Source organism: Demequina soli, assembly GCF_000971195.1.
In the GTDB taxonomy this organism is placed as follows: Bacteria; Actinomycetota; Actinomycetes; order Actinomycetales; family Demequinaceae; genus Demequina; species Demequina soli.
The window spans coordinates 167,557-395,543 of sequence record NZ_BBLZ01000002.1 but is presented as its reverse complement, the minus strand read 5'-3'; the positions used below and the strand labels follow the sequence as shown (position 1 = coordinate 395,543).

General features: G+C 71.8%; 209 protein-coding genes, 4 tRNA genes, 2 pseudogenes and 1 riboswitch (2 of these 216 only partly in view). Of the genes and pseudogenes, 58 read left to right on the top strand and 157 right to left on the bottom strand.

Going from position 1 to position 227,987, the window contains the following annotated elements; all coding sequences use genetic code 11:
• A protein-coding gene (nudC, locus tag AOM04_RS05260) for an NAD(+) diphosphatase (protein WP_062463373.1) crosses the window boundary here: on the bottom strand, positions 1-622 show its 5' portion. Its footprint begins 305 nt before the window's first position; the window shows 622 of its 927 coding nt (coding positions 1-622); the start codon lies at positions 620-622; its stop codon lies beyond the left edge, outside the window.
• A 120-nt stretch (positions 623-742) separates the two neighbouring features.
• On the opposite strand from nudC, the gene AOM04_RS05255 reads away from it, so the two are divergent.
• Complete coding sequence (locus AOM04_RS05255) at positions 743-1,663, top strand: phosphotransferase (protein ID WP_062463370.1); 921 nt, start codon at positions 743-745, stop codon at positions 1,661-1,663.
• 21 nt (positions 1,664-1,684) lie between these two features.
• On the opposite strand, the gene AOM04_RS05250 is transcribed toward AOM04_RS05255, so the two are convergent.
• From AOM04_RS05250 to AOM04_RS05240, 3 genes are read right to left on the bottom strand one after another with little or no spacing between them, the layout of a single operon-like run.
• Positions 1,685-4,933: an ATP-dependent helicase gene (locus AOM04_RS05250; protein WP_082104441.1), complete on the bottom strand. Its 3,249-nt coding sequence runs from the start codon at positions 4,931-4,933 to the stop codon at positions 1,685-1,687.
• Positions 4,930-8,106, bottom strand: a complete 3,177-nt coding sequence (locus AOM04_RS05245; RefSeq protein ID WP_062463364.1) for a UrvD/REP family ATP-dependent DNA helicase — start codon at positions 8,104-8,106, stop codon at positions 4,930-4,932. The genes AOM04_RS05250 and AOM04_RS05245 overlap by 4 nt, the downstream gene beginning before the upstream one ends.
• 52 nt (positions 8,107-8,158) lie before the next feature.
• Positions 8,159-9,055: a DUF3152 domain-containing protein gene (locus AOM04_RS05240; RefSeq protein WP_062463361.1), complete on the bottom strand. Its 897-nt coding sequence runs from the start codon at positions 9,053-9,055 to the stop codon at positions 8,159-8,161.
• Between the two features lie 50 nt (positions 9,056-9,105).
• On the opposite strand from AOM04_RS05240, the gene AOM04_RS05235 reads away from it, so the two are divergent.
• Both AOM04_RS05235 and AOM04_RS05230 read left to right on the top strand, forming a co-directional pair.
• The gene (locus tag AOM04_RS05235) at positions 9,106-9,324 is read left to right on the top strand and encodes a DUF3107 domain-containing protein (protein ID WP_062463979.1); all 219 of its coding nucleotides are present in this window, start codon (positions 9,106-9,108) and stop codon (positions 9,322-9,324) included.
• 286 nt (positions 9,325-9,610) lie between these two features.
• Positions 9,611-11,215 (top strand): glycoside hydrolase family 53 protein, encoded by a 1,605-nt coding sequence (locus tag AOM04_RS05230; RefSeq protein WP_228373617.1) that lies wholly within the window; start codon positions 9,611-9,613, stop codon positions 11,213-11,215.
• 420 nt (positions 11,216-11,635) lie between these two features.
• Here AOM04_RS05230 and AOM04_RS05225 read toward each other — a convergent pair whose 3' ends face one another.
• The 6 genes from AOM04_RS05225 to AOM04_RS15050 form a co-directional block, all read right to left on the bottom strand.
• Entirely contained in the window at positions 11,636-12,643 is a 1,008-nt protein-coding gene (locus tag AOM04_RS05225; protein WP_062463358.1) for an ABC transporter permease, read from the bottom strand.
• A gap of 1 nt (position 12,644) precedes the next feature.
• Positions 12,645-13,628 carry an ABC transporter permease gene (locus AOM04_RS05220; protein ID WP_062463355.1) on the bottom strand — a complete coding sequence of 328 codons (984 nt, stop codon included), beginning with the start codon at positions 13,626-13,628 and terminating at the stop codon, positions 12,645-12,647.
• A 1-nt stretch (position 13,629) separates the two neighbouring features.
• Complete coding sequence (locus AOM04_RS05215; RefSeq protein ID WP_062463352.1) at positions 13,630-14,436, bottom strand: ABC transporter ATP-binding protein; 807 nt, start codon at positions 14,434-14,436, stop codon at positions 13,630-13,632.
• Positions 14,433-15,284: an ABC transporter ATP-binding protein gene (locus AOM04_RS05210; protein ID WP_062463349.1), complete on the bottom strand. Its 852-nt coding sequence runs from the start codon at positions 15,282-15,284 to the stop codon at positions 14,433-14,435. The genes AOM04_RS05215 and AOM04_RS05210 overlap by 4 nt, the downstream gene beginning before the upstream one ends.
• A gap of 90 nt (positions 15,285-15,374) precedes the next feature.
• Positions 15,375-17,075, bottom strand: coding sequence for an ABC transporter substrate-binding protein (locus AOM04_RS05205; protein WP_062463346.1), 1,701 nt, complete (start codon positions 17,073-17,075; stop codon positions 15,375-15,377).
• Positions 17,076-17,170: 95 nt separating this feature from the next.
• The gene (locus tag AOM04_RS15050; protein ID WP_267127738.1) at positions 17,171-19,663 is read right to left on the bottom strand and encodes a beta-glucosidase family protein; all 2,493 of its coding nucleotides are present in this window, start codon (positions 19,661-19,663) and stop codon (positions 17,171-17,173) included.
• Positions 19,664-19,917: 254 nt separating this feature from the next.
• Here AOM04_RS15050 and AOM04_RS05195 point away from each other — a divergent pair, with 254 nt between their 5' ends.
• Both AOM04_RS05195 and AOM04_RS05190 read left to right on the top strand, forming a co-directional pair.
• Positions 19,918-20,562, top strand: coding sequence for a TetR/AcrR family transcriptional regulator (locus AOM04_RS05195; RefSeq protein WP_062463345.1), 645 nt, complete (start codon positions 19,918-19,920; stop codon positions 20,560-20,562).
• A gap of 218 nt (positions 20,563-20,780) precedes the next feature.
• Positions 20,781-22,433, top strand: coding sequence for a DEAD/DEAH box helicase (locus tag AOM04_RS05190; RefSeq protein WP_082104398.1), 1,653 nt, complete (start codon positions 20,781-20,783; stop codon positions 22,431-22,433).
• Positions 22,434-22,604: 171 nt separating this feature from the next.
• Here AOM04_RS05190 and AOM04_RS05185 read toward each other — a convergent pair whose 3' ends face one another.
• Positions 22,605-22,832, bottom strand: a complete 228-nt coding sequence (locus AOM04_RS05185) for an RNA-binding S4 domain-containing protein (RefSeq protein ID WP_062463341.1) — start codon at positions 22,830-22,832, stop codon at positions 22,605-22,607.
• A gap of 24 nt (positions 22,833-22,856) precedes the next feature.
• Positions 22,857-23,681 (bottom strand): PHP domain-containing protein, encoded by an 825-nt coding sequence (locus AOM04_RS05180; RefSeq protein ID WP_082104397.1) that lies wholly within the window; start codon positions 23,679-23,681, stop codon positions 22,857-22,859.
• Positions 23,682-23,724: 43 nt separating this feature from the next.
• Between AOM04_RS05180 and AOM04_RS05175 the strand changes: the two genes are divergently transcribed.
• Positions 23,725-25,131, top strand: a complete 1,407-nt coding sequence (locus AOM04_RS05175) for an aminopeptidase P family protein (RefSeq protein ID WP_062463336.1) — start codon at positions 23,725-23,727, stop codon at positions 25,129-25,131.
• A gap of 88 nt (positions 25,132-25,219) precedes the next feature.
• On the top strand, positions 25,220-25,411 hold the full coding sequence (locus AOM04_RS05170) for a hypothetical protein (protein WP_062463333.1): 192 nt from the start codon (positions 25,220-25,222) through the stop codon (positions 25,409-25,411).
• A 1-nt stretch (position 25,412) separates the two neighbouring features.
• Here AOM04_RS05170 and AOM04_RS05165 read toward each other — a convergent pair whose 3' ends face one another.
• Positions 25,413-25,991 (bottom strand): VanZ family protein, encoded by a 579-nt coding sequence (locus AOM04_RS05165; RefSeq protein WP_062463323.1) that lies wholly within the window; start codon positions 25,989-25,991, stop codon positions 25,413-25,415.
• 125 nt (positions 25,992-26,116) lie between these two features.
• Between AOM04_RS05165 and AOM04_RS05160 the strand changes: the two genes are divergently transcribed.
• Positions 26,117-27,100: an LLM class flavin-dependent oxidoreductase gene (locus AOM04_RS05160; protein ID WP_062463319.1), complete on the top strand. Its 984-nt coding sequence runs from the start codon at positions 26,117-26,119 to the stop codon at positions 27,098-27,100.
• A 67-nt stretch (positions 27,101-27,167) separates the two neighbouring features.
• Here AOM04_RS05160 and AOM04_RS05155 read toward each other — a convergent pair whose 3' ends face one another.
• Positions 27,168-28,568 carry an aminotransferase-like domain-containing protein gene (locus AOM04_RS05155; protein WP_062463316.1) on the bottom strand — a complete coding sequence of 467 codons (1,401 nt, stop codon included), beginning with the start codon at positions 28,566-28,568 and terminating at the stop codon, positions 27,168-27,170.
• Positions 28,569-28,665: 97 nt separating this feature from the next.
• Here AOM04_RS05155 and AOM04_RS05150 point away from each other — a divergent pair, with 97 nt between their 5' ends.
• From AOM04_RS05150 to AOM04_RS05135, 4 genes are all read left to right on the top strand, one after another.
• On the top strand, positions 28,666-30,084 hold the full coding sequence (locus AOM04_RS05150) for a pyridoxal phosphate-dependent decarboxylase family protein (RefSeq protein WP_082104393.1): 1,419 nt from the start codon (positions 28,666-28,668) through the stop codon (positions 30,082-30,084).
• A gap of 56 nt (positions 30,085-30,140) precedes the next feature.
• Positions 30,141-31,448 carry a magnesium transporter MgtE N-terminal domain-containing protein gene (locus AOM04_RS05145; protein ID WP_062463313.1) on the top strand — a complete coding sequence of 436 codons (1,308 nt, stop codon included), beginning with the start codon at positions 30,141-30,143 and terminating at the stop codon, positions 31,446-31,448.
• Entirely contained in the window at positions 31,441-31,977 is a 537-nt protein-coding gene (locus tag AOM04_RS05140) for a DUF1003 domain-containing protein (RefSeq protein WP_062463310.1), read from the top strand. Before AOM04_RS05145 ends, AOM04_RS05140 begins: the two co-directional genes overlap by 8 nt.
• A 61-nt stretch (positions 31,978-32,038) precedes the next feature.
• Entirely contained in the window at positions 32,039-33,163 is a 1,125-nt protein-coding gene (locus AOM04_RS05135) for an Mrp/NBP35 family ATP-binding protein (RefSeq protein WP_062463307.1), read from the top strand.
• A gap of 246 nt (positions 33,164-33,409) precedes the next feature.
• Here AOM04_RS05135 and AOM04_RS14790 read toward each other — a convergent pair whose 3' ends face one another.
• On the bottom strand, positions 33,410-33,952 hold the full coding sequence (locus tag AOM04_RS14790) for a hypothetical protein (protein ID WP_062463304.1): 543 nt from the start codon (positions 33,950-33,952) through the stop codon (positions 33,410-33,412).
• 73 nt (positions 33,953-34,025) lie between these two features.
• Here AOM04_RS14790 and AOM04_RS05125 point away from each other — a divergent pair, with 73 nt between their 5' ends.
• Positions 34,026-35,252 carry a galactokinase gene (locus tag AOM04_RS05125; protein WP_062463300.1) on the top strand — a complete coding sequence of 409 codons (1,227 nt, stop codon included), beginning with the start codon at positions 34,026-34,028 and terminating at the stop codon, positions 35,250-35,252.
• A gap of 37 nt (positions 35,253-35,289) precedes the next feature.
• Here the strand turns inward: AOM04_RS05125 and AOM04_RS05120 are convergent, their stop codons facing one another.
• The 5 genes from AOM04_RS05120 to AOM04_RS05100 form a co-directional block, all read right to left on the bottom strand.
• A complete protein-coding gene (locus AOM04_RS05120) occupies positions 35,290-36,090 on the bottom strand; it encodes an exodeoxyribonuclease III (RefSeq protein ID WP_062463297.1) in 801 nt (266 codons plus the stop codon).
• A gap of 129 nt (positions 36,091-36,219) precedes the next feature.
• Entirely contained in the window at positions 36,220-37,092 is an 873-nt protein-coding gene (locus tag AOM04_RS05115; protein WP_062463294.1) for a bifunctional methylenetetrahydrofolate dehydrogenase/methenyltetrahydrofolate cyclohydrolase, read from the bottom strand.
• Positions 37,092-38,384, bottom strand: coding sequence for a serine hydroxymethyltransferase (glyA, locus tag AOM04_RS05110; RefSeq protein ID WP_062463292.1), 1,293 nt, complete (start codon positions 38,382-38,384; stop codon positions 37,092-37,094). The genes AOM04_RS05115 and glyA overlap by 1 nt, the downstream gene beginning before the upstream one ends.
• Before the next feature lie 53 nt (positions 38,385-38,437).
• Positions 38,438-38,525: riboswitch (ZMP/ZTP riboswitch) on the bottom strand.
• An 83-nt stretch (positions 38,526-38,608) separates the two neighbouring features.
• The gene (locus tag AOM04_RS05105) at positions 38,609-39,145 is read right to left on the bottom strand and encodes a GNAT family N-acetyltransferase (protein WP_062463291.1); all 537 of its coding nucleotides are present in this window, start codon (positions 39,143-39,145) and stop codon (positions 38,609-38,611) included.
• A gap of 68 nt (positions 39,146-39,213) precedes the next feature.
• Complete coding sequence (locus AOM04_RS05100) at positions 39,214-40,551, bottom strand: SpoIID/LytB domain-containing protein (RefSeq protein ID WP_062463288.1); 1,338 nt, start codon at positions 40,549-40,551, stop codon at positions 39,214-39,216.
• A 156-nt stretch (positions 40,552-40,707) separates the two neighbouring features.
• Between AOM04_RS05100 and purU the strand changes: the two genes are divergently transcribed.
• A complete protein-coding gene (purU, locus tag AOM04_RS05095) occupies positions 40,708-41,559 on the top strand; it encodes a formyltetrahydrofolate deformylase (RefSeq protein WP_062463285.1) in 852 nt (283 codons plus the stop codon).
• A gap of 127 nt (positions 41,560-41,686) precedes the next feature.
• Here purU and AOM04_RS05090 read toward each other — a convergent pair whose 3' ends face one another.
• From AOM04_RS05090 to AOM04_RS05045, 10 genes are all read right to left on the bottom strand, one after another.
• Positions 41,687-42,565 carry an N-acetylglucosamine-6-phosphate deacetylase gene (locus AOM04_RS05090; protein ID WP_062463282.1) on the bottom strand — a complete coding sequence of 293 codons (879 nt, stop codon included), beginning with the start codon at positions 42,563-42,565 and terminating at the stop codon, positions 41,687-41,689.
• A 2-nt stretch (positions 42,566-42,567) separates the two neighbouring features.
• Complete coding sequence (locus tag AOM04_RS05085; RefSeq protein WP_062463975.1) at positions 42,568-43,350, bottom strand: glucosamine-6-phosphate deaminase; 783 nt, start codon at positions 43,348-43,350, stop codon at positions 42,568-42,570.
• A complete protein-coding gene (locus AOM04_RS05080; protein ID WP_062463279.1) occupies positions 43,343-44,239 on the bottom strand; it encodes an ROK family protein in 897 nt (298 codons plus the stop codon). Before AOM04_RS05080 ends, AOM04_RS05085 begins: the two co-directional genes overlap by 8 nt.
• A gap of 1 nt (position 44,240) precedes the next feature.
• Entirely contained in the window at positions 44,241-45,671 is a 1,431-nt protein-coding gene (gene nagZ / locus AOM04_RS05075; RefSeq protein ID WP_082104390.1) for a beta-N-acetylhexosaminidase, read from the bottom strand.
• Positions 45,668-46,510 (bottom strand): carbohydrate ABC transporter permease, encoded by an 843-nt coding sequence (locus AOM04_RS14475; protein ID WP_228373615.1) that lies wholly within the window; start codon positions 46,508-46,510, stop codon positions 45,668-45,670. Before AOM04_RS14475 ends, nagZ begins: the two co-directional genes overlap by 4 nt.
• On the bottom strand, positions 46,507-47,463 hold the full coding sequence (locus tag AOM04_RS14470; RefSeq protein WP_062463273.1) for a carbohydrate ABC transporter permease: 957 nt from the start codon (positions 47,461-47,463) through the stop codon (positions 46,507-46,509). The genes AOM04_RS14475 and AOM04_RS14470 overlap by 4 nt, the downstream gene beginning before the upstream one ends.
• A 125-nt stretch (positions 47,464-47,588) precedes the next feature.
• The gene (locus tag AOM04_RS05060; protein WP_062463270.1) at positions 47,589-48,911 is read right to left on the bottom strand and encodes an extracellular solute-binding protein; all 1,323 of its coding nucleotides are present in this window, start codon (positions 48,909-48,911) and stop codon (positions 47,589-47,591) included.
• Positions 48,912-48,972: 61 nt separating this feature from the next.
• Positions 48,973-50,163, bottom strand: a complete 1,191-nt coding sequence (locus AOM04_RS05055; protein WP_082104389.1) for an ROK family transcriptional regulator — start codon at positions 50,161-50,163, stop codon at positions 48,973-48,975.
• A 376-nt stretch (positions 50,164-50,539) separates the two neighbouring features.
• Positions 50,540-51,529, bottom strand: coding sequence for a malate dehydrogenase (locus tag AOM04_RS05050; protein ID WP_062463267.1), 990 nt, complete (start codon positions 51,527-51,529; stop codon positions 50,540-50,542).
• Between the two features lie 105 nt (positions 51,530-51,634).
• Complete coding sequence (locus AOM04_RS05045) at positions 51,635-52,852, bottom strand: NADP-dependent isocitrate dehydrogenase (protein ID WP_062463264.1); 1,218 nt, start codon at positions 52,850-52,852, stop codon at positions 51,635-51,637.
• Between the two features lie 178 nt (positions 52,853-53,030).
• On the opposite strand from AOM04_RS05045, the gene AOM04_RS05040 reads away from it, so the two are divergent.
• Complete coding sequence (locus AOM04_RS05040) at positions 53,031-53,864, top strand: aquaporin (RefSeq protein ID WP_062463262.1); 834 nt, start codon at positions 53,031-53,033, stop codon at positions 53,862-53,864.
• 64 nt (positions 53,865-53,928) lie between these two features.
• Here the strand turns inward: AOM04_RS05040 and AOM04_RS05035 are convergent, their stop codons facing one another.
• The 3 genes from AOM04_RS05035 to purN are packed head-to-tail and all read right to left on the bottom strand — an operon-like array spanning position 53,929 to position 56,401.
• Positions 53,929-54,192 carry a hypothetical protein gene (locus AOM04_RS05035; protein WP_062463258.1) on the bottom strand — a complete coding sequence of 88 codons (264 nt, stop codon included), beginning with the start codon at positions 54,190-54,192 and terminating at the stop codon, positions 53,929-53,931.
• An 8-nt stretch (positions 54,193-54,200) separates the two neighbouring features.
• Positions 54,201-55,754: a bifunctional phosphoribosylaminoimidazolecarboxamide formyltransferase/IMP cyclohydrolase gene (gene purH / locus AOM04_RS05030; RefSeq protein ID WP_062463254.1), complete on the bottom strand. Its 1,554-nt coding sequence runs from the start codon at positions 55,752-55,754 to the stop codon at positions 54,201-54,203.
• Positions 55,751-56,401 (bottom strand): phosphoribosylglycinamide formyltransferase, encoded by a 651-nt coding sequence (gene purN, locus AOM04_RS05025; RefSeq protein WP_062463251.1) that lies wholly within the window; start codon positions 56,399-56,401, stop codon positions 55,751-55,753. The genes purH and purN overlap by 4 nt, the downstream gene beginning before the upstream one ends.
• Before the next feature lie 50 nt (positions 56,402-56,451).
• Between purN and AOM04_RS05020 the strand changes: the two genes are divergently transcribed.
• Positions 56,452-56,877, top strand: coding sequence for a hypothetical protein (locus AOM04_RS05020; RefSeq protein ID WP_062463248.1), 426 nt, complete (start codon positions 56,452-56,454; stop codon positions 56,875-56,877).
• Here AOM04_RS05020 and AOM04_RS05015 read toward each other — a convergent pair.
• The 10 genes from AOM04_RS05015 to AOM04_RS04970 form a co-directional block, all read right to left on the bottom strand.
• Positions 56,849-58,081 carry a cell division protein PerM gene (locus AOM04_RS05015; protein WP_062463245.1) on the bottom strand — a complete coding sequence of 411 codons (1,233 nt, stop codon included), beginning with the start codon at positions 58,079-58,081 and terminating at the stop codon, positions 56,849-56,851. The two genes, AOM04_RS05020 and AOM04_RS05015, sit on opposite strands and share 29 nt — an antisense overlap.
• A 297-nt stretch (positions 58,082-58,378) precedes the next feature.
• On the bottom strand, positions 58,379-59,272 hold the full coding sequence (gene sucD, locus AOM04_RS05010) for a succinate--CoA ligase subunit alpha (RefSeq protein WP_062463242.1): 894 nt from the start codon (positions 59,270-59,272) through the stop codon (positions 58,379-58,381).
• Positions 59,273-59,283: 11 nt separating this feature from the next.
• Positions 59,284-60,453 carry an ADP-forming succinate--CoA ligase subunit beta gene (gene sucC, locus AOM04_RS05005; RefSeq protein WP_062463240.1) on the bottom strand — a complete coding sequence of 390 codons (1,170 nt, stop codon included), beginning with the start codon at positions 60,451-60,453 and terminating at the stop codon, positions 59,284-59,286.
• Between the two features lie 162 nt (positions 60,454-60,615).
• The gene (locus tag AOM04_RS05000; RefSeq protein WP_062463236.1) at positions 60,616-61,569 is read right to left on the bottom strand and encodes an L-lactate dehydrogenase; all 954 of its coding nucleotides are present in this window, start codon (positions 61,567-61,569) and stop codon (positions 60,616-60,618) included.
• Between the two features lie 82 nt (positions 61,570-61,651).
• Positions 61,652-62,263: a hypothetical protein gene (locus AOM04_RS04995; protein WP_062463233.1), complete on the bottom strand. Its 612-nt coding sequence runs from the start codon at positions 62,261-62,263 to the stop codon at positions 61,652-61,654.
• Positions 62,264-62,693: 430 nt separating this feature from the next.
• Entirely contained in the window at positions 62,694-63,221 is a 528-nt protein-coding gene (locus tag AOM04_RS04990) for a barstar family protein (protein ID WP_062463230.1), read from the bottom strand.
• Positions 63,218-69,862 (bottom strand): RHS repeat-associated core domain-containing protein, encoded by a 6,645-nt coding sequence (locus AOM04_RS04985; protein ID WP_156160617.1) that lies wholly within the window; start codon positions 69,860-69,862, stop codon positions 63,218-63,220. Before AOM04_RS04985 ends, AOM04_RS04990 begins: the two co-directional genes overlap by 4 nt.
• Positions 69,863-70,076: 214 nt before the next feature.
• Positions 70,077-72,707, bottom strand: coding sequence for a DNA helicase PcrA (gene pcrA / locus AOM04_RS04980; protein WP_082104388.1), 2,631 nt, complete (start codon positions 72,705-72,707; stop codon positions 70,077-70,079).
• 213 nt (positions 72,708-72,920) lie between these two features.
• Positions 72,921-73,643, bottom strand: a complete 723-nt coding sequence (locus AOM04_RS14465) for a hypothetical protein (RefSeq protein ID WP_156160616.1) — start codon at positions 73,641-73,643, stop codon at positions 72,921-72,923.
• Between the two features lie 69 nt (positions 73,644-73,712).
• Positions 73,713-75,215, bottom strand: coding sequence for a DEAD/DEAH box helicase (locus tag AOM04_RS04970; protein ID WP_062463221.1), 1,503 nt, complete (start codon positions 75,213-75,215; stop codon positions 73,713-73,715).
• 233 nt (positions 75,216-75,448) lie between these two features.
• Here AOM04_RS04970 and AOM04_RS04965 point away from each other — a divergent pair, with 233 nt between their 5' ends.
• On the top strand, positions 75,449-76,138 hold the full coding sequence (locus AOM04_RS04965) for a hypothetical protein (RefSeq protein WP_062463218.1): 690 nt from the start codon (positions 75,449-75,451) through the stop codon (positions 76,136-76,138).
• 101 nt (positions 76,139-76,239) lie between these two features.
• Here AOM04_RS04965 and AOM04_RS04960 read toward each other — a convergent pair whose 3' ends face one another.
• A complete protein-coding gene (locus AOM04_RS04960) occupies positions 76,240-76,890 on the bottom strand; it encodes a response regulator (protein WP_062463215.1) in 651 nt (216 codons plus the stop codon).
• Positions 76,887-77,906 carry a sensor histidine kinase gene (locus tag AOM04_RS04955; RefSeq protein ID WP_062463211.1) on the bottom strand — a complete coding sequence of 340 codons (1,020 nt, stop codon included), beginning with the start codon at positions 77,904-77,906 and terminating at the stop codon, positions 76,887-76,889. The genes AOM04_RS04960 and AOM04_RS04955 overlap by 4 nt, the downstream gene beginning before the upstream one ends.
• A 153-nt stretch (positions 77,907-78,059) precedes the next feature.
• On the opposite strand from AOM04_RS04955, the gene AOM04_RS04950 reads away from it, so the two are divergent.
• Positions 78,060-79,637 (top strand): PspC domain-containing protein, encoded by a 1,578-nt coding sequence (locus tag AOM04_RS04950; protein WP_062463208.1) that lies wholly within the window; start codon positions 78,060-78,062, stop codon positions 79,635-79,637.
• Positions 79,634-79,984: a hypothetical protein gene (locus AOM04_RS04945; RefSeq protein WP_062463205.1), complete on the top strand. Its 351-nt coding sequence runs from the start codon at positions 79,634-79,636 to the stop codon at positions 79,982-79,984. The genes AOM04_RS04950 and AOM04_RS04945 overlap by 4 nt, the downstream gene beginning before the upstream one ends.
• A gap of 66 nt (positions 79,985-80,050) precedes the next feature.
• On the opposite strand, the gene guaA is transcribed toward AOM04_RS04945, so the two are convergent.
• From guaA to AOM04_RS04925, 4 genes are read right to left on the bottom strand one after another with little or no spacing between them, the layout of a single operon-like run.
• Positions 80,051-81,622, bottom strand: a complete 1,572-nt coding sequence (gene guaA, locus AOM04_RS04940) for a glutamine-hydrolyzing GMP synthase (RefSeq protein WP_062463202.1) — start codon at positions 81,620-81,622, stop codon at positions 80,051-80,053.
• Complete coding sequence (locus AOM04_RS04935; protein ID WP_062463199.1) at positions 81,619-81,969, bottom strand: DUF3817 domain-containing protein; 351 nt, start codon at positions 81,967-81,969, stop codon at positions 81,619-81,621. The genes guaA and AOM04_RS04935 overlap by 4 nt, the downstream gene beginning before the upstream one ends.
• The gene (locus tag AOM04_RS04930) at positions 81,966-82,748 is read right to left on the bottom strand and encodes an SURF1 family cytochrome oxidase biogenesis protein (protein WP_062463196.1); all 783 of its coding nucleotides are present in this window, start codon (positions 82,746-82,748) and stop codon (positions 81,966-81,968) included. The genes AOM04_RS04935 and AOM04_RS04930 overlap by 4 nt, the downstream gene beginning before the upstream one ends.
• The gene (locus tag AOM04_RS04925; protein ID WP_062463193.1) at positions 82,745-83,914 is read right to left on the bottom strand and encodes a GGDEF domain-containing protein; all 1,170 of its coding nucleotides are present in this window, start codon (positions 83,912-83,914) and stop codon (positions 82,745-82,747) included. The genes AOM04_RS04930 and AOM04_RS04925 overlap by 4 nt, the downstream gene beginning before the upstream one ends.
• Positions 83,915-84,098: 184 nt before the next feature.
• Between AOM04_RS04925 and pta the strand changes: the two genes are divergently transcribed.
• From pta to AOM04_RS04900, 5 genes are all read left to right on the top strand, one after another.
• Positions 84,099-86,177: a phosphate acetyltransferase gene (gene pta, locus AOM04_RS04920; protein WP_062463190.1), complete on the top strand. Its 2,079-nt coding sequence runs from the start codon at positions 84,099-84,101 to the stop codon at positions 86,175-86,177.
• Positions 86,174-87,310: an acetate/propionate family kinase gene (locus AOM04_RS04915; RefSeq protein ID WP_062463187.1), complete on the top strand. Its 1,137-nt coding sequence runs from the start codon at positions 86,174-86,176 to the stop codon at positions 87,308-87,310. The genes pta and AOM04_RS04915 overlap by 4 nt, the downstream gene beginning before the upstream one ends.
• Positions 87,311-87,779: 469 nt before the next feature.
• Positions 87,780-90,227, top strand: a complete 2,448-nt coding sequence (locus tag AOM04_RS04910) for a phosphoketolase family protein (protein ID WP_228373614.1) — start codon at positions 87,780-87,782, stop codon at positions 90,225-90,227.
• Positions 90,228-90,493: 266 nt separating this feature from the next.
• The gene (locus AOM04_RS04905) at positions 90,494-92,314 is read left to right on the top strand and encodes a hypothetical protein (RefSeq protein ID WP_062463181.1); all 1,821 of its coding nucleotides are present in this window, start codon (positions 90,494-90,496) and stop codon (positions 92,312-92,314) included.
• Positions 92,315-92,451: 137 nt separating this feature from the next.
• Complete coding sequence (locus AOM04_RS04900) at positions 92,452-93,411, top strand: zinc-binding dehydrogenase (RefSeq protein WP_062463178.1); 960 nt, start codon at positions 92,452-92,454, stop codon at positions 93,409-93,411.
• Here the strand turns inward: AOM04_RS04900 and AOM04_RS04895 are convergent.
• On the bottom strand, positions 93,408-93,794 hold the full coding sequence (locus AOM04_RS04895) for a DUF3054 domain-containing protein (RefSeq protein ID WP_062463175.1): 387 nt from the start codon (positions 93,792-93,794) through the stop codon (positions 93,408-93,410). The genes AOM04_RS04900 and AOM04_RS04895 overlap by 4 nt on opposite strands.
• Positions 93,791-94,483, bottom strand: coding sequence for a glutamine amidotransferase-related protein (locus tag AOM04_RS04890; RefSeq protein WP_062463172.1), 693 nt, complete (start codon positions 94,481-94,483; stop codon positions 93,791-93,793). The genes AOM04_RS04895 and AOM04_RS04890 overlap by 4 nt, the downstream gene beginning before the upstream one ends.
• Positions 94,484-94,628: 145 nt before the next feature.
• Between AOM04_RS04890 and AOM04_RS04885 the strand changes: the two genes are divergently transcribed.
• The 4 genes from AOM04_RS04885 to AOM04_RS04870 all read left to right on the top strand — a co-directional run bounded on the left by AOM04_RS04885 (position 94,629) and on the right by AOM04_RS04870 (position 99,484).
• On the top strand, positions 94,629-96,479 hold the full coding sequence (locus tag AOM04_RS04885) for an ABC-F family ATP-binding cassette domain-containing protein (protein WP_062463169.1): 1,851 nt from the start codon (positions 94,629-94,631) through the stop codon (positions 96,477-96,479).
• Between the two features lie 87 nt (positions 96,480-96,566).
• Positions 96,567-97,925 carry an urease accessory protein UreH domain-containing protein gene (locus tag AOM04_RS04880; RefSeq protein WP_062463166.1) on the top strand — a complete coding sequence of 453 codons (1,359 nt, stop codon included), beginning with the start codon at positions 96,567-96,569 and terminating at the stop codon, positions 97,923-97,925.
• Positions 97,926-97,973: 48 nt separating this feature from the next.
• Positions 97,974-99,044 carry a malate dehydrogenase gene (locus AOM04_RS04875; RefSeq protein ID WP_062463163.1) on the top strand — a complete coding sequence of 357 codons (1,071 nt, stop codon included), beginning with the start codon at positions 97,974-97,976 and terminating at the stop codon, positions 99,042-99,044.
• A complete protein-coding gene (locus AOM04_RS04870) occupies positions 99,041-99,484 on the top strand; it encodes a hypothetical protein (RefSeq protein WP_062463160.1) in 444 nt (147 codons plus the stop codon). The genes AOM04_RS04875 and AOM04_RS04870 overlap by 4 nt, the downstream gene beginning before the upstream one ends.
• A gap of 16 nt (positions 99,485-99,500) precedes the next feature.
• Here AOM04_RS04870 and AOM04_RS04865 read toward each other — a convergent pair whose 3' ends face one another.
• The gene (locus tag AOM04_RS04865) at positions 99,501-100,595 is read right to left on the bottom strand and encodes an alcohol dehydrogenase catalytic domain-containing protein (protein ID WP_062463157.1); all 1,095 of its coding nucleotides are present in this window, start codon (positions 100,593-100,595) and stop codon (positions 99,501-99,503) included.
• A 455-nt stretch (positions 100,596-101,050) separates the two neighbouring features.
• Here AOM04_RS04865 and AOM04_RS04860 point away from each other — a divergent pair, with 455 nt between their 5' ends.
• Positions 101,051-101,434 carry a hypothetical protein gene (locus AOM04_RS04860; RefSeq protein ID WP_156160614.1) on the top strand — a complete coding sequence of 128 codons (384 nt, stop codon included), beginning with the start codon at positions 101,051-101,053 and terminating at the stop codon, positions 101,432-101,434.
• Between the two features lie 75 nt (positions 101,435-101,509).
• Here AOM04_RS04860 and AOM04_RS04855 read toward each other — a convergent pair whose 3' ends face one another.
• Positions 101,510-102,634, bottom strand: coding sequence for a GuaB3 family IMP dehydrogenase-related protein (locus AOM04_RS04855; RefSeq protein ID WP_062463152.1), 1,125 nt, complete (start codon positions 102,632-102,634; stop codon positions 101,510-101,512).
• A 109-nt stretch (positions 102,635-102,743) separates the two neighbouring features.
• Here AOM04_RS04855 and AOM04_RS04850 point away from each other — a divergent pair, with 109 nt between their 5' ends.
• Both AOM04_RS04850 and AOM04_RS04845 read left to right on the top strand, forming a co-directional pair.
• Positions 102,744-103,523 (top strand): exonuclease domain-containing protein, encoded by a 780-nt coding sequence (locus AOM04_RS04850; RefSeq protein WP_082104383.1) that lies wholly within the window; start codon positions 102,744-102,746, stop codon positions 103,521-103,523.
• Positions 103,524-103,672: 149 nt separating this feature from the next.
• Positions 103,673-104,950: a Glu/Leu/Phe/Val family dehydrogenase gene (locus tag AOM04_RS04845; protein ID WP_062463149.1), complete on the top strand. Its 1,278-nt coding sequence runs from the start codon at positions 103,673-103,675 to the stop codon at positions 104,948-104,950.
• A 57-nt stretch (positions 104,951-105,007) separates the two neighbouring features.
• Here AOM04_RS04845 and AOM04_RS04840 read toward each other — a convergent pair whose 3' ends face one another.
• Both AOM04_RS04840 and guaB read right to left on the bottom strand, forming a co-directional pair.
• The gene (locus tag AOM04_RS04840; RefSeq protein WP_062463146.1) at positions 105,008-105,763 is read right to left on the bottom strand and encodes a TSUP family transporter; all 756 of its coding nucleotides are present in this window, start codon (positions 105,761-105,763) and stop codon (positions 105,008-105,010) included.
• Positions 105,764-105,776: 13 nt separating this feature from the next.
• Entirely contained in the window at positions 105,777-107,288 is a 1,512-nt protein-coding gene (gene guaB / locus AOM04_RS04835; RefSeq protein WP_062463143.1) for an IMP dehydrogenase, read from the bottom strand.
• A 214-nt stretch (positions 107,289-107,502) separates the two neighbouring features.
• On the opposite strand from guaB, the gene AOM04_RS04830 reads away from it, so the two are divergent.
• Positions 107,503-107,793, top strand: a complete 291-nt coding sequence (locus AOM04_RS04830; RefSeq protein WP_062463140.1) for a WhiB family transcriptional regulator — start codon at positions 107,503-107,505, stop codon at positions 107,791-107,793.
• A gap of 126 nt (positions 107,794-107,919) precedes the next feature.
• Here the strand turns inward: AOM04_RS04830 and groES are convergent, their stop codons facing one another.
• A complete protein-coding gene (gene groES / locus AOM04_RS04825; RefSeq protein WP_062463137.1) occupies positions 107,920-108,213 on the bottom strand; it encodes a co-chaperone GroES in 294 nt (97 codons plus the stop codon).
• A 168-nt stretch (positions 108,214-108,381) separates the two neighbouring features.
• Here groES and AOM04_RS04820 point away from each other — a divergent pair, with 168 nt between their 5' ends.
• Positions 108,382-109,551 (top strand): class I SAM-dependent methyltransferase, encoded by a 1,170-nt coding sequence (locus AOM04_RS04820; RefSeq protein ID WP_062463134.1) that lies wholly within the window; start codon positions 108,382-108,384, stop codon positions 109,549-109,551.
• Here the strand turns inward: AOM04_RS04820 and AOM04_RS04815 are convergent.
• Genes AOM04_RS04815 through AOM04_RS04805 form a run of 3 tightly spaced genes read right to left on the bottom strand, consistent with a single transcriptional unit; the run spans position 109,548 to position 111,058 of the window.
• Positions 109,548-109,826, bottom strand: coding sequence for a helix-turn-helix domain-containing protein (locus tag AOM04_RS04815; protein WP_062463131.1), 279 nt, complete (start codon positions 109,824-109,826; stop codon positions 109,548-109,550). The genes AOM04_RS04820 and AOM04_RS04815 overlap by 4 nt on opposite strands.
• A gap of 9 nt (positions 109,827-109,835) precedes the next feature.
• The gene (locus AOM04_RS04810) at positions 109,836-110,384 is read right to left on the bottom strand and encodes a GNAT family N-acetyltransferase (RefSeq protein WP_062463128.1); all 549 of its coding nucleotides are present in this window, start codon (positions 110,382-110,384) and stop codon (positions 109,836-109,838) included.
• A 23-nt stretch (positions 110,385-110,407) separates the two neighbouring features.
• Positions 110,408-111,058, bottom strand: a complete 651-nt coding sequence (locus tag AOM04_RS04805; RefSeq protein WP_062463125.1) for a LysE/ArgO family amino acid transporter — start codon at positions 111,056-111,058, stop codon at positions 110,408-110,410.
• Between the two features lie 70 nt (positions 111,059-111,128).
• Between AOM04_RS04805 and AOM04_RS04800 the strand changes: the two genes are divergently transcribed.
• Entirely contained in the window at positions 111,129-112,001 is an 873-nt protein-coding gene (locus AOM04_RS04800) for an ArgP/LysG family DNA-binding transcriptional regulator (protein ID WP_062463122.1), read from the top strand.
• 12 nt (positions 112,002-112,013) lie between these two features.
• On the opposite strand, the gene AOM04_RS04795 is transcribed toward AOM04_RS04800, so the two are convergent.
• Together AOM04_RS04795 and tsaD are read right to left on the bottom strand one after the other, a co-directional pair.
• Positions 112,014-113,639, bottom strand: a complete 1,626-nt coding sequence (locus AOM04_RS04795) for a glycoside hydrolase family 3 N-terminal domain-containing protein (protein ID WP_062463119.1) — start codon at positions 113,637-113,639, stop codon at positions 112,014-112,016.
• On the bottom strand, positions 113,639-114,676 hold the full coding sequence (gene tsaD, locus AOM04_RS04790; RefSeq protein WP_062463116.1) for a tRNA (adenosine(37)-N6)-threonylcarbamoyltransferase complex transferase subunit TsaD: 1,038 nt from the start codon (positions 114,674-114,676) through the stop codon (positions 113,639-113,641). Before tsaD ends, AOM04_RS04795 begins: the two co-directional genes overlap by 1 nt.
• Positions 114,677-114,774: 98 nt before the next feature.
• Between tsaD and AOM04_RS04785 the strand changes: the two genes are divergently transcribed.
• Positions 114,775-115,398: a malonic semialdehyde reductase gene (locus AOM04_RS04785; RefSeq protein WP_062463113.1), complete on the top strand. Its 624-nt coding sequence runs from the start codon at positions 114,775-114,777 to the stop codon at positions 115,396-115,398.
• A 206-nt stretch (positions 115,399-115,604) separates the two neighbouring features.
• On the opposite strand, the gene rimI is transcribed toward AOM04_RS04785, so the two are convergent.
• The 6 genes from rimI to glmS are packed head-to-tail and all read right to left on the bottom strand — an operon-like array spanning position 115,605 to position 120,534.
• A complete protein-coding gene (gene rimI / locus AOM04_RS04780; protein WP_062463110.1) occupies positions 115,605-116,096 on the bottom strand; it encodes a ribosomal protein S18-alanine N-acetyltransferase in 492 nt (163 codons plus the stop codon).
• On the bottom strand, positions 116,093-116,701 hold the full coding sequence (tsaB, locus tag AOM04_RS04775) for a tRNA (adenosine(37)-N6)-threonylcarbamoyltransferase complex dimerization subunit type 1 TsaB (RefSeq protein WP_062463107.1): 609 nt from the start codon (positions 116,699-116,701) through the stop codon (positions 116,093-116,095). The genes rimI and tsaB overlap by 4 nt, the downstream gene beginning before the upstream one ends.
• Before the next feature lie 4 nt (positions 116,702-116,705).
• Positions 116,706-117,209 carry a tRNA (adenosine(37)-N6)-threonylcarbamoyltransferase complex ATPase subunit type 1 TsaE gene (gene tsaE, locus AOM04_RS04770; RefSeq protein ID WP_062463105.1) on the bottom strand — a complete coding sequence of 168 codons (504 nt, stop codon included), beginning with the start codon at positions 117,207-117,209 and terminating at the stop codon, positions 116,706-116,708.
• On the bottom strand, positions 117,206-118,312 hold the full coding sequence (gene alr / locus AOM04_RS04765) for an alanine racemase (protein WP_062463102.1): 1,107 nt from the start codon (positions 118,310-118,312) through the stop codon (positions 117,206-117,208). The genes tsaE and alr overlap by 4 nt, the downstream gene beginning before the upstream one ends.
• Positions 118,313-118,666 carry a holo-ACP synthase gene (locus AOM04_RS04760; RefSeq protein WP_062463099.1) on the bottom strand — a complete coding sequence of 118 codons (354 nt, stop codon included), beginning with the start codon at positions 118,664-118,666 and terminating at the stop codon, positions 118,313-118,315.
• Positions 118,667-118,668: 2 nt separating this feature from the next.
• On the bottom strand, positions 118,669-120,534 hold the full coding sequence (gene glmS / locus AOM04_RS04755; protein WP_062463096.1) for a glutamine--fructose-6-phosphate transaminase (isomerizing): 1,866 nt from the start codon (positions 120,532-120,534) through the stop codon (positions 118,669-118,671).
• 94 nt (positions 120,535-120,628) lie between these two features.
• On the opposite strand from glmS, the gene coaA reads away from it, so the two are divergent.
• Complete coding sequence (gene coaA, locus AOM04_RS04750; protein ID WP_062463093.1) at positions 120,629-121,603, top strand: type I pantothenate kinase; 975 nt, start codon at positions 120,629-120,631, stop codon at positions 121,601-121,603.
• 12 nt (positions 121,604-121,615) lie between these two features.
• Here the strand turns inward: coaA and AOM04_RS04745 are convergent, their stop codons facing one another.
• The 53 genes and pseudogenes from AOM04_RS04745 to AOM04_RS14460 form a co-directional block, all read right to left on the bottom strand.
• The gene (locus AOM04_RS04745; protein WP_062463090.1) at positions 121,616-122,356 is read right to left on the bottom strand and encodes a DedA family protein; all 741 of its coding nucleotides are present in this window, start codon (positions 122,354-122,356) and stop codon (positions 121,616-121,618) included.
• Positions 122,357-122,571: 215 nt separating this feature from the next.
• Complete coding sequence (gene glmM / locus AOM04_RS04740; RefSeq protein ID WP_062463087.1) at positions 122,572-123,933, bottom strand: phosphoglucosamine mutase; 1,362 nt, start codon at positions 123,931-123,933, stop codon at positions 122,572-122,574.
• A gap of 10 nt (positions 123,934-123,943) precedes the next feature.
• Complete coding sequence (gene rpsI, locus AOM04_RS04735) at positions 123,944-124,429, bottom strand: 30S ribosomal protein S9 (protein ID WP_062463084.1); 486 nt, start codon at positions 124,427-124,429, stop codon at positions 123,944-123,946.
• A gap of 22 nt (positions 124,430-124,451) precedes the next feature.
• Positions 124,452-124,895 carry a 50S ribosomal protein L13 gene (gene rplM, locus AOM04_RS04730; protein WP_042213112.1) on the bottom strand — a complete coding sequence of 148 codons (444 nt, stop codon included), beginning with the start codon at positions 124,893-124,895 and terminating at the stop codon, positions 124,452-124,454.
• Positions 124,896-125,077: 182 nt separating this feature from the next.
• Positions 125,078-125,935, bottom strand: coding sequence for a tRNA pseudouridine(38-40) synthase TruA (gene truA / locus AOM04_RS04725; RefSeq protein WP_062463081.1), 858 nt, complete (start codon positions 125,933-125,935; stop codon positions 125,078-125,080).
• 38 nt (positions 125,936-125,973) lie between these two features.
• Positions 125,974-126,525, bottom strand: a complete 552-nt coding sequence (gene rplQ, locus AOM04_RS04720) for a 50S ribosomal protein L17 (protein WP_062463078.1) — start codon at positions 126,523-126,525, stop codon at positions 125,974-125,976.
• Positions 126,526-126,543: 18 nt separating this feature from the next.
• Positions 126,544-127,530: a DNA-directed RNA polymerase subunit alpha gene (locus AOM04_RS04715; RefSeq protein ID WP_062463075.1), complete on the bottom strand. Its 987-nt coding sequence runs from the start codon at positions 127,528-127,530 to the stop codon at positions 126,544-126,546.
• 157 nt (positions 127,531-127,687) lie between these two features.
• Positions 127,688-128,077 carry a 30S ribosomal protein S11 gene (rpsK, locus tag AOM04_RS04710; RefSeq protein ID WP_062463072.1) on the bottom strand — a complete coding sequence of 130 codons (390 nt, stop codon included), beginning with the start codon at positions 128,075-128,077 and terminating at the stop codon, positions 127,688-127,690.
• 3 nt (positions 128,078-128,080) lie between these two features.
• Positions 128,081-128,449 carry a 30S ribosomal protein S13 gene (gene rpsM / locus AOM04_RS04705; protein WP_062463069.1) on the bottom strand — a complete coding sequence of 123 codons (369 nt, stop codon included), beginning with the start codon at positions 128,447-128,449 and terminating at the stop codon, positions 128,081-128,083.
• Between the two features lie 122 nt (positions 128,450-128,571).
• Entirely contained in the window at positions 128,572-128,685 is a 114-nt protein-coding gene (rpmJ, locus tag AOM04_RS14275) for a 50S ribosomal protein L36 (protein WP_062069916.1), read from the bottom strand.
• Positions 128,686-128,731: 46 nt separating this feature from the next.
• On the bottom strand, positions 128,732-128,953 hold the full coding sequence (gene infA, locus AOM04_RS04700) for a translation initiation factor IF-1 (RefSeq protein ID WP_042213122.1): 222 nt from the start codon (positions 128,951-128,953) through the stop codon (positions 128,732-128,734).
• Positions 128,954-129,200: 247 nt separating this feature from the next.
• Entirely contained in the window at positions 129,201-129,506 is a 306-nt protein-coding gene (locus AOM04_RS04695; protein ID WP_169816411.1) for a hypothetical protein, read from the bottom strand.
• A gap of 147 nt (positions 129,507-129,653) precedes the next feature.
• The gene (locus tag AOM04_RS04690) at positions 129,654-130,241 is read right to left on the bottom strand and encodes a hypothetical protein (protein ID WP_156160612.1); all 588 of its coding nucleotides are present in this window, start codon (positions 130,239-130,241) and stop codon (positions 129,654-129,656) included.
• A gap of 106 nt (positions 130,242-130,347) precedes the next feature.
• A complete protein-coding gene (locus AOM04_RS04685; protein ID WP_062463059.1) occupies positions 130,348-130,968 on the bottom strand; it encodes a hypothetical protein in 621 nt (206 codons plus the stop codon).
• A gap of 174 nt (positions 130,969-131,142) precedes the next feature.
• Positions 131,143-131,952 carry a type I methionyl aminopeptidase gene (map, locus tag AOM04_RS04680; RefSeq protein ID WP_062463056.1) on the bottom strand — a complete coding sequence of 270 codons (810 nt, stop codon included), beginning with the start codon at positions 131,950-131,952 and terminating at the stop codon, positions 131,143-131,145.
• A 2-nt stretch (positions 131,953-131,954) separates the two neighbouring features.
• On the bottom strand, positions 131,955-132,518 hold the full coding sequence (locus AOM04_RS04675; protein WP_062463053.1) for an adenylate kinase: 564 nt from the start codon (positions 132,516-132,518) through the stop codon (positions 131,955-131,957).
• The gene (gene secY, locus AOM04_RS04670) at positions 132,518-133,816 is read right to left on the bottom strand and encodes a preprotein translocase subunit SecY (RefSeq protein ID WP_062463050.1); all 1,299 of its coding nucleotides are present in this window, start codon (positions 133,814-133,816) and stop codon (positions 132,518-132,520) included. The genes AOM04_RS04675 and secY overlap by 1 nt, the downstream gene beginning before the upstream one ends.
• 79 nt (positions 133,817-133,895) lie before the next feature.
• Positions 133,896-134,582, bottom strand: coding sequence for a 50S ribosomal protein L15 (gene rplO / locus AOM04_RS14270; RefSeq protein WP_082104381.1), 687 nt, complete (start codon positions 134,580-134,582; stop codon positions 133,896-133,898).
• Entirely contained in the window at positions 134,582-134,764 is a 183-nt protein-coding gene (rpmD, locus tag AOM04_RS04660) for a 50S ribosomal protein L30 (RefSeq protein ID WP_062293932.1), read from the bottom strand. The genes rplO and rpmD overlap by 1 nt, the downstream gene beginning before the upstream one ends.
• 2 nt (positions 134,765-134,766) lie before the next feature.
• On the bottom strand, positions 134,767-135,336 hold the full coding sequence (rpsE, locus tag AOM04_RS04655) for a 30S ribosomal protein S5 (RefSeq protein WP_062463047.1): 570 nt from the start codon (positions 135,334-135,336) through the stop codon (positions 134,767-134,769).
• Between the two features lie 23 nt (positions 135,337-135,359).
• On the bottom strand, positions 135,360-135,731 hold the full coding sequence (gene rplR / locus AOM04_RS04650) for a 50S ribosomal protein L18 (RefSeq protein WP_062463044.1): 372 nt from the start codon (positions 135,729-135,731) through the stop codon (positions 135,360-135,362).
• Between the two features lie 3 nt (positions 135,732-135,734).
• Positions 135,735-136,271 (bottom strand): 50S ribosomal protein L6, encoded by a 537-nt coding sequence (gene rplF / locus AOM04_RS04645; protein WP_062463041.1) that lies wholly within the window; start codon positions 136,269-136,271, stop codon positions 135,735-135,737.
• A gap of 20 nt (positions 136,272-136,291) precedes the next feature.
• The gene (gene rpsH, locus AOM04_RS04640; protein ID WP_062463038.1) at positions 136,292-136,690 is read right to left on the bottom strand and encodes a 30S ribosomal protein S8; all 399 of its coding nucleotides are present in this window, start codon (positions 136,688-136,690) and stop codon (positions 136,292-136,294) included.
• 55 nt (positions 136,691-136,745) lie between these two features.
• Entirely contained in the window at positions 136,746-136,931 is a 186-nt protein-coding gene (locus AOM04_RS04635) for a type Z 30S ribosomal protein S14 (RefSeq protein WP_062463034.1), read from the bottom strand.
• 3 nt (positions 136,932-136,934) lie between these two features.
• On the bottom strand, positions 136,935-137,495 hold the full coding sequence (gene rplE / locus AOM04_RS04630) for a 50S ribosomal protein L5 (protein ID WP_062463030.1): 561 nt from the start codon (positions 137,493-137,495) through the stop codon (positions 136,935-136,937).
• Positions 137,495-137,833 (bottom strand): 50S ribosomal protein L24, encoded by a 339-nt coding sequence (rplX, locus tag AOM04_RS04625; protein WP_062463027.1) that lies wholly within the window; start codon positions 137,831-137,833, stop codon positions 137,495-137,497. Before rplX ends, rplE begins: the two co-directional genes overlap by 1 nt.
• Positions 137,833-138,204 carry a 50S ribosomal protein L14 gene (rplN, locus tag AOM04_RS04620; protein WP_062293953.1) on the bottom strand — a complete coding sequence of 124 codons (372 nt, stop codon included), beginning with the start codon at positions 138,202-138,204 and terminating at the stop codon, positions 137,833-137,835. Before rplN ends, rplX begins: the two co-directional genes overlap by 1 nt.
• A gap of 58 nt (positions 138,205-138,262) precedes the next feature.
• Entirely contained in the window at positions 138,263-138,550 is a 288-nt protein-coding gene (gene rpsQ / locus AOM04_RS04615; RefSeq protein WP_062463024.1) for a 30S ribosomal protein S17, read from the bottom strand.
• 21 nt (positions 138,551-138,571) lie between these two features.
• Positions 138,572-138,799 (bottom strand): annotated as a pseudogene (gene rpmC, locus AOM04_RS04610) (50S ribosomal protein L29); the annotation flags it as partial.
• The gene (rplP, locus tag AOM04_RS04605) at positions 138,799-139,218 is read right to left on the bottom strand and encodes a 50S ribosomal protein L16 (RefSeq protein WP_062463018.1); all 420 of its coding nucleotides are present in this window, start codon (positions 139,216-139,218) and stop codon (positions 138,799-138,801) included. The pseudogene rpmC and the gene rplP, both read right to left, overlap by 1 nt.
• Before the next feature lie 2 nt (positions 139,219-139,220).
• Positions 139,221-140,033: a 30S ribosomal protein S3 gene (rpsC, locus tag AOM04_RS04600; RefSeq protein WP_062463015.1), complete on the bottom strand. Its 813-nt coding sequence runs from the start codon at positions 140,031-140,033 to the stop codon at positions 139,221-139,223.
• Positions 140,034-140,044: 11 nt separating this feature from the next.
• Positions 140,045-140,404 (bottom strand): 50S ribosomal protein L22, encoded by a 360-nt coding sequence (gene rplV / locus AOM04_RS04595; protein ID WP_062463011.1) that lies wholly within the window; start codon positions 140,402-140,404, stop codon positions 140,045-140,047.
• A gap of 31 nt (positions 140,405-140,435) precedes the next feature.
• Positions 140,436-140,714, bottom strand: a complete 279-nt coding sequence (gene rpsS, locus AOM04_RS04590) for a 30S ribosomal protein S19 (RefSeq protein ID WP_062463008.1) — start codon at positions 140,712-140,714, stop codon at positions 140,436-140,438.
• A gap of 12 nt (positions 140,715-140,726) precedes the next feature.
• Positions 140,727-141,566: a 50S ribosomal protein L2 gene (gene rplB, locus AOM04_RS04585; protein ID WP_062463005.1), complete on the bottom strand. Its 840-nt coding sequence runs from the start codon at positions 141,564-141,566 to the stop codon at positions 140,727-140,729.
• 18 nt (positions 141,567-141,584) lie between these two features.
• The gene (rplW, locus tag AOM04_RS04580; protein ID WP_062463002.1) at positions 141,585-141,890 is read right to left on the bottom strand and encodes a 50S ribosomal protein L23; all 306 of its coding nucleotides are present in this window, start codon (positions 141,888-141,890) and stop codon (positions 141,585-141,587) included.
• Position 141,891: 1 nt separating this feature from the next.
• Entirely contained in the window at positions 141,892-142,539 is a 648-nt protein-coding gene (rplD, locus tag AOM04_RS04575) for a 50S ribosomal protein L4 (RefSeq protein ID WP_062463971.1), read from the bottom strand.
• 5 nt (positions 142,540-142,544) lie between these two features.
• Complete coding sequence (gene rplC / locus AOM04_RS04570) at positions 142,545-143,207, bottom strand: 50S ribosomal protein L3 (RefSeq protein WP_062462999.1); 663 nt, start codon at positions 143,205-143,207, stop codon at positions 142,545-142,547.
• Positions 143,208-143,235: 28 nt separating this feature from the next.
• Entirely contained in the window at positions 143,236-143,544 is a 309-nt protein-coding gene (gene rpsJ / locus AOM04_RS04565; RefSeq protein ID WP_042213186.1) for a 30S ribosomal protein S10, read from the bottom strand.
• A gap of 299 nt (positions 143,545-143,843) precedes the next feature.
• Complete coding sequence (tuf, locus tag AOM04_RS04560) at positions 143,844-145,034, bottom strand: elongation factor Tu (protein WP_062462996.1); 1,191 nt, start codon at positions 145,032-145,034, stop codon at positions 143,844-143,846.
• 120 nt (positions 145,035-145,154) lie between these two features.
• A complete protein-coding gene (fusA, locus tag AOM04_RS04555) occupies positions 145,155-147,269 on the bottom strand; it encodes an elongation factor G (protein ID WP_062462993.1) in 2,115 nt (704 codons plus the stop codon).
• A gap of 44 nt (positions 147,270-147,313) precedes the next feature.
• Entirely contained in the window at positions 147,314-147,784 is a 471-nt protein-coding gene (gene rpsG / locus AOM04_RS04550; RefSeq protein ID WP_042213191.1) for a 30S ribosomal protein S7, read from the bottom strand.
• The gene (gene rpsL / locus AOM04_RS04545) at positions 147,784-148,158 is read right to left on the bottom strand and encodes a 30S ribosomal protein S12 (RefSeq protein ID WP_042213193.1); all 375 of its coding nucleotides are present in this window, start codon (positions 148,156-148,158) and stop codon (positions 147,784-147,786) included. Before rpsL ends, rpsG begins: the two co-directional genes overlap by 1 nt.
• Positions 148,159-148,357: 199 nt before the next feature.
• Positions 148,358-152,227, bottom strand: a complete 3,870-nt coding sequence (locus AOM04_RS04540) for a DNA-directed RNA polymerase subunit beta' (RefSeq protein WP_062462990.1) — start codon at positions 152,225-152,227, stop codon at positions 148,358-148,360.
• 75 nt (positions 152,228-152,302) lie between these two features.
• Entirely contained in the window at positions 152,303-155,776 is a 3,474-nt protein-coding gene (gene rpoB, locus AOM04_RS04535; RefSeq protein ID WP_062462987.1) for a DNA-directed RNA polymerase subunit beta, read from the bottom strand.
• A 234-nt stretch (positions 155,777-156,010) separates the two neighbouring features.
• The gene (locus tag AOM04_RS04530; RefSeq protein WP_062462984.1) at positions 156,011-158,089 is read right to left on the bottom strand and encodes an acyltransferase family protein; all 2,079 of its coding nucleotides are present in this window, start codon (positions 158,087-158,089) and stop codon (positions 156,011-156,013) included.
• 148 nt (positions 158,090-158,237) lie between these two features.
• Positions 158,238-158,621: a 50S ribosomal protein L7/L12 gene (gene rplL / locus AOM04_RS04525; RefSeq protein WP_062462981.1), complete on the bottom strand. Its 384-nt coding sequence runs from the start codon at positions 158,619-158,621 to the stop codon at positions 158,238-158,240.
• Positions 158,622-158,681: 60 nt separating this feature from the next.
• Positions 158,682-159,203 carry a 50S ribosomal protein L10 gene (gene rplJ / locus AOM04_RS04520; RefSeq protein WP_062383828.1) on the bottom strand — a complete coding sequence of 174 codons (522 nt, stop codon included), beginning with the start codon at positions 159,201-159,203 and terminating at the stop codon, positions 158,682-158,684.
• A gap of 452 nt (positions 159,204-159,655) precedes the next feature.
• The gene (gene rplA, locus AOM04_RS04515; RefSeq protein ID WP_062462978.1) at positions 159,656-160,354 is read right to left on the bottom strand and encodes a 50S ribosomal protein L1; all 699 of its coding nucleotides are present in this window, start codon (positions 160,352-160,354) and stop codon (positions 159,656-159,658) included.
• 66 nt (positions 160,355-160,420) lie between these two features.
• A complete protein-coding gene (gene rplK / locus AOM04_RS04510) occupies positions 160,421-160,852 on the bottom strand; it encodes a 50S ribosomal protein L11 (protein WP_062462975.1) in 432 nt (143 codons plus the stop codon).
• Positions 160,853-160,911: 59 nt separating this feature from the next.
• Positions 160,912-161,625 carry a transcription termination/antitermination protein NusG gene (nusG, locus tag AOM04_RS04505; protein WP_062462972.1) on the bottom strand — a complete coding sequence of 238 codons (714 nt, stop codon included), beginning with the start codon at positions 161,623-161,625 and terminating at the stop codon, positions 160,912-160,914.
• Positions 161,626-161,645: 20 nt separating this feature from the next.
• Complete coding sequence (gene secE, locus AOM04_RS04500; RefSeq protein WP_062462969.1) at positions 161,646-161,903, bottom strand: preprotein translocase subunit SecE; 258 nt, start codon at positions 161,901-161,903, stop codon at positions 161,646-161,648.
• A gap of 50 nt (positions 161,904-161,953) precedes the next feature.
• Positions 161,954-162,026: transfer RNA gene (locus AOM04_RS04495), tRNA-Trp, on the bottom strand.
• A 238-nt stretch (positions 162,027-162,264) separates the two neighbouring features.
• Positions 162,265-163,122 carry a type IV toxin-antitoxin system AbiEi family antitoxin domain-containing protein gene (locus AOM04_RS14460; protein WP_062462966.1) on the bottom strand — a complete coding sequence of 286 codons (858 nt, stop codon included), beginning with the start codon at positions 163,120-163,122 and terminating at the stop codon, positions 162,265-162,267.
• A 196-nt stretch (positions 163,123-163,318) separates the two neighbouring features.
• Between AOM04_RS14460 and AOM04_RS04485 the strand changes: the two genes are divergently transcribed.
• From AOM04_RS04485 to AOM04_RS04455, 7 genes are all read left to right on the top strand, one after another.
• Positions 163,319-164,521: a pyridoxal phosphate-dependent aminotransferase gene (locus tag AOM04_RS04485; RefSeq protein ID WP_062462963.1), complete on the top strand. Its 1,203-nt coding sequence runs from the start codon at positions 163,319-163,321 to the stop codon at positions 164,519-164,521.
• Between the two features lie 104 nt (positions 164,522-164,625).
• A complete protein-coding gene (locus AOM04_RS04480) occupies positions 164,626-165,510 on the top strand; it encodes an ABC transporter ATP-binding protein (RefSeq protein ID WP_156160609.1) in 885 nt (294 codons plus the stop codon).
• Entirely contained in the window at positions 165,507-166,328 is an 822-nt protein-coding gene (locus tag AOM04_RS04475; protein ID WP_062462960.1) for an ABC transporter permease, read from the top strand. Before AOM04_RS04480 ends, AOM04_RS04475 begins: the two co-directional genes overlap by 4 nt.
• A 76-nt stretch (positions 166,329-166,404) precedes the next feature.
• Complete coding sequence (locus tag AOM04_RS04470) at positions 166,405-167,640, top strand: sensor histidine kinase (RefSeq protein ID WP_062462957.1); 1,236 nt, start codon at positions 166,405-166,407, stop codon at positions 167,638-167,640.
• Complete coding sequence (locus AOM04_RS04465; protein ID WP_062462954.1) at positions 167,637-168,302, top strand: response regulator; 666 nt, start codon at positions 167,637-167,639, stop codon at positions 168,300-168,302. Before AOM04_RS04470 ends, AOM04_RS04465 begins: the two co-directional genes overlap by 4 nt.
• 143 nt (positions 168,303-168,445) lie before the next feature.
• Positions 168,446-169,183, top strand: a complete 738-nt coding sequence (locus AOM04_RS04460) for an ABC transporter ATP-binding protein (RefSeq protein ID WP_062462951.1) — start codon at positions 168,446-168,448, stop codon at positions 169,181-169,183.
• On the top strand, positions 169,183-171,720 hold the full coding sequence (locus tag AOM04_RS04455; RefSeq protein WP_082104378.1) for an ABC transporter permease: 2,538 nt from the start codon (positions 169,183-169,185) through the stop codon (positions 171,718-171,720). The genes AOM04_RS04460 and AOM04_RS04455 overlap by 1 nt, the downstream gene beginning before the upstream one ends.
• 245 nt (positions 171,721-171,965) lie before the next feature.
• Here AOM04_RS04455 and AOM04_RS04450 read toward each other — a convergent pair whose 3' ends face one another.
• Together AOM04_RS04450 and AOM04_RS04445 are read right to left on the bottom strand one after the other, a co-directional pair.
• Positions 171,966-173,012: a UDP-N-acetylmuramate dehydrogenase gene (locus AOM04_RS04450; protein WP_062462945.1), complete on the bottom strand. Its 1,047-nt coding sequence runs from the start codon at positions 173,010-173,012 to the stop codon at positions 171,966-171,968.
• The gene (locus AOM04_RS04445; RefSeq protein ID WP_062462943.1) at positions 173,009-174,376 is read right to left on the bottom strand and encodes an MFS transporter; all 1,368 of its coding nucleotides are present in this window, start codon (positions 174,374-174,376) and stop codon (positions 173,009-173,011) included. Before AOM04_RS04445 ends, AOM04_RS04450 begins: the two co-directional genes overlap by 4 nt.
• Positions 174,377-174,475: 99 nt before the next feature.
• Here AOM04_RS04445 and AOM04_RS04440 point away from each other — a divergent pair, with 99 nt between their 5' ends.
• On the top strand, positions 174,476-175,549 hold the full coding sequence (locus tag AOM04_RS04440; protein WP_228373612.1) for a LacI family DNA-binding transcriptional regulator: 1,074 nt from the start codon (positions 174,476-174,478) through the stop codon (positions 175,547-175,549).
• Between the two features lie 71 nt (positions 175,550-175,620).
• Here AOM04_RS04440 and AOM04_RS04435 read toward each other — a convergent pair whose 3' ends face one another.
• From AOM04_RS04435 to AOM04_RS04400, 8 genes are all read right to left on the bottom strand, one after another.
• Positions 175,621-177,084 (bottom strand): NCS2 family permease, encoded by a 1,464-nt coding sequence (locus AOM04_RS04435; protein ID WP_062462937.1) that lies wholly within the window; start codon positions 177,082-177,084, stop codon positions 175,621-175,623.
• 221 nt (positions 177,085-177,305) lie between these two features.
• The gene (locus tag AOM04_RS04430; protein ID WP_062462934.1) at positions 177,306-177,737 is read right to left on the bottom strand and encodes a MaoC/PaaZ C-terminal domain-containing protein; all 432 of its coding nucleotides are present in this window, start codon (positions 177,735-177,737) and stop codon (positions 177,306-177,308) included.
• Complete coding sequence (locus AOM04_RS04425) at positions 177,737-178,183, bottom strand: FAS1-like dehydratase domain-containing protein (protein ID WP_062462931.1); 447 nt, start codon at positions 178,181-178,183, stop codon at positions 177,737-177,739. The genes AOM04_RS04430 and AOM04_RS04425 overlap by 1 nt, the downstream gene beginning before the upstream one ends.
• An 80-nt stretch (positions 178,184-178,263) precedes the next feature.
• Positions 178,264-179,289 (bottom strand): endonuclease/exonuclease/phosphatase family protein, encoded by a 1,026-nt coding sequence (locus AOM04_RS04420; protein ID WP_062462928.1) that lies wholly within the window; start codon positions 179,287-179,289, stop codon positions 178,264-178,266.
• Positions 179,290-179,339: 50 nt separating this feature from the next.
• Positions 179,340-180,314, bottom strand: coding sequence for an endonuclease/exonuclease/phosphatase family protein (locus AOM04_RS04415; protein ID WP_062462924.1), 975 nt, complete (start codon positions 180,312-180,314; stop codon positions 179,340-179,342).
• A gap of 84 nt (positions 180,315-180,398) precedes the next feature.
• Positions 180,399-180,563, bottom strand: a complete 165-nt coding sequence (gene rpmG, locus AOM04_RS04410) for a 50S ribosomal protein L33 (RefSeq protein ID WP_062462921.1) — start codon at positions 180,561-180,563, stop codon at positions 180,399-180,401.
• Positions 180,564-180,634: 71 nt separating this feature from the next.
• A tRNA-Met gene (locus AOM04_RS04405) sits at positions 180,635-180,708 on the bottom strand.
• Between the two features lie 45 nt (positions 180,709-180,753).
• Positions 180,754-180,829 (bottom strand) — tRNA-Thr (locus tag AOM04_RS04400).
• Between the two features lie 143 nt (positions 180,830-180,972).
• Between AOM04_RS04400 and AOM04_RS04395 the strand changes: the two genes are divergently transcribed.
• Entirely contained in the window at positions 180,973-182,244 is a 1,272-nt protein-coding gene (locus AOM04_RS04395) for a winged helix-turn-helix domain-containing protein (protein ID WP_062462918.1), read from the top strand.
• A 58-nt stretch (positions 182,245-182,302) separates the two neighbouring features.
• Complete coding sequence (locus AOM04_RS04390) at positions 182,303-183,685, top strand: aspartate aminotransferase family protein (RefSeq protein WP_062462915.1); 1,383 nt, start codon at positions 182,303-182,305, stop codon at positions 183,683-183,685.
• A 71-nt stretch (positions 183,686-183,756) separates the two neighbouring features.
• Here the strand turns inward: AOM04_RS04390 and AOM04_RS04385 are convergent, their stop codons facing one another.
• Genes AOM04_RS04385 through AOM04_RS04370 form a run of 4 tightly spaced genes read right to left on the bottom strand, consistent with a single transcriptional unit; the run spans position 183,757 to position 187,741 of the window.
• Positions 183,757-184,575 carry an ABC transporter permease gene (locus tag AOM04_RS04385; protein ID WP_062462912.1) on the bottom strand — a complete coding sequence of 273 codons (819 nt, stop codon included), beginning with the start codon at positions 184,573-184,575 and terminating at the stop codon, positions 183,757-183,759.
• Positions 184,575-185,429: an ABC transporter permease gene (locus AOM04_RS04380; protein WP_062462909.1), complete on the bottom strand. Its 855-nt coding sequence runs from the start codon at positions 185,427-185,429 to the stop codon at positions 184,575-184,577. Before AOM04_RS04380 ends, AOM04_RS04385 begins: the two co-directional genes overlap by 1 nt.
• A 1-nt stretch (position 185,430) precedes the next feature.
• On the bottom strand, positions 185,431-186,585 hold the full coding sequence (locus tag AOM04_RS04375; protein WP_062462906.1) for an ABC transporter ATP-binding protein: 1,155 nt from the start codon (positions 186,583-186,585) through the stop codon (positions 185,431-185,433).
• Positions 186,569-187,741, bottom strand: coding sequence for a polyamine ABC transporter substrate-binding protein (locus AOM04_RS04370; RefSeq protein WP_228373611.1), 1,173 nt, complete (start codon positions 187,739-187,741; stop codon positions 186,569-186,571). The genes AOM04_RS04375 and AOM04_RS04370 overlap by 17 nt, the downstream gene beginning before the upstream one ends.
• A 203-nt stretch (positions 187,742-187,944) precedes the next feature.
• On the opposite strand from AOM04_RS04370, the gene AOM04_RS04365 reads away from it, so the two are divergent.
• A complete protein-coding gene (locus tag AOM04_RS04365; RefSeq protein WP_082104377.1) occupies positions 187,945-189,372 on the top strand; it encodes an NAD(P)/FAD-dependent oxidoreductase in 1,428 nt (475 codons plus the stop codon).
• 174 nt (positions 189,373-189,546) lie between these two features.
• Positions 189,547-190,998 (top strand): sugar porter family MFS transporter, encoded by a 1,452-nt coding sequence (locus AOM04_RS04360; RefSeq protein ID WP_228373610.1) that lies wholly within the window; start codon positions 189,547-189,549, stop codon positions 190,996-190,998.
• A 167-nt stretch (positions 190,999-191,165) separates the two neighbouring features.
• Here the strand turns inward: AOM04_RS04360 and AOM04_RS04355 are convergent.
• Positions 191,166-191,247, bottom strand: a tRNA-Tyr gene (locus AOM04_RS04355).
• 124 nt (positions 191,248-191,371) lie between these two features.
• Here AOM04_RS04355 and AOM04_RS04350 point away from each other — a divergent pair.
• Entirely contained in the window at positions 191,372-191,863 is a 492-nt protein-coding gene (locus AOM04_RS04350) for a YajQ family cyclic di-GMP-binding protein (protein WP_062462897.1), read from the top strand.
• A 65-nt stretch (positions 191,864-191,928) separates the two neighbouring features.
• On the opposite strand, the gene AOM04_RS04345 is transcribed toward AOM04_RS04350, so the two are convergent.
• Positions 191,929-193,113: a type II toxin-antitoxin system HipA family toxin gene (locus tag AOM04_RS04345; RefSeq protein WP_062462895.1), complete on the bottom strand. Its 1,185-nt coding sequence runs from the start codon at positions 193,111-193,113 to the stop codon at positions 191,929-191,931.
• Complete coding sequence (locus AOM04_RS04340) at positions 193,106-193,411, bottom strand: helix-turn-helix domain-containing protein (protein WP_062462892.1); 306 nt, start codon at positions 193,409-193,411, stop codon at positions 193,106-193,108. The genes AOM04_RS04345 and AOM04_RS04340 overlap by 8 nt, the downstream gene beginning before the upstream one ends.
• 288 nt (positions 193,412-193,699) lie before the next feature.
• Between AOM04_RS04340 and AOM04_RS04335 the strand changes: the two genes are divergently transcribed.
• Positions 193,700-194,347, top strand: coding sequence for a dihydrofolate reductase family protein (locus AOM04_RS04335; protein WP_062462889.1), 648 nt, complete (start codon positions 193,700-193,702; stop codon positions 194,345-194,347).
• A gap of 39 nt (positions 194,348-194,386) precedes the next feature.
• Here the strand turns inward: AOM04_RS04335 and AOM04_RS04330 are convergent, their stop codons facing one another.
• From AOM04_RS04330 to AOM04_RS04320, 3 genes are all read right to left on the bottom strand, one after another.
• Positions 194,387-194,746, bottom strand: a complete 360-nt coding sequence (locus tag AOM04_RS04330) for a nuclear transport factor 2 family protein (protein WP_062462886.1) — start codon at positions 194,744-194,746, stop codon at positions 194,387-194,389.
• 112 nt (positions 194,747-194,858) lie between these two features.
• Positions 194,859-195,734, bottom strand: coding sequence for a zinc metalloprotease HtpX (gene htpX / locus AOM04_RS04325; protein WP_062462883.1), 876 nt, complete (start codon positions 195,732-195,734; stop codon positions 194,859-194,861).
• A 200-nt stretch (positions 195,735-195,934) separates the two neighbouring features.
• Positions 195,935-197,329 (bottom strand): FAD-dependent oxidoreductase, encoded by a 1,395-nt coding sequence (locus AOM04_RS04320; protein ID WP_062462880.1) that lies wholly within the window; start codon positions 197,327-197,329, stop codon positions 195,935-195,937.
• 402 nt (positions 197,330-197,731) lie between these two features.
• Between AOM04_RS04320 and AOM04_RS04315 the strand changes: the two genes are divergently transcribed.
• The 6 genes from AOM04_RS04315 to rarD all read left to right on the top strand — a co-directional run bounded on the left by AOM04_RS04315 (position 197,732) and on the right by rarD (position 206,052).
• Positions 197,732-199,519, top strand: coding sequence for a nitrite/sulfite reductase (locus AOM04_RS04315; protein WP_304512006.1), 1,788 nt, complete (start codon positions 197,732-197,734; stop codon positions 199,517-199,519).
• The gene (locus AOM04_RS04310) at positions 199,516-200,250 is read left to right on the top strand and encodes a phosphoadenylyl-sulfate reductase (RefSeq protein ID WP_082104375.1); all 735 of its coding nucleotides are present in this window, start codon (positions 199,516-199,518) and stop codon (positions 200,248-200,250) included. Before AOM04_RS04315 ends, AOM04_RS04310 begins: the two co-directional genes overlap by 4 nt.
• Positions 200,251-200,454: 204 nt before the next feature.
• Positions 200,455-202,329 (top strand): glycosyltransferase family 2 protein, encoded by a 1,875-nt coding sequence (locus AOM04_RS04305; RefSeq protein ID WP_082104374.1) that lies wholly within the window; start codon positions 200,455-200,457, stop codon positions 202,327-202,329.
• Positions 202,326-203,051 (top strand): efflux RND transporter periplasmic adaptor subunit, encoded by a 726-nt coding sequence (locus tag AOM04_RS04300; RefSeq protein WP_062462878.1) that lies wholly within the window; start codon positions 202,326-202,328, stop codon positions 203,049-203,051. The genes AOM04_RS04305 and AOM04_RS04300 overlap by 4 nt, the downstream gene beginning before the upstream one ends.
• The gene (locus AOM04_RS04295) at positions 203,048-205,015 is read left to right on the top strand and encodes a glycosyl hydrolase (protein ID WP_062462875.1); all 1,968 of its coding nucleotides are present in this window, start codon (positions 203,048-203,050) and stop codon (positions 205,013-205,015) included. The genes AOM04_RS04300 and AOM04_RS04295 overlap by 4 nt, the downstream gene beginning before the upstream one ends.
• 86 nt (positions 205,016-205,101) lie before the next feature.
• Positions 205,102-206,052: an EamA family transporter RarD gene (gene rarD / locus AOM04_RS04290; protein ID WP_062462872.1), complete on the top strand. Its 951-nt coding sequence runs from the start codon at positions 205,102-205,104 to the stop codon at positions 206,050-206,052.
• Positions 206,053-206,207: 155 nt separating this feature from the next.
• Here the strand turns inward: rarD and AOM04_RS04285 are convergent, their stop codons facing one another.
• The 16 genes and pseudogenes from AOM04_RS04285 to AOM04_RS04210 all read right to left on the bottom strand — a co-directional run bounded on the left by AOM04_RS04285 (position 206,208) and on the right by AOM04_RS04210 (position 224,036).
• Positions 206,208-207,191, bottom strand: a complete 984-nt coding sequence (locus AOM04_RS04285; protein ID WP_439645059.1) for a polyprenyl synthetase family protein — start codon at positions 207,189-207,191, stop codon at positions 206,208-206,210.
• A gap of 18 nt (positions 207,192-207,209) precedes the next feature.
• Positions 207,210-208,790: an NADH-quinone oxidoreductase subunit NuoN gene (gene nuoN / locus AOM04_RS04280; RefSeq protein WP_062462866.1), complete on the bottom strand. Its 1,581-nt coding sequence runs from the start codon at positions 208,788-208,790 to the stop codon at positions 207,210-207,212.
• Entirely contained in the window at positions 208,787-210,283 is a 1,497-nt protein-coding gene (locus AOM04_RS04275) for an NADH-quinone oxidoreductase subunit M (RefSeq protein ID WP_062462863.1), read from the bottom strand. The genes nuoN and AOM04_RS04275 overlap by 4 nt, the downstream gene beginning before the upstream one ends.
• Before the next feature lie 3 nt (positions 210,284-210,286).
• Positions 210,287-212,167 carry an NADH-quinone oxidoreductase subunit L gene (nuoL, locus tag AOM04_RS04270; RefSeq protein ID WP_062462860.1) on the bottom strand — a complete coding sequence of 627 codons (1,881 nt, stop codon included), beginning with the start codon at positions 212,165-212,167 and terminating at the stop codon, positions 210,287-210,289.
• A 2-nt stretch (positions 212,168-212,169) separates the two neighbouring features.
• A complete protein-coding gene (gene nuoK, locus AOM04_RS04265; RefSeq protein ID WP_062462857.1) occupies positions 212,170-212,469 on the bottom strand; it encodes an NADH-quinone oxidoreductase subunit NuoK in 300 nt (99 codons plus the stop codon).
• Positions 212,469-213,206, bottom strand: coding sequence for an NADH-quinone oxidoreductase subunit J (locus AOM04_RS04260; protein ID WP_062462854.1), 738 nt, complete (start codon positions 213,204-213,206; stop codon positions 212,469-212,471). Before AOM04_RS04260 ends, nuoK begins: the two co-directional genes overlap by 1 nt.
• On the bottom strand, positions 213,206-213,892 hold the full coding sequence (gene nuoI, locus AOM04_RS04255) for an NADH-quinone oxidoreductase subunit NuoI (RefSeq protein WP_082104435.1): 687 nt from the start codon (positions 213,890-213,892) through the stop codon (positions 213,206-213,208). The genes AOM04_RS04260 and nuoI overlap by 1 nt, the downstream gene beginning before the upstream one ends.
• A 68-nt stretch (positions 213,893-213,960) precedes the next feature.
• Positions 213,961-215,301: an NADH-quinone oxidoreductase subunit NuoH gene (gene nuoH, locus AOM04_RS04250; protein ID WP_439645053.1), complete on the bottom strand. Its 1,341-nt coding sequence runs from the start codon at positions 215,299-215,301 to the stop codon at positions 213,961-213,963.
• Positions 215,301-217,775: an NADH-quinone oxidoreductase subunit G gene (locus AOM04_RS04245; RefSeq protein ID WP_062462848.1), complete on the bottom strand. Its 2,475-nt coding sequence runs from the start codon at positions 217,773-217,775 to the stop codon at positions 215,301-215,303. The genes nuoH and AOM04_RS04245 overlap by 1 nt, the downstream gene beginning before the upstream one ends.
• Entirely contained in the window at positions 217,772-219,097 is a 1,326-nt protein-coding gene (gene nuoF, locus AOM04_RS04240; protein ID WP_062462845.1) for an NADH-quinone oxidoreductase subunit NuoF, read from the bottom strand. The genes AOM04_RS04245 and nuoF overlap by 4 nt, the downstream gene beginning before the upstream one ends.
• Positions 219,098-219,102: 5 nt before the next feature.
• A pseudogene (nuoE, locus tag AOM04_RS04235) lies at positions 219,103-219,747 on the bottom strand (NADH-quinone oxidoreductase subunit NuoE); the annotation flags it as partial.
• Complete coding sequence (locus AOM04_RS04230; protein WP_062462839.1) at positions 219,744-221,087, bottom strand: NADH-quinone oxidoreductase subunit D; 1,344 nt, start codon at positions 221,085-221,087, stop codon at positions 219,744-219,746. The pseudogene nuoE and the gene AOM04_RS04230, both read right to left, overlap by 4 nt.
• Positions 221,084-221,788, bottom strand: a complete 705-nt coding sequence (locus AOM04_RS04225; protein WP_082104373.1) for an NADH-quinone oxidoreductase subunit C — start codon at positions 221,786-221,788, stop codon at positions 221,084-221,086. Before AOM04_RS04225 ends, AOM04_RS04230 begins: the two co-directional genes overlap by 4 nt.
• Positions 221,785-222,336 (bottom strand): NADH-quinone oxidoreductase subunit B, encoded by a 552-nt coding sequence (locus AOM04_RS04220; RefSeq protein ID WP_062462836.1) that lies wholly within the window; start codon positions 222,334-222,336, stop codon positions 221,785-221,787. The genes AOM04_RS04225 and AOM04_RS04220 overlap by 4 nt, the downstream gene beginning before the upstream one ends.
• A 3-nt stretch (positions 222,337-222,339) precedes the next feature.
• Positions 222,340-222,699: an NADH-quinone oxidoreductase subunit A gene (locus AOM04_RS04215; protein ID WP_156160607.1), complete on the bottom strand. Its 360-nt coding sequence runs from the start codon at positions 222,697-222,699 to the stop codon at positions 222,340-222,342.
• A gap of 41 nt (positions 222,700-222,740) precedes the next feature.
• Complete coding sequence (locus AOM04_RS04210; protein ID WP_062462832.1) at positions 222,741-224,036, bottom strand: geranylgeranyl reductase family protein; 1,296 nt, start codon at positions 224,034-224,036, stop codon at positions 222,741-222,743.
• Between the two features lie 197 nt (positions 224,037-224,233).
• On the opposite strand from AOM04_RS04210, the gene AOM04_RS04205 reads away from it, so the two are divergent.
• Complete coding sequence (locus tag AOM04_RS04205; protein ID WP_062462829.1) at positions 224,234-225,508, top strand: D-arabinono-1,4-lactone oxidase; 1,275 nt, start codon at positions 224,234-224,236, stop codon at positions 225,506-225,508.
• A 61-nt stretch (positions 225,509-225,569) separates the two neighbouring features.
• A complete protein-coding gene (locus tag AOM04_RS15090) occupies positions 225,570-227,537 on the top strand; it encodes an isochorismate synthase (RefSeq protein ID WP_082104372.1) in 1,968 nt (655 codons plus the stop codon).
• A gap of 63 nt (positions 227,538-227,600) precedes the next feature.
• Here AOM04_RS15090 and menD read toward each other — a convergent pair whose 3' ends face one another.
• Positions 227,601-227,987, bottom strand: the final stretch of a protein-coding gene (menD, locus tag AOM04_RS04195; protein ID WP_062462826.1) for a 2-succinyl-5-enolpyruvyl-6-hydroxy-3-cyclohexene-1-carboxylic-acid synthase. Its footprint extends 1,266 nt past the window's final position; 387 of the gene's 1,653 nt are visible here — the last part of the coding sequence; its start codon lies off the right edge, out of view — the gene reads right to left on this strand; the stop codon is at positions 227,601-227,603.

Genomic DNA, 227,987 nt, shown 5'->3' with positions numbered 1-227,987 from the left:
GATGGACGGCCTGCTCGAACGTCTCCCCCGGCTCGACGTAGCCGGCCAGGTGGGAGTAGCGGCGCGGCGACCACTGCGCGGCGTGCGCGAGGAGCAGCCGGTCCTCGGGGTCGGTGATGGCGACGATGATCGCGGGGTCGGTGCGCGGGTAGTGCTCGCGCTCGTCCCGCGCGCAGTGGCGCACCCAGCCTCCCTGCCGCACCGCGGTCGGCTCGCCGCACAGTGCGCAGCGCGGGTGGGTCGCGTGCCAGTTCGCGAGGGCCACGGCGGTGGTGGCGAGCTCGTGATCGCGCTCGCCCTCGGCGCCGCGGTCCCACCAGCCGGCGAGCAGGTCGCGCAGGCCGCGCATGCGGTCGCCGCCGATGCCGTCGGGGTCCGCGCCGAACGACGGGTCCTCGGGCACGAGCGCGACCAGGTCGCGGTCGCCGTCGCGCCCCAGGTAGATGCGCAGCGACGCGGGCGGCTGGGCGCCGGGCGCGAGCTCGACGACGCGGCCGTCGGCCGTGAGCACCCGCCCATCGCGCACGACGATCGCGTCGCAGGTCTCGAGGTCGACGGTGGCGCGGCGCTCGGCCGCCCGGTCGATCCGGCTGGGAAGGTCGAGCGGCCACGGATTCCTCACGTGGTCACGGTACCCGGCCCGCCCGGGCGCCGCCCCGCCCCCGCGTTCCCGCGGGGCATCATGCCTGGCCCGGCGGCGTGGAGCGTGGCGCACGGGACCCGATGGCTCTACGGTGAGCCTGTGCCACGTTCACCGCTCGCGCTCGCCGCCCTGGCGTCCGTCGCCGTGCCCGGGCTGGACGTCTACGACGTGCTGCGCAGCCCCCACTCCGACGCCGACTTCGAGGTCGTGGTGGTCAAGGACGCGACGGGCCGGCGCTGGATCGTGCGGGCGCCCAAGCGGGCTGCCGCGGGCGCCGCGCTCGAGGCCGAGAAGGGCCTGCTGACCGCGATGGGCCGCGCCAAGGAGGCGGGGCTCGTCTCGTTCGAGGTGCCGCACCCGTCCGGCGCGGCCGAGCTGTCCGACGACACGGGCCGCGCGATCGTCTACACCGAGGTCCCCGGCGCCCCGCTCATGCTCGCCGCGCTGCAGCCCGGCCCCGGCCTCGCGGCCGCCGTCGGGCGCGCGCTCGCCGAGATCCACGAGCTGCCCATCACCGTGGTCGAGGACCAGGGCCTGCCCGCCTACTCCGCCGAGGAGTACCGCGAGCGCCGCCTCGCCGAGCTCGACGCCGGCATCCAGACCGGCAAGGTCCCGCCGCGCCTCGCGGACCGCTGGGAGCACCAGCTCGAGAACGTCTCGTGGTGGCGCTTCGAGCCGACCGTGGTCCACGGCGACATGGGCGAGCACCAGGTCTACGTCGCCGACGGCACCGTGTCCGGGATCGTCGACTGGATGGACGCGCGCGTCGCCGACCCCGCCGACGACCTCGCCTGGCTGGTCGCCGCCGCCCCCGACGACGTGCTCGACTCGGTGGTCGAGGCGTACCACGGGCGCCGCCGCGAGATGCGCGACCCGCACCTGCTCGACCGCGCGCGGCTGGCCTCCGAGATGGCGCTCATGCGCTGGCTCATGTACGGCGTGCGCACCGACAACGCCGACGTGGTCGCGGACGGCGAGGGGATGCTCGCCGACCTCGAGGCCATGCTCTTCGAGGAGTAGGCCCCCTCGGCGCGCCGCGCGTCACGGCGCCAGCAGCGCCTCGATCTCCTCGCGCGTGAGCAGCCGCTCGGGCCGCACCGTCGCGTCGTCGCGCACGTAGTGGAACGCGGCGTCGACCTGCTCGAGGGGGACGCCCGTCCACTCCGACCACGCGAGCCGGTAGACCGCCAGCTGCACCTCGCGCGCGGCCCGCTCGTCCGCGTCCCGGGGCGCCGAGCCCGACTTCCAGTCGACCACCGTGACCCGGTCGAGGCCCGCGCCCGCGGGGAACACCGCGTCGATGCGGGAGCGGATCGTGATCCCGCGGATCGGCACCTCGACGTCGACCTCGATGTGGCTCGGCACCCGGCCGGACCACTCGGACCGGGCGAACGCGTCCTTGAGCGCCTCGAGGTCGGACTCGTCCTCGCCGGGCCCGAAGTCGTCGAGCGACAGCAGCGGCACGTGCCCGTACTGCGCCTCGATCCACGCGTGGATGAGGCTTCCGCGGCGCGCGGCCGTCGTCGGCTCCGCAGGCAGCGGGCGGCGCAGCTGCGCGGTGAACGCCTCGCGGTCGCGCCGCAGCGACACGAGCGCCGAGGTCGACAGGTGCGCGGGGATCGCGACGTCGCCGACGCCCCGCTCGCGCTCGCGCCGCTCCTCGAGCATCGCCGCGATCTCGCGGCCGAGCGGCAGCCGCTGCCAATCGACGTCGGCCGGGTCCTCGCCCGCCTCGGCGCCGGCGGCCATCGCGGCGCGCACGTCGGCGGCCAGGGCGCGCCGCTGCAGCTGCGCGGCGGTCGGCGCCGCGGGCCACTCGGCGCGCACGGGCTCAACCGTCACCACCGCATCGTCATCGGGCCGTTCCGCCCACGACGCGTTCGAGACCATGCCTTGCTCGACCAGCTCGCGCAGGTAGCACGAGGGCGTGCGCACGGTCGCTCCCCCGACGCGCCACGACGCCGACAGGAGCACGTGCGAGCGCGCGCGGGTGACCGCGACGTAGAACAGCCGGCGCTCCTCGGCGACGCGGTGCGCGCCGCACGCCTTCTCGAAGTCCTCGATGGTGTCGGCGAGCGTGCCGTGGTCGGCGGCTGCGCGCCAGTCCCAATGGGGCAGGTCGGCGCGGTCGAGCCTGAGCTCGTAGGGCAGCTCGACGCCACGCCCCCGCCAGCCGGCGTCGGAATAGTAGGAGCGGCGCGAGGACGGCTCGCCGACGGACGGGAAGTGGCCGTCGACCAGTCCGGGGACCGCCACGACGTCCCACTCGAGGCCCTTGGCGGCGTGCACGGTGAGCACCTGGACGGCGCCCGGCTCGGGCTCCTTGACGGGCAGCTCGAGGCCGCCCTCCTCGGAGCGAGCGGCCTCGAGCCACGCGAGGAACGCGCCCAGCGTGGCCCGCTCGGCCCCGGCCGCGAACTGGCGCGCGGCGTCCACGAAGGCGTCGACGTTGCGCGCGGCGCGGCCGTCGGGGCGGGCGACGGCGGCCTCGATGTCGAGCCCCCAGGAACGCTCGGCGGCGAGGATGAGCTCGGGCAGCGACAGATAGGTGCGCGTGCGGATCGCGTCGACGGCCCGCTGCAGGCGGACGATGCGCCCGTGCGCCGTCGCGGTGAGCGCGCGGCCCTCGCGCGAGGTCCAGCCGGCGGGCGGCGGGGTCGCGAGGGCGTCGACGAGGCTGGGCTCGCTGTCGCGGGCCTCGCGCGGGCCGGCGAGCTCGCGCGCCCAGTCCTGCAGCGCGGCGAGGTCGCGGATGCCGAGCGCGACGCGCTCCGAGGTGAGCAGGCGCATGGCGGAGTCGCCGCGGGACGGGTCGTGGGCGACCTCGAGCAGCGCGACCAGGTCGGACACCTCAGGCGTGTCGACGAGCCCGCCGAGCCCCACCACCTCGTAGTCGACTCCCGCGCGCACGAGCGCCTCGACCATCGCCGCGAACTGGGCCCGGCGGCGGCACAGGATCGCGGCGGTGGGCAGCCCCGGGCCGGTGCGCAGCTGCGCGCGGCGGGCCTGGAGGAAGGCGACCACCGCATCGGCCTCCTGGACGTGGTCCTCGGTGACGAGGCTCTCCACGCCGGGCGCGCGGCGGGCCGGCTCGGGCTGCTCGAGGTACGTCGCGCGGGAGCGCAGCGGCCTCACCTCGACGCGGGAGGCCTCGCGCAGCGGCGCGGCGGCGACGTTGGCGACGTCCAGCACCGCGCCCTCGTTGCGCCACGACACGGACAGGCTGCGCTGCGCGACCTCGCGGCCGTGCGCGAACTCCTCGACGAACATCGGCAGCGCGCTCTCGGAGGCGCCGCGGAAGCCGTAGATGGCCTGGTTGGGGTCGCCAACCGCCATCACGTGGTGGTCGGCGCCGAACAGCCGCGCGAACAGCCGCAGCTGGCCGGGCGAGGTGTCCTGGAACTCGTCGAGCAGGATCGCGCGGTAGCGGCCGCGCTCGACACCCTGCACGGCCTCGAGGCGGGATAGCTCGGCGGCAAAGGCGACCTGGTCGGCGAAGTCGAGCTGCGAGGCGTCGCGCTTGCGGCGCTGGAACTCCTCGACCAGCTCGGCGACGGCCGCGAGCGTGCGCAGCTTGGCCACGCGCTTGGCGTGGTCGTTGGGGGTGCCGGTGCGGGTGGTGAGGGGGCCGGGCGCACGGTCGCCGGCGTTCTTGGGCAGCGCCTCGAGCGTCGCCAGCGCCGCGAGGGCCCAGTCCCGCAGGACGGTGGGGGTGACGTCGTGGTCGCGCAGCTGGCCGGCCAGGCGCGAGATGGACGCCGTGACGGTCGAGACGGCGGCGTCGGTGTCGAGCGGACCCGTCCACGAGGTCACGACGTCGGACGCGAGCTGCCACAGCGCGGCGGCGGTGAGCGTGGTCGCGTCGGGGTCGATGCCGAGCCGCAGCCCGTGTTCCGCAACCAGCTGCGCCGAGTACGCGTTGTAGGTCGACACGGACGCGGGCGGTCGCGACGGGTCCTCGCCGAACGCGGCCGCGATGCGCTCCTCGGCGCGCTCGGCGATCTCGGCGGCCGCCTTGCGCGTGAACGTGAGGCAGAGGATCTCGTCGGGGCTGATCGCGGTGCCGAACAGCTCCTCGGCGTGATCGAGCAGGTAGACGATGCGCAGCGACAGCGTCTCGGTCTTGCCGGAGCCCGCGCCGGCGACGACGAGCATCGGGTCGAGCCCGGCGCCGATCACGGCAGCCTGCTCGGGCGTCGGGGGCCGGCCGGTGACGAGCACCGCGAGGTCGTCGGCGCCGCGACGCGCGCCGCGCACCAGGCCGTCGTCGGCGAGGTCCGCCTCGGTCATCCGTCCGTCACCTGCCTTCCGCTCGGCCACGCGGGGCACGAGCGTCGCACGGGGCACGAGGCGCAGCGGTCGTTGGTGATGGCGGCGAAGGTGCCCTGCGCCATCGTGTCGACCGCCTGCGTCAGGCGCACCTTCTCCTTCTCCACGTCGATCGCGGGCTGCGCCCGCTCGCTCGCGCCCTGCGTCGAGCCGCCCACGAACACGAGCGCCGCGCCGTCGGCCTCCTCCACGCCGCCGAAGCCGCCGTGGTCGGCGGCCAGCTGGTACATCGCGAGCTGCGCGTGCTCCTCGGCGTCCTTCTTGGACACCGCCTGACCCGTCTTGAGGTCGACGATGCGCGCGCGGCCCCCCGTGACCTCGACGCGGTCGGCGCTGCCCGCCACGACCGCGCGGCCGATCTGCACGCTGAACGGCTGCTCGACGCGCACCTCCCCCGCCGTGACGCTCGCGACGTAGCCGGCGAGGCGGCGGACCATCGCGTCGGCGCGGTCCTTGAGGACGCGATCGGGCCACGTCGCGGTGCCGGCGATGTCGGGCCAGCGCTCCTCGAGCGCGGCGGCCAGCTCCGCGTGCGTGCCCTGGGGCAGCGCGGCGGCGACCTCGTGGACGAGCGTGCCGAGGCTCTGCTTCTCCGACGCCGCCGCGTTGCCGCCTGCGGTCTCGAGGGCCCACCGCAGGGGGCACGTCTCGAGCGCCTCGAGGCGCGACGGGGACACGCGCACCGGCTGGTCGTCCTCCCACATCGCGGCGTCGGTCGACGGCGCCGGGACGCCGTGCCACTCGTCCGGATGCGCTCCGGCGACGCCCATCGCGGCGAGGCGGGCGAGGATCTCGACGTGACGGGCACGGTCGTCGGCGGACGCGTCGGCCAGGTCGGCCGCGCCGGCCCGCACGGCCGCGACGGCCGATCGCAGATCCGTGACCCGCGGCGTGGCGTCGTCGCGCACGGAATCGACGCCGGCCGCGGCGCCGGCCCACGCGAGGTAGCGCGACGGGCGCTGATCCTCGCCGTCGACGCAGGCGAGGACGAGGCGGCGGCGGGCGCGGGAGACCGCGACGGCGAAGGCACGGGTCTCGTCGTCCACGACGGCGCGGCGGGCGGCGCGGGCCCACGCGGCGCGCGCCCTCGGCTCGAGCGGCGTCGCCTCGGCGCGGCCGGCCACGATCTCCGCGAGCTGCTGCGCGCCCAGGACGGCGTCGCGCAGCCGCGTGTCGGGCCACGCACCCTCCTCGAGCCCGCCCACCACGACGACGTCCCACTCGCGTCCGGCGGCGGAGGCGGGCGTGCAGAACGCGACGGCGTCCTCGACCCGCGCCCGCGCGCCGAGCGTGTCGGGCGCGAAGTCCTGGCCCTCGAGGTGCTCGACGAACGACTCCACCGACGCGGACGGCATGCGCTCGACGTAGATGTTCGCGGCTCGCATGAGCGCGATCACGGCGTCGAGGTCGGCATCATCCCTGGCGGAGCCGGCGAGCGCGGCAGCGCGCCAGTCGTCGGCGACGCCGAGCGCGTCCCACACGGCCCACGCGACGGTGGCGGGCGTGCCGCCCCCGGCCGCCGCGGCGCCCGCGTGCAGCGCGCGCGAGGCGCGCTCGGCCAGCCGCGCCTCGGGCGTGCCCAGGGACGCCCACCGCGCGGGCGCCTCGACCGCCTCGACCAGCAGCTCCGCGGACGTGCGCGCTCCCCCGCCGCGGCGCTCCTCCTTGACCAGCGCGCGGCGCAGGCGCCTCAGCGCGACCGGGTCGATGCCCACGATCCGTGAGCCGAGCAGCTCGACCGCCTCGGCCTCCTCCCACGGCTCCGCCTCTCCGCGGGCGAGCGCGGCGGCCCGACGCATGAGGGTGAGGAGCGGCGCGACGGCCGGCTCGGCGTGCAGCGCGGTGCCGTCGCCCAGGGTCTCGCACGGGATGTCGGCGGCCGCGAGGTCGGCGCGGATCTCCCGCAGCCGGGCGCTCGAGCGCGCGATCACCACCATCTCGCCCCACGGCGTCTCGGGCCCGTCGAGCCCGTGCCGCGCGCGGCGCAGCGCCTGCGCGACGGCGCGCGAGTGCGCGTGACGATGCGCGGCGACCAGGATCTCCACGCCCTCCGGCCCGTCCGGCGCGGGGACGGCGACGCGCGCGGAGCCGGCGCCGACGGTGCCGATGCGGCTCACCGCGGCGGCGGTGACGGCCGCGAGCGCGCCCGCCTGACGATGGCCGGGGCCGAGGCGCATGAGCGCGGCACCGAGGCCGGCGGGCCCCTCGGTCCCGGTCGCGGCCGCGAGCACCGCCGGGACCGCGCCGCGGTAGCCCTGCACCGCCTCGTCGGCGTTGCCCAGCAGCACGAGCCGTGCCCCGCCGCCCGCGAGCGCGCGCAGCAGGTGGATGCCCGCCTGGGTGAGGTCCTGCGCATCGTCCACCACCACGAGGTCCCACGCGGGGGCGTCGCCGGGCGCGTCCCAGCGCGTGAGGACGTGGGCGGCCTGCGCGACGACGACGGCCGGGTCGAAGCGCGCGCCCTGATCCTGGGTCAACGACCGCCAGCCGAGGATCGCGTCGTACTCGTCCATCACGGACGCGGCGGCCGCCCACTCGGGACGGCCGGCGCGCGCGCCGAGCGCCGCCAGGTCGGCGGGCTCGAGCCCGGCCTCGCTCGCGCGCATGAGGAGGTCGCGCAGCTCTGCGCGGAACCCCGCCAGCACGGTCGCCTCGGGCGGCACCGCGCCGCCCCAGTCGGGCACGCGCCCCTCGCCGCGGCGGTGGCCGTCGAGCAGCTCGCGCAGGATCTGGTCCTGCTCGGCGCCCGTGACGAGCACCGGCGGCGGCTCGCCGAGCGCGGTCGCGTGGGCGGCCAGGATCGCGTGGGCGGCCGATGCGGCGGTGCGGACCACGGGCGCGCCCACGGGCCGGTCGAGGGCGAGGGAGACGCGGTCGCGCAGGCGCGCGGCGGCCGAGCGGGTCGCGGACAGCACGAGCAGCCGGGACGGGTCGGTGCCGCGGCGGACGGCCTCCAGCACGAGTGTGGCCGCGAGGACGGTCTTGCCGGTCCCGGCCCCGCCCACGACGACGAGGTGGCCGGCGTTCCCGACCCCCGCGGGGGCGAGGGCGGCCTCGACCACCGCCGCCTGCGCATCGTCCGGCGCGGGCAGGGGCGCGGGCGCGGCGGCGGCCAGGAGGCGGAGCGCGGTCATGCGCCTATCCCACCAGAGGGGTCCGACATCGCGGTCCCGCCCTCGCCGGGACCTAGGACGTCGAGGCGTCGGGGTACGGCCACGGGTTCGTGGAGCAGGCCTGCGGCATCCGCGGCTGGTTCACCATGACGGCGGCCCGTCCGGACTCGCACGTCTGGTCCTCCTCGCCGAGCACGTGGCCGACCGCGTGGTTGACGAGGTACTCGCGTGCGGCCGTGCGGTGGTCGCGGTAGGGGGCCACGCCGGCGGTCCAGTCGTACAGCGAGATGGGGGCGATGCCCTGGGACGCGCACGGCAGCTCGGCGTCGGCGGACGGCGCGGGGCTAGACCCGCTGCCGTCGCCGCCCGTCAGCGTGGCGGCCGTGTGCGGCTTGGGGCAGCGCGCGGCGACGGTGTACGGGCTCGCGAGCACGACGCGCACGTCCGCGGCGCCGTCCGTGAGCACGAAGCGCATGCGGCCGTCGGAGCCCCAGCCGCGGTTGTCGTTGAGCGTGTCCATGACGAAGCGGACGAGCGCGTCCTCGTCGACGGTGACGCCGTCCTCGACGTCGATGCGCACGTAGCGGGTGGGCACGGTCGTCGCCTCGGCGGAGGCCGACGGCGACGCCGACGTGGGCTCCGCGCCGGTGACGGCGGTGAAGGTGCCCTCGCCGCGCTCGGGGACCGTGAGGCTCACGACGCCGGCCGCGGCGTCGGCGTCGTCCAGCTCACGCGTGATCGGCTCGAGCGTGGGCAGGCTCACGTCGCGCGTCGGGGTGTCGCTCGCCGACGGGGAGGCGCTGGGCTGCGGATCGGCGCTCCAGGCGCGGTACCAGTCGGGGACCTGCGCGGTCACCCACCCCGCGCCGAGGCCGAGCGCGAAGCACACCACGACCGTCGCCAGGGTCACGAGCACGCCGGGAAGGGCGATTCCCCTGCCCGCGAACAGGCCTCCGGACCGCCGATTCATCGCCCTAGGATAAGGGCAGACATCGGGCATCACGAGCAATGGAGGCGGCCATGGAGATCAGGATCGGCGTGCAGAACGTGTCCCGCGAGATCGCGATCGACACCGACATGACGGCGGACGCCGTGGCGGCCGCGGTCGCCGGCGCGCTGGCGGGCGGCACGCTCGACATCACGGACGCCAAGGGCCGCCGCGTGGTCGTGCCGGGCGCGTCCGTGGGCTACGTCGACATCGGCGAGGAGACCAAGCGCCGCGTCGGCTTCGAGGCGTAGGCCTCACCCCATCATCTGAGCAGCGAAGGCCCGGGACCGTGAGGTCCCGGGCCTTCGTGCTGTCCGGGGTGGACGATGTGCGGGGCGCGTTGAGCGGGTCGTCCCGGGGCATCTGCCGGGAGCAGACTGTGAGCGTTCCGAGCACGGATCATCCGAGCCGACCGTCGATCCGGGCACGGCGACCCGTCACTTTCACCGCGCGCCGCCCCTCGAGAGGTGATAGGACTGTGAGCGCGCACAGTCATCGTGGACGTGCGCCTACACCCGCGCATCAAGGAGGATGCCTGTGTCACCTGCACCCACGAGGCGACGGATCGTCGCCGCCCTCATCGCAGCCGCGCTTGCCGCGACCGCCGCCGGCGCCGCCGCATCGTCCGCCACCGCGGCGGCCGGCGCCGTCACCAACGGTGGTTTCGAGTCCGGGCTGTCCGGCTGGAGCGTGTCCGGGACGACGTCGGCGTCGACTGTCGCATCCGGCGGCTCCGCCGGCTCGAACCGCCTCAACCACTACCTCGCGGCATCCGGCTCGGTCACCACGTACCAGGCAGTCACCCTCACCGGCACGGGCTGGTGGACGTTCAGCGCGAAGGTCCGCTCCGGCGGCGGCCTCGGCACCTCACGCCTTCAGGTCACCGGCTGCGGCACGACCGAGTACCGCACGGTCCCCGACACCACCAACGGCAACGGCTGGGTGCGCCTCGCCGTGTCCTTCAACGCGACTAGCACCACCTGCTATGTCTCCCTGTACACGAGCGGGTCGGCCGGCGCGTGGGCGCATATGGACGAGGCCACCCTGTCGACGGGCAAGGTCTCGCGCGCGATCCGCGGCGCGGACCTGAGCTCCGTCCTCAAGAACGAGGCGTTCGGCGGCCGTTACTACACGTCGTCCGGCGCCCAGATCGACCCGTTCAAGGCCTTCGGCAACGCGGGCGCTAACGTGGCGCGATTCAAGGTGTGGGTCAACCCAGCGGACGGATACAACACCGCTTCGAAGGTCGTGACCGCTGCGAAGCGCGCGCAGGCGTACGGCATGAAGATCATGGTCGACTTCCACTACTCGGACACGTGGGCCGACCCCGGGAAGCAGTACGTGCCGAGCGCCTGGGCGGGCCAGACGGTCGCGCAGATGACCAGCTCGCTCGCGACGCATACAACCTCGACTCTGACCGCGCTGAAGAACGCCGGCGTCACGGTCGACTACGTCCAGGTGGGCAACGAGATCAACCCGGGCATGCTCTGGCCGTACGGCCAGTCCTACGACGTCGACACCACCGACGGCGTCGCGGGCGCGCAGTGGAACAACCTCGCGGGCTTCCTCACCGCCGGTTCCAACGCCGCGAAGGCGGTATTCCCGTCCACCAAGGTGGTCCTGCACCTCACCGACATCGGCTCCGGCGTCTCGGGCCTCACCTGGTGGCTGGACGCCATGACCGCGCGCTCGGTGCCCTACGACATCATCGGGCTGTCGTACTACGGCTACTGGCACGGGGGCCTGGGCAACCTCCAGACCGTGATCAGCGGCGTGTCGTCCACCTACAACAAGGACGTCATCGTGGTCGAGACGGCCTACCCGTTCACCCTGTCGGACGACACGCCCGCCGCTACCAACGTGATAGACACGTCCGCGGAGCTGGTGTCGGGCTACCCGGCGAGCGCCGCCGGGCAGGCGGCGTGGGTCCGGGCGGTCCAGGATGTCGTCGCTGGCGCCCCCGGCGGTCGCGGTCTCGGGGTCATCTACTGGGAGCCCGCGTGGACGGCGGTCGCCGGGGCAGGGTGGGACCCCGCCGACTCGACGTCGGGCAACGAGTGGGAGAACCAGGCGATGTTCGACTTCAACAGCCGCCAGCTCGATGCCTCCTTCGCGACGTTCGCGAAGGACAGCTCGGACTGACAGGGCGCGATGCGGGAGCCGGAGGGCCACCCGGCTCCCGCATCGTCGCGTTCCCGGCGGGGCGGACGGCGACCCTGAACCGCCGGGACACGGCAGATGGGAAATCCCGCTTTGCGGGCGCGAGGTCAGGCGGATGCGGTCCCACGCTCACCGAGCAAGCCGCCTCGCACTACTTTGAGCATCCAGCCCGCAGAAGGGCGGGCGGAACAGGTCAGATCCTCAAAGTTGCGCGACCGAGCAACGCGACCGCACGCCGGCCCGGAGCCGCGCGAGCCACCGAGCAGAACTTTGCGATCCCGCTGTGCAGACCGGCGTCGAATCCGCTGGGAATCGCAAAGTTGAGGAGCCGAGCGAGCCGCCGAGCACAACTTTGAGCATCCACCCCGCAGACCCCCGGCAAATCCGCTGCGAATCACAAAGTTACGGCGCGGACCCCTGCCCCACCCGCACCTCGGTGACGCCCCCGTCCATGGCGAGGCCCTTCTTGCGCATGGCGCGGGCCCGCTCGCCGGCGGAGCGCAGGCGCGGGTTGACGTACTCGTCGATGCCGAAGTTGATGAGCGACAGCGCCATGCCCAGCAGCGCGATGCACAGGCCGGCCGGCACGTACCACCACCAGTAGTCGGGGAACGCACCGTTCTGCTGCGCCCAGAACAGGATGGTGCCCCAGTTGAGGTTGGTGATGGGGATGACGCCGATGAACGCCAGCGTGGTGAGGCCCAGCACCGCGGCGGTCACGGTGCCCACGAAGCTCGACGCGATGATCGCCGTGAGGTTGGGCAGCATCTCGACCGCGATGATGCGCCATAGCTTCTCGCCGTTGGCCTTGGCGGCCTGCACGAAGTCCCTGTTGCGCAGCGACATCGTCTGCGCGCGCAGCACGCGCGCGCCCCACGCCCAGCCGGTGATCGCGAGGACGCCCGCGACCAGGATGAGCGGCGGGTCCTCGTACTGCGAGGCCACGATGATGATGAGCGGCAGGCCTGGGATCACCAGGAACACGTTGGTGAGCGCGGACAGCGACTCCGACTTCCAGCCCGACCAGTAGCCGGCGGCGACGCCGACGAGCACCGCCACGAAGGTCGCGATGATGCCCGCGAGGAAGCCCACGACGAGCACGCCGCGCGTGCCGTAGACCACCTGGCTGAACACGTCCTCGCCCATGTGGGTGGTGCCCAGCCAGTGGGCGGCGGACGGGCCCTGGCGCAGGGCGGTGAAGTCCTTCTCGAGCGGGTCGTACGGCGCGATGAGCGGCGCGAACACCGCGATCACGACGAACACGCCCAGGATCGCCAGCCCGGTGAGCGACTTGCCGTTGCGGAACATCGCGAACGACTTGCCGATCGCGGGGACGCGGCGGGGACGCTGCGGCTCGCTCGCGAGCGCGTCGTCGGTGGACGATGCGGCGGGTGCGGTGGTGAGCGACATGTCAGGACTCCATCTGGCGGGTGCGCGGGTCGAGCGCCGCGTACGCGACGTCGGCGAGGATGTTCGCGACGAGCACGGCGAGCGTGATGACGAGGAACAGGCCCTGCATGAGCGGGTAGTCCTTCGCGCCGGTGGCGTCGAGCAGGAGCTTGCCGACGCCCGGGTAGGAGAAGACGAGCTCCATGACGAGCGTGCCGCCGACGATGAAGCCGAGGGCGAGCGCGAAGCTCGACAGCTGCGGGAGGACCGCGTTGCGCGACGCGTACTGGGTGAGGACGCGGCGCTGGTGCAGGCCCTTGGCCTGGGCGACGGTGACGTAGTCCTCGTCGAGGACGGTGATCATCATGTTGCGCATGCCGAGCACCCAGCCGCCGAGCGATGCGACCACGATGGTGAGCGCCGGCAGCGTGCCGTGCGCGATGACCTGCCCGACGAAGTCCCACGACCAGTTCGGGGACGTGCCCTTGTCGTAGGCGTGCGAGGCGGGGAACCAGCCGAGCGTGGTCGAGAAGACCGCGATGACGATCAGGCCCATCCAGAAGTACGGCACGGTGGAGAAGAACGTCGCGAACGGCACCGCCCAGTCGGCGCGCGAGCCGCGCCTCCAGCCGATCACCGAGCCCAGCGACGTGCCGATGAGGAAGCTGAGCACCGTGGCGATGCCGACGAGCCCGAGCGTCCACGGCAGCGCGGTCGCGATCACGTCGGACACCGGCGCGAGGCCGTTCGACGTCGAGACGCCGAGGTCGCCGTGGAGCATGAGGCCCCAGTAGTCCAGGTACTGCTGGAACAGGCTCTTGTCGGTGTCGACGCCGAACAGCGTGCGCAGCGAGTCGATCGCCTCGGGGCTGACCTTGCCCTGGTTCTTCGCGAGGTACGCGCTGACGGGGTCGCCCTTCATCATGCGCGGCAGGAAGAAGTTGATGGTGATCGCGGCCCACGCGGTGAACGCGTAGAACGCGAGGCGGCGGAGGATGAATCTCACGTCAGCTCCTCGCGGTGCTCGCCGCGCCGGCGGCGAAGTGCTTGTCGGGGTCGGGCGAGGCGTCGCGCAGGGCGCGCGTGTACTCGTGCTGGGGGTCGAGGATCACGGAGTCGGCGGCGCCGCGCTCCACCACGACGCCGTGGTGGAGGACCATGATCTCGTCCGAGAAGTGGCGCGCGGTCGCGAGGTCGTGCGTGATGTAGAGCACGCCCAGGTCGGACTCGCGCTGGAGGTCGGCGAGCAGGTTGAGCACACCGAGGCGGATGGACACGTCGAGCATGGACACCGGCTCGTCCGCGATGAGCAGCTCGGGACGCGACGCGAGCGCGCGGGCGATCGCCACGCGCTGGCGCTGGCCGCCCGACAGCTCGTGGGGGCGGCGGTCGATGGTCGCGTCCGGGTCGAGGCGCACGCGCTCGAGCAGCGCCCGCACCTCGTCCTCGACCTGGTCCTTGGGGACCACCTTGTCGAGCCGCAGCGGCCGCTCGAGGTGGTGACGGATGGTGTGGTACGGGTTGAGCGAGGCGAACGGGTCCTGGAAGACCATGCGCACGCGCTGGCGGTAGCGACGCAGCCCGGGGCCGCGATGCGGGATCGGCTCGCCGTCGAGGAGGACCTCCCCGGACGATGCGCGCTCGAGCTGGGTGAGGATCTTCGCGATGGTCGACTTGCCCGAGCCGGACTGGCCGACGAGCGCGATGGTCTGGCCCGAGGTGAGGGTGAAGCTGACGTCGTCGAGCGCGAGCATGTCGCCCGCGCCGCGCACCTTGTACCTCTTGCTGACGTTCGTGAACTCGAGGGTGGTCATCGGGCGGCCTCCTTCTCGGCCCCGCGCACGAAGTCGCCCCGCTCGCCGGTGAGGCTGGGGAACGACGCGAGCAGGCGCCGCGTGTACTCGTGCTGCGGGTCGCGGTAGATCCGCTCCGCGCTGTCGATCTCGACGATGCGCCCGTCCTTCATCACGGCGATCCGGTCGGAGATCTCGAGCAGCAGCGGCAGGTCGTGGGTGATGAAGATGACCGAGAAGCCCAGCTCCTCGCGCAGCTCGGAGATCTGGCGCAGGATCCCGCGCTGGACCAGCACGTCGAGCGCGGTCGTGGGCTCGTCCATGATCATCAGCTGCGGGCGCAGCGCCATCGCCATCGCGATCATCACGCGCTGGCGCATGCCGCCGGAGAGCTCGTGGGGGTAGGAGCGCAGCCGCTCCCGGCCGACGCCGACGATGTCGAGCAGGCGGGCGCACTCCTCGCGCCGCTCGGCGCGGCCCATCGCGGGACGATGCGTCGTGAAGACGTCCTCGAGCTGCCGGCCGATCGCGACGACCGGGTTGAGCGCGTTCATCGCGCCCTGGAAGACCATCGACACCTTGTCCCAGCGGAACGCGCGCAGCGCGTCGGCGTCGAGGGCGTTGATGTCGACGTCCTGCCCCGACTCGTCGTGGAAGACGGTGCGGCCGCCGGTGATGACGGCGGGCGGCTTGAGCAGGCGCTGGATGCCGTAGGCGAGGGTCGTCTTGCCGCAGCCGGACTCGCCGGCCAGGCCCAGGATCTCGCCGCGGCGCAGCTCGAGGCTGACGTCGCGGACCGCCTCCACGGGCGGGTCGACGTCGTAGGTGACGCTGAACCCGGAGACGGTCAGCAGGGTGTCGGGGGTCACGGAAGGCTCCTCAGGGATCGAGGTCGGGCGACGGTGCCGGCGGGGCCGGGGTGGGGGGATGAGCCCCAGCCCCGCCGGACCATCGGTGCGTCAGCTCGCGGGCTTGAGGCTCGTGAGGATCAGCACGGACGTGGGCTGGGTCGGGTCGGCGTTGACGTACGGGTCGTCGTCCGAGGGCCATCCCACGTAGTTGCGGCTGTTGAACTCGCTGATGAACGGGCGCGTGCCGATCGGCATGGCCGGGACGTCCTCGACGAAGATCTCCTGGGCCTTCTTGAGCGCGTCGGCGCGGGTCGCATCGTCCGTCGCGTTGGCGTACGCGTTCAGCGCGTCCGTCGCCTCCGGGTTGTCGTACCGCCCGAAGTTGTTGTTCGCGGCCTCCCCGATCGGGGCGAGCCAGCGGCCGTCCATGATGTTGGAGTAGATGTCGTACGGGGTCGCGCCGGTGTCGGTCCAGTGCAGGATCGCCTGGAAGTCGCCGTTGGACTTGGCCGCCCACCACGTGTCGACGTCGGGGGTCTGGACCTTGGCGTCGACGCCGAGCGCCTTCACCTCGTCCGCGATGAGCGAGATGCCCGTCACGTAGTCGTTCCAGCCCTGCGGCACCTGGAGCGTGAACTCCACGTTCGTGCCGTCCGGGTCGACCAGCTGGTCGCCGCTCCAGGTGTAGCCGGCGTCCTCGAGGACCGACTTGGCGCCGTCGACGTCGACCGCGTAGTCCTGGCCCTGGTACTCGTCGTTGATGAACGCGTCGCCGGCCGGCGTGGGCAGGCCGGTGACCGACGTGAGCAGCGGCACGCCGCCCTCACGCGCGATCGCCTGGTGCTGCGTGCGGTCGACCACCATGTTGACGGCCTTGCGGAACGCGACGTCGTCGAACGGCTTGGTGGTGGTGTTGACGTACATCGTGTCGATGCCGAGGCCCGCGGGGGCCCAGTACACGTTGTGCTCCGGGTCCTTGTCGAGGTACGCCGACTGCACGTTCGGGATGAACGCCTGCGCCCAGTCCGCGTCGCCGCTCGCGAGCGCGGTCGACAGGGCCGTGTTGTCGTTGTACGAGACGTAGTACAGCGTCGGCACCGCGAGCTCGCCGCCCCAGTAGTCGTCGCGCGCGTCGAGCTGGACGCTCTGCGACGAGAACGAGGTGAGCGTGTACGGGCCCGTGCCGACCGGGTTCTCGAAGGTGTCCGTGGTCGGGTCGGCCACGCCCTCCCAGATGTGCTTCGGCACGATGAGCTTGTGCAGCACCTTGTCCTGCTTGACGTACATCGGGTTCTCGAACGCGAGGGTGACCGTGTCGCCGTCGGTGGTGACGCTCTTCAGGCCGAGCGCCGCCGAGTCCAGCTCGGGGTGGTCGATGAACATCTGGAAGGTGAAGGCGATGTCGTCGGCCGTGAAGTCCTGGCCGTCGCTCCACTTGACGCCGTCACGCGCGGTCAGGGCGACCGACGTGTAGTCGTCGTTCCACACGATCTCGCTCGCCAGCCACGGCTTCACGTCCTGCGACGGGTCGACGAGGTTGACGATCCCGAGGGGCTCGAGGATCGCGTTGATGTAGCCGAGCTTGAGGGCCGACGAGTCGCCGATCCACGGGTTGTTGCTCTCGGTCGTGATGGCGCCGTCGGGCTTGGCGATCGTCAGGGCCGCGGTGCCCTGCGTCGCGCTGCTGCCGGTGCCGGTGCCGCCGGTGGTGCCGGACGTCGGGGTGTCGGTCCCCTCTCCGCCGCCGGCGCACGCCGCGAGCGCGAGGGTCGTGGCCACGGACAGGGCCACCCACGAGGACTTCCTCATCCTCTTCTCCTTCTCCAATGATGTGACGCCGGCCTGCCGCCGGCGGTCGTTGACCTCGTTGTCAATCCGCCCCTCGCGGGGCGGGGAGCCGCGTGCTAGCCGTCCCTCCTCGACTCGGGCGCCTCGAGCCGGACCGCGGTGTCCAGCCTCAGGTCGCGCACGGACCGCCCGACGCGCAGACGGTACTCGCCCGTGGGGAGCACCCACGACGACGCCTGCGCGTCCCACACCTCGAGACGACGCCGGTCGAGCGTGACGCTCGCACGGACGGTCTCGCCGGGCCGCGCGTGCACGGCCACGAATCCGCCGAGCCACCGCACGGGGCGCTCATGCGCACCCTCCGGGGCCTCGACGTACACCTGGATCACCTCGCGGCCCTCGCGGCCGCCGGTGTTGGTCGCCTCGACGTCGACCTCGACGCCGCCGGGGACGATGCGCGGCTCGCCGACGGCGTCGAGGCGCCAGTCGGTCCAGCCGAGCCCGTGGCCGAACGGCGCCGCCGGCTCCGCGCCGGAGCGCTCCCACCCGCGGTAGCCGACGTGGACGCCCTCGTCGTAGCGGACGATGCCGCGGTCGGGGACGGCGTGCGGCACCGGGACGTCCGCCACGGAGGCGGGCAGCGTCCACGGCAGGCGCCCGGCGGGCTCGACCTCGCCCGCGAGGACGTCGGCGATCGCGTGGCCGGCCTCCTGGCCGGGGAACCACGCCCAGATCACGGTGCGGGCCCGGTCGAGCCACGGCAGCAGCACGGGCGCGCCGGCGTTGACCAGGATCACGGCGTCGGGGTTCGCCTCGAGGACGCGCGCGACCAGCTCGTCCTGGCGGCCGGGCAGCGCGAGCGTGGTCCGGTCCCAGCCCTCGGACTCGGACTCCTCGTTGGTGCCGACGATCACGACGGCGAGGTCCGCGGCGCGGGCCGCCGCGACCGCGGCGTCGATCTCCTCGTCCGCCGTGGGTCCGGGAAGCGCGTGGCGGTGCTCGGCACGCACGAAGCGGCCGTAGCCGCCGGCGTCGATCACCTCGAGGGTCGCGATCACCTCGACGTCGCGCGGGGCGTCGACCTCGACCGCCACCTCGGCGCCCGCGGGGTTGTTCACCGACGAGTCGAGCACGCACTCGACGCCCACGGCCGCGTCGCTCGCGGACGCCTCGACGCCGTCGACGACGATACGGTGCGCGCCCACGGTGCCCACCGACAGGCGGTGCACGCCGGGCTCGTCGAGGCGGACCGTCACGCGCACCTCGATCTCGCGCGCCGCGGGGTCGCTCACGCGGACCCAGCCGTCCCACGCGGCGAGGGTGGCGCGCGCGACCTCGACGCCCGCATCGTCCCTCTGCACCACCGCGACGCCGGAGGTGCGGGCGAGGTCGAGGCGCGGCGCGAACGCGCGGGGGTCGCCGCCCCGCTCGAGGACGATGCGCGCGTGGGGCCAGCGGGCGGCGAGGCCCTCGCGCGGCGTGACGACGTGCGCGGGGTGCACGGTCGAGGAGCCGCCGCCGAGCACGTGCGGGCGGACGGCGTTGGGGCCGATCAGCGCGACGGTCGCGGGGGCCGGGCGATCCCACGGGGCGACGCCGGAACGGCGCAGCACCACCATGGACGAGGCGGCGGCGCGGCGCACGAGCGCGCGCAGGTCGGCGGCGTGGGTGACGGGCGCCGGCTCGGGGCCGAGCGCGCCGACGCGGTGGGCGAGCAGCAGGAGGCGGGCGACCTTGTCGTCGATCTCGCGCTCGTCGACGCGGCCGGCCTCGACGGCGGCGAGGAGGCCCGCGGTCCAGGGCCCGCCCGGGCCGGGCATGACGAGGTCGAGGCCGCCGTGGGCGGACGCCTCGGCGTCGGTGGCTGCCTCCCAGTCGGACACGAGGACGCCGTCGAAGCCGAGCTCGTCCTTGAGGACGTCGACGTTGAGCGCCCGGTGCTCGGTCATGGGGGCGGCGCCGGTGCCGGCGTCCGCGCCGTTGTAGGCGGCCATGAGCGACCACACGCCCGCGCGGACCGCGTCCTCGAACGGCGCGAGGTAGACCTCGCGCAGCGCCTGGGGCCCCAGCGTCGACACGTACGTGGTGCGCTCGGTCTCGGAGTCGTTGACGATGTAGTGCTTGATGCACGCGCCCACGCCCTGGTCCTGGATGCCGCGGGCGACGCCGACGCCGATGCGCGACGTGAGGAACGGGTCCTCGGAGAAGCACTCGAAGTGGCGGCCGCCGACGGGCGTGCGCTGGATGTTGACCTGCGGCGCGAGCACCACGTCGACGCCGTGGTCGCGGGCCTCGCGGCCGAACGCCTGGCCCACCTCGAACGCGAGCGCGACGTCCCACGTCGCGGCGATCGCGCTCGGCGTGGGGAACAGCACCGAGGTCTCACCCTCGACCTCGCCCAGGCCGCGCACGCCGACGGGGCCGTCGGAGAACGTCACGGGGCGCAGGCCGATCTCGGGCAGCGCGTGGAGGTGCCACATCGAGCGGCCGGTGAGCAGGGCGACCTTCGTCTCGAGCGGCAGCGAGCGCGCCGTGGCGCGGCAGCCCTCGAGCGTGGCGTGCGCCTCGGAGGCGTGGGCCTCGGTGTCGGTCAGCGACGGCAGTGTCACCTGGGGGTCTCCTCGTCATCGAGCAGTCGAACGTGCGGTCGGAGGGTCGTCCCCTCCTGCTGGCCGAGAACTTACAATGCAGTCAGTAACTATTTCAAACCGCGGCGGGAAGTGTTGCCGATCCGTTATCAAGGACGGGCGGCGGGACCCCCGTCCGCACCTGCGTAGACTCGGCGCTGACCACGACGGCGGCTCAGCCCCGCGACCACCGCAGGTCGCACCGACACGAGCCGACGACGCCGAAGAGGGTGACGATGACAGCGACACGACGACCGTCCCGGCCGCGTCCCGAGACGCTCGCGCGACGCCGCGAGATCCTGCAGGCGGCGCTCGAGATCTTCGGGCAGAAGGGCTTCAACAACGGCCCGCTCGCCGAGATCGCCGACCAGGTCGACATGACGCACGCGGGGATCCTCCACCACTTCGGGTCGAAGGACCGCCTCCTCGTCGAGGTGCTGCGCTACCGCGACGAGTCCGACGTCGAGGGCCTGGACGAGCAGCACATCCCGGGCGGCGCGGAGCTGTTCCGCCACCTTGTGCGGACCGCGTTCTCCAACGAGGCCCGCCCCGGCATCGTCCAGGCGTACGCCGTGCTGTCCGCGGAGTCCGTGACCGAGGGCAACCCTGGCCGCGCCTACTTCGAGGACCGCTACACGGTGCTGCGCGGCGAGGTCGCCGACGCGCTGCGGGCGATGTGCGCCGAGCGCGGCATCGACGCGCCCGCCACCGTCGCCAACGCGTCCGCGTCCGTGCTCGCCGTGATGGACGGCCTCCAGGTGCAGTGGCTGCTGGACCGCGGCAACGTCGAGCTGGCCGCGGCGAGCCGGTTCGCGATCGACGCGATCGTCACCGCGGTGCTGGACCCGCGCCCCTCGCCGCTGGGCGACGACCTGCCCTGACGGCGCCCGCGCGGCTCCGGACGCCGCGGCGCGCCCGAGACCTCGGGCCCTACCGCCGCGGAAGCGCCTCCCGGTACACTGTGACCTGACCCGGGGCTGACCGGTCGTCATGTGAAACGCGGTACCGCTGAAGACAGCGACGAGCCGCTCTGAGGATGATTCGCGATCGGCTGCCCGCCTGAACGGCGCGACCGCGCCCCCGAATCCATCGGAGCACCATGACCGAGACGCACGCCAGCGTGCAGACGCCCGACCAGACCTTCGCCGACTACGCGGTCGACCCGCGCATCGTGGAGGCCCTGGCAGACAAGGGCATCACCACCCCGTTCCCCATCCAGGCGATGACCCTCCCGGTCGCGCTCGCCGGCCACGACATCATCGGCCAGGCGAAGACCGGCACCGGCAAGACCCTGGGCTTCGGCATCCCCGCGCTCCAGCGCACCGCCGCCCCGGGCGAGCCCGCCTACGAGACCCTCGGCGACGCGCAGGGCAAGCCCCAGGCGCTCATCGTCGCGCCGACCCGCGAGCTCGCCGTGCAGGTCGCCACCGACCTCGAGGCGGCGTCGCGCAAGCGTGCCGTGCGCATCGTCCAGATCTACGGCGGCCGCGCCTACGAGCCGCAGATCGAGGCGCTGCAGAAGGGCGCGGACGTCATCGTCGGCACCCCGGGCCGCATGATCGACCTGCTCAACCAGGGCCACCTGGATCTGCGCTACATCAAGACCGTGGTGCTCGACGAGGCCGACGAGATGCTCGACCTCGGCTTCCTGCCCGACGTCGAGAAGCTGCTCGCCGCGACCCCCGCGTCGCGCCACACCATGCTGTTCTCCGCGACGATGCCGGGCGCCGTGGTCGCGCTCGCGCGCCGCTACATGACGCAGCCCACGCACATCCGTGCGGCCGACCCCGACGACGACGGCGCCACGGTCAAGGCCATCAAGCAGGTCGTCTACCGCGCCCACGCGCTCGACAAGGTCGAGGTGCTCGCGCGCCTGCTCCAGGCCAACGGCCGCGGCCTCACCGTCGTGTTCGCACGCACCAAGCGCACCGCCGCGAAGGTGTCGGACGAGCTGCGCGAGCGCGGCTTCGCCGCCGGTGCGATCCACGGCGACCTGGGCCAGGGCGCCCGCGAGCAGGCGCTGCGCGCCTTCCGCTCGGGCAAGATCGACATCCTGGTCGCGACCGACGTCGCGGCGCGAGGCATCGACGTCACCGACGTCACGCACGTGGTCAACTACCAGTGCCCCGAGGACGAGAAGACGTACCTGCACCGCATCGGCCGCACCGGCCGCGCGGGCAAGACCGGCACCGCCGTGACGTTCGTCGACTGGGACGACGTGCCCCGCTGGTCGCTCATCGACAAGGCGCTCGACCTCGGCTACCCCGAGCCCCAGGAGACGTACTCGAGCTCGCCGCACCTGTTCGAGGACCTCGACATCCCGGCGGGCACCAAGGGCCGCCTGCCGCGCGACAAGCGCACCCGCGAGGGCCTCGAGGCGGAGACGCTCGAGGACCTGGGCGAGACCGGCAAGCACACCGGCGGCTCGGGCTCCCGTGACGGTGGCCGTGGCGGCCGTGACGGTGGCCGCGGTCAGGGCGGCTCGCGCTCCGGCGGTCGCTCCGGCGGCTCCGGCTCCGGCGAGGGCTCGGGCGAGGGGCGCAACCGCAACCGCCGTCGCCGCGGCGGCTCCGGTGCGGGCGCGGGTGCGGACTCGTCCGCTCCCCGCGAGCCCCGCGCCGAGGGCACGTCCGCCGCGACCGCGGAGGGCGAGGCCGCGCCGCGTCGCAGCCGCAACCGCCGTCGCCGCCGCTCGGGCGGCTCGGGCTCGGGCGAGGGCTCGGCGCCGCAGGCGCAGCCGGCCGGCGAGTAGCCAGATCTGAGACGAAGGGCCGTCACCGCAAGGTGGCGGCCCTTCGGCGTCTCCGGCGGTGCCGGCTTGGCTGGCCTCACGCGCTGTGAGGTGCTCACTGCCCGTTCAGCCGGATTTCGGGCACTGAGCACCTCGCAGGACGATGCGCCGGGCCGCCGCCGACGGGCGTTGCTAGTCGGAGACGCGCGCCTCGCGGCCGTCGAGCTCGACCACGTCGCCGACGTGGAGCTGGCGACCGCGACGCACGTCGACCTCGCCGTTGACGGTGACGAGGCCGTCGGCGATGACCTCCTTCGCCTCGCCGCCGGTGTCCGTGAGCCCCGCGAGCTGCAGGAACTGGCCGAGGCGGATGACGTCACCCGAGATCGGGACGTCGTGGCGGGGGGCGGATGCGTTCACCCGGGCATCATAGGGTCGCCCCGCCTACCCCCGCTGAGCCAGCAGCGCCTCGTAGGACTCGACGGACGTGGTCCGCTCCCCCAACATGTTGAGCTTCCCGGTGCCGTGGTAGTCCGAGGACCCGGTGCGGATCAGCCCGTACCGGTCCGCGAGCGCGGCGAGCCGCTCCACCTGGGTCGGGTCGTGGTCACGGTGGTCCACCTCGAGGCCCGCCAGGCCGGCCTCCGCCAGCGACGCGATCACCGAGTCCGGCACCACCCGGCCCCGCGCGTGCGCCCCCGGATGCGCGAACACGGGCACGCCGCCTGCGGCGCGGATCGCGCGCACCGCGTCGTGCACCTCGGGTGCGTGATGGTGCACGTAGAAGCGGGAGCCGTTGTGCAGGATCTCGTCGAACACCTCGGTGCGGGTCGCGAAGTGGCCGCGCTCGACCAGCGCGTCCGCGATGTGCGGGCGCCCGACGGTCGACGCGGACCCCGCCTGTGCGACCACGTCCTCCCACTCGAGCGGGAACTCGACGGCGATCCGCTCCACCATCTCCTGCGCCCGCCCGATCCGCGCGTCCCGGGTGAGGGCGAGGATCCCGGCGAGCGGCGCATCGTCCGGGCGCGGCCAGTACGCGAGCATGTGGATCGACACCCAGCCGTCCCGCGCGGAGACCTCGATTCCCGGCACGAAGGCGAGGCCGAGCCGCGCCGCCTCGGCGGACGCCTCCTCCCAGCCGTCGACGGAGTCGTGGTCGGTGAGCGCGACCACGTCGAGACCCGCCGCTGCGGCCTCTCGCATCACCTGCGCGGGCCGGCCGGTGCCGTCGGACACGTTCGAGTGGGTGTGGAGGTCGATGCGCACGGGCCCAGTATCGCCCGGCGGCCCGGACGATGCGCCGGAACCGATGCGTCGCATCGTCCCGCGTGCGGCGTGGGACCATGGCGAGGTGAACGACAAGGACGAGACCAACAAGGCCCGCACCGGCCGCCCCACCACGCAGGAGTTCAAGGACTTCATGGGCTCGCACTGGGCGGCCCACGAGGACGTTGCGGTCACGCGCATCGCCGCCGCGCCGTACGCCGCCGAGCGCCGCGCGCGCCTGAGCGCGCTGTTCCCGGGCGAGCGCATCGTGGTGCCCGCGGGCGAGCTCAAGACGCGCTCGAACGACACCGACTACCGCTTCCGCCCGTCGAGCGACTTCGCGTACCTCACGGGCCTCGGCCTCGACCACGAGCCGGGCGCCGTGCTCGTCTTCGAGCCCGTCGCGGACGGCCACGACGTCACGCTCTACCTGCTCCCGCCCGCCCAGCCGGGCGACGAGGGCTTCTACTCCGACCCCGCCGCGGGCGAGTTCTGGATCGGGCGCCGCCCGGGCCTCGAGGAGTTCGCGGCCATGACCGGCATCGCGACCGCCGCGCTGGCCGACCTGCCCGAGGGCACCCTCGAGGGCGAGCAGCCGGCCGAGGCGGTGCGCGTCGCGCTGGCCGAGCTGCGCTTCGTCAAGGACGAGTACGAGATCCAGCAGCTCCGCGACGCGGTCGACGCGACCATCGCGGGCTTCGAGGCCGCCATCGCGCAGCTGCCCCGCGCGGTCGCGCACAAGCGCGGCGAGCGCGTGATCGAGGCGTCGTTCGACGGGCACGCGCGCGAGGAGGGCAACGGCACGGGCTACGAGACCATCGCCGCCGCGGGCCCGCACGCGACCACGCTGCACTGGATCTCCAACACGGGCGAGGTGCGCGAGGGCGACCTGCTGCTGCTCGACGCCGGCGTCGAGGTCGAGAGCCTCTACACCGCCGACGTCACCCGCACCTTCCCCATCTCGGGCGAGTACACGGCCACGCAGCGCCGCGTCTACGAGATCGTGCGCGAGGCCGCCGATGTGGCGTTCGCCCTGGTCAAGCCGGGCATCAAGTTCCTGGACATCCACTTCGCGGCGGTCGACGTGATCGAGAAGCGCCTCACCGAGTGGGGCATCGCGCCCGAGTCGGTCGACCCCGAGTCGAAGCTGTTCCGCCGCTGGATGGTCCACGGCACCTCGCACCACCTCGGCATCGACGTGCACGACTGCGCCGAGGCCAAGCGCGACCTCTACATGGAGGGCGTGCTCGAGCCGGGCATGGTCTTCACCATCGAGCCGGGCCTGTACTTCCAGGAGGGCGACCTGGTGGCGCCCGAGGAGCTGCGCGGCATCGGTGTGCGCATCGAGGACGACATCCTCGTGACCGCCGACGGCGCCGAGAACCTCTCGGCCGCCCTGCCCCGCCACCCCGACGAGGTCGAGGCCTGGATGAAGCGCCTGGGGCGCTGAGCCTGTCTCTGCTGCTGGCGGCGGCGCGTCCTTCCTGACGGGAGGGCGCGCCGCTTGCTTTTGCGCGCCTACGTGGGACGATGCACGGGTGAGCGACCTCCGACGGCGGACGATGCGGTGGGGCCTGTGGGCCCTCGCCGCCTTCCTCGTGCTCGCGCCGGTGATGTCCGTAGGATCGTGCTCGGACTCGGCCGACCCGGCCGCGTCGTCGTGCGAGACGCACCTCGCGTCCCCGCTCATGGCGATGCTGGGGACGTACTACCCCGTCGCGATCGACTAGGTCACGGACCGGTCGCCGCTCGAACCGCGGCCGGATGTTTACCGCGGGCGGAGATGCCCCACGCGCGTGACATCCGCCGCGCGGCGACCGCGAGCGTGGCCCCGACCGCGCCACCGAGGGCCGCGAGGATGACGTCGTCGATGTCGACGGAGCCGAGCGCGAAGACCAGCTGAAGCGTCTCGATGACCACCGCGGTTCCCGTCGCCCACGCCAGCCCCGCGGTCCACGAGACCCTCCTCGCCGCGAGCGCCCCGAGGAAGCCGACCGGGACGAGCATGAGCGCGTTGCCGTAGATCTGCCAGCGCGGACCGGGCAGCACGTGCGGGTCCGTCCAGAGCGCCGAGATCGAGCGCAGCGGCACCAGGTTGATCCAGCCCGCCGCGCCGACCCGTCCCGCTGGCCGCAGGAGGGTGACCGACGCGATCACCAGCAGCGCCGCGGCGAGCAGGACGCGCGCGGCGCCGGCACGGCCGAGCGTGCCGCGCCGCACGAGGACGACCACCACGAGCGCGGCGACCAGCCCGGCGACCACCGCGAGCTCGACGAGGGGCAGCGGGACGGTGCGCAGGATCTCGGACACGCTCGGCAACGTACCGGGACGCGCGCATCGTCCCTGGCAAGACGCGCCCCCACGCGCGCGGGCATAGGGTGCCACTTCCCGGCGTTGAGACCCCGGACCCCCGCACCACCATCGAAGGACCCCGCATGCCCACGAAGCTGTCCCTGCTCGACCTCGCCTTCATCCGCCCCGGCGGCACCGCCGCCGAGAGCCTCGCGCACAGCGTCGAGCTCGCGCGCGCCGCGGAGCGCTCGGGCTACAGCCGGGTCTGGTACGCCGAGCATCACGGGATGGCGACCATCGCCTCATCCGCACCGGCCGTGGTGATCGCGCACGTCGCCGCGCACACGAGCACCATCCGCCTGGGCGCGGGCGGCGTCATGCTGCCCCACCACTCGCCGCTCGTGGTCGCGGAGCAGTTCGGCACGCTCGCCGAGCTGCACCCGGGCCGCATCGACCTGGGCCTGGGCCGCGCGCCCGGCGGCGACCGCGGCGTGTTCGCGGCGCTGCGCCGCACGCCCGAGGCATCGGACCGGTTCCCGCAGGACGTGGTCGAGCTGCAGGGCCTCCTCGCGGGCGCCGAGCGTCCCGACGGCCTGGTCGCGACCCCCGGCGCGGGCACGAACGTGCCGCTCTACGTCCTCGGGTCGTCGCTCTTCGGCGCGCAGCTCGCCGCGCAGCTGGGACTGCCCTATGCCTTCGCCTCGCACTTCGCGCCGCAGGCGCTCGAGCAGGCGGTCGCGCTCTACCGCGGCACCTACACGCCGAGCGAGGCGCACCCCGAGCCGTACGTGATCGCGGGCGTCAACGTCGTCGCGGCCGAGGACGGGGACGACGCGCGGGCCCAGCTCGCGGACGCCCGCCGCAACCGCGTGCGCGCGATGATCAGCCGCGGCCAAGCCGGACGCACGTACTCCGACGAGGAGATCGAGGCGTTCCTCACCACCCCGCAGGGGGCGGGCATTGCGGCGATGATGTCGAAGGCGGCCGTGGGCACGCCCGACGAGGTCCGCGCCGGGCTCGAGGCCTTCGCCGAGGAGGCCCGCGCCGACGAGCTCATCACCGTCCACCCGTCGCTCGACCCCGCGGCAAGGATCCGCTCGGTCGAGCTCGCGGGCGACTGCCAATGACAAATGTGACGGGTGTGACTGCGCCGAAGGCGCAAGTCACACCCGTCACATTTGTCATTGCGAATCGTCAGGCGGCTCGCTCCGCGAGGATCTTGATGCCCAGCCGCATCTCCTCCGGCGGCAGGTAGAACGGCAGCCGGAACCGGTCCACGCCCGCGCCCGGCACCACCGAGAACGCCGCGCCGGCGACCACCGGCACGCCCGCCCGCTCGGCTCGCTCGGCGAAGCGCTCGGACGACAGCCCCGGCAGGCGCACCCACAGCGACGGCCCGCCCGCCGGGTCGACGGCCTCCCAGTCGAGCCCGGCCTCGCGCATCGCGGCACGCGTCGCCGCGAGCGACTCCCGCAGCGACGCGAGCCGCCACTCGAGCGTGTCGTCGTACGCCTCGCGCAGCAGCACGGCGCCCACGCGCTGGAACAGCGCCGGGCTGCCCAGGTCCATCGCGGCGCGCCGGTGCCGCAGCTGCGCCGCGAGCGTCGCGTTGGTGTGCAGCCACCCGATGCGCAGCCCGCCCCAGAACACCTTCGACATCCCGCCGATCGTGATCACCGAGGCGCCCGTGCCGAGCGACGCGAACGGCCGTGGCCGGCGACCCGACAGCGCGAGGTCGGCGAGCGTGCGGTCGTCGATCATCGTGGTGCCCGCGAGCTTGGCGGCGGTGAGCAGCCGGATCGCGTCGGCGTCCGCGAGCGACGTGCCCGTCGGGTTGTTGAACGAGGTGAGGTACGCGAGGTCGGGCTCGGCGGCGCGCAGCAGCTTCGCGGAGCCCTCGACGTCGAGCCCCTCGTCCGTCATCGGCAGCGCGAACGGCCGCGACCCGGCGGCCGCGATCGCGTCGAAGACGCCCGGGTACGTGATCGCCTCGAGCGCGACGGGCGTCGCGGGGGACGCGAGCGCCGTCACCGCGAGCCACAGCGCCTGCTGCGCCCCCGACGTCACCACCACCTCGTCGGGGCGGGCCGCGATCCCCTGCCGGCGCAGGTGATCCGTGATGGCGAGCGTGAGGTCGCGGTCGCCGAGCGCCGCATACCCGTTGCCCAACGCCGCCCGCCCGTCGAGCAGCGCCTCGGGCGCCGCGAGCGCGGCCGAGACCGCGGGCGCCGGCGGCGGCGAGGCCGTGTTGAGCGCGACGAGCGGCGGATCCTGCCCCACCAGGATCCGCGAGAAGCGGTCCTGCGCGGTCAGCGCCGCCACTCCGCGCGAGCGCGTGCCGAGGCGCGGCGCGGACCCTGCCGACGCCTCGAGCCACCCCTGGTCGCGCAGCCGCTGGTAGGCGGCGGTCACGGTGTTGCGCGACAGGTGCAACCGGGTGGCGAGCGCACGCTCGGAGGGCATCCGCGCACCGTGCTCGAGCGTCCCGGACTCCGCGAGCGCCACGATGGCGTCCGCGAGCTGCTGGTAGAGCGGGCCCGTGCCCGACTTCCAATGGTCGAGGACTCCCGCGAGCTGGTCGGCCGTGGTGCGCATGGGTCCATTCCAGCGCAAAGTGGCACCCTCGATCAAGTGCCAGACGGGCATGATCCGGACCTGTCACGAGAGTGCCAGTCGCCCCAGGATGGGCGTCATGAGCACCGTCGACCTCACCCCCGCCCTCACGAGCCCCCGCGCGCTGGCCGCGACCCGGGAGCGCATCTCGCTCGTCACCGAGGCCGCGCGACGGGCGGGCTCGTACCTCGCCGGTGCGGCGCATCGTCCCGTCGCGCCGGGACCCGACGCGGTCGCCGCGCTGGACGTCTTCCGCCGCCCGCTCCAGGACGGACGTATCGACGCGCGCGAGGTCCTCGCGGAGCTCGACGCGTTCGGCTCGCCCGCGACCGTCGCGCAGGCGCAGGGCAGGTTCTTCGGGTTCGTCAACGGCGGCGTCGACAACGCCGCCGCGGCCGCTGCCGTCCTCGCCGGCCAGTGGGACCAGAACCCCTCGCTGCCGGTGGGCTCTCCGGTCGCATCGGTGCTCGACGAGGTCGCGGCCGGCTGGGTGGTCGACCTCCTGGGCCTGCCGCACGATGCGACGGCCACCTTCACGCCCGGCGCGACGCTCGCGAACCTCACGGGGATCCTCGTCGCGCGCGACGCGCTCCTCGCCCGGGCGGGCTGGGACGTCCACGAGCGCGGGCTCTTCGGCGCGCCCCCGATCCGCGTGGTCACCGGTGAGGAGGCGCACGTGTCGATCCTCAAGGCGCTGCGCCTCGCGGGGCTCGGCGTCGGACGCGTCGAGACGGTCCCGACGGACGCGCGCGGCGCCGTCCGCGTGGAGGCGTTCCCCGACGACACGGATGCGCTCACCCTGGTGATCCTCCAGGCGGGCAACGTCAACACGGGCGCCTCGGATGACTTCGCCGGGATCATCCCGCGGGTGCACGATGCGGGGGGCTGGGTCCACGTCGACGGCGCGTTCGGGCTGTGGGCGGCCGCGTCGCCGGCGCTGCGCGAGCAGGTCGCGGGCGTCGAGCTCGCCGACTCGTGGGGCACGGACGCGCACAAGCAGCTCAACGTGCCGTACGACTCGGGCGTCGCGATCGTGCGCGAGCGCGCGGACCTCGAGCGGGCGACCGCGATGCAGGCGGCGTACGTCGCGAGCGGCGACGCGCGCCCGCTCATGCAGCTCGGGCTCCAGATGTCGCAGCGGGCGCGCGGCATCGAGACGTGGGCGATGCTCGCCGCGAACGGGCGCGACGGGGTGGCGGAGCTGATCGACCGGACGTGCGCGCACGCCCGCCGGTTCGCGGAGCGCCTCGAGGCGGCCGGCGCGGAGATCCTGGCGCCGGTCGCGCTCAACCAGGTGCTGGTCGCGTTCGGCGACGCGGCCACCACGGACGCGGTGATCGACGCGGTCCAGCGCGACGGGACGATGTGGGCCGGCGCCTCGACGTGGAAGGGCCGCCGCGCGATGCGCATCTCCGTCTCCGACCAGGCGACCACCAGGGACGACGTCGACGTGAGCGCCGCGGCGATCGTCGCCTGCTGGGCGGCCGTGCGCGACTGAGCCGCGCATCGTCCCACCTCCCAGGAGGGACGCCCGCCCGGGACTACTCTTGCCCCATGAGCACCGGAGTCGACCGCGTCTACATCGCGCGCCTCGCGGGCACCCCCGTCTTCGACCCCATCGGCGACACGGTGGGGCGCGTCCGCGACGTCGTCGTCGTGATCCGCCGCACCGGTGGGACGCCTCCCACCGCGGTGGGGCTGGTGGTCGAGGTCCCGGGCCGCAGGCGCGTCTTCATGCCCCTCACCCGCGTGACCTCCATCAGCCCCGGACAGGTGATCTGCACGGGCGTCGTGAACCTGCGCCGCTTCAAGGCGCGCACGGGCGAGTCGCTCGCGATCGCGGAGCTGTTCGAGCGCTCGGTGCGCCTCAAGGAGGACAAGTCCACGGCGTACATCGAGGACATCGCGATCGAGCAGGACCGCACCCGGACCTGGCGGTTCACCAAGCTGTACGTGCGCAAGGGCGAGCGCCGCAAGGGCGTGCTCGGCTTCTCGCGCCGCGGCGAGGCCGTGGTGGTCGACGTCGACCAGGTCACCGGCCTGTCCGTGCGCGACAAGAACCAGGGCGCGTCGCTGGTCATCGAGGCGTTCGAGGACCACAAGCCCGCCGACCTCGCGGCCGCGCTCATGGAGATGAGCCCGTCGCGCTCCGCGGAGATCGCCGCCGCGTTGGACGACGAGCGCCTCGCCGACGTGCTCGAGGAGATGCCCGAGGAGGACCAGATCGTCCTCCTGTCGACGCTCCAGTCGGAGCGCGCGGCGGACGTGCTCGAGGCGATGGATCCGGACGATGCGGCGGACCTCCTGGGCGACCTGCCCGCGCCCCAGGCGCAGGCCCTGCTCGAGCTCATGGAGCCCGAGGACGCGCGCAACGTCGAGCAGCTGCTCGGCTACGACGACAACTCCGCGGGCGGCCTCATGACCACGGAGCCCGTCATCGTGGGCCCCGAGACCACCGTCGCCACGTGCCTCGCGCTCGTGCGCAAGAACGAGCTCGCGCCCGCGCTCGCCTCGATGGTGTTCGTGGTGCGCCCGCCGCTCGAGACGCCGACCGGCCGGTACATCGGGCTGGTCCACATCCAGCGGCTGCTGCGCGAGCCCCCGCACGAGTCCATCGGGTCCTTCGTGGACCCGGCGATCGCCCCCCTGCACCCGGGCGACCACCTGTCCGTCGTCGCGCGACGCATGGCGGCGTACGACATCCTCGCGCTGCCCGTCGTCAACGACGAGCACCGCCTCGTGGGCGCGATCTCGATCGACGACGTCCTGGACCACCTGCTGCCGAGCGACTGGCGCGAGCACATGGAGGAGGACGAGACCGAGTCCGAGCCCGACACCGCGAAGGGAGGCGTCCATGGCTGACCGTCTCGACCGCCCCAAGGGCGTGGACCGCGGCCTCTTCCGCCGCCGCCAGGACACCGAGCGCAGCGGCCAGTGGGCCGAGGCGATCGCCCGCTTCCTCGGCACGCCGAGCTTCATCCTCTGGCTCACCGTCTTCGTCGCCGTGTGGGGCGCGTGGAACGTCTGGGGCCCGGACAAGCAGCAGTTCGACCCGTGGCCGTTCATCGGGCTCACGCTCATGCTGTCGCTCCAGGCGTCCTACGCCGCGCCGCTGATCCTGCTCGCGCAGAACCGCCAGGACAACCGCGACCGCGTCGCGGCCGAGCAGGACCGCCAGCAGGCCGCCCGCTCGCTCGCCGACACCGAGTACCTCGCGCGCGAGGTGGCCTCGCTGCGCCAGGCGCTCGGCGAGACCGCGACCCGCGACTTCGTCCGCTCCGAGCTGCGCGCGCTGCTCGAGGAGCTGCGCGAGGAGCTGCGGGACGACGACGAGGACGAGTCGGACGACGACACCGAGGAACCGCGCAAGCCCACGCGCCGCTCGCGCTGAGCCCGCGCATCGTCCCCGGGCCGCGTCGGGGGGGCGTGCCGCACCGCCTACGATTGACCCCATGCCTACCGTCGAGCTCATCCGCGACGCCCTTGCCAAGGTCATCGACCCCGAGATCCGCCGCCCCATCACCGAGATCGGCATGGTCCGCTCGGTCGACGTCGAGGGCGACCTCGCCGTGGTCGGGATCGACCTCACCACGCAGGGTTGTCCGATGCGCGAGCGCATCACCACCGACGTCGACGCCGCGGCCCGCTCGGTCGCGGGCGTCGCCGACGTGCGCATCGAGCTGGGCGTCATGTCTGAGGAGCAGCGCCTCGAGCTGCGCTCCAAGCTCCGCGGCGGCAAGCCCGAGCCCGTCATCCAGTTCACCCAGCCGGGCAACATGACCCGCATCTACGCGATCGCGTCGGGCAAGGGCGGCGTGGGCAAGTCGACGGTGACCGCGAACCTCGCGGCCGCGATGGCGCAGGACGGGCTGAAGGTGGGCGTGCTCGACGCGGACATCTTCGGCTTCTCGATCCCGGGCATGCTCGGCGTCCAGGGCCAGCCGACCCGCATCGACGACATGCTGCTGCCGCCCATCGCGCACGACGTCAAGGCCGTCTCGATCGGCATGTTCGTGCCCGAGGGCCAGCCCGTGGTGTGGCGCGGGCCGATGCTCCACCGCGCGATCGAGCAGTTCCTCGCCGACGTGTTCTGGGGCGACCTCGACGTCCTCCTCCTCGACCTTCCCCCTGGTACCGGCGACATCGCGATCTCCGTGGCGCAGCTGCTCCCCCACGCCGAGATCCTCGTGGTCACCACCCCGCAGTCCGCGGCGGCCGGCGTCGCCGAGCGTGCGGGCGCGATCGCGACCCAGACCTCGCAGTCGGTGGTCGGCGTCGTGGAGAACATGGCGTGGCTCGAGCAGGCCGACGGGTCGCGCCTCGAGGTGTTCGGGTCCGGGGGCGGCCAGACCGTCGCCGACCGCCTCACGCGCGTGCTCGGCACCGACGTGCCGCTGCTGGGCCAGATCCCGCTCGACATCACGGCGCGCGAGGCCGGGGACGCCGGCACGCCGGTGGTGATCTCGGACCCGGAGTCGCCCGCGGCCGAGGCGATCCGTGAGGTCGCGCGCAGGCTCACGACCCGTCAGCGCGGCCTCGCGGGCCGCTCGCTCGGCGTCACGCCCGTCAAGCGGTAGCGCGCCACCGCGGTTCGGGACGCTCAGTCCTCGGTTCTCGGCGCGAAGGCCCCGTTCGGGACGCTCAGTCCTCGGCTCTCGGCGCGAAGGCCCCGTTCGGGACGCTCAGTCCTTGCGTCCCGCGGGACATCCCGTCCTTGCGTCCCGCGGGGCACCATGAGCTCCCCGGGGGGACTGAGCGTCCCGAGATGCGGCTCCGCGCGGATTCTCGAGGACTGAGCGTCCCGAACCACAGGGCGAGCCGGGTCAGGGCCGCCGCGGACCCCAGCCGACGATGATCGCGGCGGCGAGCCCGCACAGGATCCCGCCCGTCGAGAACGCGGGCGAGGCCAGCGAGGCGAGCAGCGCGTCGTCGTAGCCCGGACCGGTCGCGCCGATCATCGACAGCACCTGCTTGGCGAGCCCTCCCCCGATGCCGTCGAGGGTCCCGGTGACCGCCATCACGTGCACGCCCATGACGGTCGCGACGAACGCCGCACCCTGGTCCAGCAGCCCGCGTCGCGGCGACAGCTCGCGCACCGTGAACCCCACGGCCGCGGTCAGCAGCGCCCCCAGCAGGGTGAGCGCGAGCAGGTTCGGGTCCGTCGGCACCAGGATCGCGAGGAGCAGCCCGGCCGCGAGCGCGACGAGCAGGCCGGCGGCGAGCGCCCCGACGCGGTTGCGCCGCACGCGCTCGAGCACGGACGGCGGCGGGGACGATGCGGCGGCGGGGTCGGGCGCGGGAGCGTGGTCGGGCGCGGCGGCCCCCTCCGGTTCGGGCTCGGGCTGCGGTGCGGGCTCGCTGGTCATGGCGACCTCCTCGACCCTCGCATTCTTCCACGCGCGCCTGCGTGCCGGACCGGCGCGCTGTCACAATGGCGGCGTGACGCAGTCGCCCCCCGACGAGTCGCCTCTGTGGATCGCTCCCTGGAGCATCGACGAGGGGCAGGACCGCGCCCGCGCGCTGTTCTCGGACGCGTTCGAGGGCGAGCCCGACGCGATCGTCTCGGCGCCGGGTCGACTCACCATCGTCGGCGATCACACCGACTACTCCGAGGGCCTCACCCTCGCGACCATCACCGCGCACCGGACGTTCGTGGCGGTGCGCCGCCGCGAGGACCAGGCGCTGCGCGCCGTCACCGCCCAGGGCGACCAGGTCCGCGGGCCCGGGCCGCGCTGGGAGGGCGCGCTCGACGCGCTCGAGCCGTCCGACGAGGGGTGGCCGTCGCGCGTCGCCGGCGTGGTGTGGGCCCTCGAGGAGCGCGGCTACCCCGTCACGGGTCTCGACCTCGCGATCGACTCGTGCCTGCCGCCCACGTCGGGGCTGGGCTCCTCCGCGGCGCTCACGTGCGCCGTCGCGCGGGCCGCCGACGCCGCGTGGGGCCTCGCGCTCGACACCGAGGCCGGCGCCGTCGAGCTCGCCGAGGCGTGCTGGGCCGCCGAGAACGTCTACGTGGGCTTCCCGTGCGGGCGGCTCGACACCCACACGGTCATGCGGTGCGCCGACGACGAGGCGGTGCTGCTCGACTTCGCCGAGAAGCCGCCGGTCCTCACCCGCTACCCGCTGTACTTCCCGGACTACGGCCTGCGGCTGCTGCTCATCGACACGGGGGCCCGCACCGAGGGATGGCGCGAGTCGTACGGGCGGCGCAGCCGCGACGCGGCGCTCGCCGCGGCCACGCTCGGGGTGCGCTCGCTGCGCGCGCTCGCCGACTCCCCCGACGCCCTCGCCCGGGTGCGCGCGATCGCGGACCCCACGGTGCATCGTCGCGCGCGCCACATCGTGACCGAGGACCAGCGCGTGCGCGAGACCGTCGCCGAGCTCGGCGGCCTGGGCCCCGCGCACGACCGCTTCACCGAGATCGGCGCGCTCATGCTGACCTCGCACCGGTCGCTGCGCTCGGACTTCGGGGCGAGCACGCCCGAGCTGGACCTCGCGGTCGAGGCGTCGGTCGAGGCGGGCGCGCTCGGCGCGCGCCTCGCGGGCGCGGGGTTCGGCGGCTGCGCCGTGGCGCTCGTGCGGGCCGCCCAGATCGACGCCGTGACCGCGCGCGTCGACGCCGTGTTCGACACCTACGCGATCCCGCGGCCGCGCTACCTGCTGGTGTGACGCATCGTCCCCTCACCAGGGACGATGCGTCGGTCACCTACAGCGCGTAGTCGACCACGAGCGGCGCGTGATCCGTCCAGCGGGAGTCCCACGAGACCTGGCGGTCGACGCGCACGGCGGCGGCCTTGGCCGCGAGCAGCGGGCTCGCGAACTGGTAGTCGATGCGCCAGCCCGAGTCGTTGTCGAAGGCCTGGCCGCGCTGCGACCACCACGTGTAGGGCCCGGGCTTGACGCCCTCGAGCGCGCGGTGGACGTCGACCCAGCCGGCGTCGACCCAGCGGTCGAGGTAGGCGCGCTCCTCCGGCAGGAAGCCCGCCGACTTGAGGTTGCCCTTCCAGTTCTTGATGTCGTTCTCGGTGTGGGCGATGTTGATGTCGCCCATGACGACCACGCGATCGTGCTCGTCGCGGAGGACCGCGAGGCGGGCGGTCATGGCCTCGAGCATCGCGTACTTCTGGTCCATCTTCGGGGTGCCCGCGGTGCCGGAGTGCATGTAGACCGAGACGACGCGAACCGGGCCCGACGGGCTGTCGACGGCCGCCTCGATCCAGCGGCCGGTGTGGACGGGCTCGCCCATGTCCCCGCCGAGCGCGTCGACGCCCGCGACCACGTCGAGGAGCGGGGTGCGCGAGGCGATCGCGACGCCGGCGCGGCCCTTGATCTCGCACGCCTGCTCGACCACGTGCCAGCCCTCGCCGACGAGCGCCGCGGTGGTCTCGAGCGGGGCGCGGACCTCCTGGAGGCAGATGACGTCCGGCTCGCACGCGGCGATCCAGTCGCCCATGCCCTTCTTGGCGGCGGCGCGCACGCCGTTGACGTTGACGGAAGCGATTCTCATGGCGACGACGGTACCCGACTGCCAATGACACTTGTGAGCGGTGTGACGGGTGAGAAAGGCGCGGACGACCGGAGGTCGCCGCGCCTTCTCACACCCGTCACACCAGCCACAAGTGTCATTGCGAATCGTTCAGGATCGCTCCGCGGTCTCCACGACGTTGGACAGCAGCATGGCGCGGGTCATCGGGCCCACGCCGCCGGGGTTCGGCGAGTACCAGGACGCCTTGTCCCGCGCCTCGGCCGCGATGTCGCCGGCGACCTTCGACTTGCCGGTCTCCGGGTCGGTGACGCGCGAGACGCCCACGTCCACGAGCACCACGCCGTCCTTGACCATGTCGCCCGAGACGATGCCGGGCACGCCCGCCGCGGCGATCACCACGTCCGCCGTGCGGGTGTGCGACGCGAGGTCCGCCGTGCCGGTGTGGCACAGCGTGACGGTCGCGTTGACGTCCTTGCGGGTGAGCAGCAGGCCGATCGAGCGGCCGACGGTGGTGCCGCGGCCCACGACCACGACCTCCTTGCCGCGCAGCGAGACGCCGTGCCGCGCGAGCAGCTCGATGATGCCCTTGGGCGTGCACGGCAGGCTCGACTCGATGTCCTCGGAGATCCGCAGCACCAGCCGCCCGAGGTTGGTCGGGTGGAGGCCGTCGGCATCCTTGGAGGGATCGATGAGCTCGAGCACGCGGTTGGTGTCGATCCCGGCGGGCAGCGGCAGCTGGACGATGAAGCCCGTGCAGTCGGGGTTCGCGTTGAGGCGCGCCACGGCGGCCTCGATCTCCTCCTGCGTCGCGGTCTCCGGCAGGTCCTCGCGGATGGAGGCGATGCCCACCTCCGCGCAGTCGGCGTGCTTGCCGTTGACGTACCAGGTGGAGCCCGGGTCCGAGCCGACGAGCAGCGTGCCGAGCCCCGGGGTGACGCCGCGCTCACGGAGCGCGGCGACCCGGGACGTCAGCTCGCCCTTGATGGCAGCCGCGGTGGCCTTGCCGTCGAGTACCTGCGCCATTACTGCGCGAGGCCGTCGTACAGCGGGAACTCGTCGGCGAGCGTGGCGATGCGGGCCCGCAGCGCGTCGATGTCGGCGCCGCCCTTGAGCGCGGTGGCGATGACGTCGGCGACCTCGGTGAACTCCTCGGCGCCGAACCCGCGCGACGCGAGCGCCGCGGTGCCGATGCGCACGCCGGACGTGACCATCGGCGGGCGGGGGTCGAACGGCACGGCGTTGCGGTTGACGGTGATGCCGACCTCGTGGAGGAGGTCCTCCGCCTGCTGGCCGTCGAGCGGCGAGTGGCGCAGGTCCACGAGGACCAGGTGCACGTCGGTGCCGCCGGTCACGACGTTCACGCCGGCCTCGATCGCGTCGGGCGCGGTGAGGCGCTCGGCGAGGATCTTCGCGCCCTCGAGGACGCGTGCCATGCGCTCCTTGAACTCATCGCCCGCGGCGGCCTTGAGGGCCGTCGCCTTGGCGGCGATCACGTGCATGAGCGGGCCGCCCTGCTGGCCCGGGAACACGGCCGAGTTGAGCTTCTTCGCGAGCACCGTGTCGCGCGAGACGATGAGGCCCGAGCGGGGCCCGCCGAGCGTCTTGTGGATGGTCGACGAGACGACGTCGGAGTGCGGCACGGGCGACGGGTGCAGGTCCGCGGCCACGAGGCCCGCGAAGTGCGCCATGTCGGTCCACAGCTTGGCGCCGACCTCGTCCGCGATCGCGCGGAACGCCGCGAAGTCGAGGTGGCGGGGGTAGGCCGACCAGCCGGCGATGATGACGTCGGGGCGCTCGGCGAGGGCCTGCTCGCGGACCTGCTCCATCTCGACGCGGTGGGTCTGCTCGTCGAGGCCGTACGCGGCGACGTTGTACAGGCGGCCCGAGAAGTTGAGCTTCATGCCGTGCGTGAGGTGGCCGCCGTGCGCGAGCGACAGGCCCATGATAGTGTCGCCCGGCTCGATGAGGGCGTGCAGCACGGCCGCGTTCGCGGTCGCGCCCGAGTGGGGCTGCACGTTCGCGTACTCGGCGCCGAACAGCGCCTTCGCGCGCTCGATCGCGATGGTCTCCGCGACGTCGACCTCCTCGCAGCCGCCGTAGTAGCGGCGGCCCGGGTAGCCCTCGGCGTACTTGTTGGTGAGCACGGAGCCCTGGGCCTGGAGCACGGAGCGCGGCACGAAGTTCTCGGACGCGATCATCTCGAGGTAGGTGCGCTGGCGGCCCAGCTCGCGGTCGAGGACCTGGGCGATCTCCGGGTCGAAGTCCTGGAGCGTGGCGTTCATCACCGCTGCGGTGGCGCTGGAGTCGGTCGTCATGACTGTCCTTTGTCTATCCGCCGGCAGGGTCGCCGGCATACGTGATTCCGGTGACCAGTGGCCCAGGCGTGCGACCATCAGTCTGATGTCTCCTTGCCGCTCCCCGTGGGTCAGCCCACTGCGCCAGTCGCGGCAGTCAGGAGTCTAGCAACGTGCGGGTGGACGATGCACGGCCCGCGTCCGCGCGCGGCCTCGCCCGCGCATCGTCCCCGGCGGGACGTCCGTCAGGCCTCGGCGTGCTGGTCGGCCTCGTCGTCGTCCTCGTCGTCGATGATCGCGCCGGCCTCGAGGACCTTGCGCAGGTAGGCGTACGTGAGGTCGCCCGCGACCTGGTCGAACTGGTGCTCGTAGCCGGCCTTGTTGTACATCGCGATGTTGTGCTTGGAGTTCTGGCCGGTGAAGACCCAGACCTCCTTGGTGTCCTCCGGCAGGTGGCCCAGCACCGCGAACAGCAGCTGCGTGCCGATGCCGTGGCCCTGCTGGTCGGGCGCGACGGCGAGGCGGCCGATGGTGGCCTTGCCGTCCTCGATGCCGACCCGGATGGACCCGACGAGGCGGTGGCCCAGCCACGCGCCGAGCGTCACGACCGTGTCCGACTGCAGGTCGACGATCAGCTCGTCGAGCGTCTGCGTCAGCGCCGGGATGTTGGGATCGTTGAAGATCTGGGCCTCGGACACGAACGCCGCGCGACGCACCGTCAGCAGCTCGCCGGCATCCTCGACACCGATCTCGTCGATGCGGATCTGATCTCCCTCGCTCATGGGTCCCATCCTGGCATGACGGCTCCGCGGGCGGTGCACGACGCGTCGCCGCGCGACGCCCCGGCCGCTCAGAAGTTCGCGGTGAACCGGTGGATCCAGGGCGAGGTGCCGGCGGCGAGCCGCGCGCGGATCGTCTCGGCGCCGGTGAGGACCGCGGTGGCGCCGGTGGACGAGGTGGCCCTCACCCGCGTGACGGCGGCGTCCGACCCGCCGGCGGTGCGCGAGGTGATCTTGATCGAGACGACGTCGGGCAGCCCGAACGCGGCGCGCGCCTGCGCCTGCGTCAGGGTCTGCGACCACGAGCGCCTCGGGTTGATCGTCGACAGGGACCAGGGGTCGTCGATGGACCGCAGGTAGGGCACCGCGGTCGACCAGATGTCCTCGCTGTTCTCGGTCTGGCCGCCGGAGGACGAGAAGTAGGCCGTCTGCGCGATGGCACCCTTGGAGGTGACCACGCGGCCGCTGGTGCCGCTGCGCGTGCCGTCGACCGCAGCCACCCAGCGCTTGCCGTAGTACGCGCCGGTGCCCTCGCTCTCCTTGCGCCAGCCGGTGAAGTTCTGGGAGCGGGTGTCGTCGTAGAGGTGGCAGTCGCACTGCGGGTCGATCCCGGCGGCGAAGGCGCGCAGCGCGTAGCCGCGCGCCACGATCGCCTGGGCGCGCAGGGCGGAGGAGGTCCACGACGACGGCATCTCCGCGATCCCGTACAGGTACTCGGAGTTGAGCCGCAGCTGGTTCACCACGGTGAGGCGCAGCGGGGAGCCCGCCGAGGGCACCGAGATGACGAGCCGTCCGTGCCGGTAGGTGCCGTGGGTCGCGGAGGTGGTGGTGCGGGCCTTGCGGAGGGACACGGTCGCGGGCGCCGAGGAGCCCGACTTGTAGTAGCGCGTGCCCGCCCACTCGACCCTCACGCGGCCGGTCGCGACCGCGCTCGCTCCTCCCTTGCGCGTGACCTTGACGGTGGTGCCGCTCCGGGTGACGTGGAGGACCTCGCCGGCGGCGCCGGTCCACGTGGTGCGGGCCTTGGTGCTCGTGCCGTCGAGGAAGCTCACGCGCCACGCGCCCGTCGCCACCACGTCGACGGCGCCGCGGGCGTCCGACCCCGACCCGAAGATCCCGACCCGCAGGTCCTTGCTCGCGGGCACCCAGGCGACCTTGGTGCCCGTGTAGTAGGTGCGGAGGATGGTGACCGCATCCCTGCCCTCGAGCCCCATCGCCTGCGCGCCGTACTGCGACATGCCCACACCGTGACCGTAGCCCGCGCCCTTCACCGTGAAGCTCACCGGGACGGCGGGCGGGTCGGTCGCCGCGCGTGCCGAGCTCGCCGCGAGCACGAGCATCAGCGCGACGAGCACCGTGCCGAGGGCGGTGACGCCGCGACGGACGCGGACGGACGTGGATGACAGCATGCTGAGGGCCTCCCCTGGCCGCGACCGGGATCTCGGGCGACTTCGCCCGGGTGACGGTTCCGGCACCCGGGGCCAAACTATGCGCCGAGGGGCGTGGTTGTCCATGTCCGCCGGACCCGGACCCGACCGACGTCGTTCCCGCTAATCTTGGGCGTCATGACCGACGCGTCCTCCTGGGTCCTCAGCCTGTCCTGCCCCGACCGGCCCGGCATCGTCCACGCCGTGTCCGGCGTGCTCGCCGACCACGACGGCAACATCACGGAGTCGCAGCAGTTCGGCGACCCCGACACGGGGCTGTTCTTCATGCGCGTCGAGTTCGCCTCCGCGGCGCCGCGCGAGGAGATCGAGGCTGCGATCGGCGCGGTGGGCGCCCGCTTCGAGATGACGTGGCGCCTCGACGTCGCGGGCCGGCGCATGCGCACCATCGTGATGGTGTCCAAGGCCGCGCACTGCGTGAACGACCTGCTCGTGCGCGAGCGCGCGAGGACCCTGCCCGTCGACATCGTCGCGGTGGTGGGCAACCACACGTCGCTCAAGGACCTCGCGGAGTTCTACGGCAAGCCGTTCGTGCACATCCCCGTGACCGCGGACACGAAGGCCGACGCCGAGGCGGCGCTGCTCGCGATCGTCGAGGAGATGGACGTCGAGCTGGTGGTGCTCGCGCGCTACATGCAGATCCTGTCCCCCGAGCTGTCCGAGGCGCTGCGCGGCCGGATCATCAACATCCACCACTCGTTCCTGCCGAGCTTCAAGGGCGCGCGCCCGTACTTCCAGGCGCACGACCGCGGCGTCAAGCTCATCGGCGCCACCGCGCACTACGTGACGAGCGACCTCGACGAGGGCCCGATCATCGAGCAGGACGTCGAGCGCGTCGACCACGCGCAGACGCCCGAGTCCCTCACCGCGATCGGCGCCGACGTGGAGCGCCGCGCCCTCGCGCGCGCGGTCCGCTGGCACGCCGAGCACCGGATCCTGCTCGACGGCCACCGCACCATCGTCTTCAAGTAGCACCCCCCGTTCGCTGGGCACGCGCCACAGGTTCGCTGCGCACGGTTCCGATCGCGACGCGCCGAGCAATCGTGCCCATGCGCGGGTTGTCCCCCGCGTGTCGCGAACCGAACCGTGCTGAGCGAACCTAGGCGAGCCCGAGCACGCGCTCCGGCACGGTGGTCGCCGCCGCCACGGCCTGCTCGCGCGGCACGCCCGCCTCGACGCACACCTCGACGGCGCGGTCGAGCGTGAGGGTCGAGCCCGCGAGCGTGTCCGTGCCCGCGACGACCGCGCGCCCGTCGATCGTGACGTCGACGTCGAGGCCGCCGAGGTCGTAGCGCCCGGGGGACGATGCGGCGGCCGCCATCGCGTCCGTCACCAGCACCACGCGGCCCGGGGCGGCGCGGAACAGCGTCGCGATGTTGGTCGGGTGGACGTGGATGCCGTCGGCGATCACCTCGATGAACACCTGCGGGTCGTCGATGGCCGCCCCAAGGGGCCCCGGCTCGCGGCCCACGATCCCGCGCATGGCGTTGAAGCCGTGGGTGACGAGCGAGGCGCCGCGGTCGAACGCCGCGCGGGCCTGGTCGGCCGTGCACTCGGTGTGCCCGACCGCGACCACCACGCCGTAGTCGACGAGCGTCCCGATCGCGCCCAGCGCGCCGGGGAGCTCGGGCGCGATGGTGATCTGGCGCATCGTCCCGTCGCACGCCTCGAGCAGTGCGTAGACCAGGTCGGGCGTGGGCAGCGCGAGCGCCGCCGGGTCGTGCGCGCCCTTGCGGCCCGGCGCGAGGAACGGCCCCTCGAGGTGGATGCCGAGCAGGCCCGGCTCGAGCGCCATCGCCTCGGCGACCACGCGCGCCTGGTGGGCGATCACGGGCACGGGCGCGGACACGAGCGAGGCGACGATGCGTGCCGTCCCGTGGGCGCCGTGCGCCGCGACGGCGGCGCGGGTGCCGTCGACGGTGGCGCCGAACGCGTGCCCGCCGCCGCCGTGGCTGTGGATGTCGACGAACCCGCTCATGCTCAGATCCCCTGCCACCCCGGCTTGTGGTCCTGCGCCCAACGGTAGTAGTCCGCGAAGCGCAGCAGCGAGGCCGCACCGGGGTCCACGACGACGGTGACGCGCGGGTGGAGCTGGATCGCGGAGCCCGGCATCGACGCGGACAAGGGTCCCTCGACCGCGGCGGCGAGCGCCTCGGCCTTGGACTCGCCGAACGCGAGGAGCACCAGGTGGCGCGCCCGCAGGATGGTCCCGAGCCCCTGCGTGACGCAGTGGATGGGGACCTCGTCGAGCGAGTCGAAGAACCGCGCGTTGTCGAGCCGGGTGCGCTCCGTGAGCGTCTTGACGCGCGTGAGCGAGCCGAACGACGAGCCGGGCTCGTTGAAGCCCAGGTGGCCGGTGCGGCCGATGCCGAGCAGCTGGAGGTCCACGCCGCCGTGCACCTCGAGCGCGGACTCGTACCTCTCCCCCGCGGTCGCGATCGACTCGAGCGTGCCGTCGGGGACGTGCACGCGCGCACGGTCGAGCCCCAGCGGGACGGTCACCTCGCGGTCGACCACGGCGCGGTAGCTCTCGGGGTGGCCCGCGGGCAGCCCGACGTACTCGTCGAGCGCGAATGCGGACATCCGCGTGAAGTCGGTGCCGGCGGCCGCCTCGGCGCGCAGCGCCTCGTAGACCGGCAGCGGCGTCGACCCCGTGGCCACGCCCAGCGTGAACCGCGGGTCCTCGCGGACCTGTGCCGCGATGTGCGCCGCGACGAACGCGCCCGCCTCCGCGGGCGTCTCCAGAACGATGACCTCAGCCACGTCCACCTCCCAGCATCGCGGCGCCGACGGCGGCCACGGGTACGTCGATGTCGAGCGGCCGCATGCGGGCCGCCAGGTCGAGCGACGCGAGGAACGGGCTGGCGCCCGCCCACGCGTCGAGGATGCGGGTCGCGCCGTCCATGAGCTCGGCGCCCCACGCGGTCATGCCGCCGCCGACCACGACCTCGTCGACGTCGAGCGTGAGCACCAGGATGCGCACGCACGAGGCGAGCCCGTAGTAGGCGCGGTCGCAGATGTCGCGGGCCCGCGCGTCGCCCGCGGCGGCCGCCGCGACCACCTCGGGACCACCCTGGCCGTCGACGCCCCACTGCAGCGCGAGGCCCGAGCCGGAGGCGTAGGTCTCGAGGCCGCCGGGCAGCCCGTCCGCGCCGATGGGTCCGGCAGGGTCGACCGAGATGAGGCCGATCTCGCCTGCGGCGCCGCGCGCGCCGCGCCACACCCTGCCGCCCAGCACGAGCCCGGCCGCGAGGCCGGTGCCGAGGTTGAGGTACGCCATGGACCGGTCCGCGCCGTCGCCGGCGAGCACCCAGGCGCCGAGCGCGGCGACGTTCACGTCGTTGTCGACGGCCGGGCTGACGCCGAACGCACCGGCGAACTCGCCCGCGAGGTCGATCCGGTCGATGCCGAGGTTGACGGCGTGGGAGACCACGCCGTCGACGACGGTGCCGGGGCTGCCGATGCCGACGGTGACGTCGGAGGGCGCGACCCCCGCCTCGTCGCACGCGGTGCGCGCGCTGGCGAGGGCGGCGGCCATGACGGCGTCCGCGCCGAAGCCCGAGGGCTGGCGGTGGCGCGCGCGCACGGCTCCCGTCGCGTCCACGACGACGGCGTCGGTCTTGGTGCCGCCGATGTCGATGCCGAGGTGCATGTCAGTGTCCGATCAGCTCGAGCAGCGCCTCGCCGACCAGGCGTGACGCTCCGTAGGTGGCGACGTCGGCGGCCTCGTCCCCGGGCCAGCCCATGTCCACCACCACCGTGTCCCCCCGCCGGCGGACCGCGTCGATCGCGGCCAGCGCCCACGGGTATCGATGATTGTCCTTGCCGACCACGACCGCGAGGAACCCGTCCGGCACGGCGTCCGCGAGCGTCGCGGGGTCGCCGTCGGGCCCGAGCGACGCGAGCGGCGCGACGCCGGCGGCGAACGGCCCCCACGGGGCCGGGCCGACCGCCATGTTCGCGGCCGGATCCAGACGCAGCCACGCGCGCGGCCGGTCGTCGGCGAGGAGGCCGCGCGCCGCATCGTCCACCGCGAAGGTGTCGCGCACGCGATCCGCGCCCACGAAGCCGGGCAGGGTGGACGATGCGTCGGCGCGGCGGGCCGCGTGGGCGGCACCGAGCGCGGCGCACCGGTCGGACGCCTCGGCCACCCGCGCCGCATCGAGCGTGCCGCCGGCGACGGCGGCCTCGATGGCGGCGGCGACCGCGCCGATCTCCTCGTCCGGGTTGACCGAGCCGAGGCACAGCAGGTCCGCGCCGGCGGCGAGCGCGAGCACGGCGGCCGCGGGGATGCCGCGGCCGGCCGACGCGCCGGCCATGTCGAGCGCGTCGGTGACGATCACGCCCGTGAAGCCGAGCCGCTCGCGCAGGAGGCCCTCGAGGATGGGTCGCGAGAACGTGGCCGGCAGCTCGGGGTCGAGCGCCGGGACCATGATGTGCGACGTCATCACGGTCGCGGTGCCGGCCTCGATCGCCGCGATGAACGGCGGCAGGTCGCGCTCACGCAGGGTGTCGACGTCGGCGTCCACGGTGGGAAGCGCGTGATGCGAGTCCTGCGCGGTGTCGCCGTGGCCGGGGAAGTGCTTGGCGCAGGCCGAGACGCCCGCCCGCTGGACGCCGCCGACCCAGGCGGCCGCGTGACGCGACACGAGGTCCGGGTCGGTGCCGAAGCTGCGGATGCCGATGACGGGGTTGCGGGGGTCCGCGTTCACGTCGACGTCCGGCGCGAGCGTGAGGTCCACGCCCACGGCGGCGAGCTCCGCGCCCACCCGGGCCGCGACGGCCGCGGTGGCGGGCGCATCGTCCAGCCTCCCGAGCACCGCGTTGCCGGGAAACGGCGAGCCGACGGCCTGGTAGAGCCGGGAGACGTCACCGCCCTCCTCGTCGATCGCGACCACGGCGCGCGGGTTGGCGGCGTGGATCGCGTCGGTGAGGGCGCGCAGCTGCTCCGGGGAGGAGACGTTGGCGGCGAACAGGCACACGCCGCCGAGACCGTCGCGCAGGCGCCCCTCGAGCCACTCGGGCAGCGTGTGGCCCACGAAGCCCGGCATGAGGACGGCGAGGGGGTTGACCACCGTGCTCATCCCTTGACCGCGCCGCCCACGAGGCCCTGCGCCATCCGGCCCTGGACGAACATGAAGAAGATGATGACGGGGATCGCGAGGAGGGTCGATCCGGCCATCACCTGGCCCCACTCGATCATGCCGAGGCTGGAGGGCTGGGCGAAGTTGCGCAGCCACAGCGGCAGCGTCTGGGTCTGCTCGGAGGTGAGCAGGATCGACGCGAGCGCGAACTCGTTCCACACCTGCAGGAAGGCGAACACGCCGGAGGCGACGAGGCCGGGGGCGAGCAGGGGGAACGTGACCCGCATGAAGGCCTGGAACCGCGAGCAGCCGTCGATCATGGCGGCCTCCTCGAGGTCGGCGGGCACGCCGGCGACGAATCCGCGCAGCATCCACATGGTGAACGGGATCACGCCGGTGAGGTAGATGATCGTCACTCCGCCGATGGTGTTGAGCAGGCCCAGTCCGGAGATCATCTTGTACTGCGCGATGAACATGGCCTCGGCGGGCAGCATCTGGACCAGGATGATCGCAAGCACGAGCGCCTTGCGGCCGCGGAACTTGAACCGCGAGATCGCGAGCGCGCCGAGGAACGCGAACACCAGGCAGATCACGAGCGTGATGCCGGTGATCGCGAGCGACATGCCGAGCGAGCTGAGGAAGGTCGAGTCGTGGAGGACCGCCTTGTAGTTGGTCCACGTGCCGCCGAACGGCACCCACGTGGGCGTGAGCGAGTAGATGGTGGTCGAGGAGAGGAACGAGGAGTTCACCATCCAGTAGACCGGGAACGCCCAGGCGATGGCGAGGATGATCGCGAGGCCCGCGCCGACGTGGCGCAGGGGCGAGCGCTTGGTGGTCACTGGTTGTCCTCCTTGAGGAGCTCGCGCACGTAGAACCAGCTGAGCGCGATGGTGAAGAGCATGACGAGCATCGCGGCCGCGGCGGCGACGCCGAAGTGGCCCTCGCCGATGCCGAGCCCGTAGATGTACGTGCCGAGGAGGTCGTACTGGGTGCCGGCGGCACCGAAGCCCTGCAGGAGCTCGATCTGCGCGTACACGCGCAGGTCCCAGATGAACTGGAGCAGCAGCAGGATCACGAGGATGGGGCGGATGATCGGCAGCGTGATGCGCCGCAGCATCTGGAGGCCGCCGGCGCCGTCGAGCTGGGCCGCCTCGACGACCTCCTCCGACACCTGGGTGAGGCCCGCGTAGACGGACATCGCGACGAAGGGCACCGATGCCCACGTGATGATCACCGACGCGACGAAGAAGAAGCTGAGCGGCTGCACCAGCCAGTTGTGGCCCACGAGGTCCACGCCGGGGATGAAGCTGAGCAGGTAGTTGAGGACGCCGTTGCGGTCGTCGATCAGCCAGTTCCACACGGTCATCTGGGCGACGATGGGCATGGCCCAGGCGAGCAGCATCGCCACCTGGAGCGTGACGCGGGCCCACGCCGCGATGTTCTTCATCAGCAGCGCGAGGGCGATGCCGAGGCCCATCGTGGCAAGCGCGGTGACCGCCATGAAGATGACGGAGCGGAGCAGGATCGCCCAGAAGTCGCCGCCCGACAGCAGCGTGACGTAGTTGTCGAGGCCCACCCAGGTGGGTGCCTGGCCGAACTGCTGTGCGAGGCCGTACTCGCGGAAGGAGTTGTACACCTGCCAGCCGAGCGGGTAGCCGAGGCCCACGAGGAGGGCGATGACGGCGGGCGCGGCGAGGATGTACGGGAGCGGGGACCGGCGGCGCTTGGTGGAGCGCGGGGCGGGCGCGGCAGGGGCGGTGGTGGCCTCCGGCGCCGACGCTGTGGTGGTCATTGGTGTGCCTCTCGGTGATGCTGAGGATCTGTCCCCCCATGACACGGGCCCGGGTGCGGGGCACCCGGGCCCGTGGTGGCGGCGTGAGCCGCCCGGGCGGCTCGCGCCGCCTCTCAGGGGGTATGTCAGCCGTTGATCAGCGCGTCGATCTTGGCGTCGTACTCGGCCGCGAGCTTCTCGACGTCGCCGCCCTTCGCGACCGCGGCGAAGTACTGCTCCATCAGCTTGGCCTCCTCGATCGCGGCCCAGCCCGGCGCGGCCGGGGTGAGCTTGGCCGACGACGCGGCCTCGAGGGCGAGGTCGCCCATCGCGGCGACCTCGGTGTACTTGGCGGAGTAGTCGAGGTTCGCCGGGCCGAGGCCGTTCTCGGCGAGCATCGTCTGGTAGTCCTCGGAGAAGATGATCCGCATGAGCTCCTTGGCACCCTCGGGGTGCTGCGTGGCAGCCGAGATGCCGATGTTGGAGCCGCCCGCGAACACCGGCGCGGTGCCGCCGTCGACGCCCGGGAGGACGTAGGCGCCGAACTTGTCGTCGTTCCAGGTCGCGACCTGGTCGCCGGCGTCGTTCGTGGACAGGTCGCCGAGCGACCAGTAGGCCCAGTTCGGGGCCATGGTGGTGGCGGCCGGGGTGCCCGACAGGAAGCCGTCGTTGATGGCCTGGTAGCCGGTCGAGTCGTCGTCGGTGACCTGGGCGACCGACGCCTTCTGGAACAGCTCCTGCCACTCCTTCATGCCCTTGACCGCCTCGGGCGAGGACAGCGCGGCCTTCCAGCTGGAGCCGTCGTAGGTGGCGATGTCGCCGCCGTTGGCGAAGATCCAGGAGATGCCGTCGCGCCAGTCCTGGCCCGGCACGTACATGCCGCCGACGCCCTGGTCCTTGAGCGAGGCGTTGACGGTGGTGACGTCCGCGAGCGTGGTCGGGACCTCGACGCCGCCCTGCGCGTAGAGGTCCTTGCGGAACCACACGAGGCGGGAGCCGAAGTAGTACGGGAGGGCGTACTTGGCGTCGCCCACCGAGCCGGCCTCGACGAAGCCGGGCAGCAGCGAGTCGCCGCCGAGCTCGTCGTACATGTCGGAGATGTCCATGAACGCGCCGACCGTGGTGAACGTCGCGGCCTGCGTGTTGCCCACCTCGGTGACGTCGGGCGTGTTGGCCGAGTCCGGCAGCGCGGTCGTGAGGGACGCGATCGCGTCGCCCCAGCCGATCTGCTCGACGGTGAGGTTGCCGCCGTTCTCGGTGCTGTAGGTGGTCTTGAGGTAGTCGATCAGCGCGTCGGGCGTGTCGGTGCCCATCAGCCACAGGGTGATGTCCTCGGCGGCGGCGGTGGTGGCGCCACCGGTCGGGTCGGCCGAGGTGGAAGCAGCAGGCTCGGAGGGCGACGAGCAGCCCGCCAGGGCGATCGCGCCGGCGGCCGCGAACGCGGTCACCCCCAGCATCGTCTTCTTCATTCCGGTTCCTTTTCTTGGTGTGGTGCCGCGGCCGAGCGGGTCGCGGAGGTGGGGACGAGGGTCAGAAGACCCCCAGCTGTCCTGTCAGGACCATGACCGCGGCACCGAGCACGACGATGTCGCGCCCGAGCGTGGTCATCCGTACCGCAGGACCGCCGTGGGAGTCGGCCATCGTGCGGGAACGGATCGTCTCGGCGGCGGAGTCGAGAAGGGTGCCGTCGAGAAGATCGAGGGGGCCGCTGAGCACGACCTCCCCAAGATTGAGTGCGCCCACCACGGGCGAGATCGAGATGCCGAGGCGCTCGCCGGCGGCCGCCAGGACGGCGCCGCGGTCCGTGTCGTCCCGCGCCGCCTCGAGGCGGGCCTGCAGGCGGGGGATGGCGAGCCACGTCTCGAGGCAGCCGACCTTGCCGCACGCGCACGTCTCGCCGCCGTCGGTGCCGACCACCACGTGGCCGATCTCGCCGGCGGCCGAGTGCGCGCCGCGGACCAGGCGGCCCCCGACCACGAGGCCGGAGCCGACGCCGCGGCCCACGCGGATGAGCAGCGTGTCGTCGTCCGCGCCCCCGAAGGTGCGCTCGGCCAGGGCGGCCGCATTGGCGTCGTTGGCGACCAGGACCGGGAGGCCGGTCCTGGCGGCGAGCGTGTCCTGCAGGGCGACCGCGGACCAGCCGAGGTTCGGCGCGGACAGGACGGTGCCCGCATCGTCCACGATGCCGGGGCTGCCGACGCCGACGCCCAGGACGGGCGCGTCGGCGCGGGCGACGAGGCGGGCGAGGAGCTCGGCGACGGCGTCGACGGCCGCGGCGCCGGTCACGCCGGTGACGTCCATGTGCTCGCGGTGGAGGACGGTGCCGTCGAGGTCGGTGACGACGCCGCGGAAGAGGCTGTCGTAGGACAGGTCGAGCGCGACGATCGCGAAGCCGGACCGGTTGATGTCGAGCACCGTCGCGGGCTTGCCGGGCCGCGCGTCGGCGCGGATGCCGAGCTCGATGACCAGGTCGTCGGCGATGAGGTCCGCGACGAGGTCGGAGATGGTGACCCGGGTGAGGCCGACCGCGCGGGCGAGGTCGGCGCGGCTGAGGCCCTCGGAGCGGTACAGCTCCTGCAGCACGAGCGCCCGGTTGTGGCTGCGCGCACGCTCCGGCGTGACGCGGGCGCCGGCGCGCACGACCGACGCGAACCGCCGCTGCGTCTGCGTGCCGCGCTCCGCTGCGAGCGCCGCTCCCTGGTGGGTCCCCTGCTGGGTCATGTTCGTTAGTAAAGGTTACTAACAATCAATCCGCAACCCCTTGTTCACCGATCGTTACCGCTCCGTGATGTAAGCGTTCACATGCCGCACGCGGTGGCGCCGCCCTCCCGCGCCCTCCCGCGCCCGTCCTCGCCCCGTCCTCGCCCCGTCCTCGCCCCGTCCTCGCCCCGTCCTCGCCCCGTCCTCGCCCCGTCCCCAACCGGCGCATGGACAGCCGACCGCCCGCCGCGACCAGGGATGACGGTGCGGGTCGGTCGTCTCATACGGCGGTTAGGCCGTACGCAGCCCCGCAGCGCGCAGCCCCGCAGCCCCGCGGGTCGAGACGCGCGAGGGCCCCCGGGGACGTCCCCGGGGGCCCTCGCGTCTGAGCCGCGGATCAGATGAGGCCGAGCTCCTTGACCGCGTCGCGCTCCTCGACCAGCTCGGCGACGGAGGTCGCGAGCCCGGCCTCCGCGGCCGGAGACATCTCGAGGCCCTGGACGATCTCCCACGCGCCGTCCTTCGACACGCACGGGAAGCCGGAGATGATGCCCTCGGGCACGCCGTACGAGCCGTCCGAGACGAGGCCCACCGACGTCCACGCACCCTCGGGCGTACCGAGCGTCCAGTCGCGCACGTGGTCGATCGCCGCGTTGGCCGCGGACGCCGCCGAGGAGGCGCCGCGCGCGTCGATGATCGCCGCGCCGCGCTTCGCGACGGTCGGGATGAACGTGTCCGCGACCCACGCATCGTCCGCGATCACGGCGGGCGCCGGGCGGCCCGCGATGACGGCGTGCGCGACGTCCGGGTACTGCTTCGCGGAGTGGTTGCCCCAGATCGTCACGTTGGAGACCTCGGACACGCCCACCTCGGCGCGGGCGGCGAGCTGCGCGAGCGCGCGGTTGTGGTCGAGACGCATCATGGCCGTGAACCGCTCCGCAGGCACGTCGGGCGCGTGCGAGGCGGCGATGAGCGCGTTGGTGTTCGCCGGGTTGCCCACCACGAGAACGCGCACGTCGGAGGCGGCGCCCGCGTTGATCGCGGCGCCCTGGGGGCCGAAGATGCCGCCGTTGGCCGCGAGCAGGTCGCCGCGCTCCATGCCCGGGCCGCGCGGACGCGCACCCACGAGCAGCGCGACGTTGACGCCGTCGAACGCCTTCGTGGCGTCGTCGAAGATCTCGACCGAGTCGAGCAGCGGGAACGCGCAGTCGTCGAGCTCCATCGCGGTGCCCTCGGCGGCCTTGACCGCCTGCGGGATCTCGAGCAGGCGCAGGCGCACGGGCGTGTCCGCGCCCAGCATGGCGCCCGAGGCGATGCGGAACAGGAGCGCGTAGCCGATCTGGCCGGCCGCGCCCGTGACGGTGACGGTGACGGGGGTGGTGCTCACGTCGTCGTGACTCCTTACAGCGGGGTGGGGATGGGGAGGTCCGGGCGGGCGACGCCGCCCGGGTGGGGACGATGCGCCGGTCACCGACGCATCGTCCCGTGGCACTCAGGCCAGGCGCGCCGAGAGGTTGGCGTCGAGGGTCGCGAGGAACTCCTCGGTGGTCTGCCACTCCTGGTCGGGGCCGACGAGCAGCGCGAGGTCCTTGGTCATCGCGCCCGACTCGACGGACTTGATGATGACGTCCTCGAGCGTCTCGGCGAAGCCGGTGACCTCGGGGGTGCCGTCCAGCTTGCCGCGGTGCTTGAGGCCGCCGGTCCACGCGAAGATCGACGCGATCGGGTTGGTCGACGTGGGCTTGCCGGCCTGGTGCTGGCGGAAGTGGCGGGTGACGGTGCCGTGCGCGGCCTCCGCCTCGACGGTCTGGCCGTCCGGGGTCATGAGCACGGAGGTCATGAGGCCCAGCGAGCCGAAGCCCTGCGCGACGGTGTCGGACTGGACGTCGCCGTCGTAGTTCTTGCACGCCCAGACGTAGCCGCCCTCCCACTTCATGGCCGCGGCGACCATGTCGTCGATGAGGCGGTGCTCGTAGGAGATGCCGGCGGCGTCGAAGTCCGCCTTGTACTCCTTCTCGAACACGTCCGCGAAGATGTCCTTGAACTGGCCGTCGTACGCCTTGAGGATCGTGTTCTTGGTCGACAGGTACACCGGGTAGCCGCGCTGCAGGCCGTACGCGAACGAGGCGCGCGCGAAGTCCTCGATGGACTTGTTGAAGTTGTACATGCCCATCGCGACGCCGCCGTCGGCGCCGTAGTTGGCGACCACGTGCTCGATCGGCTCCGAGCCGTCCTCGGGCGTGAAGGTCACCGTCAGCTTGCCGGCGCCGGGCACCTTGAAGTTTGTGGCCTTGTACTGGTCGCCGTGCGCGTGACGGCCGATGACGATCGGCTTGGTCCAGCCCGGCACCAGGCGCGGGATGTTGGAGATGATGATCGGCTCGCGGAACACCACGCCGCCGAGGATGTTGCGGATGGTGCCGTTGGGCGAGACGTACATGCGCTTGAGGCCGAACTCCTCGACACGCGCCTCGTCGGGCGTGATGGTCGCGCACTTGACGCCGACGCCGTGCTTCTTGATGGCGTTCGCCGCGTCGATGGTGATCTGGTCGTCGGTCGCGTCGCGCGACTCGATGCCGAGGTCGTAGTACTCGAGGTCCACGTCGAGATAGGGATGGATGAGGCGGTCCTTGATGAACTGCCAGATGATCCGCGTCATCTCGTCGCCGTCGAGCTCGACGACCTTGCCCTCGACCTTGATCTTCGCCATGCGTCAGTCCTCACACCTTCGGGGATGGTGGCACCAGGCTAGTCCACGCGTCCGGGCCCTAGGTCACGGTGCCGTAGGGGCGCGCGGAACGTGCCGCGTGCCCTCTCGCGCAGGGACGATGCGCGTGGAACGATGCGACAGAGCGCGCCGGATGCGACGCGCCTGACAGGAGGACGCCATGACGCAGCCCGAGTTCGATCCCGAGTCCGACGCCACCGACGTCGACGAGTTCACCGAGGAGATGGCCGAGGCGGTGTGGGGGGAGGACGTCTCCGGCCCGAGCCTCGTCGCGCGCATGCTGGCCGAGGCGGTGGGCACGTTCATCCTCGTCCTCATGGGCGTGGGCTCCGCGCTGTTCCTCAGCGTCGGCAACAACGGCACCCTGACCGCGGCGTTCGGCTTCGCGATGGGTGTCGTCATCGCCGCCGTGATCTTCGCCGGCATCTCCGGCGCTCACCTCAACCCCGCCGTGACGGTGGGCGTGTGGCTGTCGGGCCGCTTCCCCGGCCGCGACGTCGCGCCGTACATCCTCGCGCAGCTGATCGGCGCGACCGTGGCGGGCGCCCTGCTGTTCGGCCTCGTGTCGGGCCACCCCAGCGTCGACGACGCCCGCAACTTCATGTCGAGCGGCGCCAACGGCTACGGCGACAACTCCCCCGCCGGCTTCAACATGCTCTCCGGCCTCATCATCGAGATCGTCATCGCGGCGCTGCTCGTCGCGGTCGTGCTCTCGGTCACGTCGCACCGCGCCGTGCCCGGCATCGCGCCGTTCGCGATCGGCCTCACCGTCGGCTTCCTCGTGCTGCTCGCGATCCCGTTCACCAACGGCGCGCTCAACCCGGCCCGCGCGACCGGCATCGCGATCTTCTCGGAGACGTGGGCGCTCAAGGAGCTGTGGCTGTTCTGGGTCGCGCCGATCCTCGGCGCCGCCATCTCGGGCCTGCTGTTCCGCGCGTTCGGCCCCGAGGAGGACCTGGTCACCGTCGAGGTGATCGAGACCATCGAGGACTGATCGCACGATTCCCAATGACAGATGTGACGCGTGTCCCACGCGTCACATCTGTCATTGGGAATCGTCAGCCGAGTGGGGTCGTGAGGCCCAGGAACCCGAGCACCAGGGCGAACACCGCCAGCACGGTGACGTCGATCGCGCGACGGCGCACGGAGAACGAGCGCCCGATGGGCGTCACCACGCGCGCGACTGCGCCGGCCGCGGCGAACACCGCGAGCCCGAGCACCGCCACCCGCACCCCGACGACGAGGCCCGACAGCGCGATCGCGACCACCGCGACCGTCACCGCGACCGCGACCCCGAGGGGCGTGCGCGTCGTGTCACCCATGCGTGCTCCTAGTGGAAGAAGTGGCGCGTGCCGGTGTGGACGAGCGTGACGCCGGCGGCGTCGGCCGCCGCGACCACCTCAGCGTCGCGCACCGAGCCGCCGGGCGAGACCACCGCGCGGACGCCCGCGTCGGCGAGCACCTGGAAGCCGTCCGCGAACGGGAAGAACGCGTCGGACGCGGCGACCGAGCCCGTGGCCCGCTCCTCGCCCGCGCGGCTCACCGCGAGGCGGCACGAGTCGACGCGGTTGACCTGGCCCATGCCGATGCCGACGGCGGCGCCGTCCTTGGCGAGCAGGATCGCGTTGGACTTGACCGCGCGGCACGCGCGCCACGCGAACTCGAGCTCAGCGAGCGTCGCCTCGTCGGGCACCGGTCCGCCCACGTGCTGCCACGTCGCGGCGGCGTCGCCGGGGGCGTCGATCGCGTCGAGCTCCTGGACCAGCAGGCCGCCCGTGACGCGACGCCACTCGGCCGTGAGCGGGGCGGGGTCGATCTCGAGGATGCGGAGGTTCTTCTTCGCCGCGAGGATCTCGACGGCCTCGTCCTCGTAGCCGGGCGCCACGACCACCTCGGTGAAGATCGGGGCGATCTGGCGGGCCGCCTCGGCCGTCACCACGCCGTTCGCGGCGATGACGCCGCCGAACGCGCTGATCGGGTCCGTCGCGTGCGCCTTGGCGTGCGCCTCCGCGATGGTGGCGCCGACCGCGATGCCGCACGGGTTGGCGTGCTTGATGACCGCGACCGCCGGGCCCGCGTGGTCGTACGCGGCGCGCACGGCGGCGTCCGCGTCGACGTAGTTGTTGAACGACATCTCCTTGCCGTGGAGCTGGCGCGCGCCGGCGATGCCCGCGCGGGTGCCGTCCGTGTACAGCGCGGCGGCCTGGTGCGGGTTCTCGCCGTAGCGCAGCTCGGCCTCGCGGGTGAACGATGCGCCGATCCAGCCGGCGAGCGCGGCGCCGTCCTCCTCGGGGGCCTTGGCGGTCATCCAGGTCGCGACCTGGACGTCGTAGTCCGCGGTGTGGCGGAAGGCCTTGGCCGCGAGGCGGGTGCGCTCGGGCAGCGTGAAGCCGCCGTGGCCGATCGCGTTGGCGACGGACTCGTAGTCGGCGGGGTCGACGACGACCGCGACCGAGGGGTGGTTCTTGGCGGCGGCGCGCACCATCGACGGGCCGCCGATGTCGATCTGCTCGACCACCGCATCGTCCTCCGCGCCCGACGCGACGGTCGCCGCGAACGGGTAGAGGTTGACCACGACGAGGTCGAACGCCTCGATGCCGAGCTCCTCGAGCTGGCGGACGTGGTCGGGGAGGCGGCGGTCGGCGAGGATGCCGGCGTGGACGCGCGGGTGGAGCGTCTTGACGCGCCCGTCGAGGCACTCGGGGAACCCGGTGAGCCCCTCGACCGGGGTGACGTCGACGCCCGCGGACGCGATCCGCTGCGCGGTCGAGCCGGTGGACACGATCTGCACGCCCTCGTGGGCGAGCGCGGTCGCGAGCTCCTCGATGCCGGTCTTGTCGTAGACGGAGATGAGTGCGCGGCGCACGGCCTGACGCTCGGTCATGGTTCCTCCCGGATGGTTGAGGGCGCGGCCCCGATGCGGACGGAGCGGCCCGTGACGGTCCACCCGTCGCGCGCCATGCGGCCGAGCGTGCGGGCCACGAGGCCCCGCTCGACGTCCTTGATGCGCTCGTGGAGGGTGGCCTCGGTGTCGTCGTCGAGGACCTCGATCGCCGCCTGCGCGACGATGGGTCCGGTGTCCACGCCGGCGTCGACGAGCATGACGGTGCAGCCCGTCACCTTCGCTCCCCCGGCGAGGGCGTCCCTCACCCCGTGCGCACCGGGGTAGGCGGGCAGCAGGGCGGGGTGCGTGTTGATGATGCGTCCGCCGAAGCGGTCGAGCGTCGGCTCGCCGAGCAGGCGCATGAAGCCCGCGAGGAGCACGAGGTCGGGGTCGAACGTCGCGATGGTGCGCGCGATCGCCTGATCCCACAGGGCGCGGGACTCGAAGTCCGCGAGCCGGACCACCGCGGTCGGCAGGGCGTGCTCGTGCGCGATGGCGAGCGCGCCCGCGTCGTCCTTGTCGGTGATGACACCCACGACGCGCGCGCCGTAGGACTCGTCGCGCGCCGCGTCGAGCACGGCGCGCATCGTGGACCCGGCTCCCGAGGCGAGCACGACGACACGCCGGGAGCGGGGTGCGTTTGTCACGGCGTCGAGCCTATCGGCATGCTGGGGTGCACACCGACCGAGGGAGCCGCATGACGCCCACCCCCGACGCCGCGCCCGAGGTGGGTGCCGGCGCTCGCCGAGCCGTCCGTTGGAGCCTCGCGCTCCTGGCGGCGACCCTGATCGTCCCGATGCTCGGAGTCAGGTGGGGGCTGTCCCTGCTCGTCGTCGCGCCCGCCGCGATCGCCGCCATGGTGACGGCGCTCGTGCTGCTGCGCGGCGTCCGCCTCACGGCGCTCAAGACGATGCTCGGCATCGGCATCGGCGTGTCCGCGCTCGGGCTGCTGTACGCCTTCGGGCTGCTCATCATGCACGAGCCGATCCAGGCCCTCGCCGACTGCGAGCAGCGCGCCCTCACGCACACCGCGCAGCAGCGCTGCCTGGACCAGTACGAGCAGGACTACCTGGACCTGCTCGCACGGTGGGGGCTCAGCGTGCCGGCGCAGACGGCTCCCTGACGTCGGGTGCGGGCGCGACCGGCGCATCGTCCCCACGCAGGCGCCCCCGCGCCCACCGCCACCCGGCGACGGCGCCCGCCACCAGGCCGTACCCCGCGCCGACCAGCGCGGTGCCGATGAGCATGACGGGCACGGGCTCGGCGCCCACCTCGCCGAGGCGGCCCGGCCCCGCCGAGCCCGACGAGACGGCCATGAGGGTGACGAGCCCGACCGCGACCACGGCGATCGCGACGCCCGTCGCGCGCGCCGACGCCCAGTCGGAGCCGATGCGGCGGTGCAGCCCGGCCCGCGCGAGCACCGCGAGCGCCACGACCACGAGCGGCGCCCACGCCCACCAGCCGCCCGCGGCCGTCGGCAGGGCGCCGAGCAGCGGCACGGCGGGCAGGGTGTCGGGCGTGACGACGTCGGGCGCGTAGAGCGACCCCGTGCCGACGATGAAGCCGGGGCCGACCAGCCATGCGACCATCCAGCACACCATCGTCGGGACGTAGAGCGTCTCCCCCAGCGCGAGCGCGCCGGCGCCCAACGGGTCCATGTGCAGGGACGATGCGATGGTCGCGATGCGGTCCATGCCCAGCACGGCCCAGGCGCCGCCGAGCGCCGCGGCGGTCGCGACGAGGCCCGCGAGGGTGCCCAGGCCGAGCCGCATGCCCGCGCGCACCTCGCCCGGGATGCGGTCGAGCAGCTGCAGCCGCGCGCCGTGGGCGCGCCAGATGCCGGTCGCCACGGCGGGGGCGGCGATGACGGCGCCGACGAGGGCGGCCCGGGTGGCCGACGGCGCGCGGTCTCCCGCCGGGCCTCCGAGCCAGCCGATGAGCGCGGCGCCGGCGGCGAAGGCCGTCACGCCGAGCGCCCAGCTGGTCCAGGTCTTGGATGCGAAGCGGCGCGCGAGCGCCACGAGGATCGCGAAGCTGACGAGCGGCATGCCCAGCGGCACCAGCGACACGGTCGCCCCGCCGAACGTCACGGGCACGCCGTGGCCGAGCAGCCACACCGCGGTCGCGACCGTCGCCGCGCCGGGCCAGTCGACGGCCGCGGAGCCGTCGAGGCTGGGCGCGCCGGCCACGGCCGCGAGCGCCGGGGCGAGCACCACGAGGTAGGACAGCGCGGCAGACTGGGCCCCCGCGAGCGCGCCGCCCAACCAGCCCGGCAGCGCCGCCCTGAGGCGGTCCAGGCGCGGCTGTCGGGGGGTGGCGGCGGGCATGGCATCCATGGTCGCCGCTGCGGGTCGGGATCGGCGGACCGCCACACCTGGGCGCCCGAATGCCGCGCCGGCACCGCGCGCTCCGCCGAAACGCGTAGGCCCGCTCGCCCATTGCTGCGCACGGTTCTCTCCGCGACACGCCGCGAGCGCGGGAGCCGCTGCCCCTCTCGCCGGCGTGTCGTCAGAGGAACCGTGCTCAGCGAACGGCCCGCGGCCGAGGCCGACCCGCGCATCGTCCCCGGGCACGCGAACGGGGCCCCCACCCGAAGGTGAGGGCCCCGCCACGAGCTCCAGGGATCAGGCCCCGGTGAGGATCTCCCGCATGAGGCGCGCGGTCTCCGACGGGGTCTTCCCCACGCGAACACCGGCGGCCTCGAGGGCCTCCTTCTTGGCCTGAGCGGTGCCCGCCGAGCCGGACACGATCGCGCCGGCGTGGCCCATGGTCTTGCCCTCGGGCGCCTCGAAGCCGGCGACGTAGCCCACGACGGGCTTGGTCACGTGCTCCTTGATGTACGCGGCGGCGCGCTCCTCGGCGTCGCCGCCGATCTCGCCGATCATGACGATCGCCTCGGTGTCGGGGTCGTTCTCGAACGCCTCGAGGCAGTCGATGTGGGTGGTGCCCACGATCGGGTCGCCGCCGATGCCGACGGCCGTGGTGAAGCCCAGGTCGCGCAGCTCGAAGAGCATCTGGTAGGTCAGCGTGCCCGACTTGGAGACCAGGCCGATGCGGCCCGGGCCCGTGATCGAGGCGGGCGTGATGCCCACGTTGGACTGGCCGGGGGTGATGAGTCCGGGGCAGTTGGGGCCGATGAGGCGCGTGCCCTTGGACTGCGCGTAGGTGAAGAACTGCGCGGTGTCGTCGACCGGCACGCCCTCGGTGATGATGACCACGAGCGGCATGCCCGCGTCGACGGCCTCGATGACGGCATCCTTGGTGAAGGCCGGCGGCACGAACACGACGGACACGTCCGCGCCGGTGGCCTCGATCGCCTCGGCGACGGTGCCGTACACGGGGACGATGCGCTCGGCGCCGTCCACGTCGAACGCCACCTCGGTGCCGGCCTTGCGCGGGTTGACGCCGCCGACGATCTGCGTGCCCGACGCGAGCATGCGCGTGGTGTGCTTCATGCCCTCCGAGCCGGTCATGCCCTGGACGATCACCTTGGACTGGGCGGTGAGGAAGATAGCCATTGCGATGCTCCTTAGGCGGCCGCGGCGGCGAGCTCGGCGGCCTTGGCCGCGGCGCCGTCCATGGTCTCGACGATGGTGACGAGCGGGTGGTCCGCGGCGGCGAGGATCGCACGGCCCTCCTCGACGGCGTTGCCGTCGAGGCGCACGACGAGCGGCTTGGACGCCTCGTCGCCGAGGGTCGCGAGCGCGCCCACGATGCCGTTGGCGACCTCGATGCACGAGGTGATGCCGCCGAACACGTTGACGAACACGCTCTTCACCTGCGGGTCGTTGAGGATGACGTCGAGGCCGTTGGCCATGACGGCCGCGGACGCGCCGCCGCCGATGTCGAGGAAGTTCGCCGGCTTCTGGCCGCCGAAGGACTCGCCCGCGTAGGCCACCACGTCGAGGGTCGACATGACCAGGCCCGCGCCGTTGCCGATGATGCCGACGGAGCCGTCGAGCTTGACGTAGTTGAGGCCCAGGCCCTTGGCCTTCGCCTCGAGCGGGTCCGCGGCGGCCTTGTCCTCGAGCGCCTCGTGGTCGGGGTGACGGAAGTCGGCGTTCGCGTCGAGCGTGACCTTGCCGTCGAGGGCGACGATGCTGCCGTCCTCGGTGCGCACCAGCGGGTTGACCTCGACGAGCGTCGCGTCCTCCTCGGCGTACACGGTCCACAGCTTCTGGATGACGCCGGCGACCTGGTCCCGCAGCTGCGCGGGGAAGCGGGCGGCGTCCACGATCTCGTAGGCCTTGGCCTCGTCGATGCCCACGATCGGGTCGACGGCGACGCGCGCGAGGGCGTCGGGACGCTCGACGGCGAGCTGCTCGATCTCCATGCCGCCCTCCACGGAGCACATGGCGAGGTAGCGGCGCTCGGCGCGGTCCAGGAGGACGCTGAAGTAGAACTCCTCGGCGATGCTGGCGCCGGCCGCGATCATCACGCGGTGCACGGTGTGCCCCTTGATGTCCATCCCGAGGATCGCGGCGGCGTGCGCCTCGGCCTCGTCCGGGGTCTTGGCGACCTTGACGCCGCCCGCCTTGCCACGTCCGCCCACCTTGACCTGCGCCTTGACGACGACGACGCCGCCCAGCTGCTCGGCCGCGGCACGCGCCTCGGCGGGGGTTTCGGCGACGATGCCCGGAAGCACGGGTACGCCGTGCTTCTCGAACATGTCGCGCGCCTGGTACTCGTACAGGTCCATGCACTGTCCTCACGCGAAGGGCGCGCCCTCGTCGGCGCGCTGGTCCGATGCTGCGGGACTCATGCTACCCAGGCCCGCCGACACCGCGGGACCATGGTCCCGCTCCGCGGACGCGACGATGCGCGGCCCACCGAGGCGAGCCGCGCATCGTCCCGCGAGGGCTCAGCCCACGCCGAAGCGGTTCGCGGTCTCCTTGATCGACCGGGCGGACGCCTCGAGGAGCGCCTTCTCCTCGTCGTCCATCGGCGTGACGGCCTGGTGCTCGATGCCGTTGCGGCCGATCACGGCGGGCAGCGACATGCAGACCTCGCCCACGCCCGGGTAGTCGATCATCGTCGACACCGGCATGATGCGGCGCTGGTCGCCCAGGACCGCCTCGACGATGCGCGCGCCGGCGGCGCCGACCGCGTAGTTGGTCGCACCCTTGCCCTCGATGATCGTGTAGGCGGAGCGCATGACGTCGTGGTGGATCTGGTGGCGCACCTCCTCGGTCATGACGACGTTGCCGTCGCGCCCGCGCCAGTCGACGAGCGGCTGGCCGCCGATGGTCGCCGAGGACCACAGCGCCACCTCGGAGTCGCCGTGCTCCCCCGCGATGTACGCGTGGACGTTGCCGACCGCGATGTCGCAGTACGCGGCGATCTGGTGGCGCAGGCGCGACGTGTCGAGCGCGGTGCCCGAGCCGAACATGCGCGACGGGTCCATGCCCGACTTCTTGATCGCGGCGTACGTGACCACGTCGACGGGGTTGGTGACGAGGATGTAGATCGCGTTCGGCGCGACCTCGAGCAGCGGCGGCAGCACCTTGTCCATGAGCGAGATGGTCGCGCCCGCGAGGTCCATGCGGGTCTGGCCCGGCTGCTGCTTCGCGCCGGCCGTGATGACCACCACGTCGGATCCCTCGACCACGCCGATGTCCGACGAGCCGAGCACCGTCGCCTCGGGCATGAACTGGATGCCCTGCGCGAGGTCGAGCGCCTCGGCCTCGACCTTCGCCGTGTTGATGTCGTACAGCGCGACCGTGCGCGCGAATCCGCGCATCAGGCCTGCATAGGCGAGGGTCGAGCCCACGGCACCGGCGCCGACGATCGACACCTTCGAGGTCTTGTCCGACATGCCATCCTCCTGGGGTAACGGTCCAGGATGAGCCTAGCGGCGGGGGACGATGCGCGGGAGACCGGGGGCGGCCGGCGGCGCCTCACGCGGCGTCGGACAGGCAGAACAGCTCGGGCTCGGGGACGCCCGCGCCGCTCGCGTGCGCGCTCTCGCCCTCCCTCCAGGTGAACTCGGCCCACGCGATGACCTCGACGCAGCCGTCGCGCCCCAGGCCCCACCACGGGTCGGCCTCCTGGTGCGACTCCATGCCTGCGGGGTTGAGGTTGCCGACGTCGAGACGCAGCGACGAGCTGTCGCACCCGAAGGTGGTCTCGGCGAGCGTGTCGCTCATGGTGGGCGCCGCGAAGTCCCACTCGCCGCACGTGGCGTCACCCACCACGATCCCGGCGTTCAGCGAGGTGAGCTCACCGCTGCCGTCGCAGCCCGTGCCGGGGCGCACGCTTGCGACGGTGTCGCCCGCGAGCGAGGTGTCGGTCCACGCCCTCCACGGCAGCGCAGCTATGACGGGGCGCCGCTCGGTCCCCTCGAGGGCGGTGGAGAGCCCGACGTCGACGCAGTGCCCCGACTCCTCGTCGGCCAGCGTCCAGGAGCGCTCGACCGGCACCGTGGTGGCCGCGTCCGCCGGCACCCAGGGCACCGCGAGGACCGCGACCAGCACCGCCGTGGCGATCCCGCCCAGAGCCCACCAGCGCATCGTCCCCCCTGACTGCCTGGGGGAACGCTAGCGCCGGCGCCTACCGCTTGTCGAGGCTGTTGAAGCGCAGCACCAGGCGCTTGACGTCGCCGCCGACGAGCCAGTCCAGCCGGGCCTGAGTGCGCCGTTTGCGGCAACACCGGTAGCCACCACGAAATCCGGGGCCGTGGCGTGGTTTTCCAGCTGCTGACCTGCGGTGATGCGTTCGGGTGGCCCGACGAGAACGGTGCCGGCAATGGTGAGGGCCCCGACGCGGGTTTCTGCCACGAGGCTCGCGGACGCCGATGCGGTCGTGAAGCCGCTGATCGCCGCCAAGGCGGCGATCACGGCGGCTAGGAACAGAAGCAGCTGGCGTGCGCTGATCCTCGGCTGGCTCTCACCCGTCAGGGTGTCAGCCTTCGCGCCACGGGACCGCCAGATCCAGTGTCCCTCAGCCGCCATCAAGGCCCCCGAGCGGAATCACAGCTGCCCCTGCGCTTGACCACCGACGGGCCGCCTGCACGACGTGGGCATTCTCTCCTGCGAGAACAACATGGAACGGGACAGCTGGCCGGTCCCACCACTCGCCGAGTTCAATTGACTGGGCCCAGTCCGCGGCGGCCGACGTTAGGGAACGAACTAGCCATTCGAGCGCTGCCGCGTCCTCATCAGCCAGTACCTGGTCAGGCTCGGTGATCGTGACGACATAGCCGGCGCCAGCAGGAAGTGCCTCGAGCTCAGCGATGCACTCGTTGAACGCGTCCTCGTTGTCGCCGAAGTATGGCGGGAACTGCAACGCCGCGGCGAACTCGTCGAGCACGCCTCTCCGGCTCCGCATCTTGCGTCCGCGGACTACGCGGGCGGTCAAGCCAGCGTCGCCCCAGCCCATCACAGCCGTACCAATCGACTCGGCATCGCCCTCAAGCAGCATGACTCGGAGCTCAGGATCAACCGTCATCAGCGGCAGGGGTTCCGTCATGGTGTCGGCCCCCGGAAAATCAGGAAGCTGTCGTAGTGATCGCCCGTCCAGTACGCCGAGCCGTCGCTACCGGTCACGATGCGTTCAGCTCCACGGTTCCCGCCCTTCACGAACGGATTCACGTCCCACTCGCGATAGGTGAGACCCGGCGACTCGGGAAGTTTGCCTTGCGTATTCTCAAAGACCCTGCCGCCCTTGTAGCCGGGTAGCGGCGAACCCTTTCCATCAACGCGATTCAGTACCGTCCACGCCTTCTCTGAACCGGGCCCGATCGGGAGGACATGGTCTGCGGTGTTTGCGGCGGCCTCGATGGCTTCGGCGGCGCCGTCTACCGCGAGTATGGCACCCTCGCCGGCCACTGCGGCTCCTTCTTCGGGCAATTCGACGATCGCTCCGAGGAGGCCGAGGACGAACCCGGTGCCGTAGAACAACCATTGCGCGGCGGAGTCACCAAGGATCGGTTCGGAAACGGCTCCAAAGGTCGCGGACGTGAAAGCGCCGTTTTCGATATTGAGCCACCACTGATTGCTCGGGTGGGTCAAGATCGCGTCACGGTTCGCCTGGTTTTCCTGTCCCCACGTGTTTTCCCGCTCGCGGGCGCTGCCGCCGCGGTTGTAGAGGCGGTTGAATCCGCCAGCGTTCCTCACCTCGTCGGTTGGCTTGCCTCCATAGCAGGCGTCCTGGTCCAGGGTGCCTCCCGATGCGCACGCCAAGCGAAGCCCGGTGGGGTCAACGTAGGCGATGGGGTTGTTGCCCGCATACATGTACGGGTCGAGGGTTCTGGGGTCGCCAGGGATGAGGATCGGGTCGGGTGAGATGAACCGTCCGAGTGTCGGGTCGTAGTAGCGGGCGTTGAGGTAGGTCAGTCCCGTGCTGGTGCCGGTGGAGCTGGCGGGGTTGGTGGTGTCTTCGACCTGGCCGAGCCAGCCGCGGCTTTGGAGGAGGTTGCTGCTGCCGCGGGTTGATCCGTAGGGGCTGTAGGCCTGCCAGGCGGCTCCTGTGGTGGTGGTTGTGGTCTGCATGACGCCGTTGATGAGGGTGACGTTGAGGGAGGCTTCGGCGGAGCCTTGCAGGTCGGTGAAAATGAGCTGGATGCCGGTGTCGTCGGCGCCGTCGTGGTTGATGTCGCCGGCGTGACGGACGGCGACGGTCTTGCCGTGGAATGTGTAGGTGCGTGTCGCAGACACACCGCTGGTGGCGGCTGTGTTGGTGTCGGTGATCTCGTCCGGTCCAACCCAGACGGTGGCGGCGCCGTTCGCGATGCGTGCGATGCGCTGTCCGGATCCGTCGTAGAGGTAGGTCTCGGCTCCGGCGGTGGCGAGGTTGGACAGGGGGTCCCAGGTGAGGGTGTCGGCGCCGGTGCCTGACGGGTTGGTCCGGGACGTCATGCGCCCGGCAGCGTCGTAGGTGTAATGGCCGGTGGCGCCTCCGGTGACGGTGGTCACCGCGGTGGGGTGGTTGGGGTCTGTGTATGTGTAGGTGCGGGTAGCGGTGGTGCCGTCGCCGGTGCTGGTCGTGGTGGACCCGATGCGGCCCGCGTTGCCGTACTCCCAGGTGTTGGAGTAGGCAGTGGCGCCCACGTTCCACGTCGACGGCGCCGTCGCGCTGCAGGACCCGGTCTGCGTCCATGCCTGTGTCAGGCGCACGTAGCCGTCGTACACGTAGCACTGGCGGACGTTCGTGACGCCGTTCCAGACGGACTTCAGCGTTCCGTCGTCGTTGTAGGTGTACGAGTCGGACTGGACGGCGGTGGTGCCGTTCCTCAGCGATGCTTCGATCGTGGCGACGCGTCCGGCGCCGTCGTAGGTGAGTTGGGTCGAGGCGGCGTTGCCGTAGGTGCGTGTGTCGGTCTTCCCATCGGGCTGGTAGGTCTCGCCCGTGACGAAGGTGGTGGCACCTGAGGCCAGACGCGTGGGCCGGCTCCATGCGTCGTAGCTGGTGGTGAGGGTCTCGGCGGGCATGTCGCCGACGGCCGGCAAGGTCGCGGATGTCGCTCGACCCCACTGGTCGTAGGAGGTTGACGCGGTGTAGGTGGTGCCGGCGAGCTCGCCGAGTGCGCTCGTCGAGGGCAGCACGGTCGATGCTTGGGTGACCGCGCCGTAGTCATCGACTGCGTCGACGCGGGAGATGACCGTACCTGCCGGGGTGGTGTGAGCGGTCTTGAAGAGCATGCCCGGCAGGCTGGCCGTGCCATTGGGCGCTGTGTCGTAGCGCCAGGTGGTGGTGGCGTCGGCGGTGCTTGAGCTCTTGGGCAGGGCTTCTCGCTTGGTCGTCCTGTCCCACACGTCGTAGGTCATCGCGATGACCCCTGCCGGCGACGACATGCTGACGACGTTGCCGTCGTCGTCGTAGGCGTAGGTGGTGACGCCCCCGTTCGGGTCGTCCAACTTGATGGTGCGCCCCGCGAGGTCGGTGGTGGTGATGGTCGCTGACCCCGCCGCGTCGGTGGCGGTGGTCTTCGCCTCACCGGTCGAGCTGTTGACCCCGTACGTGTACGTCGTGACGATATCGGCGCCTGTGGGCCGATCGGCCGTCGAGTCCCAACCTTCGTGCTGGAGCACCATGGCGGTCCTGCCGCGGCTGTCGAGACGCGCCGTCGATGACGACCCGACGGCTCCATTCTTGCCAAGCGATATCGTGTTGGTTCGATCGCCGTGATACTCGGTCGACGTGCGGCTGAGGTAGGTGTAGCCATTCTTGCGGTCCACCTCGACGGCTCGTCCTGCCCAGTCGTAGAGGGTCTCCGAGTACGGGACGCCGATCGTGGCCAGGGATGACGGGTTCGCGGGGGCCGCGTCCATGTCGTACGCGGTCGTGCTGAGGTACGGCTCAGACTGTCGGAACACTCGGCCGAGCTCGTCGTACCGGGTGTTCGTCACCAGCCGACCCGAGGTGCCGTCGGCTGTCGGGGTGTGGACCTCGAACGGCTGGCCGGAACCGTTGAACAGCGTCAGGGTGCGCTGCTTGGCGCGCATGGCCGAGTTGTCGGGGGCGAGGACCTGTTCGACACGTGCAGGTTCGGTCCTGCTCTGCCCGAATCTGGCACTGCCGGAGTAGTTGTAGTGGACGGTGCGGGAGAGGCTCGTATCCAACGTCGCCGCGTTGCCGGATTGGCGTGGCGCCCAGCCGTCGGTCAGGCGTCCCTGCTTGTCGTACTGGTAGTAGGTGACCTGCCCTTGTTCGTCCTGCGTGCGCGTGGGCTGGCCGAAGGCAACCTCGTAGGTGGCGCTCGACGTGAACGTGGGTGTCGACGCCGACGCCCGCGTGACGGTAGCGGTGCGTGGCGATGTGCCGATCCCGGAGTAGCTGTAGGTGGTGGTTGCCGGCGTCGTCGCGCCGTCCTGGTTCGCGGAGGTCTGGGTCAGGACCCGCCCCGCCGGTGTGTAGGTCGCGGACGTCGACGCCGTGTGCGAGTGATCGGTGTACGTGCGTTCGGTGGTCACGTTGCCATCGATCGGATGCTGGCCCGTGACCGCGTCTGCTCCGTCGTAGAGGTAGCGCTTGCGGGCCGACACCACCCCCGCATCGCACGTGCCCTCGTGAGTGATCGTCTCTGCGATGAACCACTGGTAGTACTTCTGCCCCCACACGGAGGTGTCGTACACCGTGCTCCAGCTGCCGTCGTCACCGACTGCTGTCGCGTACGACATCTCGGTGCACGCGATATCGCCCGCGGTGTCGATATCGTCGTCGGTCTTGACCTCGACGGGCCTGTCGGCCTCGTCATACGACGTGGACACTCGCCTGGTACGCCACTGCGACGTCGGCACGAGGTTCGAATCCACGACCCGCTCCGCGGTGTCGACATATTTGACGGTCACGGCGACGGCGTCGTGGACGCCGGGCCTGTCCACCGTCTTGTCCCGGTTGTACGCGGTCGTCGAGGTCGACATGTAGTCGCCGTCGTCGTTGCGCACCCGCGTGGACAGTTCCCGACCCCTCAGCGGCCGATAGTCGGTGACGTCCGCGTTCGTCACCAGGTTGAGGATCGTCGCGTCCTTGGTGGTGCCGTTGGCGTTCCAGTCGCCGTCCATGCCCCGGTAGTACTGGGTCGCCGTCACCGCCGTGTCTGCACCCGCGCCCTGCGTAGCGATCACCCGGGTATAGCCGCGATCGTCGTTCCAGGTCTGGACCCCGGCGCCGCGTGCCACCAACGGGTCGTCCTGGTAGGCCCAGGCAGGACTGCCGACGTACTCGTACGACACCGACTGCATGGGCGCATCACCGACGAGGTCGTACGTCTTGACGGACTCGACACGGTACTTGTGGAAGATGCCGAACCCCGCGGCGGCGCCACCAGCACCATCGGGGTCGAAGAACATCGGATAGCAGTCCCACGAATTGTGGTCCCAGCCGGCGGCCACCACCGGCGCGTACCAGTCCGTGAAGTTCTGGTTGCCCGCTGAACCACCCATCGGACAATGACGCGACGTGCCGGGCGAGTACGACGTCGCGTAGTCGACGTCGACCCTGCCGCCCAGCGGCGTATAGACGCTCGTGATGCGCCGCTTGTCGAGCGCACGGACGGACTGGGTCCAGTCGACGCGGTTGTTGAGCTGGTCGCCGTCGAAGGCATACGCATACCCGTTTGCGTAGTCGCTGGTATCACCGAGCGTGTAGTAGCGGGTCTGCACCGTGTTGAGCCACAACGAGCGCGCCGAGCCGTCGTCCGTGGCGGGGAAGGCGAATCCAAGCTGGTGGCGGTACGCCGAGACCCAGCCGCCCGACGCCTTCTTCACCTGCACCAGGACGAAGTCGTAGCGCTTCGTTGTGAAGAATGTCGGCGAGTCCTGGGACGAGCTGCACGTCGCCGTGCACTTGAGGTCCAGCGGCACGTCAGGATAGGACGCAGCGTTGCTCGCGACCGCGCTGGGACACGCAGGGTCATCGTCGAAGTTGTAGAACGACGTGCCCGTGCGTTCCATGCAGCGGTAACGGGCACCGACGACCACCTTGACCTCATAATTGGTCAGGTCCGAGTCGCGCTGCCCATAGTGGACCTCGCCGAGGCTGATCGCCGACGTGTAGGAGACGGACTTGGATGCGTCCCCGCCCAACGCGTACCTGTTGGTCTCGCGCGTGTAGAGGTACGTCACCGCGTTCTCATTGCGGTCCAAGGCCTTGTCCAGCATCCACCGGTAGCCCTGGACGCAGTAGTCCGATGCCGCCGAGCCGTTGCACCGCGGCTCGCCGGAATCGTCGCCGAAGACCGGCACCGTCGCCACCGAGTTCGTGACCGTGCCATCGGACAGGGTGCCCAGGCCGAAGAAGTAGCGGGAACCGTCGGGCAGGGCGAGCTTGAAGTACTCGTCGTTGTTGTCATCGTTGTCTGCGCTGCCGCCCGAGTGATGCGTGATGCGCCAACCCCTGTCATCGGACGTGCGGTACCCGTTCCCGCCATCCCAGATCAGCGGATAGCTGGCACCACCCAGGTTGAGCACATAGGCGGCGTTGCCAGGGTCAGAGCTGTCGGGGGACTTCCAGCACAGGTCGCTGGCATGCGCGCTGTAGCCGTCGTTCGCACACGCGGTGTAGATGCGCTCGATGTACCCGGTGGAGAAGTCCCACCCCTCGCCGGCGGCGGACGCCTGCCCGTTGGATGCGATGTTGCGGCCATCGACCGCCGCACTCAAATAATTCAACGACAGGTCCGGCGCGGTGCCCACCACCGCTGGCGGCAGCTCCAGCGGGATCGAGTAGGTGAACGCGCCGGTCGCGCCGCTGGCCCCCCACGTTCCCGGTGCAGGCAGGTCGGTCGCGGTGAAAGTACCGCCCGGACCCGACGGACCCGACACCGCCGCCAACACCGTGCCGCTCGCCGACGTCGCCATCGCCACATGGCGCGCATCCACCAACGACGCCAGCAAACCCCGGGACGACCCCAGGTGCAGCGGGCCGCCCACACCGTACCCGTAGCCGCCACCCAGCGTGCCGGCCATGGGATCGACGGGCACCTCCACCACCAGCGCACCCGTGTCGCTGTCGACGGTGGCGGGCAGCTGCGTGCCGTTCAAACAGTCGACGCTGGCGGTAGCGTCCAGCGAGCACTCAGGAAACGCCCACAGCTCGAGCCTGTCCGCATAGTCCGCACCGTAGGCCCCGGCGAAAGCGTCCGGGTTGACCACGAGCTCGGCCCACGACGCGTCCGCCGCCGGGTCCGTGTTGCGCAACGTGAACGCCACCGACGCCCCCGGAATCGCCCCATCGACCTCGACAGTGCTCACAGCGACCTCATCGCCCACCTCGACCAACGGCACGTCCTCACCGTCACCACCAGGCATATCCACCGACGCCGACCCCACCACAGGATCCACGCCCACCGCCTGATCGATCACGTCCGCGGACGCCTCCCGCAGGTCGAACACGTCATCGGGCAGCACAGCACCGTCCGCCACCGCAGGCGCGACCTCAAGAACCTGGGACGGGTCGACCGGATCCTGCCACCGTTCCGCGCTCGACGACGCCCCCGATTCGGCGTCACCAGCCGGGCTCACCGCGAGCGGCAACCCGTCCTTCACACCAACCGTGGCATCCGCGACGGTCGCGACCCCAGGAGACCCCTGAGACACCGCCGACACCGCCTCCGAGGCCGACGTCGACGTCGACGACGACGCCGACGCCGGCACCGCGAACCCGATCAAGCACGCCAACACCGCAGGCACCACCGCAAAACGACCGCGCAACACACACCCCCGCTTGGCGGCCTCGAGGGCCGATGCGCACAACGTAGTGACGCCCAAGACACGTAGCAAGAGCCAAAGGACATACCGCGTCGGCCCACGGGCCCTACCGGTCACGCCTCCCGCGCCGCTCGGCCACCGGAGCACTGCAGCCGCCCCGCTGGGGCGCCGGCGCCTACAGCTTGTCGAGGCTGTTGAAGCGCAGCACCAGGCGCTTGACGTCGCCGCCGAAGTCGACCTTGACGACCGCGTTGCGGCCCACGCCCTCGGTGCCGACCACCTTGCCCATGCCGAACTTGTCGTGCAGCACGCGCTCGCCGACCTCGAAGCCCACGTCGCCCGCGCCCGCGCCCGGCGGGCTGGGCGGCACGCGGCGCGTCGAGACGGCCCCGGCCCGCGAGTACGTGTTGCCGTCGGCGCGATCCTGGTTGCCGCCGTAGCCGCCGCCCGAGCCGTAGCCCATGCCCGACCACGCGCCCGAGCGCGACGAGCCCCGGTCGGAGGCCGCGCGCAGGGACGCCATCGACGTCGCCGCGCGGGTCCACTCCATGAGCTCGGCGGGGATCTCCTCGACGAAGCGCGACGCCCCGAAGTACTGGGGCGCTCCCCAGCTCGAGCGGGCCTCTGCACGCGTGAGGTAGAGCCGCTCGCGGGCGCGGGTGAGGCCCACGTAGGCGAGGCGCCGCTCCTCCTCCATGTCCTTGGTGTTGCCCGACTCGATCGACCGCATGTGCGGGAACGTGCCGTCCTCCATGCCAGTGAGGAACACGACGGGGAACTCGAGCCCCTTGGCGGTGTGGAGGGTCATCATCGTGACGACGCCGCCCGTGCCGTCAGCGTCCGGCACCTGGTCGGCGTCCGCGACCAGCGCAACCTTCTCGAGGAAGTCCGCGAGCGTGCCCTCGGGGTTGTCCTCGGAGAACTCGCGGCCCACCGCGACGAGCTCCATGATGTTCTCGATCCGGCTCGCGTCCTGCGGGTCCTCGCTCTTCCGGAGCGAGGCGAGCAGGCCGCTGCGGTCGGCGATCGCGTCGAGCACGCCGGCGGGGCCGTTGTCCTTCGCGAGGGCGCGCAGGTCGTCCATGAGCCGCACGAAGTCCTCGATGGCGCGCTGTGAGCGGGCCTGAAGCCCCGCATCGTCCAGGCGCCGTAGCGCGGTGCCGAAGCTGGCCTCCTCGCCGGCCGCCACCAGACTCCGGCGCACGCCCTCGACGGACTCGACGGCGGTGTCGCCGATGCCGCGCTTGGGCTCGTTGATGATGCGGCGGGTGGCTACGTCGTCGTCCTCGTTCACCACGGCGGCGAGGTACGCGAGCATGTCCTTGATCTCCTTGCGCTCGTAGAAGCGCGTGCCGCCGACCACCTTGTAGGGGATCTCGGCGCGGATGAAGCGCTCCTCGACGGCGCGGGACTGCGCGTTGGCGCGGTACATGATCGCGATGTCGTTGGGCTCGATGCCGTCCTCGTCGATGAGGCGGCGGATCTCCGTGCCGATGTACTGCGCCTCGCCCTGCTCGGTGTCCGCGGCGTAGCCCTTGATCTTCTCGCCGGCGCCCGAGTCGGTCCACAGGTTCTTGGGCCGGCGGTCCGAGTTGTTCTGGATGACCGTGTTGGCGGCGGTGAGGATGTTCTGGGTGGAGCGGTAGTTCTGCTCGAGGCGCACGATGTGCGCGTTCGGGTAGTCCTTCTCGAACTCCATGATGTTGCGGATGGTCGCGCCGCGGAACGCGTAGATCGACTGGTCCGCGTCACCCACGACGGTGAGCTCGCCGGCGGGCAGGCTCGCGTCGTCGGCGGGGCCCACGAGCTCGCGCACCAGCACGTACTGCGCGTGGTTGGTGTCCTGGTACTCGTCGACCAGGATGTGGCGGAACCGCTCGCGGTAGTCGCGCGCCACCTCGGGGTGATGCTGGAGCAGGCCGACGGTCTTCACGATGATGTCGTCGAAGTCGACCGCGTTGGCCGCCTCGAGGCGGCGCTGGTACAGCGGGTAGGCGGTCGCGGCGGCATGCTCGATGCTGAACTTGCTGGCCATCGACGCGCCCGCGAGCGCGACCTCGGGGTCGATCAGCTCGTCCTTGAACTTGCCGATGCGCCCCAGGATCGCCTTCGGCGTGAACTTCTTGGGGTCGAGGTTCAGCTCCTTCATGACGAGCTTCATGAGGTTGACCGAGTCCGACGTGTCGTAGATCGAGAAGCTCGAGCTCAGGCCCGCCTTCTGGTGGTCCGCGCGCAGGATGCGCACGCACGCGCTGTGGAACGTCGCGACCCACATGCCGCGTGCCTCGGGGCCCACGAGCGCCTCGACGCGCTCGCGCATCTCCGCCGCGGCCTTGTTGGTGAACGTGATCGCGAGGATCTGGTGGGGGCGCGCGCGGCCGGCCTCGAGCAGGTGCGCGATGCGGTGGGTGAGCACGCGGGTCTTGCCGGAGCCGGCGCCCGCCATGATGAGCAGGGCCTCACCCTGGTGCAGCACGGCCTCGGCCTGCGGCGGGTTGAGGCCCTCCACCAGGGACGATGCGCCGCGCGCCGGGCGGTTCGCCGCCGGGGCCGCTTGGGACGGGCGGTGTCCGGCGAGGATCGGGGCCGGCGGGATCCAGGCGTCCTGGGGCATGTCGTGGTGCCCCGGCTCGGGTTCGTAGTCCTCCGGAGCGGGCTCGCCCCACTCCTCCGGCTCGGGGCCGCCTGCCCACGCGTCGGGCTCCGGCGCGGGCGCGGTCGCCGGGGCGGCCGCCTCGGGGGCGGCGGGCGTGCGGGGCTGCGGCTCGGAGGGGACCGTGCCGTCGAGATCGAAGAGCGCATCCATGACCCGGAAAGTCTAGGCGCTGCCGCCGACCCCGGCCCCGCCCTCCCCCGAGCCGTGACCGTGCCCCACACGCCGGATGCACCTCGGCCCCGGCTTGTCCCGGTTTGCGACGGGAGTTGCATCGGGCGAACGTTCACATCGCGCGCCGCGTGTGGGGGACGGTCGCGGCAGCGGCAGCGGCAGCGGCAGCGGCAGCGGCAGCGGCAGCGCGGCTCAGGCTCGCGGCACCGTGCCGTGCTGCTCGAGCGCGATGAGCGCCGCGTCGGCCTCCGCGCGCACCTCGGGATCCGGGTCGGCGTCGCACAGGGCCAGGAGGGCACGCCACACCCGCCGGTCGCTCACGGCCCGACCCATGCGCGCGAGCATGCCCTGGCATCGCGCGTAGGTGACGCGCGCGGCGGCATCAGCCGCGCTCGCCAGGCACTCGAGGTGCGGCGCGAGCTCGACGAGCATCTCGAGCGCCTCGTCGACGTCGCCTGCCTCGGCGGCGGGTGCGTCGGCCGCCTGCTCGAGCGGCGCATCGTCCCCGGGCTCGGGGACGTCGGCCGCGATCGGCGCCGGCCACACGGACGGGACCGGGTCGGGCACGGGCTCGAGGCGCACCGTCGGGACCTCGCCCGAGGAGCGCGGCAGCTGGATCACGCCGTCGTCCTCGACGGGCTGCGCGAGCCCGGGGGCGACGCGCATCGGCAGGCCCGCGGCGGTGGTCCCGACGGGCTCCGACCGCTGCGGCAGCGGGGTGATCGTCGGCACCGGCCGCGGCGTCGGCAGCGCGGCCCGCTCCTCCTCGCGCACGGCCCACGGCCGCGCGCTCCAGTACTCGTGCGCGCGGCTCCGACGCGCCCGCCTGCCCACGAAGCCCTGCTCCGCGGGCATGGCGACCTCGTCGGCGTGCACCATCGCGCGCGTCGGCCCCTCAGCCTCTTCGCCCCCCATGGGACCGAGGGTAGGCCGACGCCCGCGAGGGCACAACCCCCCTGACGCTAGTTACCAGGAATATCACCGTTACCGCGTGGGGCGACGGCGCGACGCGCCGGAACCTCCACGCGCGGAGAACGCGGCGGCCCCGCCGGACGCCTTGCCGCCGCCGGACGCACCCGTGCGGGGGGCGTGGCTGCGCGGACGCGAGGTCGCGGTGCCGGACGCGTTGGCGGCTGCGCCGCCGCCCGTACCCTGCGAGCCGGCGCCCGAGCCGGAGCGCTGGCCGCCGCGGCGACGGCGACCGCCGCCCTGGCGCGGGGCGCCACCGCGGGCCTGACCCTCGGAGGAGCCCTGCGGACGGCGCTGCTGCTGGCGCGGACCCTCGACCGCGGCCGCGGCGGCCGCGGGCGAGACCACGGGCGCGACCTCGCCGACGAGGCGCACCACCTGCGCGGAGGCGGCGCTCACGGCCTCGGGACGCACGCCGATGCCGGCCTTGCGCAGCAGCTGCTGGGTCTCGCGGCGCTGCTCGGGCAGCACCACGGTGACGACGTCGCCGGACGAGCCGGCGCGCGCCGTGCGGCCCGAGCGGTGCAGGTACGCCTTGTGCTCGGCCGGCGGGTCCACGTGGACCACGAGCTCGACGCCGTCGACGTGGACGCCGCGCGCGGCGACGTCGGTCGCGACGAGCACGCGCACGCGGTCGCCCGCGAAGGCCGCGAGGTTCCGGTCGCGCGCGTTCTGCGAGAGGTTGCCGTGGAGGTCGACCGCGGGGATGCCGTCGGCGGTGAGCTGCTTCGCGAGCTTCTTGGCCTGGTGCTTGGTGCGGGTGAAGAGGATGCGACGCGAGGTGCCGGACGCGAGCGTGCGGATCAGGTCGCGCTTGGCCTCGGCGCCGTCGACGTGGAACACGTGGTGAGTCATGGCCTCGACCGGGCTGTCCTCGGGGTCGACGGCGTGCGTGATGGGGTCGGACAGGAACTTCTTGACCAGCTTGTCAACGCCGTTGTCGAGCGTCGCCGAGAACAGCAGGCGCTGGCCGCGCTGCGGCGTCGCGCTCATGATGCGGGTGACGCCGGGCAGGAAGCCCAGGTCCGCCATGTGGTCGGCCTCGTCGAGGACGGTGACCGCGACCTCGTCGAGCGAGACGTGGCGCTGACGCATGAGGTCCTCGAGGCGGCCGGGGCACGCGACGACGATGTCGACGCCGCGCTGCAGCGCCTGCTCCTGGCGGTGCTGGCTGACGCCGCCGAAGATGGTGGTGGTGCGCATGCCGTAGGCCGCGGCGAGCGGCGCGAGGACGGCGTCGATCTGCGTCGCGAGCTCGCGCGTCGGGGCGAGCACGAGCGCGCGGGGGCGGCCGGCCTTGGCGCGGCCGGAGCGGGCGCCGAGGCGCGCGACCAGCGGGATCGAGAACGCGAGGGTCTTGCCGGAGCCGGTGCGGCCGCGGCCCAGCACGTCGCGACCGGCGAGCGTGTCGGGGAGCGTGTCGACCTGGATGGGGAACGCGTGGGTCTTGCCGTCGGACTCGAGGACGTCGGTCAGCGCGACGGGCACGCCGAGCTCGGCGAAGGTCGTGGAGGACATGGTGGTGCCTTTCATGGCAGGGGACGATGCGCGCGGCGCCCAGGGGGCGATCGCACCGGCGGTGGTGGCGAAGGCGGAGGTGTCCGCTCTCGTTCGCCGAAGAGAATTTCTACGAGCCGCGCTGCCGGTCGGACCGGGCGCTGGCGAGAAGCGGAAGCAATCTGCGACGCAGGGGGGACGGTGTCGTCCCCGCAAGTACCGCCAAGACTACCAGGCGGGTGCATGATCACCCCATGACGGCGATTCCCGAGGGCGGCCGCGGCGAGCACCGCTGGCCCGCGGTGGCGGCCCTGCTGGTCGCGTTGGCCATGTACCTGGCGCTGCCCTCGACCTTCCTGCCCGCGCTCCGCTACACGGTCGTCGGGATCGGGCTGGTGCTCCTGATCCCGCTGCTCGTGGTCAACCCCGTGCGCCTGCACCGCCAGACGCCGTGGACCCGCGGCCTGTCGGTCGCGCAGGCGCTGCTGCTCGCCGGCGCGAACCAGGTGATGCTCGTCGAGCTGATCCTGTCCCTGACCCAGCCCACCGCCGGATCGGGCTCGCGCATCCTGCTCTCGGCCGCCCAGGTGTGGCTCACCAACGTCATCGCGTTCGCGCTGGTGCTGTGGGAGCTCGACCGGGGAGGACCCGTCGTGCGTCGCGCCCGCGACCGCGCCGACCTGCCCGCGGCCGACCTCCGCTTCGCCCAGGACGAGGACCACGACGCGATCGACGAGGTGGCCGCCGCATCGTCCCGTCACGCGGGCTGGCTGCCGCGCTTCGGCGACTACCTCTACACGTCGCTGTCGAACTCGATGGCGTTCTCCGCGTCGGACTCGATCCCGCTGTCGGGCCGCGCGAAGGCGCTCATGGGGCTGCAGGCGTTCTCGGGCTTCGTGCTGCTGGCCCTGGTGATCGCGCGGGCGGTGTCGCTGTTCCGGTAGTCGAGGCCAGGTCCACCCCGCGGATTGGTACCAATGGACACGAATCGGCCTCCGATCGCGGCCGGTGGTACCAATCGCCACGATGCGCGGCCCGCACCACCTCAGACGATGCGCCGCTGCGCCGCCCAGTGCGCGAGCTCGTGCCGGTTGGACAGCTGCAGCTTGTGCAGCACCTTGCCCACGTGGGTCTCGACGGTCTTGATCGAGATGAACAGCTTCTCCGCGACCTCGCGGTAGGTGTAGCCGCGCGCGATGAGCCGCATGACCTCCTGCTCGCGCTCGGTGAGCTTGTCGAGGTCCTCGTCGGCGGCCGCCACCTCTCCCCCGGCGGCGCCGAACGCGTCGAGCACGAAGCCCGCGAGGCGCGGCGAGAACACCGCGTCGCCCGTCGCGACCCGGCGCACCGCGTCGGACAGGTCGGCACCGGAGATGGACTTGGTGACGTAGCCGCGCGCGCCGGCCCGCACGGTCGCGACCACGTCCTCGGCCGCATCGGACACCGACAGCGCGAGCACCCGCGGCGCGCCGGGACGATGCAGCACCTCGGCGAGCACGTCGAGCGCGCCTCCCCCGGTGCCGCCGGGCAGGTGCACGTCGAGGATCACCACCTGCGGTGCGGCCTCGCGCACCACCGCGATCGCGGACTCGACGTCGCGGGCCTCGCCGACGACGGCGATGTCGTCGGCAAGGCTCTCGCGCACACCGACACGGATGACGTCGTGGTCGTCCACGATCACCACGGACACGGTCATGGCTGCTCCTCCAGGGGCATCGTCAGAGTCACCTCGGTGCGGCCGCCAGGCGTCGACGAGACCTCCGCCGTGCCGCCATGGCGGGTCACGCGCCCGATGATCGAGTCGCGGATCCCGAGCCGGCCCGCGGGCACGGCGTCCGGGTCGAACCCGGGCCCGCCGTCGCGCACGAACGCCTCGAGGCCGCGCCCGGTCACCTCCGCGTACACGGAGTAGGGGCCGCGGGCGTGACGGGCGGCGTTGAGCACGGCCTCGCGCAGCGCGCGCACCGCGGCAGCGAGCGCCGGGGTGGTGGGGGCGTCGCCGACGGTGACGACCTCGACCTCGATGCCCTGCGCGTCCTCGACCTCCGCGACCGCGGCGGCGAGGGCCGTCGCGACGGAGTCGGCGTGGGACATGCGCTCCTGATAGAGGTACGCGCGCAGGTCGCGCTCCTGGGCGCGGGCCAGCCGGGCGACGGCGGCCGGGTCATCCGCCTTCGCACGGATGAGGGTGAGGGTCTGCAGCACCGAGTCGTGGAGGTGCGCGGCGATCTCGGCGCGCTCGAACTCACGCACGCGCCGCTCCCGCTCCACGCCCACCTGGCGGATGAGGCGCAGCCACCACGGCGCGAGCACCAACGCGACGCCCGCGATGCACGTGAGCGGCACCACGATCGCGCGGATCACCGGGTTCCACCCCGCCGTGCCCGCCGCGAACCACCCGAGCGCGCCGATCGCGAGCGCGACCCCACCCACCGCCCGCAGCCACGCGTCGCGAGAGAACAGCCCGCCGACGTCGGGGCGGCGCGCGTCGAGCTGCACCGCGTTCTCGAGGGGGCTCCACACGAGCACCACCGCCACCACGAACAGCAGCAGCGGCAGCAGCCACCAGGCCAGATGCGCCCACTCGTACTTCCGCACCAGCATCGTCGCGGCGATGCCGAGCAGCACCACGCCCACGGTCGCGCGCCACCACTGCACGGCCGGCGAGCGACGCTCGAGCGGTCGCGCGACGCGGGGCGCGGGGGCTGTCATGGCACCACCTTCGCACAGCCGCGGCGCACCGTTCCTCGGCCTGCCGGACGATGCGCGGGGCGCCCCGGGATCAGGGTCCGAATCAGGGTGTCCCCTCATAGCGGGGCCCCGCGCCGCGGCGCGAGACTCGAGGAAGACTCGCAAGGAGAGACCATGACCCAGCAGCAGACCCCGCCGACCGAGGCAGGGTTCTTCACCACCATCCGCGGATGGGGCATCACCCGCTCCGATGCCCGCGTCCTCAGCGGCGTCGTCGGCGGCGTCGCCGAGCGTCTCGGCTGGTCGCGCGCCTGGACGCGCGTCGGCGTGGTCGCGCTCGCGGTGTTCCTCAACGGGATCGTCCTGCTCGCGTATGGCGCGGCGTGGGCGCTCCTGCCCGACCGCCACGGCAGGATCGTCGCGCAGGACTTCGGGCGCGGCATGCCGAACGTCGGCGCGCTCGTCGGCATCGGCATCTTCGGCGTCCTCGGCCTCATCGGGCTGGGCGACCGCGGCGGACCGTGGGGCTGGTCGGCGAACACCATCTGGAACGACGGCGCGGGCGGCGGCATCTTCCGCCTCGCGGCGATCATGTTCATGATCGTCGTGCCGATCGTCCTGGTGGGCGGCGTCATCTTCTTCATCGTGATGATGACCCGCCGCAACCGTGACCAGGCCGCGCAGCCGCCGGGCGAGCCCCCCGTCTACGCCGTCCCTCCGGTCTGGGCGGCCGACCGCCGCGCCCAGCGCGCCGCAGCACGCCACCACCAGCGCTCCTACCAGGCCGCGAGCGTCGTGTCCGCGGTGGACGACGCGGTCAACCAGGCCAACGCGGCCGCCGAGCAGGCGTCCGCCGCCGCGTACGCGTCGGCCGGCTATGCCGCGCCCGCACCCGCCCAGCCCACGGGCACGACGCCGCCGCCCGCCGCATCGTCCCCCGTCGCACCTCCGCCGGCGGCCCCGCGCCCCCCGCGACCCCCGCGTGTGCCCGGCCCGGGCGCCCCGTTCTGGCTCGCGACGCTCGCCTGGCTGGTGCTGTCCGCCGCCGGCACCGTGTGGGCCGCATGGCAGGACCGCCTGGGAGTGCACCCGATGATCGCGTGGTTCGTGGGCTTCGTGACCGGGCTGGGCGTGATCCTCATGCTGGTCGCGCTGAGCGGCCGCAGGCTCGGCTTCCTCGGCTTCGTGTCGGCGGTGCTGCTCGTCCCGACGCTCGTGCTCATCGGCGACGCCGACCGCATGCGCGACGGCTGGGCGGACCGCTACCTGCCCGACATCACCGTCGACGCGAACGGCGTGCACGCGCAGATCGACGGATCCGGCAACGGTGTCGCGAGCGCGGCGCCGGTGCCCGCACCGACCGCGACCGCCACGTTCGACCCGCTCACCGCGTTCGAGGCCGACTACTCCACCGTCACCCTGCCGGCCTACTGCTACGAGACCTCCGAGGTGCCGTCGAGCGAGGGACAGTCCCGCGGCCTCGTGTCCGAGGTGCCGCTCGAGCAGTCCGTCACCGACACCCTGTCGGCGGGCTACACCACGGTCCGGGTGCCCGTCGGCGCCTCCGTCGAGGTCGCCGCCGCGTCGGGCACCTCGGCGAGCGTCTACTTCGCCGACCGCCGCATCGCGTGCGATGTCGACGGCTCCACGGGCCTCAAGGTCGCGAACGCCGGCGACCCGCTGCTCACGCTGGACTCATCCAACCCGGCCGAGGGCTACTCGGTCATCGTCATCGAGGAGGTGGCGCCGTGAGCGCCGAGATCCGTCCCCGCCGCGGCGCCGCCGAGCGCGTCACCGGCCTCATCTGGGGTGGCATCGTCACCGCGGGCGGCGCGTTCGCGATCGCCGCGCTGTCGGGCTACGACGTCGACCTGCAGCTGCTCGCGATCGTCGCGCTCGCGGTGCTGGGCGGCTGGCTGCTCGCCTCGGCCGTCGCGGCCGCGTCGCGCCAGTCGCGCAAGGAGCGGGCCGCCTTCACGGTGAGCGAGCCGCTGGACGATGCGCCGGCGGACGAGGACCTCTCCGCCACGGTCGAGATGCCCGCCGAGCAGACGGCGGACACCGAGGTGATCGAGCCGGAGGACCGCAAGGACGCCTGACCCGCAGCAGCCTCACAACGGAGGAGGGCCCCCGCACCGATGTGCGGGGGCCCTCCTCCGTTCAGCTCACTCCCACTCGATGGTGCCCGGCGGCTTCGACGTGACGTCGAGCACCACGCGGTTGACCTCGGCCACCTCGTTGGTGATGCGGTTGGAGATGTGCGCGAGCACCTCGTAGGGCACGCGCGACCAGTCGGCCGTCATGGCGTCCTCGGAGGACACGGGGCGCAGCACGATCGGGTGGCCGTAGGTGCGGCCGTCGCCCTGGACGCCCACCGAGCGGACGTCGGCGAGGAGCACCACGGGGCACTGCCAGATCTCCTGGTCCAGGCCGGCCTTGGTGAGCTCCTCGCGGGCGATCGCGTCGGCGCGACGCAGGATCTCCAGGCGCTCCCAGGTCACCTCGCCGATGATGCGGATGCCCAGGCCGGGGCCCGGGAACGGCTGGCGGCCCACGATCTCCTCGGGGATGCCCAGCTCGCGGCCCACGGCGCGGACCTCGTCCTTGAACAGCGCGCGCAGCGGCTCGACGAGCGAGAACTGCAGGTCGTCGGGCAGTCCGCCCACGTTGTGGTGGCTCTTGATGTTGGCCGCGCCCTCGCCGCCGCCGGACTCGACGACGTCGGGGTACAGCGTGCCCTGGACCAGGAAGTCGACGTCCTCGCCGTGCGCGCCGGCCTCCTCGACCACCTGGCGCGCGGCGTCCTCGAACACGCGGATGAACTCGCGGCCGATGATCTTGCGCTTGGTCTCGGGGTCGCTCACGCCCGCGAGCGCCGTCAGGAACCGCTCCTTCTCGTCGCGGATGATGAGGCGCACGCCGGTGGACGCGACGAAGTCCTTCTCGATCTGCTCGACCTCGCCTGCCCGCATGAGGCCGTGGTCCACGTGGATGCACGTGAGCTGGTCGCCCACGGCCTTCTGCACGATCGCGGCCGCGACGGCGGAGTCGACGCCGCCCGACAGCGCGCAGATGACGCGCTTGGTGCCGATCTGCGCGCGGATGCGCTCGACCTGCTCGTCGATGACGTTGGAGGAGGTCCAGTCGGGCTGCAGGCCGGCCACGTTGTAGAGGAAGTTCTCGATCGCGTGCTGGCCGAGCGGCGAGTGCTTGACCTCGGGGTGCCACTGCACGCCGCACATCTTGAGGTCCAGGTTCTCGAACGCCGCGACGGGCGCGCCCACGGTGGTCGCGAGGACGGAGAAGCCGGGGGGCGCCTCCTTCACGGAGTCGCCATGGCTCATCCAGACCTCCTGGACGGCGGGGCTGCCCGCGAGCGCGGTGCCGGCGGCGCCGACGGACGCCTGGGTGCGGCCGTACTCGCGCAGGCCGGTCTTGGCGACGGTGCCGCCCATGGCCTGGGCCATGGCCTGGAAGCCGTAGCAGATGCCCATGACGGGCACGCCGGCCTCGAACAGCGCGGGGTCGATCTGGGGGGCGCCGTCCTCGTACACCGACGAGGGGCCGCCGGACAGGATGACGGCGGCGGGGTTCTTGGCGAGCATCGCCTCGGCGCTCATGGAGTGCGGGACGATCTCGGAGTAGACGTGCGCCTCGCGCACGCGTCGCGCAATCAGCTGCGCGTACTGGGCGCCGCAGTCGACGACCAGGACAGGGCGGTGCTGGGTTTCGGTCACGGCTTGGCCTCCTCCAGGTGGGCCGAGACCTCCGCGTGCACGCGGCGCTCGGCGAAGAACGACAGCAGGGGGACCACGCCGCCGGCCGCCATGAACAGCAGCCGGGGGATGTCCCACCTCATGAGCATCCACAGCTGCGTCACGGTGACGAGGTACACCATGAACACCCAGCCGTGCAGGATCGCGATGGGTCCGAGGATCGGGTCGAGCGTGTCGCGCGAGCCCTCGAACGCGGGGATGTAGCGCAGCAGCCCGAGGAACACGATCATCAGCAGCGTGCCGGTGACGAACGCCATGACGCGGTAGCGCTGGAGCGCCCCGGGGATCTTGCTGGAAGCGTCGCTCACGCGTGGTCCTCTCCGGTTGCGTGCGCACCGTCCGGGGTCTCCGGGTGCGCGCGTCCATTGTCCCGTATCCAGCGCGCGGTGATGAACAGGGCGAACGCCCCGAACACCCACCACTCGATGGCGTACGCGCCCGAGCGGAAGTTGATCTCCGTGGTGGGCGGCAGCGGCTCGAGAGCGGTCCAGCTCGCGGACCCGTCGTAGGACACCAGCAGCGCGCTGTAGAGCGGCGACGGCCAGTGCTGCGCGAGCTCCGACGTCGCCATCGCGGTGGTCCAGAACGTGCCGTCCGCGGGCGCCTGGTCGGGGGTGGACGATGCGGTGGACGCCTCGGGCGCCCGCAGGTAGCCCTCGACGGTCGCCTCGGTCCCCGGCGCATCGTCCACGCCGACGGCGTCGCCGTCGGCACGCCAGCCGACCACCACCGCGAGCGTCGCGGGCTCGCCGGTGCCGGTCTGCTCGGCGGGGACGGTGAGCGCGCGCACGAGCATCTCCGCGGGCGTGCCGTCGACCTCGCGGCCCGTGACGACCGCGGCCTCGACGTCCGCCCAGGTACCGCTCACCGTCACCTGGCGCCCGATCGCGAGGCCGGCACTCTCCGCGGGGCGCAGCACGTCGGCGAGCGGCACGGCGGGGTCGGGCTGCACGGTGCGGCCGGTGGTCTCCGCGCGACCCCACTGCCACCAGCCGAGGGCGCCGCAGGCGACCACCGCGACGGCGGCGATGAGCACGGCGACGAGGATGCGGCCCCACAGGATGCGGCCGCGCGTGGCCGCCGTCACCGGGCGGGCCGCGCGGTCGGGCGCGGTGCGCCCGGCTCGCCCAGCGGACGCAGCTGCACGCGGTCGCGACCCGCGAGCTTCGCGTCGTACAGCGCGTCGTCCGCGCGCTTGACCACGCGGTGGCTCATGCGGTCGGCGACGCCGTCAGCGACGCCCACCGACACCGTGACCGCGTGCGCGTGGTCGCCGCACTCGATCGGGTGGTCTCCGACGATCCTTCTCATGCGCTCCATCATGACGGCTGCGTCGGGCAGCGATGTCCCCGCGAGCACGACGATGAACTCCTCGCCGCCCCACCTGCCCAGCAGGTCGGTCACGCGCACCTGGCCGCGCAGGCGGTCGCCGAGCGCCGCGAGCACGCGGTCGCCGCACGCGTGGCCGTGGACGTCGTTGAGCTGCTTGAAGCGGTCGAGGTCGGCGATCGCGACGCAGTAGGTGGCGCCGTCCGCGGCGGCGAGCTGCTCGAGCCGCGCCGTCACGGGACGCCGGTTCGCGAGGCCCGTGAGCGGGTCCGTGTTGGCCAGGTACTCGGCCCGCTCCGCCTGACGGGTGGCCTCGGCGCGGGCGGTTCCGGCGCGGTGGTGGGCGACCACGGACAGGATGTACATGAGCGTCGCGGTGCCGATGGCGTTGGCCGCGAAGATGCCGCTGAGCTCGTCGGGACGCGCGTAGGGGCCGACGCCCGGCGCGCCGAGCTGGGCGACGAGGAACGCGACGGCGGACAGCACGACGAACAGCCACCGCCACGCGCGCTGCCGGTCGGTGAACATGAGGAACACGAGCTGCGCCGAGGTGATGAGGTACAGGTGGTGGCCCGAGCCCCACCCGAGCACGAACGCCATGTCGATCATGCCGATCGTGGCCGCCGCGAGGTAGACGGCGGCGCCCGCGAGCTGGCGGCCCGCGCGCACCAGGACGAGCACCGCGATGAAGGCGAGCAGCGTGCCGGCGCTGAACCACGGCATCGGCCCCTCGAGGATGCCCGGGTAGCCGAGGTAGCGCGCCGTGAACCCGAGGGTGGTGCCGATCGACACGAGCGCGAAGGTGCGGACGGTGCCCGCGGCGGCGCCCTCCGGCCCGGTCAGCCCGCCGGCGCTGCGCTCGAAGAATCCGGACAGCAGCGCAGCGACGCGCGTGAGCCGCTCGTCGGATCCGTCCGCTGCCATCGCCCCTCCCTCAGGTGCGTGCGGGCGCGCGAGGGGCGGGACGGCCCGTCCCTCAGCGTCACCGCTCGCCCAGCCTACGCATCGTCGCTGGAAACCTGCTACCCGGGGGACGTCCGCACTGTCGCACAAGCCGGTCGGGACCTTCGACCAGGTGGGTCCTACGAGATCGTGAAACCATAGGCCCGTGGCACGAAGCATCTATATCGCATCTGCCGAAGGCGACACCGGCAAGTCCACCATCGCCCTCGGCATCACCAATCTCCTCGCGAAGCAGGTAGGACGGGTCGGGATCTTCCGCCCGGTCGCCCGCGTCGCCGACGGATCCGACTACGTCCTGGAGCTCCTGCTCGGACACGACAGCATCGACCTGTCCTACGAGGAGGCGATCGGCGTCACCTACGAGGACGTCCACGCCGACCCCGAGAAGGCGCTGTCCACCATCGTGTCGCGCTTCCACGAGGTCGAGCGGCAGTGCGACGCCGTCGTCATCGTCGGCACCGACTACACCGACGTGTCCGCCGCCGCGGAGCTCGAGTTCAACGGGCGCATCGCCGCGAACCTCGGCGCGCCCGTCGTGCTCGTGGTGCACGGCAGCGAGCGCACCCCCGGCGAGGTCGCCCAGGTCATCGACCAGGCGCGCCTCGAGCTGTCGGGCTCGCACGCGAGCGTCGCCGGCATCTTCGTCAACCGCTGCGCCCCCGAGGACGTCGACGCGATCGCCGCGCTGCTGCCCGAGGAGCTGCGCCTGGGCGTCCTGCCCGAGGACCCGCTGCTCATCGCCCCCTCGATGAACCAGCTCGTCGACGCGATCGACGGCACCCTCATCACCGGCGACCCGGCGCTCCTGGCGCGCGAGACGCGCGGCATCATCGTCGGCGCGATGACCACGTCGAACCTCCTCGACCGCCTCGAGGATGGCTCCGTCGTGATCGTCCCCGGCGACCGCTCGGACACGATGCTCGCCCTCCTGGCCGCGCACGGCGCCGAGGGCTTCCCGTCCCTGTCGGGCGTGATCCTCACCGGCGGCCTCGAGCCCCGCTCGTCCATCCGCCGCCTGGTCGAGGGCCTCGGCTCGCCGCTGCCCGTGGTGCGCACCGAGCTCGACACGTTCGAGACCGCGCGCCGCTGCTCCACCACGCGCGGCCGCCTGTCACGCGAGAGCCAGCTCAAGGTCGACACCGCGCTGGCCATGTTCGACCAGTTCGTGGCCGCCGACCGCCTGCGCGGCGTGCTCGACGTCGCCCGCACGGACGTCATCACGCCGCTCATGTTCGAGTACGGCCTGCTCGACCGCGCCCGCTCGCGCAAGCAGCGCATCGTCCTCCCCGAGGGCGGCGACGACCGCATCCTGCGCGCCGCATCGTCCCTGCTCACCCGCGACGTCGTCGAGCTGATCATCCTGGGCAACGAGAGCGCGATCCGCGCCCGTGCCGCGGAGCTGGGCCTGGACCTCGAGGCCGCGACCATCATCTCCCCGTCCGACCCCGAGCACGTCGAGCGCTTCGCGCACGACTACTACGAGATGCGCAAGCACAAGGGCGCGACCCTCGAGGCGGCGCGCGACCGCGTCCAGGACGTCAGCTACTTCGGCACGATGATGGTCGAGCTCGGGCTCGCGGACGGCATGGTGTCGGGCGCCGCCCACACCACGGCCCACACGATCCTGCCGTCGTTCCAGATCATCAAGACCGTGCCCGGCGTCTCCGTCGTGTCGTCGGTGTTCTTCATGTGCCTCGCCGACCAGGTGCTGGTCTACGGCGACTGCGCCGTCAACCCGGACCCGACCGCGGAGCAGCTCGCGGATATCGCGATCTCCTCGGCGGACACGGCCGCGCAGTTCGGCGTCGAGCCGCGCGTGGCGATGCTGTCCTACTCGACGGGCGAGTCCGGCACGGGCTCCGACGTCGACAAGGTGCGCGAGGCCACCGCGATCGTCAAGGAGCGCCGCCCCGACCTCCTGGTCGACGGGCCGATGCAGTACGACGCGGCCGTCGAGCCGTCCGTCGCCGCGTCGAAGGCACCCGGCTCCCCCGTCGCGGGCCGGGCCACGGTGCTGGTCTTCCCCGACCTCAACACCGGCAACAACACCTACAAGGCCGTCCAGCGCTCCGCGAACGCGGTCGCCGTCGGCCCGGTCCTGCAGGGCCTGCGCAAGCCGGTCAACGACCTGTCGCGCGGCGCGCTCGTGCAGGACATCGTCAACACGGTCGCGATCACCGCGATCCAGGCCCAGAACCTCGACTCCCCGGAAGGCAACGCGTGAGCGTCAACTACAACGGCATCGCCCTCGTCCTCAACTGCGGCTCCAGCTCGATCAAGTACCAGGTGGTCGACACCACCGCCGACGCACCCCTCGCGTCGGGCCTGGTCGAGCGCGTGACGGACCACAACGAGGGCGTGCGCGCCGTCATCGAGACCCTGTCCCAGCCCGACTCGGGCGTGGACCTGTCGCGCCTCACCGTCGTGGGTCACCGCGTGGTCCAGGGCGGCGCCGAGTTCACCGCGCCGACCATCATCACCGACGAGGTCGTCGACCACATCGCGAAGCTCGCGGTCCTCGCGCCGCTGCACAACCCGGGCCACGTCTCGGGCATCGAGGCCGCGCGCCACGCGTTCCCCGACCTGCCGCACGTCGCCGTGTTCGACACCGCGTTCCACGCGACCCTGACCGAGGCCGCGTACTCGTACGCGATCGACCCGCACATCGCCCGCGAGCACGGCATCCGCCGCTACGGCTTCCACGGCACCTCGCACGGCTACGTGTCGCGCGAGGTCGCCCGCGTGATGGGCCGCGACGCCAAGGGCCTGCGCGTCATCACCGCACACCTGGGCAACGGCGCGTCGATCGACGCGATCAAGGACGGCATCGCGATCGACACCTCGATGGGGCTCACCCCGCTCGAGGGCCTGGTCATGGGCACCCGCTCGGGCGACCTCGACCCCGCCGTGATCTTCCACCTCCACCGCGCCGCGGGCCTGTCGATCGACGAGATCGACGAGCTGCTCAACAAGAAGTCGGGCCTGCTGGGCCTCGCCGGCTCCAACGACATGCGCGACGTGCGCAAGGCCGCGGCCGAGGGCAGCCACGAGGCGCAGGTCGCGCTCGAGGTCTACACGCGCCGCATCAAGGGCTACGTGGGGCGCTACATGGCGCTGCTCGGCGGCCTCGACGCGATCGTGTTCACGGCGGGCGTGGGCGAGAACGCCGACGCGATCCGGGAGCTGTCGCTCGCGGGCCTCGAGGAGCTCGGCATCGAGGTGGACCCGGTCCGCAACGAGGGCCGCTGCACCGAGCCGACGCTCATCTCCACCGATGCGTCGCGCGTCCAGGTGTGGGTCATCCCCACCAACGAGGAGCGCGAGATCGCCCTGCAGTCGATCGCGGCGGTCTCCTGACCGGCTGATCCGTCTTCCGAGGGCCGGCTCCCCGCTTGGGGGGCCGGCCCTCGTGCTTCCCGCCCGCCCTCCCCGCACCAACCGCCGTATGGATCGCCGCGCAGGGCACGTGACCAGGGACGATGCGGTGCCCAGGTCCGCTGGTACGCCGGTTGGCGCACGCGGGAGCGGGCTGGCGACCCGTGCTCGACGCGCCGCGAGGTGCTCGGTGCCCGTTCCGATTCCGGGCCCTGGGCACCTCACAGGGCGACTCCTCGCACCAACCGCCGTATGGATCGCCGCGCAGGGTACGTGACCAGGGACGATGCGGTGCCCGGGTCCGCTGGTACGCCGGTTGGCGCACGCGGGAGCGGGCGCGCGCATCGTTTACCCGGAATTCGCGCACGCATCAGGACCTTCGCCCAGCAATGTGAACGTTCACCATGAAATGCTGAGGGACGTACCCGAGATGGAGGAAATGATGGCACCGATGCCCTGGTCCCCCCGCACCGCGGATTCCGTCAGCGACGCCGAGCTCGAGGCCGTCGACCTGTGGTGGCGCACCGCCAACTACATGTCCGTCGGCCAGATCTACCTGCTCGACAACCCCCTGCTCCGCGAGCCCCTGCATCGCGACCACGTCAAGAAGCGCCTCGTCGGCCACTGGGGCACCACGCCGGGCCTCAACTTCATCTACACGCACCTCAACCGCATGATCTCGTCGCGTCAGCAGCCGACGATGTACATCATCGGCCCAGGCCACGGCGGGCCCGGCCTGGTCGCCGCGAGCTACCTCGAGGGCACCTACAACGAGACGTACCCCGAGATCTCCGAGGACGAGCGCGGACTGCAGCGCCTGTTCAAGCAGTTCTCGTTCCCGGGCGGCATCCCGTCGCACGTCGCGCCCGAGACCCCGGGCTCGATCCACGAGGGCGGCGAGCTCGGCTACGCGCTCAGCCACGCGTACGGCGCGGCCTTCGACAACCCCGACCTGCTGGTCGCGGCCGTGGTGGGCGACGGCGAGGCCGAGACCGGCCCGCTCGCCACCAGCTGGCACTCCAACAAGTTCATCAACCCCGCCACCGACGGCGTGGTCCTGCCGATCCTGCACCTCAACGGCTACAAGATCGCCAACCCGACCGTCCTCGCGCGCATCGGCGACGACGAGCTCGAGGCGCTCATGGTCGGCTACGGCCACAAGCCGCACTTCTTCACCGCCGGCTTCGACGACGAGTCCCACGCCTCCATCCACCGCCGCTACGCGGAGCTCATGGACACCGTCATGGACGAGATCGCCGCGATCAAGGCCGAGGCGAAGGTCAACCCCGAGATGGACCGCCCGCGGTGGCCCATGATCGTGCTGCGCACCCCGAAGGGCTGGACGTGCCCGCCGTCGATCGACGGCAAGCGCACCGAGGGCTCGTGGCGCGCGCACCAGGTGCCGCTGTCCAACGCCCGCGACACCGACGACCACCTCCACACCCTCGAGTCCTGGCTGCAGTCCTACGGCCCTGAGGAGTTGTTCGACGAGTCCGGCGCGGTGCGCCCCGAGGTGCTCGCGGTGGTCCCCGAGGGCGAGCTGCGCATGTCGGCGCGCCCGGAGGCCAACGGCGGCCTGCTGATGAAGGACCTGGTGATGCCCGACTACCGCGACTTCGCGGTGGACGTGCCGGCGCCGGGCGCCGAGATCGGCGAGGCGACCCGCACGCTGGGCAACTTCCTGCGCGGCGTGATGGAGAACAACCCCGACAACTTCCGCATCTTCGCGCCCGACGAGCTCGCGTCCAACCGCATCCAGGCGGTCCTCGACGTCACGCAGAAGGTGTGGAACGCGGGCATCGACCCCGACGACGGCCCCATGGGTCACGAGGGTCGCGTCATCGAGATGCTGTCCGAGCACCAGTGCCAGGGCTGGCTCGAGGCGTACAACCTCACGGGCCGGCACGGCCTCTTCACGTCGTACGAGGCGTTCATCCACATCGTCGACTCGATGTTCAACCAGCATGCGAAGTGGCTCAAGGTCGCCCACGAGCTGCCGTGGCGCCGCCCCATCCCGTCGCTCAACTACCTGCTGTCGAGCCACGTGTGGCGCCAGGACCACAACGGCTTCTCTCACCAGGACCCGGGCTTCATCGACCACGTGGTGAACAAGAAGGCCGAGGTGGTGCGCGTCTACCTCCCCGCCGACGCGAACACCCTGCTCGCGACGTACGACCACTGCCTGCGCAGCCGCGACCGTGTCAACGTCGTGGTCGCCGGCAAGCAGCCGCAGGCCCAGTGGCTCACCATCGAGGAGGCGGAGAACCACTTCGCTCGCGGCGCCGGCATCTGGGAGTTCGCCTCCAACGTGCCGCTCGGCGAGGAGCCCGACGTGGTGATGTGCGGCATCGGAGACGTGCCGACGATGGAGGTGCTCGCGGCGATCGACATCATCCGCGAGGAGCTGCCCGACCTCAAGGTGCGCATGGTCAACGTCGTGGACCTCATGCGCCTCCAGCCGGAGAAGGAGCACCCGCACGGCATGTCGGACCGCGAGTTCGACCAGCTGTTCACGGCGGACAAGCCGATCATCATGAACTACCACGGCTACCCGTGGCTCATCCACCGCCTCACCTACCGCCGCAACGGCCACGCCAACCTGCACGTGCGCGGCTTCAAGGAGGAGGGCACCACCACCTCGCCGTTCGACATGGCGATGGTCAACGACATCGACCGCTACCACCTGGTGATGGACGTCATCGACCGCGTCCCGTCGCTCGGCGCGCGCGCCGCGTCGCTGCGCCAGAAGCTGCAGGACAAGCGCTTCGAGGCCCAGCGCTACGCCTACGAGACCGGCGCCGACCTCCCCGAGGTCGCCGAGTGGGTCTGGTCGGGCGCGGGCACCGACGTGCAGGCCAAGCTCTCGGGCGCCCTCGCGACCGACGGCGACAACGAGTAGGGCGCGCGCGTGGATTCGCTCAGCACGGTCTGAGCGGCGGCACGCCGCACAGGAGGGGCCGATGCGCCGGGTACGCCCGGCGTGTCGGCCCCTTCGCCGTGCGGAGCGAATATCGCGGGACGATGCGGCACTCCACCAGGGACGATGCTCGCCTCCCGCCTCGGGCCCGGCGCGCCCGAGCGATCCCCGTCACAGGTCCCTTGTGGGTGGCACCCGGTATCGATACGCTCACGCCCACATCGAAGTAGAGACTGGGGGGTCCATCCGTGCATTCACGCCTAGGCGCGCGCGCCATCGCCGTCGTCGCCGCATCCACCCTGACGCTCGCGGGCGTCGCCACCGCCGCATCGGCCGAGGAGTCGTCGGCGACGCTCTCGCTCAGCCCCGCGACCGTCCTGACGCTGCCCGCGGGCGACGGGGTGCGCGACTCCGCGAAGGTGACCGTCACCACCGACGCCGCCACCGTCGTGACCGCGTACGTGCGCGCCGTCGGCGGCACCACGCCGCTCGAGACGCTCGCGCCCGTCACCATCGCGGACCCGCTGACGCTCGGCGAGCTCACCGTGGACGTCGCCCCGCTGCCCGCCGGCTCCTACGAGCTCGTGGCGACACCCGCGGGCGGCAGCCCCGTCGTCACGCCGATCACGGTCGGGTCGGGCGACCCGCTCCACGTGGCGCTGAAGTTGTCGGCGTCGAAGATCTACACGTGGAGCAAGGCGACCCCGACGTCGACCACCGCGACGGTCAGCGCGACGGATGAGACCGGGCTCGCCGTGCCGTTCACGGGCGACGTCGCCGCGACCGTCGGCGGCGCGACCGCGAAGGTGTCGGTCGCGTCGACGACCGGCACGGCCGCGAAGGCCACGATCGCGGCGTCGAAGCTGGCCGCGGGCTCGGGTGGCGTCACCGCCACGCTCGTCGGCCCGAGCGGGGAGCAGCACACGAGCGCCAAGGCGGCGCTGTCCGTGGTCAGCACGGCCGTCACGGGCGTCACGCTCGGTGCGAGCATCACGGCGCTGTACCCGCTGAAGGACTCGTACCACGACGCGGTGACCCTCACCGTCACCCCGAAGACCACCACCGGCACCACGTTCGCCTCCACGGGCAGCGTCAAGATCACCCGCAACGGCACCACCGTGAAGTCGTGGACACTCACGTCGTCGAAGAAGTGGACCGGCACGTGGGACGGCCGCGTCGGCGGCAAGGTGGTCCCGGGCACCTACACGGCGACCGTGTCGCTCAAGGGCCCCGAGGGCGTGGTGCGCACCGCGTCCAAGAAGCTCACGGTCGGCTACACCGCGATCAAGAGCGTCGCGCTGACGTCGAGCCTCGGCACCGTCTTCCCCGTCGCCGACGGGTACCGCGACTCCGTCGCGCTCACCGTGACGCCCACGACCACCACCGGCACCGTGCTCCCCACCACGGGCACCGTCAAGATCAGCTACGGCGGCAAGACCGTGAAGTCCTGGTCCGTGAAGACCTCGAAGAAGTGGCAGACCACCTGGTACGGCCTCAACGGCGGCAAGGTGGTCCCCGGCACGTACACCATCTCGGTCAGCCTCAAGGGTCCCGAGGGCTCCACGCGGACCGCGAAGACCTACGTGACGGTGAGCGGCAAGAAGCTCGTCACCACCACGAAGAAGGTGACGTACAACGCCAACGAGGCAGTCACGCGTTACAAGGCGTACGACTCCGGCCCGTACGGAACCTGCGTGAAGAACTACTTCACCGCAGGCGACTTCCTGTGCGACAGCTACAGCGCGTACTACGACGACGTTCTTGCGCTCGTCGCCAAGGGCTCCGTCACGGTGCCGACCGAGGTCGTGAACGGCCAGCAGTTCGGCGGCGCGAGCGTCAAGGTGACGGCCAACTGGTACTACCTGTACGGCGAGGTCGTGTGGTGCTACGACACCGTCGAGTTCGGATGCGCCAGGGGCGGCGCTGCCAACGAGGGCCTGCAATCCCTGGGTGCGCTGAAGCTCCCGGCCACGTCGAAGACGGTCCACATCACGCTCGGCATGGGCGAGTACGCCTACGCGAGCGCAAGCAAGTTCACCTTCACCTACACCTACAAGAAGCTGGTCTGACGACCAGCCCCGAAGGGGGCCGATGCGCCGGTTCAGCCGGCGTGTCGGCCCCCTTCGTCGTGCGCGCCCGACCGGGGACGATGCGCGGGTGACCTCCGTCCCGGCGCCGGCCCGCGCATCGTCCTAGGGTGAGAGCCATGCTTGCCGCCTACGCCGCCCGATTCTCCGCCGACGACCCGGTCAGCGCCCTCGAGGTGGGCGACCGGCCCGAGCCGGAGGCCCGCGAGCACTGGACCACGGTCGACGTGCGGGCCGCGTCGATCAACCACCACGACGTGTGGTCGCTCAAGGGCATCGGCCTGGGCGAGGCGCAGCTGCCGATGATCCTCGGCTGCGACGCCGCCGGCGTCGCGCCCGACGGCACCGAGGTGGTGGTGCACGGCGTGATCGGCGCCGACGGCCACGGCGTGGGCCCGCGCGAGCCCCGCTCGCTCCTGTCGGAGCGCTACCCCGGCACGCTCGCCGAGCGCGTCGCGGTGCCCACGGCGAACCTCATCCCCAAGCCCGCGGAGCTCACGTTCGAGGAGGCCGCGTGCCTGCCGACCGCGTGGCTGACCGCGTACCGGATGCTCTTCCACGGCGCGGGCCTCACGCCCGGCCAGTCCGTCCTCGTGCAGGGCGTGGGCGGCGGCGTCGCGAGCGCGGCCATCGCGCTGGGCGCCGCGGCCGGGCTCGAGGTGCACGCGACCTCACGCTCCGAGGCCAAGCGCGAGGCGGCGCTGCGCATGGGCGCGGTAGCGGCCGTCGAGCCGGGCGCGCGCCTCGCCACGCGCGTCGACGCGGTCGTCGAGACCGTCGGCAGGGCCACCTGGAAGCACTCGATCGCGTCCGTCAAGAACGGCGGCACCGTCACGATCGCCGGCCACACCACGGGCGACCCCGAGCCGGCGCTGCTGACCCGCGTGTTCTTCCACGAGCTGCGCATCCAGGGCGTCACCATGGGCACGCGCGAGGACCTCGCGGCGCTGCTGTCCTTCCTGGCGCGCACCGGGTTGCGGCCCACGATCGACTCGACCTTCCCGCTCGCGCGCGCGCACGATGCGGTGGCCAGGGTGGTCGGCGGCGACCACCTCGGCAAGGTCGTGGTGACCGTCTAGCCCTTGAGGCCCCGGCGCCTCGCGATCCACCCCGACACCACGCGCCAGCCGACCAGGAACAGCGCGAGGAACGCCCCCGCGACGACCACGAACGACACCTGCACGCCCTGACCGCTCACCGCGCGCAGCAGCATCCCGCCCACGAGGGTCGACGCCCACACCGTCACGCCGGTGCGCCGCCAGTCGCACGGCCGCGTCCAGCCCTTCGCCAGGACCCAGCCGAGCGCCGCGCCCGCCGCGAACGGCCACACCGTGGTCGCGAGCCCGGATCCCCACGGGCCGAGGATCCCCTCCTCGTGGCTGGCCCGGCCGATGCTCGCGAACACCACGATCGCGCCCGCGTCCAACGCCGCGGCGCCGACCGCCGCCTGCCTGAGATTCATGCCTCGCCCCGTCCCATCCCGCGCAGCCACTCGCGGATCATGAGGATCCCGGCCACCGCCGCATCGTCCCCCACCTCGCGCGACCGCGCGCGCAGGCCGGTCACCGACACGCCCAGGCCGCGCAGCTCGCCCGTGTGCCCCATGAGCCAGCGCTCGATGCGCTCGGCGTCGACCTCGGGGTGGAACTGGACCGCGAGCGCGCTGCCGTAGGAGTACGCCTGGCACGGGGTCGCGGCGGTGCTCGCGAGGACCGTCGCGCCGGCCGGGGGGACGATGCGGTCGCCGTGCCAGTGCAGCACGGGCGCGCCGGCGAGGTGGCGCAGCGGGGTGGACGATGCGGCGGGCGCCAGCTCGACGCTCCCCCAGCCGAGCTCGGGCTCGCCCGCCTCGACCGCGCCGCCGAGCGCGTGCGCGAGCAACTGCGCACCGAGGCAGACCGCGAGGGTGGGCATCCCGGACCGGACCCGGGAGCCCAGCAGCGCGGCCTCCTCGGCGAGCGTCGGGTAGTCCTCGATGTCGGCCACCCCGATGGGCCCGCCGAGCACGATGCCGAGGTCGGCGGAGGCGAAGGGCGCGAGGTCGTCGACCCCGGAGTCGAGGTAGGTCACCTCGTAGCCGTGGGCAGCGATCTCCGCCTCCCAGATCCCGAGGTCCTCGAACGCGACATGGCGGATGGCGACGCATCTCATGCGGCGACCCTAACCCGGGTTCGCTGGGCACGGATCCGGCGCCGACACGCGCGGTCAACGGCGCCCGATCGAGCGAACGGACCGCGTGTCGCATCGCGAACCGTGCTGAGCGAACGTGGGCGCGGCGCGCGACTACCCTTGTCGGGTGGCTCACCTGCTTGGCGCCGAGGCGCTTCACCTGGACTTCGGCACCGGCCCGGTGCTCGGCTCGATCTCGATCGGGCTCGACGACGGCGACCGGATCGGCATGGTCGGCACCAACGGCGCGGGCAAGTCCACGCTCCTCAAGGTCCTCGCGGGCCGCATCGAGCCCGACGACGGCCGCGTCACCGTGGCCCGCGGCACCCGCATCGGCGTCCTCGACCAGTCCGACCACGTCGACGAGGCGCTCACCGTCGCGCAGGCGATCGTGGGCGACCGCGACGCCCACGAGTGGGCCGCCGACCCGCGCGTCCGCGACGTCATGTCGGGGCTGGTGCCCGACCTGCCCGCGGACGCGATCGTCGGGGACCTGTCCGGCGGCCAGCAGCGCCGCGTCGCGCTCGCGCACGTGCTCGTGGGCGACCACGACGTCGTGTTCCTCGACGAGCCCACCAACCACCTCGACGTCGAGGGCGTCACGTGGCTCGCCGACCACCTGAGGCGCCGCTGGCCCGCGAACCGCGGCGCGCTGCTCGTGGTCACCCACGACCGCTGGTTCCTCGACGAGATCTCCACCCGCACCTGGGAGGTCCACGACGGCGAGGTCGACATGTACGAGGGTGGATACGCCGCCTACGTGCTGCAGCGCGTCGAGCGCGACCGCATCGCCGCCGTCACCGAGCAGCGCCGCCAGAACCTCATGCGCAAGGAGCTCGCGTGGCTGCGCCGCGGCGCGCCCGCCCGCACCTCCAAGCCCAAGTTCCGCATCGACGCCGCCAACGAGCTCATCGCCGACGTGCCGCCCATCCGCGACACCGTCAAGCTCCACCGCATGGCCGCCGCACGCCTGGGCAAGGACGTGGTCGAGCTCATCCGCGTCGGCGTGAGCTACGGGGACAAGGAGGTCCTCAAGGACCTCGACTTCACCATCGGCCCCGGCGACCGTATCGGCATCCTGGGCGAGAACGGCGCCGGCAAGTCGACCTTCCTGCGCCTCGTCACCGGCGAGCAGCAGCCCACCGCCGGCCGCGTGAAGACCGGCGTGACGGTGCGTGTCGAGCAGCTGAGCCAGCAGCTCGCGGAGCTCGAGGACATCGCCGACGAGCGGGTCTCCGCCGTCGTCAAGCGCTACTCGTCCATCCAGCTGTCCGACGGCCAGGAGATGACGCCCACCCAGCTGCTCGAGCGCATGGGCTTCACGTCCGCCCAGCTCAAGACCCCGGTGGGCCGCCTCTCGGGCGGCCAGCGCCGCCGCCTCCAGCTCCTCGTGGTGCTGCTGAGCGAGCCGAACGTGCTCGTCCTCGACGAGCCCACCAACGACCTCGACACCGACATGCTCGCCGCCCTCGAGGACCTGCTCGACTCGTGGCCGGGCACGCTCATCGTGGTCAGCCACGACCGCTACCTCATGGAGCGCATCACCGACCAGCAGTACGCGGTGGTCGACGGCGGCCTGCGCCACCTGCCCGGCGGCGTCGACGAGTACGTCGAGCTGTCCCGCGAGCGTCGCGCCGGCGGCACGTCCGGCATCGGCACCTTCGGCGCCGGCGCGGGGGACGAGGCGGCGGCCACCCTCCGCGCGGCGTTCCCCGGCGCGGTGGAGACCGGCGCATCGTCCGGCGCTCCCGCGCTCGGCGGCGCGGAGCGCCGCGCCGCCGAGAAGGAGCTCAAGGCGATCGAGCGGCGCATGGCGAAGATCAAGGAGCTCACCGAGGGCACCCACAACGAGATGGTGATGCACGACCAGTCGGACTTCGCGGGCCTCGCGAGGTACATGAAGAGCCTGCAGGAGCTCGAGGCGGAGAACGACGAGCTCGAGGAGCGCTGGCTGGAGCTGGGCGAGCAGCTGGGCTGACGTTCCAGCCGGCGGAGGCTCGCGACCTCGGTCCCGGGCGGGGCGATCTCCGGCGGTGCCTAATGGAGGCACCCCGGAGGAGGGCCCATGAGCGAACGCGTCGTCCCCATCGCCGGCATGACCTGTGCCGCGTGCGAGGGCACCGTCGCGTCCGCCGCGCTCGCGCTGCCCGGGGTCGAGTCCGCGAGCGCGGACCGGCGGTCGGGCCGCCTCACCCTCCGGGGCGGCCGCCTGCCGTCCGACGCCGCCGTCGACGCGGCGCTCGCCGACACCCCGTACGGCGTCGGGACCCGCCCGTGGCTGAGCCGCGAGCACCAGGTGTGGCGCGACGTCGCGGTGTCGACCGCGGTGGTCGGGGCGCTCGCGCTGGTGGCGTGGGCGCTCGGCCTCGACGCCCGCGTCCAGGAGCTCACCGGCGGGGCGTCCGCGGGCTCGGCGCTGGTGGTGCTGGGCCTGGGCGTCGCCGCGAGCGTGTCGACGTGCATGGCGCTCGTCGGGGGGCTGGTGGTCTCGCTCGCGGCCTCGGTGCCGTCGCGCGCGACCGGCCTCGCGCGCATGCGCCCGCACCTCGCGTTCAACGCGGGTCGCATCGTCGGGTTCGCGGCGCTCGGCGCCCTCATGGGTCTGGTGGGCGGCACCCTCGTGCCGTCCGGATGGCTGCTCGGGGCGACGGTGCTCGCGGCGGCGGCCGTCATGGCCCTCGTGGGGGTGCGGCTCACGGGGGCGTCGCCGCGCATCGCCGCGTGGCAGCTGTCGCTGCCCGGACGCTGGGGCGCATGGGCGTCCGGCGCGTCGCCCGACGGCGCACGCGGGGGCACGATCCGCGCGCTCGGCCTAGGCGCCGCGACCTTCTTCCTGCCCTGCGGGTTCACGCAGGCGGTGCAGGTGTACGCGCTGTCGACCGGGAGCGCGCGCGACGGGGCCATCGTCATGGCGCTCTTCGCGGTCGGGACCACGCCCGGCCTCCTCGCGGCGGGCGCGGCCGCCGGCGCCGCCGCATCGTCCACCCGGCCGGCGGCCGTGCGCGTCCTGCGCGGCGTGGGCGTGGTGGTGCTCGCGTTCGCGCTCGTCACCGCGTCCGGCGGGGTCGCCCGCCTGTCGCCCGGCCTCGCGTCGCGCCACGTCACGGCGACGGAGCGCACCTCGAACGTGACCGACGTCGACGGCGCGCAGCACGTCAGCACCGACGTGGTCTACGAGGGCTACTCCCCCGCGACCACCGTCGTCTACGTCGACGAGCCCGTCGCATGGACCCTCACCCCCGAGTACAAGGGATGCCAGAGCGCGGTCGACGCCCCGTCGCTCGGCCTCTCCCGCATCATGGTCCTGTTCGACGCCCAGACCGTCGAGTTCACGCCCACCGAGACCGGCACGTTCCCGTACTCGTGCGCGATGGGCATGTACACCGGCGAGTTCGTCGTGATCGACCGGCCGGCCGCCTCCTGACGGCGTCCGGCAACACCGGCGACACACGCGCCGGGTAGCGTCGGCGGCATGGATGTCGCGATCGTCGGGGCCACGGGTGACGTCGGGCGCGCGATCTGCGGGTCGCTCATCGAGCGCGGCGAGCTGGGCGCATCGTCCCGCCTCCAGCTGGTGGGGCGCGCCGGCGGATCGTCGGGCGCCGCGGTGCACGGCCTGCGCGTGGACCTCATCGACGCGTTCGACGAGCGTGCACCCCACATCGACGTCGCCACGCGACCCGAGGACGTGGTGGCCGACGTGGTCGTCATGACCGCGGGCCGCACCGTCCCCACCGGCACGGGCCAGGTCATCGATCGCGACGCGCTCGCCGCCGACAACCGCCGCGTCTTCGAGGAGTACGCCGACGCCCTCGCCGCGCACGGCTCCGGGCACGAGGTGGTCATCGTGGTGTCCAACCCGGTGGAGCTCGCCGTCGAGGTGTTCGCGCGCCGCCTGGGACGCCACCGGGTCATCGGCATGGGCGCGTGGCTCGACACGCTGCGCTTCCGCCGCGAGATCGCGGCGACCCTCGGGATCCGCCGTCACCGCGTGAGCGGCTTCGTCGCGGGCCAGCACGGCGACATGATGGTGCCGCTGTGGTCGAGCGTGCGCCTGCGCGGCCTCGACCCGGACGAGCGCGCCGAGATCGTCGCGCGCGTCCGCGGCGAGCGCGGACTCGCCTCGTTCCGGTCGGAGGTGGCCGCGGCCAAGCAGCGGATCGCGGCCACCCCGGACGTCGCCGCGGCGTTCGCCGCGATCGACTCCTTCCCGCCGGACATCCAGGCGGTCATCCGCCCGTACCTCACCCATCAGAGCGGCGCGAAGACCGCGCACGGCACCGCGAACGCGACCGTCGACCTGGTGCGCACCGTGCTCGACGGCCGCGACATCGTGGTCGCCGGCCAGGTGCTGCTCGACGGCGAGATCGAGCTCGGCGGGATCCCGTGGACGGGCGTGCTCGGCGTGCCCGTCGCCGTCGGTCCCGACGGCTGGACGCGCGTCATGCTCGACGCCCCGGCCGCCGACGAGGAGCGCGCCCTGTGGGAGGTCGCCCAGTCCATCAACGAGTCCGTCGCCGCGTGGGGAGGCGGCCCGCGATGAGCGCCATCACGCAGCGCTGGTTCGCCTTCACCCAGGTCGAGGATCGCAGCGGCGCCTCCGCCGCGATCGCGGGCGTGTTCTCCGAGCGCGGCGTGAGCTTCGGCTCGATCTCGACGCTCGACGTCCACGGCGGCATCGGCACCATGTGCGTCGAGTTCGCCGCGTCCGAGCGCCTCGCCCAGGTGCTGGTGCGCACGCTGGCGCGTCTCGCGGTGGTGCGCGCCGTCGACCTGGTGCGCGCGGACGATGCGCGGGTCAGGGCCGTCGCCGTCCTCGCCGGCGTCGCGGTGGACCCGGACACCGTCGCCGGGGTCGGCGTCCACCGCGACGGCGAGCTCGTCATCCTGACCGGCCCGCTGCCCACGGTCGCGGCGGCCGTCGCGGACCTGCGTGGGGGCGGCGCCGCGGTGGAGGCGTTGACGGTCCTCCCGCCCCGCTGAGCGCCGCCGGCGCGCGTCACACCGCCGCGGGCACCTCGGCCCCCTGCTCCACGGGCGCGGTCACGCCGCCGTGAGGCACGATCACGGCGCGCCCCAGCATCGTCCCCTGCTCCAGGCGCGTGTAGGCGTCCATCGCGTCGTCGAGGGAGTACGGCGTCACGTCGACCTCCAGGCGCCCGGCCCGGTACAGCGCGGCGAGCTCGTGGAGCTCGTCCAGCGTGCCCATGTAGGTGCCGGTCAGCTCCGCCTCGAACGGCGTGGTGTAGAAGCCCCAGTCGGTGCGGCCGCCCGCGAGGCCGACCACCGTGATGCGGCCGCGCACCGCGACGACGGCCTGCGCGAGGCGGATGGTCTCCTCCGTGCCCACCAGGTCGAAGACCGCGTCGACGCCGCGCCCGCCGGTGAGCTCGCGGATCCGCGTGACCTGGTCGTCGCCCGGCTCGACGATGACCGTGCCGCGGCTCGCGGCCAGGTCGCACGCGTCCGCCTTGACGTCGACCCCGAGCACCGTCGCCGAGGTCATGGACGCGAGGATCTGGACGGCGAGCTGCCCGACGCCGCCCAGTCCGATCACGAGCGCCGTCCGGCCGCCCGAGGACAGCCGCGGCAGCGCGAGCTTGATCGCGTGGTACGCCGTGAGGCCGGCGTCCACGAGCGGGGCGGCCTTGATCGGGTCGGCGTCGCCGAGCGGCACGAGGTTGCGTACCGGCACCGTCATGTACTCGGCCATGCCGCCGTCGAGGCCGAGCCCGCTGCCGAGCGACGTCATGGTGGCCACGTTGTCGCACAGCGTGTCCTCGCCGTGCGCGCACGAGGTGCAATGGCCACAGCCGCGCGCCGCATAGACCATGTGCGCGCTCCCCTTCTCGATCCCGATCACCCCGGGACCGGCCTCCTCAACCCAGCCGGTGACCTCGTGGCCGAGGATGTACGAGGGACGCAGCTGCGGCATCGCGATGTCCTGGTCGAAGATCGCGTAGAGCGCGACGTCGGAATGGCACGCGCCCGAGCCCGCCACCTTCAGGAGCACCTCGCCGGGGCCGGGGACCGGCCGCTCGACGTCGACCAGGGTGGGGCGCGTCTTCCACGCGTCGAATCGCACAGCCTTCATGGGGGACTCCTGACCGGCACCCGCTGGTGAGGCCACGCGGGTCGGGCGCCATTGCTCGCCGCGTGCGCCTCCGAGCATGGCACAGCGCGCTGCCAGATGTGAAGCGGCGTTCACTTATGGTCGGATATTCCTGCATTGTCGCGCGAACGGCCAATCACTATCGGAACAACTCACGGGCGCGGACGAACTGCGCATTGCACCCACTCACGGCGAGTGCGATGAGCGTGAACGATCGCCACCAACCAAGTCGACTAAATAGTTCCTCGGTTCGACTCACACTCGCGCGCTCTCAGCCGATGTGTGTATTGAGAGCTTCCCAGATGATCGGAGATACGTTGTCCACAGATGTCAATGAAATCGACACCGCACGACCGCCCGCAAGCGACGACACGGTTACGGGCGGACTCCACGAGTCGACAGCGAGGTGCTCCTGCCTCCAGCAGCGGGCGCGCGACGTGTCATACGGCGACATCGACGCCGATGCCGCCACCCGCCTCGGACTTCTTCCCCTAGTGAACGACGGTTTCCTCGCCAAGGTACGCCTGCCGGAGCCCGCCGACATCCGGGCACTCGGCTCAGCGGGGGCCGGCAATCTGGATGCCCGTGTCCTGCTTTCAGGCGTTCAAGCGGTTGCCGCGCACGCACCCTTTGCTGGCATCGCGGTTTCGTTCTTCGTATTCGTCGTGACGCAGGCTATCGACAGCGCGGGCGCCCCCGACCTAGCTGTTCTGATCTTGCGCACGCTCTCCACTGTGGCGGTCGGGCTCTTGCTTGTGCGATTCGGCCACAACGTTCTGGCGGCACGACGGTGGCAGACGCTGCTCGAGCACCTCGCGTAGCCTTCCAAGACAGCGCAAGAACACGCGAACGCCCGGGCGGAGACCCGCCCAGGCGTTCGTGAAGGCCTGCGGCGACTACTGCGCCTGGTACGGGCTCACCACGATGTCGACACGCTGGAACTCCTTGAGGTCCGAGTAGCCAGTGGTGGCCATCGACCGGCGCAGCGCGCCCATGAGGTTCGACGTGCCGTCGGCGTGCGTGCCGGGCCCGAAGAGGATCTCCTCGAGGGTGCCGTTGGTGCCCACGTGGACGCGCTCGCCGCGCGGCAGCTCGGGGTGGTGCGCCTCCGGGCCCCAGTGGTAGCCCGCGCCCGGCGCCTCCTCGGCGCGCGCGAGCGCGGCGCCCAGCATGATCGCGTCCGCGCCGCACGCGATCGCCTTGACGATGTCGCCCGAGCGGCCCAGGCCGCCATCGGCGATGACGTGGACGTAGCGGCCGCCCGACTCGTCGAGGTAGTCGCGCCGCGCCGCGGCGACGTCGGACACCGCGGTCGCCATGGGCGCGTGGATGCCGAGCGTGTTGCGCGTGGTCTGCGCCGCGCCGCCGCCGAATCCGACGAGCACGCCCGCCGCGCCCGTGCGCATGAGGTGCAGGGCCGCCTGGTAGGTCGACGCGCCGCCGACGATGACGGGCACGTCGAGGTCGTAGATGAACTTCTTGAGGTTGAGCGGCTCGGCGCCGTCGGAGACGTGCTCGGCCGACACCGTGGTGCCGCGGATGACGAAGAGGTCGACGCCCGCCTTGAGCACCGTGGCGTAGTGCTCCTGCGTGCGCTGCGGGCTGAGCGCGCCGGCCACCACGACGCCCGCCGCGCGGACCTCCTGGAGGCGCGCGGTGATGAGCTCGTCCTTGATGGGCTCGCGGTAGAGGTCCTGCATGCGCGCGGTCGCGTCCGCCGGGTCGAGCGCGGCGATCTCGGCGAGCACCGCGGTGGGGTCCTCGTAGCGCGTCCACAGGCCCTCGAGGTCGAGCACGCCCAGGCCGCCCGCGTTGCCCAGCGCGATCGCGGTCGCGGGGCTCATCACGGAGTCCATCGGCGCGCCGATCACGGGGATGTCGAAGTGGAACGCGTCGATCTGCCAGCCGAGGCTCACGACCTTCGGGTCGCGCGTGCGGCGCGAGGGCACCACGGCGATGTCGTCGAAGGAGTAGGCCCGGCGGCCGCGCTTGCCGCGGCCGATCTCGATCTCGTTGCTCACGGGCCCCACCCTATCGTTCCGGGCGCGCACGCCCGCGGGGGACGATGCGCGGCGCCCCGCTGTGGACAGGCTCGCGTCGAGCGTCGGAGGGGCGTGCCAGGCTAGGGGCATGAGCTGGCTCGACGAGACCATGGTGGGGTTCGACACCGAGACGACGGGCGTGTCCACCGCGACCGACCGCATCGTGACCGCCGCCGTCATCACGCGCACCGGCGGCACGGTGACCGCGCGGACGTGGCTGATCGACCCCGGGGTGGAGATCCCAGCCGCCGCGAGCGCGGTCCACGGCATCTCCACCGAGCAGGCGCGCGCGGAGGGCGTCGCTCCGGCGGAGGCGCTCGAGGAGATCGCGACGATGCTCGCGAGCGCCCTCGACGCCGGGTTCCCGGTGGTCGCGTACAACGCGCAGTTCGACCTCACGCTGCTCGAGAACGAGCTCGCCCGTCACGGGCTGCCGTCGCTCGCGTCGCGCCTGGCGCGCGGCGAGGCCCGGCCCGTCATCGACCCGCTGGTCCTGGACCGCCATCTCGACAAGTACCGCAAGGGCAAGCGCAAGCTCATCGACCTGTGCGCGGTGTACGCCGTCCGGGTGGTCGCCGAGGACCTGCACGCGGCGGACGCGGACGTGCTCGCGACCCTCGAGCTCGTGCACGCGCTCGCCGCCGCGTATCCGACAATGCGCGACACGCCGCTCGACTCGCTCCACGACCTGCAGGCGGCCGCGCATCACGACTGGGCGGTGCACTTCTCCGCGTGGCTCAAGTCCAAGGGCCAGACCGAGGACCTGCCCGATCCGCAGTGGCCCGTCGCGCCGCTGGCCTTCACGCCCGTCGCGGCGGCGCCAACTACGCCCGCACCCGCGTCGGCGGACGGCGGCACGCTCTTCTGAGCCGCCGCATCGTCCCGCGCGTAGCCGACGCGAGCGCCACCCGTCGTTGTACGCGAAGGCCAGGAGCGCATCGTCCCGTCGCCGCACGGGCGAATCTCGCGACGTCGCCCCGGGGATACGCTCGAGGGACCGACAACTCGGAGGTCACAATGACGTGGTCCACCACCACGGACGCCGCTCCCACCGGAGCGGGCCCCCTCGGCGACGCGCTGTCCCAGCTCGACGCCGCCCTCGCTCACCTCGGCCTCAACGGCGGGACCCGCCAGATGCTGGCCACACCGCGACGGGAGCTCGCCGTGAGCATCCCGCTGCGCCGCGACGACGGCTCGATCGCCGTCTACACGGGCTACAGGGTGCAGCACAACTTCTCGCGCGGCCCTGCCAAGGGCGGGCTGCGCTTCGCGTCGAACGTGGACCTCGACGAGGTGCGCGCGCTCGCCATGTGGATGACGTGGAAGTGCGCGCTCGTCGACGTCCCGTACGGCGGCGCGAAGGGCGGCATCGCGATCGACCCACGCACGCACTCCCTCCCCGAGCTCGAGCGCGTGACGCGCCGCTACACCTCGGAGATCCTGCCGATCATCGGCCCGACCAAGGACATCCCGGCGCCCGACATCGGCACCAACGAGCAGACCATGGCCTGGATCATGGACACCTACTCTGCCGCCGTGGGCCACACGGTCCCGGGCGTGGTGACGGGCAAGCCGCTGAGCCTCGGCGGGTCGCTCGGGCGTGCCGCCGCCACGTCGCGCGGCGTCGCGCACATCGCCCTCATGGCGATGACCTCGCGGGGTGTCGATCCGGAGCACGCCACGGCGGTGGTCCAGGGCTTCGGCAAGGTGGGTCGCGACGCGGCCAGGTTCCTGTCCGCCGCGGGCGTGCGGATCATCGCGGTCAGCGACGTCGACGGCGCGATCTACGACGAGCGCGGGCTCGACATCGCCCGGCTGTCCGACCACGCGGACCGTCACGGCACCGTGGCGGGCTTCGAGGGCACCGAGGCGATCGACCCCGCGTCGATCCTCACGCTCGACGTCGACCTGGCTGTGCCGGCCGCCGTCGAGGGCGTCCTCACGGGCGCGAACGCGGACCACGTGCAGGCACGCATCATCGTCGAGGGCGCGAACGGCCCGACCACCCGCGAGGCCGACGCGATCCTCGCCGACAAGGGCGTGCTCGTGGTGCCGGACATCCTCGCGAACGCGGGCGGCGTGGTCGTCTCCTACTTCGAGTGGGTGCAGGCCAACCAGGCCTGGCAGTGGAGCGAGGCGGACGTCAACCAGCGCCTCGAGGAGAAGATGACGACCGCGTGGCACGCGGTGGTCGGCTACGCCGGGGCGCACTCGCTGTCCTACCGGGAGGCGGCCACGGCCCTCGCAGTCCAGCGCGTCACCGACGCCCACCGCCTGCGCGGCCTCTACCCGTGAACGACTCCCAATGACAGATGTGACGGGGGACGCGAAGCGTCCCACCCGTCACATCTGTCATTGGGAACCGACCAGGTAGCGCACCAGCATTCCCACGCTCATCACCACGATGAGCACGCGCAGCACCACGGGCGGGACCTTGAAGAGCACGTGGGACGCGGCGTACGCGCCGAGCAGCTGGCCGCCGATCATGACGGCGCCGACCGCCCACACCATCTGCCCGGCGACCGCGAAGACCGCGAGCGCGGCCACGTTGGTCGCGAAGTTGAGCGTCTTGGCGACCGCGGTCGCGCGCGGCAGCGGATAGGCGCGCAGCGTCACCCCCGACAGCGCGAAGAGCGAGCCCGTGCCGGGGCCGAACGCGCCGTCGTAGGCGCCGATCGCGGGCACCACGGTCGCCTCGTAGGGAGCCGCGGAGAGACGCTCGCGGTCGGGCGGCTCGTGCGCCTTGGGCACGAACGCGAAGTAGGCGGCGATGGCCGCGAGCACCACCGGCACGAGCACGCGCAGCGGCTCCGGGTCCACGAACTGGATCGCAACCGCCCCCGCCAGCGAGCCCAGGAAGGCCCACAGCATCGGCCAGCGTGCATCGTCCCAGCGCACGCGGCGGCGGCGGATCACCTGCCACGTCGCCATGCCGGTGCCGAACGAGCCCTGCAGCTTGTTGGTGCCCAACGCCTGGAGCGGCGGCACCCCCGCGAGGAGCAGGGCGGGCAGCGTGAGCAGCCCGCCCCCTCCCGCGAGGGTGTCGAGGAATCCGGCGATCAGCGCGACGAGCGCCAGGACCGCGAGGGTCTGCCAGGTGAGATCCACCTAGCGGGCCGCGTCAGCCGCGGCCGGCGTAGTTGGGCGCCTCGACGGTGATCTGGACGTCGTGCGGGTGCGACTCCTTGAGCCCCGCCGGCGTGATGCGGACGAACTTGCCCTTGGCCTGCAGCTCCGGGACGGTGCGTGCGCCGACGTAGAACATCGACTGGCCCAGGCCGCCGACCAGCTGGCGGACCACCGACGACAGGGGGCCCTTGTAGGGCACGCGGCCCTCGATGCCCTCGGGGATCAGGTCGTCGTCGCTGGGGGCGTCTGCCTGGAAGTAGCGGTCCTTCGAGTACGACACGCGGCCGCGGGACGCCATCGCGCCCATCGAGCCCATGCCGCGGTAGCTCTTGAACTGCTTGCCGTTGACCAGCACCAGGTCGCCGGGCGTCTCGGCGCAGCCCGCGAACAGCGAGCCGAGCATGACGGACGATGCGCCGGCCACCAGGGCCTTCGCGATGTCGCCGGAGTACTGGAGGCCGCCGTCCGCGATGACGGGCACGCCCGCCGGGTTCGCGGCCTTCCATGCCTCGTACACGGCCGTGACCTGCGGCACGCCCACGCCGGCGACCACGCGGGTGGTGCAGATGGAGCCCGGGCCCACGCCGACCTTGACCGCGTCCACGCCCGCGTCGACGAGCGCCTGCGCACCCTCGCGGGTCGCGACGTTGCCGCCGATGACCTGCACGTGGCTGGTCTTGGGGTCGGACTTGAGGCGCTTGATCATGTCGATCATCGCCTGGGCGTGGCCGTGCGCGGTGTCGACGACGAGGCAGTCGACCTCGGCCTCGACGAGCGCGGTCGCGCGCTCCCAGGCGTCGCCGTAGAAGCCCACGGCGGCGGCCACGCGCAGGCGGCCCTCGGAGTCCTTCGAGGCGAGCGGGTAGCGCTCGGTCTTGACGAAGTCCTTGACCGTGATGAGGCCCGTGAGGCGGCCGTCGCCGTCCACCAGCGGGAGCTTCTCGACGCGGTGCTTGGCGAGCAGCTCGGAGGCCTCCGCGTTGGAGACGCCCTCGCGCGCCGTGATCAGCGGCATCGGCGTCATCTGGTCCTTGACCAGGCGCGACGCGAACTCGGCGGGGTTGATGAAGCGCAGGTCGCGGTTGGTGATGATGCCCAGCAGGCGCTGGTCCTCGTCGACGACGGGCAGTCCGGAGACGCGGTACTTCGCGCACAGCGCGTCGAGCTCCGCGAGCGTGGCCTCGGGGCCCACGGTGACGGGGTCGGTGATCATGCCCGACTCGGAGCGCTTGACGATCTGGACCTGATGGGCCTGGTCCTCGATCGACAGGTTGCGGTGCAGGACGCCCATGCCGCCGAGGCGGGCGAGCGCGATGGCCATGCGGGCCTCGGTGACGGTGTCCATCGCCGCGGACAGCAGCGGGACGGCCACGGAGATGCCCTTGGTCAGCTGGGTCGTGGTGTCCACCTCGGACGGGATGACGTCCGACTCCCCGGGAAGGAGGAGGACGTCATCGTAGGTCAGTCCGGTGAAGGCGAAGGGATCGTTCTCGGGGTGCGCCATCCGCACATTCTAGGCCGTCGTCGGGGTGGCAGAAACCAGGCAAATCGGGACTTCCCAAGCCCGTGACAACGGTGTTATGAATGGCTATGAGGGAGCCGCGGACGGGGGCCACAAGCCTTCTGCGAGCGGGTTTGACCATACGACTGATGTGCGGCTCGGGGCGGCAATGGCGCCGTCCTGGGGGCGAGCCGACACCGACCCGTGAGGGGGCGTGATGGAGGCCGTGGCGAAACTGCCCGCACCGACTCAGGACCAGTGGGAGTGGCAATACGAAGGCGCGTGCCGCGCCGCCGATCCCGATCTCTTCTTCCACCCCGAGGGGGAACGCGGGGCCGCTCGCCGGCGCCGCGCCGAGGCCGCCAAGGAGTTCTGCGCCGGCTGCCCCGTGCTCGACATCTGCCGGGAGCGCTCGCTCCAGGCGCGCGAGCCGTTCGGGGTGTGGGGCGGGCTGAGCGAGGACGAGCGTCACGCCATCCTCGCCGGCCGCCTCAAGCAGGCGAGTTGACCGCCGGGGAGGCGCCGCATCGTCGATGGGGGCGATGCGGCGGGCGGGTCCCCGTCCGACCCTCCCCGCAGACGCGAACGGCTCCCGAGGCCGAAGCCTCGGGAGCCGTCAGAAAGCGTGGGCTGCTCAGCCGATGACGGCGAGCAGGTCGCGCGCCGAGAGGATGAGGAACTCCTCGCCGGCGTACTTGACCTCGGTGCCGCCGTACTTGCTGTAGATCACCTTGTCGCCGACGTTGACGTCGACGGGAACGCGGTTGCCGTTGTCGTCGATGCGACCCGGGCCCACCGCCACGACCTCGCCCTCCTGGGGCTTCTCCTTGGCGGTGTCAGGGATCACGAGGCCGGACGCCGTCGTGGTCTCGGCCGCGGCGGCCTTGACGACGACCTTGTCCTCCAGGGGCTTGATGGAGACCGACACTGCGGACCTCACCTTCCTAGTCGAAAGTATGTGAACGGATCGATGGGCCGCCGTCGCGGGGGTCGGCCCGGGTGATCCGTGCTCGTCAGAGCATCCTCAATCTAGCACTCGGCCAGGGGGAGTGCTAATGACGGGCGGGCTGTTCGCCGCGCGTGAAATGATCCGGGCATGGACCCCGAGACCGCGCGCCTCACGGTGAGCCCCGCCTGCCTCGCGCTGGCGGACTCCATCCGGGGCTTCGCTCCCCGGGACGCGCTCGCCGTCGCCGGCCGCCTGCGCCGGGACGGCCACGACCCCGCGCTGGTCACCGCCGCGATGTCGCTCGCCGAGCTGCGCCGCGAGGCGCTCCCCCGCCTTGGCCCCGCCGCGGACGGCATGGCGTTCCACCGCGCGGGCCTCGAGCAGGCCTCGCGCGCGATCGTGTCGGCCCTGCATGCGGAGCGCTTCGCCGCCGCGGACTGCACCGCCGTCGCCGACCTCACCGCGGGCCTCGGGGCCGATGCGATGGCCCTGGCCGCGCGCGGCCTCGCCGTGCTCGCGTTCGAGGCCGACGAGGCCACCGCGACCCTCGCCGCCCACAACCTGGCCCCCTGGCCCGGCGCGCGCATCGTCCACGGGGACTCGCTCGCGCTGCTCGCGGCCGAGAAGGTCGACGGGGTGTTCGCGGACCCCGCACGCCGCAACGCACGCGGCCGCCGCCACGACCCCGCCGACTACTCCCCGCCGCTCGACCGCGTGCTCGACCTGGCCTCCCGCTACCGGGCGCTCGGCGTCAAGGCGGGCCCGGGCCTGCCCCACGAGGCGGTGCCCGCGGGCTTCGAGGCGCAGTGGGTGAGCGTCGACGGGGACGTGGTCGAGGTCGGGCTGTGGGCCGGCGCCGCCGCGCAGCGCGAGGGCCACAGCGCGCTCGTGATCCGCGGCGACGAGCGCCACGAGATCGCCGGCCCCACCGACCGCGCGCCCGCCGGTGCGCTCGGCGCGTACCTGATGGAGCCCGACGGCGCCGTCATCCGCGCGGGCGTCGTGGGGGTGCTCGCGGAGCAGGTGGGCGCGCACCTGGTGGACCCGCAGATCGCGTACCTCACCGCCGACGCCCCCGCCGCGACGCCCTTCGCCCGCGCCTACCGCGTGCTCGAGCGGCTGCCGCTCGACGTCAAGGTGCTCGCCCGCGAGCTGCGCGCCCGCGGGGTCGGCACCGTCGACATCAAGAAGCGCGGCGTGGACCTCACGCCCGAGCAGCTGCGCCCGCGCCTCAAGCTCAAGGGCAAGGAACGGGCCACGCTCGTGCTCACGCGGCTCGAGGGCCAGCACGCGGCGCTGCTCGTGGAGCCCGTCTAGCCCTTCAGCGTCTTCGACACCATCTGCTGGCTGGTGCCGACCTCGCGCGCGATCGCGGTCTGCGACATGCCCGTGGCCGCGAGCGCGCGGATCCGCTCGAGCTGCTCGGGCGTGAGCGCCCCGGCCCGCCTCGAGGGGCCGCCGCGGCGGCCCGACATGATCGAGTCGACGCTCGCCTTCGAGATCCCGAGCACCTCCGCCACCGCCACGCGGGGCTCCCCCGCCGCGACGCGGCGGCGCACCTCGGCGACCTGCTCCTCCGTGATCCGTGCCATGCGCCCAGCCTAGACAGCGACCTCGCCGGCCCACGCATCGTGAAGCACCTGGAACATGACGTGGTCCTGCCACTCCCCCGCGATGCGCAGGTAGCGCGGAGCGTAGCCGTACCGCTCGAAGCCGTTGCGCTCGAGGACCCCCTGGGAGCGGAGGTTGTGCGGCAGCGTCTCGGCCTGGACGCGGTGCAGCCCCAGCTCGCCGAACGCGAGCGCCGTGACGCGCGCGACGGCCTCGGTCGCGAGCCCGCGCCCGTTGAGCTCCTTGGCGACCCAGTAGCCCATGCCGGCGGACTGGAACGGGCCGCGCGCGATCCCGGCGAGGGTGATGCGGCCCGCGATCGCGCCGTCGTCCGCAAGGATCGCGTGCGGGAGAGCCCGCCCCGCGGCGTGCTCCTCGAGGAGCGCCGCGATCACCACCCGCTGGCCCGGCTCGGTGTAGAACACGTCGGACCGGATCGGGTCCCAGGGCGCCATGAACGCGCGGTTCGCTGCGACGAGCCCGGCGAGCTCGGCCGCATCGTCGAGGGCGATCAGCCGGGTGCGGGGTGTGTCGGTCACCCGGTCATCGTGGCACGCGAGTCTCACCCCGCGACGACGAGCGACACCGCGAGCACCGCCATCACGACCGCGATCGCGCCGTCGAGCACGCGCCACGCGCCGGGACGCGCGAGCACGCCCGACAGCAGCCGCGCCCCGAACCCCAGCCCGGTGAACCACAGCACGCTGCCCGTCATCGCGCCCGCCGCGAACAGCCACCGCGCCTCGTGCGTCGACGCCACCGTGCCGAGCAGCACCACGGTGTCGAGGTAGACGTGCGGGTTGAGCCACGTCAGCGCGAGGCACGTGAGCGCCACCGTGCGGGCGGACGATGCGCGGGTCGCCACGGCGACCGGCGGCCCGGGCGAGGCGGCGGCCCCGGCCACGGGCGCATCGTCCACCGCGAGCCGCTCGCCCTCGGGGCGCAGCGCACGGCGCGCGGCGAGCACGGCGTAGGCGAGCAGGAACGCGGCGCCCGCCCAGCGCGCGGCCGTGAGCAGCCACGGCACGGAGGTGATGGCGGCGCCCGCGCCCGCGACGCCCGCCGCAATGAGCACGAGGTCCGACAGCGCGCAGATGAGCACCACCAGCCCGACGCGGTCGCGGCGCAGCCCCTGGCGCAGCACGAAGACGTTCTGCGCCCCGATGGCGACGATGAGCGACAGGCCGAGCCCGAGGCCGGCGAGATAGGTCATGGCGCCACCGTATGCACAAGTTGTCCACAGCACTACTAACAATTGTGGATAGTGCATTAGCGTTGCTTATATGAAGATCCCCGCCGACCTCGCGCAGACGCTGTCTGCGGTGGTCGACGAGGGGTCGCTCGACGCGGCGGCCCGCGCGCTGCACGTCACGCAGTCGGCGGTGAGCCAGCGCCTCGCGACGCTCGAGCGGCTCACGGGCCAGGTGCTGCTGGTGCGCTCGCGCCCGGTGCGCGCGACGCCCGCGGGCGAGGCGGTGGTCCGCTACGCGCGGCAGGTGGCGCTGCTCGAGGCGGAGGCGGCGGCGGAGCTCGGGATCCCCGAGGACCGGCCCGCCCCCCTGCGGATCGCCGTCAACGCGGACTCGCTCGCGACGTGGCTCCTCGAGCCGCTCGCCGCGGCGCTGGCGTCGCTGGGCACCACCGTGCACCTGCACCGCGAGGACGAGTCCTTCACGGCGGAGCTGCTCGCGCGCGGCGAGGTGGTCGCCGCGGTCACCACGCGCGCGGCCGCGGTGCCCGGCTGCACGGTGACCACGCTCGGGCGCATGACCTACCGGGCGGTCGCGGCCCCGGCCTTCGCGGCGCGCTGGTTCCCCGACGGCGCGGACCCGGCGGCGCTCGCCGTCGCGCCCGTGGTCGACTTCGACCGCCGCGACGACCTCCAGGCCCGCTGGCTCGCGGCGCGGGGGGCGGACGGCGGCGCGCCGCGCCATCTGGTGCCGTCCTCGACGGAGTTCGCGCGGGCGATCGCGCTGGGGATGGGCTGGGGGTTGCTGCCCGCGGTGCAGCGCGCGGGCCTCAACCTGGTCGAGCTCGGCGAGCCCGAGCTGTCGGTCACGCTCCACTGGCAGCAGTGGCGGGTGCAGTCGACCGGACTCGACGCGATCGCGGGAGCGGTGCGCGAGGCCGCGCGCGCGGCGCTCGAGCCCGCGTAGGGCGGCCGGCTGTCAGCCGGCCGCGCAGGCGCGGATCGCGTCGCGGCCCATCGCGACCGGCCACGTGCCGCCCGCGTCGGCGGCCCCCGTGAGCACGTCCGCGAGCGCGCGCACCGTCGGCGGCGACTCGCCGTAGGTCGCGATGTACGTCTTCGCCCGCGAGCCGAACAGGCCCCACGGCTCGCCGAGCGACACGACCACGTCGGCGTCGGCGCGGTAGGCGCCCGAGGACAGCAAAGCGATGGTGGTGCCGCCGCCGCCCACCTGGACCCCCGCATCGGCGAGCGCGGCCGTCAGGGTGCGCACCGCATCGTCCGGGCCCGCGACGATGGTGGCACGCCTCCCCACCAACGGGTCCGCGCAGTCCGCCGTCGCCACCGTCATGCCGGCCGCGGCGAACGTCTGCGCGTAGTGGACCGAGGCGGACTCCCCGGAGAGGCCCGCCGACCATCGCATGAGCAGGATCGACCGTGCCGCCGCCTCGTCGAGGCGGTCCCGCGACAGGCGCCCGTCCCTGACCGCGGCGACGATCGCGTCGATGGTGCCGTCGACGTCCTTGGGCATGAGCAGCACGTCCGCCCCCGCACGGAGCGCCGCGACGGCGACCTGGCCAGGCGTGCGCCCGTCGGCGACGCCGGCCATGTTGAGCGCGTCGGTCACCACGACGCCAGTGAAGCCCAGGCCCTCCCGCAGGTAGCGGTACGCGGCCGGCTCGAGCGTCGCGGGACGGTCGCCCCACGCCGGCACCTCGATGTGGCCCATCATCACCACCGGCGCGCCTGCGTCGATGGCGCGCGCGAACGGCACGAAGTCCCGTGCCGCGAGCGCGGCGATGCCGCGCGACTGCACGGGCAGCGCCTGGTGGGAGTCCACCGTCACGGACCCGTGGCCGGGGAAGTGCTTGATCACCGGCACCACCCCGCCGGCGACGTAGCCGTCCACCGCGGCCGTCACCGTGGCGGCGACGTCGGCCGGATCGGAGCCGGCGCTCCTGGTGCGGATGATGGGGTCGGCGGTGCCGATGGTGACGTCCGCGTCGGGCGCGTAGTCCACGTTGACGCCGATCGCGCGCATGCTCGCTGCCGACGACCGGTACGCCTCGGTCACCGCCGCCTTGTCGGTCGCGGCGCCGGCGGCCATGAACGCGGGCAGGGTCGGCACCGCGCCGGACAGGCGCGCCACGGTCCCGCCCTCCTCATCCGCGGAGATCCACACCGGCCAGTCCCGGTCGCCGATCCCCTGCAGCGCGTCCGTCAGCGCCTGCGCCTCCGCCGGCGAGGGGGCCGCGCCGTCCATGAGGATGACCCCGCCGAGATGGTTGCGGGACACGCGCGACACCGCGACGTCCGCGTCCGGCGTGTACAGGTCCGTCACGATCACCTGCCCGGCCGCGTGCCTGAGCGGCAGGGCGCGCGCGGTCGCGAGCGCATCGTCCCACTGCCCGGTGGTCGGGCCCCACGGGAGGGTCTCGACGGGCGGCGTCACCACGGGTGCCGGGCTCGCCTCGGACGGGCTCGGGGCGGACGATGCGGTCGCCGAGGGCGTCGACGTGGGCACCGGCGTCGGCACGGTGCCCGTGCAGCCCGCGAGCAGCGCCACCGCCAGGGCGGTCGCCGCGACGCGGGCGGCGCGAGCCATCAGACCGTGATGGTCGACAGCGGCATGGAGGAGTCGACGCCGATGCCGAGGTCGCTCGGGCGCACGCCCGCCTCGACCACGGCGGAGCCGAGCGCGGCGATCATCGCGCCGTTGTCGGTGCAGTAGCGCAGCGGGGGGATGCGCACGTCGATGCCGGCGGCCTCGCCGCGGGCCTGCGCGAGCTCGCGCAGCTGGCTGTTGGCGGAGAAGCCGCCGCCGATGACGAGGGTCTCGACGTCGTGCTCGCGGCACGCGTTGAGGGTCTTGGTGACGAGCACGTCGGCGACGGCCGCCGCGAAGCTCGCGCACACGTCCTCGACGGGGACGTCCTGGCCGGACGCGCGGCGCGCCTCGACCCAGCGTGCCACCGCGGTCTTGAGGCCCGAGAACGAGAAGTCGTAGGCGTGCTTGGCCATGTCCTTCGGCTTGGACAGGCCGCGCGGGAACGGGATCGCCTCGGGGTCGCCCTCGCGCGCGAGGCGGTCCACGTGAGGTCCGCCCGGGTAGGGCAGGCCGAGCAGGCGGCCGACCTTGTCGAAGGCCTCGCCCGCCGCATCGTCCAGGGTGTGGCCGAGCTCGGTGACCTTGGTCGCGATGTCGTCGACCATGAGAAGGGACGTGTGGCCGCCCGAGACCACGAGCGCCATGGTGCGGTCGGGGAAGCGGCCGTGGACCAGCTGGTCGACGGCGGCGTGGCCGATGACGTGGTTGACCCCGTACAGGGGCCTGCCGAGGCCCAGGGACAGCGCCTTCGCCGCGGAGTTGCCCACCGTGAGCGAGCCCACGAGGCCCGGACCGGCGGCGACCGCGATCGCGTCGACCCGCGACAGCGTGCGGCCGGCGCGGCTCAGCGCCTCGTCGAGCGTGGGCAGGACGGCCTCGAGGTGGGCGCGCGAGGCGACCTCGGGAACGATGCCGCCGAAGCGGGCGTGCTCGTCCATCGACGACGCGACGACGTCGGCGAGCAGCTCGCCGTCCTCGACGAGGGCGACGCCCGTCTCATCGCAGGTGCTCTCGAGTCCCAGTACCAAAGCCACGGGTCAACTGTAGTCGGGGCACGGGGCCTGCCGGCCCGAGGAGGCAAGGGACCTTCGGCCGTCGCGGACCGCGCGACGCGAGGCGCACAATGGTTGATATGACAACCGCGAATCTTTCCGCCTCGACGCTCTTCTCCCTCGACGAGGACGCGCGCGCCGCGCTGTTCACCGCCGCGCGCTCCGCCGTCGCGTTCGACGACCGCGAGGTCGACCCCGAGATCGTCGTCCGCGCGTGGGACCTCGCGAAGTTCGGCCCGACCAGCAACAACACGCAGCCGCTGCGCGTGGTCGTCGCCCGCTCGGAGGCGGCGCGCGCCGCCGTGATCGACGCCGCGATGCCGTTCAACAAGCCGCGCCTCGCGCAGGCGCCGCTCATCCTGGTCGCGGCCCACGACGACCGCTTCCACGACCACCACGAGATCTGGGCGCCCGGCGCCCCCGAGCTCGGCGCGCGCTTCGAGGCCAACCCGGAGATGCGCGCGTCGCTCGCGCACTCGGGCGCGATGCTCGCGCTGGGCTACCTCGTCATCGCGCTGCGCGCGGAGGGCCTCGCGCTGCGCCCGTACGGCGGCTTCGACAAGGCCGCGCTCGACGCGTCCCTCATGCCCGAGGGCTGGCGCTCCGAGGTCATCCTCGGCGTCGGCTACCCGACCGCCGGCGACGACCAGTCCGGCGACCGCCGCGGCCGCATCCCCGCCGAGATCGGCATCCGCGAGCTCTGACCCCCGGTTCGGGACGCTCAGTCCTCAGGATCCGGCGATCTCGACGATCTCGGGACGCTCAGTCCTCATGGCCCCCGCGGACCCACGGGGCGCTCGGCGCCAAGCCCCGCGCCCGGTCCCGCGTAGCGTCGGAGGACTGAGCGTCCCGAGACGGACGCGCGGCGCAGAATCCGAGGACTGAGCGTCCCGAACCCGCGGCGCGGCGATCAGGGGGTCAGGGGTTCGAATCCCCTCAGCTCCACCCTCATCACCAGCGCATCGATGCCCTCCGGCTGGTAGTACTTGCGCCGGATCCGCACGTCCTCGAAGCCGTAGCTCCGATACAGCGCCAGGGCGGGCACGTTGTCGACGGCGACCTCGAGCCACGCGTCCGGGGCCTTCTCCTCGCGCGCGGCGGCCATGAAGTCGTCCATGAGCGCGCGGCCCAGCCCGCGCCCGCGCGCATCCGGCACCACCGCGATGTTGAGCAGGTGGAACGCGTCGCCGTCGTAGCCGTACACCGAGTACCCGACCAGCTCGCCTTCCAGGGACAGGCCCCGGTAGCGCGTGAGCCCGTAGAGGTAGTCGTGCTGGATGAGCTCGCGCGACCACGCGGACGCGCCGAACATGCGCTCCTCCTGCGCGGCCATCCAGCCCAGGTCCTCCGCGGTGAGGTCGCGGATGGTCCAGGCGGGGGACGATGCGCCGGTGGCGGTCACGCTCCCGGCACGCCGTGCACGTCGGGGCGGCGCAGGTACAGCGGCTCGGTGCCGAGGTCCTCGCCGGCCGCGCGCAGCCGGGCCGCGACGGCGACCAGCAGCGCCGGGTCGGGGTCGCCGTCAACGGCGCCCGGGAACGCCTCGGGGTACAGCAGCGCCCCGCGGCCCACCACGGAGCCCACCACGGGCACCTCGCCGGGCGCGGACACGGCCGGCCCAGACACGCGCACGCCGTCGCGATAGGTCGCCCAGTAGACCTCCTTGCGGCGCGCGTCGGCCACCGCGGTGACCTCCCCGGCCGCCGAGGCGCCCAGCGCGTCGAGCGAGCACACGCCCTCGACCGGGACGCCCCACACGTGGCCGAGCGTGCGCGCGGTCATGAGCCCGACCCGCAGGCCGGTGAACGGCGCGGGGCCCGTGCCCACGACGATGCGGGCGACGTCCGTGCGGGCCGCGCCCGCCTCCTCGAGGGCGGACTCGATGAGGCCGGACAGCAGCTCGGAGTGGCCGCGGGGGTTGAACTCCGAGCGTCGCGCGAGCACCTCGCCGGCGGGCGAGAGGACGGCGACGGCGATGGCGGACGAGGTGTCGAGCGCGAGGATCACGGGACTAGCCTACGAGCGCGACGCCGGCCCAGCGGTCGCCGTGGGTGGTGAAGGTGACGGTGCGCAGGCCCTCGTCGGGGCGCTCCATGTCGACCTCGCCGCCGACCTCGCGCGCGATGACCACGTGCACGCGGTCCTCCGACAGCTGCTCAGCCTTGTCCTCGCCCCACTCGATCACGGTGACCGAGGACTCGACGGTGGTGTCGAGGTCCAGGTCGTCGAGCTCGGCGAGCGAGTTCAGCCGGTATGCGTCGACGTGGATGAGCGCGGGCCCGCCCACCTCGGACGGATGGGTGCGGGCGATGATGAACGTGGGGCTCGCGACCGGCCCGCGCACGCCGAGCGCCGCGCCCAGGCCCTGCGTGAACGTGGTCTTGCCCGCGCCCAGGTCGCCCGACAGGATGACCACGTCGCCGGGGCGCAGGTGCGGCGCGAGGACGTCGCGCGCGAGGGCGCGCATGGCGTCGCCGTCCGCGACGGTGAACGATGCGGTGGTGGGCTCGGTCATGCGGGGTGCTTCTCCTTCAGTCCGCCGAAGCGGCACACGATCTCATAGTCGATGGTGCCCGCGGCCTCGGCCCACTCGCGCGCGGAGGGGCCGTCGGCGCCGATGAGCACCACCTCGTCCCCCGGCCGCTCGGTCGCGTCGGGCCCGAGGTCGAGCACCACCTGGTCCATGCACACGCGCCCCGCGATGACGTGGCGCCGCCCGCCGATCGCGACGGGACCGCGGCCGCCCCCGGCGGAGCGGAAGATGCCGTCCGAGTAGCCCGCCGTCACGAGCCCGAGGCGGGTGTCGCGCGGCGTCGTGTACTCGTGGCCGTAGCTCACGCCCTCGCCCGCCGGCACGTCCTTGACCAGCGCGAGCGACGCGGTCACGCGCATCGCGGGCGTGAGTCCCCAGTCCCCGCCGTCGGCGTCCGGCACGGGCGGCAGGCCGTAGACGGCGATGCCGGGGCGCACGAGGTCGAAGTGCAGGTCGGGGCGCGTCAGGGTCGCCGCCGAGTTGGCGAGGTGGCGCACCTCGAGCGCGATCCCGCGCGCCTCGATGACCGCGAGCGCGTCGCGGAACACCGCGGCCTGGCGGTCGATGGTGGGGTCACCCGGGCGGTCGGCCCACGCGAGGTGCGACCAGGCGCCGACGACGACCACCGCATCGTCCGCCGCGAGCGCGGCGTCGATGAGCGCGGGCAGGGCCTCGGGGCGCACGCCCTCGCGCGACAGCCCCGTGTCGATCGCGACGTGCACGCGCGCGACCTCGCCGGACATGCGGGCGGCTGCCACGATGGTGTCGAGCACCTCGAGGGACGATGCGCTGAGGTCCACTCCCGCGCGGATGAGGCCGCGTGCGGGCAGCTCGGGGCCGTAGAGCCAGCACAGGAGGCGGCCGGTGTCGCCGGCGGCGCGCAGCGCGAGGGCCTCGTCGGGCTGGGCCACGCCGAGCCACGTCGCGCCGCCCTCGCGCGCGGCCGCGCCCGACTCCACGAGGCCGTGGCCGTAGGCGTCGGCCTTCACGACGGCCATCACCTGCGCGGTGGGCGCGTGCTCCTGGAGGCGCTCGACGTTGCGCGTGATCGCGCCGTGGTCGACCGTGATGCTCAGACGGGTCATTCAGCCCTCCCCGATGACGACGGCGGAGGCGATCCCCGCGTCGTGCGACAGCGACACGTGCAGCGACGTGATGCCCAGCGCGGCGGCGCGCGCCGCCACGGTCCCGGTGACCGCGAGCGTGGGGGCGCCGTCGGCGCCGCGCACCACCTCGCAGTCCTGCCAGCTCAGGCCCGCGGGGGCGCCGAGCGCCTTGGCGAGCGCCTCCTTCGCTGCCCAGCGGGCGGCGAGGCTCGCGTGGCCCAGGCCGCGCTCGGCGGGCGTGAAGACGCGCTCGAGGAAGCCGGGCGAGCGCTCGAGGGCGTCCTCGAAGCGCGCGATCTCGACCACGTCGATGCCGAGCCCCAGGACGGCCACGCTCACTCCACCGTGACGGACTTGGCGAGGTTGCGCGGCTGGTCGACGTCGTAGCCCTTGGCGGCCGCGAGCTCGAGCGCGAACAGCTGCAGCGGCACCACCGACAGGAGCGGCGTCATGAGCACGGGCGCGGAGGGCACGTAGAAGACCTGCTCGGCGTAGTTCGCGGCCTCGGTGTCGCCCTCCTCCGCGATGACGAACGTGCGGGCGCCGCGCGCGCGGACCTCCTGCACGTTGGAGATCACCTTGGAGTGCAGCGACTCGCGCCCGCGCGGGCTGGGCAGCACGATGAACACCGGCTGGCCCTCCTCGACGAGCGCGATGGGGCCGTGCTTGAGCTCGCCCGCGGCGAAGCCCTCGGCGTGGATGTACGCGAGCTCCTTGAGCTTGAGCGCGCCCTCGAGCGCGACCGGGAAGCCCACGTGGCGGCCGAGGAACAGCACGGTGCGCTCGTCCGCCATCGACCGCGCGAGCGCGCGGATCGGCTCGGACGCGTCGAGGACGCGCTGGATCTTGGCCGGGATCGCGTCGAGCTGCTCGAGCAGCGACTCGATCTCGTCGGGGAACTTGTTGCCGCGCAGCTCGGCCAGGTAGATGCCGAGCAGGTACACCGCGGTGATCTGCGCGAGGAACGCCTTGGTCGACGCGACCGCGATCTCGGGCCCGGCACGCGTGTAGAGGACCGCGTCGGCCTCGCGGGCGATGGTCGAGCCCTGCGAGTTGACGATCGCGATGACGGGCGCTCCCTGCTGCTGCGCGTGGCGCACCGCCATGATCGTGTCCATCGTCTCGCCGGACTGCGAGATGGCGACCACGAGGGTGCGGACGCTCACGACGGGGTCGCGGTAGCGGAACTCGTGCGCGAGCTCGACCTCGACCGGGATGCGGCACCAGTGCTCGATCGCGTAGCGGCCCACCAGGCCCGCGTAGGCGGCGGTGCCGCACGCGACCACGATGATCTTGTCGATCGAGTTGAGGATCGTCTCGTGGATCATGCCGCCGTCGAGCTGGAGGCGGCCGTGCTCGTCGATGCGCCCGCGCAGGGTGTCCGCGACCGCCGTCGGCTGGTCGTGGATCTCCTTCTCCATGAAGGTCGCGAAGCCGCCCTTCTGGGCCGCGGAGGCGTCCCAGTCCACGTGGTACGGCTCGCGCTCGACCACGAGCCCGCGGATGTCGGTGATGGTGACGCCGTCGGGCGTGATCTCGACCACCTCGTCCTGGTGCAGCTCGAGCGCGGTGCGGGTGTGCTCGATGAACGCGACCACGTCCGAGCCGAGGAAGTTCTCGCCCTCGCCCAGCCCGATCACGAGCGGGCTGTTGCGGCGCGCGCCCACGACCGTGCGGGGCTCGCGCGCGTCGACCGCGAGCAGCGTGAACGCGCCCTCGAGGCGGCGCGTGATGGCGCGCATCGCGTCGGCGAGCGTCTTGCCGGTCTCGACCTCGCGCGCGAGCAGGTGGCCCGCGACCTCGGTGTCGGTCTCCGACAGGAACGTCACGCCCTCGGCGAGCAGCTCGGCGCGCAGCGGCGCGAAGTTCTCGATGATGCCGTTGTGGATGATCGCGATGCGCCCGCCCGCCGCGAGGTGCGGGTGCGCGTTCGCGTCCGTGGGCGCGCCGTGCGTCGCCCAGCGGGTGTGGCCGATCGCGGCGGTGCCGTCCGCGAGCGGACGCTCGGCGAGCTCCTTCTCGAGGTTGACCAGCTTGCCGGCCTTCTTGCTCATCGCCACGCGCGACGGGTCCTCGGTCACCACGGCGATGCCGGCGGAGTCGTATCCGCGGTACTCCAGCCGTGCCAGACCCGCCATCACCACGCCCTGGGGGCGGGCCCCGGGCGCGCCCGAACCCACATATCCGACGATTCCACACATGGGCCCGAGTCTAGTTGCCGGCCCCGCGCGCCCGGCGCAGGCCGCCGCGCGCCCCGCACCGCCCGCATCGTCCCGCGCGGGGGTCCGCGGCACGATGCGCAACAATGGGCGGGTGAACGAGGCGCGACGCTCCGACGAGGGCACCCCGTACGTCACCCTCACGCGCGACGAGTGGGCCGCGCTGGCGGACGCGACGCCGCTGCCGCTGACGGCGGAGGACGTGGCCCGCGTGCGAGGGCTGGGCGACCCGATCGACATCGCCGAGGTGGACCGGATCTACCGGCCGCTGTCGCGGCTGCTCGACCTGTACTCCGGGACCACCGGGATGCTGCACCGCGCGACCAGCGAGTTCCTGGGCGAGCGGGCGTCGCGGACACCGTTCGTCATCGGGGTCGCCGGCTCCGTCGCGGTCGGCAAGTCGACCACCGCCCGCCTGCTGCGCGAGCTCATGGCGCGCTGGCCCTCGTCGCCGCACGTCGCGCTCGTCACGACGGACGGCTTCCTGTACCCCAACGCGGTGCTCGAGGAGCGCGGCCTCATGGCGCGCAAGGGCTTCCCCGAGTCGTACGACCGCCGCGCGCTGCGCGACTTCATCCTCAAGGTGAAGTCGGGCGCCGCCGAGGTCACGGCGCCCGTGTACTCGCATCAGGTCTACGACATCGTCACGGACCAGCGCGTGGTGGTCCGCCAGCCGGACGTGCTGATCGTCGAGGGCCTCAACGTGCTGCAGACGGCGCAGGCGCGCGAGCCCGGCTCGTCGCAGCTCGCGGTGAGCGACTTCTTCGACGTGTCGATCTACGTGGACGCCCACCCCGACGACATCCGCCGCTGGTACATCGAGCGGTTCCTCGCGCTCCGCGAGTCGGCGTTCGCGAAGCCGGACTCGTACTTCCACTCGTATTCGACGCTGACCGACGACCAGGCGGTGGCCGTGGCGGGCCAGGTGTGGGACACGGTCAACGCGCCCAACCTCGCGCGCAACATCGCCCCCACCCGCTCGCGCGCGACCATCATCCTCAACAAGGGCCCCGAGCACCGCGTCGAGTCCGTGAGGATGCGCAAGATCTAGGCCGCGGGACCGTCAGTCGCCATCCTCGCCGTCCCCGGCCTGGCGCCGCTCGCGGCGCGAGGGGCGGACCTGGAGCTCGCCGGTGACGAGGCGCTCCTCGATCTCCGCGGACAGGTCGGGCATCTTGGGCTCGGCAAAGCCGAGGCGCGCGAGCACCTTGTCGATGAGGATGCCGAGCGCGATGCCGCCGACCACGCCGACGAGGATCGACACGAGCAGGTTCTCGAAGATCGACCCGGCCCAGATGCCCAGCATCGTCGCGTAGGTCGCCCAGATCACGGCCGCGACCGCGTCGACGATCATGAACCACGGCCGCGGGTAGCGCAGCGCGCCCGCGGTGAGGTTGACGGCGACGCGGCCCATGGGGATGAAGCGCGCGGCGATGATGAACGTGGTGCCGCGGCGCTCGAGCGTGGTCTCGGCCCAGTCGAGGGTCTTGCGCACCCCCTCGCGGGCGAAGAACGGGTGCTCCCGGACGTCGAACTTGGAGCCGATGATGTACGCGATCTGGTCGCCGCACCACGCGCCCACGGCCGCCGCGATCCACACGAGCCAGATGACGGGGGTCCCGGTCTGCGCCCACGCGGTCGCGGTGGCGATGACGACGGACTCGCTCGGGAAGATGGGGATGACGCCGTCGATGAGCGACAGCGCCCAGACCCCTGGGTAGATCCAGATGGACTCGGTGAGCGACAGGATCCAGTCCTGCAGCGCGCCTGTCCAGTCCGTCAGCAGGTGCCAGAGCGAGTTCACGGGGCCAGTCTGTCAGGTGGCGCGACCGCCCTGCGATGGGGGGACCACCTGATCCGGCACGCCGGGAGGATGATCTCGGCGCCTTCGCCCCGACCGCGCTCCACCCGAGATGTGCGTTCGGGACCGCCCCACTCGCGGTTCACGACGGGAGGTGCATCGGGCGAACGTACACACCCGCGCTCGTGTGTGGAAGGGGGTCGCGGTGGGGCGCCGCGCTACAGCGGCAGCCGCTCGCGCACCACGGCGGCGAGCGTGTCGGCGTGACGCTGGGCGTCCTCCGCGGTGGCCGCCTCGACCATGACGCGCACGAGCGGCTCGGTGCCGGACGGGCGCAGCAGCACCCGGCCGGAGTCGCCGAGCTCGCGGCGCGCGGCCGCGACGGCGGCCTGGAGGCCGGGGTCGGTGTGGACCCGTGACCGGTCGGCGCCGCGCACGTTGACGAGCACCTGCGGCAGGGTCTCGATCCCGGCGCACTGGTCGGCGAGCGAACCCTTCGCGGCGACGCGGGCCGCGATGAGCAGCGACGTGAGGACGCCGTCGCCCGTGGTCGCGTAGTCCGAGACGATGATGTGGCCCGACTGCTCGCCGCCGAGCGTGTAGCCGGCGTCGCGCATCGCCTCGAGCACGTAGCGGTCGCCCACCGCGGTCTCGACGATCTCGATGTGCTCGCGGCGCATGGCCTGGTGCAGGCCGAGGTTGCTCATCACCGTGGCGACGAGCGTCGCGCGGTAGAGCGCGCCCGCGTCACGCATCGCGATCGCGAGCAGCCCCATGATCTGGTCGCCGTTGACGATCGCGCCGGCGCCGTCCACCGCGAGGCAGCGGTCGGCGTCGCCGTCGTAGGCGACGCCGAGGTCGGCGCCGTGCTCGACGACGGCGGCCTGCAGCGGGCCCAGGTGGGTCGAGCCGACGCCCTCGTTGATGTTGAGGCCGTCGGGGGCGGCGTGGATGGTGGTGACGCGCGCGCCCGCGGCGGCGAGGGCGGCGGGGCCGACCGTGCTCGCGGCGCCGTGCGCAGCGTCGACGACGATGTGGACGCCCTCGAGTGGGGCGTCGGAGCCCGCGAACGAGCGGACGGCCGCGACGACGTGGTCGACGTAGTCGGCGGCCAGGCGGGCAGAGGGGACGATGCGTCCGACCTCGGCTCCGGTGGGGCGGGACCAGCCCTCCCCGACGCGCGCCTCGATGGCCTCCTCGACGGAGTCGTCGAGCTTGTGGCCGCCGCGCGCGAAGAACTTGATGCCGTTGTCCGGCATGGGGTTGTGGGAGGCGGAGATCACCACGCCCAGGTCCGCCTCGGTGGAGGCGGTCAGGTACGCGACCGCGGGGGTGGGCACGACGCCCACGTCGAGCACATCGACGCCCGCGGAAGCAAGACCGGCCGCGACAGCCGCGCTCAGGAACTCGCCTGAGACGCGGGTGTCGCGGCCGATGACGGCACGCGGACGGTGCCCGGAGAACTCGCCCCGCTCCCCCAGGACGTGAGCCGCAGCGACCGCGAGGTCGACAGCCAGCTCCGCCGTGAGGTCCCGGTTGGCCAAGCCCCGGACACCGTCCGTGCCGAAGAGTCGCGCCATGCGCGAGAGGTTAGCGCTTCGAGTACTGCGGCGCGCGGCGGGCCTTCTTGAGACCGGCCTTCTTGCGCTCGACGACGCGGGCGTCACGAGTGAGGAAGCCGGCCTTCTTGAGCGCCGGGCGGTTGTTGTCCTCGTCGATCTCGTTCAGCGCGCGGGACACGCCGAGACGGAGCGCACCGGCCTGACCCGAGGGGCCGCCACCGTGGATGCGGGCGTGCACGTCGAACTTGCCCTCGATGTCGAGGAGCGCGAACGGCGAGTTCACCAGCTGCTGGTGGACCTTGTTCGGGAAGTAGTCCTCGATGTCGCGGCCGTTGATGACCCACTTGCCGGTGCCGGGCACCAGGCGGACGCGGGCGACGGCCTCCTTGCGACGGCCGAGGCCGGCGCCGGGGGCGAGGTTGGTGACACCCTTGCCGCGCTCGGCAACGGTCTCGGAGGTGTACTCGGACGGGGTCTCGTTCTCGACCTCGGTGGTCACATCTGCCACTTTCATCAATCCTTAGCTGCTGCGGCGCTTACTGCGCGACCTGGGAGATCTCGAAGACCTCGGGCTGCTGCGCGGCGTGCGGGTGCTCCGCGCCGGCGTAGACCTTGAGGTGCTTGAGCTGGGCGGCGCCGAGCTTGGTCTTGGGCAGCATGCCCTTGACCGCGTTCTCGATCACGCGACGGGGGTTCTTCTCGAGGAGCTCGCCGATCGGGACGGCCGAGAGACCGCCCGGGAAGCCCGAGTGGCGGTAGACCATCTTGTCGGTGAGCTTGTTGCCCGAGAGGGCCACCTTCTCAGCGTTGATGACGATGACGAAGTCACCGCCGTCGACGTGGGGCGCGAAGGTCGCCTTGTGCTTGCCGCGGAGCAGCGAAGCGGCCTGGGAGGCCAGACGACCGAGGACCACGTCAGTAGCGTCGATGACGTACCAGTTCTTGGTGACGTCACCCGGCTTGGGAGAAAACGTACGCACTGTGAAGCCTTACTTCTACTCGATTGGGTGTGCGGTACCGGGAGGCACCGCGAAGCAATTCGGTCGGCGGGTCCTGCGGAGGCGAGTGGGAGGCACCGTCCACGAGGGAACGCACAACGACACACCATCATACGCGGGACCCGCCGGAATCTCAATCCGAGGGTCCCGGGTGCGCGCGTCGGTCACGGAAGGGTGCGCCGGCCTCGGGTAGCCTCGGCGCGCTCGGCGAGCGCCGCATCGTCCGGATACGCCACCTCCTCGAGCGTGAGGCCGTGCGCCGGCGCGACCGCGATCGCCTGCGAGCGGGTCTCGGTGGCCGCGACGAGAGCGAGCCAGTCGAGGTCGCGGCGGCCCTCCCCCACGGTCAGCAGCGCGCCCACGAGCGAGCGCACCATCGAGTGGCAGAACGCGTCCGCGCGCACCGTCGCGACCACCAGGCCGGCGTCCGGCCCGTCGATCTCGCGCCGCCACGACAGCTCAAGGAGGTCGCGGATGGTGGTGGCGCCCTCCCTGCCGCGGCAGAAGGCCGCGAAGTCCCGCAGCCCCAGCAGGGTGGACGATGCGCGGTTGAGGGCGTCGATATCGAGCGGGCGGCTCACGCGCACCACGTGACGGCGCCGGAGCACGTCCTGGACGCCGTCGGTGACCCGGTAGGCGTAGCGGCGCTGCGTGGCCGAGAACCGGGCGTCGAAGCCCTCCGGCGCAACCGTGACGTCCCGGATCACGACGTCGTTCGGCAGGACGCCGTCGAGGCGGCTGAGGAGCCCCTCCGCGGGGGTGCGCGGGGCGCGGCCCGGCATGCGGTTCCAGGCCTCGGCGTCGATGTCGATGTGGGCCACCTGGCCGCGCGCGTGCACGCCCGCGTCGGTGCGTCCCGCGACGGTGACGCGCGGGTACGCCTCCTGGCGGACGATGCGGGTGAGGGCATCCTCGAGGACGCCCTGGACGGTCCGCAGCCCGGGCTGGGTGGCCCAGCCGGAGAAGTCGGTGCCGTCGTAGGAAAGGTCGAGGCGGGCCCGCACGACCGGTGTGGTGATCATGCGGACCCGCCTCGGGGTGCCTTCAAGGAAGGCGGTGCTTACTTGGCGTCGTCGGCGACGGGCGCCTCGGCGGCCTCGGCCTCGACGGCCGGGGTCTCCTCGACGACGGTCTCCTCGACGACCTCGACGGTCTCGTCGGCGACGGGCGCCTCCTCGACCTTCTCGGCCTTCTTCGGCGCGGCCTTCTTGGTGGCCTTCTCGGCCTCCTTGGCGACGGCCTTCTTGGCCGGGGTGCCGAACTCGACGAGCTCGATCACGGCCATGGGGGCGTTGTCGCCCTTGCGGTTGCCGACCTTGGTGATGCGGGTGTAGCCGCCGTCACGCTCGGCGAAGCCGGGGCCGATCTCCGTGAAGAGCTTGTGCACGACGCCCTTGTCCGAGATGATCCCGAGCGCCTTGCGGCGCGAGGCGAGGTCGCCGCGCTTCGCGAAGGTGACGAGGCGCTCGGCGTGCGGGCGCAGGCGCTTGGCCTTCGTCACGGTCGTGGTGATGCGACCGTGCTCGAAGAGGCTCTGCGCGAGGTTCGCGAGCATCTGACGCTCGTGGGCGGGACCGCCGCCGAGGCGGGCACCCTTGGTGGGGGTAGGCATAGTTGAAAGTTCTCCTTGTTACTCGTCGCTGCCCGAGAAGTACACGGACGACGAGCTGTCGTACTCGACAGCGCTGTCCTTGAGGGAGAAGCCCAGCTCGGCGAGCTTCTCCTTGACCTCGGTGATCGACTTCTGGCCGAAGTTGCGGATGTCCATGAGGTCCGCCTCGGAACGCGCCGTGAGCTCGCCCACCGTGTGGATGCCCTCGCGCTTGAGGCAGTTGTACGACCGCTGGGTGAGGTTGAGCTCCTCGATCGGCTGGTTGTAGTCCTCCTCGAGCGACTCGTCGGTGTCCGACGGGCCGATCTCGATGCCCTCGGCGGCCTCGTTGAGGCCACGCGCGAGCGAGAACAGCTCGACCAGCGTCGCACCCGCGGACGCGACGGCGTCGCGCGGCGAGATGGAGTTCTTGGTCTCGACGTCGAGGATGAGCTCGTCGAAGTCCGTGCGCTGGGCGACACGGGTCGCCTCGACCTTGTACGTCACCTTGAGGACCGGCGAGTAGATCGAGTCGACGGGGATCTGACCGATCTCCGCGTCGTAGCTCTTGTTCATCGCCGCCGGGACGTAGCCGCGGCCACGCTCGACCGTGAGCTCGACCTCGAACTTCGCCTTCGCGTTGAGGGTCGCGATGTGGAGGTCCGGGTTGTGGATCTCGACGCCGGCCGGGGGCTGGATGTCAGCACCCGTGACGACGCCCGCGCCCGACTTGCGCAGGTACATCACGACGGGCTCGTCGTTCTCCGACGAGACCACGAGGTTCTTGAGGTTGAGCAGGATCTCGGTCACGTCCTCCTTGACACCATCGATGGTGGTGAACTCGTGGAGGACGCCCTCGAAACGCACCGACGTCACGGCCGCGCCCGGGATGGACGACAGCAGCGTGCGGCGGAGCGAGTTGCCGAGCGTGTAGCCGAAGCCCGGCTCGAGCGGCTTGAGCGAGAACTGCGAACGGTTCTCCGAGATGACCTTCTCGGTCAGCGTGGGACGCTGTGCGATCAGCACGGTTGTTTCCTTTCCGAGCACCCGCTATCTGATGCTCGAGATTCCCTGCCGGATTCGGTCCGACGGGGGCCAGAAGCTGGAAATGAGGGGGCGGCCACGGGCCGATGACGTGCATCGGCCCGCGACCGGAGGCGCGGGCTCGACCCGCGCGGGCGTGCTAGTTGCGGCGGCGCTTGGGCGGGCGGCAGCCGTTGTGCGCCTGCGGGGTGACGTCCTTGATGGAGGTCACCTCGAGGCCGGCGGCCGTCAGCGAGCGGATCGCGGTGTCGCGGCCCGAGCCCGGGCCCTTCACGAACACGTCCACCTTGCTCATGCCGGCCTCCTGGGCGCGGCGAGCGGCGGCCTCGGCAGCCATCTGCGCGGCGTAAGGCGTCGACTTGCGCGAGCCCTTGAAGCCGACCTGGCCGGAGGACGACCACGACACCACGGCGCCCGAGGGGTCCGTGATCGAGATGATCGTGTTGTTGAAGGTGGACTTGATGTGCGCCTGACCGTGCGCGACGGTCTTCTTGATCTTCTTGCGCGGCTTGCGAGTAGGAGCGGCCATGTCTTACTTCTTCTTTCCGGCGACGGTCTTCTTGCGGCCCTTGCGGGTGCGCGCGTTGGTCTTGGTCCGCTGACCACGGACGGGCATGCCGCGGCGGTGGCGCAGGCCCTGGTAGTTGCCGATCTCGACCTTGCGGCGGATGTCGGCGGCCACCTCGCGGCGCAGGTCGCCCTCGACGGTGAAGTTGGCCTCGATGTAGTCACGGAGCGCGACGAGCTGGTCGTCGGTCGCGTCCTTGACGCGCAGGTCCTGGCTGATGCCGGTCGCTGCGAGGATCTGCTCGGCGCGGGTGCGGCCGATGCCGTAGATGTAGGTAAGTGCGATCACCATGCGCTTGTCGCGCGGGATGTCGACACCAACGATGCGTGCCATTGCTTGGGTTGCTCCATCAGTTGTCGGAGGTCTGACGCTCGACTGCCCCGCTCAAGCGAAGCGGGCCCCGGCCTCCGAGCCGGGGGTTGGTGCGTTGTCGAACGAGGATGTTCTGGGTGTGTCTAGCCCTGACGCTGCTTGTGGCGCAGGTTCTCGCAGATGACCATCACGCGGCCATTGCGTCGGATCACCTTGCACTTGTCGCAGATCGGCTTGACGCTGGGCTTAACCTTCATGGTTCTTTCCTGCGTCGCTCGGGCGCGCTAACGCCCGCACGACGACTCACTTGTAGCGGTAGACGATCCGGCCGCGGGACAGGTCATAGGGGCTGAGCTCCACCACCACGCGGTCCTCGGGAAGGATCCTGATGTAGTGCTGGCGCATCTTCCCGGAGATGTGAGCGAGCACGAGGTGCCCGTTCGTCAGCTCCACACGGAACGATGCGTTGGGCAGGGCTTCCACCACTACGCCCTCGACCTCGATGACGCCGTCTTTCTTGGCCATGAACTCCGCTAACGTTGATTGACAGGGATTGCGGGCGCGCAAAAACGCCCAACGGAAAACTATACGGCAATCTCCGCGTGCTCTCAACCGGGCAGGCGCATCGGCGCGCAGGCCCCGGGAGGCGTGTCAACGGGATCAGGGTACCGCGCCGCGGGCGATCGGCCCAGCCCCGCGCGTGCCGGCGCGTCGACGCGTCGCGGACCGACGCATCGTCCCAGGTGGACCCGCGGGTGCGAGCCCGCGCGGGTCAGCGGAAGGCGTTGCGCAGGCGCTGGACAGCGAGGCCCGAGATGCGCGGATCGCGGTGGTCCGCGAGGCGGCGCACCACCGACGACGGGGTGCGCGGGTTCGACAGCAGCGCGCTGAGCACCTCGAGGCTCGCGTCGTGGCCGAGCGAGACGAGCGCCCCCATGGGGCAGTCCGCACGCGCGGCCACCGCCGCGCGCACGGCGGGGTCACGATGCACCGCGAGCGGCAGGAGCTCGGAACCGCTGACCTCAGGATCGATCGCACGCGCCACGTCCTCGGACGCCCCGCTGGCCGGAATCACCACGGAGTACCTCCCCAACACTCGTCGTTGTGGCAAGTATCTTCCGGAGGTCGGCACGAACCGGTCAAACCGATGTGAGGAATCAGACATCGCGACATCCTCCGGACACATCCACGGCGTCGATGCCGCGGTCTGCCAGGGCGGGCGCCGTCAGTGCGCGGGACGGTGGGCCCGCGGCGGCACCACGGGTCGGGGCGGCAGCGTCCGGGCGGCGCGCTCCCCCACCGGCGACGCGGGGTCGGCCATCGGCGCCCTCGCCGGCCGCTCGTCGATCTCCGTCGGCGGGCGCGGCGCCGGGGCGGGCAGCGCACCGTCGATCGCGCGCCGTGCCAGCCGGGCGACCTCCTCCCGCCGATGCGCCGCGAGCGTCTCGAGGACGGGTCGCGGGGTGGCGGCGTTGCGGGCGAGCGCCTTGAGCACCGCGACGTCCTTGTCGTCCGCGAGCACGCGGGCGATCGCGGCGGCGAGCCCGCCGCCCGCGGCCAGGGCGACCCTGACCGACGCGCGACGGTCGTGCGCCAGCGTCGCCTGCATCCCGAGCGGGCAGTCGGCGCGCGAGGCGATCGCCTCGCGCACGGCGGGCTCGCGATGCCGGGCGAGCTCCATCACGCGCGCGCGGGCCAGCCCGTCCGCGCGGGCCTCGTTGACCACGGCACGCAGCCCGTCGTCCGCGCGCTCGGACGCCACGGGCACCCCCGACGCCGCCATGAACGCGCGCGACCACCCGTCGTCGGCCACCGCCACCTCCTCGCATCGTGACGGCGAGGCTACGACGCGCGGGTGAGCAACGGCTGGCCGCGAGGTGTCGGCGCGGTGACGCGCGGACGAACCCTGGGTAGCGGCGCTACACGTCGACCGGCGGGCGGAAGCCGCGGACCGGCGCGGTGCGGGTCGGACGGGCCGGCAGCGGCTCGGCCGGCTCGAGCGGCGGCTCCGCGGCCGCCATCGCCGCATCGGCCGCGGCCGCGAGCGACTGCTCGGCGGCCTGCGCGAGCATCGCCTCGCGCCGTGCCTCCGACTCCTCGAACACGCGGTCCCGCAGCTCGGGCATCCGCGCGTCGGCGGTCCCGCCTCCCGCGGCGCGCGACTCGAGCGCCGCGGCCGCGGCGGCACGCACCTCGGACTTGCGGTGCACGGCGAGCGCCTCGATGATGTCGGGCGTGGTCGCGGGGTTGGACGCGACCGCGCACATCACCTCGACGCTGCGGTCGTGGGAGAGGTACTCGAGGATCGAGTGGAGCACGCGCGGGTTGCCGGCCATGGCGGCGCGCACCGGCGCCGCGTGGTCGTGCGCGAGCGTGACCATGAGCCCGAACGGGCAGTCGGCCCGCCGCGCGACCGCCTCGCGCACGAGCGCGTTGCGCGACGCGCCGAGCGCCTGGAGCCGCTCCTTGGTCAGCTCCGGCGCGCCGGCCTCGTCGACCTCCGCGCTCGCCCCCGGTGCATAGGAAAACCCTCGCGCCATGACGCCCCTCCTCAGCTGCCGGCGCCTGCCACGCCGGCTACGAGGACGCTAACCCGCGTGCTTTGCCCCTGCGTGCCGCGCATGTAACGAACACGTGAACGCGTGTGGGATCGCCCACACCAGGGACGATGCAGGGAGCGGGCCGCCGCGAGGCGACGGTGCGGCGCGGGGCGCCTACGGCGCGACGGGCGTGACGCCGAGGGGCGCGAGCTTGGAGGCGCCGCCGTCGGACGCGGTGAGCACCCAGATGCCGTCCTCGTGGACGGCGATGGAGTGCTCCCAGTGCGCGGCGCGCGAGCCGTCGAGGGACACCACGGTCCACTCGTCGCTCAGCACGGCCGAGTCGGATGTGCCGATCACGAGCATCGGCTCGATCGCGACGCACATGCCCGGCCGCACGCGGGGGCTGCGTCCGCGCACGCGGTAGTTGGGGACGTCGGGCGACATGTGCATCTCCGTGCCGATGCCGTGGCCCACGTAGCCCTCGAGGGGGTGGAGGCCGGCCTCGTCCGCGACGTCCTCGACGGCCTCGGACACCTCGGAGATCCGCTCCGCCGTGGCGAGGGCGGCGATGCCGGCCCACAGCGACCGCTCGGTGGCCTTGACGAGCGCGACGTCCGCCTTGGACCGCGGCTCGCCGACGATGAAGCTGACGGCGCTGTCGCCGTGCCAGCCCTCCACGATCGCGCCGCAGTCGATCGACACGACGTCGCCCTCGGCCAGCACCCGGTCGCCGGGGATGCCGTGGACGACCTCCTCGTTGACCGAGATGCAGGACACCGCGGGGAAGCCGTGGTACCCGAGGAAGTTCGAGGTGGCGCCCGCCTCCGCGATCACGCGCGCGGCGGCCGCGTCGACCTCCGCGGTGGTGACGCCGGGGGCGCTCGCCGCCTTCGCGGCGGCGAGCGCCGCCTCGACGATCACCCCGGCACGGGCCATGACCCGCATCTCCTCGCGGGACTTCAGCTGGATGCGGTCGGCCATGGTCAGCGGGAGACGGCGGCGACGAGGCGGTCGGTGACCTCGTCGATCTCGCCCAGGCCGTCGACCTGGACCAGGACGCCGCGGCCCGCGTAGAACGCGGTGAGCGGCGCGGTCGAGGTCGAGTAGACCTCGAGGCGCTTGCGGATGACCGGCTCGGTGTCGTCGGCGCGGCCCTCGATCTCGGCGCGCTTGAGCAGGCGCTCGGTCACCACGTCGAAGTCGGCGGTGATCTCGATGGCGACGTCGAGCGCGACACCCAGGTCGGCGAGCATCGTGTCGAGCTCGACCGCCTGCTCCGGGTTGCGCGGGTAGCCGTCGAGCAGGAAGCCGCCGGCCGCATCGTCCTCGGCGAGGCGCGCGCGCACCATGGCGTTCGTCACCTCGTCGGGGACCAGCTGGCCCGCGTTCATGTACTCCTGCGCCTTGCGGCCCAGGTCGGTGCCGCCCTTGACGTTCGCGCGGAAGATGTCGCCCGTCGAGATCGCGGGGACGCCGAACCGCTCGGTGAGGCGGGCGGCCTGGGTGCCCTTGCCGGCACCGGGAGGACCAAGGAGGACTGCACGCATTACTTGAGGAACCCTTCGTAGTGATGCTGCTCGAGCTGGGACTGGATGCGCTTGACGGTGTCGAGGCCCACACCCACGAGGATGAGGATCGAGGTGCCGCCGAACGGGATCGAGTTGGACAGCCCGAGCGAGACGAACAGCAGGGTCGGCACGAGCGCGACGATCGCGAGGTACAGCGCGCCGGCCGCGGTGATGCGCGACAGCACGTAGTCGAGGAAGTCGGCGGTCGGGGTGCCCGGGCGGATGCCGGGGATGAAGCCGCCGTACTTCTTCATGTCGTCCGCGACCTGGGTCGGGTTGAACGTGATCGCCGTGTAGAAGTACGCGAAGAACACGATGAGCAGCACGTACAGCAGGATGTGCAGCGGCGCGGAGCTCTTCGCGATGTTGTTGTTGAGCCACACGGCCCAGCCCGACGGGTCGCTGCCCTGGAACTGCACGATCACCTGCGGGATCGTGAGCAGCGAGGACGCGAAGATCACGGGGATGACGCCCGCCATGTTGATCTTGAGCGGGATGTAGGTCGACGAGCCGCCGAGCATCTTGCGGCCCACCATGCGCTTGGCGTACTGGACCGGGATGCGGCGCTGCGACTGCTCGACGTACACGACCGCCGCGACCACGACGATGATGACGACGACCGTGAAGAACGTGTTGCGCACGCCGTTCGACGAGCTCCAGATGGAGCCGAACGTGCTCGGGAAGCGCGCCGCCACGGACGTGAAGATCAGCAGGGACATGCCGTTGCCGACGCCTCGCTCGGTGATGCGCTCGCCGAGCCACATCACGAGGACGGTGCCCGCGGTCATCGTCAGCACCATGGTGAGGATGACGTTCCACGAGTCGTTGGGGATGACGTCGACCGAGCAGCCGGGGAAGAACAGGCCGTTGCGCGCCATCGTGATGTACGACGCGGACTGGATGGCCGCGAACCCGACGGTGATGTAGCGCGTGTACTGCGTGAGCTTCGCCTGGCCCTCGGCGCCCTCGTTCTGGAGGGTCTCGAAGCGCGGGATGAGCACGCGCAGGAGCTGCACGATGATCGAGGCCGTGATGTACGGCATGATGCCGAGGCCGAAGATCGACAGCTGGAGCAGCGCGCCGCCGGAGAACATGTTGAGGATCTGGAGGGCAGCGTTGCCGCTCGTCTGATCCATGCACATCTGGACGTTGCCGTAGTCGATGCCCGGGGTCGGGATCGAGACGCCAAGGCGGTACACGGCGATGATGCCGATGGTGAAGAGGAGCTTCCTCCGAAGATCCGGGGTGCGGAACGCACTCATGAAGCCACTCAGCATTGATCCTCCAGGGAAATCAGAACAGGTAGAGGATACGCGACCGGGCCCGTCCGTTCGGACGGGCCCGGTGCGATCACTTCTAGCCCTCGTTGACCGAGCCGCCAGCGGCCTCGATCTTGGTCTTCGCGGACTGCGAGACCTTATCGGCGTCGACCAGGGTGACCTTGACGGAGATCTCTCCCTCGCCCAGGACCTTCACGGGCTGGTTGCGGCGGACCGCACCCTTCGCCACGAGATCGGCCTTGGTCACCTCGCCGCCCTGCGGGAACAGCTCGGAGAGCTGGCCCACGTTGACGACCTGGTAGTACACCTTGAACGGGCTCTTGAAGCCACGCAGCTTCGGGATGCGCATGTGGATGGGCGTCTGACCACCCTCGAAGCGCTCCGGAACCTGGTAGCGGGCGCCGGTGCCCTTGGTACCGCGACCGGCGGTCTTGCCCTTCGACGCCTCACCACGACCCACGCGGGTCTTCTTGGTGTGGGCGCCGGGGGCCGGACGGAGGTGGTGCACCTTGAGGGTGGCAACCTTCTCCGCGGGCTCCTCGACCTTGGGCTCGGCCTTCTTGGCGGCCGGCTTCTTGGCCGCGGCAGGCTTGGCCTCGGAGGCCGCCGCAGCGTCCTTCTTGGCGGCCGGCTTCTTCGCAGCGGGCTTCTTCTCGGCGGCCGGCTTGTCGGCAGCGGCCTTCGCCGGAGCCTTCTTGGCCGGAGCCTTCTTGGCGGGAGCCGCCTCGACGGTCTCCTCGGCCGGCGTCTTGGCGTCAGCCATCAGTCAACCTCCTCAACGGTGACCAGGTGGTCCACCGCCTTGACCATCCCGCGGATCTCGGGACGGTCCTCCTTGACGACGATGTCGCCGATGCGCTTGAGACCGAGCGAACGCAGGGTCTCACGGTGCTGCGGCTTCGTGCCGATCGCCGACTTCTTCTGAACGACCTTGAGTCGTGCCATGACTACTTCACCCCCGCTGCCTGCGCACGGAGCATCGCGGCCGGGGCCACGTCCTCCACGGCCTTGCCACGGCGGGCGGCGACGGCCTCGGGGCGCTCGAGGCGCTTGAGGGCGTCGACGGTCGCGTGCACGATGTTGATCGCGTTGGACGAGCCGAGCGACTTGCTCAGCACGTCGTGGATGCCGGCGCACTCGAGCACCGCGCGCACCGGACCACCGGCGATCACACCGGTACCCGGCGACGCGGGGCGCAGGAACACGACACCCGCGGCGGCCTCACCCTGCACGGCGTGCGGGATGGTGCCCTGGATGCGGGGGACGCGGAAGAAGTTGCGCTTGGCCTCCTCGACACCCTTCGAGATCGCGGCCGGCACCTCCTTCGCCTTGCCGTAGCCGATGCCGACGTTGCCCTCGCCGTCACCGACGACCACGAGCGCGGTGAAGCTGAAGCGACGACCGCCCTTCACGACCTTGGCGACGCGGTTGATGGTGACGACGCGCTCGACGAACTTGTTCTCCGGCTCGCTGTCACGGCGGTTGCCGCCGCGGCGGCCGCTGTTGTTGTCAGCCATAATTCCTCACTCCTGGCCGCGCCCTAGAGGGCGAGGCCCGCCTCTCGGGCAGCGTCGGCCACGGCCGCGACACGGCCGTGGTACTTGTTGCCACCGCGGTCGAAGACCACGGCCTCGATGCCCGCGGCCTTGGCACGCTCGGCGACCAGCTGGCCGACCTTCGAGGCCTTGGCCGACTTGTCGCCGTCGAGCGCACGGACGTCGGCCTCGAGGGACGACGCCGACGCGAGGGTCTTGCCCAGGGTGTCGTCGACGATCTGCGCGACCATGTGACGGTTCGAGCGGGTGACCACGAGGCGGGGACGGGCGGGGGTCCCGGAGATCTTCTTGCGCAGGCGGAAGTGGCGACGCTTGCGCTGGATCGCCTTGCCCTTGCCCTTGATGGAGATACCCATGTCTTACTTACCCGTCTTTCCTGCCTTGCGGCGAACCTGCTCGCCGGCGTAGCGGACACCCTTGCCCTTGTAGGGCTCGGGCTTGCGAATCTTGCGGATGTTCGCCGCGACCTCGCCCACCTGCTGCTTGCTGATGCCGGCAACGGTGAACTTGGTGGGACCCTCGACCGTGAAGGTGATGCCCTCCGGCGGGGTCACGACGACCGGGTGCGAGAAGCCGAGCGCGAACTCGAGGTCCGAGCCCTTCAGCGCCACGCGGTAACCGGTGCCGACGATCTCGAGCTTCTTCTCGTAGCCCGAGGTCACGCCGGTGACCATGTTCGCGATGAGCGTGCGGGTGAGGCCGTGCAGCGACTTCGACACGCGCTCGTCGTTCGGGCGCTGGACCTGGAGGCCCTCCTCGCCCTTCTCGACCGTGATGGGGGACGGCACGACGTGCGTGAGGGTGCCCTTGGGGCCCTTCACCGTGAGGTCGGCGCCGTCGATGGTGACGTCCACTCCGGCGGGAACCGGAACGGGGATCTTGCCAATGCGGGACATTCTCTCGTTCTCCTTTCCGGTTACCAGACGAACGCGACGACCTCGCCGCCGACGCCCTTCTTCTCGGCCTCGCGGTCCGTCAGCAGACCGGAGGAGGTGGACAGGATGGCAACGCCGAGGCCGCCGAGCACCTTGGGCAGGTTCGTCGACTTGGCGTACACGCGAAGGCCGGGCTTCGACACACGGCGCACACCGGCGAGCGAGCGCTCGCGGTTCGGGCCGTACTTCAGCGTGAGGGTGAGGGTCTTGCCGACCTCCGCGTCGGTGACAGCGGAGCCGGTGATGTAGCCCTCGGCCTCCAGGATCGAGGCGATGTTCGCCTTGAGCTTGGAGTGCGGCATGGCCACGGTCTCGTGGTACGCCGCGTTCGCGTTGCGCAGACGCGTCAGCATGTCTGCGATCGGGTCAGTCATCGTCATGAGTGTTGAACTCTTCCTCGCCGTGGTTTCCCTAGGGGACCTGTGGCGTAGTGGTTTACCAGCTGCTCTTGGTGATGCCGGGCAGCTCACCGCGGTGAGCCATCTCACGGAAGCACACGCGGCAGAGGCCGAACTTGCGGTACACCGAGTGCGGACGACCGCACTTCTGGCACCGGGTGTAGGACCGGACGGCGAACTTCTGCTTGCCGGCGGCCTTGTTCTTGAGCGCAGTCTTGGCCATGTCCTACTTCTCCTTGAACGGGAAGCCCAGCTGCTTGAGCAGCGAGCGGCCCTCGTCGTCGGTGGTGGCGGACGTCACGATGGTGATGTCCATGCCGCGCACGCGGTCGATCTTGTCCTGGTTGATCTCGTGGAACATCGACTGCTCCGTGAGACCGAAGGTGTAGTTGCCGTTGCCGTCGAACTGCTTGGGCGAGAGGCCGCGGAAGTCGCGGATGCGGGGAAGCGCGATCGAGATCAGGCGATCCACGAACTCCCACATGCGGTCGCCGCGCAGCGTGACGTGCGCGCCGATCGGCTGACCCTCGCGCAGCTTGAACTGCGCGATGGACTTGCGGGCCTTGGTCACCTGGGGCTTCTGGCCGGTGATCGCGGTGAGGTCCGCGATGGCACCCTCGATGAGCTTCGAGTCCTTCGCGGCGTCGCCCACACCCATGTTGACGACGACCTTCACGAGGCCGCCGACCTGGTTCACGTTCTCGTGCGCGAACTCCTCGCGGAGCTGCGCCACGATCTCGTTGCGGTACTTCTCCTTGAGACGCGGCAGCGTGGTCACGTCAGCCATCAGACGTCCTTACCCGAGCGCTTGGCGACGCGGACGCGCTTGGTGCGCGTGCGGCCGTCCTGCTCGACCTCTTCCGTGCGGTAGCCCACACGGGTGCCCTTCTTGGTCTCCGGGTCCACGAGCATCACGTTCGAGATGTGGATCGCGGCCTCGACGGTCACGAGGCCACCCTCGACGTTGTCGCGGCGGGTACCCGGCTTGATGTGCTTGGTCACACGCTGGATGCCCTCGACCACGACGCGCTCACGCACGGGGTCGACGGAGAGCACGCGGCCCTGCTGACCGCGGTCACGGCCGGCGATGACGACGACGAGGTCGTCCTTCTTGATCTTCGCCATCAGATGACCTCCGGTGCCAGCGAGATGATCTTCATGAACTTCTTGTCACGCAGCTCGCGGCCCACGGGGCCGAAGATGCGGGTGCCACGCGGGTCACCGTCGAGGTTCTTGAGGATCACAGCGGCGTTCTCGTCGAAGCGGATGTAGGAACCGTCGGGACGGCGGCGCTCCTTGGTGGTGCGCACGACGACCGCCTTGACGACGTCGCCCTTCTTGACGTTGCCGCCGGGGATCGCGTCCTTGACGGTGGCGACGATGATGTCGCCGATGCCGGCGTAGCGACGGTGCGAGCCACCGAGCACGCGGATGCAGAGGACTTCCTTGGCACCCGTGTTGTCGGCGACGCGGAGTCGCGACTCCTGCTGAATCATGTCTTTCTCCTGTCGTCTGGTTCTCGCCCGTTCCGAGCGAGCCTGGTCGAACTAGTAGTTACTTGGCCTTCTCGACGATCTCGACCAGACGCCACCGCTTGGAAGCGGACAGCGGACGGGTCTCCATCACGACGACGAGGTCGCCGATGCCGGCGGTGTTGTTCTCGTCGTGGGCCTTGATCTTGCTGGTGCGGCGCATGACCTTGCCGTAGAGCGGGTGCTTGACGCGGTCCTCGATCTCCACGGTGATGGTCTTGTCCATCTTGTCCGACGTGACGTAGCCGCGGCGCGTCTTGCGGTAGGCGCGGTGCTCCTCGGTCGCCGTCGTGTGCTTGTTGGTCGACATGTCTGTTCCTTATGCCTTCGCGGAGGGCGCGGTGCGGATACCGAGCTCGCGCTCACGCAGGATCGTGTAGATGCGCGCGATGTCGCGCTTGACGGCCTTGAGACGGCCGTGGTTCTCGAGCTGACCGGTGGCCGACTGGAAGCGCAGGTTGAACAGCTCCTCCTTGGCCTTCTTCAGCTCCTCCACGAGGCGCTCGTCCTCCATGGCGTCCAGCTCGGACGGCATGAGGTCCTTCGTACCGATGGCCATTAGATGTCACCACCCTCACGGGTCACAAAACGGGTCTTCATGGGCAGCTTGTGCTGCGCGCGGCGCATGGCCTCGCGAGCAAGCTCCTCCGGCACGCCGGCGAGCTCGAACATCACGCGACCCGGCTTGATGTTGGCGACCCACCACTCGGGCGAGCCCTTACCGGAGCCCATGCGGACCTCGGCGGGCTTCTTGGTCAGCGGACGGTCGGGGTAGATGTTGATCCACACCTTTCCACCACGCTTGATGTGACGGGTCATCGCGATACGCGCCGCCTCGATCTGGCGGTTGGTGACGTAGGCGGGCTCGAGGGCCTGGATGCCGAAGTCACCGAAGGAGATCGCGGTGCCACCGGTCGCGGCGCCCGAACGCTTCGGGTGGTGCTGCTTGCGGTGCTTCACTCGACGGGGGATAAGCATTCTCAGCTCTCCTTACCGGCCTCGGCCTGAGCCTCGGCAGCAGGGGCGTCGGCCACGGGGGCCTCGGCCTGACGGGGGGCGGCGTCACGACGCGGACCGCGGTCACCGCGGTCACCACGGCCACCACGGCCGCGCTGGGGACGGGGGGCCTTGGCCTGCTCGGCGGCCCACTCCTTCTCCGTCATGTCGCCCTTGTAGATCCACACCTTCACGCCGATCTGGCCGAAGGTGGTGCGGGCCTCGAAGAAGCCGTAGTCGATGTTCGCGCGGAGGGTGTGCAGCGGCACGCGGCCCTCGCGGTAGAACTCCGAGCGCGACATCTCGGCACCGCCGAGACGGCCCGAGCACTGCACGCGGATGCCCTTGGCACCGGCGCGGAGCGCGGACTGGATGCCCTTGCGCATGGCACGGCGGAACGACACGCGCGAGGCGAGCTGCTCGGCGATGCCCTGAGCGACGAGCTGCGCGTCGACCTCGGCGTTCTTGACCTCGAGGATGTTCAGCTGGACCTGCTTGCCGGTCAGCTTCTCGAGGTTGGCGCGAAGCTTGTCGGCCTCGGCGCCGCGGCGACCGATGACGATGCCCGGACGCGCGGTGTGCAGGTCGACGCGGACACGCTCACGCGTGCGCTCGATCTCGACCTTCGACACGCCGGCGCGCTCGAGGCCCTCCGACATCATCTTGCGGATCTTGACGTCCTCGGCCACGTAGTCGCGGTACCGCTCGCCCTTCTTGGTCGAGTCGGCGAACCAGCGCGAACGGTGGTCGGTCGTGATGCCCAGGCGGTAGCCGTGGGGGTTGACCTTCTGTCCCATGTGTTGGCCCCTTACTTGGCAGCGACCGGGGTCGCGACGGTGACGGTGATGTGGCAGGAGCGCTTGAGGATCTGGTTGGCACGACCCTGAGCGCGCGGCTGAATGCGCTTCATGGTCGGACCCTCATCCACAAAGATCTCCTTGATGACGAGCTCGCGCTCGTCGAAGCGCTCGCCGGCCTTGTCGGCCTTCACACGCGCGTTGGCGATCGCCGAGTCGATGAGCTTGCGCACGTCGACGGCCACGGCCTGCGGCTGGAACTTGAGCGAGGCCGAGGCCTCCACAGCGTTCTGACCACGGACCAGGTTCACGACGCGGCGAGCCTTCTGGGCGGTCACGCGAATGTGTCGCGTCTGCGCCTTGGCTTCCATGTTCTAACTCCTCTTACTTCGCGCAGGCGCCTTAGCGGCGGCCCTTGCGGTCGTCCTTGACGTGGCCCTTGAACGTGCGCGTGGGAGCGAACTCGCCCAGCTTGTGGCCGACCATCGACTCGGTGACGAACACCGGGACGTGCTTGCGGCCGTCGTGCACGGCAAAGGTGTGACCCAGGAAGTCCGGCGTGATGACCGAACGACGCGACCAGGTCTTGATGACGTTCTTCGTGCCCGCATCGTTCTGGGCGTCCACCTTCTTCATGAGGTGGTCGTCGACGAAGGGGCCCTTCTTGAGGCTACGAGGCATTTCCAGGCTCCCTTATCGCTTGTTCTTGCCGGACTTGCGGCGACGCACGATGAGCTTGTCGCTTTCCTTGTTGGGCTTGCGGGTGCGGCCCTCGGGCTTGCCCCACGGCGAGACGGGGTGGCGACCACCGGACGTCTTGCCCTCACCACCACCGTGCGGGTGGTCGACCGGGTTCATGACGACACCGCGGACGGTCGGGCGCTTGCCCTTCCAGCGCATGCGGCCGGCCTTGCCCCAGTTGATGTTGGACTGCTCGGCGTTGCCCACCTCGCCGATCGTCGCGCGGCAGCGCGCGTCGACGTTGCGGATCTCGCCGGACGGCATGCGCAGCTGCGCGTACGGGCCGTCCTTCGCCACGAGCTGGACCGAGGCACCGGCCGAACGGGCGATCTTGGCGCCGCCGCCCGGCTTGAGCTCGATTGCGTGGATCACGGTACCGACCGGGATGTTGCGCAGCGGGAGGTTGTTGCCGGGCTTGATGTCAGCGCCCGTGCCGGCCTCCACGCGGTCGCCCTGGCCGAGCTTCTCGGGGGCGATGATGTAGCGCTTCTCGCCGTCCGCGTAGTGCAGGAGGGCGATGCGCGCCGTGCGGTTGGGGTCGTACTCGATGTGCGCGACGGTCGCGGGGACGCCGTCCTTGTCGTGACGACGGAAGTCGATCACGCGGTAGGCGCGCTTGTGACCGCCACCCTGGTGACGGGTGGTGATGCGACCGGTGTTGTTGCGGCCGCCCTTCTTGTGCAGGGGGCGGACCAGCGACTTCTCGGGCGTCGAGCGGGTGACCTCGACGAAGTCGGCGACGGACGAGCCGCGGCGGCCCGGCGTCGTCGGCTTGTACTTACGAATAGCCATGAGTGCTTACCTGTCCTTCTAGCCGGCCTGGCCGGTGAAGATGTCGATGCCCGCGTCGCCGGCGATGGTGACGATCGCGCGCTTGACGTCCTTGCGCTTGCCGAGGCCGAAACGCGTGCGGCGCGCCTTGCCCTTGCGGTTGATGGTGTTCACGGACGCGACCTTGACACCGAAGATCTGCTCGACGGCGATCTTGATCTCGGTCTTGTTCGAGCGGGGGTCCACCTCGAAGGTGTACTTGCCCTCGTCCATGAGGCCGTACGTCTTCTCGGAGACGATCGGGCGGACGATGATGTCGCGCGGGTCCTTGTTCAGAGCGGTCACGTTAGTTCTCCTCCGCCTCGGACTCCGACGCGACGGCCTTCGCGGACTTGCCCGTGACGGGGCCCGCGACGAACGCGTCGAACGCGCCCTGGGTGAAGACCGTGTCGTCGTTCACGAGCACGTCGTAGGTGTTGAGCTGGTCGACCGCGAGGATGTGGACCTCGGCCGCGTTGCGCAGCGAGAGCAGCGTGAGCTCGTCCGTGCGCTCGATGACCACGAGGGCGTTGCGGCCCGCGGTGATCGCGTGGAGCGCCTCGAGGGCGGCCTTGGTCGACGGCGCGTCGCCCGAGACGAAGCCCTCGACCACGTGCACGCGGCCGGCGCGGGCGCGGTCGGAGAGGGCGCCACGGAGCGCGGCGGCCTTCATCTTCTTGGGGGTGCGCTGCGAGTAGTCGCGCGGCTGCGGGCCGTGGACCGTGCCACCGCCGGCGAACTGCGGGGCGCGGGTCGAGCCCTGACGGGCGCGGCCGGTGCCCTTCTGCTTGTAGGGCTTGCGGCCACCACCGCGGACGTCGCCGCGGGTCTTGGTGGCGTGGGTGCCCTGACGCGCAGCGGCGAGCTGCGCCACGACGACCTGGTGGATGAGGGGGACGTTGGTGTCAACGTCGAAGATGTCGGCGGGAAGCTCGACGTTCAGCTTGGTAGCCATGGAGATCACGCGCCCTTCACAGCGGAGCGGACGAGAACGATGCCGCCCTTGTTGCCGGGAACCGCGCCCTTGACGAGCACGAGGCCCTTCTCGACGTCCACCGAGTGGATGCGGAGGTTCTGGACGGTCTTGCGGGCGTTGCCCATGCGGCCGGCCATCTTGATGCCCTTGAACACGCGCGAGGGCGTGGAGGCGCCGCCGATGGAGCCCGGCTTGCGGTGGTTGCGGTGCGCACCGTGCGAGGCGCCCACGCCGGAGAAGCCGTGACGCTTCATGACACCGGCGGTGCCCTTGCCCTTGGTGGTGCCCGTGACGTCGACGAGCTGGCCGGCCTCGAACACCTCGGCGGTGATCTCCTGGCCGAGCGCGTACTCGGACGCGTTCGCGGTGCGGACCTCGGCGACGTGGCGGCGCGGCGTGACGCCGGCGGCCTCGAAGTGGCCCTTGAGCGGGTTGGTGACGCGGCGCGGGTCGACGGAGCCGAAGGCGAGCTGCACGGCCTCGTAGCCGTCGCGCTCTGCGTTCCGCACCTGGGTGATGACGTTGGTGTCGACCTGGATCACCGTGACGGGCACGATGCGACCCTCGGCGTCCCACACCTGCGTCATGCCCAGCTTCGTACCGAGCAGCGCGGAGACCGCGCGCTGGGCATTGGAAGTCGTAGTCATGTCGGTGGTAGTCCTTCTGTAGAAGCTCTTAGAGCTTGATCTCGATGTTGACGTCCGCGGGCAGGTCGAGACGCATGAGCGAGTCGACGGCCTTCGGCGTCGGGTCCACGATGTCGATGAGGCGCTTGTGGGTGCGCATCTCGAAGTGCTCGCGGGAGTCCTTGTACTTGTGGGGCGAACGGATCACACAGAACACGTTCTTCTCGGTCGGCAGCGGCACGGGGCCCACGACCGAGGCACCTGCGCGCGTGACCGTCTCGACGATCTTCCGGGCCGACGAGTCGATGACCTCGTGGTCATAGCTCTTCAGCCGAATGCGGATCTTCTGTCCCGCCATGGCGTGGTTCTGCCTTATCTCTCGATACAACTATGGTCATCACCCCGACCCCCGCGCTCGGGCGTGTCGCTTATGTGGGACACACGCGCGCCTGTGACATCTCTGCCGGGCCTCGGGTGAAGGTGTGGCTGCCCGCGATAGGCAACCTGAATATTGTGCCAGATTCGCGCGTGGCGCGCAAACGGAACCCGGCACTCCCCTGCTACGGGACGATGCGGTGGTCGCCGCATCGTCCCGCGGCAAGCGACGAGGGCCCCCGGCCGAAGCCGAGGGCCCTCGTGTTCAGCAAGTACGGGTGTTTACTTGATGATCTTGGTGACGGTGCCGGAACCGACGGTACGGCCACCCTCGCGGATCGCGAAGCCCTGACCCTCCTCGAGGGCGATCGGCTGGATGAGCTCGACCGTCATCTCGGTGGTGTCGCCCGGCATGACCATCTCGGTGCCCTCGGGCAGCGAGATGACGCCGGTCACATCCGTGGTGCGGATGTAGAACTGCGGGCGGTAGTTCGTGTAGAAGGGGTTGTGGCGGCCACCCTCGGACTTGTCCAGGATGTACACACGGCCCTCGAACTGGGTGTGCGGCGTGGTGGTGCCGGGGGCGACCACGACCTGGCCGCGCTCGACGTCCTCACGCTTGGTGCCGCGGAGCAGCAGACCGCAGTTCTCGCCGGCCCACGCCTCGTCCATCTGCTTGTGGAACATCTCGATGCCGGTGACGGTGGTCTTCTGCGGCTGGCGGATGCCGAGGATCTCGACCTCCGAGTTGATCTTGAGCTTGCCGCGCTCGACCTTGCCGGTGACGACGGTGCCGCGACCGGTGATGGTGAAGACGTCCTCGATGGGCATGAGGAACGGCTTGTCCATGTCACGCTCGGGCTCGGGGACGTTCTCGTCCACGGCGTCCATGAGCGCCTCGACCGAGGAGACCCACTGCGGGTCGCCCTCGAGGGCCTTGAGCGCGGAGACGCGGATGACCGGCGCGTTGTCGCCGTCGAAGCCCTGCGAGGAGAGGAGCTCGCGCACCTCGACCTCGACGAGCTCGAGGATCTCCTCGTCGTCGACCATGTCGGACTTGTTGAGGGCCACGAGCAGGTACGGCACGCCGACCTGCTTGGCGAGCAGCACGTGCTCACGCGTCTGGGCCATCGGGCCGTCGGTCGCCGCGACCACGAGGATCGCGCCGTCCATCTGGGCCGCACCGGTGATCATGTTCTTGATGTAGTCGGCGTGACCAGGGGCGTCGACGTGCGCGTAGTGGCGCTTCTCGGTCTGGTACTCGATGTGCGCGATGTTGATCGTGATACCGCGCTCGCGCTCCTCCGGCGCCTTGTCGATGTCCTCGAACGGCGTGAAGGGGTTGAGGTCCGGGTACTTGTCGTGCAGGACCTTCGAGATGGCGGCGGTGAGCGTGGTCTTACCGTGGTCGACGTGACCGATGGTGCCGACGTTGACGTGCGGCTTGGTCCGCTCGAACTTGGCCTTAGCCATGGTGGCTTCCTCCTGATTGGGTTGTGAGACTCGGGTAGAGGATCCGACTGCCGATGGCCGCTGCCATCGCGCGGGGCAAATCCCTACTGGTCGTATTGTTTCCTACTTCAACCGGTGGGACTACTCGCCCCGGGTCTTAGCGATGATCTCCTCGGCAACGTTGCGAGGAACCTCGGCGTAGCTGTCGAAGGTCATCGAGTACACCGCGCGACCCTGCGTCTTGGAACGCAGGTCGCCGACGTAGCCGAACATCTCCGACAGCGGGACCAGGGAGTCGATGACCTTGACGCCGGCGGCGTCGGACATCTGACGGATCTGGCCACGGCGGGAGTTGAGGTCGCCGATCACGTCGCCCATGTAGTCCTCGGGCGTACGGACCTCGACGGCCATCACGGGCTCGAGGAGCACCGGGTTGGCCTTGCGCGCGGCCTCCTTGAAGGCCATCGAGCCGGCGATCTTGAACGCCATCTCGGACGAGTCGACGTCGTGGTAGGCGCCATCGAGCAGGGTGGCCTTCACGCCGACCATCGGGTAGCCGGCGAGGATGCCGACGTTCATGGCGTCCTGGATACCGGCGTCGACCGACGGGATGTACTCGCGCGGCACGCGACCACCGGTCACGGCGTTGTCGAACTCGTACATGACCTCGGAGTCGGCCTCGAGCGGCGCGATCGAGATCTGCACCTTGGCGAACTGGCCCGAGCCACCCGTCTGCTTCTTGTGGGTGTAGTCGTGCTTCTCGACGGTGCCGCGGATGGTCTCGCGGTACGCGACCTGCGGCTTGCCGACGTTGGCGTCGACCTTGAACTCGCGCTTCATGCGGTCGACGATGATGTCGAGGTGAAGCTCGCCCATGCCGGAGATGACGGTCTGGCCGGTGTCCTCGTCCAGCTTGACGCGGAAGGTGGGGTCCTCCTCCGCGAGCTTCTGGATCGCGACCGACATCTTCTCCTGGTCGCCCTTGGTCTTGGGCTCGACCGCGACGTGGATGACGGGCTCGGGGAAGGTCATCGACTCGAGGACCACCTGCGCGCTCGGGTCGCTCAGGGTGTCACCGGTGGTGGTGTCCTTGAGGCCGATGACGGCGTAGATGTGGCCCGCGGTGACGGAGTCGACCGGGTTCTCCTTGTTGGCGTGCATCTGGAAGATCTTGCCGATGCGCTCCTTCTTGCCCTTGGTCGCGTTGATGACCTGGGCGCCGGAGTCGACCTTGCCGGAGTAGACCCGGATGTAGGTGAGACGGCCGAAGAAGGGGTGCGTCATGATCTTGAACGCGAGGGCCGAGAAGGGCTCGTCGGCGTCGGCGTGACGCTCGATGACCTTCTCCTCGTCGTGGACGTCGTGGCCCTCGATCGCCGGCATGTCGAGCGGCGACGGAAGGTAGTCGACGACCGCGTCCAGCATCGGCTGCACGCCGCGGTTCTTGAACGCCGAGCCGCACAGGACCGGGTAGATCTCCGAGTTGATCACCATCTTGCGGATGGCGCCCTTGATCTCGGCGACCGTGAGCTCCTCGCCGCCGAGGTACTTCTCGAGAAGCGCCTCGTCGGTCTCCGCGACGGTCTCGACGAGCTCGGCGCGGTACTCCTCCGCCTTCTCGACGAGGTCCGCGGGGATGTCCTGGGTCTCGTACTGGGCGCCCAGGGTCACGTCACCCTTGGCGTCGCCGGGCCACACGAGGGCCTTCATCTGGACGAGGTCGACCACACCGAGGAAGTCGGACTCCGCACCGATCGGGAGCTGGATGACGAGCGGGCGCGCGCCGAGGCGGCTCTTGATGGTGTCGACCGTGAAGTAGAAGTCCGCGCCGATCTTGTCCATCTTGTTGACGAAGCAGATGCGGGGGACGTTGTACTTGTCGGCCTGGCGCCAGACGGTCTCGGACTGGGGCTCGACGCCCTCCTTGCCGTCGAACACGGCGACCGCACCGTCGAGCACGCGGAGGTTGCGCTCCACCTCGACCGTGAAGTCCACGTGGCCGGGCGTGTCGATGATGTTCAGCTGGATGTTGTTCCAGAAGCACGTCGTCGCAGCCGACGTGATCGTGATGCCACGCTCCTGCTCCTGGGCCATCCAGTCCATCGTCGCGGCGCCGTCGTGCACCTCGCCGATCTTGTAGGTGATACCCGTGTAGAACAGGATTCGCTCGGTCGTCGTCGTCTTGCCGGCATCGATGTGGGCCATGATGCCGAAGTTGCGGACCTTCGTGAGGTCCGTCAGCACGTCCTGTGCCACGAGTGGTTCTCCTCGGTTCTAGTGCGAACGAACGGGGCTGCGGACTACCAGCGGTAGTGCGCGAACGCCTTGTTCGACTCGGCCATCTTGTGCATGTCCTCGCGGCGCTTCACAGCGGCGCCGAGGCCGTTGGAGGCGTCGAGGATCTCGTTCATGAGGCGCTCGGTCATGGTCTTCTCGCGACGCTGGCGCGAGAAGTCGACCAGCCAGCGCAGGCCGAGCGTGGTCTGACGCACGGGGCGCACGTCGACGGGGACCTGGTAGGTCGCGCCACCGACGCGGCGGCTGCGGACCTCGAGGGCCGGGCGGATGTTGTCGAGCGCGCGCTTGAGCACGACGACGGGGTCCTGACCCGACTTCTCACGGACACCCTCGAGGGCGCCGTACACGATGGCCTCGGCCGTCGACTTCTTGCCGTCGAGGAGGACCTTGTTGATGAGCTGCGTGACGACCGGCGCGCCGTAGACGGGGTCGTTGATGATCGGCCGCTTGGGGGCCGGTCCCTTGCGAGGCATTACTTCTTCTCCATCTTCGCGCCGTAGCGGCTGCGAGCCTGCTTGCGGTTCTTGACGCCCTGGGTGTCGAGCGAGCCACGGACGATCTTGTAGCGGACACCGGGGAGGTCCTTCACACGACCACCGCGGACGAGCACGATCGAGTGCTCCTGGAGGTTGTGGCCCTCACCCGGGATGTACGCGGTGACCTCGATGCCGGTCGAGAGACGGACACGGGCCACCTTGCGGAGCGCCGAGTTCGGCTTCTTGGGGGTGGTCGTGTAGACGCGCGTGCACACGCCGCGACGCTGGGGGCTCGACTGAAGAGCCGGGGTCTTGGTCTTCGAGGCCTTGGGGTGGCGACCCTTCCTGACCAGCTGCTGAATCGTAGGCACTACTTCTCCGTGTCTCTGTGGGTTCTGCGGGAACGTTTTATTCGTGTCGGCCCGACCCCCGCGCCCGGGCGTGTCGTTCCATCGGGTATCGCGCCAAGGGCGCGACTCGGGGGCCCGGCGACGCGGGCACAAGCATCTAAGATACCTGCGCTCCGCGCCGCCGTCAAAAGCGGCATAACAGCCGCCCGGCCCCGTCGTGTCAGTCTCGGATGTCGAACTCCTCGAGCGGCACGGCCTCGCCGGTGCCCTCGCCGAAGAACTGGCCGTCCCACTCCTCGTAACCGAAGGTCGGGAACAGGTTGGCCTTGGCCTCCTCGGTCGGCTCGACCGTCGCCGTGCGGTACTGGGCGAGGCCAGTGCCGGCGGGGATGAGCTTTCCGAGGATGACGTTCTCCTTGAGGCCGATCAGCGGGTCCGACTTCCCGGACATCGCGGCCTCGGTGAGGACGCGCGTGGTCTCCTGGAAGGAGGCCGCCGACAGCCAGGACTCGGTCGCGAGCGAGGCCTTGGTGATGCCCATGAGCTCGGGACGCGCGGAGGCGGGCTTGCCGCCGGCGGTCACGGTCTCACGGTTGGCCTGCTCGAACCGGCTGCGCTCGACGAGCTCGCCCGGAAGCAGGTTCGTCTCACCGGAGTCCAGCACGGTCACGCGACGCAGCATCTGCCGCACGATGACCTCGATGTGCTTGTCGTGGATCTCCACACCCTGCGAGCGGTAGACGTTCTGGACCTCGTCCACCAGGTGCTTCTGGGTGGCGCGGGGACCGAGGATGCGGAGCACGTTCTTGGGGTCGACGGCGCCCGCGACGAGCTGCTGGCCCACCTCGACGTGCTCGCCGTCCTGGACCAGGAGGCGGGCACGCTTGGTGACCGGGTACTCGACGGGCTCGTCGCCGTTGTCGGGGGTGACCACGAGGCGACGGGTCGCCTCGGAGTCGTCGACCTTGAGCGAGCCGGTGACCTCGGAGATCGGGGCCTCACCCTTGGGGGTGCGGGCCTCGAAGAGCTCCTGGACACGCGGCAGACCCTGCGTGATGTCGTCCGCGGAGGCCACACCACCGGTGTGGAACGTACGCATCGTCAGCTGGGTGCCGGGCTCACCGATCGACTGGGCGGCGATGATGCCGACCGCCTCGCCGATGTCGACGAGCTCGCGGGTCGCGAGCGAGCGGCCGTAGCAGCGCGCGCACGTGCCGACGGCGGACTCGCAGGTCAGGACCGAGCGGACCTTGACCGTGTCCACGCCGGCCTCGATGAGCGTGTCGATGAGGACGTCGCCCACGTCGGAGCCCGCGGTGGCGATGACCTCGCCGTCGAGCTCGACGTCGGTGGCCAGGGTGCGGGCGAACACGGAGGTCTCCACGCGGTCGTCCTTGACGCGCTCGCCGGAGGCGAGGGTCTGGGCGATCGGCATGGACAGGCCGCGCTCGGTGCCGCAGTCGTCCTCGCGCACGATGACGTCCTGCGACACGTCGACCAGTCGACGCGTGAGGTAGCCGGAGTCCGCGGTACGCAGCGCGGTGTCCGCGAGGCCCTTGCGGGCGCCGTGGGTCGCGATGAAGTACTCGAGGACGGACAGGCCCTCGCGGTAGTTCGACTTGATCGGACGCGGGATGATCTCACCCTTCGGGTTCGCCACGAGGCCGCGCATACCGGCGATCTGACGGACCTGCATCCAGTTGCCTCGCGCACCCGAGCCGACCATCGTGTGGACGGTGTTGTGCTTCGGGAACGACTCGCGCATGGACTTGTCGACCTCGTTGGTCGCCTGGGTCCAGATCTCGATGAGCTCCTGACGGCGCTCGTCGTCGGTGATGAGACCGGTGTCGAACTGGTCCTGCACCTTGGCGGCCATCGCCTCGTAGCGCTCGAGGATCTCCTGCTTGTTCGCGGGGGTCGCGACATCGCCGATGGCGATGGTCACGCCCGAGCGGGTGGCCCAGTGGAAGCCCGCCGCCTTGAGGGCGTCGAGCGAGGCGGCCACCTCGACCTTCGGGTAGCGCTCGGCGAGCGTGTTGACGATGTCGCCGAGGACCTTCTTGTCGACGTTGCGGTTGACGTACGGGTACGTCACCGGCAGGAGGTCGTTGAACAGCGAGCGACCGAGCGTCGTGGTGAGCATGAACGGCTCGCCCTCGACGTGGCCCTCGGGCATCTCGAAGTCGACCGGCGGGACGGTGTCGCCGTCGACGCGCAGCGTGATCTCCGCGTTGAGCGAGATCGCGCCCGCGTCGAGCGCCATGAGCGCCTCGGACTGCGTGCCGAAGACGCGGCCCTCACCCGTCTCGTCCTCCTTGAGGAGCGAGAGGTGGTAGAGGCCGATGATCATGTCCTGCGAGGGCATGGTCACCGGGCGGCCGTCGGACGGCTTGAGGATGTTGTTGCTCGAGAGCATCAGCACGCGGGCCTCGGCCTGCGCCTCCGCCGACAGGGGCAGGTGCACGGCCATCTGGTCACCGTCGAAGTCGGCGTTGAACGCGCCGCAGACGAGCGGGTGCAGGTGGATGGCCTTGCCCTCCACCAGCTGGGGCTCGAACGCCTGGATGCCCAGACGGTGCAGCGTGGGCGCACGGTTCAGCAGCACGGGGTGCTCGCGGATGACCTCCTCGAGCACGTCCCACACCTCGGAACGGCTGCGCTCGACCATGCGCTTCGCGGACTTGATGTTCTGCGCGTGGTTGAGCTCGACGAGGCGCTTCATGACGAACGGCTTGAACAGCTCGAGCGCCATCTGCTTCGGCAGGCCGCACTGGTGCAGCTTGAGGGTCGGGCCGACCACGATGACCGAACGGCCCGAGTAGTCGACGCGCTTGCCGAGCAGGTTCTGACGGAAGCGGCCCTGCTTGCCCTTGAGCATGTCCGAGATGGACTTGAGGGGGCGGTTGCCGGGGCCCGTGACGGGGCGGCCGCGACGGCCGTTGTCGAACAGCGAGTCCACGGCCTCCTGCAGCATGCGCTTCTCGTTGTTCACGATGATCTCGGGCGCGCCGAGGTCGAGCAGACGCTTGAGGCGGTTGTTGCGGTTGATCACGCGGCGGTACAGGTCGTTGAGGTCGGAGGTCGCGAAGCGGCCACCGTCCAGCTGCACCATCGGACGCAGGTCCGGCGGGATGACCGGCACGCAGTCGAGCACCATGCCCTCGGGCGAGTTGGTGGTCGTGAGGAACGCGTTGACCACCTTGAGGCGCTTGAGGGCGCGGGTCTTGCGCTGGCCCTTGCCGGTCGCGATGACCTCGCGCAGGTGCTCCGCCTCGGCCTCGAGGTCGAAGGTCTGGAGGCGCTTCTGGATCGCCTCCGCACCCATCGAGCCCTTGAAGTACGAGCCGTAGCGGCGCGACATCTCGCGGTAGAGCATCTCGTCGCCCTCGAGGTCCTGGACCTTGAGGGAGGCGAAGCGGTCGAAGATCGCGTCGAGGCGCTCGATCTCGGCGTCGGCGCGCTTGCGCACGTTCGCCATCTCGCGCTCCGCGCCGTCCTTGACCTTGCGCTTCACGTCGGCCTTGGCACCCTCGGCCTCGAGCTCGGCGAGGTCCTTCTCGAGCTTCTCGGCGCGGGCGTTGATCTGGACGTCGCGGTCGTTCGCGAGGACCTTCTTCTCCTTCTCCAGCTCGTTGCGGAGCTGCGGGAGGTCCTCGTGACGGCCGTCCTCGTCCACCTCGGTGACCATGTACGCCGCGAAGTAGATGACCTTCTCCAGGTCCTTCGGGGCGAGGTCGAGCAGGTAGCCGAGGCGCGACGGGACGCCCTTGAAGTACCAGATGTGCGTCACCGGGGCGGCGAGCTCGATGTGGCCCATCCGCTCACGGCGGACCTTCGAGCGGGTCACCTCGACGCCGCAGCGCTCGCACACGATGCCGCGGTAGCGGACGCGCTTGTACTTGCCGCAGCCGCACTCCCAGTCACGGGTGGGGCCGAAGATCTTCTCGCAGAACAGGCCGTCCTTCTCCGGCTTGAGCGTGCGGTAGTTGATCGTCTCGGGCTTCTTCACCTCTCCGTGCGACCACGTGCGGATGTCCTCCGCGGTCGCAAGGCCGATGCGCAGATCGCCGAACTCGTTCACGTCGAGCAAGGTTCTACTTCCTTACTGCCGGCGGGACGCCGGCACCGAAAACTTCTTCTGTATGGAGTGAGAGCGACTAGCTCGTCAGATCTCGTCGACGCTCGAGGCATCGGGGCGGCTGGACAGGGAGATGCCCAGCGACTCGGCGGCCTGGTAGGCATCGTCGTCGGTCTCGCGCATCTCGATGACGTGACCCTCGTGGTTGAGGACCTCGACGTTCAGGCAGAGCGACTGCATCTCCTTCATGAGGACGCGGAACGACTCGGGCAGACCCGGCTCGGGGATGTTCTGTCCCTTGACGATCGCCTCGTACACCTTCACGCGGCCGGTGACGTCGTCCGACTTGATGGTGAGGAGCTCCTGGAGCGCGTAGGCCGCGCCGTACGCCTCGAGGGCCCACACCTCCATCTCGCCGAAGCGCTGGCCACCGAACTGGGCCTTACCGCCCAGCGGCTGCTGCGTGATCATCGAGTACGGGCCGGTCGAGCGCGCGTGGATCTTGTCGTCGACCAGGTGGTGGAGCTTGAGGATGTACTTGTAGCCCACCGCGATCGGCTCCGGGAACGGCTCGCCGGAGCGGCCGTCGTAGAGGCGAGCCTTGCCGTCGGGGTTGACCAGGCGCACGCCGTCACGGTTGGGGTTGACCACCGTGCGGAGGCCGCCGAGGACGTCCTCGCGCAGGCCGTCGAACACCGGCGTCGCGACCGGGGTGCCCGGCTCCGACGTCACGGCGCCCGCGGGCAGGTTCTTGGTCCACTCGCCCTCGGCGTTCGTGGCGTCCCAGCCGTGCTTCGCGATCCAGCCCGTGTGGGTCTCGAGGACCTGGCCGACGTTCATGCGGCCGGGGACACCGAGCGGGTTGAGGATGACGTCGACCGGCGTGCCGTCCTCGAGGAACGGCATGTCCTCGACCGGCAGGATCGTCGAGATGACGCCCTTGTTGCCGTGGCGGCCGGCGAGCTTGTCGCCCTCCTGGATCTTGCGGCGCTGCGCGATGTAGACGCGCACCAGCTGGTTGACGCCGGCCGGCAGGTCGTCGCCGTCCTCCTCGGTGAACACGCGGACGCCGATGACGGTGCCGGACTCGCCGTGGGGGACCTTGAGGGACGTGTCGCGCACCTCGCGGGCCTTCTCGCCGAAGATCGCGCGCAGGAGGCGCTCCTCCGGGGTCAGCTCGGTCTCGCCCTTCGGGGTGACCTTGCCGACGAGGATGTCGCCCGCACGCACCTCGGCGCCGATGCGGATGATGCCGCGCTCGTCGAGGTCGGCGAGCGCCTCCTCCGAGGCGTTCGGGATGTCGCGGGTGATCTCCTCGGGGCCGAGCTTCGTGTCGCGGGCGTCGACCTCGTGCTCCTCGATGTGGATCGAGCTGAGGACGTCGTCCTGCACGAGGCGCTGCGACAGGATGATCGCGTCCTCGTAGTTGTGGCCCTCCCAGCACATGAACGCGACGAGGAGGTTCTTGCCGAGGGCCAGGTCGCCCTGGTCCGTGGCGGGACCGTCCGCGATGACCGAGCCGACGACCACGCGGTCGCCCTCGTCCACCACGACGCGCTGGTTGTAGGAGGTGCCCTGGTTCGAGCGCTGGAACTTCGCGATGCGGTACGAGCCGGTGGTGCCGTCGTCGTTCGCGACGGTGACGAGGTCCGAGCTCACCTCGGTGACCACGCCGTCCTTGTTCGCGATGATGACGTCGCCGGCGTCGATGGCCGCGCGGCGCTCCATGCCGGTGCCGACGAGCGGCGCCTCGGAGCGGACCAGCGGGACCGCCTGACGCTGCATGTTGGCGCCCATGAGCGCGCGGTTCGCGTCGTCGTGCTCGAGGAACGGGATGAGGGCCGTGCCCACCGACACCATCTGGCGGGGCGAGACGTCCATGTAGTCGACCGCCTCGCGGGCGACGAACTCGACCTCGCCGCCGCGGCCGCGCACGAGCACGCGCTCGTCGGTCAGGGCGCCGTCCGCCGCGATGCCGGCGTTCGCCTGCGCGATGACGTAGTGGTCCTCGTCGTCCGCGGTCAGGTAGTCGATCTGCTCGGTGACGACACCCTTGACGACCTTGCGGTACGGGGTCTCGACGAAGCCGAGCGGGTTGATGCGGCCGAACGACGCGAGCGAGCCGATGAGGCCGATGTTCGGACCCTCAGGGGTCTCGATCGGGCACATGCGGCCGTAGTGCGACGGGTGGACGTCACGGACCTCCATGCCCGCGCGGTCACGGGACAGACCACCGGGGCCGAGCGCCGACAGGCGACGCTTGTGGGTGAGGCCCGCGAGCGGGTTGTTCTGGTCCATGAACTGCGACAGCTGCGAGGTGCCGAAGAACTCGCGGATCGCGGCGACGACCGGACGCGTGTTGATGAGCGTCTGCGGCGTGATCGCCTCGACGTCCTGCGTGGTCATGCGCTCGCGCACCACGCGCTCCATGCGCGACAGGCCCGTGCGGATCTGGTTCTGGATCAGCTCGCCCACCGCACGGATGCGACGGTTGCCGAAGTGGTCGATGTCGTCGGTCTCGACGCGGACGTCGCCCGCGGCGCCGTCGAGCGTCGCGATGCCGGCGTGCGCGGCGGCGATGTACTTGATGGTCGCGACGATGTCGTCGAGACCCAGCACCGAGTCGCCGAGCTCCTTCGCGAGGCCGAGCTTCTTGTTGAGCTTGAAGCGGCCCACCTTGGCGAGGTCGTAGCGCTTGGAGTTGAAGTAGAAGTTGTCGAGCAGGTTCTGGCCCGCCTCGACGGTCGGCGGCTCGCCCGGACGCAGCTTGCGGTAGAGGTCGACGAGCGCCTCCTCGTGGCCGTGGACGGTGTCCTTGGCGAGGGTCTCGAGGACGGCCGGGAACTGCGCGAACTCCTCCGCGATCTGGTCGTCGGTCATGCCGAGCGCCTTGAGGAAGAGCGTGACGGGCTGCTTGCGCTTGCGGTCGACGCGGACGCCGACGGCGTCGCGCTTGTCGATCTCGAACTCGAGCCAGGCGCCGCGCGACGGGATCACCTTCGCGGTGAAGATGTCCTTGTCCGAGGTCTTGTCGGGGGTGCGCTCGAAGTACACGCCCGGGGAACGGACGAGCTGCGACACGACGACGCGCTCGGTGCCGTTGACGATGAAGGTGCCCTGGCTCGACATGAGCGGGAAGTCGCCCATGAAGACCGTCTGGGACTTGATCTCACCGGTGGTGTTGTTCATGAACTCCGCGGTCACGAACAGCTGCGCGGAGTAGGTGAAGTCCTTCTCCTTGCACTCCTCCGGGGTGTAGCGCGGCTCCTCGAAGTAGGGGTCCGAGAAGGACAGGGACATGGTCTGTCCGAAGTCCTCGATCGGCGAGATCTCCTCGAAGATCTCCTGGAGGCCTGCCACCTCCGGGACGTCGTTGCGGCCGTTCTCCTTCGCGGAGGCGACGCGGGCCTGCCAGGCCTGGTTGCCCAGCAGCCAGTCGAAGCTCTCGGTCTGGAGACCGATGAGGTTCGGGACCTCGATGGGGTCCTGGATCTGGGCGAAGGAGATACGACGCGATGCGGATCGGTTGGAGATGGCGGAATCGGTGCGCGAGGCAGCCAAGGGGTGTTCCTTCCCTTTATGATCGTGCGTGACCACGATGCCTAGCCGCGGCTCCACCGGATCCTGGGGCGAAACCCGCTACAAGCGGACGCACGCCAGGTAGGCATTTGAGGGCAGGGCGATAGACAGCGCAAGTCGTCAGACTACCGCGCCCCGCGCGGATTGTCCAGCCCGGCGCGTCGCGCGCCAGCCGACACGCCGCGTGTGCCCGAGATGCAACGCTCTGCCCCGGCGTCATCCCGCGAGGGCGGCCCCGATCCGCTCGCGCAGCATGGGCGCGAGCGTGCGTGCGTAGCTCGCCGTGAGGTGCTGGCCGTCCGCGCGGTACACCGTGACGCCGCCGATGACCGCGGGGCACGTGACGTCGTCGCAGTAGAGGTCGGTGAGGTCGACGATGCGCGCGTCGGGCGTGCGACGGGCCGCGTCGCGCAGCTGGTCGGGCGGGAGCACCTCGGCGCGCGGGGAGCCGCACGCGGCGGCGCCGGCCGGGCCGTGCGCCTCGAGGCATGCCACGAACGCGTCGGGCAGGCGCGGGTTGTCCGGGATCACGAGGACGGGCGTGCCCGCCGGCACGCGGCTCCACGCGCGCACGAGCCCGTCGGCCTCCTCGGCCTGCTCGGCCGGGGTGAGGTCGTGACGCTGGCGGCGGGTGACGATGACCGCGTCGTACGCGTCGGCGCCGTCGAGCGCGGCGAGCGCCTCGCCGCGCCACGCGTCGCAGGCCGCACGGAACGACGTCCCCTCCGCGCCCAGCGGGCGGTCGGTCACGTAGCAGCCGGCGTGGCCCGACACGTCGAAGCGCCAGTCGGTGCTCTCGCCCAGGAGGTCGTAGGCGCTGATGAGCGCGCTGGAGTGCGAGTCGCCCAGCACGAGGAACCGCTTCGAGTAGCCCTCCGCGGGGCCGATCACGCAGCGGTGCATCTCGGGGTCGCCGAGGCCCGACCAGCAGTCGGGCCGGTTCTCGTCGTCGGTCGCGAGGTCCGCGACCGCCGGGATGAAGGCCGCCGAGGGCGGGGCGTCGGCGCACGACGGGTCGACGAGCGCGCCGGCGCCGGCGCACGTGTCGAGGCGCGCGGCGACCGCCGCGGCCTGCGCCCGCTCGTGCCGCGCCTCGAGGGCGCCGGACATCAGCCCCGCGCCCGCGATCGCGACCACGACGGCCATGCCCGCGGCCGACCACGCGGCGACGATGCGCGGCGGACGCCCGGCGAGCAGGCGCGGCGAGAAGCGGACCGGGTCCTCGATGAGCGCGGTGCTGAGGGCCGCGAGGCCCAGCGTCGCCGCGAGGATCGCGACGGCGAGACCGCCCGTGAGGTCCGTGCCGAGCGCGAGCGGCACGAGCACGATGAGCGGCCAGTGCCACAGGTAGATGGCGTACGACGTGCGGCCGACGTGGGCGACGGGTCGCCACCCGCCCACCCGCGCGAGGAACGTGCCCGCGCCCGCGTGCAGCGCGAGCGCGGTGCCGACGACGGGCACGGCGGCGTGGTAGCCAGGGAACGGGGTCGTCCCGTCGAACGCGACGGCCGACCAGAGCACGAGCGCGACGCCGGCGAGCGCGAGCCGGCCGCGCGGCCGCGGCGCGCGCACGAGCAGCGCGACCGCCGCTCCCGCCGCGAACTCCCACAGGCGCGTGAACGTCGAGAAGTAGGCCGCGGGCGACAGCCCGGTGAGCTGGATCCCGTACGCGAGGGACGCCGCGCCGAGCGTGAGGACCACGCCCGCGACCACGCGCCCGCGCGGCAGCCCGAGGCGGCGTGCCGCCCACAGCGCGGCCACGATCGCGACGGGGAGGAGCACGTAGAACTGCTCCTCGACGGACAGGGACCAGTAGTGGCGCACGGGCGACGCCGCGGACTCGGCCCCCAGGTAGTCGACCGCCTGCGACGCGAGGTACCAGTTCTCGCCGTACAGCGTCGCGGCGACCGTCTCCTTGAGGAAGCCGGGGGCCAGCGCCTCGGGCGCGAAGGCCAGCGTCGCGGCGGCCGTGGCCGCGAGGACGGTGAGCGCGGACGGCAGGAGGCGGCGCGCGCGGCGGGCCCAGAACCGGCCCAGGCGGATGCGACCGGTCGCGACGGCCTCGCGCCACAGGTGCGACGTGATGAGATAGCCGCTGATGACGAAGAACACGTCGACGCCGACGTAGCCCCCGCTCAGGCGGGCGGGCCACAGGTGGTACACCACCACGAGGGTGACCGCGAGGGCGCGGAGCGCCTGGATGTCGGCGCGGAAGCCGTCCGGCGCGGCGGCCGGCGAGGACGCGGGCGGCGCGGGATCGAGGACGGGCGCGTTCGCGGGGACGGTCGACTGCACGCCGATAATTGTCACACGGGCGACCGTCGCTCCCCCGATGCCGGCGACGGCGTTCCGGGCCCGCGCATCGTCCCCCGGGAACGGCAGAACGGGGCCGGGTCCTTGCGGACCCGACCCCGTTCTCAGAGTTCAGCGAACCCCAGCGAGCTTACTTGAGCTCGATGGTGGCGCCGGCGGCCTCGAGCTGAGCCTTGGCCTTCTCGGCGTCGTCCTTCTTCGCGCCCTCGAGGACGGGCTTCGGGGCCTCGTCGACGAGCGCCTTCGCCTCACCCAGGCCGAGACCGGTCAGCGCACGGACCTCCTTGATGACCTGGATCTTCTTGTCGCCGACGGCGGCGAGGATGACGTCGAACGAGTCCTTCTCCTCGACCTCGGCGGCAGCCTCGGCGGCGGGGGCGGCAGCGGCAACGGCGACCGGAGCGGCGGCGGTGACCTCGAAGGTCTCCTCGAACGCCTTCACGAACTCCGAGAGCTCGATGAGCGAGAGCTCCTTGAACTGCTCGATGAGCTCCTCGGTGGTGAGCTTAGCCATGATGACTTCCTTCTCTCTTGCCTGCGTGAAGCAGATGTGTGTAGTGGGGTGCAGCCTGGATCAGGCTGCGTCTTCCTGCTTCGCACGCAGGGCGTCGACGGCACGCGCGGCCTGAGCCAGCGGCGCCTGGAACATGTATGCAGCACCAAAGAGCGACGCCTTCATGACGCCTGCAGCCTTGGCGAGCAGAACCTCGCGGGACTCGAGGTCCGCCAGCTTCTTGACCTCATCAGCGGAGATCACCTTGCCCTCGAGAACGCCGCCCTTGATGACGAGCTTGTCGTTCTCCTTGGCAAAAGCCTTGAGACCCTTCGCGGCCTCCACCGGGTCACCGGTGACGAACGCGATGGCCGTGGGGCCGACGAGAAGGTCGTCAAGACCCTCGATGCCGGCGTCCTTGGCCGCGAGCGCCGTCAGAGTGTTCTTCGCGACCTTGTAGGTCGCGGCGCCGCGGATCTCACCGCGCAGCTTCGCGAGCTGCGGGACGGAGAGGCCGCGGTACTCGGTGATCAGCACGGCCGCGGAGTTGCGGAAGTCGTCCGCGAGCTCTGCGACAGCGTTCACCTTGTCTGGCGTCGCCATGTTTGTCCTTCCTTCGGATGACCGCTGCTCCCGCCCCGGACATGAGAAAGGCCCCGCGCAGGCGGGGCCGGATGTCCTGGTCCGCGAACAGAAAGGGCGACCCGAAGGCCGCCCGGACGTCCGCGCACGAGGCGCGTTCAGCTTCACCTGCGCTGGCCTCCGCACGAGCGGAGCTTCGGTCGTTCCCGGGAGACCCGGGCCCGACGACCGGCGGTCTTGGGCTAGATCATGGTACGCGACCCGCGCGGGCCGCGCAACTCGGGTGCCGGGGGACGATGCGCGGGCCGGCCGCCGCATCGTCCCCCGGGAAGGCGAGAAGGCCCGGCTCCCCCAGAGGGGAACCGGGCCGAGGGGCGGCGCGTGGGACGCGGTGGCGTCGCGTGGGCCGCCCGTGCTCCGCGCCTGCTCCGGGGTCGCCGGGCCAGGCGCGAGAGTCGGGGGTGCCGTGCTGCTTACGCCTCGGACTTCGCGAGGGCGTCCACGGGGATGCCGGGGCCCTGGGTCGCGGAGATCGACGCCTTCACGATGTAGCGGCCCTTCGAGGCGGACGGCTTGGCGCGGAGGACCTCGTCGAGGATGGCCTGGAAGTTCTCGAGGAGCTTCTCGTCGCCGAACGACGCCTTGCCCAGCACGGTGTGCAGGTTGGCGTGCTTGTCGACGCGGAACTCGATCTTTCCACCCTTGATGTCGGACACGGCCTTGACCACGTCCATCGTCACGGTGCCCGTCTTGGGGTTCGGCATGAGGCCACGGGGGCCGAGCACGCGGCCCAGGCGGCCGACCTTGCCCATGAGGTCGGGCGTCGCCACGACGGCGTCGAAGTCCTGGCGGCCGGCGGCCACCTCCTCGATGAGCTCGTCGCCACCGACGATGTCGGCGCCCGCCTCGCGGGCAGCCTCTGCCTTGTCACCGTTGGCGAAGACCAGGACCCTGGCGGTCTTGCCGGTGCCGTTCGGCAGGATGACGGTGGAACGGACCATCTGGTCCGCGTGACGGGGGTCGACGCCGAGCTTGAACACGACGTCGATGGTCGAGTCGGTGTTCTTCGAGGACGTCTTCTGGGCGAGGCGGAGGGCCTCGAGCGGCGTGTGCAGCTGGCTGCGGTCGACGAGCTGGGCTGCGTCGCGGTAAGCCTTGGAGCGCTTGGTCATCTGCGATCTTCCTTTGCAGTCGTGGTGGCGGGCCAGCGCGGCCCTCCCACTGGGGTTGAGGGGTCCTTAGGAGACCGTGATGCCCATGGAGCGGGCGGTGCCGGCGATGATCTTCGCGGCGGCGTCGATGTCGTTGGCGTTGAGGTCCGACATCTTCTGCTCGGCGATCTCGCGCACCTGGGCCTCGGTCAGGTTGCCGACCTTGACGGTGTGCGGGGTGCCGGAGCCCTTGGGGACGCCGGCGGCCTTCTTGATGAGCTCGGCGGCCGGGGGCGTCTTGAGGACGAACGTGAACGAACGGTCCTCGTAGACGGTGATCTCGACCGGCACGACGTTGCCACGCTGCGACTCGGTCGCCGCGTTGTACGCCTTGCAGAACTCCATGATGTTGACGCCGTGCTGACCGAGCGCCGGACCGACCGGCGGGGCAGGGTTGGCGGCGCCGGCCTGGATCTGGAGCTTGATGAGCCCAGTGACCTTCTTCTTAGCGGGTGCCATGTTGGGGGTCCTTATCTTGTTGCCTGTGCGGCTTGGCGGCCGCGGGTCGCCGTCGTCGGCTAGATCTTGGTGACCTGCGTGAACGACAGCTCGACCGGGGTCTCCCGGCCGAAGATGGAGACGAGCACGTGCAGCTTCTGGCTCTCGACGGAGATCTCAGAGATGGTGCCCGGGAGGGTCGCGAACGGGCCGTCGATGACGGTGACCGACTCGCCGACCTCGAACTCGACCTCGACGGGGGTCTGGACGGCGGTCGCGTCGTCGGCGGCGGCCGCCTCGGCGACCTCCTTCGGCGCGAGCATCGAGTAGACCTCGTCGGTGGTGAGCGGGACGGGGTTGTGGGCGTGGCCGACGAAGCCGGTCACACCGGGGGTGTTGCGCACCGCGCCCCAGGACTCGTCCGTGAGGTACATGCGCACCAGGACGTATCCGGGCATCCGGACGCGGGTGACGAGCTTGCGCTGGCCGCCCTTGATCTCGGCGACCTCCTCCATCGGGACCTCGATCTGGAAGATGAAGTCCTCCATGTGGAGGCTCTCGATGCGGTGCTCGATGGCCTGCTTCACACGCTTCTCGTGGCCTGAGTAGCTGTGCACGACGAACCAGTCGCCCTCGAGGGTGCGCAGGCGCGCCTTGAACTCGGCCACCGGGTCGAGCGGGGCCTCGTCGACGGGCGCCTCGGCCGCGTCGGCGGTCGCCTCGTCGACCTCGGGCGCGAAGCCCTCGGTCTCCTCGACGTCGGTCACGGTCTCGTCAAAGTTCTCGTCGCTCATCACTCACTCCCCTTGGCGGCTCAGCCGCCGAACACCTTCGCCGAGGCCCAGCCGAACGTCACGTCCAGCACGAACACCAGGATCATCATCACGGCCACGAAGCCGAGGACGATCCAGATGTAACGGATCAGCTCCTGGCGCGTGGGGGTGACCACACGTCGCAGCTCGGAGATGACCTGGCGCACGAACAGCGCGATGCGTCCGAAGATGTTCAGACCCTCGCGGTTCTCGTGCCGCGGGTCCTTCTCTCCGGAATCCGTCACGGCAGATTCGCTCACCGAAAAGTCCTTCTCTCATGGATTGCGCTCACGGGAGATCCCCGCGTACGCAGGGCAGGAGGGACTCGAACCCACAACCGCCGGTTTTGGAGACCGGTGCGCTACCAATTGCGCCACTGCCCTTCGGGGCCCCTGGCGGGACCCCGCGGCTCTCGACCTCGATGGCCGTCCTGCCCGAAGGCGCGGACCAGCCTGACGAAAGTCAATCGCCGACGTCACATGGTACGCGGTTCCGGGCTGGAAGTCGAACCCGGTACCGAGACTGCGGCCTCGTCGCCGCGGGTGATGCGTCCGGACAGCCTAGCGCGGGTCTTCGATTCCCAATGACACGTGTGGCTGGTGTGACTCGCGAGGGCCCGGCTCAGGCGACGTCGGCGCGAGGGTCGGCGCGCATCGTGCGCACCTCGGCGACCACCCGGCCCGGCTCGTCGCGCACCGTCGTGTAGGGGATGCGCACCCGCGGGATCCCGAGGGCGGCGAGCACCGCGTCGCGCCGCGCGTCCTCCGCGCGGGCCTCGGGCGACGAGTGGAAGGCCTCGCCGTCGATCTCGACCACGCCGTGGCCCGCGACGGCCAGGTCGACATGCCCGACCCCCGGCACCGGGGCCTGGGGCATCACCGTGAAGCCCGCGTCCTGCAGCTCGAGGCGCGCGAGGGTCTCCCCGGGCGACTGCGAGCGCGCGTCGGCCCGCGCGATGAGCCACGACCGCCGCAGCCGCGACGTCGCGGTCAGCCGCCAGAGGTCCCTGAGGCGCAGCGCACCCCGGTTGAGCGCCGCATCGACCACCGCGAGCTGCGCCGGACGCCCCGTGCACGCGCTCATGTGGTCGATCAGCGTCAGGACGTCCACGCACAGGGCGTCCTCGCCGTGGCGCCGGGCGCGTTGGAGACGATGCACGACGGTCGCGACCTCGAGGCGGCGGTCCCCCTCCACGATGCCCCGGTCCCACGGCACCGCGACGTGGATGCCGTCGACCGGGTAGACCACGGGCAGGTCGAGCGCGAGCGCGGCCGTGACGCACGTGAGCTGGCCGGACATGACGCGCGCCCTGATCGCGGCGAACGACGCGCCGGGCGTCGCGTAGCAGCCGCGATGCGGGCGCGTGAGGATGCCGGCGCGCACGGCGTCGAGCAGCTGGCCGTCCGTGAGCCCGAGCCTCAGCAGCTGGGCGCGCCTCGCGCAGCCTCCGAGGGTGGCCACCGCCGTCTCCGCATCCACGGCCCCAGACTCGCCGCCGTGCGCGCGCCCGCCGAACAGACGCCGCGGATCTGTGGACGGGCGCCCGGGCGAGAGGGGTCGGGGACAACCGCCCGACCCAGGCCGCCCCACCCAGGCCGCGCCACCCGAAATCGCGCGAATCACTTCTGTCACATCTGTCATTGGGAACCGGCGCCCAGGTGGAACAATGGCCCGCATGAAGCCTGCTCGCCGTGTCTCCGCCCGCCTCGGCGCCATCGCGCCGTCCGCCACCCTCGCCGTCGACTCCAAGGCGAAGGCCCTCAAGGCCGCCGGCCGCCCCGTCATCGGGTTCGGCGCGGGCGAGCCCGACTTCCCCACGCCCGACTTCATCGTCGAGGCCGCGGTCGCCGCCGCCCGCGAGCCGCGCAACCACCGGTACACGCCGGCCACGGGCCTGCCCGAGCTCAAGCAGGCCATCGCCGACAAGACCCTGCGCGACTCCGGCTACGAGGTCGACCCGGCCAACGTCATCGTCACCAACGGCGGCAAGCAGGCCGTGTTCCAGGCCTTCGCCGCGATCGTCGACCCGGGCGACGAGGTGCTCCTCCCCGCCCCGTACTGGACCACCTACCCCGAGGCCATCACCCTCGCGGGCGGCGTCCCGGTCGAGGTCTTCGCGGGCGCTGACCAGGACTACCTCGTCACCGTCGAGCAGCTCGAGGCCGCGCGCACCGACAAGACCAAGGCGCTGCTGTTCTGCAGCCCGTCCAACCCGACCGGCGCCGTCTACTCGCGCGCGCAGACCAAGGCGATCGGCGAGTGGGCGCTCGAGCACGGCATCTGGGTCCTCACCGACGAGATCTACGAGCACCTCACCTACGACGACGCGGAGTTCACGCCGATCGTGCGCGAGGTCCCCGAGCTCGCCGACCAGACCATCGTGCTCAACGGCGTCGCCAAGACCTACGCCATGACCGGCTGGCGAGTGGGCTGGATGATCTCCCCCGCCGACGTCACCAAGGCCGCCGCGAACTTCCAGAGCCACCTCACCTCGAACGTCGCGAACGTGTCGCAGCGCGCCGCCATCGCCGCGCTCGAGGGCGGCCTCGAGGAGGTCCACCGCATGCGCGGGGCCTTCGACCGCCGCCGCACCACGATGGTCGACATGCTCCGCCAGATCGACGGCGTCGTGTGCCCCACGCCCAAGGGCGCGTTCTACGCGTACCCGTCGGTCGAGGGACTCATCGGCCGCACCGTCGGCGGCGTGGAGATCGCCTCATCCGCCGACCTCGCGACCGTCATCCTCGAGCAGGCCGAGGTCGCCGTGGTCCCGGGCGAGGCGTTCGGCCCGTCCGGCTTCCTGCGCCTCAGCTACGCGCTGGGCGACGAGGACCTGGTCGAGGGCGTCGGCCGCATCCAGAACCTGCTCGCCGGCTGACGCCGGCCCGCACCTCGGAAGGGGCGCATCGTTCCTCGGGACGATGCGCCCCTTCCGTCTCCCGGCGGTGCCGCTCCCGCGCGGGGCTGGCTAGGCTCGCAGTCATGACCGAACCCGCGATCAGCGTCTCGGGCCTGCACAAGCACTACGGCGACCTGCTCGCCGTCGACGGGCTCGACCTCGAGATCCCCCGGGGCGAGGTGTTCGCCCTGCTCGGCCCCAACGGCGCCGGCAAGTCCACCACCGTCGAGATCCTCGAGGGCTTCCGCAGGCGCACGTCCGGCGAGGTGCGGGTGCTCGGCGAGGACCCGCAGCACGCGCCCAAGGCGTGGCGCGGCCGCGTGGGCGTCATGCTCCAGGGAACCTCCGAGCGCGGGATGCTGACCGCGCGCGAGTCGCTCCAGTACGCCGCGCGTCTCCACCCGGACCCGCGCGGCGTCGACGAGATCCTCGACGCCGTGGGCCTCACCGAGAAGGCCGGGTCCAAGCCCGCGACCCTGTCGGGGGGCCAGCGTCGACGGCTCGACGTCGCGCTCGCGCTCATCGGGCGCCCCGAGCTCGTGTTCCTCGACGAGCCCACCACCGGCTTCGACCCGGAGGCCCGGCGCCAGTTCTGGACGCTCATCGAGTCGGTGCGCGCCGACGGCACCACCGTGGTGCTCACCACCCACTACCTCGACGAGGCCGACCACCTCGCCGACCGCATCGGCATCATCGCCCGCGGCCGGATGGTCGCCCTCGACACCCCAGCGGGGCTGCGCGCCCGCGCCGCCGATGCGCGGGTGTCCTGGACGGAGGGCGGCGAGACCCGCGCCGAGGAGACCGCCACGCCCACCGCGCTGCTGCGCACCCTGCTCGCCCGCACCGAGGGCGAGATCGAGCACCTCGAGGTGACGCACCCGTCGCTCGAGGACGTCTACCTGAGGCTGATCGGCGAGGCCGCGCGCGACGCCGCGGGCGCCGGCGCCACCGAGGAGGCCGCGGCATGACCGCCACCACCGCATCGTCCGCCCCCACGTGGGGCTCCATGGCCCGCGCCCGCCTGGGCGTCGAGCTGCGCGAGTTCACGCGCAGCCGGGAGACCATGGTGTTCGTCTTCCTGTTCCCCATGATGCTGCTGCTGCTGTTCGGCTCGGTGTTCGGCGGCGAGGAGGTCGCCCCGGGGGTGACGTTCGCGCAGTACTTCCTCGCTGGCATCGTCGCGTCGGGCGTGTTCAACACGGGCTTCCAGTCGCTCGCGATGGGCATCGCCATCGACCGCGACCAGGACATGCTCAAGCGCATCCACGGCACCCCGCTGCCCGCGACCGCCTACTTCGCGGCGAAGTCGGCCCAGGTGCTCATCGTGTCGGTGGTGCAGGTCGCGGTGCTGGTCGCGATCGGCGTCCTCCTGTACGACGTGTCCCTGCCCGCGGACGCGGCGCACTGGTGGACGTTCGTGTGGGTGTTCGTGCTGGGCACCACCGCGGCGACGACGCTCGGCATCGCCGCGTCCTCGCTGCTGCGCAACGCGAAGGCCGGCTCGGCCGTCATCACGCCGATCGTGCTGTTCCTCCAGTTCACCTCCGGCGTGTTCCTCGTGTACACGCAGATCCCGGTGTTCCTCCAGCACGTCGCGGAGATCTTCCCGCTCAAGTGGCTCGCGCAGGGCATGCGCTCGGTGTTCCTGCCGGAGAGCTTCGCGGCAGCCGAGGCGCGCGGCTCGTGGGAGCACCCCGCGACCGCGATCGTGCTCGCGCTGTGGATCGTCGTCGGACTGCTCCTGGCCGTGCGGACGTTCCGCTGGACGCGCCACGACGACAACTGACGACGGGCCCGGCGGGGCTGACACGCTCGTCCGCGAGGACGATGCCGCGGTCGGGTCCGCGCCCTACGCTGGCCGGATGGACGTCAAGGCCCCTCGCTGGGGCGACATCGCGATCGCCGCGGCGCTGCTGGTGCTCGCGCTCATCGGGGTCCGCTCCACGACCGCGCTGGTCGACGTGGCGCGCCCGTACGACGCGCTCGGCATCGCCCTGATCGTCGCGCAGATCGCCCCGCTCGTCTGGCGCCAGCACTACCCGCGGCTCGTCGTGTGGCTGGTGCTCGCGCCGTGGCTCGCCGCGGTCGGGATGGGCTACCCGGACACGTCCGCGCAGTTCGCCGTCTACCTCGCGCTGTACGGGCTGGCCGCGTACACGCCGCGCCGCGCCGCGATCGTGCACGGCGCGGCGGTGCTCGCCGTCATGGTCGCCTGGACCACCGTCGGCCTGCTCGTGACCGACTACGTCCCGTGGACCTCTCTCGTCGCCGTCACCCTCGCCGTGATCGTGCCGATGATGATCGGCTTCGTCGACCACCGTCGCCGCGAGCGCCTCACGGAGCTCGAGCTCGAGCACGAGCGCCGCGAGCAGGCCCAGCGCGTGATCGCGACCGACGCGGTCCGGGCCGAGCGGGCACGCATCGCGCGCGAGCTCCACGACGTGGTCGCGCACGAGATCACGGTGATGACGCTCCAGGCCGAAGGCGCGCGGCGGCTCGCGCGCGAGTCCGACGCCCGTGTCCTCGAGGCGCTCGCCACCATCTCCGCCTCGGGGCGCACCGGCCTCGCGGAGATGCAGCGCATGATCGGGGTGCTGCGCGCCACCGAGCAGGACGCCGTCGAGACCGCCGAGCGCGACCGCGCGGTCGCCGAGCTCGAGCCGATGCCTGCCCTCGCCGCGATCCCGGCGCTCGCCCAGCAGGTCGACGACGCGGGGCTGCCCGTCGACCTCAGCATCGTCGGCACCGCGCACGTGCCCGCCGGCGTCGAGCTGAGCGCCTACCGCGTGGTGCAGGAGGCGCTCACCAACGCGATGAAGCATGCGGGCCCCGGCGCCCACGCGAGCGTCCGCGTCGAGCGCGAGCCGTCGCGCGTCACCGTGCTCGTGGAGGACGACGGGCGCGGCGTGATCTCCGACGCCGCCCGCCTCAGCGGCGGCCACGGGCTGCGCGGCATGGGCGAGCGGGTGCACGCGCTGGGCGGCACCCTGGAGTACGGTCCCAGGCCTGGGGGCGGGTTCCGCGTGCGCGCGGTGCTGCCGTCGGGCGACGACCAGGTGGGCCACCGGCCCGCGAGCACGGCGAAGGGCGGACGATGATCCGGGTGGCGCTGGTGGACGACCAGGCGATGGTGCGGGTCGGGCTGAGGATGATCCTCGAGTCCGAGGACGACATCGAGGTGGTCGCGGAGGCCACCTCCGGCTCCGAGGCGGCGGGCATCGTCGCCGCCCACGCGCCCGACGTGGTCCTCATGGACGTGCGCATGCCCGGCATGGACGGGCTCACCGCGACCCGCCACGTGCTGGCGTCCCACCCCGACGCGCGCATCGTCATCCTCACGACCTTCGACGACGACGAGTACGTGTACGAGGCGCTGCGCGCCGGCGCCTCCGGCTTCCTGCTCAAGAGCGTGGACGGCGACGCGCTCGTGTCCGCGGTGCGCGTGGTCGCGGCCGGCGAGGCGCTGCTCGCGCCCGAGGTGACGCGCCGCGTCATCGAGCAGTTCGCGCGCGCGTCGGCCGCGGCGACGCCGCCGGAGCCGACCGCCGCCGCGGTGGGCGACCTGTCCGACCGGGAGGTCGAGGTGCTGCGGCTCATGGCCCGCGGCCTGTCCAACCAGGAGATCGCGGCCGAGCTCTACGTCTCCTCGACCACCGTGAAGACCCACGTGAGCCACATCCTCACCAAGCTGGGCGTGCGCGACCGTGTGCAGGCCGTGGTCGAGGCGTACGACTCGGGCATCGTGGTGCCGCGGCCGTAGCCTCGACCGCCACCCGCATCGTCCCCCGGCAGGGTCATCCCTGAGCAGGACGCGCGCGAACCGTCCTCGCGGACGATGCCGCGGCGCCCGGGCCGCCGCCAGACTGACCCCATCACCCATCCATCCCACGAGGGGGATCCACCATGACCACCACCGTCACCATCGCCGCGTCCATGCGCGGCGGCACCAAGGACTACGGCTCGGGCGAGGCGACCGTGCGCGCGCTCGACGGCCTGGACGTCGACATCGCGCAGTCGGAGTTCACCGCGATCATGGGGCCGTCCGGCTCCGGCAAGTCGACGCTGCTGCACACCCTCGCGGGCCTCGACCGGCTCACCGCGGGCGAGTCGTACATCGGCGAGACGCGCATCACGGGCCTGTCCGAGGACAAGATCACGCAGGTGCGCCGCGACAAGATCGGCTTCGTCTTCCAGGCGTTCAACCTCATCCCGTCGCTCTCCGCGAAGGAGAACATCACGCTGCCGCTCGACATCTCCGGCCGCGACATCGACCCGGCCTGGTTCGACGAGATCATCGGCATCCTGGGCCTTGCCGACCGCCTCACCCACCTGCCCGCGGAGCTCTCCGGCGGGCAGCAGCAGCGCGTCGCGGTCGCGCGCGCTCTCGTGTCGCGTCCCGAGCTGATCTTCGCCGACGAGCCGTCCGGCAACCTCGACTCGCGCTCGGGCGCCGAGCTGCTCGGCTTCATGCGCCGCGCGGTCAAGGAGTTCGGCCAGACCATCGTGATGGTCACCCACGACCCGACCGCGGCCTCGTACTCCGACCGCGTCCTGTTCCTCGCGGACGGCCGGATCGTCGACGAGATGCGCGAGCCCACCGCGGAGCTGGTGCTGGACCGCATGAAGCAGATGGGGCACTGATGTTCCGGCTCGCAGTCAAGTCCGTCAGGCACAATCCCAAGCGGATGGTGCTGACCGCGATCGCGGTCGCGCTCGGCGTGGCGCTGGCGTCCACGACGTTCACCCTCACCAACGCCCTCTCGGGCGGCTTCCACCAGCTGTTCTCCGAGATCTACGCGGGCACCGACGTCATCGTCGAGCCCGCCCCGTCCTCGACCGATGCCCAGGGCGGCGACCAGTTCGCCGCGCCCGAGGCGCTCCTCACCCCCGCCGACCTGGCCGCCGTGAAGGCCGTCGACGGCGTGAAGACCGCGGTCGGGACCATCCAGGTCAGCGGCGCGGTGCTGCCGAAGGACTTCAAGCCGACCGGCGAGATCACCACCGGCGGCGGCGCGCCCAGCCAGCTGTTCAACTGGGCGGGCGACCCGAAGCTCGACCAGTCGACGCTCGTGGAGGGGCACGCGCCCGAGTCCGACGACCAGATCGTCCTCGACCTCGACTCGGCGCCCCGCCTGGGCTACGCGATCGGCGACACCGTCACCGTCGCGACCGACTCGGGCGTGGCGGAGCTGACGCTCGTAGGCCTCGTCAGGTTCGGCGAGACCAACTCGCTGCAGGGTGCGACGCTCGGCTACATGACGGAGGCCGAGGCCGCGAAGCTCGCGGGCTCCGACAACTACCAGTCCATCAACGTGGTCACCGCGGACGGCGCGGACAAGGAGAAGGTCGCCGAGGCGATCTCCCAGGTCATCCCCGACGGCACGCGCGCCATCACCGGCGAGGCCAAGGCCGCGGAGCAGGCGAAGCAGTTCGACGACCTTCTCCAGTACGTCGACATCTTCGCGATCGCGTTCGCGCTCATCGCGCTCTTCGTCGGCGCCTACATCATCGTCAACACGTTCCGCATCATCGTGACCCAGCGCACCCGCGAGTTCGGGCTGCTGCGCGCGATCGGCGTGAGCGGCCGCCAGCTGCGCACCATGATCCTGCTCGAGGCGCTCGTGATCGCGGTGGTCGCGTCGACCATCGGCATCGCGCTGGGCTACCTCGCGGCGCTCGGCCTGTCCGCGCTCGTCGAGCTGGGCTCGGGCAACATCTTCGGGACCGTGACGCTGCCGATCGACGCGCTCGTGTGGGGCTACTCGCTCGGCGCGCTCGTCACGCTCGTCGCGGCGCTCATGCCGGCGATCCACGCGTCGACCATCTCGCCGATGGAGGCGCTGCGCGAGTCCGCGACGGAGTCCAAGAAGCCGCTGAGCCGGCGCAACATCGTCGGCGGCGCGCTCACGCTGCTCGGCGTCCTCGCGATCGTGGTCGGCCTCTACATGTCGGTGGCCAAGCCGTACGTGTTCGTCGGTGCGGGCGCCATGGTCCTCATCATCGGCGTGACGCTGCTCGCGGCGCAGGTGCTCGTCCCGCTCGCATACGGCCTCAAGGCGTTCCTGGTGCGGGTGTTCCGCGTCGACGGCAAGCTCGCAGCCAACAACATCCGCCGTGAGCCGCGCCGCAGCGCCAACACGGCGGCGGCGCTCATGATCGGCGTGATGCTGCTCGCGCTGGTCGCGACGTTCACGCAGTCGCTCAAGGCCGTGGTGACCGACCAGTTCCAGGGCAGCGCGGCGGACTTCTTCGTGGTCTCGACGCAGGGCCCGATCCCGTCCGGCGCGATCGACGTGATCCGCGACCAGCCGGGCGTCGGCGTGGTCTCCACCATCGCGGCCGGCACCGTCACCATCGACGGCCAGGCGCGCAGCCTCGCCGCCCTCGACCCCGCGGTCGCCGAGCAGGCCTTCGACTACAAGACCGACCCGGCGCTGTCCCAGATGGACGGCGGCGTCTTCGTCGACCCGACGCTGACCGACCTCGGCGTCAAGGTCGGCGATGAGCTCACGATGAAGGGCCCGGAGGGCTCCGTGACGGTGCCGGTGACCGGCCGGTACCTCAACTCGGGCGACGCGAACGTCTTCGTGGACGAGCGCACGGCCGAGAAGCTGCTCGGTCCGCTCGAGTACGTCCAGGCGATGGTGGTGCTCGACAAGGGCGTGGACCCCGTGCAGGCGCAGCAGCAGATCGTCGACGCGCTCGCGACGGACTACCCGCTGGTCTCGCTCTCGTCGCCCGGCCAGCTCGCGCAGTTCGCCAACCAGTTCATCGACCTGCTGCTCGGCGTCATCTCCGCGATGCTCGGCGCCGCCCTCATCATCGCGGTGCTCGGCGTGGCCAACACGCTGCTGCTGTCGGTGACGGAGCGCACCCGCGAGATCGGGCTGCTGCGCGCGGTCGGCGTGCGACGCCGGTCGGTGCGCCGGATGATCCGCATCGAGTCGCTCGTCATGGCGATCTTCGGCACCATCCTCGGGATGATCCTGGGCGTGGGGCTCGGCGTCGCGCTCGTCAAGGCGCTCGCGGAGTTCGGGTTCACGTCCGTGGCGATCCCATGGGGCTGGCTCGCGTTCTACATGGTCGCGGCCGCGGTCGCCGGCGTGCTGGCCGCGTGGTGGCCCGCCCGCCGCGCGTCGAAGCTCGACATCCTGCAGGCCATCGCGTTCGACGGCTGAGCACGGGACGATGCGCGCGGCCCCGGGGGTTCCGACCCCCGGGGCCGTTCTCGTCCCCGGCCAGGCCGGCGGACCGCCGACCGCGAAGACCGCCGACCGTCCCCCACACGCCGACCGGATGTGAACGTGCACCCGCTGCAGGTCATGGTGCTCATGTCGGGAAATGCGACGCGGAATGCATTCCGCGTGTGGGGGACGGTCCCGGCGCGGACGCGGGGGGCGCGCGGCGCGGGCGCCGCGCGGGCCTAGATCTCGACGCCGACCGTGACCGGCTCGGGCACGAGCACGATGCCGAAGCGCGCGTGGACGCCGTCGCGCACGGCACGGGCGAGCGCCACCACGTCGGCGGCCGTCGCCTCTCCCCGGTTCGTCAGCGCGAGGGTGTGCTTGGTCGACAGGGACGCCCGCGCATCGTCCACCACCGCATACCCGCGTGCGAAGCCTGCGTGCTCGATGAGCCACGCCGCGGACGTCTTCACGAGCCCGTCCGCCGCGGGGTAGCGCGGGGCGCCGTCGGGCACGTGGTCCTCGGGCACGATCGGGTTGGTGAAGAAGGAGCCGGCGGACCACGTGTCGTGGTCGGCGGGGTCGAGCACCATGCCCTTGGACGCGCGCAGCGCGAGGACCGCCTCGCGCACCTCCGTGATGGGCACGCGCGCGCCGAGCTCGACGCCGAGCGCCGTCGCGAGCTGCTGGTAGCGCACCGGCGCCGACAGGCTCGCCATCCGCGTGTGGAAGGTGACGGCCATGACCACGTAGCGCGGGGTCGGCCCCCACGTCCCGTGCGTCATGGTGCGCTTGAGCATCGAGTCGCGGTAGCCGAACTCGGCCTTGACCAGGGGCAGGGTCTTCACGGCGCCGGCCTCGCGGTCCCACGTGCGCACCGAGGCGACGATGTCCTTGACCTCGGCGCCGTAGGCGCCGACGTTCTGCACGGGCGTCGCGCCGGTCGAGCCGGGGATGCCCGACAGCGCCTCGAAGCCGCTCCACTCGGACGCCACGGCCTGCGCGACGAGCGCGTCCCAGGGCGTGCCCGCGGTCGCGGTGATCGACAGGCCGCCGCACGCGCCGTCGTTGACCAGGCCCACGTCCTCGCGGGTGTCGCGCACGACCACGCCGTCGAAGCCCGCGTCCGCCACCAGCAGGTTCGAGCCGCCGCCCACCACGAGCACCGGCGTGCCGTCCGCGTCCGCCGACCGGACCGCGTCGATGAGATCGGCCTCGCTCCCGGCCACGCGCAGCTCGCGCGCGGGGCCGCCGACGCGCAGGGTCGTGAGGGAGGCGAGGTTCATGGGCTCAGGGTATCGGGGGCGCCGCGACGCTCCGCCTCGGTGGGGACGCCCTCCTCGGGCAGCGCCTGGACGGGCTCGACGCCGTCCGCCACCACCGCGGCCGCAGCGTCGCGCGACGCCTCGTCCTCGATCACCTGGGCGCGCGTGCGACGCGCGACGGCCGCGCGCGAGCGGAACAGCGGGCCCTGCGACCGGACGGCGCGCGCCAGCAGGAAGGACACGACCGCGGCGGGCACGGTGACGAGCAGCGCCTTGCGCAGCTCGACGATGTCGCCCAGGTGGCCGATCACCTGCGGCATCACGAGGCCCGCGATGGTCGAGAAGGAGGACACCGCGGCCACGCGGGACGCGGCCCGGTCGGGGTCGTCGGACGCGGCCGAGAAGCCGATGGGCACGCCCAGCGCGGCGCCGAGGCCCCACAGCACCATGCCGAACGGGACCAGCCATAGCCCGGGGGCGAAGGCGAACAGCGCCACGCCGACGGCGACGAGCACGGCCGAGACCCGCAGCGTCACCACGCGCCCGAGGCGTCCGATCACGGCGGCGCCGGACCAGCGCAGGGTCACCATCGCGACCACGAACACCCAGTAGAGGAGGTCGCCCACGGCCTCCGGCTGGCCGAAGCCCTCGACCACCGCGAGCGAGGCCCACTGCGACGCGGCCCCCTCGATGGTCGACGCGCTGAACACGATCACGCCGATGAGCACCACGCGGCGGTCGCGGTACTCGTCGCGCGCGGCGGCGAACGGGCCGCCCAGGCCGGGGCGCGCATCGTCCGGGCGCGGACGCCCGTCCATCACGGCCGCCGGCACCACGGCGAGGCGCGCCGCGGTGAGCGCGACGCCGACCGCCGCGAAGTGCCACACGGGCGCGATGCCGAGGTGCGAGATCCACGCCCCGAGCGCGAGACCCATCGCGAGGCCCACGGAGAACGCCGCGTGGAACTGCGGCAGGACGGCGCGGCCCATCGCGCGCTCGACGGTGGCGGCCTCGGCGTTCATGCTCACGTTCGTGATCGCGAAGCCGACCGACACCAGGAACGATGCGGCGGCGAACCATGCCTGCGAGCCCCATGCGGTCGCGGCGCCGAGCAGCACGATCGCGGCGAGGAAGCCGTACGACGACCACCACAGCAGCGCGCGGGTGCCGAACCGCGCGACGAGCCACCCGGTGACGAGCAGCGCGCACAGGGCGCCGAGCGCCCCGAACAGCAGGAGGCGCGCGAGCCCGCCCGTCGTGACGTCGAGGAGCGCCGTGATGGTGGGGTAGCGCGACACCTGGGTCGCCATGAACATGCCCATGATCCAGAAGAGCGCGAGGACGCCGCGGCGTGCGGACGCGACGCGGGCGGGATCGTGTGTCATGGGCCCCTCGGCGGGACGGGTGCAGGGGCGCGGGCCGCTGCACGGGCGGTCGTCGGGGCGGCGCTACCCTGAGGTCTGACCGAGCCGAGGGAGAGCCGCGTGACGCGCACACGCCGACCGACGATGGCCGACGTCGCCGCGAGGGCGGGCGTGTCGCTGTCCACTGTATCCCTGACCTACTCGGGTGCCGGACCGCTGTCCGCGGAGACCCGGGCCAAGGTCGAGCGGGCCGCGGAGGAGCTCGGTTACGCCGGTCCCGCGCCGCACGCGCGGGCGCTGCGCTCGGGCCGCACCGGCGTGGTCGGCGTGGTCATCCACGAGCGGCTCCAGCTGTCGTTCCGCGACCCGCTGATGCTGCGCATCATGGACGGGCTCGTGGGAGACCTCGGGCAGGCGGGGCTGGGCGTGCTGCTCATCCCGACCCCGACCGGCGAGCCGGGCGAGCGGTCGCTCCTCGAGACGGCGGCGATGGACGCTGCCGTGCTCCTGCGTGTGCGCGACCACGACGACGAGCCCGCGATCGACATCGCGCGCCGTCGCGGGCTGCCGATCGTGGTGATGGAGGGCGAGGCGCCCGCGGGCGCGGGTCGCCTCGAGATCGACGACCGCGGCGCGACGGCCGAGCTCGTGCGCCACCTCGTCGACCTGGGCCACACCCGCATCGGCACGGTCACGCTGCCGTCGGGCCTGGACGGTGAGACGCGCGTCCTGCCCCTCGCCGAGGCGCTCGCGCAGACGGCGTGGACCCCGGTGCACCGGCGCCTCGAGGCGTTCGCCGACGCGGGCGTCGAGCCGTGCGTCGTGGTCGAGGCGCGCGCGTCGATCGCGGCCGAGGGCATCGCCGCCGCGCATCTCGCGTTGGCCGCCGAGCCGCGGCCGACCGCGCTCGTGTGCCAGTCCGACCTGCTCGCCGCGGGCGCGATCCTCGCCGCCCGGGAGCTGGGCATCCAGGTGCCGCAGCAGCTGTCGATCACCGGCTTCGACGGCATCGAGCTGCCGTGGATCACGCCGCACGAGCTCACCACGCAGGTGCAGGACGCGGAGGCCAAGGGCCACGCGCTGGCGGCGGAGGTCGCGGCGCTTCTGCGCGGCGAGTCGCCCGAGCCTGTGGTGATGCCGCTCGAGCTGCGGGTCGGCTCGACGACGGCCCGCGCCCCGCGCGATTCGCAATGACAGATGTGACGCGAGTGCACTCGCGTCACATCTGTCATTGGTAGTCGTCCCGAGGCGTCAGGCGGACGGGGTCAGCCGATCACGTTCATGATCGGGCCCATCGCGAAGTACACGACGAATGCGCCGGCGGTCACCCACATGAGGGGGTGGACCCGCTTGGCGGCGCCGGTGACGACCTGCAGCACGACGTACGAGATGAAGCCCGCGCCGATGCCCACCGAGATCGAGTAGCCGAACGGCATGAGGATGAACGTGAGGAACGCGGGGATCGCGATCCGGTAGTCCTTCCAGTCGATGCCGGACACCTGAGCGACCATGAGGAAGCCGACGACCACGAGCACGGGGGTCGCGGCCTCGAACGGCACCATGTCGTAGAGCGGCGTGAGGAACGTCGACAGCAGGAACGCGATGCCGGTGACCACCGACGCGAGGCCGGTGCGCGCGCCGTCGCCGACGCCCGCGGCGGACTCGATGTAGGTGGTGTTCGACGACACGGAGCCGAGGCCGCCGCCGACCGCGCCGAGCGAGTCGACGAGCAGGATCTGCTGCGAGCGCGGCGGGTTGCCGTCCTCGTCGTTGAGGCCGGCCTCGGCGCCGACCGCCGTCATGGTGCCCATGGTGTCGAAGAAGTCGGCCATGAGCAGCGAGAAGACGATCAGCAGCGCGGTGACGAACGGCAGCGTGGTGAAGCCGCCGAAGAGGTCGACCTGGCCGATGAGCGAGAAGTCCGGCAGCGACGCGAACGAGGACGGCGCCTGCGGGATGACGAGGGCCCAGTCGTTGGCGACGGCCGGGTCGGCGCCCAGGCTCAGGACCGACTGGATGAGGAACGCGGTCGCGGTCGCGACGGCGATGGAGATGAGCAGCGCGCCGCGCACCTTCTTCACCATGAGGATGACAGCGGTGAACAGGCCGACGACGAACACGACCATCGGCCACGAGCCGATGTAGCCGCCGATTCCGAACTCCGTCGGGGTCGCGCCCGACGCGGGGATGCGGACCATGCCGGAGTCGAACAGGCCGATGAACGCGAGGAACAGGCCGATGCCGACGGCGATCGCCTGCTTGAGGAACGGCGGAACGGCCGCGAAGACGGCCTTCCGGAAGCCGGTCATCACGAGGACGGTGATGATGATGCCCTCGATCACCACGAAGCCCATGGCCTGCTGCCAGGTCATGCCGTCGCGGGTCGCGATGCCGTACGCGACGAACGCGTTGAGGCCGAGCCCGGTCGCGAGCGCCAGCGGGAAGCGCGCCCACACGCCCATGAGGATGGTGAGCACGCCGGCGATGAGCGCGGTGGCGGCCGCGACGAGCGCGGTGTTGGGCTCGGTGCCGCCGCCGAGGTAGTGACCGGTGCTGTCCGGCACCGTGCCGATGATGATCGGGTTCAGCACGACGATGTAGGCCATCGTGAAGAAGGTGGTGAGTCCGCCGCGGATCTCGCGGCCGATCGTCGAGCCACGCTTGGTGATCTCGAAGTAGGAGTCGAGGCGGCCGGCGAAGCCGGTCCGCTCCTCGGTGGTGGCGCTCATGTGCCCTCTCTGACGCAGGGGAGAGCGCACGCCTCAGCGAACGCTCTCCGGGGGAAGGTGCGACCCCGTGAAAGCGACGCTAACGCCGTTGCGCATCGTGCGCACGACGGGATCTCGCGAGCGTCACCCTACCCGCAGTCGGGAACCGTGCGTGACCACCGGTCGTTCACCCGGGAACGATGCGAAACCCGCCCGGGCGCGGGCGCGGCGCGTCCGCCCTGCTACGCGCAGGCGACGACGGCCTGGGCCTTGCCCAGCACCTTCGCGCCGTCGTGCTCGACGGTGACGTTGACGCGCGCGGTGCGGGCGTCCGCGTCGAGCGCGCCGACCGTCGCGGTGAACGTCACGGTGGCGTCGCCGAGCGCGGGCACCGGGACCGGCCGCGTGAAGCGCGTCTGCAGGTCCCACACGTTGCCCGGGCCGGCCCACTCCTCGACCACGGATGCCGCGACGCCCATGGTGAGCATGCCGTGAGCGATGACGCCGGGCAGCCCGACGGACTCCGCGAACGCGTCGTTGTAGTGGATCGGGTTGAAGTCGCCGGACGCGCCGGCGTAGCGCACGAGGGCGTCGCGGGACACCGCGACCTCGCGCTCCGCCACCACCTGGCCGACCTCGAGGCCCGCGAAGGCGGGGCCGTTCTCGCTGCTCATCAGGCCTCCTCGCGCACCGCGAGGGTGCTGATGACGGTGGAGACGGGGGCGCCGTCCTCGTCGCTGAGCTCGGTGCGGGTGGTCACCATGGAGATGCCCGCGCGCTGCTTGATCGCGTCGATGTGCACGGTCGCCGTGATGAGGTCGCCGGCGACGATGGGCCGGTGGTGCGTGAACCGCTCGTCGGCGTGCACCACGCGCGAGAAGTCGACGCCGACCTCGGGGTCGACCACCACGTGGAACTCCGCCTGCTGCGCGATCAGCACCGCGAACGTGGTCGGGGCGACCACGTCGCCGTAGCCCTCGGCGCGCGCGGCCTCCTCGCTGCGGTGGGCGAAGGAGCGGGCGTCGACCGCATCGGCGAACTCGCGGATCTTGATCCGGGTCACCTCGTACGGCTCGTGCGGGCCGTACGACCGGCCCACGGCATCGATGTTCACTGGCACGGTGCCACCCTACCCAGGAACGGCGTGCCCCCGCGCGGAGGCGGTCCAGGGACGATGCGGCGGCCGGGCGGGCGTCCGCGTCACGGCCGCGCGTACTCGACGAGCACCCCGCGGTGGTCGGTGCGGGGCACGATGACCGTCGCGAGCGCCGAGGCGCGCAGCCCGAGGTCGCGGGCGAGCACGTGGTCGATCGCGACCAGGGGCAGGTCGAGGCGGCTGGTGGAGCCGTACATGCCCGGCCACTCGGGGTAGGTCGCCTGGAAGCCCGCGCCGGCCTCGTCCGCGGCGTCGACGAACCCCATGCCCTCGAGGTCGCGGAACGCGCGGTGGTCGCGGGTCGTGTTGAGGTCGCCCATGAGCAGCATGGGCCCGGTCTCGCGCTCGAGGAGGCCCGTGAGCGCGACGAGGTCCTGATCCCACAGCTCGTGGTCGCGGAACCCGGGCGACTCGGGGTGGGCGACGACGACGGTGAGGGCGCCGACCGGCGTGTCCACCTCGGCCCGCACGGTGGTCGCGGACAGCCCGGGAAGCGTCTCGGCGGAGGTGATCGGGTAGCGCGACCACAGGCCGGTGCCGTACTTGAAGTCGTCGGGGTAGGCGGCGCTGTACGGGAGCAGATCGTCGAGCCCCGCGGCCGCGAGCGCGGGGTGGATGGACGGCGTCAGCTCGGTGACGGACAGCATGTCGAGGTCGCTGTCGCGCACCAGCGCGACCACGGCGTCGGCGTCGGCGCTGCCGTTGGCGAGGCTCAGCTGGCCGACGCGCAGGACGGGCTCCCCGACCGTGGGCGACGCGACGAACAGCGGCGCCATCCACGCGACGCACAGGCCGGCGACGGCGACCGCCGCCGCGAGGAGCACCCAGGCGCGCCCGACGAGCGCCAGCACGACCGGGACGAACGCCAGCAGCGTGACCCACGGCATGAGCGACACGAGGATCGCGAGCGGGCCGGCCTCCCACCCCGTCAGCCGCGCGGCCACCGGCACGAGCACCGCGGCGAGCGCCAGCGCCGCGCCGATGCGCGCGAGGACCGTGAGGACCCGGACGGCGGCGCGGGACGCGGACGGGACGGAGCCGACCCGCGCATCGTCCCCCGGCTCCCCCATGCAGGGAGTCTGTCACGCGGCGGCGCGGACCGGCAGGGGCATCGTCCCGGTCACCCGCGCGCGTAGGTCGCGATGAGGGCACGGTGGTCGGAGCCGGGGATCACCACGGCCTCGACGGACGTGGCGACGAGGCCCGCGTCGCGGGTGACGACGTGGTCGAGCGCGACGAGCGTCGGGGGCGTGCGGTCCTGCGGGAAGGTCGGCACGAGGCCGTCACCGGCATCGTCCGCCGCGTCGGTGAAGCCGCGTGCCTCGAGATCGCGGAACGCGCGATGGTCGCGCGTCGCGTTGAGGTCCCCGGCCGCGATCACGGGGCCGTCGATGGCGTCGAGCACGTCGGAGAGCCGCGCCCACTCGTCGGACCAGGAACGATGCACGAGCAGCTGGGGAGCCGCCGGGTGCAGCGCGAGGACGGTCGTCGGTCCGTCGGGGAGCGCCACGACGGCGCGGATCTGCCGGAACGTGTAGCCGTCGAGGCCCTCCCACGAGGCGATCGGGTAGCGCGACCACAGGCCCGTCCCCCGCCAGATCGCGTCCGGCTGCGCGGCCGCGTACGGCAGCTCCTCCTCGAGCCCCGCCGCGACCAGGGCGTCGGCGGCCTCCGGGGTGAGCTCCTGCAGCGACAGCACGTCGACCTCGCGGTCCCGGACCATCGCGACCACGGCGTCGGCGTCCCCGTGGCCGGTGAGCAGGTTCGCGGTCGCGACGGTGAGCACCGTGGGCCCGGACGCCTCCGCTGCCACGTAGAGCGGCGCGGTCCACGCCGCGCACAGCGCCGCGGTCGCGACGGCGGCGCCGGCGAGCACCCAGGCGCGCGCGAGCAGCGCGAGCGCGAGCGGGACCAGCGCGCCGATCACGATCCACGGCACGAGCGGCACCGCGTACGCGAGCGGCCCCCGCTCCCACCCGGTCAGACGCACCCCGACCGGGACGAGCAGCCCCGCGAGCGCGACCCAGCCCGCGACGGCGGCGATCCGACGCCCGCGCGAGGATCCCGCGCGCTCGGCGCCCGTCGCATCGTCCATGGGCCGGAGCCTGTCACACCCGCCCGCGGGAACGACGAAGGCCCGCCGCCCCTGAGGGGCGACGGGCCTTCGTGAAGCTTGTGCTTAGCGCGTCTCGCGGTGCGCGGTGTGCTTGCCGCACTTCCGGCAGAACTTGGAGAGCTCCACGCGGTCGGGCGTGTTGCGGCGGTTCTTGCGCGTGATGTAGTTGCGGTCCTTGCACTCGGTGCACGCGAGCGTGATCTTCGGACGAACGTCGTTCTTAGCCATGGTGGTCTCTCCCAGCCTTGTGGTGACGCGCCTTGCGAAGGCGCATGACGCAGGCGAACCGCCTGCATCCGTAGCGAGGGCGGGGCTCGAACCCGCGACCTCACGATTATGAGTCGTGCGCTCTAACCAGCTGAGCTACCCCGCCGCGTGCCGCCTTGCGGCGGCGATCCATCGTACATGACGACGGACGTGGAGCCCCGACAGGGAATCGAACCCTGGACCTTCTCCTTACCATGGAGACGCTCTGCCGACTGAGCTATCGGGGCTGGCCGGAATAGGTTACACGCATCTCTCGGCAAAAGTGAAATCGGCACCGAACGCCCAGGCAGATGGGCTTTTCAGGGCACGATGCGGGGGTGCGGGCCGGGCGTCGCCGGGGCTGTCGGCGGGGGCGCCTAGAGTGGCGCGCATGAACGGGTCGCTCAGCGCCGCCGAGGCGCGGCGGATCCACCTGGCCGCGCAGTCCCTCGCGCGCCGCCGCCCGGCCGGCCGGCCGGGTCCCGCGCGCTTCCGCGACTACCTCGAGCACCAGGGCGTGCTGCAGCTCGACTCGGTCAACGTCCTGGCCCGCGCGCACCACCTGCCGCTGTACTCGCGCTTCGGGCCTTACGACCGCGACCGGTTCGACCGCTGGCTGTGGTCCGGCGAGCACGCGTTCGAGCACTGGGGTCACGAGGCGTCGGTGATGCCCCGCGACCTGCTGCCCGCGATGCACCACCGCATGAGCGAGCACGCGTCCTGGCAGGGACGCCACCACGCGCGCCTCGAGCGCGAGCGTCCCGGCCTGATCGAGGAGGTGCGCGCCGGGGTGATGGCGAGCGGCCCGCTCACCGCCGCGACCCTCGAGCACCTCGCGCCCCGCGAGGGCGCGCGCGGCACCTGGTGGGACACGTCGCACGTCAAGGATGCGCTCGAGTACCTGTTCATCACGGGCGAGGTCGCGGCCTCGCGCGGCCCCCACTTCACGCGGACGTACGACTCCCCCGAGCGCGCGTGGGGCCTGCCGGGTGCCGCGGGCGCGGGCTGGGGGATCCCGACGGCCGAGGCCCACCAGCGCCTGTTCGACCACGCGCTCGCCGCCACCGGGATCGGCACGCCTGCGGACGTCGCGGACCACTTCCGGCTCGCGCGGTCCGCGCGCGACGGCGACCACCGCAAGGGCCCCGCCGCGGGCGCCGCCGCCTGGGCCGCCTCCGCGGTCGAGCGCGGGCTCGCCGCCTGGGTCGACGTGGAGGGCTGGCGCGAGCCGGCGCTGCTCGCCGCCGGCGCGGTCGACCCGGGCCGGGCGACCGCATCGTCCCTGCTCAGCCCGTTCGACCCGGTCTGCTGGTACCGGCCGCGCCTGCTGCGGATGTTCGGCGTCGACTACCGGATCGAGATCTACACGCCGGCGCCCAAGCGCGTGTTCGGTTACTACTGCCTGCTGTTCCTCCTGGGCGACCGGTTCGAGGCGCGCGTGGACCTCAAGGCGCTGCGCAAGGAGGGCGCATTGGCGGTGGAGGCGACGTGGCGCGAGCCCGGCCGGGTGCCCGGGGCGCGCCGGAGGGACGATGCGACGGTGGCGACGGCCCTCGCGGCGGAGCTGCGGCTCATGGCCGGGTGGCTCGGGCTCGCCCAGATCCGCGTCGCGCCGCGGGGCGACCTCGCGCCCGCGCTGGCCGTCGCGGTGTCCGCGCCTTAGGCGGAGCCGGACGGTCCGTCGGTTGCGCCCACCGCGCCCGGCCCGGAACCATGGACGGATGGACCATCAGCAGATGCAGCAGGCCGCCAAGAACCACCTGTGGATGCACTTCACCGAGCACTCCCGGTACGCCGAGGCCGACGTCCCCATCATCGTGCGCGGCGAGGGCGCGTACATCTACGACGCGAAGGGCAAGCGCTACCTCGACGGCCTCGCGGGACTGTTCGTCAACCAGCTCGGCCACGGGCGCGCCGACCTCGCGGAGACCGCCGCGCAGCAGGCGCGCGAGCTCGCGTTCCACCCGCTGTGGTCGTACGCGACGCCGCCGGCGATCGAGCTCGCCGAGCGCCTCGCGACGCTCGCGCCGGGCGACCTCAACCGCGTGTTCTTCACCAGCGGCGGCGGCGACTCCGTCGAGTCCGCGTGGAAGCTCGCGAAGAACTACTTCAAGCTGGTCGGCAAGCCCACCAAGCACAAGGTGATCAGCCGCGCCGTCGCCTATCACGGCACCCCGCACGGCGCCCTGTCCATCACGGGTCTGCCGGGGCTCAAGGCCCAGTTCGAGCCGTTGGTGCCGTCGACGTTCCGCGTGCCCAACACCAACCTCTACCGGGCCGAGGAGATCACGCTGGGCCTCATGGACGGCTCCGACGCCGAGGCGTTCGGGCGTTGGGCCGCCGACCAGATCGAGGTCGCGATCCTCAACGAGGGCGCCGACACCGTCGCGGCGGTGTTCCTCGAGCCGGTCCAGAACGCCGGCGGCTGCTTCCCGCCGCCGCCCGGCTACTGGCAGCGCGTGCGCGAGATCTGCGACCGGCACGACGTGCTGCTGGTGTCCGACGAGACGATCTGCGCGTACGGGCGCCTGGGCGAGATGTTCGGCGCGACGCGCTTCGACTACGTGCCCGACATCATCACCTCGGCGAAGGGCCTCACGTCGGGCTACGCCCCGATGGGCGCGATGATCGCCTCCGACCGGCTCATGGCGCCGTTCCTCGAGAGCGGCCAGATGTTCGCGCACGGCTACACGTTCGGCGGCCACCCGGTGGCGGCGGCGGTCGCGCTCAAGAACCTCGAGATCTTCGAGACCGAGGGCGTGCTCGAGCACGTCCGCGACAACGCCGGCGCGTTCCGTGCGACCCTCGACCGCCTGCTCGACCTGCCCATGGTCGGCGACGTGCGTGGCGACGGGTTCTTCTACGGCATCGAGCTCGTCAAGGACAAGGCCACCAAGGAGAGCCTGACCGCCGAGGAGTGCGAGCGGGTGCTCCACGGCTTCGTCTCCCCCGCGCTGTACGAGGCCGGCCTGTACTGCCGCGCCGACGACCGCGGCGACCCGGTCATCCAGCTCTCGCCGCCGCTCACGATCGGCCAGGCCGAGTTCGACGAGATGGAGTCGATCCTCCGCGACGTGATCGCGAGGGCGTACGCGCTGCTCTGACTGCCAATGACAAATGTGACGGGTGGGACCGCGATGCGGTCCCACCCGTCACATTTGTCATTGCGATTCGTTCAGCGGGCAGCGATCGCCTTCCGGCGCCGGCGCGCACCCACCTCGCCGAGGATGACGGCGGCGAGCGCCACGAGGAACATCACGGTGCCGATCACGTTGACCTGCATCGGCACGCCGCGCTGCGCGGCGCCCCACACGAACATCGGGAACGTCACCGTCTGACCCGAGTTGAGGTTCGTGATGATGAAGTCGTCGAACGACAGCGAGAACGCGAGCAGCGCGGCCGACAGGATGCCGGGGAACACGAGCGGGAAGGTGACCTTCCAGAACGTCTGCCACTCGGTCGCGTAGAGGTCCATGGCCGCCTGCTCGAGGGTGCCGTCAAGGCCCGCGAGGCGGGACTTCACCGTGATCACCACGAACGAGATGCAGAACATGATGTGCGCGATGAGGATCGTGACGAAGCCGAGGTGGCCGCCCAGGCCCGCCGCGACGAACAGCGCGAGGAGCGAGGAGCCCATCACGATCTCGGGGGTCGCCATCGGCAGGAACAGCACGAGGTTCATCAGGCTGCGGCCCGCGAACTTGTGCCGCACGAGGCCGAACGCCGCGAAGGTGCCGATGAGCGTCGCGAAGAACGTCGCGAGGAGGCCGATCTCGATGCTCGTGACGAGCGACGAGCACATGCCCTCCGGCGCGCAGGGGTGCAGCCAGTTGTTCCACGTGAACTTCTGGAACGCGTAGAGGTTGCGCGCGCCGCTCGAGTCGTTGAAGGACATGACCGCGACGATCATGTTGGGGATGTACATGTAGAGCAGCACGAGGATGCCGCCCGCGAGGACCAGGTGGCTGCCGATCCAGCGTCCGATGCGCGTCATCAGAGCAGCTCCTCCGTTCCGGCCCGGCGCACGTACACCAGGACCATCGTGATGATGATCACCATGAGCGACACCGACAGGGCGCCAGCGACCGCGTAGTCGCCCTGCGTGGTGAACAGGCTCTGGATCACGTTGCCGACCATGCGCTCGTTCGGGCTGCCGAGGAGCGACGCGTTGATGTAGTCGCCGGTGGCCGGGATGAACGTCAGCAGCGTGCCGCCCACGACGCCCGGCAGGGACAGCGGCCAGGTGACCTTCCAGAACCGCGTGAACGGGTTGGAGTACAGGTCGGCGGCCGCCTCGTTGAGCTTCGGGTCGATCTTCTCGAGGCTCGTGTACAGCGGCAGGATCATGAACGGCAGGAAGTTGTAGGTGAGACCCGCGATCACGGCGACCGGGGTCGCGAGGAGGCGACCCTCGGGGCCCAGGATGTGGATCGCCTGGAGCGTGTTCACCACCCAGCCGTTGTCCGCCAGGATCAGCTTCCACGACAGGGTGCGGATGAGGAAGCTCGTGAAGAACGGCGCCACGACGAGCACCAGCATCACGGTCTTCCAGCGGCCCGCCTTGAACGCGATCGCGTACGACAGCAGGTAGCCGAGGACCAGGCAGAACAGCGTGGCCAGCGCGCCGTACCAGAACGAGCGCAGCATCACGCCGCCGTACTCGGACAGCGCGGTCCAGAAGTTCGCGAAGTGCCACGTCATGTCGTAGCCGGTGAGCACGGAGCCCTCCGGGTCGTACAGCGACGTCGCGAGCAGCGAGTAGAACGGGACGACGAAGAAGATCGCCAGCCAGACGGCCGCCGGCAGGATCAGGAGATAGCCGGTGCGCTTGCGTGCGGTGGCGATCACGCTAGTCCTCCTCGACGATGCCCGCGTCGGCGTCCTGGGACGCGTCGAGCAGGAACGCGAACTCGGGGCGCCACGACACGTCGACCTGGGTGCCGACGGGGATCAGCCCGCCGCGGCGACCGGTGTTCTGCTCGAAGCAGATGATCTCCTGGCCCCACGGCATGCGGACCGTGTAGTCGGTCGAGACGCCCAGGTAGCTGGCGTCCGTCACGACGCCGCCCGAGATGGAGCTGCCGGGGGCGTCGATCGCGGTGCCGGCCGGCTGGATGAGGACCTTCTCGGGGCGGATGCCGAGCCAGCCGTCCTTCGAGTCCGTGTGGACCTTCGACGCCTTGATCGTGGCGATGGTGCCGTGCATGTCGACCTTGACCACCGCATCGTCCCCCGCGCCCTCGCGGCCCACGACGGTGCCCTTGATGAGGTTGGAGCGCCCGAGGAAGTTCGCCACGAAGGTGGTGTGCGGGTTGGTGTAGAGGTCGTACGGCGAGCCCATCTGCTCGATCACGCCCTGGTTCATCACCGCGACGGTGTCGGCCATCGACATGGCCTCCTCCTGGTCGTGGGTGACGTGGACGAACGTGATGCCGACCTCCTCCTGGATGCGCTTGAGCTCGACCTGCATCGCGCGACGCAGCTTGAGGTCGAGCGCGCCGAGCGGCTCGTCCAGGAGCAGCACCTCGGGGCGGTTGACGATCGCGCGGGCCAGCGCGACGCGCTGCTGCTGGCCGCCGGACAGCTGCGTGGGCAGCTTGGCCGCCTGCTCGGCCAGCTCGGTGAGCTCGAGGATCGCCTTGACCTGGGCGCGCGAGTCGGCGACCTTGCGGCGCTTGAGGCCGAACTCGACGTTCTCCGCGATGCTGAGGTGCGGGAACAGGGCGTAGTTCTGGAAGACCGTGTTGACCGGGCGCTTGTACGGCTTCGCGTGGGTGATGTCCGCGTCGCCGATGGTGATCGAGCCGGCCGTCGGGGTCTCGAGGCCGGCGACCATGCGCAGCGTGGTGGTCTTGCCGCAGCCCGACGGGCCGAGCAGCGCGAAGAAGGATCCCTGCGGGACCACCAGGTCGAGGTCGTGCACGGCGGTGAAGCCGTTGGGGTAGGTCTTCTGGAGCCCGCTGAGGCGCAGGTCGCGCCCGGTCCCGCTAGACACCTGTGACATCAGAGAAGGCTCCTTCGTAGTCGCGGATCTGGTACTCCTCGAGCGCCATGAACCCGTGGGTCGACGCGAGGTACTCCTTGGTGGGGAAGATGAGGGGGTTGTCGACCAGCGTGGGGTCGATCTTCTCCATCTCCTGCTGCGCGCCCTCGACCGGGCAGACGTACCAGACGTACGCGGCGAGCAGGGCCGCGATCTTGGGGTCGTAGTACCAGTCGATCCAGCGCTCGGCGTTGCGCTGATGCTGCGCGAGGTTCGGGACGATCATGTTGTCCGACCAGACCATCATCCCCTCGTCCGGCGGCAGGAAGACGAGGTTCTCGTCGCCGGCCGCGGCGACGTCGCCGGACCACGCGACGCACGCCGCGATGTTGCCGGCCGCGAGGTCGTTGATGTACTCGTTGCCGGTGAAGGCGCGGATCTGGCCGTCGGCACGCGCCTTGCGCAGCTTGTCGAGGGCCTTGTTCCACTGGTCGTCGGTGAAGTTCGACGGGTCGGCGCCGTCCGACAGGAGCATCAGGCCCATGGTGTCGCGCATCTCGGTCAGCATCGTGACGCGGCCCTTGAGGTCGGAGCGCGTGAGCAGCTCGTCCATCGTGCGGACCTCGCCGACGAGCGACTTGTTGTAGGCGATGCCGGAGAAGCCGGTCTGCCACGGCGCCGAGTACTCGCGCTTCGGGTCCCAGCCCACGCCCTGGAGCGAGGAGATGAGGTTCTTGTCGAGGTTGGGCACGTTGGCCTTGTCGAGCTTCTGGATCCAGCCCATGTTGATCATGCGGGCCGCCATCCAGTCGGTCAGCACGAACATGTCGCGGCCGGTCGACTGGCAGGCGCCGAGCTGGTTGACCACCTTGGAGAAGAACTCGATGTTGTCGTTGACGTCCGGGACGTACTTGACCTTGATGCCGTAGTGCTCCTCGAACAGCGTGAGCGTCGACTTGTAGCCGTCGTCGTCCGCGTCGATGTACTCCGGCCAGTTCGAGATGATGAACCGCTTGTCGGTGTCCGAGATGTCGGGAGCGACGCACGACAGCGGGTCCTGCTGGCGTCCGGGCGTCGAGAACAACGGGAGCGTGGCGAGGCTCGCCGCGCCGATCGCGCCTCCCATGAGCATGTTGCGCCGGCTCACGCCGGCGCGGGGGACTGACGGATCCGCCACAGTCGCCTCCTCAGGTCACGGCGCCCCATGGCGCGTCGATGACCGTGATAGTGGCATCCCCCCTGGGGTTCAACAAGGGGTGAACAACGGGTTGACGCAGGTTATCGGCCGCTTTGCCCGGAGAATTTACGCGCACGAAACGACTTGTCCGGGCGGGCGTATTGCCACCATGTTTCGGGCGTGGTCCTCGTCACACTGGAACCATGCATCGACCCTCCCCCCAGGCCGCCCCCACGGACCCCTCGGCGCGGGCCCGCGCCTACGCGTCGGTGTCCCTCTGGCTCGACACGGCGGACGACGACCTGGTCGCGACCGATGCGCTCGACGGGGACCGCGAGGTCGACGTCGCCATCGTCGGTGCGGGCTTCACGGGGCTGTGGACCGCGTACTACCTCGCGGCGGCGCGCCCGGATCTGCGCATCGCGATCGTCGAGGCCGAGATCGCCGGCTTCGGCGCCTCAGGACGCAACGGCGGCTGGGCGTCGGCGCTGTTCCCCAGCTCCCTCGCGACCCTCGCCCGCGGCGCCGACCGGGACGCGGCCCTGCGCCAGCACGCGGCCATGCGCGCCTCCGTCGACGAGGTGATCCGCGTCGCCGCGGCCGAGGGCATCGACGCCCGCCTGGCCAAGGGCGGCACCGTGACCCTCGCCCGCACCGCCACCCAGCTCGCCCGCGCCCGCGACGAGGTCGCCGAGGCCCGCACGTGGGGCCGCGGCGAGGACGAGCTCGCGCTGCTCGACGCCGACCAGGCCCGCGCGCACCTCGCCGCGGAGGGCGTGCTCGGCGGCACCTACACCCCCGACTGCGCCGCGGTGCACCCCGGCCGCCTCGTGCGGGGGCTCGTGCGCGCCGTCCGTGAGCGCGGGGTGAGGGTCCACGAGCTGACCGCCGCGACGCGCATCGTCCCCCATCGCGTCGAGACGGACCGCGGCACCCTCACCGCCGCGCACGTCATCCGCGCGACCGAGGGCTACACCGCGGGCCTGCCCGGTCACGCCCGTGACGTGGTGCCCGTGCACTCCCTCATCATCGCGACGGCGCCGCTGCCCGCCGCGATGTGGGACGCGATCGGGCTGCGCCGCCGCGAGACGTTCACCGACGGACGCCACCTCATCATCTATGGGCAGCGCACCGCCGACGACCGCATCGTCTTCGGGGGCCGCGGCGCGCCCTACCGCCTCGGCTCCTCGACCCGCCTCGACGCCTCGAGCGCCGCCGCCGCGCACCGCGCGCTCCACGAGACGCTCGTGGGCATGCTGCCCGTGCTGCGCGACGTCGAGATCACGCACCGGTGGGGCGGCGCGCTCGGGATCGCGCGCGACTGGCACGCGTCGGTGGGGCTCGACCCCGTGACGGGGCTCGGGTGGGCCGGCGGCTACGTCGGCGACGGCGTCACCACCACCAACCTCGCGGGCCGCACGCTGCGCGACCTGGTGCTCGGCGACGCCACCGACCTCACGAGCCTGCCGTGGGTGGGCCACCGCTCGCGCCGGTGGGAGCCGGAGCCGGTCCGCTGGCTCGGGGTCAACGCGGGCCTGCGCGCGATGTCGGTGGCCGACGCGGAGGAGCGGATCACGGGCCGCGACAGCGTCGCCGCGCGCGTGATGGCGCCGTTCATGGGCGGGCACTGACCGCCCGCGTCCGCGCCGCCCAGCAGGGACGATGCGCGCGGCCAGGACGCGCTCGCCGCGCCCGGGCACCCCATCCACGATAGTTTCGGCCGTATCGGTCGCGCCGACGGCGGCACGGCGTCAGAGTGGAACTCGAAGGGCCCGCACGGGCGCGGCCCGCGATTGGAGACGAACGTGAGCGAGCCCTCCTCCCCCAACGAGCAACGCCTCCACCGCAGGGTGGTGGCGATCTCCATCGGCGCCGCTCTCGGCGGCTTCCTGTTCGGCTTCGACTCGTCCGTCATCAACGGCGCCGTCGACTCCATCCAGGGCAAGTTCGCGCTCTCGGACGCGTTCACGGGCTTCGCGGTCGCGGCGGCGCTGCTCGGCTGCGCGGTCGGCGCGTGGTTCGCGGGCACCATCGCCAACCGCTACGGACGCATCCGCGTGATGGTGCTGTCCGCGCTGCTCTTCCTCATCTCCGCCTTCGGGTCCGGCCTCGCCTTCGGCGTGTGGGACCTCATCCTGTGGCGCGTGATCGGCGGCCTCGCGATCGGCGCCGCGTCCGTGATCGCGCCCGCGTACATCGCGGAGGTCGCGCCGTCGAGCTTCCGCGGCCGGCTCGGATCGCTCCAGCAGATGGCGATCGTGCTGGGCATCTTCGCCGCCCTCCTGAGCGACCAGCTGCTCGCGCTGTGGGCGGACGGCGCGGACCAGGAGCTGTGGCTCGGGCTCGAGGCGTGGCGCTGGATGTTCCTCGTCGCCGCGATCCCCGCGGTCATCTACGGCATGGCGGCGCTGCGGCTGCCCGAGTCGCCCCGCTACCTGGTGAGCAAGCACCACGACGACGAGGCCGCCGAGGTGCTCGAGCAGTACACCGGCATGACCGACGCGTCCGCGAAGATCGCCGAGATCCGCGAGTCGATGGGCCAGGACGAGGAGCGCTCCCTCAAGGACCTCCGGGGCCACGCGCTCGGCCTGCACCCCATCGTGTGGACGGGCATCCTGCTGTCGGTGTTCCAGCAGTTCGTGGGCATCAACGTGATCTTCTACTACTCGACCACGCTGTGGAAGTCGGTCGGCTTCGACGAGGACCAGGCCTTCCTCACCTCCACCATCACGTCGGTCACCAACATCGTCGTGACGATCATCGCGATCGCGCTCGTCGACCGCATCGGCCGCCGCCTGCTGCTGCTCATCGGCTCGGCGGGCATGACCGTCGCGCTGGGGCTCATGGCGGTCGCGTTCGCCAACGCGACCGTCAACGACGCGGGCGACGCGACCCTCACCGGCGCCTGGGGGACCATCGCGCTCATCGCCGCCAACGCCTTCGTCGTGTTCTTCGGCGCCACATGGGGGCCCGTGGTGTGGGTGCTGCTCGGTGAGATGTTCCCCAACAACATCCGCGCCACCGCCCTCGCCGTGGCCGCGGCCGCGCAGTGGCTGGCCAACTGGTTCATCACGGTGACGTTCCCGGGCTTCGCCTCGATCGGGCTGACGTTCGCGTACGGCTTCTACGCGTCGATGGCGCTGCTGTCGCTGCTGTTCGTGTACTTCCGGGTGCCGGAGACCAAGGGCATGGAGCTCGAGGCGATGGACGCTGACGTCAAGGTGCACCGCGGGCAGTTCGTGCGGGAGTCGATGTAGCGCGCGGCCCGATGCGGCGCGGCCCGCGCGGGCCTGTCCCGTCAACTTTGAGAATCCACCCCGGAGACCACGCTCGTTTCGCGGGTGGATCCTCACAGTTGCGGCGTGACCGACGGCGGCATGACGCGGAAGAGCCCCTCCCGAAGGAGGGGCTCTTCCGCTTCTTGTGGCAGGTGAGGGATTCGAACCCCCGAAGTCAGTGACGGCTGATTTACAGTCAGCTCCCTTTGGCCGCTCGGGCAACCTGCCGATGCACCGCAACGCGGCGCGCATGGAAGGATAGCAACGATCGGGCCCCGGGCGCTAATCCGCGCCCCGGGGCCGCAATTCGCACCCGACAGCGCCGCCACCGCGGCGCATCCGAGGAGGAGACATGGCAGGCGACAGCAGCTTCGACGTGGTGTCCAAGGTGGACCGCCAGGAGGTCGACAACGCCCTCAACCAGGCCCACAAGGAGATCGCGCAGCGCTACGACTTCAAGGGCGTGGGCGCCTCGATCGAGTTCTCGGGCGAGGACGTCCTCATGAAGGCGAACAGCCCCGAGCGCGTCAAGGCCGTGCTCGACGTGTTCATCTCCAAGCTGGCCAAGCGCAACATCGAGATGAAGGCCCTCGAGTGGGGCGAGCCCGTGCCGTCCGGCAAGGAGTTCCGCCTGGTCGCGAAGGTCAAGGAGGGCATCGCGCAGGACGTCGCGAAGAAGCTCACCAAGCTGGTGCGCGACGAGGGCCCCAAGTCCGTCAAGGCGCTCATCCAGGGCGACGAGCTGCGCGTGACCTCGAAGTCCCGCGACGACCTCCAGGCGACGATCGCGCTGCTCAAGGGCGCGGACGTCGACGCGGCGCTGCAGTTCGTCAACTTCCGCTGATCGGCGCCGCGTGGTGGGGCCGCCCGTCAGGTCCGCGGACGGGCGGCTCACCCAGGCCGCACGGCTCACCCGATCGCGGCGACGGCGGCCTCGACGCGGGAGCTCATCACGGCCACGGAGTGCGTGTCCGCACCGTGGGCTGCGGCGCAGCGCGGCAGGGACGCCATGACCGGTCGCAGTCGATCGAGGAACGCTCCCGCGGCTGATGGCTTGACGCCGAACAGGCCGAGCGCGTCCTTCGTCATGAGCGAGTCGAGCGCGAGCTCGCGGGTGCCCATCAGCGCCAGCTGGTGAGCGTTCCCGTCGCCGAGCGGCTCCGGGTTCACGTCGAAGGCGGGCGCGAGCTCCCACGCCGTTGCGCGGCGCAGGAAGCCGTGGTTGCGGAGGTGGTCGTCGAGGTTGCCGACGAGAGCCCCGAACACGGCCCGGCGCCACAGCTCGGTCGTATCGGCTCCGGCGACCTGGGCGAAGTCGACGACGTCGACCCAGTCGCCGCCGTCGCCATCGTTCGCCTCCAGTGCCGTCATGGCAGAGATGTAGGGCACGCGGACTCCGTCAGCCGTGCGGTCGAATCGCCTCAGGAACAGCACGGTGCGCTCGACGCCGTCGACGCTGACCCGCTTGGTCGTGTGCGGCGGGACGTCGATCCCGGCCGACGCCATCGTGTCGAGCAGCGCGGCCTCCCACGCCATCACGTTCCAGTCGTCTCCCACCGGCTTGGGAAACTTCGCCAACCAGAGGTCGGCGCCGATCCTCACGTTCGCCTTGGGCCGTGCTCCGCCCAGCGAGCCGGTCGCCCGGAACAGGCGTCGCACGGCGACCTCGTCGATGTCCGTCTCGCCGCGCTCGATCTGGTCGGCGACGCGGATGATGTCCGCCAGATCGGCCTCGACGGGCACGCCATCGCCGGCAGCCATCGCAACTCCGTCACCCCAGAAACGCGTAGCCCCTTGGCGCCCCTCATCATTGACGCCGAGCATCAGCGTCAACTCGTCGAGGCGGCGGCCGGCCGCACGATTCTGAACCTTGCGCCCCCAGGTGTCCGGCGCGGAGTCGCTGAACGGGTTGCTCGGCAGCAGCGGCTGGGCACCCGGGAACAGCCCGAGCGCCGGGGCAAGAGCGAACGCGGCGCGCAGGCGCAGGTAGCCCGAGTCGTATTCGAAAGAGCCGGCGGTCCGGGTGCGGTAGATGCGGCCCGCGAGCACCTCTTCGCGCCCGACGACCGTGGTCACCTCGTAGACGTCAGCCATCGCGGCGCACGCGCACGCGATCGGGGAGCTTCTCGTCGACCATCAGTCGGCCGCGCTCGGTGGCGAACGGATCGGTCGCCGCGACCACGGTGTCCATGAGCCCCAGGACACGCATCACACGCAGGGCGATCTCCAGGGACGTGCCCTCACCGTTCTCGAGCTTGCTGATCGTCGGGGGCGTCGTGCCCGCGCGCTCGGCCACCATCTTGGCCGTCAGGCCAAGCAGCTTGCGCTGGTTCGCAAGGTTCTGCCCGATGGTGCGCAGGGAGCGCCTGACCGGGATCGGAGTCATCGACATGCAAGCAAGTTTACATCGCCGATTCTTGATGTAAAAGGCTTTGAGATGAACTTTTCTTCATGCTAATGGCACGACGCCCATCTCACAGCACGCGGATGCTCGAGAGGGTTCCTCCGCCAACAGGCTCCCGCGGCGCTCTCGGGCGACGCAGGGCGGGTCGTGAATCGGCGCGGGACCGGAGCGCGCGCGTGTCACGTGAGCCCGGCAGGGAGCCGACCGCGGTCGCCACGTCACCTTCCGCGCACCGCGCACCGCGCATCGTCCCGCGACCGGTGTGAGACTGCCCCCATGTCCTCGGTACGGGTCCACAACCTCGCGATCTCGCTCGACGGCTTCGGCACCGGCGCCGACCAGCGCCTCGACGCCCCCTTCGGGCACGCCGGCATGCGCCTCATGGGCTGGTTCATGCGCACGGCCACCTGGAAGGCGATGCAGGGCGAGCCGGGCGAGCCGCCCACGCCCGATGACGCGTTCGCGGGCCGCTGGGGCGACGGCATCGGCGTCGAGATCATGGGCGCGCGCAAGTTCGGCCCGCCCGGGTGGCACGAGGACGCCGACTGGCGCGGCTGGTGGGGCGAGGAGCCGCCGTTCCACACGCCGGTGGTGGTCCTCACGCACCACGCGCGGCCGCCGCTCGAGGTCGGCGGGACCACCTTCCACTTCCTCGAGGCGTCGCCGGACGATGCGCTGGCCGCCGCCCGCGACCTCGCGCCCGGCCTCGACGTGCGCCTGGGCGGCGGGCCGACCACGGTGCGCGCGTTCCTCGAGGCGGACCTGGTGGATCACCTGCACGTCGTGATCGTGCCGATCGTGCTCGGCCGCGGCGAGCGCCTGTGGGACGGCCTCGAGGGGCTCGAGGAGCGGTTCACGATCGCCGCGACGAGCACCCCGAGCGGCGTCACGCACGTCACGTTCGACCGACGGCCGCGCGTGTAGCCGCCACGCGCATCGTCTCCACGCGGGCGCCCGCGCCCGTCAGGACGGGTGGGAGACGTGGGTCTCCTGGTGCAGCACCATCCGCCACGAGTGCCCGTCGAGCACGTAGGTGCTCGCGGTGCGGGCGACGTGCTCGACGTCCCAGCGGATCGCGCGCGACAGGTACAGCAGGATCGCGACGTTCTCCGCGGGCGTCACGAGCCGCATCTCCTCGAGCCGGTGCACGCTCCACGGCTGCGCGGTCGCGACCTCCACGATCGCCTCGTCGCGCTCCAGCACGCCGACGTCGGGCAGCACCATCACCGCGTCGGGCGCGAGAACGCGCTCGAAGAACGCCCTCGGATCGCCGCCGGAGCGGGCCTCCCAGCCCGCCCGCTCGAGCCTCTCCACCTCGTGCATCGCGCCCTCCCCGGGTCCACGCCTCGGTGCGCCGCGACCACGGGCACCTTCCAGCATCATCCCCCCGGACGGCGTCGCGGGCGCGGCGAGCGGCCGCGCGAGCGAGGGGAGATCAGCGCTGGTAGCCGCCCGAGCGCGCCATGTCCTCGAGGCGCGCGATGCGCTGGTCCATGGGCGGGTGGGTGGCGAAGAGGTTGGCGAGCCCCTCGCCGCGGAACGGGTTGGCGATCATCATGTGGGACACGTTCTCGAGCTGCGGGGTGTCCTTGAGCGGGCGCGCGCGGGTGCCCTGCTCGAGCTTGCGCAGCGCCGAGGCGAGCGCGAGCGGGTCGCCGGTGAGCGACGCGCCGTCCTGGTCCGCGTCGTACTCCCGGGTGCGCGAGATCGCCATCCGGATGAGCGAGGCGGCGAGCGGCGCGAGGATGAGCATCGCGAGCAGGCCGATCGCCCCGAGCGGGTTCTCGCGGTTGGACTGGCCGCCGCCGAAGAAGAACAGCATCTGCGCGACCGCCGTGATCATGCCCGCGAACGCGGCGGCGACGGAGCCGATGAGGATGTCGCGGTTGTACACGTGCATGAGCTCGTGGCCCAGCACCCCGCGCAGCTCGCGCTCGTCGAGCAGGCCGAGGATGCCCTCGGTGCAGCACACGGCGGCGTTCTGCGGGTTGCGGCCCGTCGCGAACGCGTTGGGCGCGGCGGTGGGCGACACGTAGAGCTGCGGCATGGGCTGGTTGGCCTCGCGGGACAGCTCGCGAACGATGCGGTGCATCGCGGGCTGCTCGACCTCGGTGACGGGTCGCGCGTGCATGGCCCGGATCGCGAGCGACGCGGAGTTCCAGTAGCCGAACGCGGTGCCGGCGACGGACAGCAGCGCGAACATCCACAGGTACTGGCCGCCCGAGATGAACGTGCCGAGCGTGAGCATCACCGCCCACAGCAGCACGAACAGACCGGTCGTCTTGAGCCCGTTGAAGTACTTCCTACCCACGTCGCCTCCGCTTTCCCTCGGACGGAGAACGCGCGTCAGCCGGTGCCGGTTCCCCCCTCGGGGGAATCGTCCCACGCCATCGCGACACGCGGTGTCACCGACGACTTCCAATGACAGATGGTGCGGATGATGCGCGTGGGGCCGATGCGACGGTCTCCCGTCACATCGGCCCCACGGTTCACATCTGTCATTGGGAATCGTCAGAGGGTCGCGTTGTGGGACGCCCTGCTGAGCGCGATCTCGGTCATCTGCTCGCGGGGCACCACCTTGATGCGCTCGCGGCCGTGCGGCTCGCCGACGGCACGCTCGTGCGCGTCGAGGATCTCCCAGTCCTCCCACTGCACCACGGGCACGCCGCGGGACTTGAGCAGGCGCAGGACGTTGTCGGGGCTGAGGCCCGCCGGGGTCGCCTTGGTCTCGGCGTACAGCGACGGCGCGTCCTCGACGAGGTTCGCGATGGTCTCCGAGGCGTCCGACTTGGTGTGGCCGATGAGGCCCACGGGACCGCGCTTGATCCAGCCGGTCGCGTAGTAGCCCTGCAGGCCCTCGCCCGACTCGTCGACCACGCGGCCGCCCTCGTTGCGGATGGTCCCCTTCGCGGGATTGAACGGGATGCCGTCGATCTCGGTGCCCCAGTAGCCGATCGCGCGGTAGACCGCCTGCACGGGGTAGTCGATGAACTCGCCCGTGCCCTTGACGCTGCCGTCGCCCTGCAGCGCGGTGCGCTCGACGCGCAGGCCGGCCACCTTGCCGTCCTCGCCCAGCACCTCGTGCGGGCTCTGGAGGAAGTGCAGGTGGATGCGCCGCGACGCGGTGCCGGGCTCCTTGAGCGCGTAGTCGGTGAGCGTCTTGACAACCTGCTTCTGCTGCTTGTTGGTCTCGGCGTACTCCATCGAGGCCTCGTCGAACTCGTAGTCCGTCTCGGGGTACACGACGATGTCGACGTCGGGCACGTGGCCGAGCTCGCGCAGCTCGAGCGGCGAGAACTTCACCTGCGCGGGACCGCGACGCCCGAAGACGTGGACGTCCGTGACGGGCGACGCGGACAGGCCCTCCACGACGTTCGAGGGGACGTCCGTCGGCATGAGGTCCTTGACGTGCTTCGCGAGGATCCGGGCGACGTCGAGAGCGACGTTGCCGACGCCGAGCACCGCGACCTCGGAGGCCGTCAGCGGCCAGGTCCGGGGGACGTCCGGGTGACCGTCGTACCACGACACGAAGTCCGCGGCACCGTACGAGCCATCCAGGTCGATACCAGGGATGTCGAGGTCGGCGTCCTTGAAGGAGCCGGTCGCGAAGATGACCGCGTCGTAGTGCTCGCGGAGGTCGTCGAGGGTGAGGTCGGTGCCGATGTTCACGTTGGCCAGCAGACGGATGTCGCCGCGGCCGAGGACGTTCGCGAGCGCCACGATGATCTGCTTGATCCGGGGGTGGTCGGGGGCCACGCCGTAGCGCACGAGGCCGAAGGGCGCGGGCAGCCGTTCGATGATGTCGATCGACACGTCGAGGTCGGTCTTGGACAGGATGTCGGCGGCATACGTGCCGGCCGGGCCGGCGCCGATGATGGCGACACGGAGCGGGCGCTCGGTGGTCACGACGGTCTCCTCGTCAGTTGCTGGGCGGGTGTCCGGGGAGGGGGTTGCGTGCTCGCCACGCCCGCACCGGGCGAACGGCACCAGAGTATAGACACGGGGTTGCACCGCCCCGTCAAGCCGCGGAGGCCGCACACCCCCGGGGGCATCCACCCTGGTAGCCGCGCGCGCTGGTACGAACCGCATCGTCCCTCGGGGGGTTCCCAAACCGCCTCGTCGTGTGCCAGGATCGCGCCCATGGCTACCCCGGCGAACCGCGTTGCACCGATGTGCTGCGTTCGCTGTGCCATGTGTCTGTCGGCCTGAGCCGCCCACGGATCGTCCCCAACAATCCAGGGCGCTCGGCCTGACGAGCGCAACCTCGCCACGCCGCAGCTCCCTCCTCGTCCCCACCTGGAGCAGCAAGTGAGCACCACCACCGAGCACACCGGAGCGGCCACCCCCGCCCCGCAGCCGCACGGCGACGCCGACGAGCGCCGCCGGCAGCGCGAGGAGGCCCGGCTCATCCGCACCCGCGAGGCCGCCGCACGCAAGGACACCGCGGCGAAGGACGGCCAGTGGGCCTCCGGCGACCGCACGCCGCTGAACCCCAACGAGGAGTTCAAGGCGACCGGCGACCCGCTGCTGGTCCGCCACCGCATCGAGACGATGTACTCCAAGTGGGGCTTCTGGTCGATCCCGCCGACGGACCTGCGCGGCCGCTTCCGCTGGTGGGGCCTCTACACCCAGCGTCGCCCCGGGATCGACGGCGGCAAGACCGCGATCCTCGAGCCGCACCAGCTCGACGACGAGTACTTCATGCTCCGCGTCCGCTCCGACGGCGGCCAGCTGAGCGTCGCCCAGGCCCGCGAGATCGGGCTGATCTCGAGCGAGTTCGGCCGCGAGACCGCCGACGTCTCCGACCGCCAGAACATCCAGCTCCACTGGATCCGCATCGAGGACGTCCCGGAGATCTTCCGCCGCACCGAGGCCGTGGGCCTGGGCTCCGAGGAGGCGTGCGGCGACGTGCCGCGCGTGATCCTCGCCTCCCCCGTGGCGGGAGTCTCCGCCGACGAGCTCATCGACCCGACCCCGCAGATCGAGCAGATCAAGGAGCTGTACATCGGCTCCCCCGAGTTCTCGAACCTGCCGCGCAAGTTCAAGACCGCATTCACCGGCCAGCCCGTGCCGGACATCCTCCACGAGGTGCAGGACATCGCGTTCGTCGCCGTCGAGCACCCGCAGCTCGGGATCGGCTACGACCTGTGGGTCGGCGGCGGCCTCTCGGTGAACCCGATGCTCGGCGTCCGGCTCGGCGTGTTCGTCAAGCCCGAGCTCGCGCACGAGGTGTGGAAGGGCGTCATCAGCATCTTCCGCGACCACGGCTACCGCCGCCTGCGCACCCGCGCACGCCTCAAGTTCGTGGTGAAGGCCTGGGGCCCGGAGAAGTTCCTCAAGGTCCTCCAGGACGACTACCTCGGCTACGAGCTGCCGCCGGGTCCCGCCCCGAAGCAGGCCTCCCCCGGCGACCGCGGCGACCACGTCGGCATCCACCGCCAGAAGGACGGGCGCTGGTACGTGGGCGTGGCGCCGGTGGCCGGCCGCATCTCGGGCACCAAGCTCCAGCGCATCGCGGACATCGCGGAGTCGGTCGGCTCGGACCGCATCCGCCTCACGCCGCTGCAGAAGATCCTCATCCTCGACATCCCCGAGGACCGGGTGAGCGACGTCGTCAACGGGCTGCGCGCCCTCGAGCTCGAGTCCGAGCCGGGCGAGTTCCACCGCAACGTCATCGCCTGCACCGGCATCGAGTACTGCAAGCTCGCGATCGTCGAGACCAAGGCCACGGCGCGCGAGGTCGTCAAGGTGCTGGACCAGAAGTTCCCGACCCTCGACAACCCCATCACGGTCCACGTCAACGGCTGCCCGAACTCGTGCGCCCGCGTGCAGATCGCCGACATCGGCTTCAAGGGCCAGCTCGTGCTGGACGAGGAGACGGGCGAGCAGGTGCCCGGCTTCCAGGTCCACCTCGGCGGCCGCCTGGGCCGCGGCGAGGACAACGACTTCGGGCGCAAGATCCGCGCCCACAAGGTCACCCAGCACGGCATGCCCGAGTACGTCGAGCGCGTCACCCAGAACTACCTGGACACGCGCGAGGACGGCGAGCAGTTCGCGGACTGGGCGTTCCGCGTGGACGAGGAGCTGATCCGATGAGCATCCCCGGGCTGGGCACCGCCTCGCTCACCCTCCTCAACCCCGCAGAGTGGAACGCCGAGACGTGCGCGGAGGTCAACGCCCGCCTCGAGACCGCGTCCGCGGCGCACATCGCCGACTGGGCCGTCGCGACGTTCGGGCGCGACCTCACGATCGCCGCGTCGATGCAGGACACGATCCTGCCGCACATGTTCGGGACCCGGCTCGCGGGCGTGGACGTGCTGTTCCTCGAGACCGGCTACCACTTCGCCGAGACGCTTGCCACGCGCGACGCGGCCGCCGCGGCGTTCGACATCACGATCGTCAACGTCGAGCCCGAGCAGTCCGTCGCGGAGCAGGACGCCACGCATGGCAAGGACCTGTTCGCGCGCGACCCCGGCCTGTGCTGCTCGCTGCGCAAGGTCGAGCCGCTCAAGCGGGCGCTCGGCGGGTACCGCGCGTGGGTCACCGGCGCGCGCCGCGTCGACGCCGCCACGCGCTCGGAGATGCCCGTCGTGTCGTGGGACGCGCGCCACGGCCTCGTGAAGATCAACCCGCTCGCGTTCTGGGACGATGCGGCGGTCGAGGCCTATCAGGAGGCCAACGGCCTGCCGCGCAACCCGCTCGTCGCGCAGGGCTTCCTCAGCATCGGCTGCCAGCCGTGCACGCGCGCCGTCGCCCCGGGCGAGGACGCGCGCGCCGGACGGTGGTCGGGGACCGGCAAGACGGAGTGCGGCATCCACGTCGGATGAGCGTCTCGCGTCGCGCGCATGAGCCGCGCGTCGACGGACAAGGGTTGACCGATTCGTCCGTTTTGTGACTAGATGGGTCACGAATCACGAGCAGCGCCTCGATGACACGACGCCCCGGCCCGCCGGGCGCGCCACCGCCAGTGAAGTCGATCCTCCCCCTCTTGTCCGTCCCACGCCTCGCGCGTGTGCCGAGAGGAGCCGATCATGCGATCGCTCGACGCCGCTGCCCCCGCCCTGCCCCCCGACCGCGCGTCGGGGCCGTCGCCGGTCATGACCCTGCTGGTCGTGGTCGCGACGCTCGGGATCCTGGTCTACGCCGCCTTCCTGCTCAACCCCGCCAACCGCGGCGACGTGATCCCTTACGCGCTCGTCATCTCCGCGGAGACCATCCTGGTCTTCCACGCGCTGCTGTCGATGTGGACCATCCTCGCCGGCCAGGACCCGCGGGACTTCGCCTACCACCGGGCGCGCGACGGCCTGTTCGGGCGGTCCGCGTCGGGCGACCGCACCGACTGGCCGCTGTCCCTCAACGGCCACCGCGTCACGGTCGACGTGTTCGTCACCGTGTACGGCGAGGACGTCGACGTGATCCACCGCACCGTCGCCGCCGCGATGGCGCTCGAGGGGCGCCACCGCGTGTGGGTGCTCGACGACGGCGACAGCGACGAGGTGCGCGACCTCGCCGGCGCGCTCGGCGCGCGCTACGTGCGCCGGCTCAGCTCGACGGGCGCCAAGGCCGGCAACATCAACCACGCGCTCACCCTCGCCAAGGGCGAGCTGTTCGTCGTCTTCGATGCCGACTTCGTCGCGGACCCGTCGTTCCTGCACGAGACGGTGCCGTTCTTCGTGGACCCCAAGGTCGCGTTCGTGCAGACGCCGCAGGTCTACGGCAACCTGCACACGACCATCTCCAAGGGCGCCGGCTACATGCAGACCGTGTTCTACCGCTTCATCCAGCCCGGCAGGAACCGCTTCAACGCCGCCTTCTGCGTGGGCACCAACGTGGTGTTCCGCCGTGCGGCGATCGAGGACATCGGCGGCATGGTCACCGACTCGAAGTCGGAGGACGTGTGGACGTCCCTGCACCTGCACGAGCGCGGCTGGCGGTCCGTCTACCTGCCGATCGCCCTCGCGGTCGGCGACGCCCCCGAGACCATCGAGGCCTACGCGAAGCAGCAGCTGCGGTGGGCGACCGGCGGGTTCGAGATCCTCCTCACCCACAACCCGCTGAGCCCCCGCCGCACCCTCACCGCGGACCAGCGCATCCAGTACTTCGTCACCGCCACGTTCTACCTGTGCGGGATCACGCCCCTGCTGCTGATCCTGGTGCCGCCGATGGAGATCTACTTCGACCTCCGTCCCGTCGCGATCTCCATCTCCGTGGGCCAGTGGATCCTCTTCTACTCCGGCTTCTACGTCATGCAGATCGTGCTCGCGTGGTTCACGCTCGGGTCGTTCCGGTGGCAGACGCTCACGCTCGCGACCGTGTCGTTCCCCATCTACCTCAAGGCGTTCGTCAACGCGCTCACCGCGCGTGACGTCGGCTGGCAGGCCACGGGCAGCCGCGCGCGGCGCAGCTCGCCGTTCAACTACATCGTCCCCCAGGTGCTGTTCCTCGTGTTCCTCGCGCTGACCTCGGCGGTCGCGGTGTGGCGCGACTGGGACAACGGCGTGCCGACCCTCGCGACCGCCTGGAACGTCACCAACACGGTGATCCTCGCCGCGTTCGTGGGCACCGCCGCGCGCGAGGCCCGCGCGCTGCGCAAGGGACGCCGGCTCACGCCCGAGCCCGTCGCGCTGCCCGAGGCGCCGCGCGAGCCCGCGCTCGTGATCGCGCGCCCGGCGCCGCTCGTCGACGCCCGGGTGGCGGCGTTCGCGCCCGTCACGGTGGACGATGCGGGAGTCACGCCCGCGCCCACGCTCACCGTGGTCCCGTCGGGCCGGTCGGCGGCGACGGCTCCCGCGGCCGCGGCTGCCGCGACGAGCCCGGCCGTCCCGCCGGCCCCGCACCACCATGCTCCCCTGACGGTCCCACCCGTGCTGCTCGGCCGGCGTGCGCGGCGGGAGCTCGCATCATGACGTGGGGCAACCGCCTCAAGCTCGTCGCGGGGCTGCTCGTGGTCCTGCTCGTCGTCGCCGCGGCGACGCTCGTGTTCAACCGCCGCCAGACGCAGGTGCTGAGCTCGACCGCGCAGATCGAGTCCGCGCGCTACGACGTGGGCACCGACTACGGCGGCCTCGTGGTCAACCGCTACGTCCAGCAGGGCGACCAGGTCCACAAGGGCCAGCGGCTGCTCGAGATCGACAGCCCCACGCTCGAGCGGGACATCCGCCAGGGCCTCGTCGACGCGACCGACGGCACGCTCGGCAAGGACGGCACCGTCACGATCCGCGCCGCCGTCGACGGCACCGTGTCCGATCTCGCGGTCGACACCGGCTCGTACGCGGGCGCGGGCCAGGTCGTCGCGACGGTCGCGGAGTCGGGCACGCGCTACGCCGAGGCCGAGTTCGTCGTCACCCCGCGGGACTTCGCGCGCATCGTCCAGCAGGCCCCGGTCGAGCTGCGGCTGCCCGACGGCACGCTGCTCGCGGGCACCGTCGCGGACTACACCGTCACGACCGTCGACGGCGAGGCGCACGTGTCGGCGCGCGTGGCCGCGACGGGCCTCGAGGACGGCGCCGACGCGGCGCTGCTGCAGGCCGGCACGCCGCTCGACGCGACCCTGCACCTGCGGGACGACGGCCCGCTCGCGGGCGTGACCGATGCGCTCGGCAACCTCGCGCGTCGGGTGGGTCTGTGAGGCGTGGCGCGCTCGGCGCGGTCCTGGCGGCGGTGCTCCTCGTGACGGTCGCGGCCTGCGAGTCACACCCCGAGCCCTCCCCCACGGCCTCGCCGACGCCGTCCGCGCGCATGTCGATCGACACGTCGATCCTGCCCGCGGCGGCCGACCCCGGCATCGTCTCCCGCGTCGCCGACGGCGTGGTGCCGCCCACCAACCGCTGGTACTCGGCGCTCGCGTTCGGCGACCCGGGCCTGCCCGTGTTCCCGAAGCCGCTGTCGTTCCAGGCGGTCGACGGCGGCTTCGCGCTGGGGCTCACCCGGCCGACCGCCTCGGCGGACACCATCGGCGCGCCCGCGGTGGCCGACGTCACCGCGACCGTCGCGGGCGCGCAGGGCTACGGCGAGGTGGTCGCCGCGGGACCGGTCGGCGCGACGCTGCGGGAGGGGCCCGTCGACGTGACGGTCGCGCAGGGCTGGCCCGCCGTGGGCGTCGCGTCCGACGGCGGCGCCGACCTCACCCTGTCGGTCGCCTTCGCCGCGGCCGGGGACGGGCTCGCGACCGCGACGGTCGGCGGCACCGTGTACGGCATCGCCCTCGACCGGGCCTCCGTCGACGGCACCGCGCTGAGCCTCGACCCGGGCGGGTCCGCGCAGCTGTTCGCGGTGCCCGACGGCGGCGACGCCGCCGCCTTCGCCTCCGCGCTGGGCGCGATCCCGTCCGCCGCCGACGCCACGTTCTCCCTCGGCGGCGCCGCGACCACCACGATCACGTACGGCGACAGCCCCACCGTGGTCGTCGTTCCCCGCGCGCGCGCCGGGGACCTCGACTGCACGCTGGGATCGTTCGCGACCATCGACGGGCCCTACGACGTGTGCCGCGCCGCCTCGGTGTCGTGGACGACGCCGCTCGTCGAGCCGTCCGACACGCTCGACCTGTCGGGCATCACCGGCGCCGAGCGCGAGCGCATCGTCGCCGCGCTCCGGCGGGACGCCGGCACCCTGCCCGACCCGCCCGCGGACACCTACTTCGGCGCGAAGTGGCTGTACCGGGTCGCGAACCTGCTGCAGGTCGCCGATGCGCTCGGCGAGGACAAGGTCGCCGCCGACCTCCAGTCCACGCTCGCCGCGCAGCTCGAGCAGTGGGGCCAGGCGGGCGGCTGCACCGAGCGCCAGGACCGCTGCTTCGAGTACGACGCCTCCACCCGCGGGGTCGTGGGCCAGGCGACGGCCTTCGGCTCCGAGCAGTTCAACGACCACCACTTCCACTACGGGTACCTCCTGTACGCCGCCGCGGTCGCGGGCGCACGCGACCCCGACCTCGCGGCACGCATCGGGCCCGTGATGGACCTGGTCGCGGAGGACATCGCCGCGCCCGCCGCGAGCACGTCGTTCCCCGTCCGGCGCGTCTTCGACCCCGTCGCCGGGCACTCGTGGGCGTCCGGCACGGCGCCGTTCGCCGACGGCAACAACCAGGAGTCCAGCTCCGAGGCGGCCCTCGCGTGGAACGGCGTCGCGCTGTGGGCGAAGGTCCGGGGGGACGATGCGCTGGCCGAGTCGGCGCGCTGGATGCTGTCCGCGGAGTCCGACGCCGCGCTGCGCCTGTGGCTCGACCCCGACCTCACGGGCCTCGAGGGCTACGCCCACGACATCGTGGGCATCGAGTGGGGGGCGAAGCGCGACTACGCGACGTGGTTCAGCGCCGACCCGTCGGCGATGCTCGGGATCCAGGTCATCCCCGCCCAGCCCGCCGCGCTGGCGTACCTGCGCACGGTGCCCGCCGACCGCATCGTCTCCTCCGAGGAGGCCGCGTGGGGGTCCGCGACCCCCGCGCAGTTCGCGGACTACCTGCTCATGTACCGCGCGCTCGCGGGCGACGCGGAGCGGAGGGACGCGTGGACCCGGGCGCTCGCGCTGGGCGACGACGCGATCGACGACGGCGACTCGCGCACGTGGATGCTCGCGTGGATCGCGGCGGCGGGCTGACGCGCGGCGGGAGCGCACGACGCGAGGTGCCAGTCGGGGCGCGGTGGCCCTGATCGCCGGGCGCCGGCCTCTGCGAGAATCTCCCGGTGACCCCCTCGATCGACCGCCGCGGCCTCGCCTACGGCGCCACCGCCTACTTCATCTGGGGCCTGTTCCCGATCTTCATGGCCGCGCTCGAGCCGGCCGGTGCGCTCGAGATCGTCGCGTGGCGGTCCGTGTCGTCGCTCGCGGTGTGCCTCGCGATCGTGCCGTTCGTGCGGGGCTGGGCGCGCATCGTGTCCGTGGTGCGCGACCGCAGGCTGCTGGGCCGGCTGGCCGTCGCGTCGTTCGTCATCGCGATCAACTGGGGCGTGATGGTCTACGCAGTGGTGACGGACCGCGTCGCGCAGACGTCGCTCGGCTACTACATCAACCCGCTGCTCACCGTCGCGCTCGGCGTGGTGCTCCTGGGCGAGCGGCTGCGCCGGCTCCAGGTGGTCGCGATCGGGGTCGCCGGGATCGCGGTGCTGGTGCTCGCGATCGAGATGGGCGGGCTGCCGTGGATCTCGCTCGCGCTCGCGTGCAGCTTCGCGATCTACTCCTACATCAAGAAGGACGTGGGCCACCGCGTGGACGCGCTCACGGGCCTCACGGTCGAGACGGCCGTGCAGCTGCCGGTCGCCATCGGGGTGCTCGCCTGGGTGGGCGTCGCCGGGCAGGCGACGCTGCTCGCGCGCGGCGCGGAGGGGCTGGGCGGCTGGCACGATGCGCTCCTGCTCACCACGGGCACGTGGACCGCGGGCGCGCTGCTGATCTTCGCGGCCGGCGCGCGGCGCCTCCCGCTCAACATCTCGGGGCTGCTGCAGTACATCGCCCCCACCATGACGTTCGCGCTCGCCGTGTGGCACTTCCACGAGCCGATGCCGCCGGCCCGCTGGGCCGGGTTCGGGCTCGTGTGGGTGGCGCTCGTGCTCATCACCGTCGACTCGTGGCGGGCCCGGTCGCGCGTGAAGGATCCGCTCGCGGCGGAGTCCGGCGAGGTCACCGAGCCCGTGTAGCGGCTCGCCGCCTGACCGTTCCCCACACACGCCCCACGGTGTGAACGGTCACGTCATGCACGTCGCGCGCATCGTCCCTGGTGGGAGGCGCACGAGTGCAGGATCCGTGTGGGGGGAGGTCGGAGGTGGGCCGGGGCCGGGGCGGGGCCGACGGCTCAGGCGGCGCGGGCGACCAGGGCGTCGGCGAACGCGACGAGCGAGGACTTGACGTCCCCCTCGGGCAGCGCGGCGATTGCGGCGTCGGCCTTGCGCGCCCACTGCTGGGCGAGCTCCGCGGTCTCGTCGACCACGGGGTGCGCGGCGAGGCGCGCGACCACCGAGGCGAGCGCCGCATCGTCCGTGAGGTCGCCGTCGATGTCGGCGAGCAGCACGCGGTCCGCATCGGACGCGGCGCCGGAGGCGACGAGCCGGCGCAGCAGCAGCACCGGCATCGTGGCGACGCCCTCACGCAGGTCGGTCCCCGGTGTCTTGCCCGTGGTGGCGGCGTCGGAACGGACGTCGATGACGTCGTCGGCGAGCTGGAAGGCGACGCCGGCGGCCTCGCCGTACTCGGTCACCTGGCGGACGATGCCCTGCGGGCAGCCGCCGAACATCGCGCCCAGGCGCGCCGAGGTCGCGATCAGCGAGCCCGTCTTGTCCGCGAGCACCTGGAGGTAGAACTCGATGGGGTCGTCGCCATCGGACGGGCCGACCGTCTCGTGCAGCTGGCCCAGGCACAGGCGCTCGAAGGTCTCGGCCTGGATGCGCACCGCCTGGGGGCCCAGGCCCGCGACCACGCTCGACGCACGCGCGAACAGCAGGTCGCCGGTGAGGATCGCGACGGAGTTGCCCCACACCTCGTGGGCCGCGGGGGCGCCGCGGCGGGTGGGCGCGGAGTCCATGACGTCGTCGTGGTAGAGCGTCGCGAGGTGCGTGAGCTCGACCACCACGGCGGCGTCGAGGACCTCGGGCCGCGACCCGTCCCCGAGCTGCGCGCACAGGAGGGTGAGCATCGGCCGCAGGCGCTTGCCGCCCGCGTCGACGAGGTGGCGCGACGTGGCGTCGGCGAGCTTGTCGGACTGCGCGACGGCGTCGCGCAACCGCTCCTCGACGAGCTCGAAGCGGGGCAGCAGCTCCGCCTCGAGCGCGTCGTTGCCGATCGCCAGCGTCGCCACGGGTCAGCCCCCCGCGCCGAGCAGCAGCACGCCCGCGTTCTCGAACGCGGACAGCACCGGGCCGGGGACGATGCCGAGCAGCAGCACGAGCACGGCCGTCACCGCGACGACGGTGCGGGCGAGCGGGCTGTAGTCGATCTCGATCGCGTCCTCCTGGCCCTCGGGCACGTCCGTGAGGAACATCAGCACGATGAGGCGGACGTAGAAGAACGCGGCGGCGGCGGAGGCGATGACGGCGACGAGCACGAGCGGCCACGCGCCGCTCGAGATGGCCGCGGAGAACGCGACGAACTTGCCGACGAAGCCGGCCGTCAGCGGGATGCCCGCGAACGACAGGAGGAACAGCGCCATCGCGCCGGCGAGCCACGGGGAGCGCTTGCCGAGGCCGGCCCACTGGCCGAGGCGCGTCGCCTCCCCCAGCACGGTGCCCTCGTCGGAGCGCTCGCGCACCTGCGTGATGACCGCGAACGCGCCCATCGTGGCGAGGCCGTACGAGGCCAGGTAGAACGGCAGCGCGGAGAGCGCGGTGTCGGGCAGGCCGGCGAACGCGACGAGGATGAAGCCGGCGTGCGCGATCGAGGAGTAGGCGAGCATGCGCTTGAGCTCGGTCTGGACCAGCGCGACGACGGTGCCGAGCAGCATCGACGCGATCGCGACCACCCAGAACAGCCAGGACAGCTCCCAGTTGAGGCCGTACAGCGCGGCGTACATGACGCGCAGCAGCGCGGCGGTCGCGGCGGCCTTGGTCGCGGCGCCCATGAACGCGGTGACCGGGGTCGGGGCGCCCTGGTAGGCGTCGGGGGTCCACGAGTGGAACGGCACGGCGCCGATCTTGAACAGCAGGCCCACGACCACCATGACGGCGCCCGCGAGGATGAGAGCGTCGGTGCCCGTCGAGGACGAGATGCCCGCCGCGACGCCCGCGTAGGACGTCGAGCCGGTCGCGCCGTACAGGAACGCGGCACCGAACAGCAGGATCGCCGACGAGAACGCGCCGAGCAGGAAGTACTTGAGGGCGCCCTCGTGCGAGAGGAAGCGGCGGCGGCGCGCGAGCGCGACCAGCACGTACAGCGGGAGCGAGAACACCTCGAGCGCGACGAACAGGAAGATGAGGTCCGTCACCGAGGTGAAGAGCATCATGCCGCCGACCGCGACGAGCGCGAGCGGGAACACCTCGGTCACCTGGAGGCCCTTGCGACGTGCGAGGGTCTCGTCGGAGGAGCCGGGCGCGGACGCGCCGAGCGGCGTGAACGCCTCCTCGCCCGCGCGGGTGCGCGAGGCGAACAGCAGGGTGCCGAGCGTGCCGAACACGAGGATGAGGACCTGCCACGCGAGCGACTGGCGGTCGACCGTGAGCATGCCGTCGAGCACCACGGTGCCGGCGCCGTCGAGGGTCGCCCACTGGACGACCGCCGCGCCGGCCGCGCCGACAAGCGCGACGAGCGACAGCACGAGCTGCGTGCGGCGGCGCGTCTCGGGCGAGCGGACGAACGACTCGACGAGGATCGCGACGGCGGAGGCGCCGAGCACGATGAGGAGGGGCGTCAGCGGCGCCCATGCGATCTCGGGGGTCGTGAAGCTCACGCGCCTGCCTCCTGGCTCGAAACGGTGGCCACGATGTCGTGGGCCGGCTCACGGACGGCGTCGATGGCGATGCCCGGCAGGAACCCGAGCAGGAGCATCAGCGCGATGAGCGGCCACAGCACGATGCGCTCACGACGCGTGAGCTCGCGGACCTTGGCCCGCTTCCCGGTGGGAGCGGGGCCGGTGAACACCTTCTGGTACGTCAGCAGCACGTACAGCGCGGCGAGCACCACGCCGACGGCCGAGACGATCACGGCGACCTTGGCGGCCGAGAACGCGCCCACGAGGACCATGATCTCGGACACGAACGGCGACAGGCCGGGCAGCGCGAGGGCGCTCAGGCCGATGACGAGGAACGTGCCGGCGAGCACGGGCACGACGCGCTGGAGCCCGCCGTACTGCGTGACGTCGGCGGTGCCGTACCGGTGGATGAGGAAGCCGACCACGAAGAACAGCGCGCCCGTCGACAGGCCGTGGTTGAACATGTAGAACGCCGCGCCCTCGACCGAGGTCTGCGTGAACGCGAAGATGCCCAGCACCATGATGCCGAAGTGGCTCACCGAGGTGAACGCGACGAGGCGGAGCATGTCCTTCTGCCCGATGGCGAGCAGCGCGCCGTAGATCACGGAGATCACGGCGAACAGGATGATCACCGGCGCCGCCCAGTGCGCGGCCTCGGGGAACAGCGCCACGCACAGCGTGAGCATGCCGAAGGTGCCGATCTTGTCGAGCACGGCGACGAGCAGCGCGGTGGTCCCCGGGCGCGCGTTCTCGGCGACGGTGGGCAGCCACGTGTGCACCGGCACCATGGGCGCCTTGATCGCGAACGCGAGGAAGAAGGCGAGGAAGATCAGGCGCTCGGCCGTGGTCGACATGTCGAGCCCGGTGAGGTTGTCCGTGAGGAACGCCTGGTCGCCGCCGGGGCCCTGGAAGTACAGGGCGACGACGCCGACGAGCATGATGAGGCCGCCCGCGAGCGAGTACAGCAGGAACTTCACCGCGGCGTAGCGGCGCTGCGCGCCGCCGAACGAGCCGATGAGGAAGTACAGCGGGATCAGCATCGCCTCGAAGAGGACGTAGAAGAGGAAGACGTCGCGCGCGGCGAAGATGCCGATCATGAACGCCTCGCTCAGCAGGATGAGCGCGAGGTAGTGCGTGCGGCGCGAGTCGTCCTTGTCCTCCCACCAGCCCGCGAGGATCGCGAGCGGCGTGAGGAGCGCGGACAGCACGATCATCAGCAGGCCGATGCCGTTGACGCCGAGCGCCCAGCTGGTGCCGATCTGCGGGATCCACGCGTAGGTCTCGGAGAACTGGAAGGAGCCGGCCGCCGACATGTCGAACTGCGCGAACAGGACGACGGCGAGCACCAGCTCGATGGCCGTGACGGCGAGCGCGACCTCGCGCGCACGGGCACGCGCCCCGCCGGGCAGCGCCCAGAGCAGGACGGCGCCCAGCGCGGGCAGCGCGACCATGACGGTCAGGATCGGGAACATGGTTTAGAGACCCCCCTGGACCACGACGAGGATGACGATGACGAGCCCCACCACCATGGTCAGCGCGTAGGAGCGGACCTGGCCGTTCTGCGTCTTGCGCGTGACCTCGCCGGTGCGGGCGAAGGCGTGCGCGGTCGCGTCGACCGCGCCGTCCACGAGCGCTGCATCGGCGTACACGAGGGTGCGCGTGAGGTGGGTGCCGGGGCGCTCGAACACGCCCCTGTTGACGGAGTCCTGGAACATGTCGTTGCGCGCGGCGATGGTCGCCAGCGAGGCGGCCGGGGCCGTCTCGGGCACGTCCGCGGCGCCGTACTTGCGCCACGCGATCCACGCGCCGAGCGCGACGAGCAGCAGGGTGGCGACCATGATGACCGCGGCGGGCAGGACGGGCTCGCCGTGCTCGGCGTGGCCGGTGACCGGCTCGAGCCACGTGACGAAGCGGTCGCCCGTCGCGAGGATGAGGCCCAGGAAGGCGGAGCCCACGGCGAGGATGATCATCGGCACCGTCATGAGGGCCGGCGACTCGTGCGGGTGCTGCTCGTCGGTCCAGCGGGCCTTGCCGTGGAACGTCATGAAGAACAGGCGCGACATGTAGAACGCGGTGAGGCCGGCGCCGATGAGTGCGGCGCCGCCGAGGATCCACGGCTGGACGTCGTCGCCGATGAACGCGGCCTCGATGATCTTGTCCTTGGACCAGAAGCCGGAGAACGGCGGGACGCCGAGGATCGCGAGCCAGCCGAGGCCGAAGGTGACCCAGGTGGTGACCATCGCGGTGCGCAGCGCGCCGAAGCGGCGCATGTCGACCTGGTCGTTCATGCCGTGCATGACCGAGCCCGCGCCGAGGAACATGCCGGCCTTGAAGAAGCCGTGCGTGACGAGGTGGAAGATCGCGAACGCATAGCCCACGGGGCCGAGGCCCGCGGCGAGCATCATGTAGCCGATCTGCGACATCGTCGAGGCGGCGAGCGCCTTCTTGATGTCGTCCTTGGCCATGCCGATGAGCGCGCCGAGGATGAGGGTGAACGCTCCGATCGCGGCGACCGTGGTCTGCGCGGCGGGGGCGCCCTCGAAGATCGGCGCGGAGCGCACGATGAGGTAGACGCCCGCGGTGACCATCGTCGCGGCGTGGATGAGCGCGGACACCGGCGTCGGGCCGGCCATCGCGTCGCCCAGCCAGGACTGCAGCGGGAACTGCGCGGACTTGCCGCACGCCGCGACGAGCAGCATGAGGCCGATCGCGGTGAGCTGCGCGGTGGAGGCCTGCGGGACCGCGGCGAACACCGAGCCGAAGTCGAGCGCGCCGAAGTACGTGAACATCAGGCCCATCGCGAGGATGAGGCCGATGTCGCCGATGCGGTTGACCACGAAGGCCTTGTTCGCGGCGGTCGCGTACTCGGGCTTGTGGTTCCAGAAGCCGATGAGCAGGTACGACGCGAGGCCCACGCCCTCCCAGCCGACGAACAGCAGGAGGTAGGAGTCCGCGAGGACCAGCAGCAGCATCGCCGCGACGAACAGGTTGAGGTACGCGAAGAAGCGGCGGCGCGAGGCGTCGTGCTCCATGTAGGCCACGGAGTAGACGTGGATGAGCGTGCCCACGAACGTGACGAGCATGACGAACGTCATCGACAGGGGGTCCACCAGCAGTCCGGCGTCGAGGTTGAGCTCGCCGCCGGGGATCCACGTGAAGAGGTGCACCGCATGGGCGCGGTCCTCGGAGTCGAGGCCGAGCATCTGGATGAGCGCGACGAGGCCGACGACGAAGGCGGCGGACGATGCGCCGACGCCGACCCAGTGGCCCCACCTGTCGGCGCGCTTGCCCGCGAGGAGCAGGAAGGCGGCGCTGGCCAAGGGCACGGCGATGAGAAGCCAGGTGAGATCAAGCATGGTCAGCCCTTCAGCTCAGCGGGTTCGTCGAGCGAGATGGTCTGGCGCGCGCGGAACACGGCGATGATGATGCCGAGCCCGACCACGACCTCCGCCGCCGCCACGGTCAGGACGAAGAACGCCATGATCTGGCCGTCGATCTCACCGTGCATGCGGGAGAAGGCGACGAGGGCGAGGTTGGCGGCGTTGAGCATGAGCTCCACGCCCATGAACGCGATGATCGCGTTGCGGCGCAGCAGCACGGCGGCCGCGCCGATCGCGAACAGGATGCTCGCGAGGATGACGAAGTTGATGGGGTCCATCAGCGGTCGCCCTCCTTGCGCGACGGGTCCTCGAGCGCGGCGCGGAACTCCGCGCCCTCCTGAGTCTGGTGGCGGATCTCGAGCACGCGGGACACCGAGTGCTCGATGGGCTTGCCCTCGGGGTCGAGCGCGGGCACGTCGAGCGCGTTGTGACGCGCGTAGACGCCCGGCATCGGCTTGTTGACAGGGTCCGCGCCGACGCGCACGCGGTCGCGCTGGACCTCGAGCTGCGTCTTGCGGGGGCGCAGGCGCGGCGTGTGCGTGAGCACGAGCGCGCCGACGGCCGCGGTGATGAGCACGAAGCCGAGGACCTCGATGACGAGGACGTAGCGGTCGAACAGCGCGATCGCGACGGCCTCCGGGTCGCCCGAGGGCATGGTGTCCGCGGTCGGCAGCGTGACGCGGCCGATGATCGAGACGAGGAACGCACCGAGCCCGGCGGCCGCGAGCAGGCCGATCCAGCGCTGGCCCTTGATGGTCTCCTTGAGGTCCTCGCGCTGGTCGACGCCGACCAGCATGAGCACGAAGAGGAAGAGCATCATGACCGCGCCGGTGTAGACGACGATCTGCACCATGCCGAGGAACGGCGCGGAGAGCGTGACGTACGCGGCCGCGAGGCCGACCATCACGAGCACCACCGACATCGCGACGTGGACCGCCTTGCGGGCGAACAGCAGGGACAGCGCGGGGATCACCGTCAGCGCGGCGATGATCCAGAACATGACCGTGTTGACCATCAGACCGCACCGCCCTCGTGGCGCTCGCCGGCCGCGTGCTGCGGCGACGTGTAGCGGACCTGGTGGGGCGCATCGTCCGTCGCCGCGGCGTCGACGCGGTGCTCGGGCAGCGTCGGGTCCGACGGGCGGTGCTCACGCACCCACGCGATCTGCTCGTCGACCGGGCCCGTGACCTCCTGGCGGTAGTACGAGCCGTCCGTGGTGCCGGGCACCATCGGGTGCGGCGCCGCGAGCATGTTCGCGCCCATGGGGGCGAGCAGGTCCTGCTTCTCGTAGATGAGGCCCTCGCGGGTGGGGCCCGCGAGCTCGTACTCGTTGGTCATCGTGAGCGCACGCGTGGGGCACGCCTCGATGCACAGGCCGCAGAAGATGCAGCGCAGGTAGTTGATCTGGTAGACGCGGCCGTAGCGCTCGCCGGGGCTGACCTGGTGGTCGGGCGTGTTGGAGTCCGCCTCGACGTAGATCGCGTCCGCGGGGCAGGCCCACGCGCACAGCTCGCAGCCGATGCACTTCTCGAGGCCGTCGGGGTGACGGTTGAGCTGGTGGCGGCCATGGTAGCGCGGCATGGTGGGCGTCTTCACGCGCGGGTACTGCTCCGTCACCGTCGGACGGAAGAAGTTGCGCAGAGACACGCCGAACCCGGCGACGGGCGCGAGCGCCTCGCCGATCGGACCCTTCTTGGGCAGGTTGGACTCGAAGGTCTCGCGCTTGCCGTCGCGCTCGCGGTTGACCTTCCAGACCTCGTCGGACCCGCTCACTCGGAGTCCTCCTCTCGAGAACCGACATGCGCCTCGACCGTACGGCCCGAGCGCGGGGACGGGGGCAGCACCTGGTGCGGCATGGGCGGCACCGGGTAGCCGCCGGCGAACGCGTCGAGCACCTCGGGCTCGGCGTCCGCGTCGCTCTCCTCCTCGGCCTTGGCCTTCGAGTCGGAGATGAAGCTCCACACCGCGATGGTGATAAGGATGGCGATGAGCCCGGCGACCGCGTCGTAGACGTTGAGGTCGCGGCCGAAGTGGTCGAACGTCGCGCGCCCGACCGAGAAGAACACCACCCAGCCGAGGCCGACGGGGATGAGCACCTTCCAGCCGAACTTCATGAACTGGTCGTAGCGGAAGCGCAGCACCGAGCCGCGGATCCACACGAACACGAACATGAGGAGCCAGATCTTCGCGATGAGCCAGATGGGCGGGAAGATGCCGGTGTTGAGGAACTCGGCGCCCGGCCACGAGGCGGGCCACGGCGCGCGCCAGCCGCCCAGGAACAGGGTCGAGGCGACCGCGGAGACGTTGATCATGTTCATGTACTCCGCGAGGAAGAACCACGCGAACTTCATGGACGAGTACTCCGTCATGAAGCCGGCGACCAGCTCGCCCTCGGCCTCGGGGAGGTCGAAGGGCAGGCGGTTGGTCTCGCCGACCATGGAGATGATGTAGAGGATGAACGCCGGGAACAGCGGCCAGGCCCACCAGCGGTCGGCCTGCGCGTCGACGATCCCCGAGGTGCTCATCGTGCCCGACAGCAGGAACACGGTGACGAGCGAGAGGCCCATCGCGAGCTCGTAGGAGATCACCTGCGCGGTCGAGCGGATCGCGCCCATGAGCGGGTAGGTGGAGCCGGAGGCCCAGCCGCCGAGGACGATGCCGTACACGCCGACGGCGGCGCACGCGAGGATGAACAGCACGGCGACCGGGAAGTCGGTGAGCTGCAGCGGCGTCGAGAAGTCGGTGCCGTAGATGCGTGTGTCGGGGCCGAACGGGATGACCGAGAAGATCAGCAGCGCGGAGAATACCGAGATCATCGGCGCCGCGATGTAGAGGATCTTCTCCGACGCGCGGACGGTGATGTCCTCCTTGAACAGGAGCTTCATCGCGTCGGCGACCGACTGCAGGAGGCCGAGCGGGCCGCGGACGTTCGGGCCCGGGCGCTCCTGGAGGCGGCCGATCACGCGGCGCTCGAACCACACCGCGAACAGCACGGACGTGAGCAGGAACGCGACGATGAGGACCGCCTTGACGATCACCACCCAGATGGTGTCCTGCGCCAGCGCCTCGGCGGCGGTGACGTCGGACGCGGAGGCCAGGAGACCGGCCATCATGCCGCTCCCTTCACGGTGACGACGGCACCCGCGCCGGCGCGCAGGTCGCGCGCCACCCAGGAGCCGGGGGACTTGAGCGGCACCCACACGGCGCCGTCGACCATGTCGGTCACGACGACCGGCAGCTCGATGGCGCCGGCCTCGGTGGACACGGTCACGCTCGCGGCGTCGCCGAGCGCGTCGGCGGTGGCCTGCGACATGCGGGCGACGGCGGCGCGGCCGGTGCCGGCGAGGTAGGGCTCGCCGTCCTGCAGCGCGCCCTCGTCGACCAGCTGGTGCCACGAGGCGAGCAGCGCGGTGCCCTTCTTGGCGCGCGGGCTGCGCGCGGGGGCCTTGACCTTGGGGGCCGCGGGACGCTCACCGGCGTCGGCGGCGCCCAGGGCCGCGAGCTCGGCGTTGACGGCCTCGACCGTCGCGGTGCCGAGCTCGACGCCCCACTCGCGGGCAAGCAGGTCGAGCACGCGGTGGTCGGACATCGCGTCGGTGTGGATCGCGGTGGCGAACGAGCGCAGGCGACCCTCCCAGTTGACGAACGTGCCGGACTTCTCCGACGGCGGCGCGACGGGCAGGACCACGTCGGCGGCCTCGGCGATCTCGCTGCGGCGCACCTCGAGCGACACGACGAAGCCGGTGGCCTCGAGCGCGGCGGCGACGTCGCCGGTGAGGTCGGAGGCGCTCACGCCGCCGACCACGAGCGCGCCGATGGCGCCCTCGGCGGCCGCCGCGACGATGCCCGCGGTGTCGCGGCCCTTCGCGGTCGGCAGGGACTCGACGCCCCACGCCTGGGCGACCGCCTCGCGCGCACCCTTGAGGGTCGCGGCGCGGCCGCCGGGGAGGAGGCCGGGCAGGGTGCCCGCCTCGACGGCGCCGCGCTCGCCCGCACGGCGCGGGATCCACGCCAGGCGCGCGCCGGTGGACGATGCGAGGTCCAGGGCCGCGGTGAACGAGCCGGGGGCCTCGGCCGCACGCTCGCCGAGCACGACGACCGCGCCGGGCTGCGACAGCGCCTCGCGGACGTCCTCGGGCAGGTCCGCCAGGGCGGCGGCCTCGCGGCCGGGCAGCGCGGGCACGAGGCTCGCGTCGAGCTTCTGCGCGCCGCGCGTGAGGTACGGCGCGATGGCGACGACGCGCTGGCGGCCGAGAGACTTGCGCAGGCGCAGGAAAACCACGCCGCCCTCGTCCTCGGCCTCGAAGCCGACGAGCACGACCACGGGCGCCTTCTCGAGCTCGCCGAACGTCACGCCGAGCCCGGTGCCGGCGACCTGCGAGCCAAGGAACGCCTGCTCCTCGTCCGAGGCGGCGCGGGCGCGCGCGTCGACGTCGTTGGTGCCGAGCACCACGCGGGCGAGCTTCTGGTACGCGTAGGCGTCCTCGAGCGTGACGCGACCGCCGACGAGGACCGCCGCCGACGCATCGTCCCCGGTGTGGGCCTTGATGCCGGCCGCCGCGGCGGCGAGCGCCTCGGGCCACGACGTCTCGACGAGCTCGCCGTCCTTGCGGACGAGCGGGCGGGTGAGGCGGTCGGACAGGTTCTGCCACGCGAACGCGAAGCGGTCCTTGTCGGTGATCCAGTCCTCGTTGACGACCGGGTCGTTGTCCGCGAGGCGGCGCAGGATGGTGCCGCGGCGGTGGTCGATGCGGATGGCCGCGCCGGACGAGTCGTGCTCGGAGATGCTCGCGGAGGACACGAGGTCGAACGGGCGCGAGCGGAAGCGGTACGCGGCGGAGGTCAGGGCGCCCACGGGGCAGATCTGGACCGTGTTGCCGGAGTAGTAGGAGGAGAACGCCTTGCCCGACTCGTCGACGGCGGCGGCGCCCACGGGGCGGTAGCCGTCGAAGTCGAGCACGTCCTCGTCGAACGTGCCGATCTGCTGCTGCGCGCCCCTATTCTGCAGATCGATGAAGGCGTCCCCGGCAATCTCCTTGGAGAAGCGGGTGCAGCGCTGGCACAGGACGCAGCGCTCACGGTCGAGCAGGATCTCGGAGCTGAGCGCGAGGGGCTTCTCGAAGACGCGCTTGACGTCGACGAAGCGGCTCTCGGGGCGACCGTGGCTCATCGCCTGGTTCTGCAGGGGGCACTCGCCGCCCTTGTCGCAGACGGGGCAGTCGAGCGGGTGGTTGATGAGCAGCAGCTCCATCACGCCCTTCTGGGCGCGGTCGGCCTCCTCGGAGGTGTGCTGCGTGTTCACCACCATCCCGGGCGACACCGTCATGGTGCACGAGGCCTGCGGCTTCGGGAACGCGCGCAGGTTGCCGTCGGGGCCGGGGCTCGCGACGTCGACGAGGCACTGGCGGCACGCGCCGGCGGGCTTGAGCGCCGGGTGGTCGCAGAAGCGCGGGATCTCGATGCCGACCTGCTCGGCGGCCCGGATGATGAGCGTGCCCTTGGGCACGGTGACCTCGGTGCCGTCGATCGTCAGGGTGACGGTCTCGACGGCCGCCGCTGCCGGCTTGTCCGCGGTCGCGGTCATGCGTGCGCCTCCTCGGTGGCGGGCGTGTCGGAGTACTCGAAGAGCGCCGAGGCGGCGTGGTCGAACGGGCAGCCGCCCTGCTCGACGTGGGCCTCGTACTCCTCGCGGAAGAGCTTGACGGAGCTGATGATCGACGACGTGGCGCCGTCGCCGAGCGCGCAGAACGAGCGGCCGGCGATGGAGTCGCACGTGTCGAGCAGCTGCTGGATGTCGGCCTGCGTGCCGCGGCCGCCCTCGATGCGCTTGAGGATCTGGGTGAGCCAGTACGTGCCCTCGCGGCAGGGGGTGCACTTGCCGCAGGACTCGTGCTTGTAGAACTCGGTCCAGCGGGTCACCGCGCGGACCACGCACGTGGTCTCGTCGAAGATCTGCAGCGCGCGCGTGCCGAGCATCGAGCCGGCCGCGCCCACGGCCTCGTAGTCGAGCGGCGTGTCGAGCTGGTCCTCGGTGAACATCGGGGTCGAGGAGCCGCCGGGGGTCCAGAACTTCAGCTCGTGGCCCTCGCGGATGCCGCCCGCGAGCTGGAGGAGCTCGCGCAGCGTGATGCCGAGGGGGGCCTCGTACTGACCGGGACGCTGGACGTGGCCGGACAGCGAGAAGATGCCCATGCCCTTCGAGCGCTCGGTGCCCATCGCGGTGAACCAGTCGACCCCGTTGCCGATGATCGACGGCACGGAGGCCACCGACTCGACGTTGTTGACGACGGTGGGACGCGCGTAGAGGCCCGCGACGGCGGGGAACGGCGGCTTGAGGCGGGGCTGGCCGCGGCGGCCCTCGAGCGAGTCGAGGAGCGCGGTCTCCTCGCCGCAGATGTAGGCGCCGGCGCCGGCGTGGACGGTGACGTCCAGGTCGAAGCCCGAGCCGTGGATGTCCTTGCCCAGGTGGCCGGCCTCGTACGCCTCGCGCACGGCCTGCTGGACGCGGCGGTGGACGTGGGCCACCTCGCCGCGGATGTAGATGAAGGCGTGGTTGCAGCCGATCGCGAAGGACGTGATCGCGACGCCCTCGACGAGCGCGTGCGGCGCCGCCAGCATCGTGGGGATGTCCTTGCACGTGCCGGGCTCGGACTCGTCGGCGTTGACCACGAGGTAGCGCGGGCCGCCGTCGTCCGGGGGCAGGAAGCCCCACTTCATGCCGGTGGGGAAGCCGGCGCCGCCGCGGCCGCGCAGGCCCGAGTCCTTGACGGACTGGATGATGTCGGTGGGCGCCATGCCGAGCGCCTTCTTCAGCGGCGCGTAGCCGCCGGCCTTCGTGTAGGTGTCGAGGCTCCACGACTGCTCGGAGCCCCACGTGGCCGTGAGGACGGGGACGAGCTCGGTCACTTGGATGCCTCCCAGCCCTGGCCCTTGGCGGCCTCGAGGCCCGCGAGGGTCGCCTCTCCGGCGCCCTGGTCCTCGTTCGCACGGCCGTCGTCGAAGCCGGCGAGGACGCGCGAGACCTGCTTGAACGAGCACACCGTGGCGGGGCCGCGCGTCGGGGCCACGTCCTTGCCCGCGCGCAGGTCGTCGACGACCTGCTTCGCGGACTCGGGGGTCTGGTTGTCGAAGAACTCCCAGTTGACCATCATCACGGGCGCGTAGTCGCACGCCGCGTTGCACTCGAGGCGCTCGAGGGTGATCTTCCCGTCCTCGGTGGTCTCGTCGTGGCCGACGCCGACGTGGTCGGACAGCTCGTCCCAGATGCGGTCGCCGCCCATGACGGCGCACAGCGTGTTGGTGCACACGCCCACCTGGTACTCGCCGTTGGGGCGGCGCTTGTACTGCGTGTAGAACGTCGCGACCGCGGACACCTCGGCGGCCGTCAGCTCGAGCCGGTCGGCGCAGAACTGGATGCCGTCGGGGCTGACGAAGCCGTCGACCGACTGCACCAGGTGCAGCATCGGCAGCAGCGCGGAGCGCTTGACCGGGTAGCGCGCGATGATCGCGGCGGCGTCCTCGGTCAGCTGCGCGAGCGTGGTCTCGTCGTAGGTCATCGGTCGACGCCTCCCAGCACCATGTCGATCGTGGCGATGGCCACCACGACGTCGGCGACCTGACCGCCCTCGGTGAGGATGGACAGCGCCTGCAGGTTGTTGAATCCGGGGTCGCGGAAGTGCGCGCGCCACGGCTTGGTACCGCCGTCCGACACGAGGTGGACGCCGAGCAGGCCCTTCGGGCCCTCCGTGGCGGCGTAGACCTGGCCCGCGGGGACCTTGAAGCCCTCGGTCACCAGCTTGAAGTGGTGGATGAGCGACTCCATCGACTCGCCCATGATGTGGCGGATGTGGTCGAGCGAGTTGCCCTGGCCGTCGGAGCCGACGGACAGCTGGGCCGGCCACGCGATCTTCTTGTCCGCGACCATGACGGGCTGGCCCTCGGTCGCCTCGAGGCGGTCGCAGCACTGCGCGACGATCTTGAGGGACTCGTAGCACTCCTCCATGCGGAGGACCACGCGGGAGTACGCGTCGCCGTCCGTCGAGGTGGGCACCTGGAAGTCGTAGGTCTCGTAGCCGAAGTACGGCTCGGCCTTGCGCACGTCGTACGGCAGGCCGGCCGAGCGGAGGATCGGGCCCGTGATGCCGAGCGCCATGCAGCCCGCGAGGTCGAGGTTCGCGACGCCCTTGAGGCGGCCCTTGAAGATCGGGTTCTCGAGCTGGAGGTCCGCGAGCTCGTCGAGCTTCTGCTTGATCTGCGGGATCAGCTCGCGGATGTACGCGACCGTGCCCTCGGGCGCGTCCTGCGCGACGCCGCCGGGGCGGATGTACGCGTTGTTGGTGCGCAGGCCCGAGATCATCTCCGCGATGCGGAACGTGTCCTCGCGCGCGATGAACGCCGTCGTCATGACGGTGGTCGCGCCCATCTCGTTGCCGCCCGTGCCGACCGCGACGAGGTGCGAGCCGATGCGCGTCAGCTCGAGCATGAGCACGCGCAGGATGTTCGCGCGCTCCGGGACGTCGTCCGTGATGCCGAGCAGCTTCTCGATGCCCATGCAGTACACGGCCTCCTGGGCCATGGACGCGACGTAGTCCATGCGCGAGCAGAACGTCACCCCCTGGGTCCAGGTGCGGTACTCCATGTTCTTCTCGATGCCCGTGTGGAGGTAGCCGATGCCGGCGCGGGCCTCCTTGACGATCTCGCCCTCGAGCTCGAGCATCACGCGGAGCACACCGTGCGTCGACGGGTGCTGCGGGCCCATGTTGACGACGATGCGCTGCTGGGCGAGGCGCTCGGCCTCCTCCGCGATCTCGCTCCAGTCGCCGCCGTAGGCGCTGTACTCGGGTGCGTCCGGGTCGTCGACGAAGGCGCCGGTGGCCTGGGGTGCAGTCTGGGTCATCGGTACTGCCTCCGGTTGTCGGGCGAGGGGATCTCCGCGCCCTTGTACTCCACGGGGATGCCGCCCAGCGGGTAGTCCTTGCGCTGGGGGTGACCCACCCAGTCGTCCGGCATCTCGATGCGGGCGAGCGAGGGGTGGCCGTCGAACACGATGCCGAAGAAGTCCCAGGTCTCGCGCTCGTGCCAGTTGTTCATCGGGTAGATCCCGGTGAGCGACGGGACGTGCGGGTCCGCGTCGGTGACCGCGACCTCGAGGCGGAGGCGGCGGTTGTGGGTGATCGACTGCATCGGGTACACGGCGTGGAGCGGGCGCTCGTCAGCCGGGTAGTGCACGCCGGACACGCCGAGGCACATCTCGAAGCGGAGGTCCTGGTCGTCGCGCAGGTGACGCGCGACCGCGAGCAGGTGCTCGCGCGCGATGTGCAGCGTGAGCTCGCCGCGGTCGACCACGACGTGCTCGATGGCGGCCGCCGCATCGTCCCCGAGCAGCTCCTCGAGGACGTCGACGACGCCGTCGAACCATTCGCCGTACGGGCGCTCGGACGCGCCGGGCATCATCACCGGCGTGACGAGCCCGTCGAAGCCCGAGGTGTCGCCGAGGGCGCCGAACGAGCCCTGGCGGACGTTGATGAGCGTGATCTGCTCGCGGTCGCCCGGCTGAGGGGTGTCCTCGGCGCCGGTCAGGTCCTGGGACTCGCTCAACGCAGCAGGCCCTTCATCTCGGAGGTCGGGGTGGCGGCGAGCGCGGCGGCCTCGGCGGCGGCGGCGATCTCGCGACGGTTGCGGCCCATGGGCGTCTCGCGCGCCTGCTTCTGCAGCTCGAGGAGCGCGTTGAGCAGCATCTCGGGGCGCGGCGGGCAGCCGGGCAGGTAGATGTCCACGGGGACCACGTGGTCGACTCCCTGGACGATCGCGTAGTTGTTGAACATGCCGCCCGACGAGGCGCACACGCCCATCGACAGCACCCACTTCGGCTCGGCCATCTGGTCGTAGACCTGGCGGACGATCGGCGCCATCTTGTTGGACACGCGGCCCGCGACGATCATGATGTCGGCCTGGCGCGGCGAGCCGCGGAAGACCTCGGAGCCGTGGCGCGCGATGTCGAATCGCGGGGCGCCGGTCGCCATCATCTCGATCGCGCAGCACGCGAGGCCGAAGGTGGCGGGCCACATCGAGCCCGCGCGCATGTAGCCGACGAAGTCCTCGACCATGCCCAGCATGAACGGAGGAGCGCTCTCTTCAATACCCATGTGTCAGTCCCACTCGAATCCGCCGCGGCGCCACTCGTACACGAACGGGATCGTGATGAGGGCGAGGAAGGTCATGATGGCGATCAGCCCGAACCAGCCGAGCGCCGCGTGCGCGATCGCCCAGGGGTAGAGGAACACGACCTCGATGTCGAAGACGATGAACGTCATCGCGACGAGGTAGTACTTGATCGGGATGCGGCCGCCGCCCGCGGCGCCAGGGGTCGGCTCGAGGCCGGACTCGTACCTGTCGAGCTTCGCGGCGTTCGCCCTCTTGGGGCCGAGGATGGAGCTCACGAACAGGCCTGCGCCTGCGAGCAGACCGGCGATCACCATCATGACGATGATCGGCACGTACGGATTCACGGCGAATTTCCTTCCGTCTTCCTCGAGGACCCAGATGCCCGTCAGGCCGCCGGCGCGACCCGCGTCAAGGCGGACATGAGCCTGTCGGCCCAGTTGCCGCCGCGCGGCTCGTAGACATCTGCCAGCAGTCTAGACGTGAATTCCATGACCAAAGGACTAGGAAGCCCGTACTTCGTGCACACCTTCATGACGGCCGGGTGCTCGACCAGCGAGGCGAAGACGCGGCCCAGCGAGTAGTACCCGCCGAGGTCGTCCTTCATCATCCGCGCGTAGCCCGCGAGCGCGCCCTCGGTGTCGCGCGCGCCGACCGCGTCGCGCGAGGCCACGGCGGCCTCGGTGGCGCGTCGCGCGGCCTGCATCGCGTAGGCGATGCCCTCGCCGTTGAACGGGTTGACCATGCCGCCGGAGTCGCCGACGAGCATCATGCCCGGCACGTAGTGGGGCTGGCGGTTGAAGGCCATGGGGATGGCGGCGCCCTTGATGTCGCCGACCTGCTCGCCGAACTCCCAGTCCTCGGCGGAGTGGTCCAGCCAGTCGCGCATGAGCGCGCGGTGGTCGAGCTTGGACGGGGTGCCCTTGGCGCTGAGCGTGCCGAGGCCCACGTTGGCGGTGCCGTCGCCCAGCGGGAAGATCCAGCCGTAGCCGGGCAGGAGGTTGCTGCTCCCGCGCTCGCCGTCCCAGATCTCGAGGTGGCCCTCCATCCACTCCTCCGCGTGGCGGGGGGTCTCGATGTAGGTGCGGACCGCGACGCCCATGGGGCGGTTGACCTTGCGCTCCATGCCCAGCCCGAGCGCGATGCGGGCGCTCACGCCGTCGGCGGCGATGACCAGCGGCGCGCGGTACTCGACGGGCTCGCCGACCTTGCGGCCGCGCTCGTCGGTCTCGCGGGCGACCACGCCGACGATGCGCCCGCCGCCGGCGTACCCGGCCTGGCGCTCGTCGCGGATGACGGACTCGACGTGCCAGCCCTCGCGCACGTCGGCGCCACCGGCGCGCGCGTGGTCGGCGAGGCGCCTGTCGAACTCCGAGCGCGGCAGCGACAGGCCGTAGCTGGGGAACGACTCGAGGTCGTGCCACGGGAACTCGAGGCGGTGCCCGCCGCCGACCATGCGCAGGCCGTGGTTGGGGATCCACCCCTCCTCGCGCGGCGTGGGCAGGCCGATGAGGTCGATCTCGCGCACGGCGCGTGGCGTGAGGCCGTCGCCGCACACCTTCTCGCGCGGGAACCGCGTCTTCTCCAACGCGATGACGTCGAACCCCTCGACCGCGAGGTAGCGGGCTGCGGCGGCCCCTCCGGGACCCGCCCCGATCACGATGACATCGGCCTCTGTACGCACCCGACAAGGGTAAAGGCGCGTGCGGGATGCTCGGTCCTGCCGCGCATCGTCCCCTCCGCCCCGGCCTTCTTCCACACACGATCCGCACCTGAGCACGCCCCTCTCGAGGCTCGCCGCGTGTGAGCGCGGTCGGGGTGCCACGGGACGATGCGCCGCGCCGCCTCCGCACCGTCGCACCAGGTTGTTACGGTGGCCGTATGAGCGACGCGGGCGTCACCTGGGCCGGAACCCACCGCTTCATCGCGGGGCGGCTGATCACGCCGCGCGACGCGGACGAGGTGGCGCTGGCGGTGCGGGAGGCGCCGGGCCGGGTCAAGGCGTTGGGCACGCGCCACTCGTTCAACGCGATCGCGGACACCGACGGCACGCTCGTCGACACCACGGCCCTCGCGGGCGAGCCGCACATCGACCTGTCCGACCCCGCGCACCCCACCGTGACCGCGCCCGCGGGCATGCGCTACGGCGTGCTCGGCGCGTGGCTGCAGCACCGCGGCTGGGCGCTGCACAACACGGGCTCCCTCCCCCACATCTCGGTGGCGGGAGCGACGGCGACCGGCACCCATGGCTCGGGCGCACGCAACGGCTGCCAGTCGACCGCGCTGCGCAAGCTCGACTTCGTCGACGGCGACGGGGAGCCGCGCACCGCCCGCATCGGCGAGCCGCAGTTCCCCGCGCTCGCGGTCGGCCTGGGCGCCTTCGGCATCATCACCCGCGTCACGCTCGGCGTGCAGCCCACCTACGACGTGCGACAGGACGTCTACACGGGGATGCCGTGGGAGGTGCTCCTGTCCGACACCCCGGCGATCCTCGCGGACGCGTACTCCGTGTCGATCTTCACCACGTGGGACGAGCCGACGGTGCAGCAGATCTGGCGCAAGAGCGGCATCGGGCTCGACGGCACGCCGCCAGAGGAGTGGCACGGCGCGCGGCGCAGCCCCGAGTCCGACGCGCGGCTGGTCGACGGCGACCCCGACGCGCTCACCCCGCAGGGCGGCGCGCCCGGGCCGTGGATCGACCGCCTGCCGCACTTCCGGCTCACGCACACGCCGTCGAACGGCGAGGAGATCCAGACCGAGTACTTCGTGCCGATGGAGGCCGCGGGCGAGGCGCTCGCCTCGGTCCGCGCGCTCGCGCCGCAGATCCGCGAGCACCTGCTCGTGTCCGAGCTGCGCGCCGTCGCCGCCGACCGGCTGTGGCTGTCCGGCGCATACGGCCGCGACACCCTCGCGATCCACTTCACGTGGGCACGCCGGCCCGACGCCGTGCGCGCGCTGCTGCCGCGTGTCGAGGAGGCGCTCGCGCCCTTCGACGCGCGACCCCACTGGGGCAAGTGGCACGCGTTCGACGCGGCCGCGATCGCCCGCGTGCACCCCCGCGTCGCGGACGCGCGCGCCGTGTTCGAGGAGCTCGACCCCGCGGGCCGGTTCGTCAACGACCACCTCGTGGCGCTCGGGGTGCGCGCCGCCCGCTGAGCCGCCCTCGCGCCCCCGGCCCGCGCATCGTCCCCCGGCACCGCGGCCCTAATGTGAGAACGTGACCGTCCACTCCGCCACCCCGGGACCCCTGCGCGTCCGCACCGTCGAGATCGAGGACCCGGGCGACCTGATCGCCGCCCTTCCCGAAGCCGGGATCTCGTGGGTGAGGCGCGGCGAGGGCATGGTCGCGTGGGGCGAGGCGGCGCGCATCGACACCGCGGGCGAGGAGCGCATCGACGCCGCCCAGCACTGGTGGCGGCTGCTGTGCCGCACCGCCGAGGTGCGCGACGACGTGCGGGTGCGCGGCACCGGCCTCGTGGCGTTCGGCTCGTTCGCGTTCGCGGACTCGTCGCGCGCGGGCGGCGCGCTGGTGGTGCCGCGGTTCGTGCTGGGCCGGCGCGACGGCCGCGCGTGGTTCACGCAGGTCACGCGCGAGGACGAGGGCGCGGTCACCCTCGAGGAGGCGCTCGCCGCGGCGACGGCGCCCGTCGACCCGGGCGCGGTGACGCTCGACGCCGGCGACGAGGCCGCCTGGACCGCCGCCGTCGAGGCCGCCGTCGCGCGGATCCGCGGCGGCGAGCTGGAGAAGGTGGTGCTCGCGCGCGCGGTCGCGGCCCGCACCGAGCGGCCCGTGGACGTGCGCGTGCTGCTGCGCCGCCTGGCCGACGACTACCCCATGTGCTGGGCGTTCCACGTCGACGGCCTCGTGGGCGCGACGCCCGAGCTGCTCGCGCGCGTCGACCACGGCCTCGTGACGTCCCGCGTGCTCGCCGGCACCATCCGCATGACGGGCGACGACATGCGCGACCTCGCGCGCGCCGGCGCCCTCGCGCGCTCGTCGAAGGACCGTGAGGAGCACGAGTACGCCGTGCGCTCGGTGACCCAGGCGCTGGCCGGGCACTGCGGGTCCGTCAACGTGCCCGACGAGCCGTTCGTGCTGCACCTGCCCAACGTCATGCACCTCGCGACCGACGTCACGGGCGTGCTGTCCCACAACGTCGCGGCGCTCGAGCTCGTGCGCGAGCTGCACCCCAGCGCCGCGGTGTGCGGCACCCCGACGGTGGGCGCCGCGCGCGTCATCGACGAGCTCGAGGGGCTGGACCGCGCGCGCTACGCCGGGCCGGTCGGCTGGATCGACGCGGGCGGCGACGGCGAGTGGTGCATCGGCCTGCGCTCCGCGGAGGTGTCGCGGGACGATGCGCGCGACCTGCGCCTGTTCGCCGGTTGCGGCATCGTCGCGGCGTCGGAGGCGGCCTCGGAGTGGGCGGAGTCGGAGGCGAAGCTCGAGCCGATGCGCCGTGCCATCGGTGCCGCGCTGCCGGCCGTCACCGCGGCGGTCCCCGTGGTCGCGGGGCACGCGCACGGCCCGGCCGGCGGCGCCGACCTGCCCGCGGACGGCTGGGACGCGACCGCGTGGGAGGAGCGCTACTCGTCGCAGGAGGCCGTCTGGTCCGGCGCCGCGAACGCGCAGCTCGTGGAGGAGGCGGCGCGCCTGACCCCCGGGCGGGCGCTCGAGGTCGGGTGCGGCGAGGGCGCCGACGCGGTGCACCTCGCGTCGCTGGGCTGGCAGGTCACCGCGATCGACGTGTCCGCGACCGCCGTGTCGCGCGGCGTCGAGCGCGCGTCGCGCGCGGGCGAGGACGTGGCCGCCCGGCTCGACTGGCGCGTGGACGACGCGATGCGCGCGGACCTGCCCGACGCCACGTTCGACCTGGTCACCACCCACTTCGCGCATCCCGAGGCGGGCATCGCGGTGCTCGTGGGGCGGCTCGCGCGGCTGGTCGCGCCCGGCGGCACGCTGCTCGTCGTGGGCCATGACCCCCGCGACCCGCACGTGCTCGAGCACCCGCGGCTCGCGCATCTGGCGTTCCGCGCCGAGGAGGCCGCGGCCGGTCTGGGCGACGGGTGGGAGGTCGAGGTCGCCGAGCTGCGCGAGCGCGACGTCGTGGGCCACGACGGCGAGCCGGCCCTGCGCCGCGACGCGGTCCTGAGGGCGCGGCGACTCCCAATGACAAATGTGACCTGAGGTGACGGTGGGGCCGCGTCATCCCTCACGCCTGGTCACACCCGTCACATCTGTCATTGGCAATCAGACGACGGCCTCGATCACCTCGAGTCCCGTGACCGGCGCCGCGAGCGCGGCCGCGAGCTCCTCGCGCGAACGCACCTCACGATGGGGGACCCGGTAGCCGGCGCACAGCGCGCCCAGGTCCGCCCCGTGCGGCGTGGTGAACACCCGCTCCAGGTTCTCGGCGGGAGCCGCGGAATGCTCGAGACCGGAGAAGATGGTGCCGCCGCCGTCGTTGACCACGACGATCCGCAGCCGCGGCCGCTCCTCGCGCGGCCCGACGAGCAGCCCGCCGGCCTCGTGCAGGAACGTCACGTCGCCCATGAGGGCGTGGACGATGCGCCCCGACCCGAGCGCGACGCCGGCGGCGGTCGAGATGGTCCCGTCGATGCCGGCGAGGCCGCGGTT

Bases quoted from the DNA above. Each gene is read 5' to 3' on its own strand.
- AOM04_RS05205 (WP_062463346.1), bottom strand. From the start codon at position 17,075: ATGAGGAAGTCCTCGTGGGTGGCCCTGTCCGTGGCCACGACCCTCGCG.
- AOM04_RS05100 (WP_062463288.1), bottom strand. From the start codon at position 40,551: ATGCTGTCATCCACGTCCGTCCGCGTCCGTCGCGGCGTCACCGCCCTC.
- AOM04_RS04365 (WP_082104377.1), top strand. From the start codon at position 187,945: ATGCATCGACCCTCCCCCCAGGCCGCCCCCACGGACCCCTCGGCGCGG.
- purU (WP_062463285.1), top strand. From the start codon at position 40,708: ATGACCGACGCGTCCTCCTGGGTCCTCAGCCTGTCCTGCCCCGACCGG.
- infA (WP_042213122.1), bottom strand. From the start codon at position 128,953: ATGGCCAAGAAAGACGGCGTCATCGAGGTCGAGGGCGTAGTGGTGGAA.
- rpmD (WP_062293932.1), bottom strand. From the start codon at position 134,764: ATGGCACGACTCAAGGTCGTTCAGAAGAAGTCGGCGATCGGCACGAAG.
- AOM04_RS04475 (WP_062462960.1), top strand. From the start codon at position 165,507: ATGACCGCCACCACCGCATCGTCCGCCCCCACGTGGGGCTCCATGGCC.
- AOM04_RS05135 (WP_062463307.1), top strand. From the start codon at position 32,039: ATGCCTACCGTCGAGCTCATCCGCGACGCCCTTGCCAAGGTCATCGAC.
- nuoH (WP_439645053.1), bottom strand. From the start codon at position 215,301: ATGGCCGGTCTCCTGGCCTCCGCGTCCGACGTCACCGCCGCCGAGGCG.
- AOM04_RS04925 (WP_062463193.1), bottom strand. From the start codon at position 83,914: ATGGCAGCGGACGGATCCGACGAGCGGCTCACGCGCGTCGCTGCGCTG.
- AOM04_RS04830 (WP_062463140.1), top strand. From the start codon at position 107,503: ATGGAGGCCGTGGCGAAACTGCCCGCACCGACTCAGGACCAGTGGGAG.
- AOM04_RS04330 (WP_062462886.1), bottom strand. From the start codon at position 194,746: ATGCACGAGGTGGAGAGGCTCGAGCGGGCGGGCTGGGAGGCCCGCTCC.
- AOM04_RS04275 (WP_062462863.1), bottom strand. From the start codon at position 210,283: ATGTTCCCGATCCTGACCGTCATGGTCGCGCTGCCCGCGCTGGGCGCC.
- AOM04_RS04955 (WP_062463211.1), bottom strand. From the start codon at position 77,906: ATGACAGCCCCCGCGCCCCGCGTCGCGCGACCGCTCGAGCGTCGCTCG.
- AOM04_RS05215 (WP_062463352.1), bottom strand. From the start codon at position 14,436: ATGACCACCCTCGAGTTCACGAACGTCAGCAAGAGGTACAAGGTGCGC.
- AOM04_RS04870 (WP_062463160.1), top strand. From the start codon at position 99,041: ATGAGCGCCATCACGCAGCGCTGGTTCGCCTTCACCCAGGTCGAGGAT.
- AOM04_RS04990 (WP_062463230.1), bottom strand. From the start codon at position 63,221: ATGACGGAACCCCTGCCGCTGATGACGGTTGATCCTGAGCTCCGAGTC.
- AOM04_RS05240 (WP_062463361.1), bottom strand. From the start codon at position 9,055: ATGAATCGGCGGTCCGGAGGCCTGTTCGCGGGCAGGGGAATCGCCCTT.
- AOM04_RS05225 (WP_062463358.1), bottom strand. From the start codon at position 12,643: ATGTCGCTCACCACCGCACCCGCCGCATCGTCCACCGACGACGCGCTC.
- AOM04_RS04230 (WP_062462839.1), bottom strand. From the start codon at position 221,087: ATGACCCAGACTGCACCCCAGGCCACCGGCGCCTTCGTCGACGACCCG.
- truA (WP_062463081.1), bottom strand. From the start codon at position 125,935: ATGATCACCACACCGGTCGTGCGGGCCCGCCTCGACCTTTCCTACGAC.
- AOM04_RS05235 (WP_062463979.1), top strand. From the start codon at position 9,106: ATGGAGATCAGGATCGGCGTGCAGAACGTGTCCCGCGAGATCGCGATC.
- AOM04_RS04900 (WP_062463178.1), top strand. From the start codon at position 92,452: ATGCTTGCCGCCTACGCCGCCCGATTCTCCGCCGACGACCCGGTCAGC.
- map (WP_062463056.1), bottom strand. From the start codon at position 131,952: ATGGCCGACCGCATCCAGCTGAAGTCCCGCGAGGAGATGCGGGTCATG.
- AOM04_RS05040 (WP_062463262.1), top strand. From the start codon at position 53,031: ATGACGCAGCCCGAGTTCGATCCCGAGTCCGACGCCACCGACGTCGAC.
- alr (WP_062463102.1), bottom strand. From the start codon at position 118,312: ATGACCCGTCTGAGCATCACGGTCGACCACGGCGCGATCACGCGCAAC.
- sucC (WP_062463240.1), bottom strand. From the start codon at position 60,453: ATGGACCTGTACGAGTACCAGGCGCGCGACATGTTCGAGAAGCACGGC.
- AOM04_RS05160 (WP_062463319.1), top strand. From the start codon at position 26,117: ATGCCCACGAAGCTGTCCCTGCTCGACCTCGCCTTCATCCGCCCCGGC.
- AOM04_RS04965 (WP_062463218.1), top strand. From the start codon at position 75,449: ATGACGGCGATTCCCGAGGGCGGCCGCGGCGAGCACCGCTGGCCCGCG.
- rpsC (WP_062463015.1), bottom strand. From the start codon at position 140,033: ATGGGACAGAAGGTCAACCCCCACGGCTACCGCCTGGGCATCACGACC.
- rplP (WP_062463018.1), bottom strand. From the start codon at position 139,218: ATGCTTATCCCCCGTCGAGTGAAGCACCGCAAGCAGCACCACCCGAAG.
- rplE (WP_062463030.1), bottom strand. From the start codon at position 137,495: ATGGCTGACGTGACCACGCTGCCGCGTCTCAAGGAGAAGTACCGCAAC.
- AOM04_RS04805 (WP_062463125.1), bottom strand. From the start codon at position 111,058: ATGACCTATCTCGCCGGCCTCGGGCTCGGCCTGTCGCTCATCGTCGCC.
- AOM04_RS04875 (WP_062463163.1), top strand. From the start codon at position 97,974: ATGGATGTCGCGATCGTCGGGGCCACGGGTGACGTCGGGCGCGCGATC.
- AOM04_RS04970 (WP_062463221.1), bottom strand. From the start codon at position 75,215: ATGTCCTCCACGACCTTCGCCGAGCTCGGCGTGCCCGTCGCGCTGACC.
- nuoL (WP_062462860.1), bottom strand. From the start codon at position 212,167: ATGCTTGATCTCACCTGGCTTCTCATCGCCGTGCCCTTGGCCAGCGCC.
- AOM04_RS05150 (WP_082104393.1), top strand. From the start codon at position 28,666: ATGAGCACCGTCGACCTCACCCCCGCCCTCACGAGCCCCCGCGCGCTG.
- AOM04_RS05105 (WP_062463291.1), bottom strand. From the start codon at position 39,145: ATGAGCGAGGGAGATCAGATCCGCATCGACGAGATCGGTGTCGAGGAT.
- purH (WP_062463254.1), bottom strand. From the start codon at position 55,754: ATGACCGAGCGTCAGGCCGTGCGCCGCGCACTCATCTCCGTCTACGAC.
- AOM04_RS05115 (WP_062463294.1), bottom strand. From the start codon at position 37,092: ATGGCGCAGGTACTCGACGGCAAGGCCACCGCGGCTGCCATCAAGGGC.
- AOM04_RS04485 (WP_062462963.1), top strand. From the start codon at position 163,319: ATGAAGCCTGCTCGCCGTGTCTCCGCCCGCCTCGGCGCCATCGCGCCG.
- AOM04_RS04910 (WP_228373614.1), top strand. From the start codon at position 87,780: ATGCCCTGGTCCCCCCGCACCGCGGATTCCGTCAGCGACGCCGAGCTC.
- rpsM (WP_062463069.1), bottom strand. From the start codon at position 128,449: ATGGCACGCATCGTTGGTGTCGACATCCCGCGCGACAAGCGCATGGTG.
- AOM04_RS04820 (WP_062463134.1), top strand. From the start codon at position 108,382: ATGGACCCCGAGACCGCGCGCCTCACGGTGAGCCCCGCCTGCCTCGCG.
- AOM04_RS04435 (WP_062462937.1), bottom strand. From the start codon at position 177,084: ATGAGCGCCACCACCGAGGAGCGGACCGGCTTCGCCGGCCGCCTCGAC.
- AOM04_RS04800 (WP_062463122.1), top strand. From the start codon at position 111,129: ATGAAGATCCCCGCCGACCTCGCGCAGACGCTGTCTGCGGTGGTCGAC.
- AOM04_RS05250 (WP_082104441.1), bottom strand. From the start codon at position 4,933: ATGACCGAGGCGGACCTCGCCGACGACGGCCTGGTGCGCGGCGCGCGT.
- AOM04_RS04385 (WP_062462912.1), bottom strand. From the start codon at position 184,575: ATGACGCGCATCGGACGCTGGATCGGCAGCCACCTGGTCCTCGCGGGC.
- AOM04_RS04300 (WP_062462878.1), top strand. From the start codon at position 202,326: ATGACGTGGGGCAACCGCCTCAAGCTCGTCGCGGGGCTGCTCGTGGTC.
- AOM04_RS04865 (WP_062463157.1), bottom strand. From the start codon at position 100,595: ATGAAGGCTGTGCGATTCGACGCGTGGAAGACGCGCCCCACCCTGGTC.
- AOM04_RS04390 (WP_062462915.1), top strand. From the start codon at position 182,303: ATGGACCATCAGCAGATGCAGCAGGCCGCCAAGAACCACCTGTGGATG.
- AOM04_RS04480 (WP_156160609.1), top strand. From the start codon at position 164,626: ATGACCGAACCCGCGATCAGCGTCTCGGGCCTGCACAAGCACTACGGC.
- AOM04_RS14465 (WP_156160616.1), bottom strand. From the start codon at position 73,643: ATGGGGGGCGAAGAGGCTGAGGGGCCGACGCGCGCGATGGTGCACGCC.
- rpmG (WP_062462921.1), bottom strand. From the start codon at position 180,563: ATGGCTAAGAACGACGTTCGTCCGAAGATCACGCTCGCGTGCACCGAG.
- AOM04_RS14790 (WP_062463304.1), bottom strand. From the start codon at position 33,952: ATGACCAGCGAGCCCGCACCGCAGCCCGAGCCCGAACCGGAGGGGGCC.
- rplC (WP_062462999.1), bottom strand. From the start codon at position 143,207: ATGACTACGACTTCCAATGCCCAGCGCGCGGTCTCCGCGCTGCTCGGT.
- AOM04_RS04685 (WP_062463059.1), bottom strand. From the start codon at position 130,968: ATGGCGCGAGGGTTTTCCTATGCACCGGGGGCGAGCGCGGAGGTCGAC.
- AOM04_RS05080 (WP_062463279.1), bottom strand. From the start codon at position 44,239: ATGCACCTCGGCATCGACATCGGCGGCACCAAGACCGACGCCGTCGTC.
- AOM04_RS04890 (WP_062463172.1), bottom strand. From the start codon at position 94,483: ATGAGATGCGTCGCCATCCGCCATGTCGCGTTCGAGGACCTCGGGATC.
- AOM04_RS04995 (WP_062463233.1), bottom strand. From the start codon at position 62,263: ATGCGCTGGTGGGCTCTGGGCGGGATCGCCACGGCGGTGCTGGTCGCG.
- secY (WP_062463050.1), bottom strand. From the start codon at position 133,816: ATGCTGAGTGGCTTCATGAGTGCGTTCCGCACCCCGGATCTTCGGAGG.
- AOM04_RS04205 (WP_062462829.1), top strand. From the start codon at position 224,234: ATGAGCGACGCGGGCGTCACCTGGGCCGGAACCCACCGCTTCATCGCG.
- pcrA (WP_082104388.1), bottom strand. From the start codon at position 72,707: ATGGATGCGCTCTTCGATCTCGACGGCACGGTCCCCTCCGAGCCGCAG.
- AOM04_RS14470 (WP_062463273.1), bottom strand. From the start codon at position 47,463: ATGACCACCACAGCGTCGGCGCCGGAGGCCACCACCGCCCCTGCCGCG.
- AOM04_RS04310 (WP_082104375.1), top strand. From the start codon at position 199,516: ATGAGCATCCCCGGGCTGGGCACCGCCTCGCTCACCCTCCTCAACCCC.
- AOM04_RS05140 (WP_062463310.1), top strand. From the start codon at position 31,441: ATGGCTGACCGTCTCGACCGCCCCAAGGGCGTGGACCGCGGCCTCTTC.
- rpsE (WP_062463047.1), bottom strand. From the start codon at position 135,336: ATGGCTGACAACAACAGCGGCCGCCGCGGCGGCAACCGCCGTGACAGC.
- rpsJ (WP_042213186.1), bottom strand. From the start codon at position 143,544: ATGGCGGGACAGAAGATCCGCATTCGGCTGAAGAGCTATGACCACGAG.
- rplB (WP_062463005.1), bottom strand. From the start codon at position 141,566: ATGGCTATTCGTAAGTACAAGCCGACGACGCCGGGCCGCCGCGGCTCG.
- AOM04_RS04675 (WP_062463053.1), bottom strand. From the start codon at position 132,518: ATGCGTGCAGTCCTCCTTGGTCCTCCCGGTGCCGGCAAGGGCACCCAG.
- rpsG (WP_042213191.1), bottom strand. From the start codon at position 147,784: ATGCCTCGCAAGGGACCGGCCCCCAAGCGGCCGATCATCAACGACCCC.
- AOM04_RS04950 (WP_062463208.1), top strand. From the start codon at position 78,060: ATGACCCAGCAGCAGACCCCGCCGACCGAGGCAGGGTTCTTCACCACC.
- rpsK (WP_062463072.1), bottom strand. From the start codon at position 128,077: ATGGCCGCTCCTACTCGCAAGCCGCGCAAGAAGATCAAGAAGACCGTC.
- AOM04_RS05035 (WP_062463258.1), bottom strand. From the start codon at position 54,192: ATGGGTGACACGACGCGCACGCCCCTCGGGGTCGCGGTCGCGGTGACG.
- AOM04_RS04245 (WP_062462848.1), bottom strand. From the start codon at position 217,775: ATGACCGCGACCGCGGACAAGCCGGCAGCGGCGGCCGTCGAGACCGTC.
- AOM04_RS04345 (WP_062462895.1), bottom strand. From the start codon at position 193,113: ATGGCTGACGTCTACGAGGTGACCACGGTCGTCGGGCGCGAAGAGGTG.
- tsaE (WP_062463105.1), bottom strand. From the start codon at position 117,209: ATGACCGAGCCCACCACCGCATCGTTCACCGTCGCGGACGGCGACGCC.
- AOM04_RS04430 (WP_062462934.1), bottom strand. From the start codon at position 177,737: ATGAGCAGCGAGAACGGCCCCGCCTTCGCGGGCCTCGAGGTCGGCCAG.
- rpsH (WP_062463038.1), bottom strand. From the start codon at position 136,690: ATGACGATGACTGACCCGATCGCAGACATGCTGACGCGTCTGCGCAAC.
- rplQ (WP_062463078.1), bottom strand. From the start codon at position 126,525: ATGCCTACCCCCACCAAGGGTGCCCGCCTCGGCGGCGGTCCCGCCCAC.
- AOM04_RS04785 (WP_062463113.1), top strand. From the start codon at position 114,775: ATGACAACCGCGAATCTTTCCGCCTCGACGCTCTTCTCCCTCGACGAG.
- AOM04_RS04880 (WP_062463166.1), top strand. From the start codon at position 96,567: ATGAGCGAACGCGTCGTCCCCATCGCCGGCATGACCTGTGCCGCGTGC.
- AOM04_RS05155 (WP_062463316.1), bottom strand. From the start codon at position 28,568: ATGCGCACCACGGCCGACCAGCTCGCGGGAGTCCTCGACCATTGGAAG.
- guaB (WP_062463143.1), bottom strand. From the start codon at position 107,288: ATGGCGCACCCCGAGAACGATCCCTTCGCCTTCACCGGACTGACCTAC.
- AOM04_RS04415 (WP_062462924.1), bottom strand. From the start codon at position 180,314: ATGGACGATGCGACGGGCGCCGAGCGCGCGGGATCCTCGCGCGGGCGT.
- AOM04_RS05090 (WP_062463282.1), bottom strand. From the start codon at position 42,565: ATGAGCGGGTTCGTCGACATCCACAGCCACGGCGGCGGCGGGCACGCG.
- rplX (WP_062463027.1), bottom strand. From the start codon at position 137,833: ATGGCGAAGATCAAGAAGGACGACCTCGTCGTCGTCATCGCCGGCCGT.
- rplK (WP_062462975.1), bottom strand. From the start codon at position 160,852: ATGGCACCCGCTAAGAAGAAGGTCACTGGGCTCATCAAGCTCCAGATC.
- rplR (WP_062463044.1), bottom strand. From the start codon at position 135,731: ATGGGTATCTCCATCAAGGGCAAGGGCAAGGCGATCCAGCGCAAGCGT.
- AOM04_RS04335 (WP_062462889.1), top strand. From the start codon at position 193,700: ATGTCCTCGGTACGGGTCCACAACCTCGCGATCTCGCTCGACGGCTTC.
- rpmJ (WP_062069916.1), bottom strand. From the start codon at position 128,685: ATGAAGGTTAAGCCCAGCGTCAAGCCGATCTGCGACAAGTGCAAGGTG.
- AOM04_RS04465 (WP_062462954.1), top strand. From the start codon at position 167,637: ATGATCCGGGTGGCGCTGGTGGACGACCAGGCGATGGTGCGGGTCGGG.
- rplJ (WP_062383828.1), bottom strand. From the start codon at position 159,203: ATGGCGACGCCAGACAAGGTGAACGCTGTCGCAGAGCTCGCGGACGAC.
- AOM04_RS04845 (WP_062463149.1), top strand. From the start codon at position 103,673: ATGACGTGGTCCACCACCACGGACGCCGCTCCCACCGGAGCGGGCCCC.
- AOM04_RS05190 (WP_082104398.1), top strand. From the start codon at position 20,781: ATGACCGAGACGCACGCCAGCGTGCAGACGCCCGACCAGACCTTCGCC.
- AOM04_RS05055 (WP_082104389.1), bottom strand. From the start codon at position 50,163: ATGACCCAGCAGGGGACCCACCAGGGAGCGGCGCTCGCAGCGGAGCGC.
- AOM04_RS04395 (WP_062462918.1), top strand. From the start codon at position 180,973: ATGAACGGGTCGCTCAGCGCCGCCGAGGCGCGGCGGATCCACCTGGCC.
- nagZ (WP_082104390.1), bottom strand. From the start codon at position 45,671: ATGAGCACGGTGGTCAACCCCCTCGCCGTCCTCATGCCGGGCTTCGTG.
- AOM04_RS05000 (WP_062463236.1), bottom strand. From the start codon at position 61,569: ATGTCGGACAAGACCTCGAAGGTGTCGATCGTCGGCGCCGGTGCCGTG.
- rplN (WP_062293953.1), bottom strand. From the start codon at position 138,204: ATGATTCAGCAGGAGTCGCGACTCCGCGTCGCCGACAACACGGGTGCC.
- rplD (WP_062463971.1), bottom strand. From the start codon at position 142,539: ATGGCTACCAAGCTGAACGTCGAGCTTCCCGCCGACATCTTCGACGTT.
- AOM04_RS04260 (WP_062462854.1), bottom strand. From the start codon at position 213,206: ATGGTCAACACGGTCATGTTCTGGATCATCGCCGCGCTGACGGTGATC.
- AOM04_RS04635 (WP_062463034.1), bottom strand. From the start codon at position 136,931: ATGGCCAAGACTGCGCTCAAGAACAAGGCCGCCGGCAAGCAGAAGTTC.
- AOM04_RS04375 (WP_062462906.1), bottom strand. From the start codon at position 186,585: ATGTCACAGGTGTCTAGCGGGACCGGGCGCGACCTGCGCCTCAGCGGG.
- glmM (WP_062463087.1), bottom strand. From the start codon at position 123,933: ATGGCGCGACTCTTCGGCACGGACGGTGTCCGGGGCTTGGCCAACCGG.
- rplO (WP_082104381.1), bottom strand. From the start codon at position 134,582: ATGGCTGACGCCAAGACGCCGGCCGAGGAGACCGTCGAGGCGGCTCCC.
- AOM04_RS05060 (WP_062463270.1), bottom strand. From the start codon at position 48,911: ATGAAGAAGACGATGCTGGGGGTGACCGCGTTCGCGGCCGCCGGCGCG.
- AOM04_RS04815 (WP_062463131.1), bottom strand. From the start codon at position 109,826: ATGGCACGGATCACGGAGGAGCAGGTCGCCGAGGTGCGCCGCCGCGTC.
- AOM04_RS04340 (WP_062462892.1), bottom strand. From the start codon at position 193,411: ATGTCGATGACTCCGATCCCGGTCAGGCGCTCCCTGCGCACCATCGGG.
- nuoK (WP_062462857.1), bottom strand. From the start codon at position 212,469: ATGGACCCCATCAACTTCGTCATCCTCGCGAGCATCCTGTTCGCGATC.
- AOM04_RS05020 (WP_062463248.1), top strand. From the start codon at position 56,452: ATGACGCCCACCCCCGACGCCGCGCCCGAGGTGGGTGCCGGCGCTCGC.
- AOM04_RS04960 (WP_062463215.1), bottom strand. From the start codon at position 76,890: ATGACCGTGTCCGTGGTGATCGTGGACGACCACGACGTCATCCGTGTC.
- nusG (WP_062462972.1), bottom strand. From the start codon at position 161,625: ATGAGCGACGAGAACTTTGACGAGACCGTGACCGACGTCGAGGAGACC.
- rpsS (WP_062463008.1), bottom strand. From the start codon at position 140,714: ATGCCTCGTAGCCTCAAGAAGGGCCCCTTCGTCGACGACCACCTCATG.
- rplA (WP_062462978.1), bottom strand. From the start codon at position 160,354: ATGACCAAGCGCTCCAAGGCTTACCGCGACGCAGCCCAGCTCGTCGAC.
- rpsQ (WP_062463024.1), bottom strand. From the start codon at position 138,550: ATGTCGACCAACAAGCACACGACGGCGACCGAGGAGCACCGCGCCTAC.
- rplF (WP_062463041.1), bottom strand. From the start codon at position 136,271: ATGTCCCGCATTGGCAAGATCCCCGTTCCGGTTCCCGCCGGAGTGGAC.
- AOM04_RS04895 (WP_062463175.1), bottom strand. From the start codon at position 93,794: ATGAATCTCAGGCAGGCGGCGGTCGGCGCCGCGGCGTTGGACGCGGGC.
- AOM04_RS04350 (WP_062462897.1), top strand. From the start codon at position 191,372: ATGGCAGGCGACAGCAGCTTCGACGTGGTGTCCAAGGTGGACCGCCAG.
- AOM04_RS05195 (WP_062463345.1), top strand. From the start codon at position 19,918: ATGACAGCGACACGACGACCGTCCCGGCCGCGTCCCGAGACGCTCGCG.
- AOM04_RS05175 (WP_062463336.1), top strand. From the start codon at position 23,725: ATGCGTCGCATCGTCCCGCGTGCGGCGTGGGACCATGGCGAGGTGAAC.
- AOM04_RS04450 (WP_062462945.1), bottom strand. From the start codon at position 173,012: ATGAACCTCGCCTCCCTCACGACCCTGCGCGTCGGCGGCCCCGCGCGC.
- rpsI (WP_062463084.1), bottom strand. From the start codon at position 124,429: ATGAAAGTGGCAGATGTGACCACCGAGGTCGAGAACGAGACCCCGTCC.
- AOM04_RS05245 (WP_062463364.1), bottom strand. From the start codon at position 8,106: ATGACCGCGCTCCGCCTCCTGGCCGCCGCCGCGCCCGCGCCCCTGCCC.
- rplL (WP_062462981.1), bottom strand. From the start codon at position 158,621: ATGGCTAAGCTCACCACCGAGGAGCTCATCGAGCAGTTCAAGGAGCTC.
- AOM04_RS05145 (WP_062463313.1), top strand. From the start codon at position 30,141: ATGAGCACCGGAGTCGACCGCGTCTACATCGCGCGCCTCGCGGGCACC.
- AOM04_RS04445 (WP_062462943.1), bottom strand. From the start codon at position 174,376: ATGACACACGATCCCGCCCGCGTCGCGTCCGCACGCCGCGGCGTCCTC.
- glyA (WP_062463292.1), bottom strand. From the start codon at position 38,384: ATGACGACCGACTCCAGCGCCACCGCAGCGGTGATGAACGCCACGCTC.
- rplV (WP_062463011.1), bottom strand. From the start codon at position 140,404: ATGGAAGCCAAGGCGCAGACGCGACACATTCGCGTGACCGCCCAGAAG.
- AOM04_RS04460 (WP_062462951.1), top strand. From the start codon at position 168,446: ATGACCACCACCGTCACCATCGCCGCGTCCATGCGCGGCGGCACCAAG.
- tuf (WP_062462996.1), bottom strand. From the start codon at position 145,034: ATGGCTAAGGCCAAGTTCGAGCGGACCAAGCCGCACGTCAACGTCGGC.
- AOM04_RS04470 (WP_062462957.1), top strand. From the start codon at position 166,405: ATGGACGTCAAGGCCCCTCGCTGGGGCGACATCGCGATCGCCGCGGCG.
- AOM04_RS04795 (WP_062463119.1), bottom strand. From the start codon at position 113,639: ATGGCTCGCGCCGCCCGCGTCGCGGCGACCGCCCTGGCGGTGGCGCTG.
- glmS (WP_062463096.1), bottom strand. From the start codon at position 120,534: ATGTGTGGAATCGTCGGATATGTGGGTTCGGGCGCGCCCGGGGCCCGC.
- AOM04_RS04220 (WP_062462836.1), bottom strand. From the start codon at position 222,336: ATGGGTATTGAAGAGAGCGCTCCTCCGTTCATGCTGGGCATGGTCGAG.
- coaA (WP_062463093.1), top strand. From the start codon at position 120,629: ATGCGCAACAATGGGCGGGTGAACGAGGCGCGACGCTCCGACGAGGGC.
- AOM04_RS05015 (WP_062463245.1), bottom strand. From the start codon at position 58,081: ATGCCCGCCGCCACCCCCCGACAGCCGCGCCTGGACCGCCTCAGGGCG.
- AOM04_RS04420 (WP_062462928.1), bottom strand. From the start codon at position 179,289: ATGGGGGAGCCGGGGGACGATGCGCGGGTCGGCTCCGTCCCGTCCGCG.
- AOM04_RS04305 (WP_082104374.1), top strand. From the start codon at position 200,455: ATGCGATCGCTCGACGCCGCTGCCCCCGCCCTGCCCCCCGACCGCGCG.
- AOM04_RS04455 (WP_082104378.1), top strand. From the start codon at position 169,183: ATGTTCCGGCTCGCAGTCAAGTCCGTCAGGCACAATCCCAAGCGGATG.
- sucD (WP_062463242.1), bottom strand. From the start codon at position 59,272: ATGGCTATCTTCCTCACCGCCCAGTCCAAGGTGATCGTCCAGGGCATG.
- AOM04_RS05120 (WP_062463297.1), bottom strand. From the start codon at position 36,090: ATGAGAATCGCTTCCGTCAACGTCAACGGCGTGCGCGCCGCCGCCAAG.
- AOM04_RS05045 (WP_062463264.1), bottom strand. From the start codon at position 52,852: ATGGCGAAGATCAAGGTCGAGGGCAAGGTCGTCGAGCTCGACGGCGAC.
- AOM04_RS04850 (WP_082104383.1), top strand. From the start codon at position 102,744: ATGAGCTGGCTCGACGAGACCATGGTGGGGTTCGACACCGAGACGACG.